Annotated in this window: 205 protein-coding genes, 3 pseudogenes and 1 CRISPR repeat array (2 of these 209 only partly in view); of the genes and pseudogenes, 108 read left to right on the forward strand and 100 right to left on the reverse strand. The window is 72.6% G+C overall.

The features are described from left to right. Positions 1-880, reverse strand: the 5' portion of a protein-coding gene (locus ACGFI8_RS19245; RefSeq protein ID WP_392806560.1) for an Hsp70 family protein. 629 nt of this gene lie to the left of the window's left edge; 880 of the gene's 1,509 nt are visible here — the first part of the coding sequence; the start codon lies at positions 878-880; its stop codon lies off the left edge, out of view. Positions 881-984: 104 nt separating this feature from the next. Here ACGFI8_RS19245 and ACGFI8_RS19250 point away from each other — a divergent pair, with 104 nt between their 5' ends. Genes ACGFI8_RS19250 through ACGFI8_RS19270 form a run of 5 tightly spaced genes read left to right on the forward strand, consistent with a single transcriptional unit; the run spans position 985 to position 7,039 of the window. Then, complete coding sequence (locus ACGFI8_RS19250) at positions 985-1,749, forward strand: glycerophosphodiester phosphodiesterase family protein (protein ID WP_392806561.1); 765 nt, start codon at positions 985-987, stop codon at positions 1,747-1,749. A gap of 22 nt (positions 1,750-1,771) precedes the next feature. Further along, the gene (locus ACGFI8_RS19255) at positions 1,772-3,148 is read left to right on the forward strand and encodes an MFS transporter (RefSeq protein WP_392806563.1); all 1,377 of its coding nucleotides are present in this window, start codon (positions 1,772-1,774) and stop codon (positions 3,146-3,148) included. Positions 3,149-3,193: 45 nt separating this feature from the next. Then, the gene (locus ACGFI8_RS19260; RefSeq protein WP_392806565.1) at positions 3,194-6,175 is read left to right on the forward strand and encodes a BTAD domain-containing putative transcriptional regulator; all 2,982 of its coding nucleotides are present in this window, start codon (positions 3,194-3,196) and stop codon (positions 6,173-6,175) included. Positions 6,176-6,219: 44 nt separating this feature from the next. Beyond that, positions 6,220-6,897: a thymidine kinase gene (locus ACGFI8_RS19265; RefSeq protein WP_392806903.1), complete on the forward strand. Its 678-nt coding sequence runs from the start codon at positions 6,220-6,222 to the stop codon at positions 6,895-6,897. Between the two features lie 19 nt (positions 6,898-6,916). Continuing rightward, positions 6,917-7,039 carry a hypothetical protein gene (locus ACGFI8_RS19270; RefSeq protein WP_392806567.1) on the forward strand — a complete coding sequence of 41 codons (123 nt, stop codon included), beginning with the start codon at positions 6,917-6,919 and terminating at the stop codon, positions 7,037-7,039. Between the two features lie 12 nt (positions 7,040-7,051). Here ACGFI8_RS19270 and ACGFI8_RS19275 read toward each other — a convergent pair whose 3' ends face one another. From ACGFI8_RS19275 to ACGFI8_RS19285, 3 genes are all read right to left on the reverse strand, one after another. Continuing rightward, entirely contained in the window at positions 7,052-8,296 is a 1,245-nt protein-coding gene (locus tag ACGFI8_RS19275) for an MFS transporter (RefSeq protein ID WP_392806568.1), read from the reverse strand. 446 nt (positions 8,297-8,742) lie between these two features. Continuing rightward, complete coding sequence (locus ACGFI8_RS19280) at positions 8,743-9,519, reverse strand: hypothetical protein (protein ID WP_392806570.1); 777 nt, start codon at positions 9,517-9,519, stop codon at positions 8,743-8,745. A 3-nt stretch (positions 9,520-9,522) separates the two neighbouring features. Further along, a complete protein-coding gene (locus ACGFI8_RS19285) occupies positions 9,523-9,840 on the reverse strand; it encodes a hypothetical protein (protein ID WP_392806572.1) in 318 nt (105 codons plus the stop codon). A 247-nt stretch (positions 9,841-10,087) separates the two neighbouring features. Between ACGFI8_RS19285 and ACGFI8_RS19290 the strand changes: the two genes are divergently transcribed. Next, complete coding sequence (locus ACGFI8_RS19290; RefSeq protein WP_392806574.1) at positions 10,088-10,723, forward strand: class I SAM-dependent methyltransferase; 636 nt, start codon at positions 10,088-10,090, stop codon at positions 10,721-10,723. Then, entirely contained in the window at positions 10,724-11,695 is a 972-nt protein-coding gene (locus tag ACGFI8_RS19295) for a tyrosine-type recombinase/integrase (protein WP_392806575.1), read from the forward strand. Here ACGFI8_RS19295 and ACGFI8_RS19300 read toward each other — a convergent pair. Then, positions 11,692-13,380, reverse strand: a complete 1,689-nt coding sequence (locus ACGFI8_RS19300; protein WP_392806576.1) for an acyl-CoA dehydrogenase family protein — start codon at positions 13,378-13,380, stop codon at positions 11,692-11,694. The genes ACGFI8_RS19295 and ACGFI8_RS19300 overlap by 4 nt on opposite strands. 43 nt (positions 13,381-13,423) lie before the next feature. Here ACGFI8_RS19300 and ACGFI8_RS19305 point away from each other — a divergent pair, with 43 nt between their 5' ends. Beyond that, on the forward strand, positions 13,424-14,593 hold the full coding sequence (locus ACGFI8_RS19305) for a winged helix DNA-binding domain-containing protein (protein WP_392806578.1): 1,170 nt from the start codon (positions 13,424-13,426) through the stop codon (positions 14,591-14,593). Positions 14,594-14,650: 57 nt separating this feature from the next. Further along, positions 14,651-15,604: an endonuclease/exonuclease/phosphatase family protein gene (locus ACGFI8_RS19310; RefSeq protein ID WP_392806580.1), complete on the forward strand. Its 954-nt coding sequence runs from the start codon at positions 14,651-14,653 to the stop codon at positions 15,602-15,604. Between the two features lie 102 nt (positions 15,605-15,706). On the opposite strand, the gene ACGFI8_RS19315 is transcribed toward ACGFI8_RS19310, so the two are convergent. Then, positions 15,707-16,060 (reverse strand): ArsR/SmtB family transcription factor, encoded by a 354-nt coding sequence (locus ACGFI8_RS19315; RefSeq protein WP_392806582.1) that lies wholly within the window; start codon positions 16,058-16,060, stop codon positions 15,707-15,709. 10 nt (positions 16,061-16,070) lie between these two features. Further along, positions 16,071-18,410, reverse strand: a complete 2,340-nt coding sequence (locus tag ACGFI8_RS19320; RefSeq protein ID WP_392806583.1) for a HelD family protein — start codon at positions 18,408-18,410, stop codon at positions 16,071-16,073. 96 nt (positions 18,411-18,506) lie between these two features. On the opposite strand from ACGFI8_RS19320, the gene ACGFI8_RS19325 reads away from it, so the two are divergent. Next, entirely contained in the window at positions 18,507-19,295 is a 789-nt protein-coding gene (locus ACGFI8_RS19325; RefSeq protein ID WP_392806585.1) for an aminoglycoside phosphotransferase family protein, read from the forward strand. On the opposite strand, the gene ACGFI8_RS19330 is transcribed toward ACGFI8_RS19325, so the two are convergent. Beyond that, positions 19,258-20,469: an MFS transporter gene (locus tag ACGFI8_RS19330; protein ID WP_392806587.1), complete on the reverse strand. Its 1,212-nt coding sequence runs from the start codon at positions 20,467-20,469 to the stop codon at positions 19,258-19,260. The genes ACGFI8_RS19325 and ACGFI8_RS19330 overlap by 38 nt on opposite strands. A 27-nt stretch (positions 20,470-20,496) precedes the next feature. Further along, positions 20,497-21,510, reverse strand: a complete 1,014-nt coding sequence (locus tag ACGFI8_RS19335; RefSeq protein ID WP_392806589.1) for a LacI family DNA-binding transcriptional regulator — start codon at positions 21,508-21,510, stop codon at positions 20,497-20,499. 243 nt (positions 21,511-21,753) lie between these two features. Between ACGFI8_RS19335 and ACGFI8_RS19340 the strand changes: the two genes are divergently transcribed. Continuing rightward, positions 21,754-22,218, forward strand: a complete 465-nt coding sequence (locus tag ACGFI8_RS19340) for a MarR family winged helix-turn-helix transcriptional regulator (RefSeq protein ID WP_392806591.1) — start codon at positions 21,754-21,756, stop codon at positions 22,216-22,218. Positions 22,219-22,267: 49 nt separating this feature from the next. Here ACGFI8_RS19340 and ACGFI8_RS19345 read toward each other — a convergent pair whose 3' ends face one another. Then, on the reverse strand, positions 22,268-22,771 hold the full coding sequence (locus tag ACGFI8_RS19345; RefSeq protein WP_392806593.1) for a DUF664 domain-containing protein: 504 nt from the start codon (positions 22,769-22,771) through the stop codon (positions 22,268-22,270). A gap of 57 nt (positions 22,772-22,828) precedes the next feature. Between ACGFI8_RS19345 and ACGFI8_RS19350 the strand changes: the two genes are divergently transcribed. From ACGFI8_RS19350 to ACGFI8_RS19365, 4 genes are all read left to right on the forward strand, one after another. Continuing rightward, the gene (locus tag ACGFI8_RS19350; RefSeq protein WP_392806595.1) at positions 22,829-24,337 is read left to right on the forward strand and encodes an MFS transporter; all 1,509 of its coding nucleotides are present in this window, start codon (positions 22,829-22,831) and stop codon (positions 24,335-24,337) included. A 286-nt stretch (positions 24,338-24,623) separates the two neighbouring features. Beyond that, complete coding sequence (locus ACGFI8_RS19355) at positions 24,624-26,051, forward strand: hypothetical protein (protein WP_392806597.1); 1,428 nt, start codon at positions 24,624-24,626, stop codon at positions 26,049-26,051. Positions 26,052-26,309: 258 nt separating this feature from the next. Further along, positions 26,310-26,630, forward strand: a complete 321-nt coding sequence (locus ACGFI8_RS19360) for a DMT family transporter (RefSeq protein ID WP_392806599.1) — start codon at positions 26,310-26,312, stop codon at positions 26,628-26,630. Positions 26,631-26,961: 331 nt separating this feature from the next. Further along, complete coding sequence (locus ACGFI8_RS19365; protein WP_392806600.1) at positions 26,962-27,627, forward strand: TetR/AcrR family transcriptional regulator; 666 nt, start codon at positions 26,962-26,964, stop codon at positions 27,625-27,627. Positions 27,628-27,674: 47 nt separating this feature from the next. On the opposite strand, the gene ACGFI8_RS19370 is transcribed toward ACGFI8_RS19365, so the two are convergent. The 3 genes from ACGFI8_RS19370 to ACGFI8_RS19380 are packed head-to-tail and all read right to left on the reverse strand — an operon-like array spanning position 27,675 to position 31,839. Continuing rightward, the gene (locus ACGFI8_RS19370) at positions 27,675-29,771 is read right to left on the reverse strand and encodes a 3-hydroxyacyl-CoA dehydrogenase NAD-binding domain-containing protein (RefSeq protein WP_392806904.1); all 2,097 of its coding nucleotides are present in this window, start codon (positions 29,769-29,771) and stop codon (positions 27,675-27,677) included. 20 nt (positions 29,772-29,791) lie between these two features. After that, positions 29,792-31,003, reverse strand: a complete 1,212-nt coding sequence (locus ACGFI8_RS19375; protein WP_392806601.1) for an acetyl-CoA C-acetyltransferase — start codon at positions 31,001-31,003, stop codon at positions 29,792-29,794. 14 nt (positions 31,004-31,017) lie between these two features. After that, positions 31,018-31,839 carry a class I SAM-dependent methyltransferase gene (locus ACGFI8_RS19380; RefSeq protein ID WP_392806602.1) on the reverse strand — a complete coding sequence of 274 codons (822 nt, stop codon included), beginning with the start codon at positions 31,837-31,839 and terminating at the stop codon, positions 31,018-31,020. Positions 31,840-31,927: 88 nt separating this feature from the next. On the opposite strand from ACGFI8_RS19380, the gene ACGFI8_RS19385 reads away from it, so the two are divergent. Further along, positions 31,928-32,599, forward strand: coding sequence for a winged helix-turn-helix transcriptional regulator (locus ACGFI8_RS19385; protein ID WP_392806604.1), 672 nt, complete (start codon positions 31,928-31,930; stop codon positions 32,597-32,599). Positions 32,600-32,669: 70 nt separating this feature from the next. On the opposite strand, the gene ACGFI8_RS19390 is transcribed toward ACGFI8_RS19385, so the two are convergent. The 4 genes from ACGFI8_RS19390 to ACGFI8_RS19405 form a co-directional block, all read right to left on the reverse strand. After that, on the reverse strand, positions 32,670-33,755 hold the full coding sequence (locus ACGFI8_RS19390; protein WP_392806606.1) for a CaiB/BaiF CoA transferase family protein: 1,086 nt from the start codon (positions 33,753-33,755) through the stop codon (positions 32,670-32,672). A 9-nt stretch (positions 33,756-33,764) separates the two neighbouring features. Further along, entirely contained in the window at positions 33,765-34,532 is a 768-nt protein-coding gene (locus ACGFI8_RS19395) for an SAM-dependent methyltransferase (RefSeq protein WP_392806608.1), read from the reverse strand. A 126-nt stretch (positions 34,533-34,658) separates the two neighbouring features. Next, the gene (locus ACGFI8_RS19400; RefSeq protein ID WP_392806610.1) at positions 34,659-36,260 is read right to left on the reverse strand and encodes a cation:proton antiporter; all 1,602 of its coding nucleotides are present in this window, start codon (positions 36,258-36,260) and stop codon (positions 34,659-34,661) included. A gap of 6 nt (positions 36,261-36,266) precedes the next feature. Then, positions 36,267-37,304, reverse strand: a complete 1,038-nt coding sequence (locus ACGFI8_RS19405; protein ID WP_392806612.1) for a DMT family transporter — start codon at positions 37,302-37,304, stop codon at positions 36,267-36,269. Positions 37,305-37,392: 88 nt separating this feature from the next. On the opposite strand from ACGFI8_RS19405, the gene ACGFI8_RS19410 reads away from it, so the two are divergent. Continuing rightward, on the forward strand, positions 37,393-38,559 hold the full coding sequence (locus ACGFI8_RS19410) for a LysR family transcriptional regulator (RefSeq protein WP_392806614.1): 1,167 nt from the start codon (positions 37,393-37,395) through the stop codon (positions 38,557-38,559). Here ACGFI8_RS19410 and ACGFI8_RS19415 read toward each other — a convergent pair. Then, positions 38,532-39,368 carry an SDR family oxidoreductase gene (locus ACGFI8_RS19415; protein WP_392806616.1) on the reverse strand — a complete coding sequence of 279 codons (837 nt, stop codon included), beginning with the start codon at positions 39,366-39,368 and terminating at the stop codon, positions 38,532-38,534. The two genes, ACGFI8_RS19410 and ACGFI8_RS19415, sit on opposite strands and share 28 nt — an antisense overlap. Before the next feature lie 85 nt (positions 39,369-39,453). On the opposite strand from ACGFI8_RS19415, the gene ACGFI8_RS19420 reads away from it, so the two are divergent. The 6 genes from ACGFI8_RS19420 to ACGFI8_RS19445 all read left to right on the forward strand — a co-directional run bounded on the left by ACGFI8_RS19420 (position 39,454) and on the right by ACGFI8_RS19445 (position 50,966). Continuing rightward, positions 39,454-40,914 carry an acyltransferase gene (locus ACGFI8_RS19420; protein ID WP_392806617.1) on the forward strand — a complete coding sequence of 487 codons (1,461 nt, stop codon included), beginning with the start codon at positions 39,454-39,456 and terminating at the stop codon, positions 40,912-40,914. 291 nt (positions 40,915-41,205) lie between these two features. Continuing rightward, entirely contained in the window at positions 41,206-42,180 is a 975-nt protein-coding gene (locus ACGFI8_RS19425; RefSeq protein ID WP_392806619.1) for a hypothetical protein, read from the forward strand. 135 nt (positions 42,181-42,315) lie between these two features. Next, positions 42,316-44,463, forward strand: coding sequence for a hypothetical protein (locus ACGFI8_RS19430; RefSeq protein ID WP_392806621.1), 2,148 nt, complete (start codon positions 42,316-42,318; stop codon positions 44,461-44,463). Positions 44,464-44,661: 198 nt separating this feature from the next. Next, positions 44,662-45,471, forward strand: a complete 810-nt coding sequence (locus ACGFI8_RS19435; protein ID WP_392806906.1) for a slipin family protein — start codon at positions 44,662-44,664, stop codon at positions 45,469-45,471. Positions 45,472-46,193: 722 nt separating this feature from the next. Next, on the forward strand, positions 46,194-49,571 hold the full coding sequence (locus tag ACGFI8_RS19440; protein ID WP_392806623.1) for a ThuA domain-containing protein: 3,378 nt from the start codon (positions 46,194-46,196) through the stop codon (positions 49,569-49,571). 90 nt (positions 49,572-49,661) lie between these two features. After that, positions 49,662-50,966: a hypothetical protein gene (locus ACGFI8_RS19445; RefSeq protein WP_392806625.1), complete on the forward strand. Its 1,305-nt coding sequence runs from the start codon at positions 49,662-49,664 to the stop codon at positions 50,964-50,966. Between the two features lie 216 nt (positions 50,967-51,182). Here the strand turns inward: ACGFI8_RS19445 and ACGFI8_RS19450 are convergent, their stop codons facing one another. Continuing rightward, the gene (locus ACGFI8_RS19450; RefSeq protein ID WP_392806627.1) at positions 51,183-51,746 is read right to left on the reverse strand and encodes an AAA family ATPase; all 564 of its coding nucleotides are present in this window, start codon (positions 51,744-51,746) and stop codon (positions 51,183-51,185) included. Positions 51,747-51,860: 114 nt separating this feature from the next. Beyond that, entirely contained in the window at positions 51,861-52,379 is a 519-nt protein-coding gene (locus ACGFI8_RS19455; RefSeq protein ID WP_392806629.1) for an endonuclease VII domain-containing protein, read from the reverse strand. Between the two features lie 154 nt (positions 52,380-52,533). Between ACGFI8_RS19455 and ACGFI8_RS19460 the strand changes: the two genes are divergently transcribed. From ACGFI8_RS19460 to ACGFI8_RS19480, 5 genes and pseudogenes are all read left to right on the forward strand, one after another. Then, the gene (locus ACGFI8_RS19460) at positions 52,534-53,949 is read left to right on the forward strand and encodes a hypothetical protein (protein ID WP_392806631.1); all 1,416 of its coding nucleotides are present in this window, start codon (positions 52,534-52,536) and stop codon (positions 53,947-53,949) included. 236 nt (positions 53,950-54,185) lie between these two features. Continuing rightward, positions 54,186-54,530, forward strand: coding sequence for an RNA polymerase-binding protein RbpA (locus tag ACGFI8_RS19465; protein ID WP_223092257.1), 345 nt, complete (start codon positions 54,186-54,188; stop codon positions 54,528-54,530). A gap of 483 nt (positions 54,531-55,013) precedes the next feature. Beyond that, positions 55,014-55,848 (forward strand): annotated as a pseudogene (locus ACGFI8_RS19470) (pentapeptide repeat-containing protein); the annotation flags it as partial. Positions 55,849-55,937: 89 nt separating this feature from the next. Continuing rightward, positions 55,938-56,675 carry a VOC family protein gene (locus ACGFI8_RS19475; protein ID WP_392806632.1) on the forward strand — a complete coding sequence of 246 codons (738 nt, stop codon included), beginning with the start codon at positions 55,938-55,940 and terminating at the stop codon, positions 56,673-56,675. A gap of 154 nt (positions 56,676-56,829) precedes the next feature. Continuing rightward, positions 56,830-57,570, forward strand: coding sequence for a GNAT family N-acetyltransferase (locus ACGFI8_RS19480; protein WP_392806634.1), 741 nt, complete (start codon positions 56,830-56,832; stop codon positions 57,568-57,570). Between the two features lie 296 nt (positions 57,571-57,866). Here the strand turns inward: ACGFI8_RS19480 and ACGFI8_RS19485 are convergent, their stop codons facing one another. Continuing rightward, entirely contained in the window at positions 57,867-58,064 is a 198-nt protein-coding gene (locus ACGFI8_RS19485; protein ID WP_392806635.1) for an STAS domain-containing protein, read from the reverse strand. Positions 58,065-58,128: 64 nt separating this feature from the next. Here ACGFI8_RS19485 and ACGFI8_RS19490 point away from each other — a divergent pair, with 64 nt between their 5' ends. Then, positions 58,129-59,766, forward strand: coding sequence for an MFS transporter (locus ACGFI8_RS19490; RefSeq protein WP_392806637.1), 1,638 nt, complete (start codon positions 58,129-58,131; stop codon positions 59,764-59,766). Between the two features lie 907 nt (positions 59,767-60,673). On the opposite strand, the gene ACGFI8_RS19495 is transcribed toward ACGFI8_RS19490, so the two are convergent. The 11 genes from ACGFI8_RS19495 to ACGFI8_RS19545 form a co-directional block, all read right to left on the reverse strand. Beyond that, on the reverse strand, positions 60,674-61,231 hold the full coding sequence (locus ACGFI8_RS19495; protein ID WP_392806639.1) for a hypothetical protein: 558 nt from the start codon (positions 61,229-61,231) through the stop codon (positions 60,674-60,676). A 113-nt stretch (positions 61,232-61,344) separates the two neighbouring features. After that, positions 61,345-61,977: a uridine kinase gene (locus tag ACGFI8_RS19500; protein WP_392806641.1), complete on the reverse strand. Its 633-nt coding sequence runs from the start codon at positions 61,975-61,977 to the stop codon at positions 61,345-61,347. Continuing rightward, positions 61,974-62,498 (reverse strand): FxsA family protein, encoded by a 525-nt coding sequence (locus ACGFI8_RS19505; RefSeq protein WP_392806642.1) that lies wholly within the window; start codon positions 62,496-62,498, stop codon positions 61,974-61,976. The genes ACGFI8_RS19500 and ACGFI8_RS19505 overlap by 4 nt, the downstream gene beginning before the upstream one ends. A 17-nt stretch (positions 62,499-62,515) precedes the next feature. Further along, positions 62,516-63,319: a polyprenol monophosphomannose synthase gene (locus ACGFI8_RS19510; protein WP_392806644.1), complete on the reverse strand. Its 804-nt coding sequence runs from the start codon at positions 63,317-63,319 to the stop codon at positions 62,516-62,518. After that, entirely contained in the window at positions 63,316-65,076 is a 1,761-nt protein-coding gene (gene lnt, locus ACGFI8_RS19515) for an apolipoprotein N-acyltransferase (protein WP_392806646.1), read from the reverse strand. Before lnt ends, ACGFI8_RS19510 begins: the two co-directional genes overlap by 4 nt. A 660-nt stretch (positions 65,077-65,736) precedes the next feature. Further along, positions 65,737-66,951 (reverse strand): glutamate mutase L, encoded by a 1,215-nt coding sequence (locus tag ACGFI8_RS19520; protein ID WP_392806648.1) that lies wholly within the window; start codon positions 66,949-66,951, stop codon positions 65,737-65,739. Further along, positions 66,948-67,331 carry a hotdog domain-containing protein gene (locus tag ACGFI8_RS19525; protein WP_392806649.1) on the reverse strand — a complete coding sequence of 128 codons (384 nt, stop codon included), beginning with the start codon at positions 67,329-67,331 and terminating at the stop codon, positions 66,948-66,950. Before ACGFI8_RS19525 ends, ACGFI8_RS19520 begins: the two co-directional genes overlap by 4 nt. Before the next feature lie 5 nt (positions 67,332-67,336). Further along, complete coding sequence (locus ACGFI8_RS19530) at positions 67,337-68,074, reverse strand: OAM dimerization domain-containing protein (protein ID WP_392806651.1); 738 nt, start codon at positions 68,072-68,074, stop codon at positions 67,337-67,339. Continuing rightward, positions 68,071-69,648, reverse strand: a complete 1,578-nt coding sequence (locus ACGFI8_RS19535) for a lysine 5,6-aminomutase subunit alpha TIM-barrel domain-containing protein (protein ID WP_392806653.1) — start codon at positions 69,646-69,648, stop codon at positions 68,071-68,073. Before ACGFI8_RS19535 ends, ACGFI8_RS19530 begins: the two co-directional genes overlap by 4 nt. Before the next feature lie 13 nt (positions 69,649-69,661). Next, the gene (locus ACGFI8_RS19540; protein ID WP_392806655.1) at positions 69,662-71,164 is read right to left on the reverse strand and encodes an amidohydrolase; all 1,503 of its coding nucleotides are present in this window, start codon (positions 71,162-71,164) and stop codon (positions 69,662-69,664) included. Beyond that, a complete protein-coding gene (locus tag ACGFI8_RS19545) occupies positions 71,161-72,228 on the reverse strand; it encodes a zinc-binding alcohol dehydrogenase (RefSeq protein ID WP_392806657.1) in 1,068 nt (355 codons plus the stop codon). The genes ACGFI8_RS19540 and ACGFI8_RS19545 overlap by 4 nt, the downstream gene beginning before the upstream one ends. 190 nt (positions 72,229-72,418) lie before the next feature. Between ACGFI8_RS19545 and ACGFI8_RS19550 the strand changes: the two genes are divergently transcribed. Both ACGFI8_RS19550 and ACGFI8_RS19555 read left to right on the forward strand, forming a co-directional pair. Then, positions 72,419-73,753: a KamA family radical SAM protein gene (locus ACGFI8_RS19550; RefSeq protein WP_392806659.1), complete on the forward strand. Its 1,335-nt coding sequence runs from the start codon at positions 72,419-72,421 to the stop codon at positions 73,751-73,753. Then, positions 73,754-74,182 carry a hypothetical protein gene (locus ACGFI8_RS19555; RefSeq protein WP_392806661.1) on the forward strand — a complete coding sequence of 143 codons (429 nt, stop codon included), beginning with the start codon at positions 73,754-73,756 and terminating at the stop codon, positions 74,180-74,182. A gap of 216 nt (positions 74,183-74,398) precedes the next feature. Here ACGFI8_RS19555 and ACGFI8_RS19560 read toward each other — a convergent pair whose 3' ends face one another. The 5 genes from ACGFI8_RS19560 to ACGFI8_RS19580 form a co-directional block, all read right to left on the reverse strand. Beyond that, positions 74,399-74,947: a GtrA family protein gene (locus ACGFI8_RS19560; RefSeq protein ID WP_392806663.1), complete on the reverse strand. Its 549-nt coding sequence runs from the start codon at positions 74,945-74,947 to the stop codon at positions 74,399-74,401. 222 nt (positions 74,948-75,169) lie between these two features. Next, entirely contained in the window at positions 75,170-76,696 is a 1,527-nt protein-coding gene (locus ACGFI8_RS19565; RefSeq protein WP_392806664.1) for a PQQ-binding-like beta-propeller repeat protein, read from the reverse strand. A gap of 57 nt (positions 76,697-76,753) precedes the next feature. Beyond that, on the reverse strand, positions 76,754-76,915 hold the full coding sequence (locus ACGFI8_RS19570) for a M15 family metallopeptidase (protein ID WP_392806666.1): 162 nt from the start codon (positions 76,913-76,915) through the stop codon (positions 76,754-76,756). Beyond that, positions 76,915-77,352, reverse strand: coding sequence for a M15 family metallopeptidase (locus ACGFI8_RS19575; protein ID WP_392806668.1), 438 nt, complete (start codon positions 77,350-77,352; stop codon positions 76,915-76,917). The genes ACGFI8_RS19570 and ACGFI8_RS19575 overlap by 1 nt, the downstream gene beginning before the upstream one ends. 35 nt (positions 77,353-77,387) lie before the next feature. Then, positions 77,388-77,951, reverse strand: a complete 564-nt coding sequence (locus ACGFI8_RS19580; RefSeq protein ID WP_392806670.1) for a 2'-5' RNA ligase family protein — start codon at positions 77,949-77,951, stop codon at positions 77,388-77,390. Positions 77,952-78,145: 194 nt separating this feature from the next. Between ACGFI8_RS19580 and ACGFI8_RS19585 the strand changes: the two genes are divergently transcribed. The 5 genes from ACGFI8_RS19585 to ACGFI8_RS19605 all read left to right on the forward strand — a co-directional run bounded on the left by ACGFI8_RS19585 (position 78,146) and on the right by ACGFI8_RS19605 (position 83,128). Next, a complete protein-coding gene (locus ACGFI8_RS19585; protein WP_392806672.1) occupies positions 78,146-79,234 on the forward strand; it encodes a sugar ABC transporter substrate-binding protein in 1,089 nt (362 codons plus the stop codon). A gap of 118 nt (positions 79,235-79,352) precedes the next feature. Further along, positions 79,353-80,126 (forward strand): ATP-binding cassette domain-containing protein, encoded by a 774-nt coding sequence (locus ACGFI8_RS19590; RefSeq protein ID WP_392806673.1) that lies wholly within the window; start codon positions 79,353-79,355, stop codon positions 80,124-80,126. Beyond that, the gene (locus ACGFI8_RS19595) at positions 80,123-81,382 is read left to right on the forward strand and encodes a sugar ABC transporter permease (RefSeq protein ID WP_392806675.1); all 1,260 of its coding nucleotides are present in this window, start codon (positions 80,123-80,125) and stop codon (positions 81,380-81,382) included. Before ACGFI8_RS19590 ends, ACGFI8_RS19595 begins: the two co-directional genes overlap by 4 nt. Before the next feature lie 47 nt (positions 81,383-81,429). Next, positions 81,430-82,617 carry an ROK family protein gene (locus ACGFI8_RS19600; RefSeq protein WP_392806677.1) on the forward strand — a complete coding sequence of 396 codons (1,188 nt, stop codon included), beginning with the start codon at positions 81,430-81,432 and terminating at the stop codon, positions 82,615-82,617. A 226-nt stretch (positions 82,618-82,843) separates the two neighbouring features. Beyond that, positions 82,844-83,128, forward strand: coding sequence for an EAL domain-containing protein (locus tag ACGFI8_RS19605; protein ID WP_392806679.1), 285 nt, complete (start codon positions 82,844-82,846; stop codon positions 83,126-83,128). Between the two features lie 86 nt (positions 83,129-83,214). Here the strand turns inward: ACGFI8_RS19605 and ACGFI8_RS19610 are convergent, their stop codons facing one another. The 3 genes from ACGFI8_RS19610 to ACGFI8_RS19620 form a co-directional block, all read right to left on the reverse strand. After that, positions 83,215-83,574, reverse strand: coding sequence for an Lsr2 family protein (locus ACGFI8_RS19610; protein WP_392806681.1), 360 nt, complete (start codon positions 83,572-83,574; stop codon positions 83,215-83,217). A gap of 321 nt (positions 83,575-83,895) precedes the next feature. Next, complete coding sequence (locus ACGFI8_RS19615) at positions 83,896-84,828, reverse strand: acyl-ACP desaturase (RefSeq protein ID WP_392806682.1); 933 nt, start codon at positions 84,826-84,828, stop codon at positions 83,896-83,898. Further along, entirely contained in the window at positions 84,825-85,550 is a 726-nt protein-coding gene (locus ACGFI8_RS19620; RefSeq protein ID WP_392806684.1) for a lysophospholipid acyltransferase family protein, read from the reverse strand. The genes ACGFI8_RS19615 and ACGFI8_RS19620 overlap by 4 nt, the downstream gene beginning before the upstream one ends. Positions 85,551-85,709: 159 nt before the next feature. On the opposite strand from ACGFI8_RS19620, the gene ACGFI8_RS19625 reads away from it, so the two are divergent. The 3 genes from ACGFI8_RS19625 (at position 85,710) to ACGFI8_RS19635 (ending at position 88,040) form a co-directional block, all read left to right on the forward strand. Then, on the forward strand, positions 85,710-86,804 hold the full coding sequence (locus tag ACGFI8_RS19625) for an AI-2E family transporter (RefSeq protein ID WP_392806686.1): 1,095 nt from the start codon (positions 85,710-85,712) through the stop codon (positions 86,802-86,804). A gap of 265 nt (positions 86,805-87,069) precedes the next feature. Next, entirely contained in the window at positions 87,070-87,408 is a 339-nt protein-coding gene (locus ACGFI8_RS19630; protein ID WP_392806688.1) for a hypothetical protein, read from the forward strand. Beyond that, positions 87,405-88,040, forward strand: a complete 636-nt coding sequence (locus ACGFI8_RS19635) for a nucleotidyl transferase AbiEii/AbiGii toxin family protein (protein WP_392806690.1) — start codon at positions 87,405-87,407, stop codon at positions 88,038-88,040. The genes ACGFI8_RS19630 and ACGFI8_RS19635 overlap by 4 nt, the downstream gene beginning before the upstream one ends. 142 nt (positions 88,041-88,182) lie before the next feature. On the opposite strand, the gene ACGFI8_RS19640 is transcribed toward ACGFI8_RS19635, so the two are convergent. Further along, on the reverse strand, positions 88,183-88,425 hold the full coding sequence (locus tag ACGFI8_RS19640; RefSeq protein WP_392806692.1) for a PspC domain-containing protein: 243 nt from the start codon (positions 88,423-88,425) through the stop codon (positions 88,183-88,185). Between the two features lie 173 nt (positions 88,426-88,598). Here ACGFI8_RS19640 and ACGFI8_RS19645 point away from each other — a divergent pair, with 173 nt between their 5' ends. Next, positions 88,599-89,129 carry a general stress protein gene (locus ACGFI8_RS19645; RefSeq protein ID WP_392806694.1) on the forward strand — a complete coding sequence of 177 codons (531 nt, stop codon included), beginning with the start codon at positions 88,599-88,601 and terminating at the stop codon, positions 89,127-89,129. A gap of 202 nt (positions 89,130-89,331) precedes the next feature. On the opposite strand, the gene ACGFI8_RS19650 is transcribed toward ACGFI8_RS19645, so the two are convergent. Both ACGFI8_RS19650 and ACGFI8_RS19655 read right to left on the reverse strand, forming a co-directional pair. Then, the gene (locus ACGFI8_RS19650) at positions 89,332-89,565 is read right to left on the reverse strand and encodes a MarR family transcriptional regulator (protein ID WP_392806908.1); all 234 of its coding nucleotides are present in this window, start codon (positions 89,563-89,565) and stop codon (positions 89,332-89,334) included. 815 nt (positions 89,566-90,380) lie between these two features. Next, positions 90,381-92,357, reverse strand: coding sequence for an MDR family MFS transporter (locus tag ACGFI8_RS19655; RefSeq protein WP_392806696.1), 1,977 nt, complete (start codon positions 92,355-92,357; stop codon positions 90,381-90,383). A gap of 116 nt (positions 92,358-92,473) precedes the next feature. Here ACGFI8_RS19655 and ACGFI8_RS19660 point away from each other — a divergent pair, with 116 nt between their 5' ends. The 6 genes from ACGFI8_RS19660 to ACGFI8_RS19685 all read left to right on the forward strand — a co-directional run bounded on the left by ACGFI8_RS19660 (position 92,474) and on the right by ACGFI8_RS19685 (position 98,519). Next, on the forward strand, positions 92,474-94,111 hold the full coding sequence (locus tag ACGFI8_RS19660) for an ABC-F family ATP-binding cassette domain-containing protein (RefSeq protein WP_392806698.1): 1,638 nt from the start codon (positions 92,474-92,476) through the stop codon (positions 94,109-94,111). Further along, positions 94,108-94,479, forward strand: a complete 372-nt coding sequence (locus ACGFI8_RS19665; RefSeq protein ID WP_392806700.1) for a PPOX class F420-dependent oxidoreductase — start codon at positions 94,108-94,110, stop codon at positions 94,477-94,479. Before ACGFI8_RS19660 ends, ACGFI8_RS19665 begins: the two co-directional genes overlap by 4 nt. Before the next feature lie 96 nt (positions 94,480-94,575). Then, positions 94,576-95,688, forward strand: a complete 1,113-nt coding sequence (locus ACGFI8_RS19670; protein ID WP_392806701.1) for an ABC transporter substrate-binding protein — start codon at positions 94,576-94,578, stop codon at positions 95,686-95,688. 8 nt (positions 95,689-95,696) lie between these two features. After that, complete coding sequence (locus ACGFI8_RS19675; protein WP_392806703.1) at positions 95,697-96,554, forward strand: ABC transporter permease; 858 nt, start codon at positions 95,697-95,699, stop codon at positions 96,552-96,554. After that, positions 96,551-97,408: an ABC transporter permease gene (locus ACGFI8_RS19680; RefSeq protein ID WP_392806705.1), complete on the forward strand. Its 858-nt coding sequence runs from the start codon at positions 96,551-96,553 to the stop codon at positions 97,406-97,408. The genes ACGFI8_RS19675 and ACGFI8_RS19680 overlap by 4 nt, the downstream gene beginning before the upstream one ends. A 28-nt stretch (positions 97,409-97,436) precedes the next feature. Beyond that, positions 97,437-98,519 carry an ABC transporter ATP-binding protein gene (locus tag ACGFI8_RS19685; RefSeq protein ID WP_392806707.1) on the forward strand — a complete coding sequence of 361 codons (1,083 nt, stop codon included), beginning with the start codon at positions 97,437-97,439 and terminating at the stop codon, positions 98,517-98,519. A 69-nt stretch (positions 98,520-98,588) separates the two neighbouring features. On the opposite strand, the gene ACGFI8_RS19690 is transcribed toward ACGFI8_RS19685, so the two are convergent. Both ACGFI8_RS19690 and ACGFI8_RS19695 read right to left on the reverse strand, forming a co-directional pair. After that, complete coding sequence (locus ACGFI8_RS19690) at positions 98,589-99,119, reverse strand: hypothetical protein (protein WP_392806709.1); 531 nt, start codon at positions 99,117-99,119, stop codon at positions 98,589-98,591. Next, the gene (locus ACGFI8_RS19695; protein ID WP_392806710.1) at positions 99,109-99,699 is read right to left on the reverse strand and encodes an RNA polymerase sigma factor; all 591 of its coding nucleotides are present in this window, start codon (positions 99,697-99,699) and stop codon (positions 99,109-99,111) included. The genes ACGFI8_RS19690 and ACGFI8_RS19695 overlap by 11 nt, the downstream gene beginning before the upstream one ends. A gap of 184 nt (positions 99,700-99,883) precedes the next feature. On the opposite strand from ACGFI8_RS19695, the gene ACGFI8_RS19700 reads away from it, so the two are divergent. Further along, the gene (locus tag ACGFI8_RS19700) at positions 99,884-101,755 is read left to right on the forward strand and encodes a tetratricopeptide repeat protein (protein ID WP_392806711.1); all 1,872 of its coding nucleotides are present in this window, start codon (positions 99,884-99,886) and stop codon (positions 101,753-101,755) included. A 54-nt stretch (positions 101,756-101,809) separates the two neighbouring features. Here ACGFI8_RS19700 and ACGFI8_RS19705 read toward each other — a convergent pair whose 3' ends face one another. From ACGFI8_RS19705 to ACGFI8_RS19725, 5 genes are all read right to left on the reverse strand, one after another. After that, the gene (locus ACGFI8_RS19705; protein ID WP_392806713.1) at positions 101,810-101,965 is read right to left on the reverse strand and encodes a DUF6131 family protein; all 156 of its coding nucleotides are present in this window, start codon (positions 101,963-101,965) and stop codon (positions 101,810-101,812) included. Between the two features lie 73 nt (positions 101,966-102,038). Beyond that, complete coding sequence (locus ACGFI8_RS19710; protein WP_392806715.1) at positions 102,039-103,991, reverse strand: VWA domain-containing protein; 1,953 nt, start codon at positions 103,989-103,991, stop codon at positions 102,039-102,041. A 2-nt stretch (positions 103,992-103,993) separates the two neighbouring features. Beyond that, positions 103,994-105,403: a sigma 54-interacting transcriptional regulator gene (locus tag ACGFI8_RS19715; RefSeq protein ID WP_392806716.1), complete on the reverse strand. Its 1,410-nt coding sequence runs from the start codon at positions 105,401-105,403 to the stop codon at positions 103,994-103,996. Positions 105,404-105,457: 54 nt separating this feature from the next. After that, complete coding sequence (locus ACGFI8_RS19720; protein WP_392806718.1) at positions 105,458-107,053, reverse strand: MFS transporter; 1,596 nt, start codon at positions 107,051-107,053, stop codon at positions 105,458-105,460. Positions 107,054-107,109: 56 nt separating this feature from the next. Further along, positions 107,110-107,667 (reverse strand): hypothetical protein, encoded by a 558-nt coding sequence (locus ACGFI8_RS19725; protein ID WP_392806719.1) that lies wholly within the window; start codon positions 107,665-107,667, stop codon positions 107,110-107,112. A gap of 65 nt (positions 107,668-107,732) precedes the next feature. Here ACGFI8_RS19725 and ACGFI8_RS19730 point away from each other — a divergent pair, with 65 nt between their 5' ends. Both ACGFI8_RS19730 and ACGFI8_RS19735 read left to right on the forward strand, forming a co-directional pair. After that, positions 107,733-108,107, forward strand: a complete 375-nt coding sequence (locus ACGFI8_RS19730; RefSeq protein WP_392806721.1) for an FKBP-type peptidyl-prolyl cis-trans isomerase — start codon at positions 107,733-107,735, stop codon at positions 108,105-108,107. Positions 108,108-108,274: 167 nt separating this feature from the next. Next, entirely contained in the window at positions 108,275-108,928 is a 654-nt protein-coding gene (locus tag ACGFI8_RS19735; protein ID WP_392806722.1) for an adenylate kinase, read from the forward strand. A gap of 36 nt (positions 108,929-108,964) precedes the next feature. Here the strand turns inward: ACGFI8_RS19735 and pgm are convergent, their stop codons facing one another. Next, positions 108,965-110,596, reverse strand: a complete 1,632-nt coding sequence (pgm, locus tag ACGFI8_RS19740; RefSeq protein WP_392806724.1) for a phosphoglucomutase (alpha-D-glucose-1,6-bisphosphate-dependent) — start codon at positions 110,594-110,596, stop codon at positions 108,965-108,967. Between the two features lie 110 nt (positions 110,597-110,706). Here pgm and ACGFI8_RS19745 point away from each other — a divergent pair, with 110 nt between their 5' ends. Continuing rightward, positions 110,707-111,222, forward strand: coding sequence for a DinB family protein (locus ACGFI8_RS19745; protein WP_392806725.1), 516 nt, complete (start codon positions 110,707-110,709; stop codon positions 111,220-111,222). Positions 111,223-111,250: 28 nt separating this feature from the next. On the opposite strand, the gene ACGFI8_RS19750 is transcribed toward ACGFI8_RS19745, so the two are convergent. Continuing rightward, the gene (locus ACGFI8_RS19750; protein WP_392806726.1) at positions 111,251-111,751 is read right to left on the reverse strand and encodes an SPW repeat protein; all 501 of its coding nucleotides are present in this window, start codon (positions 111,749-111,751) and stop codon (positions 111,251-111,253) included. A gap of 359 nt (positions 111,752-112,110) precedes the next feature. On the opposite strand from ACGFI8_RS19750, the gene ACGFI8_RS19755 reads away from it, so the two are divergent. From ACGFI8_RS19755 to ACGFI8_RS19785, 7 genes are all read left to right on the forward strand, one after another. Then, on the forward strand, positions 112,111-115,047 hold the full coding sequence (locus tag ACGFI8_RS19755) for a glycoside hydrolase family 48 protein (RefSeq protein WP_392806727.1): 2,937 nt from the start codon (positions 112,111-112,113) through the stop codon (positions 115,045-115,047). Positions 115,048-115,142: 95 nt separating this feature from the next. Beyond that, positions 115,143-115,475: an ArsR/SmtB family transcription factor gene (locus tag ACGFI8_RS19760; protein ID WP_392806729.1), complete on the forward strand. Its 333-nt coding sequence runs from the start codon at positions 115,143-115,145 to the stop codon at positions 115,473-115,475. After that, positions 115,472-115,888, forward strand: coding sequence for an SRPBCC domain-containing protein (locus tag ACGFI8_RS19765; RefSeq protein ID WP_392806731.1), 417 nt, complete (start codon positions 115,472-115,474; stop codon positions 115,886-115,888). The genes ACGFI8_RS19760 and ACGFI8_RS19765 overlap by 4 nt, the downstream gene beginning before the upstream one ends. Then, positions 115,878-116,483, forward strand: a complete 606-nt coding sequence (locus tag ACGFI8_RS19770) for a TIGR03086 family metal-binding protein (protein ID WP_392806732.1) — start codon at positions 115,878-115,880, stop codon at positions 116,481-116,483. Before ACGFI8_RS19765 ends, ACGFI8_RS19770 begins: the two co-directional genes overlap by 11 nt. 49 nt (positions 116,484-116,532) lie before the next feature. Next, positions 116,533-116,874: an MmcQ/YjbR family DNA-binding protein gene (locus ACGFI8_RS19775; protein ID WP_392806734.1), complete on the forward strand. Its 342-nt coding sequence runs from the start codon at positions 116,533-116,535 to the stop codon at positions 116,872-116,874. Positions 116,875-116,951: 77 nt separating this feature from the next. Then, positions 116,952-117,308 (forward strand): YciI family protein, encoded by a 357-nt coding sequence (locus tag ACGFI8_RS19780; protein WP_392806736.1) that lies wholly within the window; start codon positions 116,952-116,954, stop codon positions 117,306-117,308. Further along, positions 117,305-118,537, forward strand: a complete 1,233-nt coding sequence (locus ACGFI8_RS19785) for an RNA polymerase sigma factor (protein ID WP_392806737.1) — start codon at positions 117,305-117,307, stop codon at positions 118,535-118,537. The genes ACGFI8_RS19780 and ACGFI8_RS19785 overlap by 4 nt, the downstream gene beginning before the upstream one ends. Here ACGFI8_RS19785 and ACGFI8_RS19790 read toward each other — a convergent pair. The 10 genes and pseudogenes from ACGFI8_RS19790 to ACGFI8_RS19835 all read right to left on the reverse strand — a co-directional run. After that, positions 118,520-119,089 (reverse strand): annotated as a pseudogene (locus ACGFI8_RS19790) (MFS transporter); the annotation flags it as partial. The gene ACGFI8_RS19785 and the pseudogene ACGFI8_RS19790 overlap by 18 nt on opposite strands. A gap of 203 nt (positions 119,090-119,292) precedes the next feature. Beyond that, positions 119,293-120,936 (reverse strand): phosphoenolpyruvate--protein phosphotransferase, encoded by a 1,644-nt coding sequence (gene ptsP / locus ACGFI8_RS19795; RefSeq protein WP_392806739.1) that lies wholly within the window; start codon positions 120,934-120,936, stop codon positions 119,293-119,295. After that, positions 120,929-121,207: an HPr family phosphocarrier protein gene (locus ACGFI8_RS19800; RefSeq protein WP_392806741.1), complete on the reverse strand. Its 279-nt coding sequence runs from the start codon at positions 121,205-121,207 to the stop codon at positions 120,929-120,931. The genes ptsP and ACGFI8_RS19800 overlap by 8 nt, the downstream gene beginning before the upstream one ends. 10 nt (positions 121,208-121,217) lie before the next feature. Next, a complete protein-coding gene (locus tag ACGFI8_RS19805) occupies positions 121,218-122,258 on the reverse strand; it encodes a zinc-dependent dehydrogenase (protein ID WP_392806742.1) in 1,041 nt (346 codons plus the stop codon). Then, positions 122,255-122,689, reverse strand: coding sequence for a PTS sugar transporter subunit IIA (locus tag ACGFI8_RS19810; RefSeq protein ID WP_392806744.1), 435 nt, complete (start codon positions 122,687-122,689; stop codon positions 122,255-122,257). The genes ACGFI8_RS19805 and ACGFI8_RS19810 overlap by 4 nt, the downstream gene beginning before the upstream one ends. After that, a complete protein-coding gene (locus ACGFI8_RS19815; RefSeq protein ID WP_392806745.1) occupies positions 122,682-122,990 on the reverse strand; it encodes a PTS lactose transporter subunit IIB in 309 nt (102 codons plus the stop codon). Before ACGFI8_RS19815 ends, ACGFI8_RS19810 begins: the two co-directional genes overlap by 8 nt. A gap of 3 nt (positions 122,991-122,993) precedes the next feature. Further along, the gene (gene mtlA / locus ACGFI8_RS19820; protein ID WP_392806747.1) at positions 122,994-124,133 is read right to left on the reverse strand and encodes a mannitol-specific PTS transporter subunit IIC; all 1,140 of its coding nucleotides are present in this window, start codon (positions 124,131-124,133) and stop codon (positions 122,994-122,996) included. Between the two features lie 13 nt (positions 124,134-124,146). Then, positions 124,147-125,100, reverse strand: coding sequence for a 1-phosphofructokinase (gene pfkB, locus ACGFI8_RS19825; RefSeq protein WP_392806748.1), 954 nt, complete (start codon positions 125,098-125,100; stop codon positions 124,147-124,149). A gap of 34 nt (positions 125,101-125,134) precedes the next feature. Further along, complete coding sequence (locus ACGFI8_RS19830; protein ID WP_392806750.1) at positions 125,135-125,896, reverse strand: DeoR/GlpR family DNA-binding transcription regulator; 762 nt, start codon at positions 125,894-125,896, stop codon at positions 125,135-125,137. A gap of 9 nt (positions 125,897-125,905) precedes the next feature. Further along, a complete protein-coding gene (locus tag ACGFI8_RS19835) occupies positions 125,906-126,484 on the reverse strand; it encodes a hypothetical protein (RefSeq protein WP_392806752.1) in 579 nt (192 codons plus the stop codon). A 171-nt stretch (positions 126,485-126,655) separates the two neighbouring features. Here ACGFI8_RS19835 and ACGFI8_RS19840 point away from each other — a divergent pair, with 171 nt between their 5' ends. The 10 genes from ACGFI8_RS19840 to ACGFI8_RS19885 all read left to right on the forward strand — a co-directional run bounded on the left by ACGFI8_RS19840 (position 126,656) and on the right by ACGFI8_RS19885 (position 138,972). Next, positions 126,656-127,639, forward strand: a complete 984-nt coding sequence (locus ACGFI8_RS19840; RefSeq protein WP_392806754.1) for a hypothetical protein — start codon at positions 126,656-126,658, stop codon at positions 127,637-127,639. Between the two features lie 108 nt (positions 127,640-127,747). Next, on the forward strand, positions 127,748-128,860 hold the full coding sequence (locus ACGFI8_RS19845) for a sensor histidine kinase (RefSeq protein ID WP_392806755.1): 1,113 nt from the start codon (positions 127,748-127,750) through the stop codon (positions 128,858-128,860). An 85-nt stretch (positions 128,861-128,945) separates the two neighbouring features. Beyond that, entirely contained in the window at positions 128,946-129,650 is a 705-nt protein-coding gene (locus ACGFI8_RS19850) for a response regulator (protein ID WP_392806757.1), read from the forward strand. A 41-nt stretch (positions 129,651-129,691) separates the two neighbouring features. Further along, positions 129,692-130,009: an ArsR/SmtB family transcription factor gene (locus ACGFI8_RS19855; RefSeq protein WP_392806759.1), complete on the forward strand. Its 318-nt coding sequence runs from the start codon at positions 129,692-129,694 to the stop codon at positions 130,007-130,009. Further along, positions 130,006-130,488 carry an SRPBCC family protein gene (locus ACGFI8_RS19860; RefSeq protein WP_392806761.1) on the forward strand — a complete coding sequence of 161 codons (483 nt, stop codon included), beginning with the start codon at positions 130,006-130,008 and terminating at the stop codon, positions 130,486-130,488. Before ACGFI8_RS19855 ends, ACGFI8_RS19860 begins: the two co-directional genes overlap by 4 nt. A 185-nt stretch (positions 130,489-130,673) precedes the next feature. After that, positions 130,674-133,721: a carbohydrate-binding protein gene (locus ACGFI8_RS19865; protein WP_392806762.1), complete on the forward strand. Its 3,048-nt coding sequence runs from the start codon at positions 130,674-130,676 to the stop codon at positions 133,719-133,721. A 393-nt stretch (positions 133,722-134,114) separates the two neighbouring features. Next, the gene (locus ACGFI8_RS19870) at positions 134,115-135,425 is read left to right on the forward strand and encodes an L-fuconate dehydratase (RefSeq protein ID WP_392806764.1); all 1,311 of its coding nucleotides are present in this window, start codon (positions 134,115-134,117) and stop codon (positions 135,423-135,425) included. A 9-nt stretch (positions 135,426-135,434) separates the two neighbouring features. Next, complete coding sequence (locus tag ACGFI8_RS19875) at positions 135,435-136,472, forward strand: sugar ABC transporter substrate-binding protein (protein WP_392806766.1); 1,038 nt, start codon at positions 135,435-135,437, stop codon at positions 136,470-136,472. A 20-nt stretch (positions 136,473-136,492) separates the two neighbouring features. Further along, entirely contained in the window at positions 136,493-137,965 is a 1,473-nt protein-coding gene (locus ACGFI8_RS19880; RefSeq protein WP_392806767.1) for a sugar ABC transporter ATP-binding protein, read from the forward strand. Beyond that, positions 137,962-138,972, forward strand: a complete 1,011-nt coding sequence (locus ACGFI8_RS19885; protein ID WP_392806769.1) for an ABC transporter permease — start codon at positions 137,962-137,964, stop codon at positions 138,970-138,972. Before ACGFI8_RS19880 ends, ACGFI8_RS19885 begins: the two co-directional genes overlap by 4 nt. A gap of 42 nt (positions 138,973-139,014) precedes the next feature. Here the strand turns inward: ACGFI8_RS19885 and ACGFI8_RS19890 are convergent, their stop codons facing one another. From ACGFI8_RS19890 to ACGFI8_RS19905, 4 genes are all read right to left on the reverse strand, one after another. Continuing rightward, positions 139,015-140,580: a putative Ig domain-containing protein gene (locus tag ACGFI8_RS19890; protein WP_392806771.1), complete on the reverse strand. Its 1,566-nt coding sequence runs from the start codon at positions 140,578-140,580 to the stop codon at positions 139,015-139,017. 133 nt (positions 140,581-140,713) lie between these two features. Continuing rightward, positions 140,714-141,403, reverse strand: a complete 690-nt coding sequence (locus ACGFI8_RS19895) for an RraA family protein (RefSeq protein WP_392806773.1) — start codon at positions 141,401-141,403, stop codon at positions 140,714-140,716. A 100-nt stretch (positions 141,404-141,503) separates the two neighbouring features. After that, a complete protein-coding gene (locus ACGFI8_RS19900) occupies positions 141,504-141,983 on the reverse strand; it encodes a roadblock/LC7 domain-containing protein (RefSeq protein ID WP_392806775.1) in 480 nt (159 codons plus the stop codon). Next, a complete protein-coding gene (locus tag ACGFI8_RS19905; protein WP_392806909.1) occupies positions 141,980-142,318 on the reverse strand; it encodes a hypothetical protein in 339 nt (112 codons plus the stop codon). Before ACGFI8_RS19905 ends, ACGFI8_RS19900 begins: the two co-directional genes overlap by 4 nt. Before the next feature lie 320 nt (positions 142,319-142,638). Here ACGFI8_RS19905 and ACGFI8_RS19910 point away from each other — a divergent pair, with 320 nt between their 5' ends. Continuing rightward, positions 142,639-144,120, forward strand: coding sequence for an MFS transporter (locus ACGFI8_RS19910; RefSeq protein WP_392806776.1), 1,482 nt, complete (start codon positions 142,639-142,641; stop codon positions 144,118-144,120). Here ACGFI8_RS19910 and ACGFI8_RS19915 read toward each other — a convergent pair. The 5 genes from ACGFI8_RS19915 to ACGFI8_RS19935 all read right to left on the reverse strand — a co-directional run bounded on the left by ACGFI8_RS19915 (position 144,109) and on the right by ACGFI8_RS19935 (position 150,594). Next, on the reverse strand, positions 144,109-145,062 hold the full coding sequence (locus ACGFI8_RS19915) for an RICIN domain-containing protein (RefSeq protein ID WP_392806777.1): 954 nt from the start codon (positions 145,060-145,062) through the stop codon (positions 144,109-144,111). The two genes, ACGFI8_RS19910 and ACGFI8_RS19915, sit on opposite strands and share 12 nt — an antisense overlap. Positions 145,063-145,259: 197 nt before the next feature. After that, positions 145,260-146,966 carry an alpha-amylase family glycosyl hydrolase gene (locus ACGFI8_RS19920; RefSeq protein ID WP_392806779.1) on the reverse strand — a complete coding sequence of 569 codons (1,707 nt, stop codon included), beginning with the start codon at positions 146,964-146,966 and terminating at the stop codon, positions 145,260-145,262. Beyond that, positions 146,963-147,820, reverse strand: a complete 858-nt coding sequence (locus ACGFI8_RS19925; RefSeq protein ID WP_392806781.1) for a sugar ABC transporter permease — start codon at positions 147,818-147,820, stop codon at positions 146,963-146,965. Before ACGFI8_RS19925 ends, ACGFI8_RS19920 begins: the two co-directional genes overlap by 4 nt. Next, positions 147,817-149,352 carry an ABC transporter permease subunit gene (locus ACGFI8_RS19930; RefSeq protein WP_392806782.1) on the reverse strand — a complete coding sequence of 512 codons (1,536 nt, stop codon included), beginning with the start codon at positions 149,350-149,352 and terminating at the stop codon, positions 147,817-147,819. The genes ACGFI8_RS19925 and ACGFI8_RS19930 overlap by 4 nt, the downstream gene beginning before the upstream one ends. Positions 149,353-149,358: 6 nt before the next feature. Continuing rightward, entirely contained in the window at positions 149,359-150,594 is a 1,236-nt protein-coding gene (locus tag ACGFI8_RS19935) for an extracellular solute-binding protein (RefSeq protein ID WP_392806911.1), read from the reverse strand. 204 nt (positions 150,595-150,798) lie between these two features. On the opposite strand from ACGFI8_RS19935, the gene ACGFI8_RS19940 reads away from it, so the two are divergent. The 3 genes from ACGFI8_RS19940 to ACGFI8_RS19950 all read left to right on the forward strand — a co-directional run bounded on the left by ACGFI8_RS19940 (position 150,799) and on the right by ACGFI8_RS19950 (position 156,092). Further along, complete coding sequence (locus tag ACGFI8_RS19940) at positions 150,799-151,806, forward strand: LacI family DNA-binding transcriptional regulator (protein WP_392806913.1); 1,008 nt, start codon at positions 150,799-150,801, stop codon at positions 151,804-151,806. A gap of 69 nt (positions 151,807-151,875) precedes the next feature. Continuing rightward, entirely contained in the window at positions 151,876-153,807 is a 1,932-nt protein-coding gene (locus ACGFI8_RS19945; RefSeq protein WP_392806783.1) for a glycoside hydrolase family 13 protein, read from the forward strand. Positions 153,808-153,971: 164 nt separating this feature from the next. Beyond that, positions 153,972-156,092: a carbohydrate-binding module family 20 domain-containing protein gene (locus ACGFI8_RS19950; RefSeq protein WP_392806785.1), complete on the forward strand. Its 2,121-nt coding sequence runs from the start codon at positions 153,972-153,974 to the stop codon at positions 156,090-156,092. Positions 156,093-156,133: 41 nt separating this feature from the next. Here ACGFI8_RS19950 and ACGFI8_RS19955 read toward each other — a convergent pair whose 3' ends face one another. Then, positions 156,134-156,631, reverse strand: coding sequence for a MarR family winged helix-turn-helix transcriptional regulator (locus ACGFI8_RS19955; protein WP_392806786.1), 498 nt, complete (start codon positions 156,629-156,631; stop codon positions 156,134-156,136). 59 nt (positions 156,632-156,690) lie between these two features. Here ACGFI8_RS19955 and ACGFI8_RS19960 point away from each other — a divergent pair, with 59 nt between their 5' ends. Genes ACGFI8_RS19960 through ACGFI8_RS19970 form a run of 3 tightly spaced genes read left to right on the forward strand, consistent with a single transcriptional unit; the run spans position 156,691 to position 158,346 of the window. Further along, positions 156,691-157,557 (forward strand): hypothetical protein, encoded by an 867-nt coding sequence (locus ACGFI8_RS19960; protein ID WP_392806787.1) that lies wholly within the window; start codon positions 156,691-156,693, stop codon positions 157,555-157,557. 13 nt (positions 157,558-157,570) lie between these two features. After that, positions 157,571-157,900: a nuclear transport factor 2 family protein gene (locus ACGFI8_RS19965; RefSeq protein WP_392806789.1), complete on the forward strand. Its 330-nt coding sequence runs from the start codon at positions 157,571-157,573 to the stop codon at positions 157,898-157,900. 26 nt (positions 157,901-157,926) lie between these two features. Then, positions 157,927-158,346: a DUF1810 domain-containing protein gene (locus ACGFI8_RS19970; RefSeq protein ID WP_392806790.1), complete on the forward strand. Its 420-nt coding sequence runs from the start codon at positions 157,927-157,929 to the stop codon at positions 158,344-158,346. A gap of 28 nt (positions 158,347-158,374) precedes the next feature. Here ACGFI8_RS19970 and ACGFI8_RS19975 read toward each other — a convergent pair whose 3' ends face one another. Beyond that, complete coding sequence (locus ACGFI8_RS19975; RefSeq protein ID WP_392806792.1) at positions 158,375-159,166, reverse strand: expansin EXLX1 family cellulose-binding protein; 792 nt, start codon at positions 159,164-159,166, stop codon at positions 158,375-158,377. A gap of 33 nt (positions 159,167-159,199) precedes the next feature. Here ACGFI8_RS19975 and ACGFI8_RS19980 point away from each other — a divergent pair, with 33 nt between their 5' ends. Together ACGFI8_RS19980 and ACGFI8_RS19985 are read left to right on the forward strand one after the other, a co-directional pair. Then, positions 159,200-159,910 carry an HD domain-containing protein gene (locus tag ACGFI8_RS19980; protein WP_392806793.1) on the forward strand — a complete coding sequence of 237 codons (711 nt, stop codon included), beginning with the start codon at positions 159,200-159,202 and terminating at the stop codon, positions 159,908-159,910. Positions 159,911-159,929: 19 nt separating this feature from the next. Continuing rightward, a complete protein-coding gene (locus ACGFI8_RS19985) occupies positions 159,930-160,244 on the forward strand; it encodes a hypothetical protein (protein WP_392806795.1) in 315 nt (104 codons plus the stop codon). Positions 160,245-160,267: 23 nt separating this feature from the next. Here ACGFI8_RS19985 and ACGFI8_RS19990 read toward each other — a convergent pair whose 3' ends face one another. The 3 genes from ACGFI8_RS19990 to ACGFI8_RS20000 all read right to left on the reverse strand — a co-directional run bounded on the left by ACGFI8_RS19990 (position 160,268) and on the right by ACGFI8_RS20000 (position 162,902). Further along, positions 160,268-161,659: a DHA2 family efflux MFS transporter permease subunit gene (locus tag ACGFI8_RS19990; protein WP_392806797.1), complete on the reverse strand. Its 1,392-nt coding sequence runs from the start codon at positions 161,657-161,659 to the stop codon at positions 160,268-160,270. Further along, positions 161,659-162,192: a PadR family transcriptional regulator gene (locus ACGFI8_RS19995; RefSeq protein ID WP_392806798.1), complete on the reverse strand. Its 534-nt coding sequence runs from the start codon at positions 162,190-162,192 to the stop codon at positions 161,659-161,661. Before ACGFI8_RS19995 ends, ACGFI8_RS19990 begins: the two co-directional genes overlap by 1 nt. Positions 162,193-162,278: 86 nt before the next feature. Continuing rightward, positions 162,279-162,902 carry a GNAT family N-acetyltransferase gene (locus tag ACGFI8_RS20000; protein WP_392806800.1) on the reverse strand — a complete coding sequence of 208 codons (624 nt, stop codon included), beginning with the start codon at positions 162,900-162,902 and terminating at the stop codon, positions 162,279-162,281. A 117-nt stretch (positions 162,903-163,019) separates the two neighbouring features. Between ACGFI8_RS20000 and ACGFI8_RS20005 the strand changes: the two genes are divergently transcribed. Next, positions 163,020-164,015 (forward strand): zinc-dependent alcohol dehydrogenase family protein, encoded by a 996-nt coding sequence (locus ACGFI8_RS20005; protein ID WP_392806801.1) that lies wholly within the window; start codon positions 163,020-163,022, stop codon positions 164,013-164,015. A 183-nt stretch (positions 164,016-164,198) separates the two neighbouring features. Here ACGFI8_RS20005 and ACGFI8_RS20010 read toward each other — a convergent pair whose 3' ends face one another. Beyond that, positions 164,199-164,393, reverse strand: coding sequence for a hypothetical protein (locus ACGFI8_RS20010; protein ID WP_392806802.1), 195 nt, complete (start codon positions 164,391-164,393; stop codon positions 164,199-164,201). 141 nt (positions 164,394-164,534) lie between these two features. Between ACGFI8_RS20010 and ACGFI8_RS20015 the strand changes: the two genes are divergently transcribed. Then, positions 164,535-165,752, forward strand: a complete 1,218-nt coding sequence (locus tag ACGFI8_RS20015) for a hypothetical protein (protein WP_392806804.1) — start codon at positions 164,535-164,537, stop codon at positions 165,750-165,752. A 29-nt stretch (positions 165,753-165,781) separates the two neighbouring features. On the opposite strand, the gene ACGFI8_RS20020 is transcribed toward ACGFI8_RS20015, so the two are convergent. Further along, positions 165,782-166,675, reverse strand: a complete 894-nt coding sequence (locus ACGFI8_RS20020) for a GNAT family N-acetyltransferase (protein ID WP_392806806.1) — start codon at positions 166,673-166,675, stop codon at positions 165,782-165,784. A 75-nt stretch (positions 166,676-166,750) separates the two neighbouring features. Between ACGFI8_RS20020 and ACGFI8_RS20025 the strand changes: the two genes are divergently transcribed. After that, positions 166,751-168,187, forward strand: a complete 1,437-nt coding sequence (locus ACGFI8_RS20025; protein ID WP_392806808.1) for a HEAT repeat domain-containing protein — start codon at positions 166,751-166,753, stop codon at positions 168,185-168,187. A 24-nt stretch (positions 168,188-168,211) separates the two neighbouring features. Here ACGFI8_RS20025 and ACGFI8_RS20030 read toward each other — a convergent pair whose 3' ends face one another. Genes ACGFI8_RS20030 through ACGFI8_RS20045 form a run of 4 tightly spaced genes read right to left on the reverse strand, consistent with a single transcriptional unit; the run spans position 168,212 to position 175,162 of the window. Continuing rightward, positions 168,212-171,346, reverse strand: coding sequence for a hypothetical protein (locus ACGFI8_RS20030; protein ID WP_392806809.1), 3,135 nt, complete (start codon positions 171,344-171,346; stop codon positions 168,212-168,214). Positions 171,347-171,389: 43 nt separating this feature from the next. Continuing rightward, entirely contained in the window at positions 171,390-172,037 is a 648-nt protein-coding gene (locus ACGFI8_RS20035) for a hypothetical protein (protein ID WP_392806811.1), read from the reverse strand. A gap of 24 nt (positions 172,038-172,061) precedes the next feature. Further along, positions 172,062-174,458, reverse strand: a complete 2,397-nt coding sequence (locus ACGFI8_RS20040) for an FtsX-like permease family protein (protein ID WP_392806813.1) — start codon at positions 174,456-174,458, stop codon at positions 172,062-172,064. Next, entirely contained in the window at positions 174,455-175,162 is a 708-nt protein-coding gene (locus ACGFI8_RS20045; RefSeq protein ID WP_392806814.1) for an ABC transporter ATP-binding protein, read from the reverse strand. Before ACGFI8_RS20045 ends, ACGFI8_RS20040 begins: the two co-directional genes overlap by 4 nt. A gap of 153 nt (positions 175,163-175,315) precedes the next feature. On the opposite strand from ACGFI8_RS20045, the gene ACGFI8_RS20050 reads away from it, so the two are divergent. The 4 genes from ACGFI8_RS20050 to ACGFI8_RS20065 all read left to right on the forward strand — a co-directional run bounded on the left by ACGFI8_RS20050 (position 175,316) and on the right by ACGFI8_RS20065 (position 178,356). After that, entirely contained in the window at positions 175,316-176,671 is a 1,356-nt protein-coding gene (locus ACGFI8_RS20050; RefSeq protein WP_392806815.1) for a sensor histidine kinase, read from the forward strand. A gap of 31 nt (positions 176,672-176,702) precedes the next feature. Continuing rightward, positions 176,703-177,407 (forward strand): response regulator, encoded by a 705-nt coding sequence (locus tag ACGFI8_RS20055; protein ID WP_392806817.1) that lies wholly within the window; start codon positions 176,703-176,705, stop codon positions 177,405-177,407. Positions 177,408-177,595: 188 nt separating this feature from the next. Then, positions 177,596-178,042, forward strand: a complete 447-nt coding sequence (locus ACGFI8_RS20060) for a hypothetical protein (protein ID WP_392806819.1) — start codon at positions 177,596-177,598, stop codon at positions 178,040-178,042. Between the two features lie 14 nt (positions 178,043-178,056). Next, the gene (locus ACGFI8_RS20065) at positions 178,057-178,356 is read left to right on the forward strand and encodes a hypothetical protein (RefSeq protein WP_392806821.1); all 300 of its coding nucleotides are present in this window, start codon (positions 178,057-178,059) and stop codon (positions 178,354-178,356) included. Between the two features lie 127 nt (positions 178,357-178,483). On the opposite strand, the gene ACGFI8_RS20070 is transcribed toward ACGFI8_RS20065, so the two are convergent. From ACGFI8_RS20070 to ACGFI8_RS20090, 5 genes are all read right to left on the reverse strand, one after another. Then, positions 178,484-181,135, reverse strand: a complete 2,652-nt coding sequence (locus tag ACGFI8_RS20070) for a hypothetical protein (protein ID WP_392806822.1) — start codon at positions 181,133-181,135, stop codon at positions 178,484-178,486. Positions 181,136-181,216: 81 nt separating this feature from the next. Next, the gene (locus tag ACGFI8_RS20075; RefSeq protein WP_392806824.1) at positions 181,217-181,603 is read right to left on the reverse strand and encodes a VOC family protein; all 387 of its coding nucleotides are present in this window, start codon (positions 181,601-181,603) and stop codon (positions 181,217-181,219) included. Next, a complete protein-coding gene (locus ACGFI8_RS20080; protein WP_392806825.1) occupies positions 181,600-181,896 on the reverse strand; it encodes an ArsR/SmtB family transcription factor in 297 nt (98 codons plus the stop codon). Before ACGFI8_RS20080 ends, ACGFI8_RS20075 begins: the two co-directional genes overlap by 4 nt. Before the next feature lie 60 nt (positions 181,897-181,956). Beyond that, positions 181,957-183,960 (reverse strand): DUF4118 domain-containing protein, encoded by a 2,004-nt coding sequence (locus tag ACGFI8_RS20085; protein ID WP_392806826.1) that lies wholly within the window; start codon positions 183,958-183,960, stop codon positions 181,957-181,959. 74 nt (positions 183,961-184,034) lie between these two features. Continuing rightward, positions 184,035-184,412 (reverse strand): response regulator, encoded by a 378-nt coding sequence (locus ACGFI8_RS20090; protein ID WP_392806827.1) that lies wholly within the window; start codon positions 184,410-184,412, stop codon positions 184,035-184,037. A gap of 460 nt (positions 184,413-184,872) precedes the next feature. Here ACGFI8_RS20090 and ACGFI8_RS20095 point away from each other — a divergent pair, with 460 nt between their 5' ends. The 3 genes from ACGFI8_RS20095 to ACGFI8_RS20105 all read left to right on the forward strand — a co-directional run bounded on the left by ACGFI8_RS20095 (position 184,873) and on the right by ACGFI8_RS20105 (position 187,775). Beyond that, positions 184,873-186,711: a DUF4118 domain-containing protein gene (locus ACGFI8_RS20095; protein WP_392806828.1), complete on the forward strand. Its 1,839-nt coding sequence runs from the start codon at positions 184,873-184,875 to the stop codon at positions 186,709-186,711. Between the two features lie 49 nt (positions 186,712-186,760). Then, complete coding sequence (locus ACGFI8_RS20100) at positions 186,761-187,246, forward strand: hypothetical protein (protein ID WP_392806829.1); 486 nt, start codon at positions 186,761-186,763, stop codon at positions 187,244-187,246. 82 nt (positions 187,247-187,328) lie between these two features. Beyond that, on the forward strand, positions 187,329-187,775 hold the full coding sequence (locus ACGFI8_RS20105) for a GNAT family N-acetyltransferase (protein ID WP_392806830.1): 447 nt from the start codon (positions 187,329-187,331) through the stop codon (positions 187,773-187,775). A gap of 88 nt (positions 187,776-187,863) precedes the next feature. Here the strand turns inward: ACGFI8_RS20105 and ACGFI8_RS20110 are convergent, their stop codons facing one another. Beyond that, a complete protein-coding gene (locus ACGFI8_RS20110) occupies positions 187,864-188,853 on the reverse strand; it encodes a cation diffusion facilitator family transporter (protein ID WP_392806831.1) in 990 nt (329 codons plus the stop codon). Positions 188,854-188,970: 117 nt separating this feature from the next. Here ACGFI8_RS20110 and ACGFI8_RS20115 point away from each other — a divergent pair, with 117 nt between their 5' ends. Further along, positions 188,971-189,834 (forward strand): hypothetical protein, encoded by an 864-nt coding sequence (locus ACGFI8_RS20115; protein ID WP_392806833.1) that lies wholly within the window; start codon positions 188,971-188,973, stop codon positions 189,832-189,834. Between the two features lie 48 nt (positions 189,835-189,882). Here ACGFI8_RS20115 and ACGFI8_RS20120 read toward each other — a convergent pair whose 3' ends face one another. The 3 genes from ACGFI8_RS20120 to ACGFI8_RS20130 all read right to left on the reverse strand — a co-directional run bounded on the left by ACGFI8_RS20120 (position 189,883) and on the right by ACGFI8_RS20130 (position 192,474). Further along, a complete protein-coding gene (locus ACGFI8_RS20120) occupies positions 189,883-190,851 on the reverse strand; it encodes a hypothetical protein (RefSeq protein WP_392806834.1) in 969 nt (322 codons plus the stop codon). Between the two features lie 167 nt (positions 190,852-191,018). Further along, positions 191,019-192,317 carry a serine/threonine-protein kinase gene (locus tag ACGFI8_RS20125; RefSeq protein WP_392806836.1) on the reverse strand — a complete coding sequence of 433 codons (1,299 nt, stop codon included), beginning with the start codon at positions 192,315-192,317 and terminating at the stop codon, positions 191,019-191,021. 13 nt (positions 192,318-192,330) lie between these two features. After that, positions 192,331-192,474: a hypothetical protein gene (locus tag ACGFI8_RS20130; RefSeq protein WP_392806838.1), complete on the reverse strand. Its 144-nt coding sequence runs from the start codon at positions 192,472-192,474 to the stop codon at positions 192,331-192,333. Positions 192,475-192,625: 151 nt separating this feature from the next. On the opposite strand from ACGFI8_RS20130, the gene ACGFI8_RS20135 reads away from it, so the two are divergent. The 3 genes from ACGFI8_RS20135 (at position 192,626) to ACGFI8_RS20145 (ending at position 196,215) form a co-directional block, all read left to right on the forward strand. Beyond that, complete coding sequence (locus ACGFI8_RS20135) at positions 192,626-193,363, forward strand: response regulator transcription factor (protein ID WP_392806839.1); 738 nt, start codon at positions 192,626-192,628, stop codon at positions 193,361-193,363. Beyond that, complete coding sequence (locus ACGFI8_RS20140; protein WP_392806841.1) at positions 193,341-194,819, forward strand: sensor histidine kinase; 1,479 nt, start codon at positions 193,341-193,343, stop codon at positions 194,817-194,819. The genes ACGFI8_RS20135 and ACGFI8_RS20140 overlap by 23 nt, the downstream gene beginning before the upstream one ends. 190 nt (positions 194,820-195,009) lie before the next feature. Continuing rightward, positions 195,010-196,215, forward strand: a complete 1,206-nt coding sequence (locus ACGFI8_RS20145; RefSeq protein WP_392806843.1) for a glycosyl hydrolase family 5 — start codon at positions 195,010-195,012, stop codon at positions 196,213-196,215. Between the two features lie 273 nt (positions 196,216-196,488). Next, a CRISPR array of direct repeats spans positions 196,489-196,820; the repeat unit is 28 nt; unit sequence GTTCTCCCCGCGCACGCGGGGGTGGTCC. A 169-nt stretch (positions 196,821-196,989) separates the two neighbouring features. Here the strand turns inward: ACGFI8_RS20145 and ACGFI8_RS20150 are convergent. Continuing rightward, positions 196,990-197,730 (reverse strand): annotated as a pseudogene (locus ACGFI8_RS20150) (M48 family metalloprotease); the annotation flags it as partial. Positions 197,731-197,915: 185 nt separating this feature from the next. Here ACGFI8_RS20150 and ACGFI8_RS20155 point away from each other — a divergent pair. The 3 genes from ACGFI8_RS20155 (at position 197,916) to ACGFI8_RS20165 (ending at position 202,020) form a co-directional block, all read left to right on the forward strand. Then, the gene (locus ACGFI8_RS20155) at positions 197,916-199,220 is read left to right on the forward strand and encodes a hemolysin family protein (RefSeq protein ID WP_392806845.1); all 1,305 of its coding nucleotides are present in this window, start codon (positions 197,916-197,918) and stop codon (positions 199,218-199,220) included. Between the two features lie 95 nt (positions 199,221-199,315). Continuing rightward, complete coding sequence (locus ACGFI8_RS20160) at positions 199,316-200,737, forward strand: hypothetical protein (RefSeq protein ID WP_392806847.1); 1,422 nt, start codon at positions 199,316-199,318, stop codon at positions 200,735-200,737. Next, positions 200,734-202,020, forward strand: coding sequence for an LCP family protein (locus tag ACGFI8_RS20165; RefSeq protein WP_392806848.1), 1,287 nt, complete (start codon positions 200,734-200,736; stop codon positions 202,018-202,020). Before ACGFI8_RS20160 ends, ACGFI8_RS20165 begins: the two co-directional genes overlap by 4 nt. A 72-nt stretch (positions 202,021-202,092) precedes the next feature. On the opposite strand, the gene metK is transcribed toward ACGFI8_RS20165, so the two are convergent. From metK to ACGFI8_RS20200, 7 genes are all read right to left on the reverse strand, one after another. Next, the gene (gene metK / locus ACGFI8_RS20170) at positions 202,093-203,283 is read right to left on the reverse strand and encodes a methionine adenosyltransferase (RefSeq protein ID WP_392806850.1); all 1,191 of its coding nucleotides are present in this window, start codon (positions 203,281-203,283) and stop codon (positions 202,093-202,095) included. Between the two features lie 10 nt (positions 203,284-203,293). Further along, positions 203,294-204,787, reverse strand: coding sequence for a multicopper oxidase family protein (locus ACGFI8_RS20175; protein WP_392806852.1), 1,494 nt, complete (start codon positions 204,785-204,787; stop codon positions 203,294-203,296). A 69-nt stretch (positions 204,788-204,856) separates the two neighbouring features. After that, positions 204,857-205,639, reverse strand: a complete 783-nt coding sequence (locus tag ACGFI8_RS20180; protein WP_392806853.1) for a thioesterase II family protein — start codon at positions 205,637-205,639, stop codon at positions 204,857-204,859. A gap of 5 nt (positions 205,640-205,644) precedes the next feature. Then, positions 205,645-206,961 carry an alpha/beta fold hydrolase gene (locus ACGFI8_RS20185; protein ID WP_392806855.1) on the reverse strand — a complete coding sequence of 439 codons (1,317 nt, stop codon included), beginning with the start codon at positions 206,959-206,961 and terminating at the stop codon, positions 205,645-205,647. A gap of 10 nt (positions 206,962-206,971) precedes the next feature. Next, complete coding sequence (locus ACGFI8_RS20190) at positions 206,972-208,462, reverse strand: FAD-binding protein (RefSeq protein WP_392806857.1); 1,491 nt, start codon at positions 208,460-208,462, stop codon at positions 206,972-206,974. A 3-nt stretch (positions 208,463-208,465) separates the two neighbouring features. After that, positions 208,466-210,019, reverse strand: coding sequence for a flavin-containing monooxygenase (locus ACGFI8_RS20195; protein WP_392806859.1), 1,554 nt, complete (start codon positions 210,017-210,019; stop codon positions 208,466-208,468). Between the two features lie 11 nt (positions 210,020-210,030). Next, positions 210,031-210,915, reverse strand: coding sequence for a class I SAM-dependent methyltransferase (locus ACGFI8_RS20200; RefSeq protein WP_392806861.1), 885 nt, complete (start codon positions 210,913-210,915; stop codon positions 210,031-210,033). A 323-nt stretch (positions 210,916-211,238) separates the two neighbouring features. On the opposite strand from ACGFI8_RS20200, the gene ACGFI8_RS20205 reads away from it, so the two are divergent. From ACGFI8_RS20205 to ACGFI8_RS20220, 4 genes are all read left to right on the forward strand, one after another. After that, the gene (locus ACGFI8_RS20205) at positions 211,239-211,508 is read left to right on the forward strand and encodes a hypothetical protein (protein WP_392806862.1); all 270 of its coding nucleotides are present in this window, start codon (positions 211,239-211,241) and stop codon (positions 211,506-211,508) included. Positions 211,509-211,510: 2 nt separating this feature from the next. After that, positions 211,511-212,494: a 3-oxoacyl-ACP synthase III family protein gene (locus ACGFI8_RS20210; protein ID WP_392806864.1), complete on the forward strand. Its 984-nt coding sequence runs from the start codon at positions 211,511-211,513 to the stop codon at positions 212,492-212,494. Beyond that, on the forward strand, positions 212,491-213,243 hold the full coding sequence (locus ACGFI8_RS20215) for an SDR family NAD(P)-dependent oxidoreductase (protein WP_392806865.1): 753 nt from the start codon (positions 212,491-212,493) through the stop codon (positions 213,241-213,243). Before ACGFI8_RS20210 ends, ACGFI8_RS20215 begins: the two co-directional genes overlap by 4 nt. Before the next feature lie 207 nt (positions 213,244-213,450). Then, entirely contained in the window at positions 213,451-214,662 is a 1,212-nt protein-coding gene (locus ACGFI8_RS20220; protein ID WP_392806866.1) for an AAA family ATPase, read from the forward strand. A 25-nt stretch (positions 214,663-214,687) separates the two neighbouring features. Here ACGFI8_RS20220 and ACGFI8_RS20225 read toward each other — a convergent pair whose 3' ends face one another. Further along, complete coding sequence (locus tag ACGFI8_RS20225; RefSeq protein ID WP_392806867.1) at positions 214,688-218,248, reverse strand: AAA family ATPase; 3,561 nt, start codon at positions 218,246-218,248, stop codon at positions 214,688-214,690. A 360-nt stretch (positions 218,249-218,608) separates the two neighbouring features. Here ACGFI8_RS20225 and ACGFI8_RS20230 point away from each other — a divergent pair, with 360 nt between their 5' ends. The 11 genes from ACGFI8_RS20230 to ACGFI8_RS20280 form a co-directional block, all read left to right on the forward strand. Further along, positions 218,609-219,826: an aminotransferase class I/II-fold pyridoxal phosphate-dependent enzyme gene (locus ACGFI8_RS20230; RefSeq protein ID WP_392806868.1), complete on the forward strand. Its 1,218-nt coding sequence runs from the start codon at positions 218,609-218,611 to the stop codon at positions 219,824-219,826. A gap of 3 nt (positions 219,827-219,829) precedes the next feature. Further along, positions 219,830-221,056 (forward strand): beta-ketoacyl-[acyl-carrier-protein] synthase family protein, encoded by a 1,227-nt coding sequence (locus tag ACGFI8_RS20235; protein WP_392806869.1) that lies wholly within the window; start codon positions 219,830-219,832, stop codon positions 221,054-221,056. A gap of 85 nt (positions 221,057-221,141) precedes the next feature. After that, positions 221,142-221,942, forward strand: coding sequence for a MaoC/PaaZ C-terminal domain-containing protein (locus ACGFI8_RS20240; RefSeq protein WP_392806870.1), 801 nt, complete (start codon positions 221,142-221,144; stop codon positions 221,940-221,942). Further along, the gene (locus ACGFI8_RS20245) at positions 221,935-223,419 is read left to right on the forward strand and encodes an AMP-binding protein (RefSeq protein ID WP_392806871.1); all 1,485 of its coding nucleotides are present in this window, start codon (positions 221,935-221,937) and stop codon (positions 223,417-223,419) included. The genes ACGFI8_RS20240 and ACGFI8_RS20245 overlap by 8 nt, the downstream gene beginning before the upstream one ends. After that, a complete protein-coding gene (locus ACGFI8_RS20250) occupies positions 223,416-223,676 on the forward strand; it encodes a phosphopantetheine-binding protein (protein ID WP_392806873.1) in 261 nt (86 codons plus the stop codon). The genes ACGFI8_RS20245 and ACGFI8_RS20250 overlap by 4 nt, the downstream gene beginning before the upstream one ends. A gap of 5 nt (positions 223,677-223,681) precedes the next feature. Beyond that, positions 223,682-224,701 carry an anthranilate phosphoribosyltransferase gene (locus ACGFI8_RS20255; protein WP_392806875.1) on the forward strand — a complete coding sequence of 340 codons (1,020 nt, stop codon included), beginning with the start codon at positions 223,682-223,684 and terminating at the stop codon, positions 224,699-224,701. Continuing rightward, on the forward strand, positions 224,694-225,524 hold the full coding sequence (gene trpA / locus ACGFI8_RS20260) for a tryptophan synthase subunit alpha (RefSeq protein ID WP_392806876.1): 831 nt from the start codon (positions 224,694-224,696) through the stop codon (positions 225,522-225,524). The genes ACGFI8_RS20255 and trpA overlap by 8 nt, the downstream gene beginning before the upstream one ends. After that, positions 225,521-225,904, forward strand: a complete 384-nt coding sequence (locus tag ACGFI8_RS20265) for an ectoine synthase (protein WP_392806877.1) — start codon at positions 225,521-225,523, stop codon at positions 225,902-225,904. The genes trpA and ACGFI8_RS20265 overlap by 4 nt, the downstream gene beginning before the upstream one ends. After that, entirely contained in the window at positions 225,901-227,040 is a 1,140-nt protein-coding gene (locus ACGFI8_RS20270; RefSeq protein ID WP_392806879.1) for an acyl-CoA dehydrogenase family protein, read from the forward strand. The genes ACGFI8_RS20265 and ACGFI8_RS20270 overlap by 4 nt, the downstream gene beginning before the upstream one ends. Position 227,041: 1 nt before the next feature. Then, positions 227,042-227,713, forward strand: a complete 672-nt coding sequence (locus ACGFI8_RS20275) for a hypothetical protein (protein WP_392806881.1) — start codon at positions 227,042-227,044, stop codon at positions 227,711-227,713. A gap of 8 nt (positions 227,714-227,721) precedes the next feature. Next, positions 227,722-228,413 carry the 5' portion of a hypothetical protein gene (locus ACGFI8_RS20280; protein WP_392806882.1) on the forward strand. It continues 7 nt past the right edge of the window, so 692 of the gene's 699 nt are visible here — the first part of the coding sequence; it begins with the start codon at positions 227,722-227,724; its stop codon lies beyond the right edge, outside the window.

Consider the following 228,413-nt stretch of genomic DNA (forward strand, 5'->3'; position numbering starts at 1 on the left):
GGCACGCCACCGTCCGCTCCAGGTACGGCTTGACGAGGGTCTCGAGCTCCTCACGGGTCAGGTGCGCGTCGATCTCCATCGACGGGAGGTGGACGTCGGTCGACGCCGTGCGCGACAGCATCTCCTTGGCCCCGCGCACGTCCTCGTACAGCATCCGGCGCAGCCGCCGGTCGGAAGCGTCCGTCGGGTTCGCCAGCGACGCCCACTTCTCGGGGTGGCTCTGCGAGTACGTCTTGCCGAGGTGCTCGATGATGGCGTGGTCGAAGTCGAGGCCGCCGATGTCGGCCACGCCGTCCTCGGCGAGGACCTCGAACCCGGACTGGGTGCGGCGCACCACGGTCGCGTCGAACGTGCCGCCGCCGAGGTCGTAGATGGCGAGGCTGCGTCCGACCGGGACCGCGGAGCCCAGCACGGCGGTGAAATACGAGGCCGCGCCGACCGGCTCGGCGATGAGCCGCGGCCGGTCGCTCAGCCCGGCCAGGCGGGCCGCCTCGACCAGCAGCGAGCGGCGCCGCTCGCCCCACCGCGCCGGGTGGGTCAGGCGCACCTCTTCCGGAGCGCCGCCCAGCTGCCGCCGTGCCTCCGCGTTCACCTGTGACAACACGTGCGCGAACAGGCGCGGCACGGGCATCGGATGCTCGCCGATGAATACCTCGCCGTCGTCGATGCGCCGCTTCGGGTTGGGCTCGAAACGGGCCGGGTCCAGCCGCGCGTTGCGCTCGGCGTCCCGGCCGACGAGGACCTTCCCGTCGGTGTTGAAGTACAGGGCAGAGGGCAGCAGGGGGGAACCGTCGAACAGCAGCGGTCGCATCCGCGCATCCGGCGTGCGGACCATCGCGACCGTGTTCGACGTGCCGAAGTCGATGCCGAGCACGCGCATGTGCGTCACCCTACCTTTGCCGTTCCACGCTCTGCGTCGGCCGTCAAGCCTGCCGTAACCCGCCGTTGCGCGAAGTTGACCGAAGATCGCTGCATACTGGCCGCGTGAGACAGCAGGTGCCCTACCTCGACACGCCAGGACCGCTGGGCTTCGCCCACCGCGGCGGGGCTGCAGCCGGTGACGAGAACACGACAGCGGCGTTCGCCCGTGCGGCCAGGCTCGGGTACAGGTACATCGAGACCGACACGCACGCCACCGCCGACGGGGTCGCGGTCGTGTTCCACGATGACACGCTCGAGCGGCTCCTGGGGCGCCCGGGTCGGATGATCGACTTACGGTGGGCGGATCTGCGGACCGAACGCGTCGGCGGCGCCGCCGCGGTGCCCCGCCTCGACGAGGTCCTCGCCGCATACCCGGACATCCGGTTCAACATCGACGCGAAGACCGACCATGCGGTACAACCGACGCTGGACGTCGTGGAGCGGCTCAAGGCGCACGAGCGGGTCCTGCTCGCCTCGTTCTCCTCCGCCCGGCTGCGCCGCATGCGCCGCCACGCCGGCCCGGCCGTGGCCACCTCGATGGGCATGCGGGAGGTCGCCGCGCTGTGGGCGGCGTTCCGGGTGGGGCGCCGCTACACCCCCGCCGAGACCGTCGTGGCGGTCCAGATCCCGCCGCGGTACGGCCGGATCCCCCTCGCCACCGAGCGGTTCGTCGACTACTGCCACCGGGCCGGGCTGCACGTACACCTGTGGACCATCGACGACCCGCACGAAATCGCCCACTTCCTCGACATCGGCGTAGATGGCATCATGACCGATCACATCGAGGTGCTGCGCGAGGTCTTCCAGGCGCGCGGCATCTGGCACTGACGCGCCCGAGGAAGGGTCCCCCGTGTCCACTGTGGATGACAGTGTGCAGGAAACGAGCCTGAGCACCCGCCGGGAGCGCACCGGTTGGTACTTCTACGACTGGGCCAACTCCGCGTTCTCCACCACCGTCATCACCGTCTTCCTCGGGCCCTACCTGACCTCCATCGCCAGGAAGGCCGCCGGCTGCGACGGCGACGCCTGCGACGGCGCCGTCATCCACCCGCTCGGCATCGCGATCGCCCCCGGCGCCCTGTTCCCCTACACGGTGTCGCTGTCGGTACTCCTCACCGTGTTCGTCCTGCCCGTCGTCGGCGCCATCGCCGACCGCTCGTCGCGCAAGAAGCAGCTGCTGGCCCTGTTCGCGTACATCGGTGCCGGCGCCACCATCGCCATGCTGTTCCTCACCGGCGACCGCTACCTGCTCGGCGCCGGGCTGTTCCTGCTGGCCAACGTCGCCTTCGGCGCGTCGGTCGTGGTGTACAACTCCTTCCTGCCGCAGATCGCCGACGAAGAGGACCGCGACCGGGTCTCCAGCTTCGGCTGGGCGTGGGGCTACCTCGGCGGCGGCCTGCTGCTGCTGTTCAACGTCATCGCCGTGCTCAAGAAGGACAGCCTCGGCCTGTCGACCGGCGAGGTCGCCCGCTACAGCATCGTCTCCGCCGGCCTGTGGTGGGCCGGGTTCACCACCATCCCGCTGCTGACCCTGCGCAACCGGCCCCCCGCCCCCGACGCCCTGGTCACCGCCGGCAACGTGCTCACCGACGGGTTCCGGCAGCTGTGGCACACGCTGAAGAGCCTCAAGGCGTACCCGCTGACGCTGTTCTTCCTCGTCGCGTACCTCATCTACAACGACGGCATCCAGACCGTCATCTCGCTGGCCAGCCAGTACGGCACCGAGGAGCTGCAGCTGTCCGACAGCGTGCTGGTGCCCACCATCCTCATGGTGCAGTTCCTCGCCTTCGCCGGCGCGCTGGCGCTGGGCCGCCTCGCCCGGGCCATCGGCGCCTGGAAGACCGTCCTGGTCAGCCTCGTGCTGTGGACCCTGGTCGTCCTCGTGGCGTTCTTCCTGCCCGCCAAGCAGGCCGTGCCGTTCGTCGTCCTCGGCGGCGCCATCGGCCTCGTCCTCGGCGGCAGCCAGGCCCTGTCCCGGTCGCTGTTCTCCCAGCTCATCCCGAAGGGCAAGGAAGGCGAGTACTTCGGCATCTACGAGATCTCCGACAAGGGCACCAGCTGGCTCGGGCCGCTGCTGTTCGGCCTCGCCTACGACCTGACCCGCAGCTACCGCGTCGCGATCGTGTCGCTGCTCGTCTTCTTCGTCGCCGGGTTCGTGGCCCTGGCCGCCGTGCCGATGCGCCGCGCCATCGAACAGGCCGGTAACACCCCGCCCGCGCGCCTATGACCGGTGGGTGTCGCCTACGTGACACCCTGCGTTACTGTTCGGTTCGTGCGATACCGGCTGCTCGGTCCGCTGGAGGTCGATGTCGCCGGCCGGCGGCTGGAGATCTCCGCGGCCCGCGACCGGATCCTGCTGGCCATGCTGCTGCTGCAGCCCAACCGGGTCGTCACGCTGCCCCGGCTCGTCGACGCCGTCTGGGGCGACGCCGCCCCCGTCACCGCCCGCGCCCAGCTGCACACCTGCGTTTCGCGGCTGCGCCGACAGCTGCCCGGCACCATCCACACCGACACCGCCGGCTACCGCGCCGTCGTCGCCGACGACGACCTCGACACCCTCGTCTTCGCCCAGCTCGTCGCCGACGGGCGGGCCGCGCTGACCGCCGGGGAGCTGGGCACCGCCCGCAAGCACCTGCGCGACGCCCTCGAGCTGTGGCGCGGCCCGGCGCTGGCCGGCGTCGACAGCCCCAGCGTCCAGGCCGCCGCCGTGGCGCTGGAGGAGCGGCACAACGCCGCCGTCGAGGACTGCATCGACGTCGAGCTGCAGCTGGGCCTGCAGGCCGAGCTGATCAGCCAGCTCACCGGCCTGACCGAGCAGCACCCGCTGCGGGAGCGGCTGCACGGCCAGCTGATGACGGCCCTGGCCCGGGTCGGGCGCACCGCCGACGCCATCACCGTCTACCTGCGCCTGGCCGAGTCCCTCGACGAACAGCTCGGCCTCGCCCCCGGCCCCGCGTTGCAGGAGCTGTACCGCGGGCTGCTGCAGCCCCAGCCCGTGGCGTCCCCGACCTCTCCGGCCGCGCCGCTGGGCCACCCCGCCCGGATCGTGCCGGTGCCGACCCCGTGGACGCTGCCCCGTGACATCGCCGACTTCTCCGGCCGCGACGCCCTCGTCGCCCGGCTCGTCACCGCCGCCCGCGCCGGCCGCGACGACCTGCCCGTCGTGCTCACCGTCGACGGCATGGCCGGCGTCGGCAAGACCAGCCTCGCCGTGCACGTCGCGCACCTCGTCGCCGACGGCTACCCCGACGGGCGGCTCTTCGTCGACCTGCACGCCCACAGCGAGCGCCCGCCCCACGCCCCGCACGACGCCATCGGACTGCTGCTGCGCCACCTCGGCATCGACCCCGAACGCATCCCGGCCGACCCCGACGAGCGCGTCGCCCGCTGGCGCAGCGAGCTCGCCCACCGCCGGATGCTCGTCGTGCTCGACAACGCCGCCGACCCCGCCCAGGTCACCCCGCTGCTGCCCGGCGCCTCCGCCAGCCTCGTCATCATCACCAGCCGGCGGCGCCTCGGCGGCCTCGACGGCGCGCACTCCGTCTCCCTCGACGTGCTCGACGACACCGACGCCGCCCGGTTCGTCGCCACCGTCGTCGGCGCCCGGGCCGCCGCCGACCCGCACGCCACCGCCGAGGTCGTCCGGCTGTGCGGCGGGCTGCCGCTGGCGCTGCGGCTGGCCGCCGCCCGGCTGGCGCACCGGCCGTCGTGGAGCGTCGCCGACCTCGCCGAACGGCTGCGCCGGGCCAACCCTGCCCCGATCGACCTCACCGTCGACGGCCGGTCCCCGCATGCCGCGTTCGACCTGTCGTACCGCCAGCTGGACGAGCCCGCCCGGCGCATGTTCCGGCTCACCGGCCTGCACCCGTCCGGGGAGTTCGCGGTCCGCGTCGCCGCAGCCCTCGCCGACCTGCCCATCCGCGACACCGACGAGCTGCTCGGCCGGCTCGTCGACGCGCACCTGCTCATCGAGCCCGTCGCCGGCCGGTTCCGGCTGCACGACCTGCTGCGCGAATACGCCGCCGAGCTCACCGCCGACGACCCCGAGCGCGACGCCGCGACCGAGCGGATGCTCGACTTCTACCTGCAGTCCACGGCCGCCGCCACCCGCCGGTGGGAGCAGAACCGCCACCGCGGCGCGATCGACACCGGCGAGGTGCTGCCGTCGGTGCCGCGCTTCACCGACATGGCCGGCACCCGCCGCTGGCTCGACCTGGAGACCGGCAACCTCATCGGGGTCACCCTGCTCGCCGACCGGCTCGGCCGGCACCGGCACACCTGCCTGCTCACCCGGGCCCTGTGGAGTTACCTGTTCCGCAACTCGATGAACGACGTGTCCATCGACCTGCACCGCCGCGCCCTGGCCGCCGCGGAGGCCATCGGCGACGCCGACCTCGTCGCGATGACCCACAACTACCTCGCCTCCGCCTACGCCCGCGCCGGCCACCAGGACGAGGCCGCCCGGCACCTCAACTCCATCGTCGAACACCCGGTGTGGGGGCCGCGGGCCCAGAGCAACCTCGCCGCGGTGTATCAGTTCTCCGGGCGGCTCACCGAAGCCCTGGAGCTCCTGGAACGCTCGATGTCGGCGATCTACGCCAACGAGGCGGCGCTGTTCGGCGTCCAGTGGACGTGCCTGTCGACGATCCTGTGGCAGCTCGGCCGCACCGAGGAGGCCCTCGCCACGGCCCGCCGCACCCACGCCGCCGGCCGGGCCAGCGGATCCGCGCAGCTGGCCATCACCGGCGCCCTCGAACTCGGCATCATCCGGCAGCGGCTCGGCCAGCACCGGCATGCGGTACTGCTGCTGCGCTGGATCCTCGGCCACTACGGCCCCGAGGTCGGGCCCGCCGTGGAGTGCGAGACCCGCAGCGTCCTCGGGCTGAGCCTGACCGCCCTCGGCTGCACCGCCGAGGGCCTCGAACTGCTGCACGCCGCCCAGCGCAACGCCGAGCACCTCGACCCGCACACCGCCTGCATGACCGCCAACAACCTCGGCGCCGGCCTGCTCGCCGCCGGCCGGGCGGAGGAGGCCAAGACCGTCCACGCCCGGGCCCTGGAGCGGGCGATGCGCATCGGCTACCGCTACGAGCAGGCCCGCGCCTACTACGGCCTCGGCGTGTGCAGCACCGACCCGCGGCTGTCCCGGCAGCGGCTGCAGGCCGCCCTCGACCTCTACGACGCGATGGGCATCACGGAACGCGACCTGGTCGCGGCCCGCCTGCGGGCCATCGACGAGACGGCCGGCAAGTAGGCTCCTACGCCGTGACCCCAACCGACGACGACCCCGACGCCTGCGTGGCCGCCGGCGACAGCCGCCTGCGCCGCGGCGGCCGGCTGAAGTTCTTCTACGGCCCGATGGACTGCGGCAAATCCACCCTCGCGCTGCAGATGGACTACAACCACGCCCGCCAGGGCCGCCACGGCCTGGTCCTGACCACCATCGACCGGGCCGGCCCCGGCCGGCTCAGCACCCGCATCGGCCTGGGCAAGGACGCCGTCGACGTGGCCGGCCTCGACCTGCGCGCCCTGGTGCGCGACCGGTGGGCGCGCGGCATCCGCGTGGACTACCTCATCTGCGACGAGGCGAGCTTCTACACCGTCGAGCAGATCGAGCAGCTGGCCGACCTGGTCGACAACTCCGACGTCGACGTCTACGCGTTCGGGCTGGCCACCGACTTCCGCACTGCCCTGTTCCCGGCCGCGCAGCGGCTCTTCGAGCTCGCCGACGAGGTCACCCGGGTCCAGGTCGAGGTGCTGTGCTGGTGCGGCCGGTCGGGCCTGCTCAACGCCCGGGTCGTCGACGGCGAAATCGCCCGCGAGGGCGACCAGGTCGTCATCGGCGACACCACGGCCGACGGCGAGGCCGACGCGCCCCCGGCCGACGTGCACTACCAGGTGCTGTGCCGCCGCCACCACCGCACCGGCAACCTGGGCCCCGCCGCCCGCGCCGGCGGGCAGCTGCGCCTGGTCTAATCCCCCAGCATCGACCCGAATGAGTGTCGACGTCCAGGCGGACAAGTGCGCGGACGTGGCGGACATGAAGACCGCCGCCGGCACCCGGGTCCAGCTGTACTGGTGCAGCGGCACCGACAACCAGAAGTGGTACTGGCGCTGAGGACGGCGCAGGTCAGATGGCCGGCGCCGGCTGCGGCTCGTCGCTGCGGCGGTGCGGATCGGTCCGCTCGTCGTAGCGGGTGAAGCCGGGCATCAGCGCGGCGCACGCGGCGACCGCGCCCACGCACAGCAGCCCGCCGGAGACGACCGCGCCGCGCAGCCCGACCGCGCCGGCCATCACGCCGGAGCGAAGCTGGCCGGCGGTCGGACCGATCGAGTAGGACAGCAGCTCGATGCCGGCCAGCCGGCCCCGCAGATGGTCGGGGATGGTCTGGTTCCAGATCGTGGAGCGGAACAGGCCGCTGACCATGTCGGCGCCGCCGGCCACGACGAGCAGCGCCAAGGCGGTGAAGATGTCCGGCGCCAGCCCGAAGCCGGCGATCGCGAGGCCCCACACCCCGGCGGCGACCAGCACCGCCAGCCCGTGCCGGTGCACCCGCGACGCCCAGCCGCTGGTGAGTGACACCAGCATCGCCCCGGCCGGCAGCCCCGCATACAGCAGCCCCAGCGCCCACCGCGCGTGCAGCGCGTCGGCCACGAACGGAAACAGCGCCATCGGCATGGCCAGGAACATCGCGGCGAGGTCGACGAAGTAGGTGCCCAGCAGCTCGGGGCGCGACCAGGCGTACCGAGCGCCCCGCAGGATGCCGCCGAGACTCGGCCGCTCGGCCTCCGCCGACGGCGGCACCGGCCGCAGCGCGAAGAGCAGGACGATGGAGGCGACGAAGGTGAGCACGTCCACCGCGTATGCCACCGGCACGCCGGCCGCGACGACGAGCACCCCGCCGACGGCCGGCCCGGCGATCGCCCCGACCTGCCAGCGCACCCCCTGCAGGGCGTTGGCCGCGGTCACCTCGTCGCGGGGCACCAGCCGCGGGATCAGCGCGTCCAGGGAGGGCCGCTGCAGCCCGTCGAGCGCGGCGACCGCGCCGGCCACGACGTACAGCAACCACACCGCCGGGTGCGGCAGCAGGGCGTTGACCAGCAGCGCGCCGGTGCACACCGCCATGCCGGCCTCGCACCACAGGATCACCCGCCGCCGGTCGGCCGCGTCGGCGATCGCCCCGCCCCACAGGCCGCCGAGCACCATCGGCACCAGCTCGGCGACGCCGACGACCCCGACCGCCACATAGGAGCCGGTCAGCTGCTTGAGCTGGAACGGCACCGCCACGATCGTGATGAAGCTGCCGAACATGGTGATCACGCCGCTGGCCATGAGCAGCCGGAAGTCCCGCCGCCGCAGCGGCCGGACGTCCATGCGCAGCTCCCGTAGCCGCCGTAACAGGTTCAACAAAGACGCCCCGCCCGTCGTAGGTCGGCCGGAGCGTAACGACCGGCGGCCCGCCCGGCATCCGGATTTCGCGGCCGCTGTGTAAGAAGTGGCCGCGATGGCAGCCACCTTTTACACGTGAAAAACGCGCGCGATGTGCGTCGGCGCCGCGGCGTCCTCGTCGCGCTCCTCGGGCGGGACCGTGTCGAGCCACGGCAGGTAGCGGGCCGGCGACGGGGCGGGTGCGGTCGGTTACGTGGTCGCAGGCGTGGCGTGGCACGCCGGGCTGGTGGGTCGCGAGCACCTCGCAGGTCTGGACGGCCCGCGGCACCGGGCTGTGGTGCAGGGCCGCGAACGGGATCCCGCTAACCGTCGGCCGAGCAGATCGGCCTGGCGACGGCCCCGATCGGTCAAGGACGGGGGGCGGGTCAGCGTCACCGTCGCAGGCTCCAATCCGAGCCGTCGCCGTCGGTGAGGCTCGCGTCGGACAGGGACGCGGCGACGACGACCGGCCAGTGGCCGGACGGGAACGCGGGGCCGTCGGCCAGGCGGGTCAGCAGGGCCTGCTGGGTGCGGCGGGCCCGTTCCAGCTCCAAGGTCAGCGCCCGGTCGAGGCCGTTGAGCGCGGCGATGCACTCCGTCGCCGCGGTCAGGGCCAGCGCGGCGCCCGCCGGGGCCGTCGCCGGGCTGGCCGTCGCGGCCGCGGCCGTGGCCAGCTGGGCGGTCAGGCCGGTCAGGGTGGCGCCGACCGCGGTCCAGTACGCGGCCAGGGCCACGGCCGTCTCCCGCAGCGACGCGGCCGTGCCGCCGGCGGCGTCGGCCAGGTGGAGCAGGGCCTCGTGCTGCGGAGGCAGGGCGCGCACGTACGCGTCGGCGGCCGGGCCCTGCCAGCGGTCGTCGGCGTGCAGGAAGCCGGCGGTGAAGGTGGCGGCGCGCTCGGCGGCCGGGGCGGCGACCGCGAGCCGCCAGCGCTCGCCGGCCAGCCACAGGGCGACCGGGTCGCCGGGGCGGTCGAGCATGGTGCGCAGCTGGCCGGCCACGTCGGCGGCGGCCCGCTCCAGCTCGGCGAGCGGCCGCTCCAGGGCCGTCGCGGCGGGGCCGAGGAGGCGCAGCCAGCGGTGGCAGTCGGCGACGACCCGGGCCGCGTGCCGGGCGGCGGCGTCCAGCAGCTCCTCGGCGGAGCGCAGCAGGTGACCGAAATCGTTCAGCACGGCTCACCAGATCCCGCGCAGGAGGTGGACGGCGGCGCGCTCGTCGCGCTCGTAGCCATCGGCGGCCTCGTACAGGGCCGCGGCGGTCGCGGCGCCGGTGCGGGCGGCCTCGGCGAGCAGGGTGGCGACGGTGTGGCGCAGCTCGGCGTGGACGCCGGCCAGGCCGGTCAGGTCGCCGAGGGCGGAGAACTGGCCGCCGTCCAGGGGCGGGGCGGCCGTTGCGGCGGTGGACATGGCGGCGGCCGCCGTCAGCCAGGCCGCGGCGTCGTCGCGCAGCGCCGCGATGCCGGCGGCGATGCGCTGCGGTGTGGGTGGTGCCATGTGCCGACGACATCACGGAAGGGTGCGGGCCCGGAAGAGGCAGTCGCGGGCTGTGGATAACTCAGGCGTCGTCCTTGCGCCGCCACGAGTCGACGTACACGGCGATGAGGACCAGCACGACCGCCGCGAGGCCGAGAATGATCCAGACGAATACGGCATTGCCGCCCATGCGCGAACGGTACCGAAGCCACCCGGCACGGGGCGTCGCACGCACGAGTGACAGCCGGGCTTGATACCGTCCGCTGCGATGACCGCACAATTCGTCCTGGCCAACACGCGCCTCTCGCCGGTGCCGCTGACCCCCGAGGTACACCTGCACCTGGCCGACGAGGCCATCGAGCTGTGGGAGCGGACCGAATCCGATCAGGGCGCGCAGCTCCCGCCGCCGTTCTGGGCGTTCGCGTGGGCGGGCGGGCAGGCCCTGGCACGGTACGTGCTGGACCACCCGGCGCTGCTGGCCGGGCGCGACGTGCTGGACCTGGCCGCCGGGTCGGGGCTGGTCGCGATCGCGGCGATGAAGGCCGGCGCCGCCCGGGTCACCGCCGTGGAGATCGACCCCCTCGCCATCGCCGCGATCGACATCAACACGAGGGCGAACGACGTGGCGGTGACGGCGCTGCTCGGCGACGTGCTGGAGCAGGAGCCGGACGCCGGCGTCGTCTTGGCCGGCGACGTCTTCTACAGCCGGGAGATGACCCGGCGGATGCTGGCGTACCTGCGCCGGGCCGCGGGCAAGGGCGCCACGGTGCTCGTCGGCGACCCGGGCCGGGCGTACCTGCCGAAGGACCATCTGACGCTGCTGGCCGAGTACGACGTGCCGGTGCCGCAGACCCTGGAGGACGCGCCGGTCAAGCGCACCACGGTGTGGGCGGTCAACCCGTAGATGTCGACGCCCTCGCGCATCCCGCCGCCGGGCCTGCCCGCCCTCGGCGACCTCGGCGAACACGACTTCACCGAGGCGTGGCTGGCCAACCGGCGGCTGTCGGCGCACACCCGGGCCGCGTACCGCCGCGACGTGCACCAGTACCTCGCCTGGTGCGCCGGCCGCGACCTGGACCCGCTGCGGGCGTCGTTCCTGCACGTCAACGCCTACGCCCGCGACCTGGAGTCGACCGTGGACGGCCGGACCGGGAAGGTGCTCGCCCCGGCCAGCGTCGCCCGGAAGCTCTCGGCGCTGTCGAGCTGGTACGCGTTCCTGGCGCGGCTGGAGGCGGTGAGCGCCAACCCGGTCGGCGGCGCGGACCGGCCCCGGGTCGCGCGGGACGTGTCCGCGACGGTCGGGCTCAGCGCCGGCGAGGTCGACGCGATGCTCGCCGCGGCCGGGCGCCTCGACGGGCCGACCGCGCCGCGGGACCGGGCCGTGCTCGCGCTGCTGGCCGACCTGGGGCTGCGCGTCGGCGAGGTGGTCGCCCTGGACCTCGGCGACCTGGGCGCCGAGCGGGGCCACCGCACCGTGCGGTTCACCGGCAAGGGCGGCAAGCCCCGCCGCCGGGCGCTGACCCCCGCCGTGGTGTGGGCCCTGGACGAGTACCTCGAGGTGCGCGGCGACGCGCCCGGCCCGCTGTTCGCCACCGCGACCGGCGGGCGCGTCGACCGGCACGCCGTGTTTCGGCTGGTGCGCCGCCTCGCGCGGGACGCGGGCGTGCCGGCCTGGGAGCGGCTCTCGCCGCACTCGCTGCGCCACGCGTTCGCCACTGCGGCCCGCGACGAGGGCGTGCCGCTGGAGGACGTGCAGGACGCGATGGGCCACGCCGACCCGCGCACCACCCGCCGCTACGACCGGGACCGGCACAACCTGGACCGGGACCCGGCGTACACGCTCGCCGCGGCGCGATCCAGGCGTACCAAACCCTAGATCAGCTGCGCGAAGTGCTCGTGTAGGTCCGCCGAGACGTCGGCCTGGCCGAGCCGGCGCAGGATCCACAGCGACGCCAGCAGGGCCGGTCGCTCGTCGCCGCGCTCCGCCGCCCAGGCCGCGTGCTCCAGCAGCAGCGCCGCGGTCAGCGCGTGCCCGAGCCGCAGCGCCAGCTCGCGGGCCCCGGCCACGACCCGGGGGTCGCGCGGGTCGGCGGCGGCCGTGGCCACGTCGGCGGCGAGCCGTCGGGTCGCGGCGGCGAGGGCGTCGGCGACCCCGGGCAGCCGGTGCGCGCCGGCGTCCGCGGCGGCGATGAGCCGGTGCAGCAGCGGCGCCGCACCCTCGCCGCCGGACAGGCCGCTGGACAGGGCGCGCAGCACGTCGACGGACAGCACGTTGGTGGTGCCCTCCCAGATGGGCAGCACCTGGGCGTCGCGCAGCAGCCGGGGGATGCCGGTGTCCTCGACGTAGCCGGCGCCGCCGAAGCACTCGAGGTATTCGCTGGCGGAGGCGACCGCGAGCCGTCCGGTGGTGAGCTTGGCCAGCGGCGCGGCGAGACGCAGCTCCGCGGCCGCGGCGGCGTCGCCGTGCTCGGCCCGGCCCAGCAGCGCGAAGGCGTGCATGGCGAGGGCGAACGCGCCGGCGGCGTCGACGGCGAGGCCGCCGAGGGTGGCGCGGTGCAGCGGGTTGTCGGCCAGCCGGCCGTCGGCGATCGTGCGCTCGGCGGCGTAGCTCAGCGCGTATTCCAGGCCGCGGCGCATCCCGCCGGCCGCCGCGGCGGCGTTGTGCAGCCGGGTGACCACGACCAGCGTCATCATCGTGGCGAGGCCGGGCGCGCCCGGGTCGGCGAGCGGGAACGCGGCGACGTCGTCGAGGCGGACCTCCCCCGTCGGCACGGCGCGGGTGCCGAGCTTGTCCTTGAGGCGCAGCACCTGCAGGCCGGGGGCGGGCGTGCGGCCGTCGGCGGCGTACCGCGGTACCAGAAACGGGACCAGGTTGCGACTGCCGGGACCGGCGCCCTCCGGCCGGGCCAGCGCGACGGCCATCGCCGAGTCGATCGCGGAGCAGAACCACTTGTCGCCGGTGAGCAGCCAGCCGCCGCGGCCGTCGGGCCGGGCGGTGGTGGTGGACCGGGCGATGTCGGAGCCGCCCTGCGACTCGGTCATCCACTGCCCGGAGGTGACCGCGACGGCCGGGTCGGTGCAGACCAGCTTCGCGAGCCATGCACCCTGCACGCCGGCCTGGGTCAGCAGGGCGGCGGCGCCGTCGGCCATCGCGACCGGGCACGAGAACGTCGCCGACTCGGGGCCCCACAGGTGCAGCAGCGCGTGCTGGACGACCCGTGCGCCCGGGCCCCACGCGGCGCGGGCATCCGATTGGTACGGCAACGCGACGACGGCGTGCCGCGCGGCCGCGGCCCGCTGCGCCTGCCACCCGGCCGAGGTGTCGACGCGCTCGACGCGGTTGCCCCACGCGTCGAAGCGGGTCAGCGTGGGCGGGTGCGTCTCCGCGTCGTGGTGCGCGGCCCGCAGCGGCCCCATGACCTCGGCGGACAGGTCGGCCAGGCGCTCCTTGGCGGCGGCGTGCCCGTCCTCGCCCAGCAGCCGGTCGAGCCAGCCGCGCAGCTGCGGGTCGGCGGTGTACGGGTCGCGCAGCGACGGCCCGGTCTGCACGAATCGCGTCATGCCACACACGTTACCGCCCGGTACGGCGACGATACTTGACCCCGTGACCCTCCACATCGACACGGCCCAGCGCCGGGCGCGGCTGGCCTGGCGGCACGGCCTGGCCGGCCCGACGCCGCCCGGCAATGGCCCCGAGGACGTCGCGGCCGACCTGGTCGCGCTACACGCCACCGACCCGGCCACGGTGCACCTGTCGGTCGCCGCCCGCCTGCACACACCGCTGGTCGCGACCGTGGAGGACGCCCTGTACGAGCGGCGTAGCCTGCTGCGGATGCTCGGGATGCGCCGCACGATGTTCGTCGTGCCGGTCGGCTTCGCCGCGGTCGTGCAGGCCGGCGCCACCCGAGCGGTCGCCGCCGAGCAGCGCCGGCTGCTGCTGCGCCACCTCGCCGAGTCCGGCGTCGGCGACGCGGCGTGGCTGGCCGACGTGGAGGAGTCGACGTACGAGGCGCTGCGCCGCCGGGGCAACGCCACCGCCGCCCAGCTGGCCGCCGACGAGCCGCGGCTGCGCAGTCTCATGGTGTTCCCGCAGGGCAACCAGTACGTCACCAGCCGGCTGTTGCTCCTGCTCGCCGCCGACGGGCGCATCGTGCGCGGCCGGCCGGTCGGCACGTGGATCAGCAGCCAGTACGCCTGGTCGTGCCTGCCGGACTGGCTGCCCGAGCCGCTGCCGGAGCTCGACCCGGCGCATGCGCGCACCGAGCTGGCCCGGGCGTGGCTGGCCCGTTACGGCCCCGGCACCGCCGCCGACCTCAAGTGGTGGAGCGGCTGGACGATGACGCACACCCGGGCCGCGCTGCGCGCCCTGGAGGCGGTCGAGGTGACCCTGGACGGCGGCGAGACCGGCTTCGTGCTGCCCGGCGACACCGACCCGGTCCCCGACCCCGGGCCGTGGGTGGCCCTGCTGCCGAGCCTCGACCCGACGGTCATGGGGTTTCAGAGCCGGATGTGGTACCTCGGGAGCCATGCGCCCGCCCTGTTCGACCGCACCGGCAACGCCGGCCCGACGGTGTGGGCCGGCGGGCGCATCGTCGGCGTGTGGGCGCAGCGCCCGACCGGCCAGGTGGCCGTCGAGCTGGTGGAGGAGGTGCCCGCGGCCACGCGCCGGGCCGTGGACCGCGCCGCGAAGGAGCTGGAGGGCTGGCTGGGCGAGGCCCGGGTCACCCCGCGCTTCCGCGCACCGCTCGAGAAGGAACTTGCCGAGTCACGGTGAACTCCCGGGGACCGAGACGGACCAAAACTGTCAGACCCACTGGGTACGGTCGTCCGCGTGACAGTGGTCTTCTGGATGGTGGCCGGCCTGACTGCGGCGTTCACCGCCGTGCGGGCCCTCGGCGTCGAGCGGGGGACGCCGATGGTGCAGCTCGTGACGTACACCCCCTATGCCGCCGTCGGCGGGCTCGCGGCCGGCGGGATCCTGCTCGCCGCCGGCGCCAAGGCGCCCGGGCTGGTCTGCCTGGCCTGCGGCCTCGTGCTCGCCGCGCTGGTCGCGCCGCGGCTGGTGCCGCGCCGGGCGGCCGGCGAGGGGGTGCGGCTGCGGGTGATGGCGGCCAACCTGCTCTTCGGCCGCGGCGGCACGGCGGCGCTGGTCGAGCAGGTGAAGGTCGACGACATCGACGTCCTCGCGGTGCAGGAGCTCACCGCCGAGGGCCTGGCCGCCCTGGAGGAGGCCGGGATCGACGCGCTGCTGCCGCACCGGGTGGTCGGCCCGGCACCGGGCGGCGCGGGCGCCGGGCTGTTCAGCCGGCACCCGATCGACGGGCCGGGGGTGCGCACCCTCGACCCGCAGCCGATGACCCAGGCGTGGGCCACGGTGCTCGTGCCCGGCGCCGGCCCGGTCGCGGTCGAGTCCGCGCACCCCTATCCGCCGCGTCCGGGGCACGTCGGCGTCTGGGCGGCCAACCTCGCCGATCAGCCCGTGCCGCAGGCCGACGGCCCGCCGCGGGTGCTGCTCGGCGACTTCAACGCCACGCTCGACCACGCGTCGCTGCGCCGCCTGCTGCGGGCCGGCTACCGCGACGCGGCCGCGGTCCGCGGCCGGGGTCTGCGGGCGACCTGGCCCTATCGCACCGTGACGCTGCCGTTCTGGACGCCGCCGGTGACGCTCGACCACGTGCTGGCCGACCGGCGCATCGGGGTGCGCGAGTTCAACACCCGGCCGACGCCGAACAGCGACCACCGCGCCGTCGTCGCGGAGCTGATCCTCCAACCCTCCGCGGCGTAGCGTGTCCGTCGTCGGCGGGCCTGGTCGCGGTGCTGGTGGAGGTGGGATTCCGGGCGCAGGTCGACCCCGCGCCCGGAGGGTTCATCCAGGGTGTTGCTAGGCTCACGACGGTTCGGTGAGCGTGCTGGAGTCCGACCCATCACGCTCCCGGCTTTCCTCTTCCGCCAGCGCCCGCTCGAGCAGATCGAGGTGGCGGCGCCACAGGCGGCGATAGGGCGCCAGCCATGCGTCGATCTCGGCGAGCGGTTCTGGGCGCAGCTCGTAGAAGCGGCGCTGCGCCTCGGTCCGCACGCGCACCAGCCCGGCCTCCCGCAGCACCCGCAGGTGCTTCGAGGTGCCGGGCTGGGTGAGGCCGAGCCGCTCGGTCAGCGCGCCTACCGGCTGCGGGCCGTCCAGCAGCGCGTCGAGGATGCGCCGGCGGGTCGGCTCGGCGAGGACTTCGAAGGGCGCCACCACCCCCCGAAGTTTATATTCCCACCACGGCATGCAGGGAGTCCGGCAGCGAACCCGGGTGCAGGATGCCGAGCCGCTGCGTGGCCCGCGTCAGCGCCACGTACAGATCGTTGGCGCCGCGCGGCGACTCCTCCACGATCCGCTCCGGGTCCACGACGATCACGTCGTCGAACTCCAGGCCCTTCGCCTGCTTGACGGTCAGCACGACGACCCGCGCGGTGAGGTCCGGCTGCTCGCCGAGCGCGGTGTCGGGGGCCACTTTGCGCACATGCGGTACCAAATCCTCGAAAAGCCCCGCGGGAAGGATGACCCCCAGGCGGCCGTCGCCGGCCTCCTCCGCCTCCCGCTCGACCGCCTCGGCCAGGGCGTCGGCGAGGCGGGCCGGGGCGACGCCGCGCACCCACGGCTCGACGCCGGCCTCGCGGACCGACCGGGGTGGCTGGATGTCCGGGTCGATCCCGGCGAGCACGCCGGCGGCCACCGACATGATCTCGGCCGGGGTGCGGTAGTTGACGGTGAGCTCGCGCAGCCGCCACCGGTCCCCGACGTACGGGGCGAGGGCCTGCGACCACGACGATGCGCCCGCCAGGTCGCCGGTCTGGGCGACGTCGCCGACGACGGTCATCGAGCGGCTCGGGCAGCGGCGCATCAGCAGTCGCCACGCCATCGCGGACAGCTCCTGCGCCTCGTCGACGATGACGTGCCCGAACGCCCACTTACGGTCGGCGGCGGCGCGCTCGGCCGGCGTGAGCGCCTCGCCGTCGTCCTGACGCTCGGCCAGGCGGTCGGCCTCGAGCAGGTCGGTGACGGACAGCAGCTCCGGGTCGTCCTCGTCCTCCACGTCGATGGACCGGGAGCCGAACGCGATCTCCAGCGCCCCCTCGGCGTATGCGATCAAGCTGGTTCGGCGGCGCTCGGCCAGGATCTCCAGCACGGTCTCGTCCTCGCCGAGCAGCTCGGCCGCCTCGTCCAGCAGCGGCACGTCGGCCGGGGTCCAGCCCTCCTTCGGGGAGCGCTTCAACCGCGGGTCGGCGCCGGCGGCGGCCAGCCGCTTGTCGGCGGCGAACAGCCCGGCGACCAGCTGCTGCGGGGTGAGGATCGGCCACAGCCAGTCCAGCGCGCCAAGGACCTCGGCCTCGCCGCGCAGCTCGCGGCGGATCTCGGCCAGGTCGGCCTCGTCCAGCAGCTGCGCGTCGCCGGGGGCGTCGTCCTCGCCGAGCGGGTCGTCGGCGTACGGGTCCAGGCCGATGGTGTCGGCGACGAGCAACGACAGCGCGTGGATGATCTCGGTGTCGAACGTCGGTCGGGCCAGGTTGTGCAGCTTGCCGCAGCGGCGGGCACGCTCGCGGGCATCCTCGATCACCTCCGGCTCGAGGATGATCTCGCCGCCGTCGAGCAGGTCGAGGTGCAGGGTGATCGGCTCGTCGGGCACGCGCTGCCGGTCGCGGACCGCGGCGGCGAGCACCTCGACCATCTCCGCCCGGCCCTTGATCGCGGCGATCTCGGCGGGCTCCTCGCGGTGCGCGACGACGCCCGGGAACAGGTCGCCCATCGTGCCCAGCAGCACGCCGGTCTCCGCCAGCGAGGGCAGGACCTGGGAGATGTACCGCAGGAACGTCGCGTTGGGCCCCACGATGAGCACGACCCGCGAGGAGAGCATCTGCCGGTGGGTGTACAGCAGGTAGGCGGCCCGGTGCAGCGCCACCGCGGTCTTGCCGGTGCCGGGCCCGCCCTGCACGACCAGCATCCCGCCCAGGTCGGCCCGGATGACGTGGTCCTGCTCGGCCTGGATCGTCTCGACGATGTCACGCATCCGGCCGGTGCGCGACGCGGTGAGCGCCGACAGCAGCGCCGCCTCGCCGGTCACCCCGTCGTGAGCGCCGCGGCCGGTGCCGTGCGCCTCGTTGAGGTCGAGCACCTCGTCGTCGAGGCCGGTGACGGTGCGCCGGGCGGTGCGGATGTGCCGGCGGCGGCGCACCCCGTCCGGCGCGGCGGCCGTGGCCAGGTAGAAGGGCCGGCTCGCCGGGGCCCGCCAGTCGATCAGCAGCGGCTCGTAGTCGTTCTCTTCGTCGAAGATCCCGATCCGGCCGATGTACCGCTGCTCGTCGTCGGTGAAGTCGAGCCGGCCGAAGCACAGGCCGTTTTCCACGGCGCTGTACTGCGCCAGCCGGTCGGTGTACAGCGCGGTCGCCGAGTCCCGGTGCGAACGCTCCGCCGGCGTGCCCCCGGTCTGCAGCAGCGCCTTCGTCAGCTGCCCCGAGGCCTCCTCACGCAGGGTGTCGAGGTGCTCGTAGAGCGTGTCCAGGTGCCCCTGTTCCTCGACGATGTCGGCTGTGTCGGATGAGTTTGACAATCCGTCTCCAGTCGGCTAACATTCCACTTAGTCAGGCGCCTGTGGGCGTCTTTTTTATTGCCTGAACGCTCTACGATAACCGCTGGCGGGCCTCCTGTGCGAATCGACGCGGCACGGCACGCCGCCCGCCTCGGTTTGGCATACGAGGGCCCGTGCGCCGGCGGCGAGATCGGCGCGGGCTACGTCCGCTGGCCCGACGGCCGCCGCGGCGTGCTCGGCGAGGGCAACCCCGCCTCCGCGCCGCTCGTCGCGATCGCCCGCGCGGCCGGCATCCCCGCCCCGAGCTACGACCTCGTCGACGGCGGCGTGATCGTCCAGTCACTCCTGCCCGGCCGCCCGCCCGCCGGGATCGACCGACGCCTGGTCGACGAGATGTCCGCGGTCAGCCGGCGCTGCGCGGGCCTGTTGCGGTCCGCCGAGGTCCCGCCGCTGCACTTGTACCTCCACGAGCCCGGCCCCGGCTTCTGCCTGCACGCCCCGCTGGCGTCGCACTCGCCGCGCTCGGCCGCGCTGCTGTCCTCGATCCGCGCCGTACCGCTGCGCACCCTGCCCGGCGACGACCTGGTCCACCTCGACTTCCACCCGGGCAACGTGCTCGTCTCGCCCGCAGGCGAGATCACCGGCGTGGTCGACTGGGACGGCGCGGGCCGCGGCAACCGCGCCTTCGACCTGGTCACGCTCCTGTTCTGTGTACGCCGCCAGGCCCCCGCCCTGGCCTCGGTCCTCGTCGCGCAGGCCGTCGACCTGGCCGGGCCCGAGGTGCTGCGGGCGTGCTGGGCGCACATGAGCCTGCGCCAGGTCGACTGGTCGATCCGGTTTCACGCCCCGTCGGATGTCACCGCGTGGCTCACGGTCGCGGAGAACCCACCCGCGGCTCTGTTCTGACCTCCGCCTCCTGCGGTCGCAGTGGCCGGGTGGCGCCGGCGATCAGTACGGCGACGCCCTGGAGCGCGGCGACGACGAGCAGGGCCCGCAGGACGGTGACGTGGTCGCCGATCATCCCGATCAGCGGCGGGCCGGCGAAGGAGGCCAGCTTGCCGAGGGTCGACACGACGGTGACCCGGGCGGCGGCGTGCCGGGGGTCGTCCGCGCCGGCGCTCATGCCGACCGGGTACCCGAAGGCGGTACCGACGCCCCACAGCAGCGCGCCGATGAGGGCGACGATCAGGTTCGGGCCGAAGATGAACAGCAGCAGGCCGGCGATCGTGACGATTCCCAGGCAGCGCAGGACGGCGACCCGGCCGTAGCGGTCGAGCAGGCCGCCCCCGAACCAGCGCACCGCGGTCGTCGCGGCCAGGTAGACGGCGTATCCGAGGCTGCCGATCGCGGCGGCGGCGCCGTGACCGTCGATGAGCGCGACGCCGATCCAGTCGCCGGCCGCGCCCTCGCCGAACGCGAACGCGAGCACGAACAGCCCGATGAGGACGGTCCGGGGTTCCCGCCACGCCCGCAGCGCACCTCGGCGTCCCGCAGAGACCGGGTCGGGCTGCTCGGGCTGCTCGGGCAGGTAACCGCGGGCGGCCACCGGCACGGCGATCATCACCAGGAGCGCGACACCCGTCAGGTGGGCGGCGACCGGAACATGCAGCGCGACTAGGGCCGCGGCCAGGGCCGCGCCGACGACGGTGCCGGCCGCGAACGCGGCGTGGAACCGCGGCATGATCGAGCGGCCGAGCCGGCGCTCGACCTCGGCGCCCTGGACGTTCATCGCGACGTCCCACACCGATACGGTGAAGCCGATCACCAGCAGCCCGGCGACCAGGACCGCCAGCCCGGCCACGTCGCCGAACCCTGTGATGGCGAGACCGACCCCGGCCAGGACTCCGGCGGCGCTCACCGTCCTGCGCTGACCGAAGCGGGTGAGGATCGGACCGCTCAGCGGCCGGGACACCAGCGAGCCGGCCGCGGCGCCGAGCAGCACCCAACCGAGCTGCGCGGGCTGCAGATGGAGGTGATCACGGAGTTGCGGGATCCGCGCGACCCAGCTGGCGAGCAGGAGCCCGCACACGGCGAACACGACGTAGGTCGCCCGGGCGGCGGCGTGGAGCGGGTGGGACATGCCCGCACGCTAGGGGCGAGAGCGCTTTCAGGAAAAGGACGGGGGTTGACCGGTGCTCTCCCGCAATACCAGCTCGACCGGGAACCGCTGCCGATAGCCCGCCGGAACCTCGCCGTCCAGCAGCAGCCGGGTCGCGGCGGCCGCCATCTCCTCCACGGGCACGCGCACCGTGCTCAACGGCGGATTCGAGCACACCGCGGCCAGGCTGTCGTCGAATCCCACGACGCTGACGTCCTGCGGCACGCGCCGGCCGCCGGCGGTGATCGCCTGGACCGCACCGGCGGCCATCAGGTCGCACGCCACGAACATCGCATCGATGTCGGGACGCTGGTCCAGCAGCCGGCGCGCCGCGTCGAACCCGTTCTCGCGCACGAAGTCCCCGCCGTCGGCGCCGATGTCCTCCAGGCCCAGCCGCCGCACGGCACGCATGTAGCCGGTGCGCCGGTCGACGGCACAGGTGCTCGCGTCGGGCCCGTGGATCGCGGCGATCCGGCGACGACCCAGCCGGTACAGCTGCTCGACGGCCGCGTACGCGCCGCCGACGTTGTCCACCTCCACCGCCGGCACCGACGCCGCCGTCGCCACCACCGAAACCGCCCGCCGGCACCGCCGATGGAACCGCGCGGCCAGGGCCGGCGTGATGTTGGTCAGCACCGCACCCACCGTGGCGTTCGCCGCGATCGCGTCGACCGCCTCGGCCGCGCCCGCCTCGCCCACCGCGTGGACCCGCAGTTGCACGTCCACGCTCTCCAGCACCAACATCATGCCCGCCAGGACGCGGCTGTAGTACGGATGCGCGCCGAGCCACCCGCTGGCCGGACTGTACGTGACGGCGACGACGTCCACGGCCCGCCGACGCCCGGACGCCAGCGCCCGCGCGGTCTGGTTGGGCATGTAGCCCAACTCGACCACCGCCTCATGCACCCGCGCACGCAACTGCCCGGACGCGCCGGGCACGTTGTTGATCACCCGAGACACGGTCGCGCGGGACACACCGGCCGCTCGCGCAACGTCCTCGATGGTTGGCTTTGATCTGCTCATTCCGGAACTCGCACTTCCACCACGCCGCGCAGAAGGTGCCACGGCACGTGAACGGTACGGCCGAGAGCGCTCTCAACAGAACCCCTTGCCCTCGCCGGCCGTTGCGCGGTTCGCCGGCCCGCTGGCTAGCGGCGCCCTCCGAGGTGGCACCCGAGAGTGATTCCGTGCGCACTCTATGCTTCTGCAGGCCGGGCGGACATCGACCGGAAGAGGTACCGACCGCGGGTATCTATGCTGGGTGACATGGCCGCCACGCTCACGCCGGACCTGTCGTTCCTGCTGGATCACACCAGTCACGTGCTGCGCACCCGGATGACTGCGGCGCTGGCCGAGATCGGGCTGACGCCGCGGATGCACTGCGTGCTCGTGCACGCACTCGGCGAGGAGCGCACCCAGATTCAGTTGGCCGAGATCGGCGGCATGGACAAGACCACGATGGTGGTGACCGTCGACGCGCTGGAGAAGGCCGGCTACGCACAGCGACGCCCGTCGAGCACCGACCGCCGAGCGCGGATCATCGCCGTCACCCCGGAGGGTGCCGAGATGGCCGCCCGCAGTCAGGAGATCGCCGATTCGGTACACGCCGCGGTCCTCGACGCGCTGCCGGAGGACGAGCGGGGAGTGCTCGTGCGCGCGCTGACCCGGCTGGCGCAGGGCCACCTGGCCAATCCGGTCGAGGCGCAGGGCGTACGCCGCGCAAGGCAGTAAGGGCATTCCGAGTCCTGGGCGCACATGACCGCCGGGCGCACGTACCGCATCACTCCCCCTGCGTGCCACCCGCCAACTCGGCGACGATGTCGATGTGGCCGGTGTGCCTGGCGTACTCCTGCAGCAGGTGGAACAGGACCCGCTCCAGTGGCGCCGGGTCGGCGCCGTCCCACCGCGGCCCGGGCGCACCGAGTGTGTCGAGGTCGCTACCCGTGATGATGGCGCGGGTGATCTCGCCCTGCTGACGCAGCTGCTCGCTGAGCGTGTCGAGGGTCTCGCCCGGCGCGACGTACCAGCGGTCGTCGCGCCGATCACCCCACGGCTCCGGAACGTCGCGGCCCGCGAAGCCCCATTCCAGCCAGCGCAGCTCGACATACCGAAGGTGTTTGAGCAGCTCGAGCGGGGTCCATCCGGATGGCAGCGAGCTGTGGCCGAGCGCTTCCGCCGGCAGCGACGCGACGCGTTGCAGCAGCGTTTCGCGGAAGTAGTCCAGGTAGCGCAGGAAGACCTCGGCCCGCCCGGCGGCGGGCACGGTCGGTTCGGGAAATGTCACAGCTCTCCATCCCGGCAAAGATAGTTCCGTAGTAGACGATCTGCTACGGTCGGACCCATGAGACAGAACCGATGGTTCGCCCTCGCCATCCTCGCCACCGGCATGCTCATGGTCATTCTCGACGGGAGCATCGTCACCGTCGCGATGCCCGTCATGCAGCGCGACCTCGGCTTCACGCCGGAGGGACTGACGTGGGTCATCAACGCGTACCTGATCGCGTTCGGCAGTCTGCTCCTGCTCGCAGGCCGGCTCGGCGACCTGCTGGGCCGCAAGCGCGTGCTGATCGCCGGCACCGGCGTCTTCATCGCCGCATCCGTGCTCGCCGGCCTCGCCGCCGGCCCCGCGACGCTCATCGCGGCCCGCTTCCTGCAGGGCGCCGGCAGCGCGATGTTCAGCGCCGTCAGCCTCGGCATCCTCGTCACGCTCTTCCCCGACCAGCGCGAACGGGCCCGCGCGATCGGCGTGTTCTCGTTCACCGGCGCGGCCGGCGCCTCGCTCGGCCAGGTTCTCGGCGGCGTCCTCACCGACGCGCTGAGCTGGCACTGGATCTTCCTGGTCAACGTACCCATCGGCGTCGCCACGCTGGCGCTCGCGGTGCCGTACCTGCCCGCCGATCCCGGTCTGGGCCTGCGCGCCGGCGCCGACGCGCTCGGCGCACTCCTGGTCACCGCGGGTCTCATGACCGGCATCTACGCGGTCGTACAGACCAGCGGTAGCCGACTGCTCACCGCTGGTGCCGCCGCCGCACTGCTGGCCGGGTTCGTGCTGCGGCAGGCCACCGCGAAGACGCCCCTCATGCCGCTGCGGGTACTGCGCTCCCGCCAGGTCTCCGGCGCCAACGCCCTGCAGATCCTCATGGTCGGCGCGATGTTCTCGTTCCAGATCCTCATGGCCCTGTACATGCAGCGAGTCCTGCACTACACCGCGCTGCGGACCGGCCTGGCCATGCTGCCCGCCGCGCTCGCGATCGCCACGGTGTCGCTCGGCGTGTCCGCCCGGCTCATCCACCGCTTCGGCGAACGCGCCGTGCTCATCGCCGGCCTCGTGCTGCTGACCGGCGCGCTCGGCTGGCTCACCCGGCTGCCGGCCGACGCCCGGTACGCCACCGATCTACTCCCGGTAATGCTGCTCATCGCCGGCGGCGGCCTGGCGCTGCCCGCGATCACCGGCCTGGGCATGTCCGGCGCCCGCCCCGACGATGCCGGTCTCGCATCGGGCCTGTTCAACACCACTCAGCAGCTCGGCATGGCGATCGGCGTCGCCGCGCTGTCCACCGTGGCCGCCACGCGCACCACCGGCCGCCTGAACGCCGGCGCCGCCGAGGCGGTCGCGCTCACCGACGGTTACCGCCTGGCCTTCACCATCGGCGCCGCCCTGCTGGCACTCTCGATCGCCGGCGCGGTGTTCGTGCTGCGTCCCGCCCCCGCAGGTGTACGGCAGGAGCCGCCAACCGCGCTGCCCGAGCCCGCGCCGGCATCACACCGGCGGAAGTCGGCTTCTCCTCAGCAGCAGCAGCCCGCGCGTGCGGCAGCCCGGCGCGAGTTGGATTCCGCGCCCCAGGAATAGATCGGCGAGCGTTGGACCCTACGCCGCCGTTGCCCGCGCGTGCGGCAGGCCGACCAAAGTTCGGCGTCTACGTCACAGGAGTCGGCGCTCGATTCGTGCACCGCAACCGAGGGTGCGGACATCGCTACGTCCGGCGGCTTGCTCGATATCGACGCTGGCGAAGGGAATGCTGCCACGCCCGGTGACGAGCTGGTCACCTGTTCGTCCGGCGGCGGCGCGGCGCCCGGCGTGGGTACCGAGGTGGCCTCCGGCTGAATTCTCAGGCGCGTCTGCGAGACTGTCGCGCATGCTGCAGCGGGTCGGGGGCGCGTTCGGGGCGTCCGTGGTGTCGGCGTTGATGGTGCCGGCAGTGGTGTTGTCGGCGGCGGTCGTGGCGTTCGGGTCACCGGCGGTGGCGAAGGAGCCGAATCCATCGGCGAGTGCTTCGGGGGCCGCGAATCCGAACCTCGGACCCGCCATCAGCGGTACCGAGATGTGCACGATCAGCGACCCGCAGGTGACCGAGGTGTCCGGCCTGGTCGCGACCGCGGACGGTTACGCAGTCATCAACGACAGCAACAGCGACCGATCCCGGGAGAAGATCTTCTTCCTCGACGAGCAGTGCCGGCTGATCCGCAGCGTGGGGTACCCCAGCAGCGCGTTCGACCCGGAGGACCTGGCTGTTGCCAAGGACGGGACGCTGTGGGTCGCCGACGTCGGGGACAACACCACGCTGACCGGCGGCTCCGGCAACCGCCGCTCGTCGATCGCGCTGTGGAGCCTGGCGCCCGGTGCGAACACCCCGGTCATCCATCGCCTGGCGTACCCCGACGGTCGCGCCCGCGACGCCGAGGCCCTGCTCATCGACGGTGAAGGCCGCCCGATCATCATCACCAAGGACCCGATCGGCGAGGTGTACACGCTGACGCAGCCGCTGCCGGCCAACAACGCCAATCCGGCGCCGCTGACCCGCGCCGGGTCGTTCAAGCCCCAGGCGACGGGCACCCCGAACCCCTACGGCATCGTCGGCACTGCGGTCGTCACCGGCGCCGCGATGAGCCCCGACGGCACGCGCGCGGTGGTGCGCACGATGTCCGACGCGTACGAGTTCGACGTGATCGACGGTGATGTCATCGCTGCGATCACGACGGGTACGCCGCGGATCACACCCCTGCCGAGCGAGCCCCAGGGCGAGGCGATCGCCTTCACGCGCGACGGCGCGTATTACCTGACCGCGTCGGACCAGCCGAAGGCGAGCTCGATTCTGCGGTACACCCCGCATCAGCCCCCGGCCCCGCCCTCGGCGACCCCGGTCGTCCAGGCCGAGACCCCGAAGGCGGCGAACCGCTCGTTCCTGGACAGCCTGTCCCTGCAGGACATCACGCGAATCGTGATGGGCATCGGCCTGCTGGGCGTGCTGATGATCGTTATCGGCGTGGTCGCGGTGATCCGATCCCGTCGTCGCCGGCGCGCCCTGCTCGCCGCCGTCGAGCCGGAGCCCATCGAAGACGCCCCGACTCCGCTGCCCGCCATGGCCGCGGCCATGGCGTCGGCGTCGGTGTCGGCCGCAGGTACGTCCTCGACAGACGGGGGCGCAACGCAGACCGGGCCCGGCGGGAATTCCTCCAAGGAGGCAGGAACCCCGCCGCCTGCGAAGGGTTCGAAGAAGGCCAGGACCTCGTCGTCGACGTCTTCGGCCTCGCTGGACGACGATACGGCGTCGACCGAGTCCTGATCGAAGACCAGCCCAGCCGGATGTGCGCGCCGGGGATGCGCCGCTTGAGCACGGACCCGGCCGCGCCCGCCTGCAGCGCGGCGAACACGATCCGCTACGCCGGGACGATTACCGAATTATCGGCATTACCGATTACCGGCAATCCGGCAATCGGTAATAGAGGTGGGCGCGATCACCCCCGCACGTCACCCGGCGCGCGCTGGGCACCCAGAGGCGAACTTGTACGATCGTACAAGTTCAGCAATCTGGGAGGTTCCGGTGGGGTACGTGTACCTGCTCCTGGCGATCGCGGTCGAGGTGGTCGGGACCAGCCTGCTCAAGGCGACCGCCGGCTTCACGAAGTTCTGGCCCACGACCTGGGTGCTGATCGCGTACGCGCTGGCGTTCCTGTTCATGGCGCAGTCGGTGAAGGTGGTGCCGGTCGGGGTCGCGTACGCGATGTGGTCAGGGCTCGGCACCGCCGCGATCGTCGCGATCGGTGCCATGTTCCTCGGCGAGCCGCTGAGCCTGCTCAAGGTGGCCGGCGTGGGCCTCGTGATTGCGGGTGTCGTGGTGCTGAACCTGGACGGTGCGCATTGAGCATGGGAAGAGAGCGCCCGCTGATCGCCGCAGGAGCGCTGATCGCCCTGGGAGCACAGAACGCCGCGCAGGACGGCGGGGCGCAGGGGTGGCGGGACCGGATTGTTTTGATCACCAAACCCGCAGGCCCTGGCGACCGTCCGGTAGGGCCGGCGAGCAGTCTGGCGGGCCCGGGGAGCAATCCGGCGGGCCCCGGCGATCGTCCGGTAGGGCCGAGGAACAGTCCGGCAAGCCCTGGCGATCGTCCGGCGGGTCCGGGGAGCAATCCGGCGGGCCACGGCGATCGTCCCGTAAGGCCGGGGAGCAGCTCGGCAGGGCGCGGCGCGGCGCGATGAGCGCGCGGCGGGATCCTGAGGGGCGTAAGCGGGCGCTCGCCGCGGCGGTCGTCGAGGTGGTGGCCGAGGTCGGTGTCGGGCGGACCACGCACCGGATGGTCGCGGCGCGGGCGGGGGTGCCGCTGGGCGCCACCACGTACTACTTCCCGACCCTCGGGGATCTCATCGCGGCCGGCCTGGCGTTGGTGAGCGACTCGATCGCCTGCGACCTCGACGCCTGGCGTGAAGCAATTTACGGCAATGCGGCAATGCCGGTTTCCGGCGATACCGGGGCGCGGGAGGACGCGGCGGGGGCGTTGAGCCGGCTTGTCGGGGAGTACGTCGCGGATCAGCCCAAGGCGCTGCTCGAGTACGAGCTGTATCTCGCCGCGGCGCGGGCGCCGGCGCTGCGGCCCCTTGCCCGGGCCTGGCTCGACGGGGTGCATGAGCTGCTCGCGCCCGTCATGGGGGATGCCGGGGCCCGGGCGGTCAGTGCGCTCATCGACGGGGCGATGCTCCAGGCCGTGGTCACCGGCGATCCGATCGACCCGGCCGGTCTCGCGGCGGCGATCCGCTGCCTCACACCGGACGCGCACCCGAGCGGAGACCACGAAGACGGGCAACGCGAGCACGAGCAGAGGGCACGGAGACCGGAAGAAAGCGAGCCGGGACGAGGGGCCTGAACCAGCAATGGGGGCGGTCCCCCGAAGAGAGAACCGCCCCGGTGGCGCTAAATGAAGGTCTCGCCGCGGTCGACCTTGGTCAGCAGGAGGGGCGGTGGGGTGAAGCGGTCGCCGTAGCGCTCGGACAGCTCGCGGGCGCGGGCTATGAAGCCGGGCAGGCCGCCGTCGTACTGGTTGATGTACTGCAGGACCCCGCCCGTCCAGCCGGGGAAGCCGATGCCCAGGATCGAGCCTACGTTCGCGTCGGCCACGGAGGTCAGGACGCCCTCGTCCAGGCATTTTACTGACTCGATGGCCTCGGCGAAGAGCATCCGCTCCCGCATGTCGGTGAACGGTACGCCGGCGTCCGGGCGCTGGAAGTGTTCGCGTAGGCCGGGCCACAGGGCGGTGCGCTTGCCCTCAAGGTAGTCGTAGAAGCCGGCGCCGCCCGAGCGGCCGGGGCGGGCGAACTCGTCGACCATGCGGTCGAGCAGGGTGTCGGCGGGGCTGGGGGTCCAGGTGCCGCCGGCGGCGACGGTCGCGGCCGCCGTCGCGTTTCGGATCTTCTGGGGCAGGGTGAGGGTGAGTTCGTCGAGGAGCTGCAGTACCGGCGCGGGATAGCCGGCCTGCAGGCTCGCCTGCTCGATCGACGGCGCGGCCACGCCCTCGGCGAGCATGCGCAGCGCCTCCATCGTGAACGTGCCGATGACCCGGCTGGTGAAGAACCCGCGGCTGTCGTTGACCACGATCGGGGTCTTCTTCAGCAGGCGTACCACGGCCAGGGCCTTGTCGAGGGCGTCGTCCGAGGTCTCGGCGCCGCGGATCACCTCGACCAAGGGCATCTTGTCGACGGGCGAGAAGAAGTGCAGGCCCACGAACGCGTCGCGGCGGCGTACGCCCTCGGCGAGCAGCGTGATCGGCAGGGTGGACGTGTTGGTGCACAGCAGCGCGCCGGGCGCGACCACGTCCTCGATCTCGGCGAACACCTTGTGTTTGAGGCCGGGGTCCTCGAACACGGCCTCGATGACGAGGTCGGCGCCGGCCAGGTCGGCGACCTCGGCGGTGGGCGTGATCCGGTCCAGCAGCGCCTGGTCGTGGCGGCGCGACTCGGCGTAGGCCTTGCCGTGCTGCGCGGCCTCGAGCGTGACGTCCTTGAGCACGACGTCGAGGCCGGCCTTGGCGCAGACGTACGCGATGGCGGCGCCCATCATGCCGGCGCCGAGGACGGCGACCTTGCCGAACGTGACCGAGGCGGAGCCGCGGGCGTTGGCGGCCTGGAGGTCGAAGAAGAACGCCTTGATCATGTTCTTGGCGATCTGGCCGGTGGCGAGCTCGACGAAGTACCGGCCCTCGATGGTGAACGCGGTGGCCAGGTCGACCTGGGCGCCTTCGACGGCGGCGCACAGGATGTTGCGGGGCGCCGGGTACGGGGCGCCCTTGAGCTCCTTGCGCAGCGTCGCGGGGAAGGCGGGCAGGTTCGCGGCGAGCGCCGGGGTGCTCGGGGTGCCGCCGGGGATCTTGTACCCCGGGACGTCCCACGGCTGCACCGCGCCGGGATTCGCGGCAATCCAGTCGCGCGCCCGGGAGATGAGCTCCTCGGCCGGCACGACCGAGTGGACGAGCCCGACCTGCAGCGCCTTCGCGGGGCGGTGCCGCTGGCCCCTGAGCAGGACCTGCATGAGCCCCTCGACGATGCCGAGCATCCGCACGGTGCGCACCACGCCGCCGGCGCCGGGCAGCAGCCCGAGGGTGACCTCGGGGAAGCCGATCTCGATGCGGGCGTCGTCGGCGACGATGCGGTGGTGGCAGGCCAGGGCGAGCTCGAGCCCGCCGCCGAGCGCGGAGCCGTTGATCGCGGCGACGACGGGCCGGCCGAGGGTCTCCAGGCGGCGCAGCAGGTCCTTCATGAACGTGGTGGACCGCATGAGGGCGGCGGCCTCGTCGGGGCCGATGCCGCCGAGCAGGTCGAGGTCGCCGCCGGCGAAGAAGGTCTTCTTCGCGGAGGTGAGGATGACGCCGGTGATGTCGTCCTTCTCGGCGTACAGCCGGTCGACCGTGGCGGCGAGGGCCTCGGTGAACGCGGCGTTCATGGTGTTGGCGGGGCGGGCCGGGTCGTCCATCGTGAGCAGTACGACGCCGTCCTCGCCGCGCTCGTAGCGGATGATGTCCACGTTGCTCCCCCGGTTCACAGTCGCTCGACGATCGTCGCGATGCCCATGCCGCCGCCCACGCACATGGTGGCCAGCCCGTACCGCTCGCCGCGGCGTTCCAGCTCGTCGACGAGCGTGCCGAGCAGCATGCCGCCGGTGGCGCCGAGCGGGTGGCCCATGGCGATGGCGCCGCCGTTGACGTTGACCTGCTCCAGGTCGAAGCCCATGTCGCGGGCGAAGTGCAGCACGACGGCGGCGAACGCCTCGTTCATCTCGACCAGCGCGATGTCCTCGACGCTCAGCCCGGCCTTGTCGAGGGCCTTGCGGCTGGCCGGGGCGGGGCCGGTGAGCATGATGAGCGGGTCGGCGCCGCTGACGGCGGCCGAGACGATCCGGGCGCGCGGGGTGAGGCCGAAGGCGTTGCCGGCCGCCTCGCTGCCGACGAGGACCAGCGAGGCGCCGTCGACGATGCCGGAGGAGTTGCCGGCGGTGTGCACGTGGTCGATGCGCTCCACCCAGTGGTACCGCTGCAGGGCCACGGCGTCGAAGCCGCCCAGGTCACCGATGGTGGCGAACGAGGCGGGCAGCGCGCCGAGGCCCTCCATCGTCGAGGTGCGGATGTGCTCGTCGCGATCGAGCACGACGAGGCCGTTGCGGTCGCGGACCGGCACGACGGAGCGGGTGAAGTACCCGCCGGCCCACGCCTTGGCGGCCCGGGTCTGCGACTCCAGGGCGTAGGCGTCGACGTCCTCGCGGCTGTAGCCGTCCATGGTCGCGATGAGGTCGGCGCCGATGCCCTGCGGCACGAAGCTCGTGGCCAGGTTGGTCTCGGGGTCCATCGCCCAGGCGCCGCCGTCGGAGCCCATCGCGACGCGGGACATGGACTCGACGCCGCCGGCGAGGACGACGTCCTCCCAGCCGGCCCGGATCTTCTGCGCGGCGATGTTCACCGCCTCCAGGCCGGAGGCGCAGAACCGGTTCAGCTGTACCCCGGCGGCGGTCTCGCCCAGGCCGGCGGCGATGGCGGCGATCCTGGCGATGTCGGAACCCTGGTCGCCGATCGGCGAGACCACGCCGAGGACCACGTCGTCGATCCGGGCGGGATCGAGGCCGGGGTTGCGCCGGCGCAGCTCGTCGATCAGCCCGACGACCAGCGAGATGGGTTTGACGCCGTGCAGCGAGCCGTTCTGCTTGCCCCGGCCGCGAGGCGTGCGGATGGCGTCGAAAACGAAAGCTTCAGTGCCCACCTACTGAAGAGTAACTACGCCCCGGTCGAGGCACCAGCCCGCTCGGCGGTCAGCAGCAGATACTCCCATTCCATGGAACCGTCGGCGGCCCGGAAGCGGCCGGCCAGCTCGTCGAGGGCCAGGTCGAGCGCGGCGGTGCGCTCGGGGTCGCCGGCCAGCGACCGGTAGACGGCGAGCGTGGGGCCGTAGTTCGTCTTGAAGTACTCCCGGAAGCCGTCCGGCTCCGCGAACCGCGCGACGCGCACGGACCCGGTGCGGGCGTTGACGCCGGCGACCCGGTCGCCGAGCAGCTCGCGCACGTGCGCCTCGTCGCCCCACAGCGGCGGCGGCTGCGCCCCGGGCGGCGGCGGGGCGTTGAACGGCTTCATCGCCGCGAACAGCTGCCCGACGAACCCGGCGGGGGTCCAGCTGAGCAGCCCGATCGTCCCGCCGGGCCGGCACACGCGGACGAGCTCGTCGGCGGCGGTGCGGTGGAACGGCGCGAACATCACCCCGACGCAGGACAGCACGGTGTCGAACTCGGCGTTGGCGAACGGCAGGTCCTCGGCGTCGGCCTCGACCCAGGCCAGCCGGGCGTCCTGTGTCGCGGCGAGCTTCTGTCCGGTTTCCAGCAGTTCCGGCGTGAGGTCACTCGCGGTGACGTCGGCGCCGGCGAGCGCGGCGGGGATGGCGGCGTTGCCGGTGCCGGCCGCGACGTCGAGGACCCTCTGCCCGGCGGCGACCCCGCAGGCCTCGACCAGTAATACGCCCAGCTCAGGGATGATGTCGGCGGCGACTGCGGCGTAGTCCCCGGAGGCCCAGACGGCGCGGTGCTTCTCCTTCAGTGGTGTCGTCATACCGCCACGCTAAGTACATCCGGGATGAGCCCTCCAGTACAAAATCTGTACTGGAACGCGGCGTAGCCGCGCGCCTACGCTGCCGGGCATGGGCGCGTCCTACTATCAGTTCTGCCCCGTCGCCAAGGCGATGGAGCTGCTCGACGAGCGCTGGACGATGCTGGTGCTGCGCGAGCTGATCGCCGGCAGCCGGCGCTTCAACGACCTGCGCCGCGGCCTGCCGCGCATGTCCCCGGCGCTGCTGTCCCGGCGGCTGCACCAGCTCACGGTCGCGGGCCTGATCCGGTCCGACGGCGGGCAGTACGCCCTCACCGACGCCGGCCTCGAGCTGGGCCCGATCCTGGAGGCGATCGGCGTGTGGGGCGCCCGCTGGATCGGCGAGATCGGCGACGCGGACCTCGACCCGAAGCTGCTGCTGTGGGACATGCACCGCCGCGTCGACCACGACGCCGTCCCGCCCGGCCGCTCGGTCGTGCACTTCGAGTTCACCGACGTGTCCGGGGCGGCACGGTACTGGTGGCTGGTGATCGCCGCCCGCGACGCCGACGTCTGCGACGCGGACCCGGGCTTCCCGGTGACGGTCACCGTCCACGGCACGTTGCGCCGCATGGTGGAGATCTGGCGCGGCGACGTGACCTGGCAGCACGCGCTGCGCGACGGCGCCGTGCGGCTCCTGGGCCCGGAGCCGGTCCGCCGGGCGCTGCCGCGCTGGTTCGCCCTGGCGTCGTACGCGACCGCGCCGCGCCCGGCCGTCGCGTGACCGGCCGCTACGCTTCGCTTCGAGCCGGTCACCATGGGCACGGTCCGGAGGGCGCGGGACCGGTGGCGGTTCAGCCGATGCCCCACTCCTTGAGGACCTCGGCGGTGTGCTGCCCGGGCAGCGGGGGCGGCCCCGCCGGCGCCGGGACCGGGTGCGAGAAGCGCGGAGCGGGCGCGGGTTGCGGTACACCATGAAGGGTGAGGAACGTGCCGCGGGCGGCGAGATGGGGGTCGGACCGCGCCTCGGTCAATGAGAGGACCGGGGCGACGCAGGCGTCCGTGCCGTCGAACAGCGCCGCCCACTCGTCCCGGGTCTTCTCCCGGAACGCGGCGGCGAAGCGCTCGCGCAGCGCCGGCCACCGCGCCACGTCGAACTGCTCGGGCAGGCCGGTGAGGCCGAGGCGGGCGACGAGCTCGGCGTAGAACTGCGGCTCCAGGGCGCCGACGGCGACGTGGCGGCCGTCGGCGGTCTCGTACACGTCGTAGAACGGGGCGCCGGTGTCGAGCAGGTTGACGCCACGCTCGTCGCGCCACAGGCCGGCGCCCAGCAGGCTGTGCAGGATCATGCCGAGATGCGCGGCGCCGTCGACGATCGAGGCGTCGACGACCTGGCCGCGGCCGCTGCGCAGCGCGGCGAGGATGCCGACGACCAGGTACAGCGCGCCGCCGCCGTAGTCGCCGAGCAGGTTGACCGGGACCTGCGGCGGCCCGCCGGCCCGGCCGATCGCGTGCAGGGTGCCGGTGCGGGCCAGGTAGGTGATGTCGTGGCCGGCGGACGCGGCGAGGGGGCCCTCCTGGCCCCAGCCGGTCATCCGGCCGTACACCAGCGTCGGGTTGCGGGCCAGGACCGGCTCGGGGCCGACGCCGAGGCGCTCGGCCACGCCGGGCCGGAAGCCCTCGATGAGCACGTGCGCGCGCTCGGCGAGGGCCAGCACGGTCTCGACGCCGGCGGGCTGCTTGAGGTCCACCTCGACGGACCGCTTGCCGCGGTTGACCAGGTCACCGGTGGGGGGCGGGCCGAGCGGCGAGCCGGGCCCGGGCCGGTCGACGCGCACCACGTCGGCGCCGAGGTCGGCCAGCATCATCCCGGCGAACGGGCCGGGACCGATCCCGGCCAGCTCCACCACTCGCAGGTCCCGCAGCGGTCCATCGCTCATGCCAGCAAGCTACCGCTTGGTCACCCGGCAGACGAAGACTCCCCAGCCGAGATATCTGCGTTGGTAGCGCAGGTGGGTGCGCCGGCAGGTCTCCAGGTACTCGCGCATCGCGGGCGCGTCGGGCGAGCCGGGGTTCTCGCGCAGCCAGTCCGAAACCGTCCACCACTGCGACGCGATGTACCGGTCCCAGCTGTCGGCGTCGGCGAGGACCATCTCGACGAGCTCCAGCCCGGCCGCCTCGATCCGGTCGAGCGTGCCCACCAGGGTCGTGAAGTCCTCCTTCGGGACGGCGAGTCCGGTGTACGCCTGGTCAGGAGTGTCGTCGGCCCAGTACGGCTCGCCGATGAGCAGCAGGCCGCCGGGGCGTACGACCCGGCGCATGAGCGCGACGGTGCCCGCCAGCCCGCCGCCGATCCAGGTGGCGCCGATGCAGGACACGACGTCGTACTCCGGATGATCGGGCTGGCCGGCCATCTCGGTCAGCACCTGCGCGGCCTCGCCCAGGGTGAACGTGACCCGGTCGGCCACACCGAGCTCGGCGGCGCGGGCCCGGGCGTCCGGCACGAACACCTCGCTGATGTCCACGCCGTGACCTTCGATGCCGTACGCGTCGGCCCACCGGCACAGCATCTCGCCCTTGCCGCTGGCGAGGTCGAGCTGCCGCTGCCCGGGCCGCAGCCGGCACACCTCTCCGAGCAGCATGAGCTTGTCCTCGGTGAACGGGTTGAGGATCCGGTGCCCGGCCTCGGCGATCTCGTGCATGCGCAGCACATCCATGCCCGCGACCGTGTCAGCGTTCAGGCACGCTGTCCACGCAATTCCGCCCGGCGGCCGCAGGCTTTCCATGACCTGCGACGGACGCCGATAAGTCCGGCGACTCCCCCACCGGACTTATCAGATATTTCATGATTTAGCGTGTTCCTGCCGTGCCAGATGGGTTTCGGCGGCCTGGCGCAGGTCGACGTCGTGGACGAGCACGCGGGCGGTGTCGTCGTCGAGGTCGCCGGAGATGATCGCGCCGACGATCGCGCCCCGCTGCGCGTCGAAGTCCTCCGTGGTCGGCGGGCCACCGTGGGTGACCGCCGCCTCGGCGATCGCCCGGCCGCGCTCCAGCAGCTCAGCGGCCCGGCGCCGCTCGCCGGCGGTGTCGATGTTCAGGCGGCGTACCAGCATCGGAATGGTCGTGCCCTGGATCAGCAGCGTGCCGAGGGTGACGAACAGGGCGATCGCCTGGATCGCGTCGCGGCCGGGGAACTCCTCGCCGTTACGCAGCGTGTGCGGTACCGCCGCTGCGGCCGCGAGGGTCAGGATGCCGCGCATGCCGGTCCAGCCCACGATGAGCGACTCGCGGCCGGTCGGCGCGCCGAGCGGCCCGCGCCACTCCCCGGCGGCCTGACCGAGCCGTCGCCGCCGGCTGCGGGCCTGCGCGCGGCGCTCGGCCCGGGCCCGGAACCGCGGGTCGGCGGCGATGCGGCGCTCGACCGCGCGCCGGCGCGCGGCCCACCAGGCGAAGAACAGCCACACGGCGCCGAGGCGGAACGCGATGACGGCCACCAGCAGTACCGCCGCGCTGATCAGCGTGATCGTCAGGCCCGGGCGGGCGGCGGCGTGGCCGAGGTCGGCGACGACGAACCGCAGCTGCAGCCCGATGTAGGCGAAGACGAACGTCTCGAGCAGGAAGTCGAACACCGGCCAGACGGCGTCCTCCTGCAGGCGGGTGCGGTATGCGCCGGGGTACTGGTGGCGGGGGTCCAGGGTCGCGTTGATGCTGAACGAGAACGCGGCGGCGACCACCGCGAGGATGCCGGAGGCGTGGATCTGCTCGGCGGCCAGGAATGCGGTGAACGGCAGCAGCAGCGCCAGCGACGTCTCCAGCACCGGGTTGTGCAGCCTCGGCCGCAGCCACAGCGCGATGACGGCGAACCCGAGGCCGACCGCGAGGCCGCTCACCACGGTGTACGCGAACAGCCCGAACGCGTTGTCGAACAGCGTCTCCCCGGCCCCGGCCGCCGCCGCGGCGAGCCCGAACAGTGTCAGCGCGGTGGCGTCGTTGACGAGGCTCTCGCCGGTGAGGATCGCCGTGACCCGCCGCGGCAGGCCCAGTTCGTCGCCGTGCGAGACGGTGGTGATGGTGTCCGGCGGGGCGAGCACGGCGCCGAGCAGCAGCGCCGCCGGCAGGCCGATCGAGGGCATGAGCCAGCTGCCGACGAGCCCGGCGACGCCGGTGGTGAGCACGACCAGCGTCACGCCGAGCGTCAGGATCGGGCGCAGGTTCTGCGAGAACCCGGACAGCGACGCGGCGCGGGTGGCGGAGTACAGCAGCGGGGGCACCACGACCGCGAGAACGAGCTCGCTGTGCAGTTCCAGCCGCGGTACCCCGGGAATGAACGACGCCGCCGCGGCCAGGATGACCACGACGAGCCCCGGCTGCACGCCCCGCCGATGCGCGAGCGCCGACACCGCGATGCCCCCGAGAATGATCAGCAGCAGCTGCACACCGTTCACGGGTGATCACCCTAGTGGCAGACCTTCCCTCGGCTGCCCGTTGCCTGTCGTCGCATCCGGCTCCTCTCGGTCGTGTGTTCTGACCGGGCGCCCCGTGCGCTGGGCACCTGTACTCATGGCGACTTCGTCTTCGTCGCTCTCGGTCGCCGGTTCGGTCCGGGCGTCGGTGCGCTGGGCGCCCGCGGTGACTTCGTCGCTCTCGGTGACCGGTTCCGCGCGGGCGCCGGTGCTCTGGGCGCCGATACTCGCGGTGACGACGAGTGCGATGCCCGCCACCGCGGCCAGCCCGGGCACCTGGCGCAGCACGAGCAGCCCGATGAGCAGGGCCGCGGCCGGTTCGAGGCTCATCAGCACGCCGAATGCGCCCGCGGTGAGCCGGCGCAGCGCGAGCAGCTCCAGGCTGAACGGGATCACCGGTACCAGCACCGCCAGCCCGAGGCCGGCCAGCGCGAGCTCCCACGTGAGGTGCGTGAACACGGCCGGCCCCGCGACCAGGGTGGCGACGAGCCCCGCGATCGGCATCGACACGGCGAGTCCGCGCAGCCCGCTGACCTCGTCGCCGACCCGCTGGGTGAGCACGATGTAAGCGGCCCAGCACACTGCGGCAGCGAGCGCGTAGCCGACCCCGACGAGGTCGACCCCTTGCCGCCACGGCTCGGTGAGCAGCGCGACCCCCGCCGCGGCGACGATCGGCCACGCCTTGGCGGAGCGCCGCCCGCGCACCACGGCGACGCCGAGCGGCCCGAGGAACTCCAGCGCGGTCGCGGTGCCCATGGGCAGGCGCGAGACGGCCGCCATGAACAGCGTGGTCAGCCCCGCGGTCGCGACCCCGAGCCCGGCGCAGGCCAGCAGCGCCCGCCTTCCGAAGTCCGCGGGTCGCGGCCGGACCAGCGCGAGCAGGATCAGGCCGCCCCAGACGAGCCGCAGCGCGGCCACGCCGGCGGGCCCGAGGTCGTCGAACAGCGGAACGGACGCGGCGAGCCCGAACTGGACGCAGAGGATCGACCCGACGGCCATCGCGGCGCCGGTGCGGTTGGTACCCATGGGCCCCAGTACACCCATCCGTACCGTTCATGTCCACGTGCTAATCATGGTCATACCGTTCGGGATTTGTGAACGGTACCGTTGGCGCATGGACACCCGACGGCTCCGCCTGCTGCTGGAACTCTCCCGCCGCGGCTCCATGCGCGAGGTCGCCGAGGAGCTGCACGTCACCACGTCCACCGTGTCGCAGCAGCTCGCGGTGCTGGCGAAGGAGGCGGGCGCGACGCTGATCGAGCCGGACGGCCGCCGCGTACGGCTCACTCCCGCCGGCCGCCGCCTGGCCGAGCACGCCGTGACGATCCTCGCCGCCGTCGAGGCCGCCCGCCTCGACCTGGACCCGGACGCCGAGCCGTCGGGGACACTGCGGGTCGCGGGTTTCGCCACCGCGGTACGCCGCTCGCTGCTCCCCCTCGTCGCCGAGCTCGCCGAGCGCCACCCACGCGTCCGGCTACTCATCCACGAACACGAGCCGGACGAGGCGTTCGCGCTCCTGGCCGCGGACGAGATCGACCTGGCGCTTACTTACGGTTACAACCTGGCTCCCGCCACGTTCGATTCCTCCGTTTCAGCGGTACCGCTCTGGTCGAGCTCCTGGGGCCTGGGCGTCCCGGCCACGTCCGCTCTCGCAACCACCTCGGCCTCGGCCACTTCCCCGGCCGCTCCCTCGTCCACTTTTCCCTCGTCCACTTTCCCGGAGGCCGCGTTTGCTACCGGCCTGTCCGCGGCCGCGGCTGTTCCGGGCTCATCGGCGGCCGCGGCTTTGCTGGGCTTGTCTTCGGCTGCGACTGTTCCGGGTTCGTCGGGGGTCGCGGTCGCAGGTCATGCCGCCCCTTCGGATGGCCTTCAGGAGTCCGCGCCTTCGGAGCCCGCCCGTGAGGCATCGACTGCCATCTTCGCCCGGTTCCGCGACGAGGACTGGATCGTCAACTCCCGTAACACCGCCGACGACCAGGCGGTTCGCACCATCGCCGGCATGGCGGGCTTCGAACCCCGCATCGCCCACCGCGCCGACAATCTCAATCTGGTCCAGGACCTGATCGTCGCCGGCCTGGGCGTCGGCCTGCTCCCGATGGAGTGGCCGACGATCCCTGGCGTCCGCATCCTGCCGCTGACCGACCCGCCCGTCACCATGCGCGCATACGCAGTGACCCGTCGTGGCCGCGCCTCATGGCCCCCGCTCGCCCTGCTGCTGAACCTGCTCCGGCGCCCCTCGCCGGCCCCGCCGCCCTACAGCGGGGCCGCCATGAACTCGTGAGCACCGCGCAACCGGGTGTGCAACAGCTCCTCGGCCATCCGCACGTCGAGCTGGACGTCACCCGGCCGCCCAGAGCCGGTAGCGGTCCGTAACCGCGCCGAGTCGAGGCCGTCCCGCTTCGCGACGAGCACCCCGAGTTCGTACCGGCTCGTCGCGTCCGGGCCGGCCACGTTGATCACCCCGTGGAAGTCCCCCGCCGCGACCTCGAGCAGCGCATCGGCGAGGTCGTCGACGTGGATCGGCTTGCGGATCTCGTCGGTGTACAGCGCCCCGTCGAGCCGCCCCGCTATCAGGTCGTACGTGAGCTGCTCATGCCCTCCGTTCCCGTCGGCGAGGATCAGCGAGGTACGCACGATCGCCGCCCCGGGCGCGATGGCTCTCACGGCGGTCTCCGCCGCCGCCTTGGCCGCCCCGTACCGATTCACCGGATCCGGCTCATCGCTCTCCGTGTACTCGCGCCCGGCTCGCCCGGAGAAGATCGCATCGCTGGAAACGTGCACGAGCCGCACCTGGTCGCCGCACGCCAGCGCCACGTTGGCCGCCCCGTCGGCGTTGATCGCCCAGTCGTTGCGGTCGCGTCCGGCGGCCGCATGAACAACGACGTCGGGCCGGACCAGTTCCACCGCGTGACGCACCGCATACCGATCGCGGATGTCGAGCCGCGCCCACGAGATCGCCTGATCGTCGGACTCATCGCGATCGTGTGGCCTGACGTGCGTGCCGAAGACGGTGTGTCCGGCGGCGGCGGCCCGCGCCGCGACCCGGCTGCCCAGCGATCCGGTCGCCCCGGTGATCAGGATTCGCGTCATGACCATCAGTAATACCGGAGAGCTATCCGGAGATCGCTCCGTGGCGTGACGTGACGCCCGACATCCCGCCCGTACGGTCCGCGCCATGACGACCGAACGTGACCGAGCCCTCGACGCCCTGCGCGCCATCGCGATCCTCGGCGTGGTGCTCGGCCACTGGCTGGTGACGGCCCTGGTCGTGGACGACGGCGGCTCGATCCGGGTGGCAAGCCCGCTGCGCGCGGTGCCGTGGCTCGCCCCGGCGTCGTGGCTGTTCCAGACGTTGGCGTTGTTCTTCTTCGTCGGCGGGCTCGTGGCCGCCCGCTCATCCATCGACCACTACGGCCGGTGGCTGCGCGCCCGCCTCGACCGCCTTTTCCGCCCGGTGGTGGCGCTGCTGGCCGTGTGGACCGCATTGGTCACCGCGGCGGCCATCTGGCACGCCGTAGCCGCCCCGCCCGCCGGCGCCCAGGATGCGTTCAGCGTCTGGTTGTCGATGCTCACCTCACACACAGTGCTGAAGCTGGTCGCCTCGCCGCTGTGGTTCCTGCTCGTGTTCGCCGCCCTGACCGCCGCGACACCGCTGGTCCGCCGCCTGCACCCCGCCTGGCCACTGACCGTCGTGGCCGCAGTCGACCTGATCCGCTTCGGCCTGGCTAAATTCGACTCGGCCAGCCCTGGCCTGAACGCGCTGGCCCGCTTCGGCCTGGCCAAACTCGACTCGGCCCACCCTGGCCTGAACGCGCTGGCCCACCTCGACCTGGACCACTTCGGCCCGGACCGCCTCGGCCTTGACCACTTCGAACTGGACGGAGCGGCCTGGGTGGACTGGGTGGGCTGGGTGAACCTGGCCGCCGGCTGGCTGGTGCCGTTCTGCCTTGGCGCGGCCTGGACGAGGGGCCGGTTCCGGTCCCGCACCAGCGCCTGGCTGATGCTGATCCTGGGCGCTGCGGCCACGGTAGTACTGACGCGCTGGTTCGGTTACCCGGTGTCCATGGTCGGCGTCCCCGGCCAGGGCGTGTCCAACCTCAACCCACCCACCCTGGCCGCGGTCACGTTCGGCATCGCCCAGTGCGGCGCAGCGCTACTGCTGATGCCAGTCCTGCGTCGCGTCATGCAGCGCCCAAAGCCGTGGCTCACTGTAGCGATCGTCAACCTCTCCGCAATGACGATCTTCCTGTGGCACCAGACGTCCCTGATCGCCGTGACCCTGCTGGCGCCGCCGGTCCAGCCGGGCCTGCACACCACCCCGCAGGATGCGTCCTGGCTGGTCGCGAGGTTGCTGTGGCTCCCGGTGTTCGCGGTGACGCTGGTGATCTGCTGGCTCCTGTTCCACCGCTTCGAACGCCGTCCAGGTCTTCCCTCGTCGCCCCTCTCGCTGTCGCGTCTCTCCCTGTCGACAGCCCCGCCCGCAACGCCACGGGGACCCGGGCGTTCCCTCGACTCCGGTTCGAGCGATACCAATGCTTCGGCGTGCTCGATCGCTGTCGGCGACGGGCCCCACACGACAACGCCGTCTACGAATGCCCGGAGCGCCACGTCGCTCTCGACCGGCTCGCCGTGTTGATGCCCGACCGCAGCGCGAGGTAGGGGCTGGCCCATGACGGCGCCGGCGGCGACCGACACCAGGATGCCGCCGTACAACGCGCCGCCGTACGGTCCTCGAGATGGTGGCCGGCAACGCAGCGCCGGACAGCACCCTCGGTAGTCGCACTCGACTCCCGCCGCCCGAGTGCCCTGGCGACGCCATCGGCCGACCGCAGCCCGTTGGAATCCTTACGTTCCGTTCCCAATATCGCGCCAAAAGTGACGATGTCTGGGCAGCGCTACCACCTGGCCACCCAATACGGTTTGTGACATGGGTCGACTGCCGGTGATCACCTTTCGACTGCCGTACTCGCAAGCCTCGACCGCTTTCCTCGCCGACCTGCGCACGCTGCTCGCCGACGTTCGCAATGCCTTCTCCGCTCCCGGCAGGCTCGAGCTCACGCCCCTGAGCCCGGCCGGCGCGCTGCCCGTCACCGCATTCGAGATCGCGAACATCGCGTCGCCGGAGGTGCGCCTTGGCGACGACTGGTCACTGGGCATCGACGCTGCGTCGTGGGTCGCCCCGCCCCGGTCCCCGATCGACCGAGCCGCACGCCCCGACGCGAGCCTGGCCCCTGCCATCGCTACTTCGCCGCAGTCCGGCGCCGGCCCGCTCCAGGCCGGTGATCGGCCCTCGCAGCGGGAGGTCGGCGAGGCCGCGGACTTGGAAGCCGGCATGGAAGCCGACGTGGTTCCGGGCGTTGACATGGCCGAGTTGACGCGCCGCCTGGCCGGTTACGTTCACGCCGTCGACCACACCGGCGTCAACATTCCGGCCGGTGTCGTTCCGGTCACGCGATGGCTCGACATCGTGCACTCGCTCGCCGCGATCTCCACTATGTATCGCTACCCGACCGGCGAACCGTGGCCGTTTGTGCTGCCGTCGACCGCAGCGGAGTTCGGCGACGACATCCGCGTTTTCGTCACCGGCCGCGAGCCGCGATTCGAGCTGGTCCACGACGAGTGGACGGCGCAGCCGTTGTGGCAGTTCGCGCTGTACACCGACCTGTCGAGGGCGGAGCTGGAGCAACGGTTCCCGGAGCCCGATGGCACCGCCTTCCCGGGTCTCGGCGAGGTGTTCCGGGCGGTCACCGTCCGTAGCCCGTGGCCCGGCCTGCAGGTCAGGTTCGACCTGTACTACCGCCACATCGGCGCGCCGACCGACTGGGAGACAGGGGAGTGGCTCGTCACCGCGGGCGGCCGAATCCGCGACGATCGCGGTGTGCGACACAGTGGCGCCTCGTGAGCGACCCGCGCGCGCCGGCTCGCACGGCTGACCCTGCGTGGCGGTCGTAGGAGCATGCCGAGACTCCGCCGAGCACTGCTCACCGTCGCCGCATGCCTACTCGCCGGAGTTGGGCTGTTCCTGGCGTACCTGCGCATGGCCCGCGCGGTCACGGTGAACAGTGACGGGGCCAGCAACGCGTTGCAGGCCTGGGACCTGTTCCACGGCAACCCGCTCCTGCATGGCTGGACGCTGTCCGACGTGTCGTTCTACCCGACGGAGTTGATCCAGTACGGGCTGATACAGCTCGTCACCGGCGTCACCACCGATCAGATCCATGTCGCCGCTGCCACTACCTGGACACTCGTGGTGATCCTGGCGGGATGGCTCGCGCGGTCCGTCGCGCTCGGCCACGGCGACACGGCGTCCTGGTCGTCGAGGCCGGTGTCCTCCGCGGGTGACAGGACCCCCTCTCGCAGCGACCCGGTTGACGTTGCCGTCGCGGGCGGCGATCAGGTTGCCGTCCGCAACGACGATCCGGTGGACGTCCACGACGGCGCCGCCCTTGGGGCGAACGCACCCGGCTCACCGCCGGCCGGATTGCCCGACGAGGTTCACGGAGGCGCACCGCAGGTACCCGGAGGCTCGACCGCACCACCAACCGGTGATCGAGTCACGACGTTCGGCGGATCCGGGGCGTTGGTCGCGGCTCCAGGCGCCCCGCTCGGCCGGGCTCGGCTCCGACGGGCCGTGGCTGGGATCGCGCGCAGTGGCTGGCTGCCGGTCGCGATCGTGGTCGCGTTCCTGCTGGTGCCGGCGCCGGGCGTCGGGTACCAGACCTTGTTGTCCTCGCCGAATCACACCGGCTCCGCGGTGCCGCTGCTGCTCGCATGGCTCCTACTGGATCGGGCTCGTCACCGTCCGTGGATGCCGTACGCGATCGCGATGGTGCTCGCCTGGGGAGCGCTCGGTGATCCGCTGGTCACGTTCGTCGGCGCGGCGCCGCTGACCGCGGTTTCCCTGCTGCGTGCCCTGCGTCGGCGTCGGGCCCGCGGCGTCGACGCCCGGCTCGCCCTTGCGGGGCCGGCCTCGGTGGTGCTGTCGCATGCGGGGCTTTGGCTGATCGAACGCGTCGGCGGGTTCCATGCGCCACGGCCGCCGATTCGGTTGTCGCCGCTGTCGGAGTGGTCGGAGCGCGCCGGGACCGTGGCGCGGATGGCCGGCTTCCTGTTCGGGACGAATCGTCCCGGCGTGCAGGGACGCTGGCTGGAGGGCGCACTACAGGCGGTACACCTGCCGGGTCTTGTTCTTGCGCTGGCGGCGCTGTCACTGACCGTGGTCGCGTTGGCGCGCGGCACCGCGGACCGGGTCGACGCCGTACTGGCGGCGGCCATCCTGTGTGACATCGGCGCGCAGATCGTGTCGACGCTGCCGATCGACCGGCTCGCGACGCGTGAGATCGCACCGGTACTGCCGATGTCCGCCGTCCTCGCCGCCCGGCTCGTGGGGCGACGGTTGTCGCGCCCCGCCCCGGCCTCAGACTTTGCAGACGGTCGAGACCAGGGGGAGCCAGACGGTCCGGACGGGCAAGAGCGGAACGGTGCGGACCAGCACGAACCGAATGGTCCGCGTTGGCGCGAGCCGAACGGTCCGGACGGGCAAGAGCGAAACGGTGCGGACCATCGCGAACCGAGCGGCCCGCGTCAGCAAGAGCCGATCGGTCCGGACCAGCGCGAGCCGTCTGGCTACGCCACTCCGACGGCACAGCGCCCAGCCGGCCCGGTTCCGCGCTTCGCGCGAGCCAGGGCAGGCGCGACCGGTCGACTGCGGTCACACGTCGTCGGCGCCGGTCCGCGGCTGGCGTCGGCCGGGCTGGGGTTGCTGGCGGTGATGCTCGCCGTGCAGCTGGTCGCGCTGGTGGGCTACGCCCCGCCGCGCGCGGAGCCGATCGAGGGCCAGGAGGCCGCGGATTGGCTGCAGCGTCAGGGCCTGCGATACGGGCTCGGCTCCTACTGGGTGTCGAACAACATCACCGTCGGCACGTCACGAAACGTCACCGTGGTGCCGACGCTCAGTGGCGCCGGCAAGCTGATCGGGATGTGTTGGCAGACGCACACCGGCATGTACGACGCGTCCGCCCACGATGCACGGTTCGCGCTGCTGGAGCAGCAGCGCCCGATGTACGGCACCGTCGCCGACGTGCTGAGGCAGTTCGGGCCGCCGGTGCTGCGACATGACATCGGCGGGTACGCGATCCTCGTGTACGACCGGAACCTGCTCCGGGGCTTCAGCGCGACCTGCTGACCGCGCCACGCCGGACCAGGGCGCCGGCACGCCGACTGTCGGTGACGACAAATCGGGCAGAAGCGGGCCGCCGACCTGGGCCCGGAGCCGAATCGACACGCTGCGTGACCTGCGGCGGCGCGGGTGCTCGCCGCCACCGTCCGGCGGTGTACAGCGGGCGGGGATACGCTGGTGGTGAGTACGGACGGCGTGGTTGTCATGGTGTTGTTGATCTTTTTGATCGTGTTGGCGATCGTCGGGTTCTCGGCTAGCGCCCGGATCGTCCGGCAGTATGAGCGCGGTCTGGTCTTCCGGCTGGGGCGGCTGCGGGAGGCCACGCGCGGGCCGGGGCTGTGCATGATTCTGCCGGTGCTCGACCGGATGCAGCGGGTAAGCCTGCAGATCGTCACGTTGCCGGTACCGGCGCAGGACGGGATCACGCGGGACAACGTCACGGTCACGGTGGACGCGGTGGTGTACTTCCGGGTCGTCGACCCGGTCCGGGCCGTCGTCAACGTGCAGGACTACATGTTCGCCGTGCTCCAGGTGGCGCAGACGTCATTGCGGTCGATCATCGGCAAGAGCGACCTCGACGAGCTGCTGACCAACCGTGAGCGGCTCAACCAGGGCCTCGAGGTCATGATCGACAGCCCGGCGATCGAGTGGGGTGTGCACATCGACCGGGTGGAGATCAAGGACGTGTCGCTGCCGGAGTCGATGAAGCGGTCGATGTCCCGCCAGGCGGAGGCCGAGCGCGAGCGGCGCGCGCGGATCATCACCGCCGACGGCGAGTTGCAGGCGTCGCGCAAGCTGGCCGATGCGGCGGCCGCGATGGGGCAGACGCCGACGGCGCTGCAGCTGCGGCTGCTGGAGACGGTCGTCGAGGTGGCCGCCGAGAAGAACTCCACGGTGGTACTGCCGTTCCCGGTCGAGCTGCTGCGCTTCCTCGACCGCCAGGCGCAGGCGCCCGCCACCGAGCCGTCAGGCGTCGAGCTTTCCACGCGACCGTCACATGTCCAGGCCGCGTGATCACTTCGGCACTTTCGCTGATCTAGACGAAAGTTAGTGCATCTTTACACCGAAGCTCTGGACAGCCCGAGCGGAAGTCTCCTACTGTGTGCAGCACAACACGGCGCGTTGCGATCGTGTTACCGAGCTGTGTCGCGCACAACGCAGCGGCACCCGGAGCTCTCCGGGAACGCGGTGCAGAGGGTCCGGCCGTGGGACACCCCGCGGCCGGGGCGCCGCAGACCGGGGCGGTCGGCCGGTGCGGTCGGGATCGGGATTCCCGGCCGCACCGGAGACTGCACGACCCTCCATCGACACAGCCGCCGGCGAGTAACGCCGGCAGTCTCCGGCGCGCTCCTTCACTAGGCGCAGACCACTCTCGGCAACTTCCGCCCGGGTGTGGCTAACTTTTTGCATTCTTAACAGAAGTTTGGTCGTCCACAAGCCAACTTTTGTCGAGTCAACTCTTTCTTTCGAAAGATGTGACGTATACGGTGACGGCTATGCGTTGACCGAGCCAGTCGCTCGCCCCGCTGCGCGGGATCCCGGCGAGCACTGAGGCGCAGCTCGGTACGACGTCGCCGCATTGCCACGCCAAGCGATCGACTCTCGCTGTACGCCTTCCCTCCGGGCGTGCCGCACCCGCACCACCCCGTTCCCCCGGCCGGACGTGTCCGCCAACGGCTGCTGTCTCGGGTCATCGGCGGCCTGCGCGTCCGGCAACACCCCACGGAGGAGGTTTCATGTCCAGCGCTCCAGGCCGTCGCCGCACCGCGTTCGCCGGCCTGCTCGCCCTCATCGCTTCACTGCTGGTCACAACGGCGTCGGCGTCCGCGCCGGCGCTTGCCGCGCCCGCCCCGCAGAGCAACGGCAGCCAGTTCAAGGTGCTGGTCTTCACCAAGGCCGTCGGCACGAAGAGCCCGTCGATCGAGGCGGGCGTCGCCGCGATCAAGCAGCTGGGCAACCAGCTGCGGTTCACCGTCGTGGAGACTGACGACGCCGGCAAGTTCGACCAGGCGCATCTCAAGCAGTACCGCGTCGTCGTCTTCCTCAACACGTACGGTGACGTGCTCAACGCGGCGCAGCGGGCCGCATTCGAGAATTACTACCGCGACGGCGGCGGCTTCGTCGGCGTCCACTCGGCGATCGAGACCCAGACGGACTGGTCGTTCCTCACCGACATCCTCGGCACCCGGGCGTCCGGCTCGTCCGGCGTCACGCAGGCCAGGATCAAGGTGGCCGACCGTGTCCACCCGGCGTCGAAGGACGTGCCGGAGTCGTGGAACCGCACCGACCGGTGGTACAACTTCACGTCCAACGTGCGCGGCTTCTCGCACGTGCTCGCGACCGTCGACGAGACCACCTACGCCGGCGGCACGATGGGCTACGACCACCCGATCACCTGGTGCAAGGACTACCAGGGCGGTCGCTCCTTCTACACCGGGCTGGGCGACACCGCGGCCAGCTTCGGCACCCCGGACCTGCGGGCGCACCTCGGTGGTGCGATCCAGTGGGCCGCCGGCGTGACCGACGGTGACTGCGGCGCTACCGTGCTGGCCAACTATCAGATGGACACCATCGCGGCCCCGCCGAACATCGGCGAGCCGATCGGATTCGACGTCATGCCCGACGGGCGGGTCCTGCAGACCGACCGCCGCGGCATCCTCCGGCTGCACGACCCGGCGGCGAACACCAGCCACGTGCTGGCCCAGATCCCGGTCTACCAGGCGAGCGAGGACGGCCTGTACGGCCCGGCGATCGACAACGACTTCGCCACCAACCACTGGGTCTACCTGTACTACTCGCCGCTGACCCAGGACGCGCCGTACCCGCAGACGACGCCGACCGCGAACTCCCCGACGACCGGCGCCGACCCGAGCGTCTGGGACCCGTGGAAGGGGTACTTCCAGCTGTCGCGGTTCAAGTTCGTCGACGGGCCCAACCCGACCATCGACCTCTCGACCGAGCAGAAGATCCTGAAGGTACCGGTCGATCGCGGGGCCTGCTGCCACGTCGCGGGTGACATCACCTTCGACAAGGACAACAACCTGTGGATGGTGACCGGCGATGACACGCCGGCGGGCGGCGGCAACTCCGGCGGCTTCTCCCCGTTCAACGACATGATCACCGCGACCGGGCTGTACAACGCCCCGTACGTTGACGCGCGGCGCTCCGCGCAGAACACCAACGACCTGCGCGGCAAGATCCTGCGCATCAAGGTGCAGGACAACGGCTCGTACACCATCCCGGCGGGCAACCTGTTCACCGGCAACGAGGAGGGCGGCGGCAAGACCCGGCCCGAGATCTACGCCATGGGCTTCCGCAACCCGTTCCGCATCACCGTCGACAGCGACGGCGTCGCCTACGTCACCGACTACTCGCCCGACTCCTCGACGCCGCAGGTGTTCCGAGGGCCGGCGGGCACCGGCCGGATGGAGATCGTGCGGCGCCCGTCCAACTACGGCTGGCCGCTGTGCTACTCCCCTGACCTGCCGTACTACGAGTGGAACTTCAACACCTCGAAGCCGCTGAACGACCCGCCGAAGGCGTTCGAGTGCAACAACCCGGACCACGGCCCGGCCAACACCTCGCGGTGGAACACCGGCCTGACCTACGCGCCGCCGGTCGCCCAGCCGGACATGTGGTACTCCTTCCAGGACAACAACGGGGCCAACCCGATCGGCACGCCCTGCGCGGCTTACTACATGCAGAACCCGCCCGGCAAGTGCCCGCAGCTCTTCCCGGAGCTCGGCCCCGGCGGCGGCGTCGGGCCGCACGGCGCGGCGAAGTACGAGTACGACGCCAACAACCCCAACCCGACGAAGTTCCCGGCGTACTACGACGGGTCCATCTTCTTCGGCGAGTTCACCCGCGACTACCTGCGGGAGATCCGCCTGGACTCGTCCAACCAGATCTTCAAGATCAACGACCTGCTCAGCTGCGGGGACGGACCCCCGACCCCGGCCCGTCCGTTCCTGTGCGACAACCCCATGGACATGAAGTGGGGCCACGACGGGAACTTCTATCTGCTGACGTACGGTGACGGCTTCTTCACGGCCAACCCCGACGCCCTGCTGGTGAAGTTCAGCTACGTCAAGGGCACGCGGGCACCGATCGCGAAGCTCTCCGCCACCCCGACGGACGGCGTCGCACCACTGACCGTCGCGTTCTCCAGCGAGGGATCGTACGACCCGGACCCGGCCGACTCCATCAAGTTCGCGTGGGACTTCGACGGCAACGGCACGATCGACTCGGTCGACCCGAACCCGACCTTCACCTACACCACCAACGGGGTGTACACGGCGCGACTGACCGTCACCGACTCCAGCGGTAAGACGGCGTCGGCCAACACGACCATCACCGTCGGCAACACCTCACCGACGGTCAAGGTCAACGTGCCGATCGAGGGCGGCCTGTTCGCCTTCGGTGACACGATCCCGTTCAACGTGACGGTCACCGATCCGCAGGACGGTCAGATCGACTGCTCCCGCGTCGAGGTGACGTTCGTGCTCGGTCATGACAGCCACGGCCACGCCGAGTCCACGGCGAACGGGTGCTCCGGGACGCTGCCCACCTTCGCCGAGGACGTCTCGCACGGCGGCGACGTGTTCGGCGTGATCAGCGCGTCGTACACGGACCGCGGCGGCCCGGGTGGCATCCCGGCGCTGACCACCGTCGCCCAGGCGACCATCCGGCAGAAGAAGCAGGAGGTCGAGTTCGCCGCCGACCAGGCCGGCACGAACACCGCGGCGACCGCGGACGTCGGTGGCGGGCTCCAACGCGGCGGCATCGGCTCCGGTGACTGGATCGCGCTCAACGGCAAGATCAACCTGCAGAACATCAATACGTTGACGTTCCGTACATCAGGTGGCAGCGGCGCGGCCGGTACCGGCGTGGTCGAGGTCCACCTGGACGCGGTGGACGGTCCGACCCTGACCACGGTCACGATCGCCGCCACGGCGAGCGCGACCACCTATCGAAGCCAGACCTTCCCGATCACCGACCCCGGCGGCGCGCACCGGATCTATCTGGTGTTCCGACCCGTCGCGGGCGGGCCGACGAACAACTACTTCAACCTCAACTGGGTGGAGTTCGGCGGCCAGGGCGTGAGCGCGCCCTAGCACCACCACCCGGGGCGGGGTGCGTCACCCCGCAGTAACGCCGCACCCCGCCCCGGTCTGAACCACACGCACATCAGCAAAGGAGCAACAGTGTCCAAGAATCTCAGCCGTCGCCGGTTCATGGCCGGCGCGGGCCTCACGGCGGCTGCCGCGTTCACCCCGCTCGGCCCGGCCTCCGTCTTCTCGCCCACCGCGGCGAGCGCGGCCAACGGCCGGCTCATCCCCAACCCCAAGATCGGCACCATCACGTACACGCAGCGTGACGTGCCGACCCGGATCGGTATCGCCGCCAGCGCCGCGCTCGGCGTGGCCCCGACGATGGGGTACGTGGGCGGCCCCAACTTCCCGTACGACCCGACCGACCTCGGCCCGCTCGTGCCGCTGCCGGGCGGCTGGCTGGAGCTCTTCGAGTTCCTGGCCAAGGCCGGTTTCCACCAGATCGAGTTCGCCGGCTACGGCCAGCACGCCTCCAACCCCGGCGGCGCCGCGCCCAACCCGGCGCCGGGCGGGACGACCACCGCGGAGTCGCGCGCGGCGTACCTGGCCTACGCCCGGACCCTGCGCGGGTTCCTCGACAGCTGCGGGCTGGAGGCGATCGGCAACCACGGGTACGTCCCGAACACGTGGAACGGCCCGAGCAGCGCCGGCGGCGCGATGACCACCGAGGACTACAACCGGCTGCAGACCGAGCTCGAGTTCGCCTCGATCCTCGGCATGCCGTTCATGGGCACGGGCAACGACCCGACGAGCGCCAACAACCGCAACATCGAGCCGTGGACGGTCGCGGGCGAGAAGTGGAACGCGCTGAACGAGATCAGCGTGCAGCAGTGGGGCATCCAGATGTACACCCACAACCACTCCCCGGCGTACAACTTCCTGCAGGACGGTCCCATGGTCACCGTGACCGAGGACCGGATCACGGGCGCGCCGATCGCCCCGAGGCAGGTCCGCGGCGAGTCCGGCAAGCGGCTCATGCAGCACTACCTCGACGTCACCGACCCCAGCCTCGTCGTCATCGAGATGGACGTGTACTGGGCGCACGTGGCGCAGCACCAGCACCGCTGGCGCTACGACTGGAACGGCAACCGCGTCGAGGACATCTTCGACCCGACGGCCCAGGTCGCGAAGCAGACGAAGCGGTACGCGCTGTTCCACGCCAAGGACGGCGACGCGACCACGCAGCCCAACGGCGTGGGCGACGGCTACACGATGATCCCGTTCGCCGACCCCCGCAGCGACATCGAATACTCGAAGTTCTACCGGGGCATCGGTGCCAAGGGCTGGCACAACTCGAACTACGAGCAGGACAACGCCCCTGGAGGCAACGCGGACCCCGGACAGTCGCTGCGTTTCTCCAAGATCAGCGCCGCCGGCATGGCGGGCCTGCGGGGCTGATCGCTCGAAAACGGTGGCCGCCTCTGGATTCGTCCGGGGCGGCCACCGCCGCGTGTGCGGACACGGCCACCGGCGCCGTGATCGTGCCGGCGCACCGCCGGCCCCGTAGCAGGTTCTGGGCGTGCCACCGACGCAGTGCGGACGCGACCCGAGCCGGCCTCGGGGGCCGGCGACGCGGACTTGGACAAGGAGCCGGCACGATCACGCCGAACCGGGTCACGGGGAAACCTGCTCGCGCAAGGCGTCCGCCAGGAGCTCGTAGGTCTCCCGCACCGCACCCACCGCGCTCGGCACCACCACAGCCCCGGGACGCAGGCGTACGACCCCCATCAGGTTGTCGTACATGGTTGCGAGCACGACAGGTCCGCCGCCCAGCTCGATGAGACGGTGGTGGTGGCGAATCCACGGGTCGTCGCTGTCCTGGGCGCGGCGGTTGAACCGCTCGATCGCCGCTTCCCGCTCGTCGAGCAGGACGACTTCGCGGAAGCCCGCCCCGTGCTCGCGCGCGAGCTGCTCGAACGTCGCGATCTCGTCGACTGTGGCGAAGTACTGGGGCAGGACGACATCGCGCCCGCCGTCCAGGTGGGTCGCCGCCATCGCCCGGACCAGGGACCACACGACCGGCCACGTGTCGGTCTCCTCGTCCTGCCACCCGCCGATCAGGTGGTGCAGGGTGTCGACGTCGAGGTTCAGGGTGCCGGGGTTCCGGTCGGCGTAGAGCGCCGACAGGGTGGACTTGCCGATGCCCGGCGGGCCGTTCAGATGGACGAGTCGCGCCATCCCGCCACCTTCCGTCACATGGCCGTGCAACGAGACCTCGGTCGGCAACGGCGCCGCCTTCCGGCTCGTGCATTCGGGATCTATCGCCAGGCATCGGGGTGATCCGGTGCTGGATCAGCGCGCGTCGGCGGTGCCTTGCTCGCGCAGCGACTGGTCCGACACCCTATCGGGGGCATGCCCGTCCAGGTATGCCCGGACCAGGTCCAGCAGGCCGGGGTTCTCCTGCACCGCCCAGGTGACCAAGTTGCATCGGTGGCAGAGCAGCTTGCGGACCGCGCCGGTCCGATGGTTATGGTCGACCGCCAGCCGCCTCGGCGCACCACCGCGTCCACGTGTGGTTTCCGGCTTGCGGCAGATCGCGCACAGATCGCCTTGCGCCGTGAGCATGCGGTCGTACTCCGCGGGCGTGAGGTTGTACTTCTCCCGGAGGACTTGCGCGTGTGAGACCCGGTCGCCGTCCGGTGTGGCGGTAGCGAGCGCGCTTGTCCTGAAGGATGCACGCCTTGCACGGTCGTCGCGGCGCGGTCGTGTGCGGCAGGTTGTAGAACGCGTCGCGCGGCTTTGTCTCTCCGCACGGTCGACAGTGAACGACCTGCTCAGTAACCGTCGACCATACAGGTAGTGCAGTGGCATACACCATAACCGTCATTATGGTGTATGCCTCGATCGCCCGTCCGGAGCCCTCCGCGACTACGCCTCGCCGAATTATCGGATTACTGATAATAGCAATCCGATAATTCGGCGAGGCGCATCGAGCTGCGGCTCCGCGTCGCCTACGCTGTGCCCCGTGACTGAGTCTCGTATCGACGTACGGCTCGACGCCAATGGGATCCCCGCCGCGGAGTGGACGGTCGAGGAACACGCCGGCGACGACCGGCCGTGCGCGTACTGCGGCCGGCCCGTCCCGCAGCGCAGCGCCGCAGGACGGCCGTTCCGGTACTGCCGCGACAACGACGGCGAATGCCAGCGCAACGCCCGCAACGCGCGGCTGCGGCAGCGCACGTCGCCGGGGCTGACCGGGCAGGTCGCCCGGGCGTTCGAGATCGCGGAGCGGCTCGATCAGGCGCTGAGCGACCTCGTCGACGCCCTGCACGCCGAGGTTTCCCCCACCGGGATCGAGCGCCAGGTCGCCGAGGCCCGGGCGGAGGCCGCAGCCGGCCTGGTCGCGGCGCACGCCGAACGCGACGACGCGCGCGAGGAGACCCGCAAGGCGCGGGCGGCGCTGCAGGACGCCCGCGCCGAGGCGGCCCGGCTGCGCGCGGAGGCCGACGAGTCCCACGCCCTCGCGATGCAGGCCCGCGGCGAGCTGCTGCAGGCGCAGGCCGACCTGCAGGCGGCCCAGGACGAGACCGAGCACGTACGCGGCGAGGGCATCGCCAAGCTTGCCGAGGCCCAGCAGCGCCTCGACGCGGCCGAGGAACGCGCCCGGCGCGCCGCCGCGGACGCCGAGGAGCACGGCAAGCGCGTGGCCGCGGAAGCGGAGGCGAAAGTGGGCGCGGCGGAACAGCGGGCCGAACGGCGAGTGGCCGATGCGCACGCCGCCGCGGCGGCGAGCGTCGCGCAGGCCCGCGCCGACGCCGACCAGGCGATCACCGAGGCGCAGGCAGCCGCGGCGGCGACGGTCGCCGAGGCCCGGGCGGCGGCCGAGCGCATGGCCACGGACGTCCGCGCCGCCGCCGACCGATCGGTCGCCGAGGCGCGTGCCGACGGTGACCGCAGGGTCACGGAGGCGCAGACCGCGGCCGACGAGACGGTCGCGGCGGCCCGCGCGGCCGCAGACCAGGCGATCGCGCAGTTCCGGGAGGCCGTCGACAGCGCCGCGGCGGAGCGTGACGCGGCCCGCCGGGAAGCCGCGACGGAGTCGGCGCTGCGTGCCGAGGCGTACCGGGAACGCGACGCCGCCCGCGACCTCGCCGGCAGCGCGCTGCGTGAGCGCGACGTCGCACATACGGCGGTGGAGCGGGCGCTGCGCGAGGGCGCGGAGGCCGAGAGCAGGCTGCAACGGCGCCTCGACGCCGAGGGAGCGCGCGCCGCGGCGGCGGAGGCCGGGCTGATCTCGGCGCGTGAGGAGCTGGTGCGGCTGCGGGCCGACGCCGACCGGGCGCACGGCTGGGCGGACGATCTCCGCGACCAGGTGACGCAACTCACTGCCGCGCTCACCCGCCTCACCGCCGCCGGAGGCACCCCGCCGACTGGCGGGTGATATCGGTCAACCTCTAGGGTGACCTGCCGAAACTACGTTGGGTGAGACACGACACGAATTGGCCGAACTGGTCGATCATTGAAACCCAACGTAAAATCAGGGTACCGACCCGGCGACTAACCTACCGCTGTCCCGGGTAGGTCGTGTAATCTGCCCGCCCGCGACGGGAATCGTCAGACCACGTGGCGTCGTTGGTTACAGCGAAGCGCAACACGATTCGAAGGGGAAGACCGACCATGGGCGAGCGCATGCTGCGCGGCAGCCGTCTCGGAGCCGTCAGCTACGAGTCCGACCGCAACACCGAGCTGGCTCCGCGTCAGACCCGCGAATACCTGTGCGCCAAGGGGCACCAGTTCGAGGTTCCGTTCGCCGTCGACGCCGAGGTCCCGATGACCTGGGAGTGCAAGTTCGACGGCAGCGTGGCACGGCTGGTCGACGGCAGCGAGCCCGAGCAGAAGAAGGCGAAGCCGCCGCGCACGCACTGGGACATGCTGCTCGAGCGGCGCACCATCGCCGAGCTTGAGGACATCCTCAACGAGCGGCTCGAAGAGGTTCGCCTGCGCCGCGGCCGCTCCGCGTAACAGCCCGAACGTCGCTGAAAGCCCCGGCCACCCGCCGGGGCTTTTCGCCGTCCACCAGCCACCGGACGACCTCCGGCCCGGGCGCCGCACCGCCATCGCCGGCGTCCCGTCGTCAATGGCCCGGCGCCGGTCCGGCGCGACCGCCGAAACCCCGCAAGCCGACAGCGCCCCGGGGACACTCGGTCCGGCAGTGGCGCCGGCGAATGTGGACACAGCAGCAACACCGAGCGACCACACTGGGGGGCCACGTCGGACCGGCAAAGGCGCCGCTGAGCGACCATGCGGTGGAGGACGCGACACCGAGCGTCTACGTGGACACCGTCGGTTCAGTCGCCTGCAGCCTGGGGCCGGCACGATCAGTGAGTGCCCCCTGGAGCTGCTTCAACACCGAACGGCCCCGCGAGATGAACGTTCTTGCCCAACGAGGTGACGGTGTCGTGGCTGGGCGTGATGCCCGGACGTCGGCCCCGACAGGAAGGCATTATGAACCCAGAGCTACGCGCCGACTGCTCCCGGTGCTTCGGGCTGTGCTGCGTCGCCCCGGCGTTCGCCCGGTCCGCCGATTTCGCCATCGACAAACCGGCCGGACACGCGTGCCCCAACCTCGACGAGGCGTTCCGCTGCGGCATCCACACCCGGCTGCGGGAACGCGGCTTTCCTGGCTGCACCGTCTACGACTGCTTCGGCGCCGGCCAGTATGTCGCCCAGGTCGTGTACGAAGGCCGCGACTGGCGTCGCGATCCGGCGTCCGCGCGGCGGATGTTCGAGGTGTTCGCCGCGGTCCGAATCCTTCACGAATTGATGTGGTACCTCACTGAAGCCCGCGACCTCCCCCAGTCCACCCCGCTCCACGCGGCCCTGGATGACGCTGTGTCGACGACACAAGCACTGCGCGACGCCGTCGATGATTTGACACCCGAACGCGCCGAACGTCACCGAGAGCGCATCGCACCATTACTGCGCGAGGTGAGTACAACCGCTCGTTTCACCCACTCGAAATCACCCGGCAGGAACCTGATCGGCGCCAAGCTGCGCGGCTCGGACCTGAGGGGCGCCGACCTTCGCGGCGCGCTGCTGATCGGCGCCGACCTCCGATCCGCCGACCTGCGCAACGCGGACGTGATCGGCGCGGATCTCCGCGGCGCGAACCTCGCCGGCGCCGATCTGAGTACGTCGCTGTTCCTGATCCAGTCCCAGCTCGACTCCGCATCCGGCGACGCCACGACGAAGCTCCCGCCCCGGCTCACGCACCCGGAACATTGGAGCGCCACCCAGGCCACCGCGAAGACCCGCCGCCCCCGCCGCCGGTGATCGCCGCACCGGGGGTGCCGGTAAGAAACGCGTGGCAGATCCGCCAGTCCTAAGCGGTTCATCGTGGTCTGTTTGCTGGGCATAGGGTAGGGCGGCATGGCGCTGCGACTTGTTCAGGCGAATTTCAAGGCTCGGGATGACTCGGCGCTCGGCCGGTTCTGGGCGGAGGCGCTCGGTTGGGTTTCCCGCTCGGGTCCCGGTGCGACCAGCGTTGCACCGGCGGGCTTCGTCTGGACGGACCCCGACGCCCCTGTCTGCGTCGATGTCATAGCGGTCCCGGACCCCGAAACGGTGAAGTACCGCATGCACCTCGAACTCGCCACCACCTCTGCGGCCCATCAGATGGAGTTGGTCGCGCGTCTGAAGGAGCTCGGCGCGACGCCCGCCGATGTGGGCCAGGGCGACGTCCCGTGGACGGTGCTGGCCGACCCGGAGGGCAACGTGTTCCGCGTGCTGGAGCCTCGGGAGATCTACCGGGACACCGGCCCGATCGCCGCGGTGGTGGTCGACTGCGCGGACCCGCGGGCCATGGCCCGGTTCTGGGGTGCGGCGATGGACTGGACCCTGCACGAGGTAACCGACGATCATGCGCGGCTGCGCTCCGCCAAGGGTGTCGGGCCGTATCTTGAGTTCGTCCGCACGCCCCACCTGAAGGACGTACGGCACCGCGTCCATCTCGACGTGGTGCCGTATCGCGGTGACGATCAAGCGGCGGAGGTGGCCCGGCTGCAGACCCTCGGCGCGACGCTCGCCGACGTCGGCCAGGGCGACGTCCCGTGGATCGTCCTCGCCGACCCGGAGGGCAACGAGTTCTGCGTCCTCGCTCCGGCCTAATTCGTCAGCCAGCATCAGCGCCGCGCTGGCCGCCCGGCTGACCGTATGCAAGGTGACCCGGTACTTCGCTGCGATGGCCCGGCCCGACATGCGCGCCCGCAGCCGTCATGGTTTCTCGGTGGCATGCATGCCAGCCGACTGCGATCATGCGATCGTGACCGACGATCCTCTGCTCGAACGCGCCCAGCAACTCTGGGCCGGCCTGGCCGGGACACAGGTCGCCTTCACGGACTCAGCCATCGACGTGGTCGCCTCCCCGCAGTCGTTGCTATGTCCGCCAGGCTGGGTAGGCATCGTTGTACTGGGTGGTGGCGTGATCGCTACTGCCCCTGACAACGGCACCGCCGAGATCGTGCGGCACGCCCTCAACGACCTCCTCGTGACCGCCATGATCGACCCGGCCACGGTCCGTGACAGATTGCCGGTCACGGAGATTCTGGGACCAGCGACCTTGGCCTACTGTGACGCGGCCGGCTTCCACCCAGCCGAGTCCAGTGCCATCGAGACGATCCCCCCGGACCACATCGACGTGGGATCGCTGCTCGCTCGGGTGCCGGCCGAGGACGCCGGCGAGTCCGGCCTGGCCGAGATCACGTCTCCGGCGTTCGTGGTGCGCGCCGGACCGGACGTTGTCGCGGCGGCGGGGTACCGAGCCTGGCCGAGGCAGACCGCCCACCTCAGCGTGCTGACCGCCCCGGCAGAACGCGGACGAGGGCTTGCCCGGGTCGTGGCCACCGCAGCCGTCACCGACGCACTCAATGCCGGCCTGTTCCCTCAATGGCGAGCCCGTCCGGAGGCGTCACGGCGAGTCGCCCAAGCACTCGGCTTCCGCGAACTGGGCTCCCAACTCAGCATCCACCTCATGCCCGTCGACGGCACCGCTGGGCGATCCTGACCAGCCACCCGGTGGCGCCGAAACGCACGCCCGAGCGATCGCGAGGCGCAACCGGGCAAGCACGGTCCCTTCGTCGCCAGGTGCCGCAGATGACGCAGAGTTGCGCAATGACGCGCCGGCCCGAGCGGCGGACGCGACTTTCGGATGGTCAGGCGGTCGGTACGCCGGCGGTCAGGGCCGCATCGAGGGTGTCGTACACCGGGACCGGGCCGGTGAGGCCGACCGTTCGCAGCAGCCGGGCCAGGAACGGCGACGGTGCGACGAGCCGCAGGAAGCCGCCGGAGGCGACGCAGTGACTATGGCCGTACGCGAACGTGCCGAGGCCGCGAGTCGCAGAACTCGACGCCGGACAGGTCGACCACGATGCGGGTGCCTGCCGCCTCGAACAGGGCGTGCATGGCCTTGCGGAGCTCCGGCGCGGTGTCGACGTCGATGGAGCCGTGCACCGCCACCAAGGCGACGCCGCCTTCACGGTTGGTCACTGCGACCTGCATGTTCAGATTCTCCCGTGAACCCTACGTTCGATGGCGACGCCACGCCCCGATCGGGTGACGTTCGGTGAGCGCCGTGCGGCTGCTGGCGGCGGCGACACTGGCTCGGACCGCCGATTCGGCCGCCGGTGTCGTGGTGGTGCTGGCCTCGCTGCGGCAGTTCGGCAGCCCGGCGCAGGGGTCGCTGATGCTCGCCGTGCTGCTGGTGCCGCACGTGGTGGCCGGGCCGCTCGTCGGGCTGGTCACCGATCGTGCGCGGCACCCTCGCCTGATTCATGCGTGCTTCGTCGCCGTGTTCGGAACCGCGCTGGGCGGCGCGCTGTCGCTGCTCGGCCACGTTCCGCAGCCGCTGGTGCTGGGGCTCGCGCTCCTGGCGGGCTGCTGCGGCTCGATGATCTTCGGTGGTCTCTCGAGCCGCCTGGATGACGTGGTGGCCGAGCCGCGGCGGCCCAGGTTTCGCGGACTGGACGCCGCCACGTACAACGTCGCGGACATCGCCGGCCCGGCGGTGGGGGCAGGGCTTGTGGTGGCCGCCGGCGTGACGGTCGCGGCCGCGGTGTTGACGACCGCGTGCCTGTCCGCGGCCGTTTTGTTGCTCACCGTACGCGCCTCGGGCGGAGCCGCCGCAGCAGTGGACGGGGCGCGGAGGGTAGCGGAAGGCTCGCCGGATGTAGCGGCAGCGAAGACGCCAACAGTGGTGGGCGGCGACGTGGCAGCGGCGACGAACACGGCGCCAATGGTGGAAGACGAACGAGGAGCGGACGTCGAGCCGGCAATTGTCGCCGGGCCGGCGCGGCGCGGCGGGCCCGGGACGGACGGAGGGGCCGCGGGGGACGGAGGGCCCGCGACGGGGACTGGGACGGCATTGAGGAGCGGATCGGCGACGGAGACCAGCGCGGAAGCGGGGACTGGGCCGGAACCGGGGATCGGGTCGGAACTGGTTACCAGGGCGGGAGTGGGGGCCCAGCCGGCAACGGAGACCAGCGCGGAACCGGGGATCGGGGCGGGAGTGGGGGCCCAGTCGGCAACGGAGACGGGGTCGGAACCGGGGAGCCGGTCGGCGACGGAGACTGGGGCAGGAGCGGGCACGGGGCGGGGGCGGTTCTGGGACGATCTGCGCGCCGGGCTGCGGGCGATCGTCGTCTCGCGGCCGCTGCGGGCGGTGACTGCGGCGACGTGCGTGAATACGTTCGGGCTGGGGATGCTGCCCTCCGTTGTGGTGCTGCTCGGGGTCACGCACGGGCACCCCACCGGCGGGGGCCTGTTGATGACCGCGGTGGGCGTGGGGGCGTTGACGGGGTCGCTGCTGGTGGCGCGCAGGCCGGTGGCGATGGCGCCGCACCGGTTCGTGCTGGCGTGTCTGGCTGCGACGGGGGCGGTACTCGCCGTGGTTCCGCTGGTGCATTCGTGGCCGGTGCTGGTGGTGCTGTTCGGTGTGGCAGGGCTGTGTGACGGGCCGTTGCTGGCCTCGGTGTTGCAGGTGCGTTCGACCGAGGCGCCGCCGCGGACGCGGACGCAGGTGTTCACGCTCGGGGCGGGGTTCAAGCTGACGGCGGCGGCGCTGGGGGCCGCGTCGTTCGCGGTCGTGGCCTCGTGGCCGGTGGGGGCGCTGGCGGCGGTGGTGGCGGGTACGCAGCTCGTCGCCGCTGCGGTCGGTGGTCTGCTGCTGGCCGGGCGGGCGCGATCGACATCGACGCAGAGGTGACCGTCGAGGACGGCCGGATCACCCGGGTCTCCGCGATCAGCAATCCGTACAAGCCGGCGCGGCTCGAGGCGACCCCGCGCGCTAGCCGCAAAACCGCCACGGGGCGGCGGACAACGAGAACGAGCGGCATCCCCTGGGTGGGATGCCGCTCGTCCGGTGCCGCTACCTAGCGATGGCGGCGCTTGCCGTTGTCGTGTGCGACCAGGACCCAGCGCTTACCGAACCCGGGCACGCAGACGCCGTAGTCGAACCGGCCGGAGGCCGCGCCCGCCCACGCGAAGAACTGGCAGGTCTTCTTGGTGCGGTACTGGCCGGCGATCCAGCTGCGGTCGCGGGAACCCTTGCCCTTGTCCCACTTGCCGCCCTTGTCCCAGGGGTCGCCCTTCGGGAGACCGCGCCGACAGTCAGGGTCATGGCGCCCAGCGCCAGCATTCGCTTTGCGTTTCGCATCTTGACTCCCCGTTGTGTCGTGATGACGCGATTACACCATGTAGCGAAAAGCCACAAAACACGCAAAACGCCTCATCCTTTTCAGTCAGAGGCTGCGGGACATATGGTCAGCGCTGCCGCCAACACGGATGACATGACATAGGCGAAATGTCGCACTTCGGCTACTCGGCCGCACGGACGAGAACCCTACCTTCGGTAGTGAACGGCTCGCGATCGGTGATTGTGAACCTGCTGCGGAGGTAGGCCGTCAGCGCGGCGTCGTTGCAGGGCGCGACCTCGAGCTCGACGGTGCTGTGGCCACGATCGCGGGCCCAGCCGACGACGGCGTCGATCAGCAGTCCGGCGGCTCCGAGAGGGCGTACGTCGACCGGTGGACGTTCCCAATTCGCCCGGTGTGGGGCAACTGGGATTGCGGCCACGATTTCCCCTGCCGTGTGACCGGCGGGAGCGGGCGGTGTCAGGTGACGGCGCGAGACGTGTCGAGCTGCTGGATGACGGGGCCGATGAGGTCGGACAGGTCGCGGACGAGCACGGTGACCGCGCGCTGCGCGGCTGCGGCGAGGTCTTCCGCGCCGGTGTCGGCGTCGGGTGCGGCGGGGAGTCCTTCCAGCGGCAGGGGCGCCTCGACGAGCAGGGTGGCGCGCAGGTGCGGGTTGCGGCTCACATCGCGGTCGGTGGGCGGGACGAACTGCCCGAACAGCTCCGGCCAGCCGCGCCAGCCCCGGTCGCGCCACCAGGCGCGGGTGGCGGTGAGTTCGGCGGGCAGCGGGGAGACGAGCTCGACGCGGGCGGTGAGGCCGCCGTCGAAGGGGTTGCGCACGCAGGCGGCGGACAGCACGCGGCGGTGCCAGCGGACGTATCCGGGGTCGAGGGCGGGCGGTGTGGCGAGCGTCCAGGCGGTGCAGGCGAACGCGACGGGGGCGATGTCGCCGAGGCTGTCGGCGAACGCGTTCTGCGCGGTGAGGACCAGCTCGTGGTACCGGTCGTGGTCGCGGTCCAGCCAGAACGTTTTCACCAGTCCGACGTTAGCCCGCCGCCGGGGCATTACCCGTCCCGTCCGCGCACAGCCGAACCAGCAGGTCGCGGCAGCAACACCAGCCAGAAACCGGCGAATCGCCACGAAAAGGCCTAGCCGAGCGACGTCACCAGCGCCGGATGACGCGGATCGTCGGCCCGCACGACAACATCGGCCTGGTACTGCGGCATGACCTCGTCCCGGTAGCGTTCATACGCCGGCAGCGTCCACGCCAGGTCGGCCGGGGTTCGCCGGGCCAGGGCCGCGGGGCTCTGCATCAGGTGTACCGCGACGTCGAAGTCGAGCCCGGCGCCGAGCAGGAACACGCCGGAGACCACGACGACGGCGTGCGCCGGGAGCTGGACGTAGGCGGCGCGGGTGGCCCGGTCGGTGGCCGGGTCCCACAGCGACGGCAGGACGCGGCCGGTGCCGCCAGGCCCGGCGGGGGTGAGCACCTCACGGGTGAGGGCGCGCAGGTCGAGCCAGTCCTCGTAGTACGCGTCGGGGTTGGTTCTGCCGCGCTCGTAGCGCAGCGACGCGGCGCGCAGGAACCCGCCGGCGGGGACGTGCAGCACGGGCGTCCCGGCGTCGTGCAGCACCCCGGCGAGCGTGCCGGCGAGGGTGTCGGCGCCGGCGGTGGGTGCCCCGTCGACGGCGACGCGGGCGGGGTGCTCGCCGGCGGCGGCCAGGGCACGGGCGGCGAGGTCGGCGGCGAGCGCGGGGACGCTGACCGGCTCGGCCTTCACTGCTGGTGCGGGTGCGGGTCGATGATCTCGCCCTCGACGATCTCACCCTCGACGGTCCCGCCGTCGGCGGCGCCGGGCCGGGTGGCGGGGGGCGGGGCGGTGCGTTCGGCGCGGACGACGCGGGGGCCGAACAGGTCGCCGGCGGCGGCCGGGGAGATGCGGCGTTCGGCGACGCGGCGCACCTGCCGGCCGGTGTAGGAGCGCACCGGCGGGACGAGCAGCAGCAGCCCGGCCGCGGCGGTGACGAACCCCGGGACGATCAGCAGCAGGGCGCCGATCAGCCCGGTGAGGCCGTCGGAGACCTCGCCGCCGGCGGGCCGGCCTTCGGCGAGGGCGGCCCGGAACCGCCGCCAGGCGCGGACGCCTTCGCGTTTGACGAGCATCGCCCCGACGAGCATCGTGGCCAGGCCGATGAGCACGGCCCAGCCCCAGCCGATCGCCTGGGCGACCAGCACGAACACGGTGATCTCAACGATCACGAGTCCGAATGCGCCGATCGTCGCCCAGCCGAGCCCTCGCATGTGTGCCGCCTCCTCCGTCAGCGCTCCTGGTTGCGTTTGGCCGGGCCGTTGCCGGCGACGGCCCGTTTGAGCGCGTCCCACCGGGCGGCGGAGCCCCACACGGTGACTTTCCATAGTGCCTCGCGCACGATGGCGGAGCTCATCTTCGACTGGCCGCGTTCGCGTTCGGTGAACGTGATCGGCACCTCGGCGACACGGAACCCGTCCTTGTGGGAACGCCACGCGAGGTCGACCTGGAAGCAGTACCCGTGCGACGCGATCGAGTCGAGGTCGATCTTGCCGAGGACAGGGGTGCGGTAGGCGCGGTAGCCGCCGGTGGCGTCACGCAGCGGCATGCCGAGGGCCAGGCGCACGTAGATGTTGCCGATGCGGGAGATCGCCTGCCGGTGGGCGGGCCAGTTGACGGTCTTGCCGCCCTTGACGTAGCGGGAGCCGAGCACGACGTCGGCGTCGACGAGGGTGTCGAGCAGCTTCGGCAGCTCCTCCGGGGCGTGGGAGCCGTCGGCGTCCATCTCCACGACGGCGTCGTAGCCGTGTTCGCCGCCCCAGTTGAACCCGGCGATGTAGGCGGCGCCGAGGCCCTGCTTGCCGGCGCGGTGCATGACGTGCACGGCGGGGTCGCCGGCGGCGAGCTCGTCGGCGATGTCGCCGGTGCCGTCGGGGCTGTTGTCGTCGGCGACGAGGATGTCGACCTCGGGGGTGGCCTTACGGACCCGGTCGACGATGATCCGGATGTTGTCGGCCTCGTTGTAGGTGGGGATAATGACGAGGACCCTGCCAACCCCGGGGTATTGGTTCACGCCTCGGTCGGTTGTGCTCACAGGTCCTCCTTGGTGCCTTCGGTGGCATACGGTGTTGGTGTGGCGCTGTCGCCGGACCCGTCGTCCGACCCTGCTGCACTGTCGGTGGTGTTGCCGGTGACCGGGGCGCGGCGACGCCGCTGCCAGGTGGCCGCGGCGACACCGGCGAGGGCGAGAGCGACGATCACCCACTCGGGGATCGCGCCGAGCCTTGTTGCAAGCGTACGTTCCGTGCTCAGATGCAGCTCGGCGAGGATGACGGCCGGCTGGTCGAACTGCGTCTCGCCGCTGGTGGCGCCGGTGGTGTCGGCGAACGCGGAGATGCCGACGGTGGAGGCCATCAGCGCGTCGCGGCCGTGCTCGACGGCGCGGAGGCGGACCATGGCCAGCTGCTGGCGGGCCTCGGCCTCGTCGAAGGTGGCGTTGTTGGTCTGCACCGCCAGCAGCTGCCCGCCGCCGTCGACGGTGTCGCGGACGAGGTCGTCGTAGGCGACCTCGAAGCAGATGACGTCACCGACGGTCGCCGGGCCGACCTGCAACACGCCGGCACGGCTGCCGGGGGTCATGTCGACGACCCGGTCGACCTCTTTGGACACCAGCCGGGCGATCGAGCGCAGCGGCATGGTCTCGGCGAACGGCACGGGGTGGCGTTTGACGTACTTCGGGACCTCGTCGCCGCTGCCGCGGCCAGGGTTGAACACCAGCCCGGCGTTCTCCACGCCGGTCTCGGGGCTGTAGAGCACGGCACCGACGAGGATCGGGGCGCGCACGGCCTGCGCGGCACGGTCGATGAGCAGCCCGGCGTCGAGGTTGCGCAGCGGGTCGATGTCGCTGGCGTTCTCCGGCCACACGACGAGGTCCGGCTGGCGGGCGGTGCCGGCGCGGACCTTGTCGCCGAGGGCGATGGTGGCGTTGACGTGGTTGTCGAGCACGGCCCGGCGCTGGGCGTTGAAGTCCAGGCCGAGGCGGGGCACGTTGCCCTGCACGACGGCGACGTAGACGCTCCTGCCGGCCGCTGCGGCCAGCGGTACGGCCTGGGCGAGACCGGCCACCGCGCAGGCGAGCGCGACCGCGGCCACGGGGGCGACGGCCCGGCGGGGATCGGCGCCGCCGCGCAGGCCGCGCAGCACCGCGTAGCCCAGCAGCCCGCCGATGAGCGTGACGGCGAAGGTGAGCAGCGGCGCGCCGCCAGCCGCGGCGAGGCGCAGCAGCGGCGACGTGTCCTGGCTGAACGCGACCCGGCCCCACGGGAACCCGCCGAACGGGGTCCGGTCGCGCAGCGCCTCCTGCGCGGTCCACAGCGCGGCGACGGCGGGCGGCCACGCCCAGCCGCCACGGTTCCAGGCCATGCCCGTCCGGCCCGTCCGGCCCGGCCCGCCGCGGCGGTCGAGCAGCGGACTGATCCACGCCGAAGCGGCGCCGAGCAGCCCGAGATACAGGGCTTCCATCGCGGACAGCAGCAGCCACGGCACCATGCCGGTGTGCAGGTTGGTCCAGGACAGCAGCGGGGTGAAGAACAGCGCGCCGGTGACAAGGCCGAGCCAGAACCCGCCGCGCAGCCGCCGCCGATGCACGGCGAGGGCGAACAGGGCGACACCGACCGGGGCCGCCCACCACAGCCCATACGGCGGGAACGCGACGAGCAACGCACCACCGGCCGCGGCGGCGGACAGCAGCGCCGCCCACGTGGGCAGCGGGGGCGCGACGGTGCCGGTCGGTGTGCCGGATGCCGCGGGCACGGCGGTGGAATGTGCCTCGACCAACGTCACCTGCGCCATCCCCGTGGTTGTCCGACGTTTGTTGTGCGCTGCGGCGCCCATTATGCGGGTTGTGTCGCCCAAACGTGGAATCGCGGGATTGTCGGCGCCGGGAACTGCGGGAATCCGCTACGGCGCCGCGCGGGCCCGGCGGATGGTGAGGGTGGCAGTGACGGGCCGGGCTGAAATGGGGGCGCGACCGGAGTCGCGCCCCGCGCTCCCAGGCCCTTTGTCCGGCCGGTGCGGCAGTGACGTTCGTGCGCGGCCTTCGTTCCGGCGCGGCGCGAGCTGGCTGCCCGTGGCGTGCCGTTGTCTACTGGTCGCGTGATCCCCCCTGACCCGACACCGGTGGATGCCCGGTTCACGGCCCCCGCCGACCCCCGCCGTCTGCTCGGGGCGTCCCGTCGGTTGACGGTGGACGTCCGGCCAGCCGGCAGTGGGGAGTAGCGAACCGCGGTCATCCTTCCCGAAGTAGGACGCAAAGACGGTACGCGTAGCCGCCGGGTGGATGTCAACCGCCCCGCGGGATGTAATTCGGCACGGCGGCGTGTCGTTCAGGCGTGTCGGGCCCGGTTCACCCGCATATTCACGGCCCGTACCGACCTAGTCACGGTGCGTCGCGACTGCGTTGGTGACGGTCCGTGTTCACCAGCCGATCCACCGGCCGTGGGCGCGGCGGAATCACCCTGCGGTCACTCGCAGCGCCTCACACAACCGGGCGGCCACACCGGGATGATCGGCGGCGAGCAGCCCCGCGGCGGCAAGAACGTAGGCGGTGTCCACGGCGACGCCGGGTGCGCGAGGCAGCGCCCACCCGCCGGCGTGGTCGTGCAGGGTCGGTGCGATCGCCGCGGCGGCCGCGGCGAGTTCAGCATGCCGGAACACGCCGCCGGACGCCACGACCGACACGACGTGTCGCAGGTCGCGTCCCGCCCTGGTGTGCCGGCGCACGGCCACGGTAACGGCCGCGGCCGCCGGCCCGAGCGGGCCCGGCCCCACCGGGATGCGTTCCAGCGCGGCGGCGGCGTGAATGCCGTCGGTGTTCCACCGCACGCCGAGATCGCCCTCGACGGTCCGGGCGTGCCACAACACCCCGGCGACCGCGTCCGGGGCCGTCTCACGGGGCTGCAACGCCGAATACACGTCCGTGGTGGCGCCGCCGACGTCGACGACGAGCAGGTCCCCGCCCACACCGGCGGCGAGCACCCCGACACCGGTGAGGACAGCGTCGGGAGTGGCGGCGGCGACCATCCGGGCGAACCGGGTACCGCGGGAGAGCCGCTTGCCGCCGATGACGTGGCTGATGAACATGTCACGGATGGCGGCGCGGGCCGGCCCCGGATCGGTCACACCGATACGGGGCAGCACGTTACCGGTGGCGGTGACCGGCAGCCCCCTCGCCGTGAGCATCCCGGTGACGTGGTCGCGGGCGTCGGCGTTGCCGGCCACGACCACCGGCACCCGCCACCTGGCCGCGGCCAGACGCCCGGCGTTGTGCACGATCGTGTCGGTGTCGCCACCGTCGGTACCACCGGCCAGCAGCACCACGTCGGGCCGGGCGGCCCGCACCCCGGCCACCGCCGCCGCGGTCAGCTTCCCGGCGGCGACGTGCACAACCTTGGCACCGGCGGACAGCGCGACCCGGTGGGCGGCATCCGCGGACACCAGCGCCTCATACCCGATGACGGCCAGCCGCAGCCCGCCACCCGCCGACGAGCAGCAGTACACGTGCTCGACCGGCCCCGCGGCCGCCAGCAGCGCGTCGACACCGTCCAGCACGTCGGTGTCCAGGGTCGTGGGATGCGTCGCCGTGGACACCAGCCGGCCGTCGCGCAGGTCGACGACGGCGAGCTTCGTGTCGGTGGAGCCGACGTCGAGGCAGGCGGCGCGGGTCACGCGGCGGGCACGACGACGGTGCCGGTCGCCGACACCGCCAGAACCGGCGGGTCGAGCACGACCGCGGCCGACGGGCCCGCATCGGGATTGCTCCGGCAGGTGACGTGGCAGGTGAAGTCGACGGTACGGCTGCGGTTGCCCTGCCGGGTGACGACCGCGGTGACCTCCACGACGTCCCCGGCACGGACCGGGGCGTGGAACGCGACGCCGCTGTACCCGGCGAACAGGCCCTCGTCGCCGTCGGTGCGGATGCACAACTCGGTCGCGGCGTCACCGAACAGGGCCAGGCTGTAGGCGCCGTCGACGAGGTTCCCGCCGTAGTGGGCGTGCGCGTACGGCACGTACCGGCGATGCACGACCGTCGTCCCAACCTTGCTCACCGGGCTCACCGGGCTCCTCCTGCTGCGGTGTGGGCGAGGTACGAGGCGACCTCGCGGGGCGTGGTACCACGACCGAAGATCCGGTCGACGCCGAGCTCGGCGGCCATCAGCTCGTCGAACCGGGGCCCACCGGCGACCAGCAGCGGCCGGCGGGCCGGCGGGAACGCCTCCCGGAACGCCGCCGACATCGCCCGGGTGTTGTGCAGATGCGCGTCGCGCTGGGTGACGACCTGGGAGACGAGGACCGCGTCGGCCTTCTCGGCGGTGGCGGCCGCGACCAGATCAGCGACGGCCACCTGGGCGCCGAGGTTCACGACCCGCATCTCCCGGTAGTACTCCAGGCCCTTCTCCCCCGCGATGCCCTTGACGTTGAGGATCGCGTCGATCCCGACCGTGTGCGCGTCGGTGCCGATGCACGCGCCGACCACGACCAGCTTGCGGCGCAGCCGGCCACGGATGGCGGCGTTGACGTCCTTCGCCGACAGCAGCGGAAAGTCACGCTCGACGACAACAACCTTCCCCGGCTCCACGAGGTGGTTGACCCGCCCGTACACCACAAAGAAGGTGTGCCCGTCACCGATCGGCCGGGCATGCACGACCATCGCCGGGTCGATGCCCATCTTCCCCGCCAGCTGCAGCGCCGCGCCCTCGCCACGCTTCCCGGCCGGCAACGGCAACGTGAACGACACCTGCACCATGCCGTCGCCGGTGGTGTCCCCGTACGGCCGCACGACATCCTTCACCGGGTGCCCTCCTCCCGCGCCGCCGGCGCCTCGGTGAGCAGCACCTCGGCCGGATTCCAGTAACCGGGCTCACGTTTCGCGACCCCGTCCAGACCCTTGCCCCGATCGGCGGGCCGGCGCATGATCCCGAACGTGCCGTCGGCGATCGCGGCCAGCAGCCCCTCGTCGACGATCCGCTCCAGCAGCTCGACCGCCTCCCGCAGTACGACCGCCGCCCGGTCCTTGATGAACGGACCCGGCGTGAAGTCCTCATGCAGATTGCCCGCGGCCCGCAGCACGTAATGCACGTTCTGCAGGGCGATGTCACGGTCGGACAGCCACGGCGTGACAACCGCCTCAGTCATCATCCCGACCAGCAGGATGCCCTGCCCGGTCAGCATCCCGGCGAGGTTGAAGAACCCGTCCAGCAGGTTGCCGCGGAACACGTCGCCGGTCATGTGCCGCGTCGGCGGCATCCACTTCAGCGGCGCACCCGGGAACAACTCCCGCGCCAGCAGCGCATGCGCGAGCTCCAGCCGGAACGACTCCGGCAGGTCCGGATCGATCTCGAACGCGTGGCCGAGGCCCAGCTGCCACGTCCGCAGCCCGGCCTCCTGCGCGAAGTACTCGTTGAGCAGCTGCGACACCGTGACCGTGTGCGCGGCCTCCACAGCGTCGGCGGTGGTGAGATAGTTGTCCTCACCGGTGTTGATGATGATCCCGGCCCGGGCGTGGATCTGCCGCGAGAACCGCTGGTCGACGAACGTACGGACCGGGTTGATGTCGCGGAACAGAATCCCGTACATCGAATCGTTCAACATCATGTCCAGCCGCTCCAGGCCGGCCAGCGCCGCGATCTCCGGCATGCACAGCCCGGAGGCGTAGTTCGTCAGCCGCACGTACCGGCCGACCTCCTTCGACGTGGCGTCCAGCGCCGCCCGCATCAGCCGGAAGTTCTCCTGCGTGGCGTACGTGCCGGCGAACCCCTCCCGGGTCGCCCCCTCCGGCACGTAATCCAGCAGCGACTGGCCGGTCGACCGGATCACGGCGATGACGTCGGCACCGGCCCGCGCCGCCGCCTGCGCCTGCGGGATGTCCTCGTAGATGTCCCCGGTGGCGACGATGAGATAGATCCACGGCCGGCGGGCCGGGTCACCGTGGCGGGCGATCAGCCGTTCCCGCTCCCGCCTGCGGCGGTCGATACGGGCGACACCGCGTCCCACGGCCGCCGTCGCCGCCCGCCGGGCCCGCCCGCTCTTTCCCGGATTCGGTACCTCGAAATGCACGCTCCCCGCCGCGGCCTTCTGCGCCAGCAGGGTCAGATCAGCATGCCCGTCGCGGATCAACGCCTCATACACCGGCAGCAGCACCCCGTGCCCGAGACCGATGTCGGCCGCGACCGCGTCGACGAGCCGGTTCACCCACGGAATACCGTCCGGGTCAGCACCGGTGATCCCGGCCAGGCGCAGCGTCGCACGCTCCACGGCGACGGTGGTGTGCGTCCTGGCCAGTTCCACGACCGGCGCGCCCGCGGCCGCGGCCAGCCGCCGGGCGCGGGCCACCGTCCGCTCGTCCAGCCCGAGTTTCCCGCTCACCGCCGCCTCCCGTTCATACCGTGTGGATCTCCAGGCCGCGCAGCACGGTGGTGCGCGCGGCCGGGGTGACCTCGCCGCCGAGCACGGCGCCGAGGTCGTCGCTGGTGTCCCAGACCGTGAACGTGGCCGTCCCGCCCGGGTTGAGCACACCCTCGTCGTCGACCCCGGCGGCCCGCCACCCGCCGCGGGTGTGCGCCGCGAACGCGGCCTTGCCGCCGATGCGCTGCACCGGGTTGTGGTGGCGCATCGCCGCCCGGCAACTGCCCCACGGGTCCAGCGGCGTCACCGGGCTGTCCGACCCGAACGCCAGCAGCACCCCGACACCGGCCATCGAACCGATCGGGTTCGCCGCCAGGGCCCGCTGCCCGCCGAGCCGCTGCGCGTACATGCCGTGCTCGCCGCCCCACAGCCGGTCGAACGCCGGCTGGACCGACGCGACGATGCCGTACTCGACAAACCGGGCGATCGCCGCCTTGTCCAGCAACTCGGCGTGCTCGATACGATGCCGCCCGGCCCGGATCCGTTCCACGCCAACCCTCGCCGCGGCGCCGGCGAACCCGGCCAGGACCGTGTCGAGCGCCCGATCGCCGATGGCGTGGAAGCCGCCCTGCACCCCGTGCGCGGCACAACCCGCAAGATGGTCGGTGACCTGCTCGGCCGTGAGATAGCCGTGGCCGCAGGAGCCCGGCTCGTCGCGGTAGTCCGCACGCAGGTGGGCGGTGCGGGCCCCGAGAGCCCCGTCCGCGTACAGGTCGCCGGCGGCGCCGATCGCACCCAGCTCACGCGCCTTCGCCGCCGCACCGGCCTCCCCCCACAGCCCGAACACCTGCGGGAACCGCGGCCCGTGCCCCAGCGCGGCGGTGAAGTCGTCCTCCCCGGACGTGCCGGGCCCGCCGCACTCGTGCACCGCGGCGATGCCCAGCGCCGCCGCATGACGCAACGCCGCCCGCTGCGCGGCACCGACCTGCGCCGCCGTGATCGACGCGTAGGCCGCCTCCCGCACCACATGGTGGGCGTCGCGGCGCAGCCACCCGCCGTCGTCGTAGCCCGGCGCGGCCTTCGCCTCGTCGCTCAGCAGCGCCGTGGACACCAGCGCCGCGTGCACGCACGTGCGGGAAAGATAGACGCGGCGGCCGCCACCGGCCCGGTCCAGCTGCGCCGCGGTCGGGGTGCGCTGGTCGGCCCACCCGGACTCGTCCCAGCCATGGCCGATGACGACGGCGTCCCCGGGCAGCGCCGCCGCGTGCACCGCGACCGCATCGAGGACCTCCGTCGCGGACGCGACGCCGCTGAGGTCGAGACCCTGCAGCGTGAGCCCGGTCGCGGTGGTGTGCACGTGCGCGTCGACGAACGCCGGGGTGACCAGGGCACCATCGAGGTCCACGACCCGGTCCGCGCCGCCGGGCGCGTCCGCGTCGGGTCCGAGCCAGGCGATGCGGCCGCCGTCGGCGAGCAGCGCGGTGGCGGAAGGATCGGCCGGGGTGTGGACGAGGCCACCGCGGTAGAGCGTCTTCATGCCGCCCAGTCTGCCAACCGCGGCCGCAACCGCGCCTCGAACAGGTGGCGCACCGCACTGTCGGATCGCAACAGACCCAGCGCGTGCTCGGCGTGACCGGGCACGTAGCCGTTGCCGATGAGCATCGTCACATCCGCGGCGAGGCCCTCCGCGCCCAGCGCCGCGGCCGGGAACGACGTCGCCATGGAGAAGAAGATGACCGTGCCACCCGACGCGGTGGCCAGGATCGCCGCGTGCTCACACCCGGGGACGTCCACACACACGACGGTCAGGTCGCCCGGCCCGCCGCAGCGCTCGAGGGCGGCGGCCAGACCGACGGCGTCGCGGGCGTCGGCGACCACGACCGACCCCGCCAGCCCCGTCCCGGCCAGCAGGTCACGCTCGGCGTCGTCGCGGACCACGCCGACACTCACCACCCGGTCGCCGCCGGCGGCGCGGGCCGCGGCCAGGGCGAGACTGCCGCTCTTGCCGGCCGCGCCCAGGACCACGACCCGGACCGGCCCGCCGCGGCCGGCGAGCATCCCACGCAGGCTGCGGGCCACCAGCGCCGGGGCGCCGCACACGTCGAGCACGGCCAGAGCCAGCTGCGGGTCGAGATCGGCGGGCAGCACCGCGGCGATCGACCGGGCGAACAGGATCGCATGGCCGTCGCACGGCACCTGCTCGCCGAGGCCGTCCCAGCGGCGCAGCCCGTCGGTGACGGCCAGCGGGGTGAGGGTGAGCGACACGAGGGTCGCGACCCGGTCGCCGGGGCGCAGCCCGAGCGGCGACGCGGGCCCCGCCTCCTCGACGGTGCCGATCAGCATCCCGCCGGAGCCGGTGACCGGATTGTGCATCTTGCCGCGGGAGTCGATGATGCCCAGCACCGCCGCGCGGATGCGGTCGCCGTCGCCGCCGTGCTCGACGGCCAGCTGCCGGTAGCTGGCCGCGTCGAGGTTGAGCCGTTCCACGCCGACGCGGACCTCGTCGTCGGCGATCCGCGGCGACGCGTCGAGGCGCAGCGCGGCCTGCGGCAGCACCCCGGCCGGCTCAATCACCCGATGCAACCCGATCGGCGAACTCATTTCCCGCACCACCCGACATGTACCGAAGATTTTCCGGCACACTAGCCTGAGTACAGGATATCTTTCAAGCACGGCGCGCGGATCCCGCCCAGTCACCCTACCGGCGGCAAAACTTCCGTCACAGGGGTCGCTCAACGGAAGATCTCCCGCTAATCTGCCGAATAGACGGAAGAAATAAGGGAGCGGGACCATGCAGCCATATGCCTACCAGCGCCACGCGCTCGAAGAACCCGACTGGCGACGCTTCCCCGCCTGGACGAACGTCACCCGCGAACAGTGGGAATCCGCCCAATGGCAACGCGCCCACTGCGTCAAGAACATCAACCAGCTCCGCACCGTGCTCGGCGACCACATCACCGACACCTTCTACGACGACCTCGCCGCCGACCAGGCCAACCACGCCACCATGTCCATGCTCATCCCCCCACAGATGATCAACACCATGGTGCCCACCACCACCCCCACCGACGACACCCTCCGCAACGACCCCATCCGCCGCTACATGCTCCCCATCGCCAGCGACCGCCTCACCGACTGGCCCTCCCACCCCTACGCCACCCGCGACTCACTCCACGAACACGACATGTGGGTCGCCGAAGGCCTCACCCACCGCTACCCCACCAAAGTCCTCGCCGAACTCCTCTCCACCTGCCCCCAGTACTGCGGCCACTGCACCCGCATGGACCTCGTCGGCAACAACACCCCCACCGTCACCAAACTCAAACTCCTCACCAAACCCGCCGATCGCCACACCGCCATCCTCGACTACCTCCGCACCCACCCCGGCGTCCGAGACGTCGTCGTCTCCGGCGGAGACGTCGCCAACCTCCCCTGGCACCAGCTCGAGTCCTTCCTCATGCAGCTGCTCGCCATCGACACCATCCGCGACATCCGCCTCGCCACCAAAGCCCTCATGGGCCTCCCCCAGCACTGGCTGCAACCCACCGTCGTCGAAGGCCTCGAACGCGTCGCCCGCACCGCCGCCCGCCGCGGCGTCAACCTCGCCATCCACACCCACGTCAACCACGCCCAGTCCCTCACCCCGCTCGTCGCCAAGGCCGCCCACACCGCCCTCGAGGTCGGCGTCCGCGACGTACGCAACCAGGGCGTCCTCATGCGCGGCGTCAACGCCACCACCACAGACCTGCTCGACCTCTGCTTCGCCCTCCAAGGCGAGGCCGGCATCCTGCCCTACTACTTCTACATGTGCGACATGATCCCCAACGCCGAACACTGGCGCGTCGCCGTCTGGCAGGCACAGCAACTCCAGCACGACATCATGGGCTACCTACCCGGATACGCCACCCCCCGCATCGTCTGCGACGTCCCCTACGTCGGCAAACGCTGGGTCCACATGGTCACCGAATACGACCGCGAACGCGGCATCAGCTACTGGACCAAGAACTACCGCACCAGCATCGAAGACGACGCCACCCAGCTCGACCGCACCTACCCCTACTACGACCCCATCGACACCTTGCCCGAAACCGGCGCCGACTGGTGGCGAAAAGAGCACGCTGAGTAGGTGCGCCGCACCACCCTCCGCCTCCTCGGCATCAGCCTCGCCGCCGCGGCGCTCGTCACCTACGTCAACTGGACCGGCCACCGCGACGCCGCCCGCTTCGACCCAGCCGAGCAGCTGCACTGCGCCCACGGCACCCGCATCGCCGGCGCCCAGGCCACCGCCGCCCCCACCGGCCACGAGACCCGCGACCCCGACCAGCTCGCGGCCGCGTGGGCGCGGGCCCGCTCACCCGAGCTGCTCGCCGGCCAGCGCCACCTCTTCGCCAGCGCTGGCCGCGTCGACATCGGCTTCGACCACAAGGCCCAGACCGTCGCCGTGCTGACGTTCCGCACCGACGAGCGCGCCGGCTGGTACCTCGACGCCGTCGTGGCCCGCCAGAACCAGATCACGACGCCCCGGACCCCATCCCCGGCTCCGAGCGCGAGGTAGCCCGCGCACCGCGCCGAAAAAACGAAAGTTCGCCGCGCAGCGGCTGGATTGTGCTTTTCAGACGTGGCGAAGCCACGTCCTGTAGGGCGTCCTAGGATGCTAGGAAAAGACGTCGAAGGTCCGGACCAGCGGCGACGGCCGAGGAGGCACGGCGCGACCTGCGCGAGCGCAGGTCGCGCCGTGCGACAGGCCGGACCGTTGACACCACACCACGAGCTAAGCGACGGTGTCGCCTACCGCGTCGCGGTCTTCGGCGTCGGCGGCACCCAGCATGGCCGGGGCGGGGTCGGTGAGCGCGGTAGGGGTCGAGCGGTCACGGAAGACCCACCAGCGCGACGCCGAGTATGTGAACACCGCCACGATGAACGACGCCAGGATCCGGGCGGCGCGGAAGTCCAGGCCCAGGGTCGACAGGCCGGTCGTCACCGTGACCGTGATGAGGTAGTCGCCGAGTATCACGACCGCGTACCGCACGATCTGGCCGCCGACCGGCGCGTGTGAGCGGAAGTTGACGGTGCGGTTGAGCACGAAGTTGAGGCCGAACGCGCCCACATACGCGATCGACACCGCGGCCGGCATCGGCAGGTGCGTCCAGTGTCGCAGCATCGCCAGCACCGTGAGATCGATGCAGAACGTGAAGGCGCCGAGCATGGCGAAGCCGACCAGCTCGCGCGGCAGGACGCGGCGCAGGCGCGGGGGCAGGCGCTCCACCCAGGCGGTGAGGAAGTCGCCGAGCCGCTCGGCGGGCTTGCGCTCCAGCGTCATGCGCACAATCATCCCGGAGTCCCGCGCGCCTTGGCCGTCAGGGTTCCGTCAATGCGATCACCGGCCGGCACAACGATTCCGCGATCGTGCGGCAACCGCCGGCCGAACACCAGGTCGACATGTACAAGGAGCAGCGCGTGTACTCCGCGAGGATGGAAATCCCGCACTTTGGAAGCGCTCACGCCACCAATGGCGTCCTAGGATGCTAGGATAAGCGTCCGGTCAGGACGTTGACAGTGCGTGGACCGCGCCGGCGCGGGTGCCGAAGTACATCGCGCCCTTCCAGACGGCCGGCGTCGACTCGATGCACCCGCCGATCTTCAGCTCCCACAGCGGGCGCGGGTCGGCGTGGGTGTTCGCCACGTCGTAAGCGTGCATCGTGCCCGCGCAGTCGCCGATGAACAGCGTGTCGTCGACGATCACCGGGGACTGCCACGTCTCCCCGCCCGGCACGTGGAAGCGCCACCGCACCTCCCCCGTGGCCCGGTCGATGCCCAGCACGTCGCCGCCCGTGGTGTCGTAGACGACGATGTCCTTGAACAGCGCCGGCGTCCCCCAGATCCCGGCCGGCTTGGAGCCCTGGTCCTTCACCGACCACACCACCGGGTTGTCGGGCTTGGACGGGTCGAGCTTGAGCATCTGCCCTACCTCCCGGGAGCGGGCGTTGCCCTTCTCGAACTCCGACCCGACGTACAGGAACCCGTCGGAGTCCACGACCACGGACGCGTCGGTGTCGTCGCCGGTCCAGAACCGGAACGTCCTCGTCGGCATCCGGCCCTGCTTGAGGCCGGAGAGGTCCCAGCCCTGCACCAGGCCGCCGGAGTTGGCGAAGTACACGGTGTCCTTGTAGACGGCGACCGAGTTCTCGATCGACACGTTGGTGTCGCCGAAGTCTTTGAGCAGCTGATCGTCCCAGCCGGGCGTGTGGAACACCAGCTGCGGGTTGACGGTCACCTTGCCGTCCGGGCCGTACCCGCGGTTGAGCTTCACGATGTGGAACTGGCTGTTCTCCCCGCCCTCGAGCAGGTAGTCGTCGATGATGAGGCCCGCGCCGTCCCAGTCGTCGTTCCACAGCGTCGGCTTGACCGCGTCCGCGGAGAGCTTCCACAGCTCGGTCGGCGTGCCCCGGTCCAGCGCGATGACGCGGTAGTAGTTGTCGCGTGACCCGGAGTACAGCAGCGGGAAGCCGTCCGGGTCGACCGTGACGCTGCCCTTGATGATGTCGCCGGTCTTGAAGTCCGGCATGATGCGCTCGCCGGTCGCCGCGTCGAGGAAGTGGATGCTGCGGTCGTACGCGCCGAACACGACCCATGTGCGCCCGTCGCGCTCGAACACGGCCGGCTGGCCGGTCCAGCCGTTGCCGCACCACTCGGTGGTCTTGCCCTTGTCCGTCGACATCGAGCACATCCCGCCCGACTGCGGAAACTGCCACTTGTGCACCGGGGTCGTGCGGGGCACCGGGCCCTGCCCGTAGTACGTGCGGGTCGGGTTGCCACGGAACGTCAGCAGGCCCTGCACCTTCGTGCCGTACGGCTTGCCGACCAGCGCCGGGTCGGACCAGCCGGCGAACGGCGGCGACGGCGACGCGGACGCCGGGGCCGCCACGGCCCGGGTCGCCTTGACGCCGGCGCGGGGAGCGGTCTGCTTGGAGCCGGCGTTGCGCAGCGCGTACGCGGTCGTCGCGATACCACCGACGATGAGCGCCAGCATCCCCGCGACGATGAGCCGGAACAGACCCACACGTGGCATGCGCACAGTATGGGGTCGATGATCCGGTTGCGGCTCATCCGAACGGTGAAACGGGATCTACACCGGTTTCTCGAAATGCTGGTAGTCCGTGCCGGACTTCCAGCCGCCGCCCCAGGCGAAGCCCTCGGCCGCGAACGCGCGCACGGTGGCGTCGCCGGCGACGATCATGCCGGGCCGCACGTCGCGTCTGTCCAGATAGGACTTCCCCGCCGGCGGCATCACCCGCGCCCGGCCGCAAGGTAGGGGTTCTCCACGGCGTTCACGTCGATCGCCCGGCCGAAGGCGTGGTTGGACCAGTGGCTGGTGCCGGGCACGTTGCGGCAGTTGAACGCCGACGTGTTGTCCGCCGCCATGGAGGCGTCGTCGCTGCCGCCGTACTGCTCGATGAGATTCATGCCGCGGATCGGGAAGCGCGCCTGGCGCAGCCGCTGGAACACCCGCAGGGTCGCCTCGGCGATCGCGCGGTGCACGACGAGCCGCCCGGGGCGGGTGGCGCCGTCGAAGTCCACATAGGACACGTGCACGAGCCGCAGGTCGTCCAGGCCGACCGGGGCGCCTGCGGAGCCGCCGCAACCGGCGGTCGGGGCGAGGCACGCCGCCGCGAGGAGCCCGGCGACGGCGCGTCTTGCCGGGCTTGTCCGCAACGTCGCGGCCACCGGGTAGATGTTACGGCTCGTGCCGGTTGAGCAGCTCAGAGTGCCGGCCGTGGCGCGCCCAGCGGCAGTTCGGCGACCGTCGTCCAGGAGTCCGGCGCCGCGCGGCCGCGGATCAGCCGGGCCGTGGTGACGGCGAACCGCACCGGCAGCAGCGGCTCGATCGCGGCCTGTGCGGCGCGCAGCCGTTCGACGGGGGCGCTGTCGCCGACCGTCAGGTGCGGGATCACCTCGGCGTGGCGCCCCTCGTACGGCGGGCATGCCGGAAACCGCGCCCAGACGGCGGCGGTGAGCGCGCGGAACCGGTCGCCGGGCTCCGGGGCCAGCCACAGCACCCGGTCGTCGAACCAGCGGGCGGCGGTCAGCTCGGCGGTGAACCGCGGCACCGAGGCAACGGCGGCGGCCAGGTCCGCCAGCGCGGTGGCGTCGAGCGCGTCGGGCGGCACGAACGGGAACAGGACCGTCACGTGCGCACCGACGCCCCAGCCCGCGGCCTGGTCGTAGGCGGCGCGATACCGGCCGACGACCGGCTCGGCCTCCGGCACGGCGACGATGACCGCGGTCTGCTCGGCGTGGTGCCCCATGCGCGCCCCCGTACGCATCGAATCTCGCTGAGCGTCCACAATAGTTCGGTCTGTCATGCGACGTGAGCTGGCGTGATTGCCGGCACTTTGCGGAATCGTTACGGGCGGCAACCGTCCACCGGCGATAGTTCCCTTGTGCGCGCGGGCGGCACGCAATACGTTGCCCGACACATCACCGTCGAACCCCGATCGACACCGAAAGGACCCGTGCGATGCGCAGAGGGATCCTCTCCCTGCTGGCGGTGAGCGTGCTGGCCGCGAGCGGGCTCGCCGCCTGCACCGAGAACGTGTCCGGCACCGGCGCGCGCGGCGGCAGGCCGCGCATCGGGGTCATCCTGCCCGACAGCAAGTCCTCGGCGCGCTGGGAGACCGCGGACCGCAAGTATCTGGCCGCCGCGTTCAAGGCCGCCGGGGTCGACTACGAGATCCAGAACGCGCAGAACGACAAGAGCGCGTTCACCACGCTCGCCGAGCAGATGATCACCCAGGGTGTGGACGTGCTCATGATCGTCAACCTGGACTCCGGCACCGGCAAGGCGGTGCTGGACAAGGCCCGCAACGCCGGCGTGGCCACCATCGACTACGACCGGCTCACGCTCGGCGGCTCGGCCCGCTACTACGTGTCGTTCGACAACACCGCCGTCGGCACGCTCCAGGGTCAGGGCCTGGTCCGCTGCCTCGCCGACGCGAAGATCAGCCGGCCGGTCGTAGCCGAGCTCAACGGCTCGCAGACCGACAACAACTCGACGCTGTTCAAGAACGGCTACGACGCCGTGCTGGGCCCCAAGTTCTCCTCCGGCGAGTACGTCAAGGGTCCGGACCAGTGGATCGAGGAGTGGGACAACACCCGGGCCGGGACGACGTTCGAGCAGATGATGACCGCCCAGCCGAACATCGGCGGGGTGATCGCCGCCAACGACGGGCTGGCCAACGCGGCCATCAACGTGCTCAAGAAGCAGGGGCTCAACGGGCGCATCCCGGTCACCGGGCAGGACGCGACCGCGCAGGGCCTGCAGAACATCCTCAACGGCGACCAGTGCATGACGGTCTACAAGGACGTGCGTCGCGAGGCCGCCGCGGCCGCGCAGCTGGCCATCGGCCTGGCCAAAGGTGAGACGGGCGTCACGGACAGCAAGGTCTACGACCCGCTGGGCAAGCGGGACGTGGACGCGATCCTGCTCGATCCGAAGGCGATCACCAGGGACAACGTCAAGGACGTCGTCAACGACGGGTACATCGCGGCGAGCGAGGTGTGTACCGCCGACTTCGCCGCGAAGTGTTCCGCAGCAGGTATCAAGTAAGGTACCGGGTCTCACACCTGGGGATCTGCCAGCCCGGCGGACACGGCGGCACCGGAGCCGGTCGCGATCGCCGGGGCGACGCCGCGCCCGCCACTGCGGGCCGGCCCGAAGGAGCATCGTGACCGATACACCCCTGCTGGAGATCCGCGGGCTCAGCAAGAGCTTCGGCCCCGTCCAGGTGCTGCGCGACGTGAACTTCTCGGTCCAGGCCGGGCAGGTCACCGCCCTGGTCGGCGACAACGGGGCCGGCAAGTCCACCCTGGTCAAGTGCATCGGCGGGATCTACTCGATCGACTCCGGGGAGTACCTGTTCGACGGCCGGCCGGTGTCCGTGCACGGCCCGCGCGACGCCGCCGCGCTCGGGGTCGAGATCGTGTACCAGGACCTGGCGCTGTGCGACAACCTCGACATCGTGCAGAACATGTTCCTCGGCCGGGAGATCCGCCGCGGACTGGTCCTCGACGACATCACCATGGAACAGCGGGCCGCCGAGACCCTGGCGAGCCTGTCGGTGCGCACGGTCGCGTCGGTCCGCCAGCCGGTCTCGAGCCTGTCCGGCGGCCAGCGGCAGACGGTCGCCATCGCCAAGGCCGTGCTGTGGAACAACCGCATCGTCATCCTCGACGAGCCCAACGCCGCCCTCGGCGTCGCGCAGACCGCCCAGGTCCTGGAGCTGGTGCGCCGCCTGGCCGACAACGGGCTGGCCGTCGTCCTCATCTCGCACAACATGAACGACGTGTTCGCCGTCGCCGACCGCATCGCCGCGCTGTACCTCGGGCAGATGGCCGCCGAGGTCCGCGCCACCGACGTAACCCACTCACAGGTCGTCGAGCTCATCACGACCGGCCGCAGCGGTGAGCTCGGGCTGCGCCAGAACGGAGCCACGGTATGACCGCGCCGACTCTGCAGGCGCAGGAGCGCACCGGCGAGCGGTCCCGCGACGGCTTCGCGGCGTACACCCGCGGCTACGTGGCCCGGGTGCGCGGCGGCGACATGGGCGCGCTGCCGGCCGTGCTGGGGCTGCTCACGCTGACCATCGTGTTCTCCGTCGCCCGGCCGCGGTTCGTCACCGCGGGCAACCTGGCGAACCTGCTCAACCAGGGCGCGGCCGTCACGGTCATCGCGATGGGGCTCGTGTTCGTGCTCCTGCTCGGCGAGATCGACCTGTCCGCCGGGTTCGCCAGCGGGGTCTGCGCGTCCGTCCTCGCGGTACTGCTGACGAACTTCGGCCTGCCGTGGTATGCGGCGGTGCTGGGCGCCATCCTCACCGGCGCCTCGATCGGGCTGCTCATCGGCCTGCTCGTGGCCAAGCTCGGCATACCGTCGTTCGTCGTCACGCTCGCCGCGTTCCTGGCCTTCCAGGGCGCGGTGCTGCTGCTGATAAAGGGCGGCACGATCGTCGCCGTCGACGACCCGACCATCAAGAAGATCAACTTCGACGGGCGGTTCACCCCGGAGCAGGGCTGGGTGCTCTACGGCGTCACCGTCGCCGGGATGCTCGCCCTGCACCTGTGGAAGCGCTACAGCCGGGTGCGCCACGGGCTGTCGGCCGAGCCGCCGTCGGTCATCGCGATCCGCGTCGTCACCGTCGCGGTGCTGCTCGGCGGCGCGGTGTGGACGCTCAACCTGGAGCGTTCCAAGAGCGACACGATCTCCCAGCGGGGCGTGCCGATGATCGTGCTCATCGTCGGCGTCCTGCTCGCGCTGTGCACGTTCATGCTCAACCGCACCGCGTTCGGCCGGCACATCTACGCCGTCGGCGGCAACCGCGAGGCCGCCCGCCGCGCCGGCATCCACGTCGACGCGATCCGCATCTCCGTGTTCGTCATCTGCTCCACCATGGCGGCCGTCGGCGGCATCGTGGCCGCGTCGCGGGACGCCTCGGTCAACCCGAACACCGGCGGCAGCAACGTGCTGCTGTACGCGGTCGGCGCGGCCGTCATCGGCGGCACCAGCCTCTTCGGGGGCAAGGGCCGGGTGCTCAACGCGGTCCTCGGCGGTGCGGTGGTGGCCGTCATCGAGAACGGCATGGGCCTGATGGACTACAGCCCCGGCACGAAGTACGTCGTCACCGGCGTCGTGCTCCTGCTCGCCGCCGGTATCGACGCGGTGACCCGGCGCCGCGCGGCCGCGGCGGGCCTGCGATGACGCTGAACGACTAGGCTCATTTCCGCACCCCCACAAGAAAGCCGAGCATGCGCGTTGGCCCCAGCCAGGAGGAGATCCGCCGGAGCAACCTCGGAGCGCTCCTGCGTTCCGTGCACCTCCACGGCGCCATGTCCCGCGCCGACCTCACGGCGAGCCTGGGACTCAACCGCAGCACCATCGGCGCGCTGACCGCCGACCTGGCCGCCGCCGGCCTGGTCAGCGAGGGGGTACCACGCGAGCAGCGGGGCCGGGCCGGACGCCCCTCCCTGGTGGTGCGGCCCGAATCGGAGAAGGTCTCCGTCTACGCCTTCGCCGTCGAGGTCGACCGGATCGTCGCCGCCCGGGTCGGGCTCGGCGGGGTGCTGCTCGACCGGTTCGAGGCCGCCCGCCCGCGCGGCGAGCACGACGCCGCCACCGTCGTCGCGCCGATCGCCGACTTCGTGCGCAAGATGCAGGTCACCGTCCCCGCCGGCGCCCGGCTCATCGGCAGTGGCGCCGCGGTCTCGGCCATGGTGCGCCGCGAGGACGGGTTCGTCCGGCTCGGCCCCCAGCTCGGCTGGGCCGACCAGCCCCTCGGCGAGGCCCTGCGTGACCTCATCGGCGACGGCCGGCCCGTGGCCGTGCGCAACAACGCCGACCTCGCCGCCCTCGCCGAGCACACCCGCGGCGCCGCCGCCGGCTGCGACAACCTCGTCTACCTCTACGGCGACGCCGGCGTCGGGGGCGGCATCATCGCCGCGGGCCGCCCGGTCACCGGCCACGGCGGATACGGCGGCGAGGTCGGCCACATGGTCGTCAACCCCAACGGCAAGCCGTGCAGCTGCGGCTCCCGCGGCTGCTGGGAGACCGAGATCGGCGAGCACGCGCTGCTGTCCGCCGCCGGGCGCAACCCGACCGCCGGCCGCGACGGCATCCTGGCCGTGGTCGACGCCGCGTCCCGGGGCGACAACACCGCGCAGGCGGCGATGCGCCAGGTCGGCGACTGGCTCGGCTTCGGCGTGGCCAACCTGGTCAACATCTTCAACCCGGAGATGGTGATCTTCGGCGGCACGCTCCGGGAGGTGTACCTCGCCTCCGCCGCCCAGGTGCGCAGCCGCCTCAACCGCAACGGGCTGCCGGCCTGCCGCGAGCACGTCCGCCTGCGCACCCCGCAGCTGGGCCAGGACGCGGCACTGCTCGGCGCCGCGGAGCTGGCCTTCGAGCCGCTCTTCGCCGATCCACTCGACTCGGCCTGACCCGCACTGGTCTTTCCCGGCCGGTACGTGCCGGCGATATGTCGGGCGCTGCCGCACCCGACATATCGGACATTTCACGATTTTTCGCGTGCCGAGGCGACGGCGTCGCGCGGTGTGCAGGTCGGGTGCGGGTCGGGTGCCCGCCCGGAGCGCCGCTCAGCTCGGCTCCCCCGGACCCGATCAGGCGGTCACGCGACACTGGAAGATCGGGGGGCACGATGGCGAGGTGGCCTACCCCCGCCGCTTCCCCGTCGACAAACTGAAGATCGACCGCTCCTTCGTCGAACGCCTCAGCGGTGCGGCACCGGACGCGGCCCTGGCCCGCACGATCGTGCAGCTCGGCCAAAGCCTCGGGATGAGCACGGTCGCGGAGGGCATCGAGCAGTACGCACAATTCCTCGCCCTGCGCCGCATGGGCGCCGACCTGGGGCAGGGCTACTACTTCTCACGCCCGCTGCCGGCGGCGGAGGCGATCCTGCTCCTGCGCAACGGCGCCGCCCTGGCGGCGTGACCGTTCAGTCACCGTCGGCGCGGCCGGTCGGCTCCCATTGGATGATGCCCAGACGAAGGGGGCGCCCGCATCTGGGCGCCCCCTGTTCAGCTTCCCGCTTCGGCGTGGAACCGTTCGACGATGTCGGCGCGGATCCGGCCGCGGTCGGAGACCTCCAGTCCCTTGCTCTGCGCCCATTCGCGGATCGCCCGGTTCTGTTCCCGCTCGGCGCGGGCGGACAGGACCGGGCGGCCGCGGCCGCCGCGCGCCGGTGGCGCTTGAGCGGCCGTCCGGCCGAGCTTCGTGGCGGCCGCGACGAAGGGCGCGAGCACGTCCCGCAACTCGGCCGCGTTTTTCGCGGACAGATCGATGGTGTACTGCACGCCGTCGAGGCCGAAGCTGAGGCTCTCGTCGGCGAGCCCGCCGTCGAGGTCGTCGATCAGCTCATGTATCACGCGTCTGGCCATGGCGATGCTGCCTTCCGATACGGGGAGTGAAATTCCGCAGCCCGCACGGCGCCGCCGGACACGGTGAAATCGGTCAGACGGGCAGTGACGGGCACGGAACGGTCGTCGCAGCCTACTGCAACGCTCACGGAAGGCAACCGCCGCCCTGAACGATCGAAGGTCCTGCCTATACCCGCACCGAGTGACCGGAGCATCACACAAACGCCCGGCGGAGCCGTGCGGCCGAGCGACCGGAGGGTCGCTCATGCGGTACAGCTGCCAAAAAAGGCCGGGCGCCCGCAGCACGCGGGCGCCCGGAAAGGGTGCGGAAGGCGGACGCCGTCAGACCGCCGCCCGCGCACGCTGCGCGTCGCGGCGCTCGACGAAGCGTGACGCCTGCGCGTCGAGGTCGGTCATGAAGGTGGCGAGTTCCTCACGCGCCGCCTCGCCGTCGCCGGACAGCGTCCGGTCGAACGCGCGGACCTGGCGCAGCACCGGGGTCAGCACATCGTCATGATGCAGTCGCAGGTCGTAGATGCCGGCCTTGGCGATCTGCACCGACTTGCGGCCGAAGTTCTCGATGGTGTGGCCGGGCATCTGGAACGTGGAGGCCACCCTGGTCAGGGCGCGCATCGTGGTGTTGGGAGCGAGGTCGAACGCGGCGCCGAGCAGGTTGCGGTAGAAGACCATGTGCAGGTTCTCGTCGGCGGCGACGCGGGCCAGCAGCTGCTCGCACACCGGGTCGCCGGACATGGTGCCGGTGTTGCGGTGCGAGACGCGGGTCGCGAGCTCCTGGAACGACACGTAGGCGACGGACTCGATCAGCCCGTCGTAGGAGTTGCGGAAGCCGCCCTCCATGTGGGCCATGCGCGCCCGCTCGAGCTCGACCGGGTCGACGGCACGCGTCGCAAGCAGATAGTCACGGATCGCGATGCCGTGCCGGCCCTCCTCGGCTGTCCACCGATGCACCCATGTCCCCCACGCGCCGTCGCGCCCGAAGACGCTGGCGATCTCGTGGTGATAGCTGGGCAGGTTGTCCTCGGTCAGCAGGTTGACGACGAGGGAGACCCGGGCGACCTCGGACAGCTTGGACTGCCCCGGCTCCCACGCCTCCCCGCCGAGGATCCCGTCGAAGTCGCGGGCCTCGCTCCACGGCACGTACTCGTGCGGGAACCACTCCTTGGCCGTGGCCAGGTGCCGGTTGAGGTTCTCCTCGACGACGGGTTCGAGCTCGCGCAGCAGTACGAGCAGGTCGGTGGGTTCGGCTGGGCTCACTTCGTCTCCGGTTCATAGACAGCTGGTGCCGGTGCGCTGCCGCCCAGGTGGGCCGGCAGCCACCACGCGTCGTCCGGACCCTTCGGCGCCTGCGGGTACTCCCGCTGGGCCCGGTCGAGCATGGTCGTCATGCGGGCGCGCAGCTCGGCGCTGACCGCGTCCTGGTTGTCGCGGCGCCCCGGGTGCAGCGGCTCCCCGATAAGAATCGTGATCGCCACGCCACGCTGTGTGAGGTCGCGGGGGTGGCCCTTGGTCCAGAATCGCTGGGTGCCCCACAGCACCATGGGTACCAGCGGCGTGCCGGTGGCCGCGGCGAGGCGGGCCGCGCCGCTCTTGAGGTCCTTGACGGTGAACGACTGACTGATCGTGGCCTCGGGGAACACGCCGACGACCTCGCCGGCCTTGAGCGCGGACAGCGCCGCCTTGTATGAGGCCATGCCCGCGTCGCGGTCGACAGGAATGTGGTGCATGCCGCGCATCAACGGCCCGCCGATGCCATGGCGGAAGATCGAGTCCTTGGCCATGAACCGCACGAGGCGCTTGGAGCGGCGGGCGCCGAGGCCACAGAAGATGAAGTCGAGATATGAAACGTGATTACAGGCGATGACGGCTCCCCCGTCGGCCGGCACGTGCTCCTCGCCCTCGATCGTGATCCTCATGCCGAGAAGCCGGAACATGGTCCGCGCGCACGCGATGACCGGCGGGTACACCAGATCTGCCATGACAATACGCTAGCGGTCCCTGGTGGAGCACACCCGGTACCCTGCCCCAAGTAGAGCTGCATTCCCAGGGAGTTCACAGTGCAGGATGAGGTGCAGGACCCGCCGGCGCCACCCTCTCCACCACCTACGGCGTCTGAGCCGCTTGAGCCCGCCGCACCGGTGAAGCCGGAGGTCGAGGTCGACATCGACGTGGTGGTCGTCGAGCCGCCGCGGTTCGGCCGCCCCGGGCCGCCGATGCGCCGCTCGCCGCTGATCATCGGGTTCACCGCCGGCCTGGGCCTGCTGCTGGCCTACAGCGCCTACCTGGCGGTGCAGAACGTCCGCTCGATCCTGATCCTCATCTTCATCGCGATGTTCCTCGCGATCGGCCTCAATCCCGCGGTGGTACGGCTGAGGAAGTGGGGCATGCCGCGCGGGCTCGCGGTCGCCACGGTCGGTATCGGCGCGATGCTGGTGCTGTGCGGCGGCATCGTGGCGCTCATCCCGCCGCTGGTGCAGCAGAGCAACGCGCTGATCGAGAACCTCCCGCAGTACATCGACAACCTGCAGCGAAACGACCAGCTCAACCGCCTCAACGAACAGTATCGGCTGCTGGACCAGCTCAAGAGCGTCGCGACGCCGGGTAACGCCACCAAGGCGCTCGGTGGCGTCTGGGGCGGCGTGCAGGTCGCGTTCTCGGCGCTGTTCAACATCCTGACGGTCATCGTGCTGACGTTGTACTTCATGGCCGCCTTCGACCGGCTCAAAGCGGGCGGTTACCGCCTGGTGCCGGCGTCGCGGCGCGAACGCGTTCGGCTGCTCGGCGACGAGATCCTCACCAAGGTCGGCGCCTACCTGGGCGGCGCGCTGGCGATCGCGGTGGTCGCGGGCCTGTCGTCGTTCCTGTTCCTGCTGGTCCTCGGCGTCGCGTACCCGTACGCCCTCGCCGTCCTCGTCGCCGTCACCGACCTGATCCCGCAGATCGGCGCCACGCTGGGCGCGGTCGTGGTGAGCATCGTCGGATTCGCGACATCGATCCAGGCCGGCATCGCGTGCGTGGTGTTCTTCATCATCTATCAGCAGGTCGAGAACTACGCGATCTACCCGAGGGTGATGCGCCGCGCGGTGAAGGTCACCGACCTGGCCGCGATCCTGTCGGTGCTCGTCGGCGTCGCGCTGCTCGGCGTCGTCGGCGCGCTCGTCGCGATTCCGGTCGTCGCGGCGGTGCAGCTGCTCGTCCGCGAGGTGGTCATACCTCGGCAGAACTTGCGCTGACCTCCCCCTGCTAACAGGCTCGCAGGCCGCGTGGTCCAGGTCGACGGCGCACCGGATGCCGGCCGTTCGTGTCACGGCCCTGCCACGGTCCGTCAACGACGCACGATCCTCATCGGCCCCAGCGGACACACCGTCCGCAGGGGTCGCATGGGTGACGCCGCCCGCACGGGCCGTGAGCGTCGCACCCGACGAAGGCCGCACGGCTCCGCTACACGCCGCGACGGTGATGGCCCCGGCAAAGCGGCGCCCGGGTACACTTCGGGCCATGCAGGACGAGTCGGCGCGCGGACCGGTGGCCTACCTGGCCCGTCCGCACCGTCCTGCCCTCGTCGCGCGAACCCTCGACGAGCTGCGCGGGCCGGTCCACGGCGTCGTCGAGCTGCCGCAGCGGCTGATGTGGAACCCGCAGCGCCGGTTCGACCTCGACAACCACGACCTGCTGCTGTGGATGTACGAGAACGTGCTGCGCGAGGCGATCCGCCACGACGAGCTGCGCCGCTTCCTCAACAAGCGGCTCCTCGTGCAGGTGTGGCCCGAGCTCAACCTGCCGCACGGCGTGCGCCGCGCGTGGGAGGCCCGGCACGCCGCGCTGCGCAACCGGTGATTCCTTTCTACACCGACGTCGCCCGCGTGGCGCTCGCCGTCGCGGAGCGTCACGGCTTCGTGCTCGGCGGTGGTTTCGCCTGGCTGATGAACGGCCTCGTCGAGCGCCCCACCGAGGACGTCGACCTGTTCACCGACACCGACGGCGCCGCGGGCGCGGCCGCCGACGCGGTGTGCACGGCGCTGCGCGAGGCCGGGTACACGGTGCACGAGGAGGAGGCCGACGACCTCCTCGAGCTGTTCGCCGGCTTCGACCAGCGGGAGTTCACCGTGGGTGACGGCGATCGCACGGTACGCCTGACCCTCTCCCGCCTGGACCGCAGCCAGAGCCCCGTGATGATGGACGTCGGCCCCGTCATGCACCTGGACGACCTGATCGCCACGAAGGTCGCGGCGCTGGTCAACCGCCGCGAGGTGCGCGACTACATCGACGTCGCGGCCGCGCTGGACCGGTACACGGTGGCCGAGCTGCTGGACTTGGCACGCCGCCAGGATCCGGCGCTGGAGGACGACGACGTCGTGGCCGCCGGGCGGTACCTCGACCGCCTGGACGACGGCCGGTTCGCCTTCTACGGCCTGGACGCGGAGCGGATCGCGGGCCTGCGCCACCGCCTGCGCGACTGGCCGCGCTGATTCCCGGCCAGCTGCTTCCCGGGCAGCTATCTCCCCGGGCCAGCTGTCTCCCCGGGCCAGTTGTTTCCCGGGCAGGGAAACCGGACGGTGACACCGGCGGCACGATCCGTGCCTGGATCGTCACGCCGGAGTCACCGGCCAGTCATGCGCCATAGGGCAGGTGATCGTTGGGCGCAGGGCTCACCGGCGTCGGCGGCGCCTCGGGCATGACGATCCAGAGCATCGGGTACGCGAGGACGGCGACGCCCCCGGTCAGCAGGATGGAGAGCAGGAAGAGGGCGCGGACCATGGTGGGGTCGACGCCGAGGTACTCGGCGATGCCGCCGAGGACACCGGCGACGGTCCGGTCGGTTTGCGAGCGGCGGAGCCGTTTGATGTCGGTCATGACAGCAAGGTTGCCCGCCGAAACGCCCCAGCGACCTCGGGTAACGCCCTGAACCTCCCCTGAGTCCTCACCTCGGCGGCACCGAGGGTCGGCACACGACCACGGAAAGCGACGCGCTCCCGACACGGCCGCGTATCGGGCGGGACAGCCCGGACATCTCTACCCTTGCGCGCATGACGACCCCTCCGTTGGAAGAACCCCCAACGCCCTCCCCCGAACCGGACCCGAACATCGACGAGCTTGTCGAGCTCGGCCGCAGCACGGTCACCGTCGCGCGCTTCGCCGACTACGCCGGCGCCCAGCAGGCCGTCGACTACCTCTCCGACAACGGCTTCCCGGTCGAGCGGACCGCGATCATCGGAACCGATCTACGTTTGGTCGAGAACGTGCTCGGCCGGCTCACCGTAGGTCGCGCCGCGCTGGCCGGCGTCGCCAGCGGCGCCTGGTTCGGCCTGTTCGTCGGCATCCTGTTCACGCTGTTCAGCAACTCGAACTGGCTCGGCATCCTGCTCACCACAATCATCGTCGGCGCGCTGTGGGGCGGCGTGTTCGGAGCGATCGCGCACGCCCTCACCGGCGGTCGCCGCGACTTCACGTCGCGCAGCTCCCTGCAGGCCGGCCAGTACGCGGTGACCGTCGAGGCGGAGTTCGCCGACGAGGCAAGGGTGCTCATCACCCGCCAGAACTGGCGCGCCGCGAACTAGCCGGGACACCACGCGACACCCGACAACGACTCCACAACCCGAACGCCACCAGCGACACGCGGCCCGGACGGCTCGCGGCAGCACCAGCAGCCGCGAGCCCGACCGCGAGGGGCCACCAGGCCACCGCTCTCCACAAGCTCCACTACAGGGCCGGCGGCGCGGTCCAGACCCCGATCGAGGAGGCCCGCCGGCGACTCGCCGCTCATGCGGCGGCCACGCTCAGCGACGAAGAGCGGGACGTGCTGGCGGCCGCGCTGCAGAAGATCATCGACCGGATGCACGCGCAGCCCTTCTCCGTCAGGCGGAGCCGAACCATGCGTCGGTCCCGCAGATCCGGCCGGCGCTCAATCAGCCCGTCCTTCACCATCCGTGTCGCGGCTTTCACCACGGTAGGCGTGGCGACCTGCAGGCGCGCCGCGAGCTCAACCGGTAACAGGCCGAGCGCGCTAGGCCACTCCCGCTCCGGCGTCCTAGGAAACTAGGTGGGCGGCTGGCCGCCCGTGGACGCCGTTGGGGCGGTTCTCGTGATCACGGAGTGAGCGTGCTGCTAGCGTGCTGCTCCTTGTACATTTTGTCTCCGTGATCAGAAAACAGGCCGCGGGGTGGGGTCGAAGCGGACGGGAGAAGGGCAGTTTGGGCTATCCCGGACAGCCGGCGCGGTAGCGGCGGATCACGGGCTAGGCTCTCGCGCGCGTTGCCCCGCCATAGCCGCTGCAGCGGCCAACGGAACCAGCACCACACAGCGGCCCCGGCCGGAAACCGAACGGTCCAGACCCGACGGAACGCGGCAGGGGACCGCAGCGTGCGCGCCGAAGCGGCAGCGGCCAGGAACCGAAACGCTCCAGGCCCGGCCGAACCAGCGCGCCCGGACCGCACACGCAAAGCGACAGCGGCCGAGAACCGGACGGTCCGGACCCGAACGCGGCAGGGGCCGGAGCGCGGCTGGGGACCGCGGCGTACGCGCCGAAGCGACAGCGGCCGGGAACCGGACGGTCCGGACCCGAGCGCGGCTGGGGCCGGAGCGTGCGCACGAGGCGGCAGCGGCCGGAAACCGGACGCTGCAGGCCCGGCCGAACCAGCGGCCCGGTCCGGGCGCGCTGAAGCGACAGCGGCCGGGGACTGGACGGGTCCGGGCCCGGCGGGGCGCGGCAGGGGTCAGAGCGTGCGCGCCGAAGGGGCGGCGGCGGAAGTTGGAGGTCCGGGCCCGGCGGAGTGAATCGCGCCGGGCCCGGACGCGTGGGTGGTGGAGCGTCAGCGGGAGTGGCGGGGTGGGGTGTCCGTCGCCGGGGCCTCGCCGTCCGCTTCGTGGGCGCCGGGCTGGGCGGCGTGGGCCGGGCTGTGGCCGTTGCCGCTCGGTTGGGCGACGTCGTCGGCCTCGTGGGCGCCGCCGGCCGACGCCAGCGCGGTTGTCGTCAGCGTCGACGGCGAGTCGCCACTGTTCGCCGATGCACCGCCGTTCGGCGAGACGGACGCCGCGGACGCGTCCGCCCCGGAGTGAGCGCCAGCCGCCGGAGAAGCCGCGGGCGCGCCGTCGACGGAGGCGGAGGGTGACGTGGCCGCGGACCCGGGACCACCAGAGGCAGCGGCGTCCTCCGCGGCGCGGGCCTGGGCGGCGGACATCGAGCGGAGCGGGATTTCCGGCAGGAACAGGATGACCAGGAAGCCGACGACCATGATGCCGGCGGCGACCGTGAACACGACGGTCATCGAGTCGGAGAAGCCGACCTTGAACGGGTGGGACAGGGTGGCGTCGAGCTTCTCGAGGAACGACGTGTCGTTGAGGGAGCCGGACGTGCCGGACCCCGTGGTCTGGCGGATGCCCTGCAGCTGGTCGGGGTGGGCCCGCGCCGCGGCCTGGAAGGCCTGGGTGGACTGGGCCGCGGTGAAGGCGTTTTTGATCTTGTCGGGCAGGATGCTGAACAGGACCGAGAGGAAGACGGCGGCGCCGAGCGTGCCGCCCATCGAGCGGAAGAATGTCACGGCCGAGGTGGCCACGCCGATCTCGCGCGGGTTGGCGGCGTTCTGCACCGCGGTGATCACCGGCTGCATGTTGCCGCCCAGGCCGAGGCCCATGACAACCATGATGAGCATCGTGCGCCACAGCGGGGTGTCGGCGCCGATGCGCGTGAACAGCGCCAGGGCGGCGAACATGAGGATCGAGCCGACGATCGGGAAGATCCGGTAGCGGCCGGTGCGCGCGATGACCTGGCCGGAGACGATCGAGCCGGTCATGATGCCCAGCACGAGCGGCAGCAGCATGAGGCCGGCCTTGGTCGGCGTCGCGCCCTTGACGATCTGCAGGTAGAGCGGCAGGGTCAGCAGGCCACCGAACATCGCCATGCCCAGGACGAAGCTGCTGATCGAGGCGACCGAGAACGTCCGGTTGCCGAAGAGCCGCATTGGCAGCAGGGCCTCGTCCTTGTACGCGGCCTCGGCGATGAGGAACAGCACCAGGCCGACGGCGCCGATGCCGTAACACAGCAGCGAGCGGCCGGAGCCCCAGCCCCACTCGCGGCCCTGCTCGGCGACGGTGAGCAGCGGCACCAGGGTCACGATCAGGGCGAGCGCGCCGGGCCAGTCGATGCGGTGGTCCTGGCGGCGGTGCGGGATGTGCAGCACGCGCATGACGACGAGGAACGCGGCGAGGGCGATCGGCACGTTGATGTAGAAGATCCAGCGCCAGCCGGTGATGCCCAGGATCTGGCTGGAGCCGGCGAAGAAGCCGCCGAGGACCGGGCCGAGGACGCTGGAGGTGCCGAACACGGCCAGGAAGTACCCCTGATACTTGGCCCGCTCCCGGGGCGGCACCACGTCGCCGATGATGGCGAACGCGAGGGAGAACAGGCCGCCGGCGCCGATACCCTGGATTGCCCGGAAGGCGGCGAGCGCGTAGATCGAGCCCGACATGCCGCAGAGCACCGAGCCGACGATGAAGATGCCGATCGAGAAGAGGATGAACGGCTTGCGCCCGTAGATGTCCGACAGCTTGCCGTACAACGGGGTGGAGATCGTCGACGTGATCAGGAAGGCCGTGGTGGCCCACGCCTGCAGGGAGAAGCCGCCGAGATCGTCGGCGATGGTCCGCATGGCGGTCGAGACGATGGTCTGGTCCAGCGCGGCGAGGAACATCGCCATCATGAGGCCGGTCAGGATGGTGACGATCTGCCGGTGCGTCAGCGCGGTGTCTCCCGTCGCGGCCGGCGCGGTTGCCGCTGGTGATGTGCTCAAGGCGTTTCTCCCGATGAGAGCATGCCGTTTCGATCCGATAGCGTTTCAGAATTCACGCTACTCCACGATCGGTGACACTAGTCGGGGGGTACGACAGAAAACGGAGGCACGAACGCGTGGCAGCGACACTGGTGGTCAAGGATCTCGCCGCCGGGCACGGGGACAAAGCACTGTTCACCGGCCTGGATCTGGTCGTGGCGCCCGGTGACGTGGTCGGCCTGGTGGGAGTGAACGGGGCCGGCAAGTCGACGCTGCTGCGCACCCTCGCCGGCCTGCTGCCCGTGGAGCAGGGCGCGGTGCAGCTCAACCCGCCGACGGCGACGATCGGGTACCTGCCGCAGGAGCCGGACCGCCGCCCGGGCGAGACGCTGCGCGCCTTCCTGGCCCGCCGCACCGGCGTGGCCGAGGCCCAGGCCCGCCTGGACGCCGCGGCCGAGGCGCTCACCGGAGGCGACGCGGCCGCCGAGGAGTACAGCGCGGCCCTGGAGCGCTGGCTCGCCCTCGGCGGCGCCGACCTGGACGAGCGGGCCGGCGAGGTCGCCGCCGACCTGGGCCTGGCCGTGGACCTCGACCTGGAGATGACGGCGCTGTCCGGCGGCCAGGCCGCGCGCGCCGGGCTCGCCAGCCTGCTCTTGTCGCGGTACGACATCCTCCTGCTGGACGAACCGACCAACGACCTGGACCTGAACGGCCTGGACCGGATCGAGGGCTTCGTCAACGGCCAGAAGAACAAGAGCGTCATCGTGGTGAGCCACGACCGGGAGTTCCTCGCCCGCAGCACCACCGCCGTGCTCGAGCTCGACCTGCACCAGCACCAGGTCAACTTCTACGGCGGCGGCTACGAGGCCTACCTGCAGGAGCGCGCCACGGCCCGGCGGCACGCGCGGGAGCGCTACGAGGACTACGCCGACACGCGCGCCGACCTCGAGGCGCGCGCCCGCATGCAGCGCGCCTGGATGGAGAAGGGCGTCAAGAACGCCCGCCGCAAGCAGTCCGACAACGACAAGATCGGTAAGTCGAAGAAGATCGAGTCGACGGAGAAGCAGGCGGCGAAGGCCCGCCAGACCGAGCGGCTCATCGAGCGGCTCGAGATGGTCGAGGAGCCGCGCAAGGAGTGGCAGCTGCGGATGGAGATCGCCGCGGCGCCCCGGGCCGGTGCCGTCGTGGCCACCCTGCACGGCGCGGTGGTACGCCGGGGCGCCTTCACGCTGGGCCCGGTCGATCTGCAGGTCGACTGGGCCGACCGGATCGCGATCACCGGCGCCAACGGGTCGGGCAAGACGACGCTGCTCGGCGCGCTGCTCGGGCGGCTGCCGCTCGACGAGGGCCGCGCCTACCTGGGCCCGGGTGTCGTGGTCGGCGAGGTCGACCAGGCGCGCCGGATGTTCGAGGGCACCGAGTCGCTGCTGGACGCGTTCCGGCTCGCGGTACCGGAGCAGAATCCCGCCGACGTGCGGACCCTGCTGGCCAAGTTCGGGCTGAAGGCCGACCACGTGGTGCGCCCGGCGTCGAGCCTGTCGCCCGGCGAGCGCACCCGCGCGGCCCTGGCGCTGCTGCAGGGCAAGGGCGTGAACTGCCTGGTCCTGGACGAGCCGACCAACCACCTCGACCTGCCGGCGATCGAGCAGCTCGAGTCGGCGCTGGAGACCTACCCGGGCACGCTGCTGCTCGTCACGCACGACCGGCGGATGCTGGAGGCGGTGCGTACCGACCGGCACGTGCACGTCGAGGCGGGGAAGGTGACGGCGGCATGAGCCTGGGCGAGTTCTGGGCGGAGCGGCACCTGTGCACGGTCACGACGATCCGCCGCGACGGTACCCCGCACAGCGTCCCGGTCGGCGCCACCTATGACCCGGCGACAAACACGGCACGCATCATCACATCCGGCAAATCCCAAAAAGTCCGAAATGTCGAACACAACGGCAGGATCGCGATCTGCCAGATCGACGGCAGGCGCTGGAGCACCCTCGAGGGCGAGGCCGTGATCGCCAGAGATCCCGACGTCGTCGCCGACGCCGAGCGGCGCTACGCGATGCGGTACAAGCCGCCGCGGATCAACCCGGACCGGGTCGTGATCATGGTCACCGTGTCAAGGGTGTTGGGCACCTATCGACCCGTTTGACATGCACCGTTCAAGCGGCGGCAAGCACCCGACCCGACGCTGTCGCGCATGACGCGAAACATCGTGCGACGCGGAACCGTCGCGGTTGTCTTATCGGTGGCCGTGGTGACCGCCATGGCCGGCTGCGGGTCGTCCAAGAAGGCCGCGGACGCCCAGAACAACAAGACCGGTGCCGCCGCCGCCACGTCCGCGCAGGACCTCGGCGGGCTCGATGCGCTGGTCGCCGCGGCGAAGGCCGAGGGCCAGCTCAACGTGATCACGCTGCCGCGTGACTGGGCGAACTACGGCGAGATCATCGACACCTTCAGCCAGAAGTACGGCATCAAGGTGAACAGCGACAACCCCGACGGCTCGAGCCAGGACGAGATCAACGCCGTCAAGTCGCTCAAGGGCCAGGACCGCGCGCCCGACGTGCTCGACCTCGGCGGCGCGTTCGCCCAGTCCGGCGCGAAGGACGGCCTGTTCGCGCCGTACAAGGTGCTGACCTGGGCCGACATCCCGGACAACCAGAAGGATTCCTCCGGCGCCTGGTACCACGACTACGGCGGCTACATCTCCATCGGCTGCGACGCCAAGAAGATCGCGGTCTGCCCCGAGACGTTCGCCGACCTCAAGAAGCCGGAGTACAAGGGCAAGGTCGCGCTCAACGGCGACCCGACCAAGTCCGGCTCCGCGTTCGCCGGCGTGTTCGCCGCGGCCCTGGCCAACGGCGGCGGCTTCACCAGCATCCAGCCCGGCATCGACTACTTCGCCGCGCTGAAGAAGTCCGGCAACTACATCCCGGTCGAGTCGACCCCGGCCACCATCGAGAAGGGCGAGACCCCGATCTCGATCGACTGGGACTACCTCAACGCCGGCTACACCAAGGAGCTGTCCGCCAAGGGCATCGACTGGAAGGTCGCTGTGCCCAGCGACGGCGTCTACGGCAACTTCTACTGCCAGGCGATCAACAAGACCGCCCCGCACCCGGCCGCCGCGCGGCTGTGGGAGGAGTTCCTGTTCTCCGACGAGGGCCAGAACCTGTGGCTGAAGGGCTCGGCCCGGCCGGTCCGGCTGCCGAAGATGACCGCCTCCGGCAAGGCCGACGCCACGCTCGTCGCCGCCCTGCCGAAGGTCGACACCACCAGCGTGCAGCTGCCCTCCCCGGAGCAGGTCGACGCGGCCAAGAAGGTCCTCACCGACGGCTGGACCAAGGCGCTGACCGGGTGACAACCGCCATGCCAACGCGCCGGGTGCGGTCCCTCGCGGACCGCGCCCGGCGGTGCGGCCCCTGGCTGGCGGTCGCACCGTTCCTCATCGTGATGCTCGTCGGCCTGGTACTGCCGGTGATCGCCCTGGCCGCGGGCGCGTTCGAGGGCGACTCGATCAAGAGCTCGTTCAACAGCGGGTACCGCACCGCCTTCTGGGGCTCGGTCAAGCTCTCCGTCGTCTGCGCCGTGCTCGGCGCCGTGGTGGGCGTGCTCGTCGCCCGCGCCGTGCTGTCCGGCGGCACCCTGCTGCGCCGGCTCGTGCTCACCGCCTCCGGCGTGCTGGCCAACTTCGGCGGCGTCCCGCTCGCGTTCATGTTCATCGCCACGATCGGCAACGCCGGGATCGTCACCAGCCTGCTGCACGACTGGACCGGCTTCGACCTCGGCAACTCCCCGTTCAGCCTCTACCAGTTCGGCGGGCTCGCCGTCGTCTACCTCTACTTCCTGGTACCGCTGATGGTCATCGTCATCGCGCCCGCGCTCGACGGCGTGCGCGCCGAATGGTCCGAGGCCGCGCAGAACCTCGGGGCCAGCCGCGCGCAGTACTGGCGCCACGTGGGCGGCCCGCTGCTCGCCCCGCCGGTGGCGGCCGGGGCGCTGCTGCTGTTCTGCGGCTCGCTGTCGGCGTTCGCCACCGCGCAGGCCATGGTCGGCGGCACCGTACCCCTGGTCACGCTCCAGATCGCCAACGCCCTGTCCGGCAACGTCTCGGCCGACAACGCCGGCGTCGGCGCGGCCCTCGCGATCGAGATGATCATCCTGGTCGCCGTCGTGATGGCCGCCTACTGGACAATCGAGCGCCGGACGGCGAGGTGGCTGCGGTGACGGCGGTCCTGACGCGGCCGGTCGAGGCACCCGCCGTACACAAGCGGAAAAACGCCACCAGGATCGTCGTGCTGATCGTGGCCGGCGTCTACTTCCTGGTCCCGCTGGCCGCGGCGATCTGGTTCACCGTCCAGGACAAGGTCCACGGCGGCGTGACCGGCGAGTACTACACGAGCATCCCGCAGGCCGAGGGCTTCGCCGCCGCGCTGCGCCGCTCGCTGTCGCTGGCGGTGCTGAGCGTCCTCGGCGTCCTGCTCGTCACCGTGCCCGCGATGCTGGCCGTGACGCTGCGGCTGCCCCGGCTGCGCCCGCTCGTGGAGGGCCTGTCGCTGCTGCCGCTGGTCATCCCGCCGATCGCGCTGGTCGCCGGGGTCCGCGACATGCTGGCCCTGGGCCCCGACCAGCTGGCCGGCACGCCGTTCGGCGACGCGCTGGTCTCCTCGCAGGACCCCGAGCTGCCGATCATCCTCATCGTCGTGTACATCGTGCTGGCCACGCCGTTCGCGTACCGCTCCCTGGACGCGGGCATCCGCGCCATCGACGCCCGGACGCTGGTCGACGCGGCGCGCGGCCTGGGCTCGTCGTGGTTCGACGTCGTGTGGCGGGTGCTGCTGCCCAACCTGCGCGGCGCGGTGCTCGGCGCGGCGTTCCTCACGCTCGGCCTGGTGCTGGGCGAGTACACGATCGCCAGCATCCTGCTCTTCGAAACCCTGCCGACCTGGCTGGTGAAGATCTCCGGCGAGAACGGGCAGCTGTCCGTCTCCGTCAGCACCGCCAGCCTGCTGTTCACCTGGATCCTGCTCCTCGTCGTGTCCCTGGCGGACCGGCGCCCAACCTCGCGGAGTGACTCATGAGCGGTTCGAAGCGAAGCGGAGGTGTCGCATGAGCGCGGTCGGTGTACGCATGGTCGGCATGCGCCGCAGCTTCGGGGCGGTGCACGCGCTCGACGGGCTCGACCTGGTCATCGAGCCGGGTGAGTTCATCGCCCTGCTCGGCCCGTCCGGCTGCGGCAAGACCACCGCGCTGCGGGTCCTGGCCGGCTTCGAGACGGCCGACGCCGGCACCGTCTGGGTCGGCGACCGGGACATCACCGGCCTGGCGCCCAACAAGCGGGACATGGGCATGGTGTTCCAAGCCTTCAGCCTGTTCCCCAACCTCACCGCCGCCGACAACGTCGCCTTCGGCCTGCGGGTGCGCGGCGTCGACGGCGCGGCCCGCCGCAAGCGGGCCGCGGACCTGCTCGAGCTCGTCGGGCTCGGGCACTTCGCCAAGCGGTACCCGCACCAGCTCTCCGGCGGCCAGCAGCAGCGCGTCGCGCTGGCCCGGGCCCTGGCGATCGAGCCCCGGGTGCTGCTGCTCGACGAGCCGCTCTCGGCGCTGGACGCGCAGGTCCGCGTCCAACTGCGCGACGAGATCCGCCGCATCCAGCAGCGGCTGGGCATCACCACCCTGTTCGTCACGCACGACCAGGGCGAGGCGCTCAGCGTCGCCGACCGGGTCGGGGTCATGCGCGCCGGGCGCCTGGAGCAGCTGGCCGACCCCGACACGCTGTACCACCGCCCGGCCACGCCGTTCGTCGGCGAGTTCGTCGGTACGATGAACCGCCTGCCCGGCGTCCTCGACGCGGACGGCACGGTGCGGGTCCTCGGCGCCGACCGGCCGGTGGCCGAGGGCAGCGACGCCGCCCCCGGCGACGTGGTCGTGCTGGTGCGCCCGGAGGCGATGACGCTGACCGCGTCGGACAGCGGCACCGCGCTGGTCGTGGTCCGCACCTTCCACGGGGCGCTGACCCGCCTGTCGGTCCGGCTCGGCGACGGCGACGAGGCCCTCGTCGACCTGCCCAGCCCGGCCGCGGCCGGAATCCGGCCGGGCGACACGGTCACCGTCGGCGTCGGCGAGGGCGCGGTCCTGGTCGCGGCCGCCGGCGACACCCCGGAGCGAGTCCCCGCCCACGAGGACGCCTAGCTTGATATCGGCGCCCCCGGCACGGGCCTCGGCCCGTGCCGGGGGCGCCCCCACAGCGCAGCGCCGAACCTACTCGCTCAACCGGGGCAGGCCGAGCCGCAGGCAGGTGCGCTCGTCGCCGGGGAAGACCGCGGCGACGCCGTCGGGCAGCGCGCACGCGACCAGCGGTGGCACCGGATACTCACCACCGGGCGGGCCCGACACCTGCTTGACGCCCGGCCGCAGCACCCCGGCCCGCCACAGCCCCGCGCACACCTCGACCGGCGAAGGAGGCGGCAGCGCCGGGCCGTTCGCCGGTTGGGCCTGCCCCGCCGTGGTACCGAAGAAGTCGTCCCCGCCCCGCAGGGAGTCCACGGTGTAGCAGCGGACCTGGTCCCGCACGGCGGCCGGGGCCCACTGCCGGTAGGCGATCGCGCCGCTGCTCAGCAGCAGCGCGGCGCCGAGGCCGGCGGCGACGAGCAGGCGGGGCCGGCGCAGCCGGGCGGGCACGAGCCGCCGGGGCGTCGTCACGTGCAGCTCCAGCAGCGCGACCCGGGCGTCGCGGCGGTGCGGGGGCAGGTCGCGCGGTGCGGGCAGGTCGACGGGCAGGTCAGGCTCCATCGGGCGCTCCTTTCAGGGATGGCGCGGGGCGCAGCGCCCGCAGCCGAGCGCGGGCGCGCCCGAGCCGGGACGCGACCGTGCCCTCCGGCACGCCCAGCGCGAGGCCGGCCTGCTGATACGTCAGGCCCGACAGCAGCACGAGGGCGACGACGTCCTGCTCGTCGCGGCCGAGCCGGGACAGCAGCTCGAGGGCCGCGCGCATGCGCCGCTCGTCGTCGAGGCGGGCGGCGACGTCGTCGGCGTGGTCGGGCTCGCCGGCGGGCTCGGGCAGGCGGTACAGCGCAGTGGCGTAGCGGCGGGCGGCCCGCTGCTGGTTGCGGGTCACATTCGTGGCGATGCCGAGCAGCCAGGGCAGCAGCGACCCGCCGGCGTCGGTCAGCGCGTCGCGGCGGCGCCGCCACGCCTCCAGGAACACGATCGACGTGGCGTCCTCGGCGGCGCTCCACGACGCCAGTCGCCGGAAGCAGTGGTTGTAGACCGCTCGGGCGTGCCGGCGGAAGAGGTCGCCGAAGGCGGGCCCTTCCATCAGGTCGAGGTCGGGCGGCGGATCGTCGGGGCCGCGGGACTGCAACGGTGGCATGGCTACTTATGTCCGCGACCCCGCCGCGCCATCCCGGAAATGCAGACCCCGGGCGCCGGCGGCACGGCCGGCGGGCGCACCGGTCATGCGGGGCAACATACCGCGCACCGCCGAACGTCGCTGCCCGTGCACGCGCGACGGGGGCGGGCCACCGGAACCTGGGGCGACGCAATACCCTCACGCGGTGAACGACGAACGCCCGGCGGGCGACGAGCAGCGCAACGATCCCGTCGCGCAGGCGCACGGCGAGCTGTCCCTGGCCCGCATCGCGCTCGCCGAGGACGACCTGGGCCACGCCGCCAGCCACGTCGCCGGCGCGATCGCCTGGGCGCCGGGCCTGCCGGAGGCGCACGAGCTACTCGCGGCGCTGGTCGCGCGGGCCGGCGACGAGGGCGCCCTGGAGCTGTTCCCGGTCGAGCAGCCGGCCTTCATCGGCGCCGTCGTGGCTCGCGCGCACCTGCAGGGCCGGCACGACCCGATGGGCGGGCTGCGGATGCTCGCCCAGGCGACCCGGTTCGACGCCGCGCAGCCGTGGGCCGACGTGAGCTGGGTGCGGGCGATCGAGCCGCGCCGGCTCGACCCCGAGGATCTGGCCCGGCTCTTCGTGGCGGTCATGCCGAGCCTCGGCGACCCGGCCGAGCGGGCCGTGGCGCTGGCCAACGAGGTGTACCTCGACCTGGCCCGCCGCGCCACGACCGCGCACCCGGGCCACGCGCTGCTGCACGGCGCCGCCGCCGGCCTGGCCCGGCGGTTCACGGCGCTCACGCCCGGCGCGCTCGCCGAGGCGGTCCGCTGGGGCGCGCACGGCCACCGGCTGCGCCCGGACAAGCTCACCTCGGTCTGGTACGCGTACGCCCTCAAGGCCGACGGCCGCCTCGACACCGCGCTGCAGGTGATGCGGCAGGCGTGGCAGGCCCAGCCGGGCGAGGTCGACCTGTGCGCCGACATGGCCAACTGGCTGGCCGAGGCCGGCCGGCTCGACGAGGCCGTCGACCTGCTCGACGCGGCGATGCGCCGGGTGCCGGACTACGACTGCGCCGTGCACACCGCGGCCCGGCTGCGCTTCCAGCGCGACGGCGACGTGCGGCACCTGGTCGCCCTCGTCGACTTCATGCGCAAGCACCCGGTGACCAGCCACGAGCACGCCGACCTCGACGGCGCCTGCCGCGGCCGCCCCTGGCTGTCGATGGTCGGCGGCCCCGCCGAGTCGGTCATCAACCTGCTGCACCAGGTCGGCCGAGCCAACCAAGACCGCCGCGACATGTCCGGCACGGCCACCGTGTCCGCCCTGGAGGTGCCCAGCGCCCTCGCCGTCGTGCGCCGCGAGCTGCCCGGCCTGGAGCTGACCATCGAGGGCCCGCCGCCGCCGTCCATGGTCGGCCCGCAGCGCCCCGACGGGCGGGTGCTGTGGCTGTACGACGGGCTCATCGCCCGGCCAGCGGTGCCGCCGCCGTCGCGGCGCGCCCGGGAGCTGCTCGACGGCCTGGTCTGGCCGTCCTGGCCCAACCCGGTCGCGGCCTACGACCAGGCGCTGCCGCTGGGCCAGCTCGGCGCCGACGACCTCGTCTCGCTGCTGGTCCACCCGTCCCCCGGCACCGACGAGAAGCTGCCCGACGGCGTGTGGGAGCGAGCCTGCCAGGCGTACGCGTGCCTCGGCCTGCTGCACTGCGAGGAGCTGCGCGGCGGCGCCGAACCGGGCGACACGCGCCGCTCGCGGGCGCTGCTGACCGCCATCGCGTTCGGCATGGAGGACTGGACGACCGAGTCGGCGCTGTTCGCCCTCGTCGTCGCCGCGTGGCTGGACCCGGCGTGCCGCGAGGAGGTGCGCGGGATCGTCGGCCGGCGGTTCCTCGACGCGATGGAACAGTCGCGCGAGCGGGTGGTGACGATCCGCGAGGCCCTCGCCGAGCTGGTCCTTGTCACGCCGCAGATGGTGCCCGAGGTGTCGGCGCTGGCCCGGGACCTGCTCGCCCGCCGGGACGGGGAGGACGAGACGTTCCCGCCGCCGCCCGCCGCCGAGCCGGCGAAGAAGCGCCGCTGGTTCGGCCGCCGCTGACCGGTAGCGAGCCGGCGCCCGAGGGCGCCGGCTCGCAAGCACGGTTTGCCGAGGTCACCAATAATGGCGGCGGCCGGCGATCGGACGGCCCAGCGAGCCGAGGATCCACAGCACCGCGCCGACGATGAGCAACACGATGCCGATCGTCTCGATGATGCCGACGTGGAGGAACAGGCCGATCAGGAACAGGATCAAGCCGAGAATGATCATTTCAGCTCCCGGGAGGTGGGGTACCGATCTACGTTGATCTGGTACCCCTTCGCCCGCCGGTCGCAAACACGGTTCACCCGCGGCGGCCCCGGCGGGCCCGGATGTAGTCGGAGACCACGTACCGGCCCAGGTCGCCGGCGTCGGGGGTGAAGACCCGGCCGCCGTTGCGCCGGGCGACCGCGTCGACGAAGCGGCGCAGGCCGGGGTCCTCGCCGAGCATGAAGAAGTTCAGCACCGCCCCGTAGCGGGTCAGCTGGTCCACCTCGTGCACGGTCGCGGCGACCGTCTCCCTGGTCGACGGCCACATGAAGTGCGAGCTGCCGTCGTCGAGCAGGTGCGCGGTCGGCTCGCCGTCGGTCACGATCAGGACGACCGGGTCGGAGGCCGGGTGCCGGCGCAGGTGCCGGGCGGCGAGCTTGAGGGCGTGCTGCAGGTTGGTGCCCTGCACCATGTCGGGCTCGACCGCGGCGAGCTCCTCCTGCGACAGCCGCATCGCGTAGCGGCCGAAGCCGATGATCTGCAGCGCGTCCTGCGGGAACCGGGTCGCGACCAGGTGCGACAGGGCGAGCGCGGCCTGCTTCATCGGGCCCCACCGGCCGTCGGCCATCATCGAGAAGGAGAGGTCGACACAGAGCGCGACGGCCGCCGACACCCGCCGCTCGGTCTCGGCGATCTCGAAGTCCTCGACGTCCAGGCCGATGGGCATCGTGGTGGCCCCGCCGGAGGCCTGGCGGCGCACGGCGTTGCCGATTGTGCGCACGACGTCGATGGCCTGCTCGTCGCCGTACTGCCACCGCCGCGACGCCCCGGTGAGCTCACCAGCGGCGCCGGCGTCGCGCAGGTCGTGCTGGCCCTGGCGGCCGGCGTGCAGCTGGGCGAACACGGTGCGCAGCGCCGTGCCGCCGAGCCGGCGCAGCGCCTTGGGGCTCAGCGTGAGCCCGTCGGCGCCGCGGGTCACCCAGCCCTGCCGGCGCAGCTGCTGCTCGAGCTCCCGCAGCCGGCGCACGTCGTCGGCCGCGGCGCGGCCCAGCTGGCGCTCGACCGCCTCCACGTCGACGTCGTCGAGGGTCGCGCCCGGGTGCTCCTGGCCGAGCTGGTCGAGCAGGTCGTCGAGGTCGCCGATCTCCTCCAGCGCGCCGGCGGCCTCGCCGTAGCCGAGGTCGCGCTCGCCGCGGACCCGCTCGCCCCGGCCCCAGCCGAGGTTGGGCCGCAGCGCCCGCAGGTTGTCGGTGAGCTGGGCGAACTCGCCGGCGAGGTCGCCGAGGGACTGCGCCATGAGCTCCTGCAGCTCGGCGCGCTGCTGCGGCGACAGGGAGCGCATGAGCCGCTCCCCCGCCGCGGCCCGGCGGGCCAGGGCGTCGATGAGCTCGTCGACGTTGGCCGGCTTCTCCGGGAAGAAGTCGCCGTGGCGGTTCATGAACTCGGCGAACGCGTCGTCGGTGTTCTCGCCGCGGGCGTGCCTGGCCAGCAGGGCGTTGAGGTCCCGCAGCATCTCGCGCATCGCGGCCTGCGACTCCGGGTCGCGCAGCGCCTGAGCGGCGCCCTGGAAGCGCTGCTCGACGACCTCCTGGCGGAGCTGGTCAAGGATCTGCTGGTAGAGCTGCCGCGCCTCGGGAGACGTCCAGTCGTACTCGGACAGCTCCGACACGGCCCGGGCGGTCGAGCGTGGCAGCGCGTCGAGCTGGGCCTCGGCGAATCGGGCGTCGTCGGTGTCCAGCCGGGCGAGGGTGTCGCGCTCGGCGGCCAGGGCCTGGTCGAGCAGCTGCTGGGCGCGGGTCACGGCGCCGTCGAGGGAGCCGCGGCGCATGGCGTCGCGGCGCATCCGGCGGGCCCGGGCGAGCAGGTCGTCCAGGCCCCGCCCGCCCTGCGGGCCGCGGCGCAGCAGGTTGCGCAGCGCCTCGCGCAGGCTGCCGCCCTCGAGCACCTCCGCGCCGACCTGGTCGACGGCGGCGCGCACGTCGTAGGGCGGGGCGAGCGGGTCGGGCCCGCCGCGCCAGGCCCCGTAGCGGAACCGGTTGTGCCGCAAGATCAGCCTCCGTAGACGGTGCGGCCGTCGTCGGTGAGGTCCTTGGACAGCCGCCGGGTCAGGTGCAGGCCCTCCAGGGCGAACTCGACGGCGGCCGCCGCCTCGCCCCGGCCGGGCGCGTCGCCGAGGCCGAGCCGGTCGAGGACCTTGGCCAGCCCCGGCACGGTGCCGACCTGGCGCAGGATCTCGTCGGCGCCGGCCAGCTCGCCGGTCTCGATGACCTGGCCTTCGGCGACGAGGTCGGTGAACCCGGACAGGTCCAGCCCGGCCAGGCGGCTGCGGAAGGTGTCCGCGGTCGCGGTGCGCAGCAGGTGGGCGAGGATCTCGATCTCGCGGCCCTCCTCGCCGCTGTCGAACTCGACCTTGCCGCGCAGCGTGCTGGTCACCGACACGGTGTCGCCGATGCGGGCCACCGGCAGGTCCTCGCCGAGCATGCCGGCCCGGCGCAGCGCGGACGCGGCGACGGTCTCGGCGGCGGCGATGGCGAAGCGGGCGGAGACGCCGGAGCGGGCGTCGACCGCCGGCGACTCGCGCACCGCGCGCGTGAAGCGGGCGAGGACTTCGACGACGTGGTCGGGCACCTGGGCGACGAGCCGGGCCTCCTGGCGTACGAGATCCATCTCCAGGTCCAGGTCCAGCGGGTAGTGGGTGCGGATCTCGGCGCCGAAGCGGTCCTTCAGCGGCGTGATGATGCGGCCGCGGTTGGTGTAGTCCTCGGGGTTGGCGCTGGCCACGAGCAGGATGTCCAGCGGCAGCCGCAGCTGGTAGCCGCGGACCTGGATGTCGCGCTCCTCCAGCACGTTGAGCAGCGAGACCTGGATGCGCTCGGCGAGGTCGGGCAGCTCGTTGACGGCGAAGATGCCGCGGTTGGTGCGTGGCACGAGCCCGAAGTGGATGGTCTCGGGGTCGCCGAGGGTGCGGCCCTGCGCGACCCGGATCGGGTCGACGTCGCCGATGAGGTCGCCGACGCTGGTGTCGGGCGTGGCGAGCTTCTCGCCGTAGCGCAGCGACCGGTGCAGCCAGTCGACCGGCAGCGCGTCGCCGGCCTCGGCCGCGAGGCGGCGCGACGCGGGCGTGACGGGCTCGTAGGGGTGCTCGTTGAGCTCGGAGCCGGCGATGATCGGCGTCCACTCGTCCAATAACGAGATCAGGCCGCGGATGACCCGGGTCTTGCCCTGGCCGCGCTCGCCGAGCAGGACCAGGTCGTGCCCGGCGAGGATCGCCCGCTCCAGCTCGGGCAGCACGGTGTCGTCGTAGCCGACGATGCCGGGGAAGCGGGGCTCGCCGGAGCGCAGCCGGGCGAGGAGGTTCTCGCGCAGCTCCTCCTTGACGGTGCGGAACCGGTGGCCTTCGGCGCGGAGCTCGCCCACCGTGCGGGGAAGGTCCAGGGGCTGGTCTGGCGTCACAGTCACCGTTCGAACCTAGCGCGCCCCACCGGCTTTGCGCGCCGTCAAGCGGGCGGCTCGTCACCGGCCGGAGTCCGCAGCGGGCAGGGCCGGCGCCGGGGCGGGCTCGGCGGCCGGATCCAAGGCCGGCTCGGGCTCGGGCCGGGCCGCGGTCAGCGGCGGCAGGTCGCGCAGCATCCGCAGGGTCAGCACGGCCAGGGCGGCGAGCACCACGGCGCAGACCGCCGCCACCACGTGCAGGCCCGACGTCGCGGCGGTCCGGGCCGCGGCCAGCAGCGGGGCGGCGACGTCGGCGGGCAGGCCGGCGGCGGCCGCGGTCGCCGCGGTCACCGTGTCCCGGGCGCCGGAGGCGGCGGACGCGGGCAGTCCGGGCGGCAGGTCGACCACGGCGCGGTACACGGCCGTGCCGAGGCTGCCCAGTAGCGCGATGCCGAGGGCGTACCCGAACTCGCCGCTGACCTCGTTGAGCGCGCCCGCGGAGCCGGCGCGCTCCGGCGGGGCCGAGCCGAGCACGATGCCGGTGGCCAGGGTGACCATCGGGCCCATGCCGAGATTGCTGATCACGAACGCGGCGACGATCGGCAGCGGTCCCGCGCCGGCGGGTACGAGCACGACGAGCGCCGCGCCCGCGGCGCTGGTCAGCAGGCCGGCGCCGATGAGCCGGCCCGGTGGGATCCGGCGGGCCAGCAGCGGGGCGAGCTGGAAGCTCGCCGCGCTCGCGATCGCCGCGGGCAGGATCCACAGGCCGGCGTCGCGCGGGGACAGGCCGGCGACGACCTGCAGGTGCTGGGTGATGAAGACCATCATCGCGCCGGTCAGCATCGTGCCGGTGAACATCCCGCCGAGGGTCGTGGCGAGCGCGCGGTCGCCGAACAGGCGCAGGTCCAGCAGCGGGTCGGCGAGGGTGCGCTGGCGGCGCACGAACACGGCGGTGAACGCGAGGCCGGCGGCGAGCGCGGCGACGGGCAGCGGGTGCCATCCGCCGCGGGCGAGTTCCTTCACCCCGTAGACGGCGGGCAGGATCGCGGCGAGCGACAGCCCGACGCTGGGCAGGTCGAACCGGCCGGTGCCGGGGTGGCGCTGCTCGGGCAGCAGGATCGGGCCGAGGACGAGCAGCAACGCCATCGCCGGGACGCCGAGCAGGAAGGCCGAGCCCCACCAGAAGTGCTGCAGCAGGGAGCCGCCGACGACCGGGCCGATGATCGCGCCGCTCATGAAGCAGACCATCCACACCCCGATCGCCAGGCCCCGCCGTCGCGGGTCCGGGAACAGGCCGCTGATCAGGGCCAGCGCGGACGGGGCGAGGGTGGCGCCGGCGATGCCGAGCGCGGCGCGGGCGGCGATGAGCATGACCGGGCCGGTGCTGTAGGCGGCGGCGATCGACGCGGCGCCGAACGCGGCCGCGCCGAGCAGCAGCAGGCGGCGCCGGCCGATGCGGTCGCCGAGGGTACCCATGGTGATCATGAACCCGGAGAGCAGGAAGCCGTAGACGTCGAGGATCCACAGCTGTTCGGTGCTGCTCGCGTGCAGCTCGGCGCCGATGCGCGGCAGCGCGAGCAGCAGCACGAACACGTCGATGGAGACCAGCAGGGCGGGCAGGGCCAGCACGGCGAGCCCCAGCCAGGGTGAAGGCTGCCATGGTGAACGCTTCGTCATACCCACCGGTCGGAGCCGGCCCGGGGTTCTCGACATCCGCCGGAACGGAATCCGGGTCAATCCTGGAAGCGCATGTCGAGCCAGGAGGTGAACCCGCGCCAGGTCGCCGTCGGGTCGTGCCGCCGGTGGTAGTACTCGCCGGCCTCCTCGCGGGCCAGGCGCAGGACCGCCAGGACCGACAGGCCGATCGCGCCGATGACGGCGATGCCCTGCACGGCGGTGTACCACAGCGGCAGCAACGGCTGCAGGTGATCGAGCTGGCGCTGGTTGTCGGGCAGCAGTACCGAGTCGGGGCTGTAGACGACGCCGAGCAGCAGCGCCAGCACGACCAGCAGCAGCACCCAGCCGACGACGCCGCGGGTGTACGGGCTGCGCCGCGGCACCGCCATCGCCGCGCCCGACAGCAGCACGCACAGCCCCGCGGCCAGCACGAACGCGCCGAGGAGGTGCACGTAGACGGTCTCGATGAGCATCGCCTCGATGCGCGACCACGGGCCCAGGCGCTCGACCACCCCGTCGTAGCGCAGCAGCAGCCAGGCCGCCGCGCCGGCCTGCCCCAACTGCAGCCCGGCGCCGGCCATCACCAGCCAGTACGCCACCCTGACGGGGTGCATGCGCCGACGGTACGACGCCATGAGGCAGGATGGAGCCGACGTTTCGTAACGAAGGAGTCAAGCGCATGGCGTTGAGCAAGCCCGACGTGACCCTGCCCGACGGCCCGCCCCCGGCCGACCTGGTGATCGAGGACATCACCGTGGGCGACGGCCCGGAGGCCGTGCCCGGTCAGCAGGTGAGCGTCCACTACGTGGGGGTGGCGCTGTCGACCGGCCGCGAGTTCGACGCCTCCTGGAACCGGCCCGGCTCGTTCGACTTCGGGCTGGGCCGGGGCGAGGTCATCACCGGCTGGGACCGGGGCGTGGCCGGGATGCGCGTCGGCGGGCGGCGCAAGCTCGTCATCCCGCCGCACCTCGGCTACGGCGACCGCGGCGCCGGCGGCGTCATCAAGCCGGGCGAGACGCTGGTCTTCGTCGTCGACCTGCTCGGCACCCGATAGACGGTCGACACCGTCGGACGCATGTGCATTCCCGGCTGGTGGACTTCGATGTTCACAGCCGGGAATGGACAAATTCACAGCCATCCCACAGCGCACACCTCATATCGGGATGCGATGCTGGACCATCGGCGGCGGGCCGATGGGCGGGCATACGAAGGGGTGTGCAGATGACGATGCAGTCGGCGGCACCGCGGGCGAAGCGGATCCTGATGGTGGGGGCGCCGGGCGCCGGAAAGGGCACCCAGGCCGACGCGATCGCCAAGCAGTTCGGGATCACTCACATCGCGAGCGGCGACCTGTTGCGCCGGCACATCGCCGAGGGCACCACGATCGGCCGGACCGTCGAGGACATCGTCAACAAGGGCGAGTTGGTGCCCGACTCGATCATCATGGACATGTTGCGCAAACCGGTCCTCGCCGCCGCCGACACCGGCGGTTACGTGCTCGACGGGTTCCCGCGCACGGTGGAGCAGGCCGAGGCTGCGTACCGCACCGCCGGCAGCCTGGGCGTCGGCGTACAGATCGCCGTGCACCTCGAGGTGCCCGAGGACGAGCTCATCCGCCGCCTGCTGGCCCGCGCCCGCGGCGCCGACGACACCGAGGACGTCGTGCGGCACCGGATCAAGGTGTACGAGGAGAAGACCCGGCCGCTGCTGGACTACTACGCCCAGCGCGAGCTGCTCATCCAGGTCAACGGCGCCCGGCCGGTCGCCGAGGTGACCTGGTCGATCGTCGTGCAGCTGCAGCGGGCGTTCAAGCGCTCCAACACCCACGCCTCCGGCGCCCGTCAGGCCACCACCCAGGATCGGGCAGTGGCCTGAGCAAGGGCATGAGCAACGGCCTGAGCGTCCCGCCCGTCAGCCGCTGAGGGCGGCCGACACGACCCCGCGGGCCTCGTCCTGGATGCGCGCCAGGTGCTCGGGGCCCTGGAACGACTCCGCGTAGACCTTGTACACGTCCTCGGTGCCCGAGGGCCGGGCGGCGAACCAGCCCGACTCCGTGACGACCTTGAGTCCGCCGATCGCGGCCCCGTTGCCCGGGGCCGCGGTCAGCTTCGCGGTGATCGGCTCGCCGGCGAGGCTGGTCGCGCCCACCTGCTCGGGCGAGAGCCGGCCGAGCACCGCCTTCTCCTCGCGGGTGCAGGCGACGTCGATGCGGGCGTAGGCCGGCTCGCCGTGCCGGGCGACCAGGTCGCGGTAGTGCTCGCTCGGGGTGCGGCCGGTGCGGGCGAGGATCTCCGAGGCGAGCAGGCACAGCAGGATGCCGTCCTTGTCGGTGGTCCAGACCGAGCCGTCGCGGCGCAGGAACGACGCGCCGGCGCTCTCCTCCCCACCGAAGGCGACCGACCCGTCGAGCAGGCCGGGGACGAACCACTTGAACCCGACCGGCACCTCGACCAGGGTGCGGCCGAGATCGGACGCGACCCGGTCGATCATCGAGGACGACACCAGGGTCTTGCCGATCGCGGCGGCGGCCGGCCAGCCGTCGCGGTTGCGGTAGAGGTAGTCGATGGCGACGGCGAGGAAGTGGTTGGGGTTCATCAGGCCGGCGTCCGGGGTCACGATCCCGTGCCGGTCCGCGTCCGCGTCGTTGCCGGTGGCCACCTGATAGTCGGCGCGGCGGCCGATGAGCGAGGCCATCGCGTTCGGCGACGAGCAGTCCATGCGGATCTTGCCGTCCCAGTCGAGCGTCATGAACCCGAACGTGGGGTCGACGACCGGGTTGACCACGGTCAGGTCCAGCTTGTACCGATCGGCGATGTATGCCCAGTACAACACGCTCGCCCCGCCCAGCGGGTCGGCGCCGATACGGACCCCGGCCGCGCCTACGGCGGCCATGTCGATGACCGAGCCGAGGTCGTCGGCGTAGCCGGCGAGGAAGTCGAAGCGCTGCGTGCCCGGCGCGGCCAGGGCGCGCGCGTAGGGCACGCGGCGCACCTCCTTCAGGCCCGCCCGCAGCAGCTCGTTGGCCCGGTCCTGGATCCACTTCGTCACGTCGGTGTCGGCCGGCCCGCCGTTGGGCGGGTTGTACTTGAAGCCGCCGTCCTCCGGCGGGTTGTGCGACGGGGTGACGACGACCCCGTCGGCGCCGCGGTGGCGGTTGGCGAGGATCGCGTGCGACACCGCCGGCGTGGGCGTGTATCCGTCGCGGCTGTCGACGAGCACGGTGACGTCGTTGGCGGCGAACACCTCCAGCGCGCTGACCGTCGCCGGCTCCGACAGGGCGTGGGTGTCCCGGCCGAGGAAGAGCGGGCCACCGTACCCCTGACTCGCCCGGTAGTCGCAGATCGCCTGGCTGGTCGCGACGATGTGGTCCTCGTTGAACGAGCCGCGCAGGCTCGAACCGCGGTGACCGGAGGTGCCGAAGGCGACCTGCTGGGCGGGGTCGGCCGGGTCGGGGTGCACGGTGTAGTAGCTGGTGATGAGCCGCGGCACGTCGACGAGGTCGGAGCGCTGCGCGGGCTGCCCTGCGCGGGGATGGACGGACATACCGCATACGTTGCCACGTCGGGACCCGGCGCGCGCAAGGGACGGCCCGGCTCCCTCGGCTCCCGCGACCCCGGATCGTCGCCGCCCGGCCCGCGTGCGAGGATCGGCGCATGACCTGGGTCGCTCCCCCACCGCCGCCGTTCGGAGGTTCGCTCGTGGCCGGCGAGCGGACCCTCCTGGAGGGCTTCCTCGACTGGCAGCGCGCCGTGCTCGCCGCCAAGTGCACCGGCCTGACCGGGGCCGAGCTGGCCGAGGTGGTCGCGCCGCCGTCGACCCTGTCGCTGCTGGGCCTGGTGCGCCACCTCACCGACGTGGAGCTCGAGTGGTTCCACGCCCGCTTCCACGGCCGCGAGGTGTCGTACTTCTACAAGCGCCCGGACGCCCGCGACGCCGCCTTCGACGAGGTCGACCCCGAGCAGGCCGAACGCGACTACGAGCGGCTGCTGGCGCAGTGGCGCTCCTCGCGGGAGGCGGTCGCCGGCAACGCCCTGGATGATGCTTTCATCGACACCCAGCGCGGGCCGATGTCGCTGCGCGCGGTGTACCTCCACCTCATCCAGGAGTACGCGCGGCACAATGGTCACGCCGACGTGCTGCGCGAGCGCATCGACGGCGAGACCGGCTGAGCCCGCGGCGCGGGCCCAGCCGGAAAGGTCACCGTGGCGTGCCGGGGGTCGGCTCGCCGGCCCCGGCGCCGCCGCCGCGGCCGGCGAACCGGCCGCCCTGCCGCCTGCGGGCCACCATGGCGGGACGCATCGCCACGAGGCCGAGAACGATCATGATCGCGCCGACCACGACGTTGTTGGCGATGATGCCACCCGTGGTGAACCCACGCAGGATGACCCACGGCGAGATGATCGTCCACACGCCGACCACCACCGGCAACCACGCCAGGCTGTGGGTGCGGCCGTAGGCGACGGCGAAGCCGCTGGCCAGGAGGGCCACCGCGCCGCCACAGATCAGGTTGTTGACGGCCAGGTTGGCCGCGAAGGGCGTGAAGCCCACCACCCACGGGCTGATCGCCAGGTAGAGCCCGGTGAGCGCCAGAACACCGTCGGTGATGCGCACCGCGGGCGTCTCCGCCACCTGGTCGTAGCGTGCACGCAACTCGACGATATCCGGATGGCCCGCGAGATCTGAGATGGGTCGGACCATGACGACCCCCTTCCGATCGGATGACTCTTCGACTAACCCGAAACCGGCGGAACTAACCCCTCAGGGCCCGCTGATGCGGCGGGCCGTGAAAGAACCGGGCGCGGCGGATGGCGCTGCAGACGCCGGCCGCCACGCCCGGCTTCGCGTGGGAGCCGCGATTGGGGGGTTTCGGCATCACCTCCGCGCATCGATGGGTGCCGAGACCGTAGCGCGCTTGTACCGGGAGCGCTCCCATGCCAGAATCGTCGCCACCTCGCGTCTGGGAGCCGCCGGGGCACTGCCAGCAATGGCCTTACGGAACACCGCCATTGCGCTGACCGCTGCCCGCCCACCGGTACGAAACTTTCACAAGGAGCGTCATGTCCATTCCCAAACGCGGGGCCAAACGCCGGCTCCGCGCAGTGGCCGTCGGTGTGCTGATCGCCGGCAGCCTCGTCGCACTGCCCGGCACCGCCCATGCCGCGGCCGGCTGCTCGGCGAAGTACACGAAGGTGAACGAGTGGCCCGGCGGCTTCCAGGGCCAGGTCGACGTCACGAACCTCGGCGACGCGCTCACCAGCTGGACCGTCGGCTGGGACTTCGGCAACTCGTCGCAGACGATCACGCAGATCTGGAACGCCGACAAGACTCAGACAGGGCTGCACGTCGACGCCAAGAACCTGAGCTACAACGGCAACGTCGCGACCAACGGGGTCATCTCGTTCGGGTTCAACGGCGCTTGGAGCGGCAGTAACCCCGACCCCGCCAACTTCAAGGTGAACGGTACGGCGTGCACCGGGGGGACGACCCAGAACACGCCGCCGACGGTGAGCATCTCCGCGCCGGCGGCCAACACCCGCTACACCGCCCCCGCGTCGATCCCGATCACTGTCGCCGCCAGCGACCCGGACCCGGGCGACTCGGTCAGCAAGGTCGAGTTCTACCACGACGGCCTGCTGCTGGGCTCGAAGACGGCCGCGCCGTGGACGTACACCTGGACCGGAGTGCCGGCCCAGACCGCGGCGTACAGCCTGCAGGCCAAGGCGTACGACACCAAGGGCGGGGTGAGCACCTCCACCGCCGTGCCGGTGTTCGTCGACGCGGCGACCACCCCGGCGATCGTCGCCACTCCGTCGACGCTGTCCTTGACCAAGGGCGGCTCGTCCCCGCTGTCGGTCAAGCTCAGCCAGGCGCCGACCAGCAACGTCACGGTGACGGTCAGCAAGACGGGTGACACCAACATCACCGCCGCGCCGACGTCGCTGACGTTCACCACCGCCAACTGGAACACGGCGCAGACCGTCACGGTCTCCGCCGCCGCGGCCGCCGCCAGCAACGCCACGGCCACGTTCACCCTCGCCGCGACCGGCTGGCAGTCCGCCACCGCGCAGGCCACCGTGGTCGACGTCGCCGGTGGAACGTACGTCCAGCGGTTCCTCGACCAGTACAACAAGCTGCACGGCAACGGGTACTTCTCCCCCGAGGGCGTGCCCTACCACGCGATCGAGACCCTCGTCGTCGAGGCGCCCGACTGGGGCCACGAGACGACCTCGGAGGCGTTCAGCTTCTGGCTGTGGCTGGAGGCGCAGTACGGCCGGGTGAAGGGGGACTGGGCCCCGTTCAACAAGGCCTGGGACACGATGGAGAAGTACATCATCCCGACCCACGCCAACCAGACAACCGGCGGCTACAACCCGTCGTCGCCGGCCACCTACGCGGCTGAGGCGCCCCAGCCGAGCCTCTACCCGCAGCAGGGCGGGCACCTGGACTCCTCGGTGAAGGCGGGCGTCGACCCGCTGTACAACGAGCTGACCTCCACGTACGGCAACACCGACATCTACGGCATGCACTGGCTGGAGGACGTGGACAACGTCTACGGCTACAGCTCCTGCACGCCGGTGGCCGGCTCGAAGGTGTCGTACATCAACACCTACCAGCGCGGCCCGGAGGAGTCGGTGTGGGAGACCGTCGCCCACCCGTCCTGCGAGGACTTCCGCTTCGGCGCCAAGCAGAACGGCGGCTACCTGCCGCTGTTCATCGACGGCGCCCCGGCGAAGCAGTGGCGTTACACCGACGCCCCGGACGCCGACGCCCGCGCGGTCGAGGCGGCCTACTGGGCGCTGCAGTGGTCGACCGCCCAGGGCAAGCAGGCCGACGTCGCGGCGACCGTCGCGAAGGCCGCGAAGATGGGCGACTACCTGCGGTACGCGATGTACGACAAGTACTTCAAGAAGCCCGGTTGCACCTCGACCGGCTGCGCTGCGGGTACCGGCAAGGACTCCTCGGCGTACCTGCTGTCCTGGTACTACGCCTGGGGCGGCGACACGGGCGGTGCGTGGTCGTGGCGCATCGGTTCCAGCCACAACCACCAGGGCTACCAGAACCCGCTGGCGGCCTACGCGCTGGCCAACGTGGCGGCGCTGACCCCGAAGTCGCCGACGGCCAAGGCCGACTGGCAGACCAGCCTCGGCCGGCAGCTGGAGTTCTACCAGTGGCTGCAGTCCTCCGAGGGTGCCTTCGCCGGCGGCGCGACGAACAGCTGGAACGGCAACTACTCGGCTCCTCCGGCCGGCACGCCGACGTTCTACGGCATGGCCTACGACGTGCAGCCGGTGTACCACGACCCGCCGTCCAACCAGTGGTTCGGTTTCCAGGCGTGGTCGGTGGAGCGGGTCGCGGAGTACTACTACGCGACCGGTGACGCCAAGGCCAAGACCATGCTCGACAAGTGGGTGAGCTGGGCGATCGCGAACACGTCGTTCACCTCGAACGGCGACTTCAAGATCCCCGACACGCTCTCCTGGACCGGCGCGCCGGCCACCTGGAACCCGTCCAGCCCGGCCGCCAACACCAACCTGCACGTGTCGGTCGTCAGCTCCGGCACCGACGTCGGTATCGCCGCCGCGTACGCGCGGCTGCTCACCTACTACGGCGCCAAGGCGAACAACGCGTCCGCGAAGACGACGGCCAAGAAGCTGCTCGACGGCATCTGGCTGCACACCGACGCGCAGGGCGTGGGCATCCCGGAGACCCGCACCGACTACAACCGGTTCAACAAGGTCTGGTCCTCCTCCGACCAGAACGGCCTGTACATCCCGTCCGGTTACAGCGGCGTCATGCCCAACGGCGACGTGATCGCCCCCGGCAAGACGTTCCTGGACATCCGTTCCTTCTACAAGAGCGACCCGAGCTGGCCGCAGGTGCAGGCGTACCTCAACGGCACCGGCCCGGCCCCGACCTTCACGTTCCACCGGTTCTGGGCGCAGTCCGACATCGCCATGGCGATGGCCGACTACGGTCTGCTGATCGGCTCCTGAACCACCGCCTGAACCACCGCACCATCCGGGCACCCCGTTCGCGGGGTGCCCGGCCCCTTTGACAGGTAGGTTTTTTCCGACCTATAGTCGGCGGCGTGTCCGAGACCGCCGTCTTCGCCGCCCTCGCCAACCCCGTCCGGCGCGAGGTGCTGCAGGTGCTGCGCGAGCAGGGCCCGCAGCCCGTCGCCGCCCTCGCCGCCCGCTTCGACATCGCCCGCCCGAGCTTCTCCGAGCACCTCAAGGTGCTGCGCGACGCCGGCCTGGCCAGCGAGACGAGGTCGGGGCGGCAGCGGCTGTACCGCCTGGAGGCCGCCCCGCTGGCCGAGGTCCGCGACTGGCTCGCCCCCTTCGAGGCCTTCTGGGGCGAGCGGCTCAAGGCGCTCGGCGACGTCCTGGACGACCTTGACGACCTGGACGACCTGCCGTGAGCGATGACCTCGCCGTCGACGCCTTCTATCCCCATCCCCCGGCCAAGGTCTGGCGCGCGCTCACCGAGCCCGACCTCATCGCCCGCTGGCTGATGCCCGGCGACTTCCGCCTCGAGGCCGGCCACCGCTACACCATGCGGGTCGCGCCGATGCCCGCCGCCGGGTTCTCCGGGCACATCGACGCCGAGGTGCTCGGCTTCGAACCCGAGCGGATGCTGCGCGTGCGGTGGCGCGACGCCGCCGGCGACGGGGCCTGGACCATCACCTGGACGCTGCACCCGGAGGGGCGCGGTACCCGGCTGTTCCTGCTCCAGGAGGGCGGCCCGGGCCTGCGGCGCGCACGTCTCGTCATGGGCGCCGGCTGGAGCGGCCGGATCGCCGAACGACTCTTGGAGGTACTCGATGCCATCTGAGCCGGACACCGCGCGGGACTACCGCGTGCTCGCCGACGGGTTCCTGGCCCGCGTCCGGGCCACGCCCGCGGACCGCTGGGACGCACCCAGCCCGTGCCGCGGGTGGAGCGCCCGGGACGTGGTCGCGCACCTGATCAACGGCCACCGCGGGTTTCTCGCCATGGCCGGCGGCCCGCCGCCGGCGCCCGCCGACGGCGTCGGGGTCGGCCCGATGTCCGGCGCGCCGCCCGTGGCGGACGGCGCCGACCTGGCCGCCGCGTTCGCCGCCTGCCGCGACGACATGCTGGCCATGCTCGCCGACCCCGGCCGGGCCGCGCTCCGGCTGCCCGGCGGGCCGATGGGCGCCGTGCCCGTCGCGCAGGCCGTCGCCGTCGTCGGCAGCATCGAGCTGCTCGTGCACACCTGGGACCTGGCCCGCGCCACCGGCGGCGACGAGACCCTCGACCCGGCCCAGGTCGCGCGCACCCACCGGGCCGCCGAGCCCTACGCGGCGGGGCTGCTGGCCACCGGCGCGTTCGACCCGCCGGTCCCGGCGCCGGACGGGGCGGACGCGCAGACCAGGTTCCTCTGCTTCGCCGGGCGAAAGCCGTTCTGAGGCCGTTCCGGGGGCGTTCTGGGCCCGTTCTGCGGTACCGTCGGCGACCATGACCAGGGATGAGCTCCTCGCGCACTGCCTCGGCAAGCCCGGCGCCTGGCCGGACGAGCCGTGGGAGGGCGACGTCGTGGCGAAGGTCGGCCCGAAGATCTTCGCCTTCGTGGGGACCGGCACGGTCGGCGTGAAGTGCGCGCCCAGCCGCGAGGCCGCCGACGAGTGGCTGCACCGCTACCCCGAGGACGCCTCGGCCATGGCGTACATCGGCCGGTCCGGCTGGAACACCCTGCGCCTCGGCGGCGCGATCCCCGACGACGAGGTCCTCGAGGCCGTCGACGAGTCCTACCGCTGGGTCGTCTCCAAACTCCCCAAGAAGGATCGCCCCGCGCAGTGACCGGCGATGCGTCGATCGCGGGGGCCGGTCGTTCGTCGCCTTCGTGAAGGCACCCACTCGAGCACCGGACGGACGACATGGCGAAGTACCTGATCCTCATCTACGGCGACGAGCGGCGCTGGGACGCCGAGACCGAGCCGGAGCGCGCGGCGAAGGGCGCGGCCCACGAGGCGTTCCGCCGGGCCGCGGGCGAGGGCCTGCTCGGCGGCCACGAGCTGGAGCCGGCCTCGACCGCCACCACGCTGCGCTCGGCCACCGGCACGGCACCGACCCCGACCGACGGCCCGTTCCTGGAGACGAAGGAGGCCCTCGGCGGCTACTACGTCGTCGAGGCCCCCGACCTCGACGCGGTCCTCGCCCTGGCCGCCCGCCTGCCCGAGCTCGCCTCGGGCCACGGCGGCGTGGAGGTCCGCCCGATCGTGGAGCACGGATGAGCGTGGTGGGCCGGGTGAACGTGGCCGGCGCGGTGGCGCGGGCCCACCGGCAGGAATGGGCCCGCGTCCTGTCCGCCACCGTACGCCTGACCCGCGACCTCGACCTGGCCGAGGAGTGCGTGCAGGACGCGTTCGCCCGGGCGATGGAGGCGTGGGCCGAGTCCGGCGTCCCGGACCGCCCCGGCGCCTGGCTCACGACGGTGGCCCGCAACCGCGCCCTCGACCGGCTGCGCCGCGAGCGGGTGCTGCGCCAGAAGCTCCCCCTGCTCGTCACCGACGAGGCGGCGCCCGCCGCCGACGAGACCCTCGACGACGACCGCCTGCGCCTCATTTTCACCTGCTGCCATCCGGCCCTGTCCCGCGACGCGCAGGTGGCGCTCACGCTGCGGCTGGTGTGCGGCCTGTCCACCGCGGAGGTGGCCCGGGCGTACCTGGTCGCCGAGCCGGCGATGGCCGCCCGGATCACCCGCGCCAAGCGCAAGATCGCCACCGCGCGCATCCCCTACCGGGTGCCGGCCCCCGAGGAGCTGCCGGCCCGCGTCAGCGCGGTGTGCGAGGTGCTCCACCTCGTCTTCACCACCGGGCACACGGCGCCAGCCGGGGCGCGGCTCGTGCGGTACGACCTGGTGGACGGCGCGGTTTCGGTGGCCCGGATGCTGCGGCTGCTGCTCCCGCGCGACGCGGAGGTCGCCGCCCTCCTGGCCCTGCTGCTGCTCGTCGACGCCCGCCGCGACGCCCGGGTCGGCCCCGACGGCCGGCTGCTCCTGCTGCCGGAGCAGGACCGCGGCCGGTGGGACGGCGCCCGCGTCGCCGAGGGCACGGCGCTGCTGGGCGAGGCGCTGCGCCGGCCACCGACGCGGTGGGCGGTGCAGGCGGCGATCGCCGCGGTGCACGCCGAGTCCCCGTCGTGGGAGGCGACCGACTGGACCGAGATCACCGGCCTGTACGACGTGCTGCTGACCCTCTGGCCGTCCCCGGTGGTGCGCCTCAACCGCGCCGCGGCCCTCGGCCTGCGCGACGGCCCGGCGGCGGGGCTGGCCGCCCTCGAGCCGCTGCTGGACGAGCCGGCGCTGGCCGGCTACGGCTACCTGAGCGCGGCCCGGGCCGACTTCCTGCGCCGCCTGGGCCGCCGCGCGGAGGCGGCCCTGGCGTACGAGGAGGCGCTGGCCCTGACCGCCAACGAGGTGGAGCGCAGGTTCCTGGCCGAGCGCCTACGCTCGGTCCGGTGACCGAGGCGCCCGCGAACCGGCTACCACGGTGGCGGGCGTCGCGGCCAGCACGAGCGTGGACGCGGCCGCGAAGACGGCCGCGCCCGCGAACACCAGGCCCGGCATCGCGTGCGGCAGCGACCAGGCGAACACCGCGCCGGCCGCGACCGGGACCTCGACCGGGTTGGCCACCCGCAGGGTCAGCGGCGTCGTCCGGTCACCGGGCCACGACTCGGGCAGGACGGCGTAGCCGTAGGCGACGTTGGCCAGAGCCAGGCCGGCCGCGGCGAGGAACGGCAGCCGCACGTCGACGGCGCCGAGCAGGCCGCCGAGCGTCGGGCCGTCGACGAAGCCGGCCGCGAACGCGGAGCCGACCAGCCCGTACGCGCGGGCCCGCCGCTGCGGCTCGGTGACGTCGGCGATGTAGGCGTTGACCACGGTGTTCGTTCCCGCGCAGGCCCCGGCGAGGGCGTGGAACACCAGCAGCGGCCAGGGCGCCGGCGAGACGGCGTGGGCCAGGTAGTCGGCGCCGAGGCAGGCCAGCGACACGAGCAGGACGGGCCGCCGGCCGTAGCGGTCGGAAAGTCATGAGGGCCGGCACGATCGGCACGATCAGGCCGAGGCCGAGCATGTCGACGAAGACGGTGACGAGCAGGAAGGACAGGGCGGGCGCCCGGCGCATCGTGACTCCTGAGGTCGAGAGGGCGGTGGCCCCCTCGAACCTCACGAGGTACGGAGGATCAGCGTATCCAGGCGGTCAAACGGTTTTTCGTTGCTCAGCCGGTGGCGCCGCGCCCGGCGGCGGCGCGGGCGGCCTGCGGGGTGTCGGCGGCCAGCGCGGCCTTCGCGATCTGGCGGCACTCCTGCAGGGTGTGCGCCGCCAGGGCCTCCCGCACCGCCGGGATGCTGCGCGGCGCCATCGACAGGCTCGAGATGCCCAGGCCGGTCAGGACCAGGGCGAAGTCCGGGTCGGCCGCCGACTCGCCGCACACGCCGACCGGCTTGCCGGCCTCGGCGCCGGCCGTGGCGCACGCGGCGATGAGCGCGATGAGGGCCGGCTGCCACGGGTCGAGCAGCTCCGCGAGGTCGCCGCACATGCGGTCGGCGGCGAAGGTGTACTGGCTGAGGTCGTTGGTCCCGAGGCTCAGGAAGTCCACGTCACGCAGGATCGCCGGGGCGCGCAGGGCGGCCGCCGGGACCTCGATCATCACGCCGGCCGTGGGCAGGCCGTGCGCGCGGCAGGCGGCGGCGAACTCGGCGGCCTCGGCGGGCGTGGCGACCATCGGTGCCATCACCCACACGTCGGCCTCGGTGGCGGCGGCCGCCGTGGCGATCGCGGACAGCTGCGTGCTCAGCACCTGCGGCGCGCGCCGGGCCACGCGCAGGCCGCGCACGCCCAGCGCCGGGTTGGGCTCGCCGGCCAGGCGCAGGAACGGCAGCGGCTTGTCGGCGCCGGCGTCGAGCGTGCGCACGACGACCTTGCGGCCGGGCAGGGCCGAGAAGACCGCCGCGTACGCCTCGACCTGCTCCTGCTCGCCGGGCGGGTCGGTCCGGTCGAGGTACAGCAGCTCGGTGCGGAACAGCCCGACGCCCTCGACGTCGCCGGTCAGGTCGCGGACGCCGCCGATGTTGGCCAGCAGCGCGACCGGGTGGCCGTCGGCGGTACGGCCCGGGCCCTGCGACGCCGCCTGCCTCGTCCGCAGCCGCGCGGCGGCCGCGTTGACCGACACCGCCTCGTCGTCCGGCACCCCGACCGACACCGTGCCGGTCCCGCCGTCGAGCGCCACGACCACCGCGTCGGCGACGTCCGAGATGCCGATGCAGCGCACGACCGCCGGGATGCCCAGCGTCCGGGCCAGGATCGCCGTGTGGCTCGTCGGCCCGCCCTCGGCGGTGACCAGGCCGAGCACGACCGACGGGTCCAGACCGGCCGTGTCCGCGGGCGCCAGGTCCCGCGCGACGAGGACGAACGGGTGGCCGGGCGACGGCACGCCCGGCATCGGCAGGCCCAGGCAGGCCGCGACCAGGCGGTCGCGCAGGTCGTCGAGGTCGCTGACCCGCTCGGCGAGATACCCGCCGGCCGCCTCGAACGCGGCCCGGTGCTCGGCCAGGACCGCGGCGAGGGCGTGCGGCGCCGCCGAGCCCGCCTCGATCGCCGCGTCGGCGGCGTCGGTGAGGGTCTCGTCGGTGGCCATGAGCACCTGCGCGCGGAGCACCTCGGCGACCGTGTCCTCCGCGGCGGCGTCGGCGCGGCGGGTGAGCTCCGCGGCGACGAGGGCGACCGCCCGGCGTACCGAATCCTTCTCCGCCTCGGCGTCGACCACCGCGGGCGGCGACGGCAGCGACGGCGGCGGCGCCAGGTGCAGCACCGGGCCCGCGGCGCGGCCCGGGCTCACGCCGATCCCGCGCAGCTCACGCATCGGGGGCGTCCAGGTCGCGGGCGAGCAGCTCGGCGAGCACGTCGAGCGCCGCGTCGGCCCCGTCGCCGGAGGCCTCGAGGGTCACCGGCGTGCCCCGCTTGGCGCCGAGGGACAGCACCCCAAGCATGCTACGGGCCGGCACCGGCTTCTTCGAGGTTTCCGTGCGGATCGTCACCGACACGGCCTGCTTCGCCGCGGCGGCGACGAACAGGGCGGCGGGGCGGGCGTGCAGGCCGCTGGCCGAGCCGACGACGACGGTCCTTTCGGGCACGACTGACCTCCTAGGGTTCGACGGTGACCTTGATCGCCTCGCCGCGGGCGACGATGCCGAAGGCGTCGAGCGCGCGGTCCAGCGGCAGCCGGTGGGTGATGAGGTCGGCGACGGGCACGGCGCCGTCGGCGATGAGCCGCAGCGCGTCCTTGTTGTGCTGCGGGCTGGAGCCGTTGGCCCCGACGATGGTCAGCTCCCGGTAGTGCACCAGGTTGGAGTCCAGCGCGATGACCGGCTTGTCCTTGGGCAGGCCGCCGAAGAAGCTGATCCTGCCCTGCCGGGCGGCCATCTGCACCGCCTGCTCCTGGGCGGCGCCGGCCGCGGCGGCGGTGATGACGACGTCGGCGCCGCGCCCCTCGGTGAGCTTGAGGACGGCGTCGACCACGTCGGTCTCCGACCCGCAGATGGCCGCGTCCGGCCGCACGAGGTTTGCGGCCAGGTCGAGGCGCTCGCGGTTGAGGTCGACCAGGAACACGCGGGCGGCGCCGCGGGCCCGGGCCAGGCGTACGTGCAGGCAGCCGATCGGGCCGGAGCCCATCACGACCACGTCGTCGCCCTCGCCCACCGCGGCGAGGTTCTGCCCGTTGAGCACGCAGGCGAGCGGCTCGGCGACGGAGGCCTCGGCGAAGCTCAGGCCGTCGGGGATGCGGTTGAGGCCGTCGACGTCGAGCACGTTGTGCGGCACGACCATGTACTCGGCGAAGCCGCCGTCGAAGTGGTACCCCATCGACACCTGGTTGGGGCACACGGTCATCCGGCCGCGGCGGCACTCGGCGCACCGCCCGCACGGGATCGCGGCGATCACCTGGACCCGGTCGCCGGGCGCCCATCCGGTCACGTCGGCGCCGACCTCGACGACCTCGCCGGCGATCTCGTGCCCCATCACCCGCGGCGGGACGATGTGGTGGTGTCCGAAGTTCAAGATCTTCACGTCGGTACCGCACGTCGAGCACGCCCGGACCCGGATCTTCACGTCGGCAGGCCCGGGCGTGGGCTCGTCGGCCTCCTCGATGCGCACATCGCCGGGGGCATGGAACCGTACTACCTTCACGACTTCTCCATCACTAGCAGGTCGAGCACGTCCGCGGGATCGGTCGCGTCGCGCAGCCGGGCGGCCTGGTCGGGGTCCATCAGGATCTCGGCGAGCTGGGCCAGGATGTCCACGTGCCCGTCGCCGGCGGCGGCGATCGCCACGCAGACCCGCACGTCCTGCCCGTCCCAGTCGATGCCGTCGGGGAAGCGCAGCACGGCGAGCGCGTCGCGCAGCACGGTCTCCTTGCTGTGCAGCGTGCCGTGCGGGATGGCCACGCCCTCGCCGATGTAGGTGGAGACGCTGCGCTCGCGCTCGAGCATCGCCTCGACGTACGCCGGACCGACGGCGCCTACCTCGACGAGCACGGCGCCGCAGCGGCGGATCGCCTCGTCGCGCGATCCGGCCCGCTCCTCGAGCCGGATCGCGTCGCGGGCGAGCAGGTCACCCACTGAGTTCACCGCCGCGCTGCACGGCGTTGACGACCTTGGTGACCGCGGGGTCGCCGATGAACACCTGGAACGGGATGATGACCTTGTCGGGGGCGCTGACTCGCGCCCGGGCGGCGAGGCCCTTGTGGCACAGCACGACGTCGGCGTCGGCCGGGATCGAGTTGACCGGCGTGTGCTCCACGGTCACCGCGTTCTTGGCCAGTTGCCGCTTGAGCTGGCTGGCCAGCATGACGCTGCTGCCCATGCCGGCGTCGCAGGCCACGACGACCTTCTTGATGGCGGTACCGCTGATGCTGGGCATGTCTCACGCCTCCTGGCGGCTGAGCTTGGCCGCCACGTTCGCGGCCTCTTCGGGATTGACGACCGTCTCCTCGTCCGGGCCGATCGCCTCCTCGGCGGGCTCCCCGCGGCCGAACCCGAGCAGGACCGATGCGACGGCGAAGGTGACCGCGGCGGCGATGACGATGCCGAGGAGCACGCCGAAGTAGCCGCCCTTCGGGGTGACCGCCATGTAGGCGAAGATGCTGCCCGGCGACGGGGTGGCGACCAGGCCGGCACCGGTGATCATGAACGTGCCGACGCCGGCGGCGCCACCGCAGATCATGGCGAGGATCAGCTTCGGCTTCATGAGCACGTACGGGAAGTAGATCTCGTGGATGCCGCCGAGGAACTGCACGATGATCGCGGCCGGGACGCTGGGGCGCAGCGAGCGGGGGCCGAACAGGAAGAACGCGAGCAGCAGGCCGAGGCCCGGGCCGGGGTTCGACTCGATCATGAACAGGACCGACTTGCCCTTCTCGGCCGCCTCGGCGACGCCCAGCGGCCCGAGCACGCCGTGGTTGATCGCGTTGTTGAGGAACAGCACCTTGGCCGGCTCGACCACGATCGAGGTCAGCGGCAGCACGTCGTGCCCGACGAGCCAGTCCACGCCGTGGCCGGCCTGCCTGGTGAGCCACTGCACCACGGGGCCGATGCCGTAGAGGCCGCCGATCGCCATCGCGCCGCCGATGATGCCGGCGCTGAAGTTGTCGACGAGCATCTCGAAGCCGGGGCGGATGCGGTTCTCGATGAGGCCGTCCCACAGCTTGAGGATGTACGCGGTCAGCGGGCCGATGAGCATCGCACCGAGGAACATCGGCACGTCGGCGCCGATCACGATGCCCATCGTGGCGACCGCGCCGACCACTGCGCCGCGCTGGCCGTGCACCAGCCGGCCGCCGGTGTAGCCGATGAGCAGCGGCAGCAGGATCTTGATCATCGGGCCGACCAGCTGCGCGATGTGCTCGTTGGGCAGCCAGCCGGTCGGGATGAACAGCGCGGTGATGAGACCCCAGGCGATGAACGCGCCGATGTTCGGCATGACCATCGACGCGAGGTAGCCGCCGACGCGTTGCACGGAGGCTCGGAAGCCCGAGCCGGTGACCTCAGGTGTGTAGGTCGTCACGGGGGTGTCTCCTTCAGGAGGGCGGACCGGAGCGGAGCAATGGGCGGAGCTCGTCCGGCTGGGGGTGGATGGTGACGTTGTGGCGGATCAGGTCGGACGGGCCCGGCATGCGACTGCCGGGCAGGCTCACCGCGGCGGCGCCCCAGGCGAGGCCCTCCGCCAGGGCCGCGGCGCCGCGGGCGCCGGCGGCCAGGAATCCGGCCAGCAGCGCGTCGCCGGCGCCGACGGTGCTGCGCGGCCGGGCGACCGGGCAGGTGCCGGTGACGACGCCCTCGTGGTCGACGAGGACGGCGCCGTCGGCGCCGAGGCTGGCCAGGACAGCGCCGGCGCCCCAGTCGCGCAGCCGCTGCGCCGCGGCGACCACGTCGCCGAGGTCGGCCAGCGGCGCGCCGACGACCTCGGCGAGCTCGTCGCGGTTGGGCTTGAGCAGCGTCGCGCCGGCCAGCGCCGCCTCGCGCAGCGCCGGGCCGCTGGTGTCCACGGCGACCGGGATGCCGGCCTCCCGCAGGCGCCGGCACAGCTGGGCGTAGGCATCGGCGGGCAGCCCGGGCGGGACGCTCCCGCACAGCACCACCCAGTCGGCGTTGCCGGCCCGGCCCAGCACGCGGCCGGTGATCTCGTCGAACTCGGCCCGGACCAGCGCCGGCCCGGGCTCGTTCACCTTGGTGACGGTGCCGTCCGGCTCGGCCAGGGTGATGTTGGAGCGGGTCCGGCCGGAGATCGGCACCGCGAGGACCTCGACACCCTCGGCCTTGAGCAGCCGCACCAGCTGGCCGCCCTCGTCGCCGCCGCAGGGCAGCACCGCGACCGACGGCACGCCGTTGGCCAGCAGCGCCCGGGACACGTTGACGCCCTTGCCGCCCGGGTCGAGGTGGGCCTCCCTGGCCCGGATGACCTCGCCGCGTTCCAGCCGGCCGATGTCCATCGCCCGGTCCAGGCTGGGGTTCAGCGTGACGGTGACGATCATGCCCGGACCACCCTGGTCTCTGCTTCGACGCGGTTCATGCCCGGGCCACCCGTACGCCGGCGCCCTCGATGTCGCCGACCAGGTCGTTGTCGGCGCGGGTGTCGGTGATGAACAGGTCCAGGTCCGTCAGTTCGCCGAAGCGGGCCAGGTAGTCGTTGCCGAGCTTGGTGTGGTCGGCAAGCAGTACCGTGCGCCGGGCCGCGCGGATCATCGCCCGCTTGACCGCGGCCTCGGCCGGGTCGGGCGTGGTCAGCCCGCGCTCGACCGAGATGCCGTTGGTACCGAGGAACGCCACGTCGACGTAGAGGTCCGCGAGGGGCCGCAGCGACCAGTCGTCGACGGTGGCGAGGGTCTTGCCGCGCACCCGGCCGCCCAGCAGCAGCACGTTGAGGTTGGTGCGGGTGCCGAGCATCGTGGCGATCACCGGGGAGTTGACCACGACGGTCAGCTCCCGGTCAGTGGGCAGCAGGTGCGCCAGTTTGATCGTGGTGGTGCCGGCGTCGAGGATGAGGGCGCCCTCCTCGGGCACCTCGGCGAGCGCGAGCTTGGCGATGCGCTCCTTCTCCTCCACGAGCACGGCGTCGCGCGCGGCGAGGGCGGGCTCGAACCCGATGCGCTCGACCGGGATGGCCCCGCCGTGCACTCGGCGCAGGACCCCGGCCCGCTCCAGCGTGGTGAGGTCGCGGCGGATCGTCTCCGACGTGACGTTGAGCTCGTCGGCCAGCCCGGCTACCTCGACCCGCCCCTGGTCCCGGGCGATCCGCAGGATGGCCTGCTGCCGCTCCTCGGCATACATGATGTGGTTTCACCGCCGTTTCATTTTGCTTCTGCTTTGTTTACGCCCGATTGTGTGGGCAGTCAAGAGTTGAACCACAGAAACCCACACCGGCCAGCCCACCAGCCACACGCCGACCACGAGCCCGACCAGGCCGGTCATGCCCTGCAGCGCGTCGGTGCGCCGCGGGTCGTCGATCCACAGCCGCCCGCCCTGCAGCAGCGCGACCGCGATCGCGGCGGCGAGGGCCGCCTTGCCCCACTCGCGCCACTCGTACCTGACCCGTTCGGGCCCGCGCTTGGGCACGACCCGCGGCGGCGGCCCGCCGGCGAACCGGTGCGCGAACCGCACGTCGGCCCACCGCACCAGCGAGGGCCCGAAGGCGACGGAGAAGCCCAGGTACACCGCGGCGAGGGCGTGCGCACGGCCCGCCGCTCCCCCGTTGCCGAGGTCGGCGCCGGCCACGACGAGCAGCACGAGGTCCACCACGGGGGTCGCGGCGAGCAGCACGGCGCCGGCCCGGGGCCGCCGAAGCGGGTATCGGGCGAGCAGCCCGGCGGCGAGCAGCACCCAGAACGCGATTTCACATCCGACGATCCCGATCAACATGCATCCGAGCCTCGCCGCGTCGCGGGCCCGCCGCCTCGGCCCTGCCGACGGTTCGCGTACATCGTTGGTAGCACCGCCCGGCGTCGACCACCGCGATCCTGAACTTCCTCGCCGGATCCTGGGTGCGCAACGGGGCATCGGGGCTCGCGCGCCGGATGTACGCTCCCGGCCATGCACCGCCGTCGCTCCGCATCCGCCATCACGCTGGCGGCTCTCTTCATGGCCGGGTGCACGGCGGACCCCGCCGCCGGCCCGGCGGCCACCACGGCGCCCGCCTCGGGCGTGCTCCTGCTGGACGCGCTCGCCCACGTCGCCGACTCCGACGCCACCCGGACTCGGTTCGAGTTCTCCGACATCGCTTTCCTGGGGACGATGCAGGGCGAGGGCTGGGCCGACATCCGGTACCTCGGCGCGCGGAACATCTCGCTGCTGCTGGTGCAGCGGGCCGGCCTGCCGGTCGACGCCGCGAGCTACGCCATCACGGCGGGCCCGGAGCCGCGCCAGGTGATCGTGCTCGCCGGAGGCCAGGACGCCACCACGGCGACGGCGGCCCTGCGGCAGCTGGGCTGGCGCGCCGACGGCGATCGGTTCCTGGCGCCGCTGCTGACCGCCAAGAGCCCCGACACGGACAACGACGGCGGCCTGATCCCCCTGGGCCAGGCCCGCCAGAGCGGCGCCGACCTCCTCGTCGGCGGCACGACGGCCGACCTGGCCGACGCGGCGCCGGCGGCAGGCCGCCCGACGCTCGTCGTCCGGCCGGTGGTCGCCGCATTAGCCGGCTGCCTGGGCGACGTCGTGGCGGCGAAGGCCCGGTTCATGCCGCACGTCTCCGGGCCGCAGATCTACCTGGGGGTGGCCGCGACCGGCGTCCGCCGCCCGGCCACGCCCGACGCGAAGCCGCGGGTGGTCCTGTGCGCCGCGCACGACTCGGCCGCCACCGCCACCCAGACCGCCGAGACGCTGCGCCACGCCTTCGCCAACGACGCCTCCAACGGTGTGCCGTATACGCAGCTCTACAGCGACGTCACGGTGACGGTTCTCGACGGCCCCCAGCACATCGTCCGCGCCGAGGCGACCGCCGCCACCCCGAATACGATGCTCTACGCCTTCGGCGGCTACTCGCTCCCCGGCGAGGTGGGCCAGGGAGACGTCTGACCGGCGATCGCCCCTACGGCAACCGGCGCCGGCCCCGACGCGGATCGTCGTAGGTGTACATCGTTGGTCGCATTTCCCCGGCGTACGCGCGGATGGTGGAATCGGGGCGTGAAAGGGCGCACCGTCGACCTCGTCCTCGCCGGCAGCGGGCTCGGCGCGGGCGCGCTGATGTTCGTAACCGGGCAGTATCAGGCCCGCGTCGCGCCGGCGTGGCTGTTCCTGCCGCTCGCGGTGTGCTGCGGGGCGCTGCTGCTGCGCCGGACCGCGCCGCTGACCTCCGTCCTGGTCGGCACCGCTGCGGTGGCGGCCGACATCGCGATCGGGCCCTCGCTCGCCACGCCGCTGGTGTACACCCAGGTGCTGTACGACGCCTGCGTGCACGGGCGGGCGGCCCTCGCCCGGGCGCTGCTGGCCGCGTCCGTCATCGGGTCCGTGATCACGGCCGTCGCGTGTCTCGTCGTGGTGCGCGACGTGCGGGCGCTCGGGATCGCCGTGCTGCTCGCCCTGGTGACCGTGGTACCGGTGCTGACCGGCAACCACGTGCGGCACCACCGCGACCAGGCCGCCGCCGCGCGCCGCTCCGCCGAGCAGGTCGCCCGGCTCGCCGAGGCCGACCGGGCCAACGCGGTCGCGGCCGAGCGGGCCGGCATGGCCCGCGAGCTGCACGACGTGATCGCCAACCACCTCAGCGCCGTGGCGATCCACGCCACCGCGGCACTGTCGGCCGACCTGGGGCCGGACGGCACCCGGCAGGCGCTCACGGTGATCCGGGAGAACAGCGTGCAGGGCCTGGCCGAGATGCGGCGGATGATCGGGTTTCTGCGCGAGCCGGCCGCGCTGCCCGAGCACGCCCCGGGCGGGCTCGCCACGCTGGACGACCTCGTCGCGCGCGCCGGGCTGCCGGTCTCGCTCGAGGTGCGCGGCGCGACCGGGGACGTGCCGGTGAGCGTGGACCTGGCGGCGTACCGCATCGTCCAGGAGTCCCTGACCAACGCCCTCAAGCACGGCGACGGCGGCCCGGTCACCGCGCAGGTCGTGTGTACGGCCGGCGCCGTGGACATCCGCGTGTGCTCCGGGCTCGCGCGGCACACGCCGAACGGGGACGGGGCCGGGCTCATCGGCATGCACGAGCGGGCGGCACTGCTCGGCGGCACGCTGACCGCCGGCCCGGACGGCGACCGCTGGGTCGTGGCCGCACACCTGCCCTGGGACGGCCCGTGAGCGGTACGCAGCGCAGCGGAGTGGCCGCTCACAAGAGACGCAGGTTCACCTCACGCCGCTGCCGGAGCGAAGCGGAGGTGACGGCGTGAGCGCCGTTCGGGTGCTCGTCGCGGACGATCAGCCGGCCGTACGGGCGGGGCTGGTGCTCATCCTGCGCTCGGTGCCCGGCATCGAGGTGGTCGGCGAGGCGCCCGACGGGGCCGCGGCGGTCGAGCTCGGCCTGCGGCTGCGCCCCGACGTGGTGCTCATGGACCTGCGGATGCCCCGCGTGGACGGCATCGCGGCGACCCGGGAGCTGGTCGCCGGCGGGGTCCGCGGGGTGCTCGCGCTGACCACGTTCGACCTCGACGAGTACCTCTTCGGCGCGCTGCGGGCGGGCGCGGCCGGGTTTCTGCTCAAGGACGCCTCCGCCGACGAGCTCGTCGCCGCGGTCCGCACGGTCGCCCGCGGCGACGGCATCGTCGCCCCGGCGGTGACCCGGCGGGTGCTGGCCGCCTTCGCGGGGCCGGCCGCGGGGCACGGAGCGCCTGGTCTGGGTCGGCATCGCGAAGCCGACCGAGCCAGACTGGGCGTGATCGGCCCGGTGCCGGTGGGGCTGCTCACCGCGCGCGAGCGGGACGTCCTGGCGTGCCTGGGCGAGGGGCTGTCCAACGCCGCGATCGCCGCCCGGCTCGGCATCGCCGAGGCGACCACCAAGACCCACGTCAGCCGGATCCTGGCCAAGCTGGGCCTGCAGAGCCGCATGCAGGCCGCGCTGGCCGCCCGCGCGCTCACCTCGCCCGACAGGTGACCCGATTGACACGTGACCTTTGAGTCACCTAACGTCGGGGTGTGGACGACGACGATCGTGTCTTCAGGGCCCTCGCCGACCCGACCCGGCGGTTCCTGCTCGACCTGCTCTTCGCGCGTGACGGCCGCACGCTCACCGAGCTCGAGTCGGAGCTGGAGATGACCCGGTTCGGGGTGATGAAGCACCTCAGGGTCCTCGAGGAGGCGAACCTCGTGGTGACCCGGCGCAACGGCCGGGAGAAGCTGCACTTCCTCAATCCGGTGCCCATCCGGCAGATCCACGACCGGTGGATCGACAAGTTCACGAGCGACAACGCCGGGGCGCTGCTGGAGCTCAAACACGAACTGGAGGACTCATGAGCGGTACGCAGATCTACAAGGTGTACATCAAGGCCACGCCCGAGCGGATCTGGGAGGCCATCACGTCTCCCGACTGGAACGAGCGCTACGGCTACCGCGGGCGCACGGAGCTGGACCTACGCCCAGGCGGCGCGGTGCGCGGGCTGTCCAACCCGGGGATGATCGCCGCGGGCGCACCCGAGGTCGGCGTCGACGGCGAGGTCATCGAGGCCGACCCGCCGCGGCGGCTGGTCCAGACCTTCCGCATGCTCATGGACCCGGGCACGGCCGCAGAGGGGTTCACCCAGCTGACGTACGAGCTCAAGGAGGGCAAGGACGGCGTCACCTCGCTCACCGTGACGCACGAGCTGACCGGCGCGCCCAACCTGGCCCGCCTCGTGGCCGGCGAGTTCGAGGACATGGGCGCCGGCGGGGGCTGGGCCTGGATACTCAGCGACCTCAAGTCGCTGCTGGAGACCGGTGCCGCCTTCGGGGATTGAGTCATCCAATCTTTGCCGGGCATGAATTACGACATAACCGGCGACGGGTGGGGGCATGAGGGGCATTGACGAACTCAATCGTCCCATGTTGACTCATGTCACCAATGCGACGACCGTCCGTGGCCCCGCGATCGGCGGGCGTGGGCCGCGGGCGGTCCCGCACGACACCCCGAAGGAGATGGACCGTGGGCAAGCCCCGCCGACTAGCCCTGCTGGCGGCCGCCACCGCCGTGCTGGGCACGCTCGCCGCCGTCGTGCACGGCGGCAGCGCCAGCGCCTCGACCACCGACCACGCGTTCAACCAGAGCACCGGCGTGCTCGACGTGGACTACGCCGGCTACCTGTCCAAGCACGACGTGGTCTACAACAGCCCGCAGACCAACCCGCTGTACGGCCTGACCGTCGGCAACGGCAAGACGGGCGCCATGGTGTGGAACGCGAACGGCCTCACCATGCAGGTGTCCAACGTGGACCTGTCGGAGCAGTCCGCCTACGCCGCCGGGCTGGTCAACCTCAACACCAGCCCGGGGCTGGACACCGGGTACACCAGCTACCAGCAGCGGCTGTCGCTCTACGACGGGACGCTGACCACGAAGTACGACAACAACCGCACCGTGACCGTGCTCGGCGTGCCGGGCTCGGAGGTGATGGGCATCCACGTCGACGACTCGCGCACCGGGCTCGGCACGACCACGCTCAACCTGAGCATGTGGGACCCGAACTCGGTGACCAACAGCGGCGACGTGCCGAACCTGACCACCTGGAAGACCGTCAACACGTTCAACGACGCCAGCGTGGCCGGGTTCAGCCGGGGCATCGCCGACCCGAACGGCTTCGGCTACACCTTCGCCGCCACGGTCGAGGGCGCCTCGTTCAGCACCCAGGTGGTCAACGGCACCCAGGTGCGGCTGAACATCACGCCGTCGTCGAGCTACACGATCTGGTACACCGCCGCGAGCCGGATCAACTCGCCCGGGCAGGACTCCGTGGCTCAGGCGCGCAACCAGCTGACCGCCGCCAAGAACACCGGCTACGCGACCAACCTGAGCAACTACAAGAACTTCTGGCACAACTTCTGGGCCAAGTCGTTCGTGCAGTACTCGGGCGCCGCGGGCACGGGTGACTACCTCGAGAACGTGTACTACCTGGCGACGTACATGATCGCCGCCGGCGGCTACGGCAACTACCCGTTCCACTTCATCAACGGCGTGTTCCGCGCGACGCAGGACAACACCAAGTGGAGCAACGGGTACTGGTACTGGAACCAGCGCGACGTCTACAACTCGATGCTCGCGTCCAACCACGTCGACCTGTTCGCCACCGAGAACAAGCTCTACAGCCGCAACTTCAACGCGCTGAAGGCATACACCCAGACGCGGTACGGCATCGACGGCATGTGGACGCCGGAGACCATGGGCTGGGACGGCAACGCGCGCGGCACCATCAACTCCGACTACGTCAACGACATCTACACCACCGGCACCGAGGCCGCCTACAACATGTACCTGCAGTACCGGTACACCAACGACACCGCGTACCTGCAGAACACCGCGTATCCGTTCATGCGCGAGGTCCTGAAGTTCTACCAGGCCAAGCTGTCCCGCGACCCGAACACCGGCCGGTACTACATGGCCACCTCCAACGCGCACGAGACGTACTGGGACGTGAAGAACGCGATCACCGACCTGGCCGCGGTCCGGCTGATCTTCCCGCTGACCATCGCGGCGAGCAACCAGCTGGGCCTGGACGCGAACCTGCGGGCCGGCTGGCAGCAGGTGCTCGACAACATCGAGCCGTACAAGGTGAGCAACGGCGCTTGGCTGGCCTACGACCCGCCGACGGTGCAGCAGCGCAACGGCGAGAACGTCACCTCCGAGCTGATCTGGCCCTATGACCTGACCGGCATCGGGGCGAGCGACTACCAGACCGCGCTCAACAGCTGGAACACCCGGCCCAACCCGTACAGCAACGTGTGGGCCAACGACGCCGTGCAGGCGGCCCGGCTGGGCCTGGGCGACCAGGCACTGTCCGGCATGAAGCTCATGCTGCAGCGGTACCAGAACTACCCCAACGGCATGACCAACAACACCAACGGCGTGTTCGAGTACCTCGGCGTGCACCTCGCCGCGACCAACGAGGCGCTGCTGCAGTCGTACAACGACAAGATCCGGGTGTTCCCGGCGGCGCCGAACGACAGCAACTTCGCCGGCAAGTTCACGCTGCTGGCCAAGGACGGGTTCCTGGTCAGCTCCGAACGGGAGGGCAACGAGACCAAGTACGTCGGCGTCAAGAGCCTCTACGGCAAGCAGGCGCGCGTGGTGAACCCGTGGGGCACGCAGGAGATCCGGGTCCGCCGGACCTCCGACAACGCGGTCCTGGCCACCACCACGGCCGGCGAGGTCACCTTCGCCACCGCCGCGGGCACGGTGTACGTCGTGGAGCGCACCGCCAAGCCGCTGAGCTCCTACGGCAAGACGACGCTGACGGGCACCGCGAACAACGGCGTCAAGTCGCTGTCCGGCACCGCCTCGACGCTGGGCACCCCCGGCGGAAGCAGCGGCGGCGGCAACGGCCCGACGTTCTACTCCGACATCAACTACGGCGGCACGGCGGTGACGCTCGGCCCCGGCAACTACGACCTCCCGCAGATGCAGGCCAACGGCATCGCCAACGACAGCATCTCCTCGATCCGGGTGCCGGCTGGCTACACCGTCACCGCCTACGCCGACAGCGGCTTCGCCGGGACGGTGTGGACGTTCACGGCCGACAACCCGAACCTCATCAACACCGGCAACAACGACGCGATCTCCTCGCTGCGCGTGGCGACGACCGGCCCTGCCGGCGGCTCGGCGCTGCGGGCGCAGGTCAACGCGAAGTACGTCAGCGCCGACAACGCCGGGGCGAGCCCGCTGATCGCCAAGGCCACGGCGGTCGGCTCGTGGGAGACGTTCGACGTCGTCGACCTCGGCGGGGGCAACGTGGCGCTCAAGGCCCGGGTCAACGGCCAGTACGTGTGCGCGGACAACGCCGGGGCCAACCCGCTCATCGCCAACCGCGCCGCGGTCGGCTCGTGGGAGACGTTCAAGCTGATCCGCAACTCCGACGGCAGCGTCAGCCTCCAGGCGGCGGTCAACAGCAAGTACGTGACCGCGGAGAACGCGGGCGCGGCGGCGCTGATCGCCAACCGGGACGCCATCGGGCCGTGGGAGAAGTTCGACCTCATCGCCTCCTGACGACCGGGTCGAGGGCATGAGACGTGGCGGGCGCGGGGGGCCCCCCCCCCCCCCCCCGCCCCGGCGGCCCCCCCCCCGCCCCCCCCCCCCCCCCCCCCCCCCCCGGGGGGGGGGGGGGGGCCCCCCCCCCCCCCGCCGGGGCCCCCCCCCCCCCCCCCCCGCGGCCCTGTTGCCGCGTCGGCGTCACGACAACAGGGCGTCACCCGGCGGTTGTGGCGGTGGCTCCGCCCATCGAACCATGGGCAACCCTCGACTCGATAGTGAACATCCGATGTCTCCCCGCGTCAAGAGCGGGCCGAACTTCCGATCGTCGCCACGAAAGGCTTGCCATCGGTATCCATCGCCTGCTAAACATCGGATGTATTCGCTGAGGATCAACCGAGGGCGGGGCCGATGACCAACCGGTTCGTGGCGCTGGACACCTACGACGTGCGGTTCCCGACGTCCCGGCAGCTGGACGGGTCCGATGCGATGAATCCGGACCCCGACTACTCCGCCGCGTACGTCGTGCTGCGCACCGACGCCGTCGACGGCCACGAGGGGCACGGGTTCGCCTTCACGATCGGGCGCGGCAACGAGGTGCAGACGGCGGCCATCCACGCGCTGCGCCCGTATCTCGTCGGACGCCCGGTCAAGGAGATCCTCGACGACCTCGGCGGCCTCTGGCGGGAGCTGGTGCACGACTCCCAGCTGCGCTGGCTCGGGCCGGAGAAGGGCGTCATGCACATGGCGATCTCCGCCGTGGTCAACGCCCTGTGGGACCTCAAGGCGAAGCGGGCCGGGCTGCCGCTGTGGCAGCTGCTGTCCTCGATGCCGCCGGAGGAGCTCGTCGACCTCGTCGACTTCCGGTATCTCACCGACGCCCTCACCCGCGCCGAGGCCCTGGACCTCCTGCGCCCCGGCGCCGAGGGGCGCGAGGAGCGCATCGCCACGGTGCTCGCGGACGGCTACCCGGCGTACGCGACCTCGCCGGGCTGGCTGGGCTACGACGACGACAAGCTCACCCGGCTGTGCCGCGAGGCCGTCGACGCCGGCTTCACGCAGATCAAGCTCAAGGTCGGCGCCGACCTCGACGACGACCTGCGCCGGATGCGCATCGCCCGCGAGGTCTGCGGGCCGAACGTGCGCATCGCCGTCGACGCCAACCAGCGCTGGGACGTCGGCACGGCCGTGGAGTGGGTGCAAGCCCTCGCCCCGTACCACCCGTGGTGGGTCGAGGAGCCCACCTCGCCCGACGACGTGGTCGGCCACGCCGAGATCGCCCGCCGCATCGCGCCGATTCCGGTCGCCACCGGCGAGCACGTGCAGAACCGGATCGTGTTCAAGCAGCTGCTGCAGCTGCGGGCGGTCTCGTTCGTCCAGCTCGACGCCGCCCGCGTCGCCGGGGTGAACGAGAACGTGGCGATCCTGCTGCTCGCGGCCAAGTTCGGCGTCCCGGTGTGCCCGCACGCCGGCGGGGTCGGCCTGTGCGAGCTGGTGCAGCACCTGTCGATGTTCGACTATGTTGCGGTGTCTCGCAGCATGCACAACCGCGTCATCGAGTACGTAGATCATCTGCACGAACACTTCATCGACCCGGTCCGGCTGCGCGAGGGCCGCTACCTCGCGCCGACCGCGCCCGGGTTCAGCTCCACCATGCGGGCCGACAGCCGCGCCCGCTACGCGTTTCCTGACGGTCCCATCTGGAATTCCCACACCCCCTGAGGAATGGTCATGAGACTGCTGCCACCCCTCGTCGCCGCCGCGCTTGTCGTCAGCCTCGCGGCATGTGACTCCACCGCCAAGCCGGGCGACGCCGCCTCCGGCGGTGCCGGCGCCCCCATCGCCGTCGACCTGCCGCGGGCCGACTCCGACTTCTGGAACTCCTACGCGAAGTACATCCCGCAGTTCGCGAAGGACAGCGGCATCAACCTGATGACGCCGACCAACTCGCAGAACGACATCGCCAAGCTCGTGGCCAACACGCAGGCATTGACGAGCCAGGGCGCGAAGGCGATCGTGATGGCACCGCAGGACACCGGTGCGATCGCCACCACGCTCACCACCCTGGAGCAGAAGAAGATACCCGTGGTCACCGTGGACACCCGGCCCGACAAGGGCAACGTCTACATGGTGGTGCGCGCCGACAACCGGGCGTACGGGCAGAAGGCGTGCGAGTTCCTCGGCGAGAAGCTCGGCGGCAAGGGCAAGGTCGTGGAGTTCCAGGGCTCGCTGTCCTCGGTCAACGGCCGGGACCGCTCCGAGGCCTTCGCCGAGTGCATGCAGCAGAAGTTCCCCGGCATCACGGTCTTCGCCGAGCCCACCGACTGGGAGGGCGCGAAGGCGTCGGCGGCGCTGCAGACCCGCCTGGCCCAGCACCCGGACATCAACGGCATCTACATGCAGGCCGGCGGCGTGTTCCTGGCCCCGACACTGCAGCTGCTGCGCTCCAAGAATCTCATCGTGCCGCCGAGCGACCCGAAGCACGTCTTCATCGTCTCCAACGACGGCATTCCGCAGGAGTTCGACGCGATCCGCAAGGGCGAGATCGACGCGACCGTGTCCCAGCCCGCGGACCTGTACGCGAAGTACGCGCTGTTCTACGCCAAGGCCGCCGTGGACGGCAAGACCTTCCAGCCCGGCAAGACCGACCACGACAGCACGATCGTGCAGGTCCGCGAAGGGTTGCTCGAGGACCAGCTGCCCGCCCCGCTGGTCACCAAGGACAACGTCGACGACACGGCGTTGTGGGGAAACCAGATCGGTAAATGATGTCCTTTGATGAAAGTGCCGTGGCGGCCGTCGGGGTGAGCAAACACTTCGGCGCCACCACGGCGCTGTCGGACGTGACCCTGCGCATCGCGCCCGGCGAGACGCACGCGCTCGTCGGGCGCAACGGCGCCGGCAAGTCGACGCTGGTCTCGCTGCTGACCGGGCTGCACCGGCCCGACGGCGGCGAGATCCGCTTCGGCGGCGAGCCGGCCCCGCCGGTCGCCGACCGCGGCGCCTGGCGGCGGCGGGTGGCCTGCGTCTTCCAGCGCTCCACCATCATCCCGACGCTGACGGTCGCGGAAAACCTGTTCCTCAACCGGCAGGCCGGCGCCGGCCCGATCCGGTGGCGGGAGCTGCGGCGGCGCGCCGGGGAGCTGCTGGAGGAGTACGCGGTCGGCGTCGACCCCAGCGCGCTCGCCGGTGACCTCGGCGTCGAGGAACAGCAGCTGGTCGAGATCGCCCGGGCCCTGTCGCAGGGCGCGCGGTTCATCATCCTCGACGAGCCGACCGCCCGCCTCGACGGGCCGGCGATCGAGCGGCTGTTCGCCCGGCTGCGGGCGCTGTCGGAGTCAGGGGTGACGATGCTGTTCATCTCCCACCACCTGCAGGAGATCTTCGCCGTCTGCGACACCGTCACCGTGCTGCGTGACGCCCGCTGGGTGCTGACCCGCCCGGTCGCCGACATCGGGCACGACGAGCTGGTGGCGGCGATGACCGGCGAGGCGACCGGGCTCACCGACGTCGCGCCGCGGCCACCGGTGGCCGCGTCCACGCCGGCCGCCCTGCGTCTGTCCGGCCTGGCCCTGGACGGCGCCTACGAGCCACTGGACCTCGAGGTGAAGGCCGGCGAGATCGTCGGCGTCACCGGGTCCGGCAGCAGCGGCAAGGTGTCGCTCGCCGAGACCGTCGGCGGGCTGCGCCGGGCGACCGCCGGCACCGTGAGCGTCGGCGGCGCCGCCGTCCGTCCGGGCGTCCCGGCGGCGCTGAAGGCCGGCGTCGGCCTGGTGCCGCAGGATCGGCACCGCCAGGGGCTCATCCCGCTGCTGTCCGTGGCCGAGAATGCCACCCTGCCGATCGCCGACCGGCTCGGCCCGGCCGGCGCCATCGTGCCAGGGCGGCGGCGGGCGGTCGTGGAGGGGTTCATCCGGCGGTACGACATCCGGACCGAGGGCCCCGACGCGCCCGTCTCCAGCCTCTCCGGCGGCAACGCGCAGAAGGTCGTGCTCGCCCGGGCGCTGTCCAGCGAGCCGAAGGTGCTGGTGCTCATCAACCCGACCGCGGGCGTCGACGTGCGCTCCAAGGAGTCGCTGCTCGGGGCGGTGCGCGCCGCCGCCGACGCCGGCACCGGGGTGCTCATGGTCTCCGACGAACTCGACGACCTGCGCCACTGCGACCGGGTGCTCGTCATGTTCCACGGGCGGGTCACCGCCGAACTACAGCCAGGCTGGAGCGACACCGACGTGGTCGCCGCCGTCGAAGGAGTCTCCGCATGACCACCACCATCCAGGCGAGTGAGACCCCGGTCCGGCGGCGCACCGTGCCGCGGCTGGCCCGGATGCGGGACCTGGCGCTCGTGCCGGCGATCATCGTGCTGCTGATCGTCGGCGCCCTCATCGACCCGGTGTTCCTGACCCGAACCAACCTCGTCAACGTGCTGCAGCAGCAGAGCGAGCTGTCGCTGGTGGTGCTCGCAGAGACGCTGATCCTCATCGGCGGCAAGTTCGACCTGTCGCTGGAGTCGATCGTCGGGCTCGCCCCGGCGCTCGGCGTCGCCCTGGTCATCCCAGCGACCAGCCACGGCATCGGCACCGAGTGGGCGACCGCCCTGGCGGTGCCGCTGTGCCTGCTCACCGGCCTGATCGCCGGGGCACTCAACGGGGTGCTGATCCTGCGCTTCGGCCTGTCGGCGTTCATCGTGACGCTCGGCATGCTCATCACGCTGCGGGGCCTGCAGATCGGCATCACCGGCGGGCAGAGCCTGTTCGACCTGCCGCCGTCGGTGGCATACCTCGGCAACACCGCCTGGCTCGGCCTGCCCGTCTCGGTCTGGCTGTGCGCGGTGCTCTTCGCCGCCGGCATCGCGGTACTCGGCTGGTTCCGGCACGGCCGCGCCCTCTACGCCATCGGTGGCAACGCCGACGCCGCGCGGGCCGGGGGCATCCGCACCGACCGGGTGATGTACGCCGTCTTCATGATCGCTGGGGTGCTCGCCGCGCTCGCCGGCCTGCTCATGACCGGCCGCCTCGGCTCGATCGCGGCCGCGCAGGGCGACAAGATGATCTTCATGGTCTTCGCTGCGGCGGTCATCGGCGGCGTCAGCATGAACGGCGGCAAGGGCACCCTGTTCGGGGCCCTCTGCGGCGTGCTGGTCCTCGGCCTGGTCACCAACATCCTGACCCTGGCCGGCGTGTCGGCCCAGTGGTTCCAGTTCGCCTACGGCCTGATCATCCTCGTGGCGCTGGTGCTGGCCCGGCTCACCACCGGCAGGGCGCAGGACTGAGGGATGCGGGCGGGGCGTCCGGGGCGCCCCGCCCGCACCGGCTCAGGCGAGCGTGACGGCGGTGTCGTCGATGACGAACGAGGTCTGGTACAGGGAGTCCTCGGTGCCGTTCCACTTCAGCGTCACCGTCTGGCCGGCGAACGCGTTCAGGCTGTAGGACTTCTGCACGTACCCGCTCGCCTTGTTCAGGTTCGACAGCGTCACCAGGGTCGTCGAGCCGGCCGTCACGGTCAGCTTGTCGTACGCCGTGGTCGTGGACGTCTCGGCGGAGTCGATGTGCACCCAGAAGGTCAGCGTCGCGCTGCAGCCGGCCGGGATCGTCACCGCCTGCGAGATGCTCTCGGTGTGCGTCGAGCCGTAGCCGAGCAGCCACGCGCTGTAGGTGCCGCCGTGCGCGGCCTGGCCCTGCGACGCCCACTGGCCGATGGTGCCGGTGGTGCCGCTCCAGTTCGCCGCGCCCGACTCGAAGCCCGGGTTGAGCAGCAGCTGGCCGCTGCACGAGCCGCCACCGCCGCCGACCGTCCAGGTGAACGTCGCGCTGCCGCTGGCGCCGGTGGTGTCAGTGGCGGTCACGGTGCTCGTGGTGGTCTGCGCCGTGGTGGGGGTGCCGGAGATGAGGCCGGTGCTCGCGTTGATGCTCAGCCCGGCGGGAAGGCCGGTGGCTGAGTAGGTGAGCGTCTGGCCCGACGCGGAGTCGGTCGCGGTGATCTGCAGCGACTTCGGCGTGCCGACCGTCGCCGTCTGCGCGCCCGGGTTGGTGACCGTGACCGTGTTGCCCTGGCCGGCCGGCTTGGTAAGCAGGCAGCCGGAGACCGTCAGGTCGATCGCCCGCGAGGCGTTGAGGCAGGTCGTGAACCAGTACGTCTGCTCGCCGTAGGACTGTCCCTTGCGGACGGTCACGTTGCCGTTGGCGTCGACCTCGCACGGGTTGTTCAGCGTGCAGCTGGCCCCGTCGTCGTTACCGGTGTTGTTGATCCCGATGATCTGGTTGTCCGCCGAGCGGATGATCGGCGAGCCCGACGTGCCGTGGGTGGTCTGGCAGCCGGTGTCGTACCGGATCGAGTCGTGCCACGTCCACTGGTCCTCGCGCAGGGTGGGCACGAAGCCGTTGACGGAGCAGGTCCAGACCTGCTTCCAGTAGCTGGACGGGATCGTCATCGCGGTGCCGTCGGCCGGACGGGTGGCGGCGACGGTCAGCGCGGTGGTGTTGTACTTCGACTTGATCGACGCGAACGTCTCGTTGAGCTGGTAGAGCGCGACGTCCGTGTTGGTCATGGTGCCGTAGATCAGCGTGTCGGCGCGCACCGTGCCCAGCGCGTTGCCGGTGTTGCCCAGCAGGGTGCCGGAGCGGGTGCTTGCGCGGTTCTGCAGCACCTGGCCGGCGTTGATGAAGCCGTTCTCGTAGCAGTGGCCGTTGGTGAGCATCAGCGCCCGGTCGGTGTCGACCGAGGACGGCCAGCGGACCAGGCTGCCCGAGCAGTTGTTCAGCGCGATCGTCGCGGTCAGGCCGGTGACCGAGAGCGCCTGGGCCGGTGCCGGGCCGGCGACGACGCCCGCGGCGACGGCGAGGATGGCCGCGCCGACTGCGAGGGTGCGTCTTTTGCGCATGGGGGATCCCTTCGTTGGGGCTACGCGCGGCTGTCGTGGGCTGTGCGCGTAGCCACCCGTCAATGTGAATGGAAACATCACATTGACGAACGTGCCCGTCAACGGCGGTGGACCCTTTGCCCTGCCCTGCGTTTCACTCCTCGATGGCGCCGCCGATGCGGCGCAGGTGGTGGCGGAAGGTGTACGCCGGGTCGGCGGCCCGGCGGGCCAGGTAGTCCTCGAACGCCGTCTGCTGCCGCAGCGTCTCCCCCGCCGCGATCCGCCGCGCCTGGTCACGCTCGGTGCCCCGGATCGCCCGCGCGATGCCGAGCACCTCCTCGGCCCGCGCCGCCTCCAGGAACAGCACCCCGTCGTCGTCGGCCAGCACCAGGTCGCCGGCGGTGGCCAGGTGCGCCCCGAACCGCGCGCTGCACAGCGCCTCGTCCTCGCGCGGGTCGACCCGCAGCGGGCCGAGCGGCAGCGCGCCATAGCTGAACACCGGCACGCCGATCTCGACCAGCTCGGGGGTGTCGCGGTGCAGCCCCCACACGACCAGCCCGGCGACGCCGGCCGCGGCCGCCTCGAGCACGGTCAGGTCGCCGACGCACGCCTCGTCGGTGCGCCCGCCGTTGTCCACGACGAGCACGTCGCCGGGGCGCGCGCCGCGGTACGCCTCCAGGAACACGTCCACGCTGCCGTAGTGCCGGGCCGGCAGCACCCGGCCGGCCAGCCGCGCCCCGGCGACGACGGGCCGGACACCGGCGGGCGCGACCCGCGGCGGCACGCCGGCCCGGACGCAGGCGTCGGCGACGAGCGGGGTCGAAAGGTCCGAAAAATCGATCACGGCGCCATCATGCCCCGCGCCGGCCCGGTCCGGTCCGGGCCAATCGCGGCCGGGTGGCTCCGCCTCAGTGGGGCTCGGGGCCTCAGGGGGCTCAGGGCCCTCAGGGCAGGATCGCGGCCAGCCGGGCGACCGCCGGCCGGGCCTCCAGGTGCAGCCGGGCGACATTGATGCCGTCGTCGCCGAGCACGCAGAGCAGGGCCCGCTCGCCGACGGCGTAGACGGTGAAGTACCCGCCCTCGCTGCGCAGCGTGGCGTCGCGGAACGGGCTCTGGCCGAGCACCAGGGCCGTCTGCCGCCCGAGGCCGAACGTGGTCGCGGCGAGCGCGGCCAGGTCGTGCGGCTCCACCACGGCCGGCAGGTCATGGGTGATGAGCAGGCCGTCGACCCCACCGATCGCCGCGCCGCGCACGCCGGGCACGCGCAGGCGCAGGTCCGACAGCTCCGAGCGGACCGCCGCGAGCGCGGCGGCCGCCGGATCGATCGTGGTGCCGAAGGGCTGCGTGGCGGCGCCGGCCCAGTTCTGCTCCGCCCGTCCCGCGCGCCGGGGCAGCCCGTCGGTCGCGGTCTCGAAGAACGTCACAGCTGCAGGCCTTCTTCGATACCGCGTAGATGGTGGCGGGCGAGCGCCAGGTTCGCGCGGGCCTTGGCCAGCGCGAGGTACAGGAACAGCCCGCGCCCGTTGACCGCACTCAGCGGCCGGATGAGGTGGTACTGGCTGTCGAGGGTGATCAGGATGTCCTCGACCCGGTCGGGCAGCCCGAGCATCTCGATCGTGCGAAGCTTGGCCCGCACGACGTCGGTGTTGCCGGCCGCGGCCACGGTGATGTCGAAATCCGGCGATCCCCCGAGCGTGCCGAGCGTCATGCCGCTGGTGTAGTCCACGAGCGCGACCGCGATCGCGCCGTCGATGTTCATCGCGCTCTTGAGCGCGATGTCGAGGTTGTTGCTCAAGCCTGCCTCCGCGGGGACGTGCATCCGTTAGGGGTGGAGCCTGACACACGGCGATCATCGGGGGCAGGTTTCGAAACATCTTTCAGACGACCGGCTCATCGGCATATGACCTGCCGACCGATACACCGGTTACGCAGGGTCGCGCCAGCCGATCACACCGTCGCAGGCGCGGCCTTCGCGCCCTGGCGACATGGTCCGGCGATCCGGGTGGGCTGCGATCTCCGTCACGCGCCGAACAGGGAAATGTCCGTTGACCGGAGGGTTGCCTCCGATATTGTGGAGGCATGCCTCAGGTTACCCGGTCGTCGTACCGGCTCACGTTCGGCGTGCTCGCGGCCTCCACCGCGGCGTTCTCGATGCTGCAGTCGCTGGTCAGTCCCGTGCTTCCGGTCATCCAGCGGGACCTGCACACCAGCGCGGGCACCGTGACGTGGGTGCTGACCGCCTGGCTGCTCGCCGCCTCCGTCGCCACACCGCTCATGGGGCGCGTCGGGGACATGATCGGCAAGGAGCGGACCCTGCTGGCGGCCCTCGCGGCGATCGCCGTCGGGTGCCTGCTCGCGGCGCTCGCGCCCAATATCGCCGTGCTCATCGTCGCCCGCGTCGTGCAGGGCCTTGGCGGCGCGCTGTTTCCGCTGTCGTTCGGGATCATCCGCGACGAGTTCCCGCCCGGCCGCGTCGTGTCGGCGGTCGGGGCGATGTCGGCCGTCATCGCGCTCGGCGGCGGCACCGGCATCGTGCTGGCCGGCCCGATCGTCGCCGCGCTGAACTGGCGCTGGCTGTTCTGGATCCCGCTCGGCGTCGTCACCGTCACCGGCCTGCTCGCCTGGCGCTTCGTCCCGCCGTCGCCGGTGCGCTCGGCCGGCCGGGTGAACTGGCTCGCCGCGGCCCTGCTGTCCGGCTGGCTCGTGGCGCTGCTCCTGCCGCTGAGCAAGGGCAACACGTGGGGCTGGGCGTCGCCGCCGACCGTGGGCCTGTTGGCCCTGGCCGCCGCGCTGCTGGCCGCGTGGGTGGCGGTCGAGATCCGCTCCGGCAACCCGCTCATCGACATGCGCATGATGCGCCTGCCCACCGTCTGGACCACCAACGTCGTGGCCCTGCTGTTCGGCGCCGGGATGTTCGGCGTTTACGCCTTCCTGCCCCAGTTCATGCAGATCCCCCGCGCCGCCGGCTACGGCTTCGGCTCCTCCGTCGGCGAGGCGGGCCTGCTCATGGTGCCGATGCTGGCCACGATGGCGGTCACCGGCATGCTCAGCGGCCCGCTGTCGGGCCGGTTCAGCAGCCGCGCCCAGGTCGTCGCCGGCGCCCTGCTGGCCACCGCGGCGAGCGCGGCCTTCGCCTTCGCCCACTCGTCCCGCTGGGAGGTCGCGACGGCCGCCGCGGTCTTCGGCGTCGGCATCGGCCTGGCCTACGCCTCGATGACGAGCCTCATCGTGCACAGCGTCCCGATGGCCCAGACCGGCGCGGCGAGCGGCATGAACGCGAACATCCGCACCATCGGCGCCTCCATCGGCACGGCACTGGTCAGCTCCATCGTGACCAGCGGCCTGCGCCCGGACGGCCTGCCGACCGAGTCCGCCTTCACCGCCGCCTTCGCGGCCCTGGGCGCGGCCGCGGCACTCGCGGTCGCGGTCGCCCTGCTCATCCCGCGCCACCGCACGGCGCCCGCGACGACGACCGCGACCCCGGACGCGCAGGGAGAGCCGCTGGTGGCCCCGCGGGCAGTCCAGCCCGCGGGGCCCGTTGTCACGCGGTCAGTTCCATAGCTGGAACAGGTCGCTGCCGGAGCAGGCCCACTGGAAGATGTTCCCGTTCTGGCCCGCGGTCGATGCGTCGGCGTCCAGGCACGTCCCGGAACCGGCGTTGTGCAGTCCGGCGTTGGCGTCGCCGTTGCTGTTGAGCTGCCCGCTGCCCGCGAACCACCACCGCTGGTAGGCATCGCCGGTGGTGTCGCAGGCCCACTGGACGATCCGCCCGCCATTGCGCGCCTCGGACGAGATGGCGTCCAGGCAGGTGCCGGTGCCGACGTTCTGGAGCACCGGGTTGTAGTTGTTCACACCGACCACCACGCGCCACTGCTGGTAGTTGTCGCTACTGTTGCAGGGCCACTGGGCGATCCTCCCGCCGTTGCGCACGTCGGACGAGATGGCGTCCAGGCAGGTGCCGGCGCCCCGGCTCTTCAGCTGGAACGAAAACCCGGTGATGGCGTCGCGCGCCGTGTCCAGGTAGTTCTTCCACGCCCCGTTGTTGTAGGTCGACCACGGGGTCCAGTTGCTGCCGTGGCTGGAGATGTTCCACGCCGCGTTGGCGTTGCACTGGACCTGGTAGGCGCAGGCGTCACTGACCTCGGGGTGGTAGTAGTTGTTGATCTGCCACAGGCCCCGGTCGATCGAGCCGGGGTTCTGGCCCACCGCCGACGGGTTGCAGCTCGACTCGGCCATGGCGACCGCCACGGCGATCACGATCTGCCGGACGTTGCCCGCGGAGGTGCTGACGTTCGCGGTGTACGAGAAGCCGGCCTTGGCGGCCACCTTGGCGCAGACCGTGGCGGCGGCGGAGGCCGCCAGGGCCGTCATGCCCGTGGACGCACCGGCCGCCGCGCTCAGCGACGCCGGCGCCTGTCCGGCGGCACCGGCGGCCGAGGCTGAGGCAGCACTACCCAGCGGAACCATCAATACGGCGGCCAGCGGCACGACCAGCAGTCGCACCGGCCGAATCCGGCCGACGCCCCGCCACCACGGGAGCCTTCCGCTTACGGGATCGGATCGCACACACGCCTCCTCAGGACCAGGGCTCGTTCACTACACCCGGCGGCATCACGTTCGCCGCATGGAATAATAGGTGTAAATGCTTAAATGTCTATCCCGGATCCTCGACCTGGCGCCGGTGCGCGCAGCAGCTTGAGCTACGGCGGGCAGGACCAGATCTGCAGCGTCGGGCCGTCGGCGGGCAGTCCGCCGGCGAGTTCGGCGCCGCCGTAGAGGTTCGTCGCCTCGGGCACGTCCGGCAGCGGCACCGGCGTGCCCGGCGCGCGGCGGGCCAGGATCAGCAGCCGTTCGTCGTGGGTCTCGCGCCAGAACGCGACGGCGTCGGCGCCGACGTGGTCGAAGCGCAGGCCGCCGCCGCGCAGTGCCGGGTGCTTGCGGCGCAGGGAGAGCAGCCGGCCGTACCATGGCAGGGTTTGCAGGCTCTTGCGCCACGGCATCGGCGTGCGCGCCTCCTCGCCGTTGGACCCGGTCAGGCCGAACTCGTCGCCGGCGAACATCATCGGCACGCCGGGCAGGGTGGCCAGCAGGCCGACCGCGACCTCCATCCGGCCCAGGTCGCCGACCACGGTACGGATGCGGGCGGTGTCGTGGCTGCCGAGCAGGTTCCACGAGTGGGTCCACGCGCGCCAGGACATGCTGGCCATCATCAACAGCATCGTGCGCACCAGCGCGTGGCCGTCGCGGCGCGGCACGCCGCCGGGGACGCCGAGGAAGTCGGGCAGGTCGAGGTCGTCGGCGCGCAGCCAGCTCCACAGTGGACGCAGGAAGCCGGCGTAGTTCATCGTGCCCTGCCAGCCGCCGGCATCGAGGTCCGCGCCGGCGCCGTGGGCGTGCTCGGCGACGAGCAGCGCGTCGGGGCGGGCGGCGCGGACCGCCTGCGCGATGAGCCGGGAGACCTCGTGGGTCAGGTCGTCGGCGGCCCGCCGGCCGGTCATGTTGGCCACGTCGACGCGCCAGCCGTCGAGGTAGCGCAGCCACCGCCGCACGATCGAGTCCGGATCGGTGACGAAGCGCCGGCGCAGGCGGGCCGAGTGCCAGTTCAGCTTCGGCAGCGACGGGACACCGAGCCAGGACTCGTACCCGCCGTCGGCGCTCATGTAGTACAGGTCGGGCTGGTCGAACCACGGGTGCTCGACGCCGGTGTGGTTGGTGGTGAGGTCGCCGACGAGGCGCATGCCGCGGGTGTGCAGGGCATCGGCGAGGCGGCGCAGGGCCCGGTCGCCGCCGAGCAGCGGGTCGACGCGGTCGAAGGCGACGGCGTCGTAGCGGTGGTTGGAGCGCGCCGGGAAGAACGGCGTCAGGTAGACGGTGTCGGCGCCGAGGTCCTGGATGTGGTCCAGGCGCCGGGCGATGCCGTCGAGGTCGCCGCCGTACCACTGCGTCGAGGCCAGCGGCCCGCGGCCCTCGACCGGCTCGTCCCAGTCGCAGCGCACCGCCCAGTCGGGGGTGGCCGGCGCGGTGGCGGAGCGGGCGAAGCGGTCGGGGAAGATCTCGTAGACGATCGCCTCGCGGGTCCAGGGCGCCGGGCCAGGGTGGGCGACGAGGCGGAAGTCGGTGTCGTCGGGAACGTCGTGGGCGAAGCGGCCGAGCACGGTGTACCAGTCGCCGTCGACGTGGAAGCGGTACCGGGTGACCGGGTTGCGCACCAGGACGCCGGCGCGCCACCACAGCTCGCCGCCGCGGCGCTCGGCGGTGGCGGCGGTGAAGCGGGGCTCGCCGTCCTCGACCGAGCGCACGTGCACGGCGCGCACGCCGGGGCCGGTGCGCAGCCACACGTCCACGCACGCGCCGAGCCGCGGGTTCTGGTCCGGCACGTACAGCGCCGACCCGTCGTGGTGGATCATCCCTTCACCGCCCCGGTCGTCAGGCCGGACACGATGTACCGCTGCAGCGCCTGGAAGACCACCACGGTCGGGATCGCGGTGAGCAGCGAGCCGGCGCAGAACATGCCGAAGTTGGCGTCGCGCTTTTCGGCGACGAGGCCGTAGAGCCCGACCGCGAGGGTCTTCGCGCCGTCGCTGTGCAGGAAGACGTTGGCGAGCAGCACCTCGTTGATGGTGCCGATGAAGCCGAGCAGGGCGGTGACGGCCAGGATCGGCGCGACGAGCGGCAGGGTCACCCGGAAGAAGATCTGGGCGTGGCTGGCGCCGTCGATGACCGCGGACTCGTCGAGCTCCTTGGGTACGGTGTCGAGGAAGCCCTTCATCAGCCAGGTGTTCACGCCCAGGGCGCCGCCGAGGTACAGCAGCATCAGCCCCCACGGGCTGTCCAGGCCCAGCGCCGGGTAGAAGTCGCCGAGCCCGGCGAAGATCAGGTAGATGGTCACGACCGACAGGAACTGCGGGAACATCTGGATGAGCAGCAGCGAGACGAGCCCGGCCCGGCGGCCGCGGAAGCGCATGCGGGAAAACGCGTAGGCGGCCAGGATCGACAGGAACACGCCGGCGGCCGCGGCGATGCCGGCGATGAGCACCGAGTTGAGGTACCAGTGGGCGAAGTCGGTCTTGCGAAACAGGTCGCCGAAGTTGCCCAGCCCGGCCGAGCCGGGGATCAGGCCGGTCGAGCTCAGCGAGCCCAGCGGGTTGAGGGCGGCGGAGACCACGAAGAGGATCGGGAAGAGCGAGAAGGCGACGGCGAGCAGGCCCGCGCCGTGGCGCCAGCCGGTGCGCCGGACCCAGGCGATGGTTCGGGCGGTCACGTGTAGACCTCCTCCTGCTTGCGGCTGCGGCGGAAGCCGATGACAGAGATGACCGCGACGATGGCGAAGATGTAGACCGACATCGCCGCGGCGAAGCCGAACTGGGCGCCGGAGCCGCCGAACGCGAGCCGGTAGGTGTAGGTGATGAGCAGGTCGGTCGCGCCGATGCTGGAGTTGCCGGGCGGGAACGGCGCGCCGTCGGTGGTGAGGTAGATGGCGTTGAAGTTGTTGAAGTTGAACGCGAACGACGAGATGAGCAGCGGGGTGAGCGCGACGAGCAGCAGCGGCAGCGTGACCCGGCGGAAGCGCTGTGCGGCGCTGGCGCCGTCGATGGACGCGGCCTCGGCCATCTCGCGCGGGATCGCCTGCAGCGCGCCGGTCGCGACGAGGAACATGTACGGGTAGCCGAGCCACAGCTGCACTCCGATAACGGCCAGCCGGGCGGTCCAGGGGGTGCCGAACCAGTCCACGTGCAGCCCGGTGACCCGGTTGATGAGGCCGAAGTCCTGGTTGAACAGGTCGCGCCAGACCAGCAGCATGGCGAAGGACGGCATCGCGTACGGCAGGACGAGCAGGACCCGGTAGATGTTCCGCCCGCGCAGCCGGTCGGTGTGCAGGGCGAGGGCGCAGGCAAGGCCCAGCGCGAAGGTCACCAGCACGGAGCCGACCGCGAAGGCGAGGTTCCACACCAGGGACTTGAGGAACGGCCCGGCGATGCGCGGGTCCGTGACCACGCGGGCGAAGTTGTGCAGCCCGACGTTCACCTTCCAGCCCTGCGCGAGGTGCTCGCCGCCTGCGCTGCCTCCGCTGCCGACGAACTCGCCGGTCCGTTCGTCGGCGAACCACTGCGCGCCGCTGCCGCGGTCGGTGACGCAGTCGCAGCCGGCGTCGTAGAAGCGGGTGGCCTGGCCGGTGTACGCGCGGGTGAGGCCGGAGGCGCGGATCGCACCGTCCGGCGTGGGCACCGTGAAGGCGAGCACCTCGTCGTTGCGCTGCGTCGCCTGGCCGAGATCGAGCAGCTGGTAGCCGTCGGCGGCGGTGATGCGCCCGCCGGTGACGGTGACCGCGCCGGCGGCGAGCTCGTGCAGGCCCTGGGCGTCGCCGGCGTACGCCTTGCCGTCGGAGGCCAGCAGCAGGAACTTCAGGCCGCCGTCGTCCAGCGCCACCGACAGCGCATACTCGGCGGAGCCGGGCACCTGCCGTACGGAGGAGCTCTGGATGGCGGTGATGGCGTCCTGCTTGGTGCCGCGGTGCCCGTCGCCGTAGTTGGTGAACGCGGTGGCGACGGTGTAGAGGACCGGGATCACCTGGAAGGCCAGGAGGAACAGCACCCCCGGGACGAGGTACTTCGCCGGGACCGGCCGCGGCGACAGGTAGATCGCGAAGATCAGCCCGGTGACGACGACGAGGACGGCGAGCCATCCCCAGGCGTGCGCGCCGGCGAGCGGGAAGGCGGCGTAGACCGCCAGCGCCAGGGCGAGCCCGAGGACCGCGATCTTCACGACGATGCCCCGAGGGTGCGTGTCCGTCATGGCGCGCTACTTGTTGATCGCGTCGGTGATGGTCTTCGACGCGCCGGTCAGCGTGGCGGGCACGTCGGCGCCGCCGACGATGGCCGACTCCGCCTTGCCGAACGGGTCCCACACCGCGGCCATCGCCGGGATGGCCGGCAGCACGGCGCCGCCCTTGCCCGCGGTGAGCCACTTCTCGATGTCGGGGTCGCCGCCCTTGACCTGGTCCATGGCCGCGGTCAGCGCCGGCGGGCGCGGGTTGGCCTGGTACAGCGCCACCTGCAGGTCCGGCTTGGTGAGGTAGTTGGTGACGAACTCGTTGGCCAGGGCCTTGCTCTTGCCCTTGCTGGCCACGTAGAAGGCCTGCACGCCGACGAACGGCTGCGCGGGCTTGCCGCCGGCGAACGGCGGGATCGGCGTGATGTCGTACTTGATGCCGGCCTTCTTGATGTCGGCGACGGCCCACGGCCCGGAGATGAGGAACGGCGCCTTGCCGCCGGTGAAGGCCGGGATGGCGTTGTCACTGTTGACCGAGCGGGTCAGCGCGCCCGAGCCCTTCTCGCCCAGCGCGGCGATCTTCTTGAACGCCTCGACCGACTCGGGCTTGCCGACGCCGAGGTCGGCCGGGTCGTAGTCGCCGTTGGGCTTGGTGCCGAACAGGTAGCCGCCGGCGGAGCTGAACAGCGGGTAGATGTGGTACGCGTCGCCGTTCTGGCCGACCTGCAGCGACAGGATGTTGCTGACCTTGCCGGCGTCCTTGAGCGCCTTGCCGGCCGCGACGAGGTCCTCGATGGTGGCCGGCGCGGTGGGCGCCAGGTCGGTGTTGCGGATGAGGGCGAGGTTTTCGATCGCGTACGGCACGCCGTAGACCTGGCCGTTGAACGTGACGGCCTTGACGGCGACGTCGGCGAACGCGGACTTCTGCGAGTCCGACAGCTGGATCGGGTCGATGGTGCCGTTCTGGACCAGGTTGCCGATCCAGTCGTGCGCGCCGACGACGATGTCCGGGCCCTTGCCGGACTGCGCGGCGGTCACGTAGTTGGTCTGCAGGTCCTTGGAGACCGCCTGGACCTGCACGTCGACGTGGTTGGCCTTGCCGAAGGACTCGGCGAAGGGCTTGAGGGCCGCCGAGCGCTGGTCGTCCGCCCAGATGGTGAGGGTCGCGGTCGGCTGCGTGGAGGCACTTTCGGGGGTTTTCGACGACCCGCAGGCCGTGAGGGGTAACGCGGCGAGGGCGAGCACGCCGACGACGCGCAGCGGGATGCGCATGGAAACTCCTGTTCAGGGGCCCGGCCCGCGACGGTGATTGGAGCCGTCGCGCGGCCAGGGAGGGTGTGCCGGCATCGATACCAGGGGTGTCGATCGATTGCCGGTGGCGCAGACCGTAGCAAGGAGTTGCAAAGAATGAAAGACCTTCCAGTCGACTTTCAATTTCGCCGTACGGCCGCTTACTCTCGACCCATGGCCATGGACGCTCCACGAGCTCGTCTCGCTGACATCGCCCGGCAGGCGGAGGTCAGCGAGGCCACCGTCTCGCGGGTGCTCAACGACCGGCCCGGGGTCAGTGCGGACACCCGGCACGCCGTGCTCACCGCGCTCGACGTGCTCGGTTACGAACGCCCCGAACGGCTCCGCAAGCGCAGCGCGGGCCTCGTCGGCCTCGTGACGCCGGAGCTGGAAAACCCGATCTTCCCGCTGTTCGCGCAGGTCATCGAGTCGGCGCTGGCCCGGCACGGCTACACGCCCGTGCTGTGCACGCAGACGCCCGGCGGCGTGACCGAGGACGAGTACGTCGAGATGCTGCTGGACCGCGCGGTCGCCGGCATCATCTTCGTCTCCGGCCTGCACGCGGACACCACCGCCGACCACGACCGGTACCGCAAGCTGATCGACCGCCCGCTGCCGATCGTCATGGTCACCGGGCTGGTGCCCGGCCTCGAGGCGCCGTGCATCTCCTGCGACGACGTGCGGGCCAGCGAGCTGGCGGTGGACCACCTCGCCTCGCTCGGCCACACGCGCATCGGGCTCATCTCGGGCCCCGAGCGGTACCTGCCGGTGCAGCGCAAGATTCTCGGGTACCGCGAGGCGATGCTGCGCCACGGCCTGGTGAACAACATCGAGCTGTCGCTGTTCGGCGTCGAGGGCGGGCACGCCGCCGCCGACCGGCTGCTCGACCGCGGCGTCACCGGCCTGGTGTGCGGCTCCGACCTCATGGCGCTCGGCGCGGTGCGGGCGGCGCGCTCGCGCGGCCTGTCGGTGCCGCGCGACGTGTCCGTCGTGGGCTACGACGACTCGCCGCTGATCGCGTTCACCGACCCGCCGCTGACGACGCTGCGCCAGCCGGTGCGGGCCATGTCCAACGCGGCCGCGCAGTCACTGGTCGACGCGATCAACGGGCAGCCGAGCCCGCATTCGGAGTACCTCTTCGCGCCCGAGCTCGTCGTGCGCGGCTCCACGGGCATCGCGCCCCGCTGACTCCCCCACCCCGATCCGGCGCGGTTGGCGGCCCGCGCCCGGACAATCACGCCTCACGAAGGGACCACTATGTCCGATATTTCGGACTTTTCTGTCGCACCACGACAAATCTCCGGCGATGAGGCCGACGCGGCCGCCGGCGCGGGCGCGCACCTGACCCGTGGCGCGGACCTGGCCACGGGCGCGACCTCGGCCACAGATGCGGGTGCGGACGCGGCCACCGGCGCAGACGCGGCCACCGGCGCGGGTGCGGACTTGACCCCTGGTGCAGCGGACCTGGCCGCCGGCGCGGGCGCGGACCCGGCCGCCGCGGTGCCGACCCCACCCACCGTGCCTCCGCCACCCGTCGCGCCGGCGGCGACCACGGTGCGCACCGCGCCGGCTGCGGCAGCGGCGGCGGTGCCGGCAGTGGCGGCGGCGGTGGAACGGGAAACGGCGAAGGGGGAGCAAGCGGCGGAGCCGTGGTGGCGCACGGCCGTCATCTACGAGATCTACGTCCGCAGCTTCGCCGACGGCAACGGCGACGGCGACGGCGACCTGATCGGGCTGCGCGAGCGCCTTCCCCACCTGCGCGACCTCGGCGTCGACGCGATCTGGCTCACGCCGTTCTTCCGCTCCCCCATGGTCGACGGCGGCTACGACGTGTCCGACTACCGCGACGTCGACCCCGCCTTCGGCACCCTCGCCGACTTCGACGCGATGCTGGCCGCCGCCCACGACCTGGGGCTGCGCGTGATCATCGACGTGGTGCCCAACCACACCTCCAGCGAGCACCCGTGGTTTGCGCAAGCCCTGCAAGCCGTTCCGGGCGATCCGGCGCGGGCGCGGTATCACTTTCACCCGGCGACACCGGACGGTCACCCTCCGAACGACTGGGAGTCGGTGTTCGGCGGCCCGGCGTGGACGCGGGTGGCCGACGGCGAGTGGTACCTGCACCTGTTCGACCCCGCCCAGCCGGACCTGAACTGGGACAACGCGGACGTCCGGCTCGAGTTCGAGTCGGTGCTGCGGTTCTGGCTGGACCGCGGCGTCGACGGCTTCCGGGTCGACGTGGCGCACGGGATGATGAAGGCCGCCGGGTACCCGGCGGCCGGCACGACCGGCCAGATCGGCCTGCTCGGCCGGCGCGAGCTGCCGTACTTCGACCAGGACGGCGTGCACGAGATCTACCGCGCCTGGCGCAAGATCCTCGACTCGTACCCGGGGCAGCGCATGGCCGTCGCCGAGGCGTGGGCGTCCACGCCGCAGCGGCTGGCCCGCTACACCGCGCCCGACGAGCTGCACCAGGCGTTCAACTTCGAGTTCCTGCAGGCGGACTGGGACGACCCGGCGGCGGTGCGGGCGAGCATCGACTCGTGCATCCACGCGGCCGAGTCGGTCGGCGCGCCGACGACCTGGGTGCTGTCCAACCACGACGTGCGCCGGCACCCGACCCGGCTGGGCTCGCTGCGCCGGGCCAACGCCGCGGCGCTGCTCATGCTCGCGCTGCCCGGTTCGGCGTACCTGTACCAGGGCGACGAGCTCGGCCTGCCCGAGGTGCTCGACCTGCCCGCGGACGCGCGCCAGGACCCGGTCTGGTTCCGCTCCGGCGGCACGGATCCGGGCCGCGACGGCTGCCGGGTGCCGCTGCCGTGGACCGCCGCGGCGCCGGCGCACGGGTTTTCCGCCACCGGCCGGTCCTGGCTGCCGCAGCCGGACTGGTCGGCGCTGGCCGCGGACGCGCAGGCCGGGGACCCGTCGTCCACATTGGAGCTGTACCGCGCGGCGCTCGCCCTGCGCCGCGCGGTGACCGGCCCGCTGCGGTGGCACGAGAGCGCGCCCGGCGTGCTGGACTTCTCCCGCGGCGGCCTGCGCTGCGTCGTGAACCTGTCCGGCGGGCCCGTCGCGCTGCCCGATCCGCCCGGTTCGCGCGTGGCCCTGGCCAGCGGCACCGTCGCGGGCGGGACGCTTCCGGAGGACACCACGGTGTGGATCTTTGCAAGAACTGTCAGATCTTCCTGATAGTTTCTGCAGCTCAAGGACCTTGCGAGAAGTGCTTTTGGGCAATCCTTGCAAGGTCCTTGACTTAGGTTTCCACGAGGAAGAGGCTCAGCGTCAATCGATCCGGCCGCCACCGGATCGTCATGGCACACCCCACTCCGCTACCGCCATTCCGGAGGCCACCCGTGCGCGTACCCCGCCTGTCCAGACGCCTCACCAGAACCGTCGCCGTCGCCGCCGCGCTGCTGCTGGGCGCGGCGCTCGCCGTGCCGCTTTTGTCCGGCAACCGCAAGGCCGAGGCCGCCACCGGCAGCAACGACGTCATCGCCAACCTGTGGCTGTGGCCGTGGAACTCCATCGCCACCGAGTGCACGAACGTGCTCGGCCCGGCCGGCTACGGCGCGGTGCAGGTCGCCCCGCCGGAGGACTCGATCAGCGTCGCCGGCCACCCGTGGTGGGACATCTACCAGCCCGCCGCCTACGACCTCAACAGCCGCATGGGCACCCGGGCGCAGTTCCAGAGCATGGTGAACGCCTGCCACACCGCCGGGGTCAAGGTGTACGTCGACGCGGTCATCAACCACATGACGGGCGCCAACCAGTCGAGCACCACGGCGTACGGCGGGGCGAGCTTCACCAACAACTACAGCTACCCGAGCGCCGGGTACAGCTCCTCGGACTTCCACTTCTACCCCTCCGACTGCCCCCAGTCGGACAACCAGATCCACGACTACAACAACCAGACCGAGGTCTGGAACTGCCAGCTGGTCGGCCTGTCGGACCTCAAGACCGGCACCGACTACGTGCGGACGAAGATCGCCGGGTACCTCAACGACCTCATCTCGACCGGCGTGGACGGCTTCCGGGTCGACGCGGCCAAGCACATGGCCCCGGCGGACCTGTCGGCCATCAAGGGCAAGCTCACCAACCAGAGCGTGTACTGGGCGCAGGAGGTCATGCCGGGCGGCTCCGGCAACCTGGCCCCGTCGGCGTACGAGGGCATCGGCGGCATCCTCGAGTTCAACTACGCCACCAACCTCAAGAACCAGTTCAACGGCAGCATCGCCAACCTGCAGACGTTCGGGCCCAGCTGGGGCCTCGAGCCCAGCGCGAAGTCCACGGCATTCGTCTCCAACCACGACACCGAGCGCAACGGCTCGACGCTCAACTACAAGGCCGGCGCGACCGACACCCTCGCCAACGTCTTCATGCTGGCCTGGAACTTCGGCACGCCGAACGTGATGAGCTCGTTCACCTTCAGCAACAACGACGCGTCGCCGCCGGCCGACGCGAACGGGTTCGTGACCGCGGTGACCTGCGGCAGCGGCTGGGAGTGCCAGCACCGCCAGCGCGCGATCAAGAACATGGTGGGCTTCCACAACGCCACCCGCGCCGACACGACCGTGGGCAACTGGTGGTCGGACGGCTCGAACGCGATCGCCTTCAGCCGCGGTACCAATGGCTGGATCGCGATCGACAACGGCGGCAGCGCGGTGTCGTCGCGCACCTTCAGCACCGGCCTGCCCGCGGGCGTCTACTGCGACGTCATCCACGGCGACTACAACGCCGCCGCGCAGACCTGCTCCGGCCCGACGGTCACGGTCAACGGCAGCGGCCAGGCCACCCTCGGCGTGGCGGCCAAGGACGCCGTCGCCCTGCACGTCAACGCCCGCGTCGGCGCCAACCCGACCACCTCGCCTACCGCGTCGCCGACCCCGTCGGCCAGCGGCGTCTCGTTCACCGTCACCGGCGCGCCGAGCGGCAATCCGATCTACCTCGTCGGCTCGGTCGCCGCGCTCGGGTCGTGGAACACCTCGGCCGCGCTGCCGATGACGGCGAACGGCTCGTCGTGGAGCACCACCGTGTCGCTGCCGGCGAACACGGCGATCGAGTACAAGTTCATCGCCAAGGACGCCGCCGGCAACGTGACGTGGGAGCCCGGCTCGAACCACACGTACACCGTGCCGGCCTCGGGCACCGGCAGCATCGACACGACGTGGAACGGCTCGTCCACGTCGAACCCGGCGGTCACCTTCAACGCCAACGTGACCACCACGTGGGGGCAGAACGTGTTCGTGGTCGGCTCGATCCCGGCGCTCGGCTCGTGGAACACCGGCAGCGCGATCGCCATGTCCTCGGCGAACTACCCGATCTGGTCGGCGACGGTGACCCTGCCGGCGAACACCGCCGTGGAGTACAAGTTCATCAAGAAGAACTCCGACGGCTCGGTGACCTGGGAGAGCGGCGCGAACCGCACCCTGAACACCGGCACCACGGCGCAAACGGTCAACGCGACCTGGAAGTAGTTGTACCCCGGGGTGGCGCGGTGTCCACTGTGGACGCCGCGCTACCCCTCGGCCGCGAGCACCAGTTTGCGCAGCAGGTCGGCGAGGGTCCGGCGCTCGGCCGGGCTCAGCGCCGACAGGAGTGCCGACTCGCCGCGCTCCTCGCCGCCGACGTGGCGCAGGAAGGCCTCGTTGCCGGCCTCGGTGAGCCGCACGTGGACCCGCCGCCGGTCCCCGGCGTCCTGCTCGCGCACGATCCAGCCCTGCTCCTCGATCGCCGCGAGTCGCGCCGAGAGCGCGCCGCGGGTGAGGCCGAGCAGGTCGGCCAGTTGTGAGGGGCTGGCCGTGTACGGCGGCCCGGCCCGGCGCAGCATCATGAGCACCTTCAGCTGCCAGTGCTGCAGGCCGCCCGCGGCGAGCACGTCCCGTCGCCGCTGGGCCTGGTGCCGGGCGAGGATCGCCAGCCGTACGAAAATGGCCTCGGCCACCGGGTCGAGGGAGTCCAGCTCCCGGGCCCACACCCCGACATGCCGGTCCGCGGCGTCCTGCTCCTCCCGCATGTCCCCCACGATAACTAGTTTTCTTGTGGATAGTTTTTTCGGTTACTACCGTTCGGCGCATGACCGAGAACGCCACCCTTCCGGTCGGCCTGCTGGTCGACGCCGCACGGAACCTCGCCAACGCCGGACGGTGGGAGCGGGCCACGACGCTGCTGGACGCCGCGTTCGCGAGCCTCCCGCAGGGCGCCGCCGGCCGGGGCGCCGCGGCCCGGGTCGCGCTCGCCACGGCCGAGATCGCCGTCGACTCCGGCTGGTTCACCGGGGTGGGCGACGCCGCCGCCCGGCTGTCCAAGGTGGACGAGTTCGGGCTCGACCCCGCCGGGCGCTGGGACCTGGACTTCGCCTGGCTGCGCTACGAGTACCGGGAGAGCTTCGGCCGGCCCGACCGCAACGTGCGCCGGCGCGCGCAGCTGCTCGCCGAGACCGCGCCCGACCCGCTGCGCCTCGGCTGGGCGCACATGTACCTGGGCCTGGTCGCCGACAACCTGTTCGACGAGCGCGAGGCGGCGCCGGCGCACTACGAGATCGCCCTGCACAACTCGGCCGGCGACGACCTGCTGCGCCGCGAGGCCCAGCGCCACCTCGGCGATCACGACCACGACCGCGGCGACCACGACGCCGCCCTGTCCCGCTGGCGCGACGCGACCGAGGCGGGCGCCCGGGCCGGCGCGGTGCCCGGCACCCTGTCGCAGCAGATGCTGCTGGCCGTGCTGGCCCGCGACGCCGGCGACGAGGCGGGCGCCACGGCGCTGGCCGGCGAGGTGGCCCGCTGGGCGACGGCGATCGGCGCCGCGCGGACCGCCGCCCAGGCCACCGCCTTCCTCGACGGCGTCGACCCCACCCAGCCCCCGCCGGCACCCGGCACCGCCGCGGAGACGAGGTTTCCCATGATTTCGGACACCAGTGACACAGATCGATACAGGTGATACACAAAGCGGCATGGCAGAGCGATTGCTCGAGCAGTGCCGGCTGTTCAACGAGGGCGTGCGCAGCGGCGACTGGACCGGCTACCTGGCCCGCTTCGGCGACAACGCCACGCTGCGCGTCGCCGGCGATCCCGGCAGCCCGTACGTGGGGCGGGACGCCATCGCGACCGCATACGCCGAGGCGCCGCCCGACGACACGATCGGCGTGACGTCGGTGCTGTCGGACGGCGACGCCGACGTGGCCCGGTTCGAGTGGGGCCGGGGCGGCACCGGCACGCTGCGGCTGCGCTGGTCGGCGGGGCGGATCGCGGAGCTCGACGCGGAGTTCGACGGCCTGGCGTAGTGCCCGGCCTCGGTACCGTGGGCGGTATGGAGGATCCGTACCAGCTGTCCCGGTTCGTCGAGGCACAGGCCGGCGTCTACCCGGAGGCCGTCGCCGAGTTGCGCAAGGGCCGCAAGCGCAGCCACTGGATGTGGTTCGTCTTCCCGCAGATCGCGGGGCTCGGCCTGAGCGCGACGTCGCAGCGGTACGCCATCGGCTCGCTCGACGAGGCCCGCGCATACCTGCAGCATCCGGTGCTGGGTCCCCGCCTGCTGGAGTGCGCCGACGTGCTGCTGACCGACGGCCGGCACACCGCCGTGGAGATCTTCGGCGAGGTGGACGCCATGAAGCTGCGCTCGTCGATGACGCTGTTCGCGCACGCGGATCCGGCCGAGCGGCGCTTCGCCCGGGTCCTGCACCGCTACTTCGACGGCGTGCCGGACGCCGAGACGATCCGCCGGCTCTGACCCGCACTTCCGAACACGCCGGTAGGTTTCAGCACCTCGGCGGCGGGTTGGTCGCCGCGGCGGCCACCGTCGTGACCGACGGCGACGGTGCCGGGGACGCCGGCGCGGAGGACTCCACGGTGGACGGCGACGGGCCGCCGTAGAGCGGCGTCTGGGTCTGCTGGAAGTCGTTGCGGCCCAGCGCCAGGCCGGGCACGAGCGCCTGGTGGCCGTACGCGTCGGAGATCCGCAGCGTCACCGGGGCGCTCAGCGCGCCTGACGGGCCCGTCCACGTGTTGTCCTCGCCGTGGCGCAGGGCGGTGAAACCCGACTCCGTCTGCAGCTCCACAGTGGACAGCGGGTTGCCGTGGTTGTTCACCACCACGCTCAGCGACGAGCGGGCGGTGCCGCCCTTGAGCTTCACCTGCAGCGTCCCGACTTGGGGGTCACGGACGGTGGCGTACGTGACGGGGATGATGCCGGCGCTCAGCGCGCCGATGCGGGCGAACGCGCCCTTGCCGAGGTCGACCTTGCCGGCCGGGCAGCTCGGGCACAGGTCCACGACCTGCACGCGGGTGGTGCCGTTGGGCCCGGTCACGTCCAGGTAGGTGCCGCACGCGCTCCCGCCGGCGTACTCGGCGCGCCCGATCGCCGCGTACGCGCCCTCGGCGGGCGTGCCGAGGTTGCACATGCCGTTGCGCCCGGCGGTGTAGTACGACGCGGAGCCACCAGCCGCGCACGCCGCGTTGCCGCCGACCTGGGTCGCGAGCACGACGGCCACGACCGTGGCGACGACGGCGGTGGCGGCGGGCACGATCCAGCGAAGATGACGGCGATGCACGTGCGGGATTGTACGGTCTGGTAATTCATAGGCATGGAGTTCCCGTCGTACCTCGGAACCATGCCGATGCACGCGATTACGGAAATCTATGGCGAGGCGGGGCTGCGGGAGCGGTACCGCCTGGAGATCGGCCGTTTCGCCGGGCCCGACCGCGACCGTCTCGCCGCCGCTTTCGACCTCGCCGCCGAGTTGCACCGCCACGACCACCGGGTGCGTGAGCCGTACGTCAACCACCTGCTGCGGGTCGCGATCCGCGTCATGCACCACTACCAGGTCTCCGACGTCGACGTGATCGCCGCCGCCGTGCTGCACGACGCCGTCGAGGACCACCCCGACGAGCTGGCCGGCCGCCCAGGCGCCACCGCCGCGCAGGCCGTGGCCGTGCTCGCCGCCCGGTTCGGCGAGCGCGCCGCGCGGCTCGTCGCCGCGGTCACCAACCCCGAGTACGACCCGTCGTACGACCGACACGAGCAGTACCGCGAGCACGTCAGGAAGAGCCTCGACCGCGAGCCGTGGGCGCGCGTCATCAAGGTCTCCGACTTCACCGACAACGGCGTCGGTGTGATCCACACCACGGGTCCGAAGGTCGAACGCTCGGCGACGAAGTACCGCCCCATGGTCCCCGTGCTGCGCGAACTCGTCGGCCGCCCGGACACGCCCCTGTCCCGCCTCGTCAAACAGCACATCTTCCGCCAGCTCGACCTCGCCGAGGAGCGGTTCGCGGCCATTCTTGACGGGCGGTGAATATGCGAAGGTATTCATCGTGACGATGGTGGAACTCGCGGTCGGCTGGCTGGCATCGCACCTGTGGAGCCGCGGCCGGGCCGAGACGGCCGAGCCGGCCGTCGAGGAGCAGCTGCGCGGGCTGGCCGGGCTGGTCCGCGCGAAGCTGGACGACGATCCGGCGCTGCGCAGCCTGGAGCTCGAGGCCGCGCAGTCCCCCACGCCGAGCGCCGGCACCCGTCGCCGCGTGGTCCGCGCCCTGGAGGACGCGGTGTGGACCGACCCGACCTTCGGCGAGGCCCTCGCCGCCACGGTGGAGCGCCTGCACCCGGTCATGCCCTTACCGGCCGACTGACGACCGGTTCCGCGGCGTGCCGGTCAGGCGGCGGCCGGGGCCGGGAGGGCGCGGCTGGGCAGGCGGAGTGCGAGCAGGGCGGCGGCCAGGGCGAGCCCGGTCAGCACCAGGCCGACCTCGTGGAACCCGGCGATGGGGCCGACCCGGGTCGCGCGGGCGGCGAGCAACGAACCCAGCACGCCCACGCCGATCGACCCGCCCAGGCGCTGGGCGATGTTGAACAGCGTGTTGCCGTCGGCCATCTGCGCGTCGGTCAGCGGCTGGAGCATGACCGACAGCAGCGGCGTGATGCCGAAGCCGATCGCGGCCGCGCGGCCGGAGAGGATCAGCGCGGTCACCCACAGCGGCGTCGACGACGTGATCAGCAGCAGGCCGGCGCTCGCGATCCCGAGCAGCACGAAGCCGGCGCACACGAGCATCCGCACGCCGTACCGCCCGGCGAGGCGCTGCCCCACCGCGGCGCCGACGCCCGTGATCAGGCCCTGCGGCAGCAGCGCGAGCCCGGTCGCGAACGCGGTGTGGTGCTGCACCGACTGCGTGAACACGGGCAGCAGGAACACCGCCGCGAACGCCACCACCGATGACGTCACGCCGAGCCCCAGCGCAAGCGCGGAGCGCCCGTGCCGCAAGAGCGTGAGGTCGACCGCAGGCTCTTGCACGCGCCAGGCCCAGAAGGTGTACCCCACGAGCAGCGCCCCGCCGCCGCACAGCGCGCCGAGTGCAACGGGTTGCGTCCAGCCGTCCACGGTGGCGCGGCTGGCACCGTACAGGGTGCCGACGAGCCCGGCGCTGAGCAGGGCGAGGCCGAACGGGTCCGGCCGGGCGTGCCCGTCCGCGTCCGGCGCGACCCCGGCCGGCAGGCGGCGCACCCCGAGCAGGGCCAGCACCCCGATCGGCAGGTTGACCAGGAAGATCCATCGCCACCCGCCGGCCGCGATGAGCAGCCCGCCGACCGAGGGCCCGATGGCCGGCGCGAGGAAGAACAGCAGGCCGGCCGCGAGCGGAATCCGCCGCGCCGCGCCCTGACGGCCGAGCAGGACGCTCATCGCGAGCGGTACCAATGGCGCCCCTGAAAGTCCTTGCAGCGCCCGCGCGGCGATGAGCAGCCCGATGCCCGGAGCCGCGGAACAGATGGCCGACGCCACCACGAACGCGGCCAGGGCGACGCCGTAGACCCGCATGGTGCCGAAGCGCCGGGCGAGGTACGAGGTGGTGGTGAGCCCGGCGGCGAGCGCCAGCAGGTATCCGCTGACCACCCACTGCGTGGTCGGCAGGCCGGCCCCGAGCTCCCGCGCGATGTCGGGGGCGGCGACGTTGACGATCGACGAGTCGACCATCGTGAGCAGCGGCCCCGCGAGCAGGCCGAGCTGCATGAGCCCGCCGAGTCGCGGCCCGTCGTGCACCGCGGCCGTCATCACCCGGTCCGCTCGTCGTCGCCGGCCAGCTCCGCGAGCCGGGCGATCCAGGCCAGCTCGCGCTCGACGCGGTCCGCGAGCTCGGCCACGACCAGGCCGCCCCAGCGGTGGTTGCGCGGGCTCGCCGCGGTCTGCTCGGCCAGGGCGCGCATGTGCCGCGCCTGCCCGTGCAGGGCCTCGGCGCGCGCCTGCAGGACGCGGCGCCGCTCGTCGGGCGTGAGCTGCTCGAACTGCCCGAGCCGGGTGAGGAACTCCGGCTCGTCGGCGGCCTGCTCCGGCGGCAGGTCGGCGAGCATGTCGTGCAGCAGCTCGCGGCCGACGGCGGTCAGCTCGTACACGTGCCGCGGGGGCTTGCCCTCCTGCTGCTCGGCGGTCTTGGTGACCGCGCCGGCCTCCTCGAAGCGGCGCAGGGCCGGATAGAGCGTGTTGTTGTGCAGCGCGTAGGCGGTGGTCGCGGACACCCGTCGCTTGAGCTCGTACCCGTGAACCGGCCCGCGCTGCAGGTGGCTGAGGATCACGATGTCCAGGTACATGCCGTCCAGCCTGACATAGGTACAACTGGACGAGCAACCCCGCACGGGTGCCAGCTCCGCCGGAAGATGGCCGTTGCCGGGTCGGATCAGGCGGTGTGGCGGGCGACCCGGGCGCGCAGGCGGTCACGGGTCGCCGGCCACTCGGCGGCGACGATCGAGAACATCGCAGAGTCGCGCAGGCGGCCCTCCTCGCCGGGGACCCAGGACTGCGACCAGTTGCGCAGGACGCCCTCGAACACGGCGCCGGTCGCGGCGATCGCCGCGCGGGAGCGCTCGTTGCGGGCGTCGGTCTTCAGGTCCACCCGGGCGACCTGCCATCCCTCGAAGGCGTGGGTGAACAGCAGCAGCTTCGCCTCGGCGTTGCGGCCCGTGCCCTGCGCGGCCGGGGCCAGCCACGTGAACCCCACCTCCACCGCGCACAGCCGCTCGGTGCCCGGCCAGCAGCGCGGCTCCCAGTAGGCGGTCGCCCCGACCGCGCGCCCCGTGGCGAGATCGATCTGCGCGTACGGCGACAGGCGCCCGGTCTCCTGCCGCCGGCGCATCTCGGCGAGATAGTCGGGGATCTCGTCGGGGCGGGGCACCCAGGTGAAGCCGTACGTCGCGCGGTCGCCGGACACGGCCTCGGTCAGGTCGGCGGCGTGGCCGGGCGAGAGCGGCTCCAGCCGCACCAGCTTGCCCTCCAGCACCGGACCCTCAAGACGCAACGTCACGCCAGCACCCTACAGCCGGTGCGCGACCCGTTCCGGGACGGACCGTGTAGGCGCTCCGGTGGCGGGTAGCCGCTCGGGCTGATGGCGCGAACCGGGAAAGAGTGAGGAGAACACACGATGAAGGCCATTCAGTTCGAGCAGTACGGTGAGCCCGCGACGGTCCTCGCGGTCGAGCAGCGGCCGGTTCCGGAACCGGGGCAGGGTGAAGCGAGGGTCCGCATCCTGGCCAGCCCCGTCAACCCGTCCGACCTGCTGTACGTGCGGGGCCACTACGCGGGCGTCGAGGCGCGCTTCCCGGCGCCCGTCGGGTTTGAGGGCGTCGGTGTCGTGGACGCGCTCGGGCCGCGGGCGCAGGGTCCCGTTCCCGGGCGCCGCGTCGTGGTCCTCAACGGCCCCGGGGGCAACTGGGCCGAGTACTCCGTGGTGCCCGCCCGCGACCTGATCCCGGTGCCGGACGACATTCCCGACGAGCAGGCGGCGTCCTTCATGATCAACCCGGCGTCCGCCGTCCTCATGGTGCGCCACGTGCTGGCGGTCCCGAGGGGCGAATGGCTGCTGCAGTCGGCGGCCAGTTCCGAGCTGGGCCGCATGATCATCAAATTGGCCAAGCGCGACGGCATCCGCACCGTCAACGTCGTGCGCCGCCACGAAGCGGTCGCCCAGTTGCGGCGCCTCGGTGCCGACGCCGTCATCGTGTCCACCGACGGGCCGATCGACGAGCAGGTGCGCGGCGTCGTCGGTCCGGAGGGGGTCAAGTACGCCATCGATCCGGTGATCGGAGAGACCGGAACCCAGATGTTCAAGGCACTGGGCGAGGAGGGCCGGATGCTGGTCTACGGCTCCCTGACGGGTGAGCCGATGCTCGTGGGTGACGATCCGGGCTACATTCTCTCGGGCCGCCGCGTCCTGGAGGTCTTCTGGCTCGGCTACTGGCTGCCCCGCCTCGACGAGAACGCGCGGCGCCGGCTGGTCGAGGACGTCGCCGACCTGCTGCGCGAGGGTGTTCTGGAGACCTCCCCCGGCCGGGAGTACTCCCTCGACGAGATCGCCGCCGCCGTCACCCAGGCCGAATCGCCCGGCCGGCAGGGAAAGGTGTTCCTCGTTCCGGCGTGACGAAGGCACTCGCCGGCTCGGTGACCGCCAGCGACACCGCGCAGTGCCAGCAGACCGTGACGGTGCAGCCGAACCGGACGTGCCGGCTCGACGCGTACGTGCAGGGCAGCTACGTGTACATCGGGGCGACCGGCACCGGGGTGGACGCGAGCACCCCCCGTCGACCTGCGTCGCCCGTTTCACCTACGGCCGGGCGGCGCAGGTCGACGCGTGCTCGGCCAACCACTGCATCGCCGGCGTCAACGCCTCCGCGTCCTCGTCGATGCCGCAACCGGAGCACCGCTTCGTGAGGTACCCGGTAAGGTTCATCTCGATCCAGGCCTGCGCTCCGCCGGCGGTCGTGAGGACGTCCGACACGATCTCCCGGTACTCCTCCATCCCGTTATCGTCCCGCCGGCCGCCGGCCGCCGGACCCCGTCACACCGGACGGCACAACCACCCGCACAATCGCCCGCGACGGGCGCCGCCCCGGGTCGACGGTGGCGCGACACCCATACCCTGAGGCCCGGGGGTGGACCGATGGAGCAGGCGCGCCGGCGACGGGTGGCACGACGCAAGGAAGTGTCGGCGCTGCAGTGGTCGCGCGCGGGCCGGCATCCGTGGGCGATCGACCTGGCGAACGAGGCGGTCGCGCTGCGGCGGCCGCTCGCCGAGCAGGAGCCGGCGGCGATGGCACGAGCGCTCGCCGTCCGTGCCGCGTGCCTGTACGTCAGGGGGCGCACGGCCGAGGCCGCCCGCGACGTCGACGAGTGCCTCGCCTACCGGGACCGCGCGAGCGGCGCGGCGAGCCTGGACGACCTCACGGCCGTCGCGTCGCTGCTCGATCGGGCGGGCCGCGCCGAGGAGGCGCTCGGCTTCGCGGAGCGGGTGCTGGCCGACGCGCGGACGCTGCCGCGCCCGCGGACGCTCGAGCCGATGCTGGTGTACGGCGGGCTGCTGCTGCGGCGCGGGCGCGCCGAGGAGGCCATCGCGCCGCTGCGCGAGGCGTACGCGGCGGCCTCCTCGTGGTCCCGCGGGCGGGTGCGGGCGAGCGCCATGCTCCTCGAGGCGCTCGCCCACGCCGGGCACCACGAGGAGCTCGAGGAGCAGGCGTACCGCGATCTGTCGATGCTCGCCGGCAACGCCTGGGGAAGCATCCGGGGGCGCGTGCTGTACATCCACCTGCTCGAACTGCTGGAACACCACCAGGTCGGCTCCGGCCGCCTCCCGCCCCTCGCGGCGACGATCGCCCGGCAGCGGCGCAAGCTGCTGCGCCAGCGGCGCCGGCGATGGCTTCTGGTGGCCGCCGTCGGGGTCCTGACCGGCCGCCCCCGCGAGGTGCCGGACCGGCCGCGGGCGACCGGGTCACCGGACACCGGCCGCTCCCGCGAGGTGCCGGAGCGGCCGCGGGCGACCGGGTCACCGGACATCGGCCCCGCGGCGTTCCGCGTGGCCCGGGCCGAGGCCGACATCGAGCGGTACCGCGAATCCGGCGACGCCCGCGCGCTGTCGAAGGCCTGGGGCGCGCTGGCCGAGGCGCGCTGGCAGGCCGGCGGGCAGCGCAGTGCCGCCCTGGAGGCGCAGCGCAACGGGCTGGCGGAGGCGCGCCGCTGGGCCGCGGAGGATCCGGACGGGGCCCGGCCGGCACTGGTGGTACACCTGCGGCGCTTCGCCGACTTCGCCGCCGTCATCGGCCTGCGCACCGACGCGCAGCTGGCCCGGGCGGAGGCCGAGGACCTGGACCGCGCCGGCCGGTAGGCCGCGTCTGGCCCGCGGCCCGTCCGGCGTCAGCGCACGATGACCAGGTTGGCCATGTCGGCCACCGGCCGGTAGCCGAGGGCGGCGTAGATCTTGTTCGAGGTCGGGTTGGCCTGGTCGGTGAACAGGCACACCCGCGCGCCATCGGCCCGGATCCGCCCGGAAACCGCGGCGACCGCGTTGCTGGCCCAGCCGCGGCCGCGCTGCGCCGGCGGCGTGTACACCGGCGCCACGCGCGCCACCCCGAACGACGGCGGGTTGGCGCCGATGAGGTGTACCGGCTCCCCGGTCTCGTCGACCCAGAACCACACCCATCCGGATCGCAGCCGGCGCAGCATCTCCGCGCGATCGGGCACCTCGTGCGCGCTGGAACCGCGCGGCCGGCCCGCCTGCTCGTCGGCGTCGCCCGCGAACGCGTCGAACCACTCCGTCGCCAGATTCAGGTCGTCCTCGGTCGCGACCCGCAGGCCGCCGGGCACCGGCGCCGGCGACGCCAGCTCACCGAGCTCGTGCAGCCGCGTGTGCCGGCTGACCCGCACCCGGCCCCCATCGAGCCGGGCCAGCTCGGCGGCGCACAACTCGACGGCGGGAAGGGCGCCGTTGAGCCCGAGCACCTCCTGCCCGCGCTCGTGCAGCGCGCAGGCCAGGGCGACCGCCGCCTCGTCGGGCATCGGCAGCAGGAACGGCGGATACGGTTCGAACGGCGCCGTGCGCATCCCGGCACCGACCACGGCGCCGGACCCGTCCCTGACCACCAGCCACCAGTTGCGCTCGGGCTGCGCGACCCCGTCGGCCCGCTGCGCCAGCAGCCGATGCGCGAAGGAGGTCACGATCGTGTTCACCACGGGGTCGGCGGCCAGGTAGTCACCGGCCGCCGCGAGGAACTCCCCCGGATCGGTGCAAAACTCCAGGCGCGGGCTCATCCGCGTAACCTAACCACCGCCCTGCCCCACCGGCACCCGAATTTCGCCCTTGCCATCCGTCTATGGTGTACCACGATGGCGCTGTATGACCGGCTCCGCGACGCCCTGCGGAATCCCGACCCCGCGGTCCGGCTCGAAGCGGCGCGCCGGGCCACCGACTCGGGCGACGACCGGCTGGTCGAAGCGCTGCTGCAGGTCGCGCTGCGCGACACCGCCGAGGTGCGGGTGGAGGGCGGGTTCGGCGAGACGTACGAGCACGTCGGCGACGCGGCCGCGGTCGCGCTCGGCGAGATCCTCGGTCGGCGCAACGGGATCGACGCGCGGGTCGCGTCGGAGGTCACCGACCTCGGGCACGACGACGACCGGGTGGCGACGCTGCTGTACTACCTGGGCCAGCGGTACGAGCCGCTGCGCCAGCGCCTCGAGGCGCACCCCGAGCCGCGGGTCCGGCTGCGGGCCGCCCGGGCCGTGCTGTCCATCCATCGGACGGCGGCGTTCGCGGCCCGGCTGCTCGCCGACCCGTCGCCGCTGCTGCGCCTGGAGGGGCTGCAGGCGCCGGCGAGCGTGCGCGACGACCAGGACTGCCTGCGACTCATGCTCGGCGACCCGGCCCCGGAAGTGCGCGCGGAGGCGGCGCTGCTGCTGCGGTTCACGGCCACCGGCGTGGAGCCGTTCGCGATGGCGGCCCGCCACGAGCGCGACGGCGGGGTGCGCGCGGCGCTGCTGGCCTGTCTGGCGCACCGCCGCCGCGACCCGGCCGCGGTGCGCGCGATCGTGGGCATGCTCGGCGACCCCGAGACGGCGGTACGGCGGGCGGCGGCCGAGGCGCTGCGCGACGCCACGGACCCGCGGACCACGCCGATCGTGGGGCCGGCGATCGGGCTGCGGGTGCTGGCCGAGCCCGACGAGGACGTCCTGGCCGCGCTGCTGCACTATCGGCCGCTGCTGAGCGAGGCGCCGGAGCTGCGGCCGCTGATCGAGCGCCTGCACCGCCACGCCAACCTCGACGGCGACCGGCGCGCGCTCGCCGCCCTGCTCGTCACTCCCCCGAAGGCCGTGCCCGCCGCCGCACCGGGTCGCGACGTGTCGCAGAGCGACGAGATGGCGGCGTACGAGGCCGCCATGAACGACCCGGCGCACGCGGCCGCCGATCCGGTCCGCGGGCCGACGACCGCAGCGCGCCGGGCGATGCTGCTCACGAGGGCCGCCAACGCGCTCACCGCCCGGGTCCTCGCCGCCGGGGCCGAGCCGCCGCCCGCCGCCCCGATCCTGCGGCTGCTGCTGCCCGGCGAGAACCCGGTCGAGGCGCTGCGCGAGGTGCTGCCGGTCGAGGAGTGCCGCCGGGCCCGCAACGTGACGTGGCTGCGGCTGCTCATGCGGCCGGCGGACGAGGCGTGGTACCTCGAGACGCTGCGCGCCGCCGGCCCGCGGGAGCCGGCCCCGGACGACGACTGGCACCTCGAGCTCGCCGCCGCCGCGGCGGAGGGCCGGCGCACCACCGGCTGGCGGTAGGCCGGCGGCGCAGGCAGGCCCGCCTCACCGATCCATGGACAGCTCCAGCGCCGCCTCGCGGACCTCGGCCGCCGGGTGGTCGCGCAGCGCCTCGACGAGCGCCCGCCACGGCGCCGGCCAGCGCAGCCGCGCGCCCTGCTCCGCGTAGGCCAGCGCGAGCAGCCCGTCGGCGACGCCGGGCCGGGCGGCCAGCTCCGCGGCGATCGGGCGCAGCAGTTCCGGCTCGTACTCCGCGAGCCGCCGCGGCAGTCCGCGGGCGATCCGGGCGGCGAGGATCGGCCGGTCGGCGACGAGGTCGCGCAGGCGGCCGACGCCGGTGACGTCCGCCGGGTCGGTCGCGGCGGCGAGCAGCCGGGCGGCCTGCGGCACGAAGCCGTCCACGGTGGACAGTGCCGCGGCGGCGACACCGAGGGTGTCGCGGACCGGTGCCGTGAGCGACGGCCGGCCGGTCAGCCGGTCCACGATCGTCCCGACCCGGCGGCGGGCCGGGAGGTCCAGGTCGCCGGGCAGATCACCGGACTGGGCGCCGTCCAGGGCCGCGAGCGCCCCGAGGGCCTCGGCGAGCAGGCCGTCGTCGTGCCCCGCGGCGACGACCGCGACCAGCGCGTCGGCGACCGCCGGCCACACCGTGCGGTCCCGCAGGTCGCACAGGCGCGCGAGCACCTGGCCGGCGGCGCCGGGCAGCCAGCGCGCCCAGCCCGGGAACGCCCGCCAGGCCGCGACGGCCACCTCCCGGTCCGTGGACGCGCACACCGCCGACACCAGCTCGGCGTACCCGGCGCGCAGGTCCGGGCGGACGAGGTCCGGCGGTGCGGCGAGCAGCGGCAGCACGGCCTCCCGCGTGCCGCCGGCCGCCGCGGCGCGCAGGATCGGCCACATCGCCGGCCGGTCGGTGTGCTGCCGGGCCGCGGCGACGACGGCGGCCCGCACGTCCCGGTGCAGGTCCTCGTCCTGCCACAGCGCCCACAGGGTGTCCTCGGCGCCGGGCACCGCCAGGTTGGCCAGCAGCCGCACCATCTCCTTGCGGCTGGTCACCTTGCCTTGCCGCGGGTCGAGCCGGTCCCGCAGCGTCGACGGCCGCACGAACCGGGCCGCCCGGGTCGCCGCGGAAGCCGCGACGCGGGCCCGGTCACCGTCCACGTGGGACAGCAGGATCGGCAGCGCGTCGAGGGGCCGGTCGGTCCACGCCAGCGCGGCCAGCGCCGACTCGGCGATGTTCACGTCGTCGGCGCCGGCCCAGTGCCGCACGAGCGGCCAGCCGTCCTGCGGCACCCGCGCCGCCCACCGCAGCGCCGTCGCCCGCTCCTGCCAGGCGTGCCCGGTGTCGGCGGCGAGCACCGCCATCCGGTTGACGTAGGCGCGCCGGTGCCGCGCCTCCCAGTGCCGCGCGTGCACCGGCGGCCCCGGCGTCCAGCTGACTCCGCCGGGCACGAACCGGCCGACCGGCGACGGCCCCCGCAGCAGGCCGTCGAGCAGATCCCGGCGGCGGACGCAGACGGTCCGCCACACCACAGACAGCGCGATCGCCGACGGGTCCTCGCGCAGCACCGCCTCGACCCGCTCGGCCCGCGTGCGGCGGTCGGCCAGCCACAGCTCGATCGCGGTCAGGGCAACCCAGGGCAGGGTGTCGCGGCGGGTCGCACGCTCCAGCATCGCCTGCAGCCCCGGCAGGTTGTCGGCGCGGCGGCCGAGTGCCCTGGTCACCGCGAACAGCGGCGCGTACTTCGCCCGGTCGGCGGAGTCCTCGAGCCAGCCGCGGACCGCGTCGAAGACCTGCGCCTCCTGGCCCCGCCGCAGCCAGGGTGCGAGCCGGCCGAGGTCCGGGACCCGGTCGTCGCCGAGGACCCGCCGGAAGGTGCGCTGGGCCCAGTCGAGCAGCGGCGGCGAGTCGAAGCGTTCCCGCAGTACCGTCGCCGCCAGCGTGGTCAGGTGGGCCAGCGTCGTGCTGGAGCTGTCCCGGGCCTCCACGGCGTCGGTGACCAGGCGGTCCAGCGGCCCGGCCAGGTCGTCGCCGAGCAGCCGGGCCGGCACCAGCGGCAGCGCGGCGAACGCGGCACCGCGCACCGGGTCCCGCTCGTTGCGCAGCCGCAGGAGGTGCTCGACGGCCGCGCGGACCGCAGCCGGGTCGCCGCCGCGGGCGGCGCACCGCACGAGCTCCTGCCAGGCGCGGGCCCGGTCGTCGGCGTCGGCGGCGCGGGTCGCGGCCAGCAGCACCGGCTCCGCCTCGGCCCACGGCAGGTAGGCGGTGTAGTGCAGCGTGAGCCGCTCGTCCTGGCGTACCTCCTGCAGCGCCAGCACCCGCCGCGCCTCGGCGATGCGCGGGGCGACCGGCAGCACGTCGAGGATCGCGTCGTTCGTCCGCTCGCGCGAGCGGTCCACGCCGGACGTGGCGAGGGCGAACCACTCGCCGCGGTGCCGCGGCGCCGCGCCGTCCAGGAACCGGGCCAGCTCGGTGACGTTGCGGTTCAGCCGGCGGGCCAGGTCGCCCAGGCCCGGCAGGCCGGGCGGCGTCGCGCGGGTCAGCCGGTCCAGCAGCGCGGCGGGCAGGCGCGTGCCGGCCACCCAGCCCGCCCGGCGGGGCGCGGTCAGTAGCGCCACCACGCGCGCCGGATCCGTCTCGGCGAGCACCCCGTAGGCGCTCAGCGGGTGCGGCAGGCGGTCGTCGGGGGCGAAGCGTTCCAGCAGGTCGAGGGTCTGCTCGGGCCGGTACCGCGCGGCGGCCAGCACGGCGGCGCCGCCGCGGCTCCACCACCGGGCGCGCTCCTCGCCGGACAGTTCCGCCAGTTCCCGCGCCGCCAGGTCCAGCACGAGGCCGGGATGGCGGCGGGCGATCGCGGTCAGGCCGCCGAGCGCGTAGCCGAGGTCCGGCAGCAGGCGGGCCACGGTGGCCGCGCCGCAGGCGGGCAGCAGGGTCGCGGCCTCGTCGTCGCCGTACCGCGCCCGGACCTCGTCGACGAACGCGTCGGCGAGGTCGGTGCGCCAGCGGCGGCGGATCGCGTGGTACAGCTTCAGCCTGGTGTCCTTGGGCGCGTCGCCGAGCAGCGCCCGCAGCGGTTCGGGCCCGCCCCGCAGCGGCCCGACCCACGCCCATACCGCCAGCCCGTCGCCCTCGGCGATCCCGGCAAGCACTTCCTCGCGATCGAACGGCCCCTTGTGCACGGTCCGTATCTTGACGGACCGGCGCCACCGGCGGCAGCCGATATCAGTCGCCGAGGCGCGCGTACAGCTTGCGCAGGTGGGCGTCGACCTGGGCGCGGTCGTACCCGCGCACGGCGACGACCAGGTCGGGGTGCTCCAGGGCGGCCCGGGCCTCCGCGCGCCGGGCCGGGTCGCCGGACAGCAGGGCGTCGGCGGCGCGGCGCAGCAGGTTGTCGACGCGGCCGGGCTCGTAGCCGCGCAGCACGACGGAGAAGTCGGGGCGGTCGCCGCGGCGGGCGATGCGGTTGTCGAAGCGGCTCCCGGCGTACCGCTGCAGGGCCTCGACGATCTCGTCCTGGCTCTGGCGGACGTCGTGGAGCTTGAGCACGACCCGGTCGCCGGGCTGCAGAACCAGGTGCGGTCCCGAGGTGGCCGGCGGGGTCGGCTCGTCCAGCACGACCCGCTCGACGGCCGCCCACTCGACGAGGCCGTCGCGGGTCGTCACGCCGTCGGCGGAGATCGCGAACCGGAAGGGTCGCAGCTCGTCGCGCACGAGCACGGCGCCCAGGCCCACGGCCAGGGCGCCGCACACGGCGTAGAACACGGTGGACCCGACGTTGGCCGCGCCCCACGCACAGATCAGGGCGACCAGGCCGAAGGCGACGACGAGGAGGGCGAGCCCGAGGGACCGCCGCCGGCGCTGCAGCTCCATGCGTCGAAACCTTAGCCGGTACGGCTACTCGGTGCGCAGCGCCCGGGCGGTGCTGGTGCGGGCCGCCCAGCCGGCCGGCAGCAGCGCGCCGGCGAGGGCGATCACCAGGCCGCCGAGGGCGAGCGGGACGAGCAGCGGCACGTCGTACACCCGCAGGATGTGCGCCGGGAACCGCGTCCCGGCCGCGTGGCCCATCTGCGGCAGGACCCAGTCGTGCAGGACGATCCCGGCCGGCACCCCGACCAGGCCGGCCAGCAGGCCGATGCCCGCGACGGAGGTGAGCACCATCGCGACGGTCTGCCGCGGTGCCATGCCCAGCGCCTTGAACACGCCGAGCTCGTGGACGCGTTCGCGGGTGTCGAGCACGACGGTGTTGAGCACGCCGAGGCCGGCCACCGCGACGAGCAGCAGCGTGAGGGTGCCGGCCAGGGTGTCCATCGCCACCACGGTGCTGCTGATCTCGCCGATGTTGACCTCCGCGTGGCCGCCCTTGCCCTCGATGGTCGCGTTGAGAGCGGCGGTGTAGGCCTTGACGTCGGTGCCGCCGGCGAGGTCGACGTGGTACTCGCCGCCGCCGCTGGTGTCCCTGAAGTTCAGGCCCGCCACGGAGCGCAGGTCGGTGATGACCCGCCGCCCGTCGGAGCTGAGGTCGAGGACCTCGCCGACGATCCGGACGGTCACCGTGCGCCCCTCGCTGCCCAGCGTGAGCGTGTCGCCGATCTTCACGCCGGCCGCGTCGAGGAAGGCGCTGGGCACGACCGCCTCGCCCGGCCCGTTGAACCAGCGACCGGAGATGATCTCGTAGGTGCCCCAGGAGGCGTCTCCGTCGAACGTGACGAGGTCCATGGTGCCGGTGATGCCGGCGACGGTGACCTCGCCGAAGCCGCTGCGGAAGTACCGTGCGGTGCCGGGCTGGGCCTTGATCGCCGCCTCGACCGCGGCCGGGTCCGGCGTCGGCGGGTCCGGCGCGCCCGGCCGGCTGATGTGCACCCCCTGCCCGCCTTCGAGGAAGACCATGACGTCGCCGGCATGGCGGCGGTTGAGCGCCGTCTGCACGCCGCCGACCGACAGGGCCAGGCCCACGCCGAACGTGACGCCGAGCGCGCCGAGTGCCACCGCGGCCGCGATCGTCGCCGAGCGGCCGGGCCGGGTGAACGGGCTGGCCAGGCCGAGGCTCATCGGGCGAGGCAGCGGCAGCCGGCCGAGCAGGTGCCGGGCGGCGCGACCCCGCGACCCACCATGCCCCGCGGACGGCGTGCGGCCGACGGCGAGCGCGTCGACGGTGCGCAGCCGGCCGGCCCGCAGCGCGGGGACGAACGCGGTGGCCACGACGGCGGCGAGCGCGGCGAGGGGCACAACGACCGACACCCACCAGTCGAGGGTGGCGGTGCCGGTACCGAACGCGTCGCCCTCCTCCCGCAGGACCGGGATCGCGGCCAGGTTGCCCAGCGGGATGCCGATCAGGGCGCCGATCGTGGCCGGGACGAGGGCCTGCCCGACGTAGGCGCGGGCAACCTGCGCCGGGGTGTACCCGAGCGCCTTGAGGATGCCGATGCGCCGGGTGGCGGAGCTGACCGCGCCGCTGACCACGATGCCGATGATGAGCACCGACATGGCCAGGCCGAGCACGCCGAAGGCGACGACGAACGGCGCGAACGTGGCCGCCACCCGCTCGGCGTCGTGCTTGACCAGCAGGTAGGACGCCGTTCCCAGCAGGGCGCCCGGCGGTACCGCCCCCTCGATGACGGCCCGGTCGGCGTTGACGTCGGCGTCGGTGGCGGCGTTGGTGAAGCGGTACAGCATCTGGAAGCCGCCACCACCCGGCCCGGTGAGCGCCGCGACGGTGGCCGGGGACGCCCAGAGCTGGCCGGTCCGGCCGACGGAGCGGGCCAGGCCGACGAGCTTCACCTTCGGCGCGCCCGGCGCGCCCGGGAAGGTGAACTCGTCGCCGATCTCGAACGGGGACTCGCCGGCGGCCCAGACCATCTCGCCCGGCCCGGTGGCCCACCGCCCGGCGGTCAGGTCGAGCCGGTCGACGTCGCTGCCCGGGTCGGGCCGCCCGACGATCGTCATCGACGGCAGGTCGAGGCCGGCCGGCGGGCCGTCCGGGTGGGCGGTGGCGGTGCGCGGCCGCAGGTCGACGGTGGGGAACGGCCCGGCGGCAGCGGTCACCCCGGCGGCGTGCGCGGTGGCGGCCAACTGCTCGGCGGTCACCTTCCCGGCGTCGAACTGCGCGGCCAGGTGCGCGCCGTGCTGGCGGGAGAACGCCCGCGCGAACGGCGCCGAGGAGGCGACGAGCAGCCCGACGGCGAGCACCGAGGCGGTCACCGCGAGCAGGGTGGTCAGGGTCATCACGACGGTCTGCACCCGCCGCCGCCCGACGCCGGAGCGCACCACTCGGCCAAGACCGCCCCCGCTCACGCGGACACCTCGCTCGGCGCGAGGCGGCCGTCGACGAGGGAGATGGTGCGGGTCGCGCACGCCTCGGCCAGGGCCAGGTCGTGGGTCACCAGCAGCAGCGTCTGGCCGTCGCGGTTGAGCTCGGTGAGCAGGTGGCGCACCTCCTGCCCGGACGCGGTGTCCAGCGCGCCGGTGGGCTCGTCGGCCAGCAGCAGCGGCGGCCGGTTCATCAGCGCCCGGGCGACCGCGACCCGCTGCCGTTCGCCGCCGGAGAGCCGGCCGGGGAACGCCTTGCCGTGGCGCGCGACCCCGAGATACGACAGCAGCTCGTCGGCCCGCCTCAGGGCCTTCTGCCGCGGTACCCCGGACAGCTGCGCCGGCAGCAGCACGTTGTCGAGCACCGTGAGGTCGTCGAGCAGGTTGAAGAACTGGAAGACCATGCCGATCCGGCCACGCCGGTACTGTGCGGAGGCGGCCTCGCCCAGCCGGTCCACCCGCACCCCGTCGACGGTCACGGTGCCGCTGGTCGGGCGGTCCAGCCCGGCGACGAGGTTGAGCAGCGTCGACTTGCCGCTGCCGGACGGCCCGAGGACGGCCAGCGCCTCCCCGGCGCGCACCCGCAGGGTGAGCCCGTCCAGCGCCGCGGTCCCGCCGTCGTACCGCTTGGTCACGTCGTCGAATTCGATCAGGGTGCCTGATTCGGTCAGTCTGTCTGCTTCGGTCATGGTTGCGGACGTTAGGCGCGCGGCAGGGTGCCACACGTCGGCCGCGGTGGCGGTTTCGTGTCGCCCGCGGTGCGGATGCCCGGCGGCGTCATCATTGCGATGTACGCACCGGTCGGGACGCGCCGCCGCGGGCCCGTCGTCCAGACTGGGCGGGTGAGGGTTCGGGAGTCGATCGCGCGTGGCTGGCGGGCCGCGGTGGCCTGGCTGCGGGTGGAGACGCCGAGCCAGCCCCGGCTGACGGCGTGGGCGTTGGCGGCGGACATCATCCTGGCGCTGCTGCTGACGGCGGGCGCGGTCAACGGCGCGACGCGGCCGCACTACCCGGGCGACGACGTGCCGCTGCACATCCAGATCAGCGTGCCGCGCCCGGGCCCGCCGGACCCGCCGGGCCCCGGGGTGACGATCCCGCGCGACGCGCTCAATCCGTTCGACCCGCTGGGCCCGTACGGATCCCAGCGGCTCCAGCGCCACGGCTTCGACCCGGGCCCGAGCGGCGAGCTGCTCGTCGTCGCCGCGTCCACCGCGCTGCCGCTGGCCACCCGCCGCCGGTACCCGCTGGCGTCGTTCCTGGTCATCGCGGTGTGCGCGTTTCGGATCTACCGCCTCGACGCCGACCCGACCTGGACCGTGGTCGCCTCCGTCGTCGCCGCCTACAGCGCGCCGATGTACAGCCGGTACCGCAACCTGGCCCTCGCCAGCGTCGTCCTCGCCGCCGCGCTCGTGATCGGCTTCAACCGCGACAACCTGCCCGGCCTGCCGTCCGGCCTGGTGACGTTCCTGCTGCTATCGTCGGTCGGCCTGGCCGCCAACGCGATCCACACCTGGCGGCAGCGGGCCCGCACCCTGGAGCGCGAGCAGGAGGCCGCGACCCGCCTGGCGGTGGACCGCGAGCGGGCCCGGCTGGCCCGCGAGCTGCACGACGTGGTCACACACAATGTGAGCGTGATGGTCGTGCAGGCCGGCGCGGCCCGCAAGGTGATGGACGCCTCGCCGGACATGGCGAAGGAGGCCCTGCTCGCGGTGGAGGCCGGCGGCCGCGCCGCGATGACCGAGCTGCGGCAGGCGATCGGCCTGCTCACGGTCGACACCGACGGCGCCGACCTGGCGCCGCAGCCGGGCCTCGGCCAGCTGCCGGACCTCGCCGCACGGGTGCGCGAGACCGGCGTGCCCGTCGAGCTGACGGTGACGGCCGGCGAGGTGCCGCCGGGCGTGGGCCTGGCCGCCTACCGGGTGGTGCAGGAGGCGCTGACCAACGCGGTGAAGCACGCCGCCGGGTCGGGCGTGCGGATCACCGTGTCGGCCGCCGGCGCCGTGCTCCGGATCGAGGTCGTCGACGACGGCGGCGCCTCGGCGGGCGGGCACGGCAGCGGGCGGGGGTTGATCGGGCTGCGGGAGCGGCTCGCGGTGTACGGCGGAACGCTCACCGCCGGCCCGCGCCCGACCGGAGGCTTCCGCGTGGTGGCGCAGATCCCGTTGGCAGCGGCGGGGCCTTCCACGATCGTGGAGTGAACGTGCCGCTCCTTGTCCCCAGGGAGGACGCTTGACCGCGCTGTTGCGGGTCGTGATCGCCGATGACCAGGCGCTGGTGCGCACCGGGTTCCGGATGATCCTCACCGCCGACGGGATCGAGGTCGTCGCCGAGGCCGCCAATGGCGTCGAGGCCGTCGAGGCGGTGCGGCGCACGCTGCCCGACGTCGTGCTCATGGACGTACGCATGCCGGAGATGGACGGCCTCGAGGCGACCCGCCGCATCCTGACCGGCCCCGCCGACGCCGCCTGCGCCGCGCCGCGGGTCGTCATCCTCACGACGTTCGACCTGGACCGGTACGTGTACGCGGCGCTGTCGGCCGGTGCCAGCGGCTTCCTGCTCAAGGACGTCAGCCCCGAGCAGCTCGTGGCGGCCGTGCGGCTGGTGCGGGCCGGCGACGCGCTGCTAGCACCGGCGATCACGCGGCGGCTCATCGAGCGGTACGCCTCCCGGGACGCGCGGACCGCCACGCTGCACCGGGACCTCTCGACGCTGACACCGCGGGAGGTGGAGGTGCTGGCGCTGCTCGCGCGCGGCCTGAGCAACGCCGAGCTGGCCGAGAGCCTGCATCTCAGCGACGCGACGGTAAAGACCCACGTGGCGCGGATCCTGTCCAAGCTGCGGCTGCGCGACCGGGCGCAGGCGATCGTCGTGGCCTACGAGACCGGCCTGGTCACGCCGGGCGCAGCGGGGCCGGCGCCGCCGGCAGCCGGCTGAGCGCGATCCCGAACTCGGCGCGGTCTGCCGGCGAACCAGTCCGGCGGTGTCCGGCGCGCGCCGCCGGACGCCCAGGCCGGCGGCTTCCGGACACGGGTGGACAGATGCCGGACAGCAGCACGCTGGCCCTCGGGGCGGCGCGTCCGCTGTGCTGGCGAATGCCCGCTCAACCGTGAGAGAGGATTCGCATGTCCCTTCGACGATGGCACCGCGTCGTCGCCGCGACGCTGGCCGCGGTCGGCGCCGTCCTGACGCTGACGGCCGCGCCGGCGCAGGCGGCGACGGTCTACGGCACCGCCAAGGCACCCAACGGCCTGACCATGCGCAACGGTCCGGGCACCGGGTTCGGTTGGGTCGGCAGCATGGCGTACAACTCGAAGCTCCCCGTGCTGTGCTACGCGATCGGCGAGAGCGTCAACGGCAACTCGTACTGGGATGTCGTCGACAACGGCAGCCAGCACCCGCCTTACGTCTCCGACTACTGGCTCGACACCGGCGGCGACGTCACGACGCGCGGGATCCCGAGCTGCCGGACCTTCATGTACGACGAGACCCCCGGCATGGCCAAGCAGCCGGGCGGCCTGCCCGTCTACGACAGCCCCGGCGCCGGTCCCCAGGGCATCTCCCTGACATAAACAAGAGCCCGGTCATGCTCGCGGGCGTGCAGGTCGGCGCGCTGGAGCTCGAGTACTCGGCCTGGTGCGGCGCGGGCTGGGCCCGCCTGTACCTGTACCCCTCCCGGCCGACCATGATGGGCAGCGTGACCGTGGAGTCGCCCGATGGCCGGCTGTCCGCGATCGGCAATCCGCTGGTGAAGCAGAGGCCCATCTTCACGAACGTCATCGTGGTCCCGTCCGGCGGCTGCCTCGGGGCCCAGGGGACCGTGTCGGCGACCGGGGCCGTCCCGGTGAGCGCCGCCATCGCCTGCCAGGCACCGCCGGCCTCGTAGCGCGGCCGGCCCAGGCGCAGATCAGGACCATGTCGCCGGCCCCCATGTACCGCCAGGCCGTGTCGTTGGCCGTGTCGTCGTCCAGCGTAATCTGGATCCAGCCGCTCGAGTGCTCTGGATCGGACCCTCAGCCGGCGGCCGTGAACACGGCGAGCCGCTTGGCCGCGGCGGCGAGCGCGGTGCGGCCGGTCGCGGCCACGGCGAGCCCAGGGATCGCGGGTCGCGTGCCCGGCGCGTGGCCGCCGGCCCGGGCGGCGGCGACCGCGAGGTCGATCAGGTCGGCCACGCCCGGCCGGGGCGGGGCGGCGAGCAGCGGTGGCAGCGCCGCGGCGGCGATCTGCCATGCCGCGTCGTGGGCGCCGCCGCGCAGCGCCTCGGTCAGCGGCGCGACGATCCGGCCGAGCACGATGAGGTCGGCCAGCGCGAGGGCGGCGACCTGCGCGCCGACCTCGCGGCCGTCCCAGCCGGGCCGCGCGGCGCGGGCGAGCACGGCGTCCCCGGCCGCGATCCGCACCGCCGTGCGGTGGTTCGCCAGGGTGTACGCCAGGACGAGCGCCATCGCCGGACCATCCGGCCCGTCGGCGGCGGCGAGGCCGGCGAGCACCTGCGGGTCCAGGCTGCGGTGCTCGAGCGCCGCGGCGACCTGCGGCTGCAGGTGCGCGGCGGCGACCTCCGGGTGGGACGGGGTGATCATCGGCCACAACGTCAGGTCCGGGGCGGGCCACTGGTACACCACACGCTCGGCGGCCGGGCGCGGGTCCGCGACCTCCTCGGGCAGGCCGGCCGCCTCGAGCATCGCGACCCGCTGGCTCGGCAAGTGCGGCCGCGCGGGGATGTCCTCGATCCAGGTCACCGGCTCGGGCGGCCCGTCGTGCAGCCGCTGGGCGAACGCGAGCCCGGCCGGCGAGGCGAGGCGGTCCGCGCCGGCGCGCACGGCGGCGCCGATCTCGCGGGGCATGCGCAGCAGCGCCTGGGTGAGGTCGGCGGGGCCGGGCTGCCGGCCGTCCTGCTCGGCGGCAGCCAGCAGCGCGAGCACGCGTTCGGGGTCGACGTGCCCGGCGACGGTCGCCGGGGTGGCCAGCAGCGCGGGCGGCGGGTCGGTGGCCAGCCGAGCGGCGAGCTCGGCGAGCCGCGAGTGCACGAACCTCGACAGCGGCGGCGCGCCGACCGCCTCCGCGGGCCGGGGGTGCGGGACCGGGTTCCCGGTCGCGGCGGCGATCAGCTCCGGCCAGAGGCCCGGCCACCGCGGCCGGACCGGCCCCAGTGCGCGGACGGCGGCGCCGCGGTCGCCCCGTGCGGCCCGGGCCAGGCCGTCGAGCAGCAGCTCGTGCCGGATCGGGTCGTGCTCGGCGGTGCCCAGCCACACGGCCAGCTCGGTGGCGAGGCCGTCGAGGTCGAGCGGCCCCGGCATCGCCGCGGGCGGGTCGGCGACGAGCGGCGGCGGGGGCGGTGGGGCGGCGGCGGTCGCGCCCAGCAGGGCGGCGAGCCGCTCGGCGATCTCGCCGTCGAGTGCCGCCACCTCGCCCCGCAGGCGGTCTTTCGCGGCCGGGGTCAGCCGCGGGGCTACGAGGTCGAGGGTGGCAGCGGCGAGTTCGGTCGCCGGGTGGTGCAGCCCGGCGACGATCCCGTCCGTCAGCTCGGGCAGCAGCTCGTCGAGCGGCTGCCGGCGCAGCCAGGCGAGGTGGGCGCGGACCAGCTTCTTCTCCGGCCGCGACAGCACGAGCAGGGTCACCTCGGCGATGGTCGCGGCGTCCAGCGGCGCCTCGTCGTGCAGCGCGAGCAGCCCGGCATGGGCCAACCCGGCGACCGTCGAGCCGGGCGCGCTCAGCAGCCCGGCCAGCTCGGCGCGGTGCCCGTCCAGCTCGCCGGGGCGGGGCTCAAGGCCGGTGAGCAGCGCGACGTACGGCTGGAGCAGCCCCGGCCGCCCACCCGCGAGCAGCCGCCGCAGGCAGCCGGCGATGAGGGTCGCGCGCGGGACGCGCCCGATCGCGGCCAGCTCGAGCAGCGCCGGGGGCCAGGACCGCCCGGCCTCCCCGGCGACGAGAGCGGCGGCGACGCGGTCGTCGTCGAAGAGGTACGGCAGCACGGCGTCGAACCACGGGTCGGCGGCCAGCAGCGGCGCGAGCGGGCGGCCGCGCCACATCGACACGTACTGTGCCACGGCGGCCGGATCGTCCGGCAACCCCTCGCCGACCGCGCGCAGCAGCGCCTCCGTGAACGGCCACGGCGTGGCGGCCGAGCGGGCTCGTCGCGCCATGCCACGGGCGAGGGTCGTGCACCACGCCGCGCCGCGGACCCGCAGCAGCGGCGCCGCGGCCTCGGCCGGCAGGACCAGCGCGGGTCCGGCGCTCCACGGCCGGTGGGCGGCGCGGATCACGTCGGCGGCCTTGGCCGTGCACGCCGCGATCGCCATCGCGCGGGCCGCCCCCCGGCGCGCGGTGTGCCGGCGGGCCGCGTCCCACGCCCGCCGTTGCAACACCCACTTCTCGGTGCCGCTGCCCGGCTCCCAGCCCGTGGAGCCGGGCTGCCCGAGGTATGCGTGCACCTCCTCGATGTCGCCGGGCGGCTCGGGGTGCTCCGGCGTGGGGAAGAACATGAACGCGAACCCGTCCGCCGGCAGCGCCACGAGTCGCGGCTCGGCGGCCGCCGGCGGGTGGGCCTCCAGCGGCGCCAGCAGTGCCGCCCGCGCGCCGTCCCCGGCCCCGGCCAGCAGGTCGGCGAGGCCGTCGAGGTCGGCCTCGTCGATCCGCGCGCGCACCTCGCGCCACAGTTCGTCCACGGCGACCCATCGTGCCAGCGCCCGCCGTGGCTCGCTGTCCCCCGGCCAGGCTCCGGCGGCCGTACGGCCCGTGCCGCCGGGCTACTGCGCCGCGATCTGGATGAGGTTGCCGCAGGTGTCGTCGAAGACGGCGGTGGTGACCGGCCCCATCGCGGCCGGCGGCTGGGTGAACACGACGCCGGCCGCGACGAGCCGTTCGTATTCCTTGTGCACGTCGTCGACCGCGAACGACGTCCACGGGATGCCGTCGGCGACGAGCGCGTCCCTGAACGGCTTCACGGCCGGATGGTTGTCCGGCTCGAACACGAGCTCGACCCCGTCGGGCTGCTCGGGCGACACGACGGTCAGCCAGCTCACGCCCTCGCCGAGCGGGACTTCGGTCTTCTTCACGAACCCGAGCACCTCGGTGTAGAAGCGCAGGGCCTTGGCCTGGTCGTCGACGAACACACTCGCCAGGTTGATCTTCATCGGGACTCCTTCGGGCGCCAACGGTCGACGATGGCCTCCAGCGGGCCGGCGTCGATGTGGTGGAACTTGTACCGCCCCTCGCGCCGGGTCCGGACCAGGCCGGCCGCCTCGAGGACCTCCAGGTGCTGCGAGATCGCCTGCCGGGACGAGGTGATCGCGTGCTTCATGGCCAGCCGGCTGCACAGCTCGAACAGCGTCTGACCGTCACGCTCGGTCAGCTCGTCGAGGATCGTGCGCCGGGTCGCGTCGGCGAGCGCCCGGAAGACGTCACCGTCCGCCACGCGGTCCAGCATATGCAAGTGGCAGCTTGCCTATCAACCCGGGAGCCGTCGTGACGCGCCGTCGGCACGACGTCAGCGTCGCGCCGGCACGGGAAGGGCCGGCTGCTCGCCGGTCCGGGTCGGGATGGTGACGAGCAGGGACGTGCCGCCGTTCGGCGGGCTCGTCATGACCATGTGCCCGCCCAGGGTCTCGACGCGGTCCCAGAGACCGGTGAGTCCGGACCCCCGGGCCGGGTCGGCGCCGCCGACGCCGTCGTCGCGGATGGCGAGCCGGAACATGTCGGGCTGCGTGGTGACCTCGACCTGGACCACCGACGCGCCCGAGTGCCTCGCCGCGTTCGTCAGCGATTCCGACACGACGTAGTACGCGGCGATCTCCACCGGTGCGGGTGGGCGGCGGTCGGCCTCGACGCGCAGTTCGACCGGAACCGCGGATCGGCGGGCAAGCATCTTGAGCGCCGGCACCAGGCCACCGGTGGCGAGGACCGCCGGATGGATGCCCCGCGCCAGTTCCCGCAGGTCCGTGGCGACCTCGGTGAGGCTCGTCGCCGCGTGCGCCATGTGCGCCCGCAACTGCTCGGCCGGCAGCTCGGCCTCCTCGGCCGCCCGGAGTTCGAGGCTGATGGCGATGAGGTGCTGCTGCGCGCCGTCGTGCAGGTCGCGTTCGATGCGCTGGCGCGTCTCGTCGGCGGCGGTGGCGATGCGCGCGCGGGAGGCGACGAGCTGGCTGCGGCTGTCGGCGTTGGCGATGGCGGTGGCGGCGAGGTCGGTGAAGTCCGTGATGCGCGCCTCCGCGTCCTGCGGCAGGGGCTCGGGCCGGGCGGAGGTGACGATGATGGTGCCCCACAGCCGCTCCTCGACGAGGATCGGCACCGCGACCGCTGAATGGATACCCAGCTCACGCCTGCGCGTGCTGACAGGATCGGCGCCGGAGTACGAGTCGGCCCGCACGGGGCGGCCAGTGCGCCGCACGAGCTCGGCAACGCTGCCGGTCTCGAGCTTGCCGCTCTCGTACGGCGCCGCGGCCGGCCCGCGGCTGCCGGCCAGCGCCATCAGGCCGGGCTGGTTGGTCGAGACGATGGTGACCGAGTCATCGGGCTCGTAGTGCAGCAAGGTCGTGTGGCGGTTGTCCAGGAGCCGGCTGACTTCCGCGGTGACCGCGTGAAACACCTCGGCCGGACTGACGGCACGCGCGACGAGGGTCGCCACCCGACGCAGTGCGGCCTGCTGGGTGGCGAGTGCCTGCAGCTCCTCCCCTCGCGCGGCGAGCGTGTTGACCATCGCCGCGCGTTCCCGTGCGGCGTGCAGCAGCGATGCGAGCGGCGGGACCACGCGCTGCCGCAGGCGCTGCACCTGCCGCACCGGCAGACCGGCGGGCACGTGCAGCGTCCCCAGCAAGGTCCCGTCGTGCTGGAGCGGGAACACGGTCTGCCGGGCATCCGCATGACCGGTCCCGCCGCCGGCGACCCCGTCCGGAAACGCGGCGGTCCCGTCGGGGGCCGCGGCGACCGCGCCGGGAAACGTGACGACCCCGTCCGGGGAAGTGGCGACGGCGTCGGGGACCGACGGCTCCGGTTCGATGGCCGCCATGGGCAGGTCGAGTGCGTTCCTGATCTGCTGGGCCACCGCGGGCAGGACCGAGTCGACGTCGTTGTTGTTGTTGAGCAGCAGGCGGGCCATGTCCGCGGTGAGATCGGACTCCTGGGCCCGTGCGGCCCGCATTCGGGACTGGTCCGCCAGCGCGCTGGCCACCGCCGCCACGCCGATGAAGACCACGATCGGCGTCACGTCCCGGATGTCGGAGTCGAAGAGGTTGCTGATGGGATGGACGTAGAAAAAGATAAATACGCCGACGCTCGCCAACGCCATGGACACCCCGAGCCACAGCCCCCAGACGATCGAGACCACCACGACGCCGAGGAGGTAGATCACGCTAGGGGTGGACTCTTTCGTGAACGCGTGCAGGGGGTAGGTGAGCAGGGTCTCCAGCACCAGAAACAGCAGAGCGACCGAGATCCCCAACCACTTCGACGGGGGCGTCGGCCGCACCAGGATCGACAACGGGCTCGCGCGCATATTGCCACTTTAGTCCGGTTCTGTACTACCGCCTCCGCGCCGCGGCCGCGGTGACCGGCGGCGGGGAACGACGACTACGCACGCCCGGTCTCGAGGGCGCCGCGAATCGTCTGCGCCGACAGTTCCGCCTTGTCCACGAACGCGACGGCGGGACTGTCCTGGAGAAGATCGATCATCTCGTCCCGGTCGTGACTGGAGATCAGGATGACCCGGACCGCCCACCGGCCGGCCTGAACGTTCGCCTCGATGCGTTCGGCCAGCGTGAAACCGCTCTCCGCACCCAGGTACACGTCCACGAGGACGACATCCGGCCGGAGGGCATCCATCTCGGCAATGGCCTGCGCGCCGTCCTGCGCCACACCTACGACGGATATCCCTTGGCTGGACAACGCCCGCTCGGCCGCCGCGAGAAACGCGACCGAGTCGTCGACTATGAGACACCGGATGCCCATCGAACCCAGCCTCCCGGCCGAACCAGCAGAGGCTTCCGCAAACTGCGGACAACCTCCGGCCAACCGTAACGCGTGCGCAACGGCGGATGCATTCCAGCCAGGCCGCGCAGCACGCCACCGACCGTTGGCGCTTACTGTCACATCCCCACAGGGCGTCGAGCCCGGCAATCTCTAGTTCCCTCACCGGGCCGTCCTAATCCCCCATCATCGGGCGAGGACCGCGGTGAACCGCGTGAACGCCGACGCCAGAAAACTACAGGCCGGCCCGCCGGCGCCGATCAAGGAAACGTAGGACGGTTCCGGAACACAGGGCGGGCAGACCGGTGAGCACCACCACGGCACAGGACGCGCAGCCGGCGTGCCCACTCACGGGAACGGCGTCGTTTGCCGCGATAAGCTGATCGGAGGCGTCGTGTCTTGACGCGAGGTGGATGGGCGGTCGCTGATGCGGGCGCGCCTGATGGCATTGATCCTGAACCCGAAGCCGCCGCCGTTTGCGCTCGGGCTGCTGGTCGCCGCGGTGCTCATCACCGTGGAGACGTTGCTGCTGTTCGCCCTGCGGCCGGGAACGCCGGAGGGCGCCAGAAGCGTGGTGTACCTGTGCGGTGTCCTGATCATCTCCAGTCTGTGGGGCGCCGGGCTCGGCATCCTGACCTCGGTGCTCAGCGCGCTCGCCTTCAACTACTTCCACGTTCGCCCCTACTGGACCTTCACCCTCGTTCCGCGGCGGGATCTGCTCAGCGCCGCGGTCTTCATCGCGGCCGGGCTGTTGACCAGCTTCCTTGCGAACCTGGCCCGGGCCCGTGCCGCCGAGGCAACGGAGCGGCACCAGGAGGCCGACCTCGCCGCCGAGCTGGCCCGCCGGATGCTGGGCGCCGACAGCCTGCGTTCGGTCCTCGGTCCGGCGTCCCAGCGGATCGCGGAGGTGTTCACGCTGCGCTCCGCGGCCATCGAGCTCGGGGCGGTCTCCAGGGACGAGGGGCGGGCTGCGTTGCCGCTCTGGGATCACGAGACGCGGCTGGGCACCCTGCTGGTCCCGGCCGAGCTGGCCGAAGGGACGCTCGATCGCCTGCGGCAACGGGTGGTTCCGTCGCTGGAACAGCTGCTGCGCGCGGCAATCGACCGTGAGGGGATGACCAACTCGCTGCGGGCCAGCCGTGAAGAGGCCACCATGCTGATGGAGGAACAGGCGGCGTTGCGGCGGGTGGCCACCCTGGTCGCGCAGGGATCCACGCCGGCCGAGGTGTTCAATGCGGTGACCGAGGAGCTGCGCGAGATCTGCGGCCCCCAGAACACGGCGCTCATCCGCTACGAGGTGGACGGCACGGGCACGCTCGTCTCGGGCCGCAACGAGCCCGGCATCGTCAATCTGCCGGCCGGGACGCGCATCGGGCTCGAGGGGGACTGCCTCTCCGGGATCATCCGGCGCACCGGAAGCTCGGCTCGCGTGAGCTACGACGGCGCCCCGGGTTCCACCGCCGCGATGCTGCGCGAGAAGGGCATCCGTTCGGGGATCGGCGTCCCGGTCATGGTCGAGGGTCGTCTCTGGGGCGCCGCCCTCGTCACGACCACGTCGCCCACGCCGATATCGGATGCCGCCGAGGCGCGCCTCGTCGACTTCACCAAGTTGCTCGCGACGGCGATCGCCAACGCCGACAGCCGGGCGCAGCTGACCGCCTCCCGTGCCCGCGTCGTCGCCGCCGCGGACAACACCCGCCGCCAGCTCGAGCGTGACCTGCACGACGGCACGCAGCAACGTCTCATCTCGCTCGCCCTCCACCTGCGCTGGATGGAAGCGTCGGTGCCAGCGGGCTGCGACACGATCAGGGAGGAGCTGTCACTCGCCGCCAACGGCCTGACCGACGCCTGCGACGACCTGCGGGAGATCTCCCGGGGCCTGCATCCGGCGATCCTGTCCAAGGGCGGGCTGGGCCCGGCGCTGAAGGCGCTTGCCCGCCGCAGCCCGATTCCGGTCGAGCTCACCCTGGACATCGACCGGCGGCTGCCCGAGCGGATCGAGGTCACCGCGTACTACATCGTGTCCGAGGCACTCACCAACGCCGCCAAGCATGCTCGGGCGAGGCTGGTGCGCGTCGACGCCGAGGCCGGTGACGCGGCACTCGGGCTCTCGATCCGAGACGACGGCGTCGGAGGAGCCAACACCGGCAGCGGTACCGGACTGATCGGCCTGCAGGACCGCACCGAGGCACTCGGCGGCAAGATGGAGGTCGTGAGCCCGATCGGCGGCGGCACGACGCTCAGGGTCAGCATCCCGATCGACCCGATCGCCGCGGTCTGAACGACGACCACCGGGTTTCGCCGGGCGCTTCGCGGGTATGCCGCGCGCCATGTGGCGGAGCATCCTGGCCGGCGCGGCCGCCGGCGCCGCCGGTACCACGGCCCTCAACGCGATCGGCTACGCGGACATGGCGTGGCGCGGCCGGCCCGCGTCGACCGCGCCGGACCGGACCGTCGAGCGGCTCGCCGAGCGGCTCGACCGGTCCGTGCCCGGCGAGGGCGAGACCCGCAGCAACCGCGTCTCGGGCCTGAGCGGCCTGTCCGGCACGCTCACGGGCGTCGGCATCGGCGCGGCCGCCGGACTGCTGCGCGCGTGCGGGGTCCGCATCCCGCCGGCCGCGGGCGCGGCGGTGATCGGCGCGGCCGCGATGGCCGCCACGGACGGCTCGATGGCTGCCCTGCGCGTGAGCGACCCGCGCACGTGGTCGACGAAGGACTGGGTAAGCGACGCCGTCCCGCACCTGGCGTACGGCGCGGTGACGGCCACCGTCCTGGACGCCCTGACCCGGCCGCGGACCCGGGACCGCTCACGCTGATCCCGGCCCGACCGCAACGGACATGCCACCGCATCAGGACTGGACCTTGGCGGCCGGACCGATGTTTGACGACGATGACCGGGTGCCCCTCCCCTTGATCGTTGTCACCCCGCTCCAGCCGGACGACCGCGCGACCTGGGAGGAGCTCTTCCGCGGCTACAACGCCTTCTACGAGCGGACCTGGCCGCCGGAGAACTACGACCGCACGTGGCAGCGATTCCAGCAGGGCGATCAGATCCATGCCCTCGGCGCCCGGCTCGACGGCCGACTGGTCGGCATCGCCCACTTCCTCGTGCACGCCAGCACAACCTCACCCGACGTCTGCTACCTGCAGGACCTGTTCACAGCCCCGGACGCCCGGGGCAAGGGCGTCGCCCGAACGCTGATCCGAGCCGTCGAAGCATGGGCCCGCCAGCAGAGCTGCGCTCGGCTCTACTGGCACACCCAGCAGCACAACCACACCGCCCGCCGGCTCTACGACCAGGTCGCGGACTTCCGCGACTTCATCCTGTACGCGATGCCGCTGTAGCCGGCTTCCCCGCGCACGCGGGGGTGGGTCCGTGGCATCCGATGGTCGAGGCGTGGTGGAAGCTGTGTTCCCCACCGCTCACGCTTTGTTACGCGGCGCCCGGCTCGGCCACCGCATCCGGCTGCGGCTGTGGCTGGTAGATGTCCGGCTCGACGAAGATCAGGGTCGCGATCGGCACCGCCGCCCGGATGCGGGCCTCGGCGCTGTTCGTGGCATTGCTGATCTCCTCGGCGACCGTGCCGGGCGCGACCGTCACCTTCACCGCGACCAGCAGCTCGTCCGGGCCCAGGTGCATGGTCCGCAGGTGCACGATCCGGTCGAACAGCGGCTCGGTCAGCAGCGCCTCGCGGATCCTGGCGATGTTCGCCTTCGACGCGGCCTCGCCGATGAGCAAGCTCTTGGTCTCCATCGCCAAGATCACCGCGATCGCCACGAGCAGGGCGCCGATGACGAATGTGCCGATGCCGTCGAAGACCGCGTTGCCGGTGATCACCGTCAGGCCGACGCCGAGCAGGGCGACGACGAGACCGGTGACGGCACCGGCGTCCTCGAGCAGGATGGTCGGCAGCTCCGGGGCCTTGGCGTGGCGGATGAACTGCCACCAGGTCCGGTTGCCGCGCGTCTCGTTCGCGGACTTCGCCGCCGTGATCAGCGCATACCCTTCCAGGCCGATCGCGATCACCAGGATGATCACCGCGACCAGCGGCGACGTGAGCGCCTTCGGCTCTGTGATCTTGTGGTAGCCCTCGTAGAGCGCGAACAGCCCGCCGAGGGTGAACAGCACGATGGAGACGATGAACGCGTAGATGTAGCGTTCGCGGGCGTAGCCGAACGGATGCTGCTCGTTCGCGGCCTTCTTCGCCCGACGCCCGCCGACGAGCAGCAGTGCCTGGTTCGTGGTGTCGGCCAGCGAGTGCACCGCCTCCGCCAGCATCGAGGACGACCCGGTGATCAACGCGGCGACGCCCTTGCTCACCGCGATGCCCAGGTTCGCCGCCAACGCGGTCAGCACCGCCCTGGTACTGCTACCTTCCGCCGCCACAGACACCAACCTCCATATCCGATTGCCCGTCTGCATCGACCGGGCCGATCACCAGTGTCGCAGGCGGGTCACAGCCCGGCCGGACAGGCCAATGGCCGCACCCTCTTCGCCGGGGCCGTGTCGGCAGCGGACCGGGATCGGTCAAGATGAGTTGTGCGCACGACAGCGACCGTCCGACGCATCGGCATCGGCTGCGGCACAGCCGCGGCCGGACTGCTCACCGCCGCCTACGCGGCCACCGACGCCACGATGATCCTCGCCGTGGTGGCGCTGGCCGTCGCCGCGCTCATCACCCAACTGCCCCGGCCTGTGCTGCCCGCCGCCGCGCGCCCGGGCCGCCGCGACCGGCTACTGCTCCCGCTGACCGCGAGCGTGGCCGCGTCCACCGTCGCGGCACTCACCGTCGTGTGGGCGGCCGTCACCCCGGAAGGGCCGATCCCCTGCGTCGGCCCGTCCAGCAACGCCCGCGTGGAAATCATCGCCGCCCTCGCCGTCCAGCTCATCGCCGCGACCGTGGTCCTGCGCGCCGCCGACCGCCAGCGAGGACGCGCGTCCTGGCGGGCCTACCTGCGGCACAACCCGCGCATCCGGGCGTCCCTCGCCGTCGCGCTGCACCTGGCCGCGCCCGCCGCGACGCTGGCCACCCTCGCCGGAGCCACCGCGTGCCGCCTCAGCCAGACCTGGCTGCTGGACACCGTCGCCGCGGGCACCGTCGCCGCCGCGATCGCCGGCGTCGACCTGCTGCTCGTGGTCCGGCTCGTCGGCCTGGCCGTCCTCGCCCCCGCCAGGACTGCCGACACCGACGGGATCGAGCTCGCGCTGCTGGCCGCCGACATCCGCTCCGTCACGCACCTGCACGTGGTGCACGTAGCCCACGACGAGCTCATGGTCACCGCCCGCGTCGGCCTGCCCACCGACGCCGACATCGCCGCGACCCTGCACAGCGCCCGCGCGCACATCCAGGACTTCGTCCCCACTGCCCGGCACATCTACCTGCAGCCCGAATCGCTGCCCTGACCGAACCGGCCCCGACCTGCATCGCGGCTTCGCCGAGTCAACGTTCGTTCAATGTTCGCGAAGGGGAATCTCCACGTACACGTCGGGAAGTCCTGCTGCCGGCCAGGCGACGATGAGGGCGAGGATGTCGCCATCGAGCCTGCTCAATGTGAACTCGATCGTGGAGCGGAAGACGCGGCTCCCGCCGTAGGCCGAACCCCCACCCGGCCGAACCCAGGCCGCGTCGCGGTCGTGCACCACTGCGACGGATGCCCCGGGGCCGTGTGCTCGCATCTGCTCGGCAACGTCGGCGATGGCATTCACGGCGCGCGCTCGTTCCCCGTCGGCCACGCTGAGGATCTCCATCGACAGGGCGTCGCCGACCGAGGTCAGGCGGGTGAGCACGACGGCAGCGTCATCGCGGCGGCTCAGTACCTGTGGCATCGCGACAATCCGCCCCGCCTCGACGGCCAACGCCTCGGTCGGGACGGCGGCGATGCGATGACGCAGCGAACTCGGTGGGCGCCTCACATCCAGCGGCGCGTCCCATATCGAGACGGTATTGCGCTCGACCGTCGCCCGGTCCGGCAGGGACAGCTCTACGACGGTCTCCGCAAATCCGATCTCGGGCCACGCCAGCACCACCGACACGTGGTCGAACAGCGGCGGAAAGCGAAGCACGGTGTGCAGACTCGGGCCGTTCCTGCCCTCGAAGTGGTCGCCGCTGCTCGACGACCACGACCCGAACTCCCAGTGTGCGTGCCCGTCGTGATCGAGCCATCCGACCCGCAGGTCGATGCCCTCGTCGAACGGCGGCAGAAGCCGGCGCGGCGCCATCGGCGGCGCGCCCCGCCCCGCGCGGATGTCTGCCTGCCGTTCGGAGGCGTTGCGCCGGTCCAGCGGCCGGCGTGCGAGCAGCTCGAGCTCCAACCCGGTGGGCCGGGAGACTGCGCGGACAATGCCGACGCTCAGCTCGGGTCTTTCGACCACCAAGCCGCCGTGATGTGCGAGCACCCCCAACGTCTCAGCCACGGGCATGCGTCATGCCTAACGCCTCCGCCGTGCGCCTGGAAGTACTGACCATCGCCGGACAGCAAGTGACGTGCGACCGCGACGTCGCCGCCGACCCGGACCCACGCTATCACCGGCGCCGTCGCCAACGTCACCTGCGGCGAACTGCTCGACCAACACCTCACCGACCGCTGCTACGGCGACGGTGAGGCGGTGGTGCAGGGCAAGCCGTTGAGCGCGAAGACCCGCGGCACGTCCGTGGCGCCGGGCCCGTCGATGTTCGTGCCGACGTCGAGAGCCGCGGTGCCCGGGGCGATTTGCGCGTTGTGCGCGGCGGCGAGCACGGTGACGTGCCGGCCCTGCTGCTGCCAGGTGCCGTTCCAGCCGCCCCGGGTCCGCAGGCCGTCGGCGAGGTCAAAGGTGAGCGTCCATCCGTTGATGTCGGCGCGGCCGGTATCGGTGATCGACAGCGACACCGTCGCGCCGCCGGTCCACGTGTCCTTGATGGAGTACGCCACCGAGCAGGATCCGCTCGGCACGGTGCGGCCGGTGGACCGCTGCGTGCCGAAGCTCGCGACGCCGACGGCCAATGCGGCCACGCCGATAGCCGCGACCGCCGCGCCGGCGGCTGCCTTGGCCGCGGTCCGGCGCCGCCATGGCGGTCTGGGAGGGGCCGACTCCGCGGACGAGGCCAGCGGTACGGTCCTCAGTTCGACGGTGGCCGAGGGCTCGCCGGCCACGGCACCGACGCGTATCCCTGCCAAGGCCGCGAGCCGGCGAGCGACCGCCGCGACCGGCGGGCGGGTGTTCGGGTCGGGGGCGACGCACTGGCGGTACAGCTTCAGGATGTCCTTCGGCATCCCCCGGACCGCAGGCAGCGGCAGCGGCGGCATCTGCGGCTGGTTGCCGGTCAGCGCCGCGAAGAGCACGGCGCCCAGCGCGTATACGTCCGCCGAGGGCCCGCCCGGCTCGCCGGCCAGCCGCTCGGGCGCGAGGTAGCCGGGCGTGCCCATGGCCGGGGCGTCGGACGGTACGCCGACGAACGCCGCGATGCCGAAGTCGACGACCTTGACCCCGGAGCCGGTGAGCATGATGTTGGCGGGCTTGACGTCGCGGTGCACGAGGCCGCGCGCGTGCGCGGCCGACAGCGCGGCCGCGACGAACGCGCACACCTCCACGGCGCGCTGCCACGACAGCGGCCCGTGTTGCAGCTGCGTCCCCAGCGACACGCCGTCGAGCAGCTCCATCACCACGAACGGCTCCTCGGCCACGCCGTAGTCGTAGACGGCGCACACGTTCGGGTGGCTCAGTACCGCGGCGGCCTGCGCCTCGGCGCGCAGCCGCGGCTCGCCCGGCAGGTCGGCACCGAGCAGCTTCACGGCGACCCGGCGCCTGAGTATCTCGTCATGGGCGAGCCAGACGACCGACATCCCGCCCTCGCCGATCGGTTCGATCAGCCGGTACCGCCCACTGAGCAGCCTCGGCGCTACCACGCCGCGGCCGCCGTCATCCGGCCTCACGAGATGGCCGGCGCCCGACGGTGACCGCCTCGCCGCGCAGCCGGTAGGCACCCCGCGGACCGGCACGCAGCGACATGACTCCCGGCCCGCGCGGGCCGGCGGCGGCGCTGCGCGTGCTGTCCTGGTACATGTCCCCATCCCTCAGCCGGCTGGTTCCCGGTCCGCGCCGAATCCGGCGCCGCCGGTGTCGCGCCTTTGATGCTGGGTAGTGAACTTAAGCGCGAGCTGTACGCCGCCTGAGAGGGTCCTGATCGGGCGGGCTCGCGGATAGGTGCGGAGCGTTGAACAGAACCGCTGTCCGGGGCGGACCGGAACTGCGCCGCCTCGACGGGGGACCGGTGCGGGTGCTGCTCGTCGAGGACGAGCCGGGGATGGCCGAGCTGCTGTCCACCGCGCTTCGCTTCGAGGGGTGGGAGGTCAGCAGCGCCGGCGACGGCGGCACCGCGGTCCGGCTCGCCCGCACGGTCCGGCCCGACGCGGTGGTGCTCGACATCATGCTGCCGGACATGGACGGCCTGGAGGTACTGCACCGGATGCGCGCCGAGGCGCCCGAGCTTCCGGTGCTGTTCCTGACGGCCAGGGACAGCCTTGCCGACCGGGTCGCCGGGCTGGAAGCCGGCGGCGACGACTACGTGACCAAGCCGTTCAGCCTCGAGGAGCTGCTGGCCCGGATCCGTCGCCTGCTGCGGCGCACCCGGGGCGTCGCCCGGCCCGCGCCCACCACGCTGCTCGTCGGCGATCTCAGCCTCGACGAGGACAGCCGCGAGGTACGCCGGGCGGATGAGCCCATCGCCTTGACCACCACCGAGTTCGAGCTGCTGCGCTTCCTCATGCGCAACCCCCGGCGGGTCCTGAGCAAGCCGCAGATCCTCGACCGGGTCTGGAACTACGACTTCGGCGGGCAGACCAACATCGTCGAGCTCTACGTCTCGCACCTGCGCAAGAAGATCGACGCGGGCCGGGAACCGATGATCCACACCGTGCGCGGCGCCGGCTATGTCCTCAGGCCTCCCGACTGACGAGGAGCCGCCGGCCGGCCGTCGCCGCTGGTGGTGGGCGCCGAGGTCGCTGCGCACCCGGCTGCTCGCCGAGATGGTGTGCCTGCTCGCCGCGGTGTGTGTCACCGTCAGCCTCGTCACGGGCGCCATCATGTACCGCCTGCAGGTCGCCCGGATCGATCAGGAACTTCGCTCGACGTCGGCGCGGGTCGTGTCCTTCGACAAGACGGCCGGGCACATCCCGCTCACGACCGCGCCCGGCGTGCCCGCGCAGACCGTCCTCGCCCGGGTGACCGGTGCGGGCGTGACCGACGCCGGGTGGCGCGACCGTGCCACCGCAGCGAAACGGGACCTCACCGCGCGGCAGCTCACGGCGCTGCGGAACCTGCCGCTCGACCGGCCGGTCACCCGCCACCTGGCGGGCCTCGGCGACTACCGCCTGATCGCCACCGGAGCCGCGGGCGGCGACATCGTCATCACCGGGCTCCCGCTGCGCCCGCTGTACACGGCCGAACGCTGGCTGCTCGGCATCGACGTCGGCGTCGCCCTGATTTCGCTGGTCGTCGCGACGGTACTCGGCGGCCTGGTGATCCGCCGGACGCTGCGCCCGCTCGAGAACATCGCCGCCACGGCCCGGCGGGTCACCGGACTGCCCCTCGATCGCGGCGAGGACGCGCTCGCGGTCCGCGTGCCGTACGAGGACCCGCGCACCGAGGTGGGCCAGGTCGGTACGACGCTCAACCGGATGCTCGGCCGCCTCGCCGACGCGCTCGCCGCGCGGCGAGCGGTCGAGGAGCGGCTGCGCCAGTTCAGCGCCGACGCCAGCCACGAGCTGCGCACCCCGCTGGCGGCGATCCGCGGCTACACGGAACTGATCCGCCGCAGGACCGACCTGCCGCCGGACGTGGCCCACGCCATGGACCGCATCGAGTCGGAGACCGCCCGCATGACCACGCTCGTGGACGACCTGCTGCGGCTGGCCCGGCTGGACACGGACCGGCCGCCGGTCACTGCGCCGGTCGACCTGTCGTGGCTGATCGCCGACTCGATCAGCGACGCGCGCGCCGCCGGCCCGGACCACGTGTGGCGGCTCGACCTGCCCGCGGAGCCGGTCACGGTGCGGGGCGACGAGGCCTTGCTGCGCCGGGCGCTGACGAACCTGCTGAGCAACGGCCGCGTGCACACGCCGGCGGGTACCACCGTGGCCGTCAGCCTGACGGCGTCGCGGGAGCAGGCCGTCGTCACCGTCGTCGACGACGGTCCGGGTATCCCGGACGGCCTGCTCCCGCACGTGTTCGAGCGGTTCACCCGGGGCGACGTGTCCCGGCGCCACACCGCCGGGACGAGCGGGCTCGGGCTGGCCATCGCCAAGGCCGTCGTCGATGCGCACGGCGGCCGCATCGAGGTGACCAGCCGTCCCGGCCGTACCGCCTTCACGGTGCGGCTACCGGTGCAGGCTTCACGACCGCGACGGTGACGCGGGGTTGAACGCGGCGCCGTGGCCGTGGGGTTCATCACCAATAGCCCGGAACTGTCCGCCTGGCCGGCTTTCGCCCAATTGACGGGCTCACTTCGCCCGCTTTCGACAGGCTACGGACAGGTATGTGCCCTACCGTCCCCCACTTGGAGCGCTCCCAAACCTCCGGTCGCACCAAGTGAGGAGCACTGTGACACGTTCATTCCGGGCGTTCGCGGGCATCGGCCTGATGCTCGCGGCGCCGCTCACCTACGTCCTGACCGGCGCCGGCACGGCGCAGGCCAGCACGCAGCTCTGCGACAAGTACGACTCGACCACGGTCGCGCAGCGCTACGTCGTCATGAACAACCGGTGGGGTGCCGACACCCTGCAGTGCATCACCCCGACCGCCGACGGCTTCACGGTCACCGCGGAGCACAACAAGCCGACCAACGGCGCACCCGCCTCGTACGCCGCCATCTACTACGGCTGCCACTACAGCAACTGCTCACCGGGGACCACCCTGCCGATGCAGGTCGGCCAGATCGGCAGCGCGACGAGCAGCATCCGGTTCTCACTGCCGAGCACCGGCATCTACAACGCCTCCTACGACATCTGGCTCGACCCGGCGCCGAACACCCAGTCGACCAACCAGCAGGAACTCATGATCTGGTTCAGCAAGCAGGGACCGATCACGCCGGTCGGCTCGCGCGTGGCGTCGACGACCATCGGCGGCCGGACCTTCGACGTCTGGTCGGGCAACAACGGCACGAGCGACGTCGTCTCCTACGTGGCACACTCGACGGTGTCGTCCTGGACCGTCGACGTCCACCGCTTCATCACCGACGTGAAGACCCGCAGCGGCGTCACCGACGCTTGGTACCTGACCAGCATCCAGGCCGGGTTCGAGCCCTGGGTCGGCGGCACGGGCCTCGGGGTGCACTCGTTCAGCGCGAAGGTCACGGGCGGCGGCGGCCCGATCCCGGCAACGCCGGCCCCGCAGGAAACCCCGTCGACGCCGGCCCCGTCGGAGACCCCGGAATCGCCGGCACCGTCGGAAACGGCCGCTCCGTCGGAAACGGCCGCTCCGTCAGAGACGGCCGCCCCGTCAGAGACGGCCAGTCCGTCGGAAACGGCCAGTCCGTCAGAGACGGCCGCCCCGTCAGAGACGGCCAGTCCGTCGGAAACGGCCAGTCCGTCAGAGACGGCCGCCCCGTCAGAGACGGCCGCTCCGTCAGAGACGGCCGCTCCGTCGGAAACGGCGGCTCCGTCAGAGACGGCCGCCCCGTCAGAGACGGCCGCCCCGTCAGAGACGGCCGCCCCGTCAGAGACGGCGGCTCCGTCGGAAACGGCCGCCCCGTCAGAGACGGCGGCTCCGTCCGAGTCGGATTCCTCCAGGAGTTGCGGGGGCTCTTGACGCGTCCGCTGCTTGTGGCGGCGCGCTCCGCGCCGCCACACGGCAGGATCAGTCCCGCACACGCCGCTCGCCGTCCCCATCCGGCCGGCGATGCCATCCACGCCCGCGTGCCCGTTCAAGACACCGATACTGTCTGTATCTATGGTGGGGGCATGCATACGGTCGGCGCCAACTCTGATTGCCGTTATGGAGCCGGTCCCGACGACCAAGGCCGACGGCATCGAACCGATCAAAATCCTGCCTGTTGATCTATAAACCCGCAGCTCGGCAAGTGTTCTCCCCGCGCACGCGGGGGTGGTCCCTTCGCCGGCGGGATTACCGTCGGCGGCTCTGGGTTCTCCCCGCGCACGCGGGGGTGGTCCGGCCGGACAGGGCCAGTCATACCCCGCCGTCGCGTTCTCCCCGCGCACGCGGGGGTGGTCCGTAGCCGTCGTCCGGAGCGAACGACGACAGGCGGTTCTCCCCGCGCACGCGGGGGTGGTCCGATTCTCCGGGTGCGCGGGCGTATCGGCTATGCGTTCTCCCCGCACACGCGGGGGTGGTCCCTCGTCGCGCCGTGCCGTCCGACGCACCCGCCGTGCTCCCCGCGCACGCGGGGATGGTCCCCGTTCGGGAACCGCATCGCGATTCCACGCGCGGTGCTCCCCACAGTGGCACCGCGGCCGCCGGCCGGCGTCGTGCCGGGCCGGCGCCGCCTTCACCGGCAACGGTCGGCGCTGCGGAGGCGTTCGTTCACCGGCCGGCCGGGGACCCGGGGAGAGCAGAATCGGGTCGTTATCGGGTCTGGGCGCCCGGTGCAGCCATGGCGCGCAGGCGGCGAACCCGCTCGGCGGTCGGCGGGTGGGTGCGGAACAGCGCGCCGATCCCGCCGCCGGACAGTGGGTTGGCGATCATCAGGTGCGCGGTCGAGGCGTGCTGGCCGTCGGCCGGCAGCGGCAGCTGCTGTGCGCCGGACTCGATCTTCTCCAGGGCGGCGGCGAGGGCGAGCGGGTCGGCGGCCAGCCGGGCGCCGTCGGCGTCGGCCTGGAACTCGCGGCTGCGGCTGATCGCCAACTGGATGACGCTGGCGGCGATCGGGCCGAGGATGAGCATGAGCAGCAGTGCGACCGGGTTGGGGCCGTCCTCGTCGTCATCGCCGCCAAGGGGCAGGAACAAGGCGAGGTTCGCCACCGCGGTGATGATCCCGGCCAGCGCGGCGGTGACACTGGAGATGAGAATGTCGCGGTTGTAGACGTGGGACAGCTCGTGGCCGAGCACGGCGCGCAGTTCCCGGGGCGTGAGCAGGCGCATGATGCCGCCGGTGACGCAGACCGCGGCGTTGGCCGGGTTTCGGCCGGTGGCGAACGCGTTGGGCTGCGGGGTCGGGCTCACGTAGAGCCGGGGCATCGGCTGGCCGGCCTGCGTGGCCAGGTCCCGCACCATCGCGTACAGCTCCGGGGCCTGGCGTTCGTCGACCGGTTGGGCATCCATCGACCGCAACGCCAGCTTGTCCGACCAGAAGTAGGTCGCCCCGTCGTCACCCCAGCCGCGTGCGTCCCATTGCAACACCTCAACCAGAACGTATCACTGTATGGTCTACACTGACGTGGCATGCAGGCTCCGTATAGCCGGCCGGGTATCGGCCCGGCACTCCAAGTGACCCAGCCTCCACGGTCCGGATGCTCCGCGGACGTCGTCCGCCAGGTGCAGGGCGCGGACCGATGAGCGGCTATTGGCTACAACTCGCCGTCGTCCTGGGACTGATCCTGCTCAATGCCGTGTTCGCCGGCAGCGAGATCGCGCTCATCTCGCTGCGTGAGGGGCAACTGCGCCGGCTGGAGCGCCGAGGCGGCGCCGGGCGGATGCTGGCCCGCCTGGCCCGAGACCCCAACCGGTTCCTGGCCACCATCCAGATCGGGATCACCCTGGCCGGGTTCCTCGCCTCCGCCACCGCCGCGGTCGCCCTCGCCGAACCGCTGGCGCCGCTCCTGCCGTTCTTCGGCGACGCGGCCCGGCCCGCCGCCATCATCGCGGTCACCCTTGTACTGACGTTCCTCACCCTGGTCTTCGGCGAACTGGCCCCCAAGCGGATCGCCATGCAGCGGGCCGAGGGCTGGGCCATGCTGGTGGCCCGGCCACTGACCGCGCTGGCCGCGGTGTTCCGTCCGGTCAACTGGGCGCTGGGGGCCAGCACCGACGTCGTCGTGCGGCTGGCCGGCGCCGACCCGCGGCGCAACCGCGACGAGATGAGTCCCGACGAACTGCGGGACCTGGTCCAGACCCAGCGCGGGTTCAGCACCGAGCAGCGGCGCATCATCTCCGGCGCCGTGGAGATCGCCGACCGGACCCTGCGCGAAGTGCTGGTACCCCGCCCGGCGGTGTTCGCGCTGCCCGCCGACACTCCGGTCGCGCAGGCCGCCACGGCCATGGCCCGCGCCGGGCACTCCCGGGCGCCGGTCATCGCCGGCGCAGACCTCGACGACGCGGTCGGCGTGGTCCACTGGCGTGACCTCGTCGACGCCGGCACGAGCACCGTCCGGCAGGTCGCCCGGCCGGCCCTGCTGCTGCCGCAGTCGCTGCCCGTCGCGCAGGCGCTGGCCCGGTTCAAGGCCGAACGGCGGCAACTGGCCCTCGTCGTCGACGAAAGCGGCGCCATCGACGGCATCGTGACCCTGGAGGACCTCATCGAGGAGGTCGTCGGCGAGATCTACGACGAGACCGACGCCGACGTCCAGGCGGTCACGCACCGTCCCGACGGCACCATGCACCTGCCGGGCAGCTTCCCCATCCACGACCTGCCCGACCTCGACGTCGACCTGGAGCAGCCCCCGGGCGCCGGCTACACCACCGTCGCCGGGCTGATCCTCGCCGGCCTCGGCCACCTGCCCACCCAACCCGGGGAGACCGTCACCGTCCAGGACTGGACGTTCACCGTCACGCAGGTTCGCGGCCGCGCCATCACCGGCGTGACCCTCAGCAGGACGAAACCGGCGGCCGGCCACGCCACCCCCGCGGCCGCACGGTGAGCTGATCGCGGCCGGCCGTGCAGCGCCCGACGTGCGGCAGACGCGATTCCGGCGGCCACCGCGGGGACGCGGCACGGCTCTGCGACAATCGGCGGGTGCGGCGTGCCGACAGCGCTGTCCGAACAGCATGGCAACCCGCGCTGACCGGCGGGCTGCTCGCCGCCGCGCTGCTGGCCGTCCTCGCGGCCCCCGCGGACCGGCCGCACCCGCCGGCCGCGGCGCCCTCGGCGCAGCCGGAGCGTTCCGCCGCCACAGCCACGCACCCCACCGCGGCGCCGCCGGAAAGTCCAGGCGGCCGGGGCGCCGCCGCAGACCCGGACACGGTGTGCACCATCAGCGACCCGCGAGCGGTCGGGCTGTCCGGACTGCTCGCCACCGCCACCGGCTACCTCGTGCAGAACGACCGCACCCCCAACCCACCGAGCGTGCTCGGCGTATTCGTGCTGGACCACGCCTGCGCGGTGACGGCCACCGTCACCTACCCGGGCGACACGGTCGACCCCGAAGACCTCGCCATCGCACCCGATGGGACGGTGTGGGTCGCAGACACCGGCGACACCGACATCACCCACCCGCAACGGCGCCGTGCAACCATCACCCTGTGGCGACTGCCCGACCCCACCACCATCGCCTCCGGCACGGCATCGGCACCCGAACCGTACCTACTGCGCTACGCCGACGGCCCGCACGACGCCGAGGCCCTGCTGTTCGACGGTGACAACCGGCCGATCCTGGTGACCAAGGACGCCACCGGCCGTGCCGGGCTCTACACCACCGGCGGCCCGCTGCGGCCCGGACCGGAACCGGGCCTGCTGCAGCGGGTCGGGACGTTCCGGCCGGTCCGGACCGGCACCCGCAACCCGTTCGGGTCGCTCGGCACCGAGGTCGTCACCGGCGCCGCCGTCGCCCCCGACCGCAGCTGGGTCACCCTACGCACGTACGCCGACGCCTATACCTGGCAGACCGCGAACCGTGACCTGCTCACCGCCATCACCACCGACACCCCCACCATCACCCCGCTGCCCAACGAGCCGAAAGGCGAGGCGATCGCCGCGAGCTCCGACGGCCTGGCCCTGCTCACCATTTCCGACCAGCCCGGCCCCACCCGCCTGCTGCGCTACACCCCCACGGCCTGGACCAGCACCTGGCCCGCCGACGCCGCACCCTCACCTACCGCCCCCCGCACGGCCGGGCCGGCCGCCGGGCCGGCGACGCCGTCCCGGCTGCCGCACAGCACCGACCTGACCGCCGCCGTCATCTTCGGCCTCGTCATGATCTCGGTGGGGCTGCTCGGCATCCACCTCGCCCGCCGCCGCGCCGAACCCGTGCCTGCCGCCACATCGCCGCCCGCCGGTCGCCCCGGCCCGGACCCGCCGCCACTGCCGGCACAGCCACCGCCGGCCGACGACAACGCCTACCGACCCGGCAGCGACATGGTTGATCTCGCTACAGTGAGACCCGCCCGCCGGAGCACAACGGCGGGCGAACCCGACAGCACACCTGGAGCCGGCCCGTGAACTCGCCAGATGCGCCCGACCAGCCGAACGTCGGCGCGCGCATCGACCCCGACCCGTCACCCGCCGCCGGCGACACCGCCCGACCCGAACCGCGCCAGGGCCGAGCTGCCCGACCTGGCCAACCCGGCCAACCTCGCCAAGGCCGCCGCCAGGACCCGACCTGGGCCCGAATTTTCATCGCCGTCGGTGTCGTCCTCACCGTCCTGGCCGGCGCCGCCCTCGTCGGCAAGGAGGCACTGTTCTCCTACGCCACCCGCAGCGTCGCCCAGCAGAACCTGCTCGGCGACAGCGGCAAACAGGCCCAGCAGCGCGGCCACGTCGACATCACCGGCGCCAAGAACATCCTCCTCATCGGCGTCGACGCCCGCCCCGGCCAGGACCCGGCCGAACTCGTCCGGGCCGACTCGATCCTGATCCTGCACATACCGGCCAGCCACAACGCCGCGTTCCTCATCTCCATCCCCCGTGACACCTGGGTGAAGATCCCGCCGTACGACAACGGCGTCAAGCGCTTCCCCGGCGGCCACGACAAGATCAACGGCGCCTACGCGTTCGGCGGCGACGGCCTCACCGGCGCCGCGCAGCGCAGCCGCGCCGTCCAACTCCTCGCCCTGACCATCAAGTCGCTGTGGGGCCTCACGTTCGACGGCGCCGCAATCGTCGACTTCACCGGCTTCCAGCAGGTCGTCCAGGTCCTCGGCGGCGTCGACATGTACGTCGACCAAGAAACCATCTCCGTCCACATCGGCCACGACGCCAAAGGCGAGACGAAGGTCCCCTACCGGCAGTACACCCGCGCCGACGGCGGCCAGGGCCTCTCCCCGATCCCCGGCGTCACGCCGGTCGTCTACCACGTGGGCTACCAGCACCTCGATGCCTGGCAGGCCCTGGATTTCGTCCGTCAGCGGGAGCTGCTGCCCAACAGCGACTACGACCGGCAGCGCCACCAGCAGCAGTTCCTGAAGGCGCTGTTCAAGAAGATGCTCAGCCGCGACGTGCTCACCAACCCGGTCCAGCTCAACCAGGTCCTGCAGGTCGTGGGTCAGGCCATGACCATCGACAGCGGCGGCATCGACCTGGCCGACTGGGTCTACGCCATGCGCGGCATCGGTGTCGACGACCTGCTCACCGTCAAGAGCAACAACGGCACCTTCAACCCGGACCCCGCCAACCACAACGCCGAAGCCCTCGACCAGACCACCCTCGACCTGCTCGACGCAGTCCGCACCGAACAGGTGCCCGCCTTTCTCGCCGCCCACCCCGACCTGATCGCCGCCGGCTGACCGCCGCCGGCGCCGGCAGGGGCCGCAACGGCGGGCCGATCGGTCCCGGCCCGCCGCAGCGGCGAAGCGGCACTACGAGCAGGCCCGCTTCAGGTCGAGCGCGCGGTCGGTGCGCTCCCACGTGAAGCCAGGCAGGTCGCGGCCGAAGTGGCCGTAGGCGGCCGTCTGCCGGTACACCGGACGGAGCAGCTCGAGGTCCCGGATGATCGCTGCCGGCCGCAGGTCGAACACCTCCTCGATCGCCGACGTGATGCGCTCGACCGGCACCGCCTCGGTGCCGAACGTCTCCACGAACAGTGACACCGGGTGCGCCTTGCCGATCGCGTAGGCGACCTGCACCTCGCACCGGGAGGCGAGGCCCGCGGCGACGACGTTCTTGGCGACCCAGCGCATCGCGTACGCGGCCGAGCGGTCGACCTTCGAGGGGTCCTTGCCGGAGAACGCGCCGCCGCCGTGGCGCGCATAGCCACCGTACGTGTCGACAATGATCTTGCGCCCGGTGAGGCCGGCGTCGCCCATCGGACCGCCGATCTCGAACCGGCCGGTGGGGTTCACGAGCAGCCGGTAGCCGGCGGTGTCCAGATCGAGCGCCGCCAGCTCCGGCTCGACGACGCACGCGCGGATGTCCGGCACCAGCAGCGAGTCGATCGAGATGTCGGACGCGTGCTGGGACGAGACGACCACGGTGTCCAGCCGGGCCGGGCGCCGCCCGTCGTACTCGATGGTGACCTGGGTCTTGCCGTCCGGGCGCAGGTACGGCACGGTCGCGTCCTTGCGGACCGCGGTGAGGCGGCGGGCCAGCCGGTGCGCGAGCGCGATCGGCAGCGGCATCAGCTCGGGCGTCTCGTCGCACGCGAAGCCGAACATCATGCCCTGGTCCCCGGCACCCTGCAGGTCGAGGTCGTCGGCGGCGGAGCCCGACCGCGACTCCAGCGCGGCCGAGACGCCCTGGGCGATGTCCGGCGACTGCGCCCCGATGGAGATGCTGACGCCGCAGGACGCGCCGTCGAAACCCTTCTTCGAGGAGTCGTAGCCGATGTCGAGGATGGTCGAGCGCACGATGCCGGGGATGTCGGCGTAGGCGGAGGTGGTGACCTCTCCGGCGACGTGGACCTGCCCGGTGGTGATGAGGGTCTCGACCGCGACCCGGCTGCGCGGGTCCTGGGCGAGCAGCGCGTCGAGGACGGCGTCGCTGATCTGGTCGGCGATCTTGTCCGGGTGCCCCTCGGTGACGGACTCGGACGTGAAGAGGCGGCGTGGCACGGCGGTCCTCCTAATGAGGATGATGATGGGCGAGCTGGGCCTGCTGACCGGGCTCCACCACCACGACCTGGCCCATCATGCCGCTGTCCTCGTGTTTGAGGAGGTGACAGTGGTACATGTAGGGCGTGGTCGGGTCGGCGTAGTCGACGAACCGCACCAGCAGGTCCATCTCCTCCCCCGGCTGGAGGTTGATCGTGTCCTTCCAGCCGCTCAGCGGCGGTGGCGGCGGCCGGCCGTTCTTCGATGCGATCTGAAACCTGGTGCCGTGGACGTGGAAGTTGTGCTGCATGAAGTCGGTGTTGCGGACGGTCCACCGCTCGGTGACGTCCTTGACGGCGACCACATCGACCCGGTTCATGGCCATCTTCTGGCCGTTGATCGCCCGGCCGCCGAGCTCGAACGTGCGGGGCACGGCGCCGGCCGGGTCGAGGCGGGGCACGTCGGTGAGCTTCGCCGGGACGGGGGGCGATGGCTTGAGCGTCGCCGCCGCGCGCAGCTGGAGCACGTCGAACGCGTCGGCGCCGCCCTGGAACTGCCGTACGACCGTCCCCGAGTCCGGGTTCGGCGGGTAGCTGCGCAGGACGACCCGCTCCCCCGGCCGCATCGCGACCACGATCTCGGCCCGCTCCCCCACCGACACCGCGACCCGGTCGGTGCGGTACGGCGCGGACAGCAGCCCGCCGTCGGTGCCGACGAGGTCGAACGCGCGGCCGTCGGAGAAGCCGAAGCTGTAGCTGCGCGCCGTGGAGGCGTTGAGCAGGCGCAGCCGGACGAGCTGCGTCGTGACGTCGTGGTACGGCCCGATGGTCCCGTTGACCAGCAGCGTGTCGCCGAGGATGCCGAGCGTCCCGCCGAGCTGGTTGGGGATGGTGAACTCCCCGCCGTCGGTGAACCCCTTGTCCTGCACGATGACGGGCACGTCGTCGACGCCGTAGCCGGACGGCAGGGCTGGATCGGGACCGCTGCCGGGACCGTCGACGATGACCATCCCGGCCAGGCCGCGGTAGACCTGCTCCTCGGTGCGGCCGTCGGGATGGGGGTGGTACCACAGCGTCGCCGCCGGCTGGTTCACCGTCCACGCCGCCGTGGCGGTGCCGCCCGGCCGGATCGCCGCGAACGGTCCGCCGTCGGCCTTCGCCGGCAGGTGCATCCCGTGCCAGTGCACGGTCGTCTGCTCCTTCAGTCCATTGTGGATGTCCACTTGCACCGGCTCGCCCTGGCGCACCCGGAGGGTGGGGCCGAGGTAGGCGCCGTTGTACCCCCAGGTCGGGGTGCGGCCGCGGCCGAAGTCGCTCACCCCGGCCCCGGCCTCGAGCGTGAAGGTGCGCACCCCCTTGGGGTCCACCGTCGACGGCGCCAGCGGCGGAATCCGCAGTGGACGGTCGAACCGCACGTGGCCGACGGTGGAGACGGGCGGGCGCACCAGCAGATAGCCGCCGTACGCGAGGCCGCCGAGGACGAGGACCAGGATCACGGCGAGCGCGAGGCGCACCCCAGGACGCACGGCAAACCCTTCCACAAGACCGATGTCACAACGGGACGTTGGCGTGCCGGCCGCGGCCGGCGGGCGGCGTCATCGTGCTACCCCCAGCAGCGCTGCCTCCCGCAGGTCGGCGAGGACCGCGGTGGCGAAGTCGGGCGGGGCGTCGCGCAGGTAGAAGTGGTCACCGGGAAACACACGCACCCGGAACGCGCCGGTGGTGGTGAGTCGCCAGCCGGCCACGTCGACGGGGAGCGCGAGCGGGTCGTCGTCCCCGGCGTAGGCGTACACCGGGAACGCCAGCCGCAGCCCGGCGCTCGGCAGGTACGTGTCGTTGATCTGGTAGTCCGCGCGCAGGCTCGGCAGGATCGCCTCGAGCGCGCGGGGACGCCGCAGCGCCTTCTCGGGCAGGCCGTTGAGGCTCAGCACCTCGGAGACGAGGTCGGCGTCGGACAGCTGGTGCGTGAACGGCGGTGGCACCGGCGAGTGCGGTGCGCGCCGGCCGGAGGCGAACAGGCACCGCGGCTGCGGCAGGCCGAGCTGCCGCAGCCGGTGCGCCGTCTCGTAGGCCACGGCCGCGCCGAGGCTGTGGCCGAAGAACGCGAACGGCCGGTCGAGGTGCGGGCGCAACGCCTCGACCAGGTCGGAGACCAGCGGCTCCATCCGGGTGTACGGCGGTTCCAGCAGCCGCCCGTCGCGCCCCGGCAGGACGATCGCACACACCTCGACCACCTGTGGCGCCAGGCGCTGGCGCCACAGGTTGTAGAACCGGCTCCCGCCGCCCGCGTGGGGGAAGCAGAACAGCCGCAGCGGCGGCTCCCCCATGGCGGGCGCGCCGGGCTGGACGCTCAGGCCGCTGAACCAGGTCGCCGACATGCCGCTCAACGCATCTCGTAGGCCGGCGTGTGCAGTTCGGCGACGGCGCGCGCGACGACGGTCGGCACCTCCAGCGGCAGCATGTGGCCGACGTGCGGCAGCAGCTCGTACCGCGCACGGGGCATGGCGGCCGCGATCGCCTCGCCGAGCGCCGGCTTGACGACCTTGTCCCCGCCGCCGGAGAACACCACCGCCGGCACCGTCACCGACGCGAGGCCGGCCCGCAGGTCCATGCCCTTCGAGGCGCGGAACGCCGCCTCGCGGACCTTGCGCGGCGTGGCGGCGAACAGCCGGCGGTTCGTCTCCAGGTCCGCCGGCGTGACGACGGCGCCCATGGTGTGCCGCAGCATCCCCCGGCCGATCGGACCGCGGCGCAGCGCCCAGCTGAACACCGGGTTGCCCATCATCCTCGCTTCGCCGTCGCCGACGTACTGGTCGTGCGCGGCGGTGCCGAGCAGCACCAGCCCGCGCAGCCGGCCCTCGACGTCGGCGGCGTCGGCCACGGCATAGGAGAGCGCGCCGAACCCGCCGCCGGAGTGCCCGACGACGATGAGCCCGGCACCGCGCACGACCTCGACGACGGCGGCCAGGTCGCGGCCGGCCCGCTCGACGGTGAACGGTGCGCTGCCGGTGCTGGACGCGCCGTGGCCGCGCTGGTCGTACGTGACGACCGGGAAGCCCTGGCCGACGAGCCGCCGCACGACGGCGTCCCACACCGGCCGTCCGGCGCCCCAGCCGTGCGACAGGACCACGGTCGGGGTGCCGGGCGCGGTCGTGGCGGGGGTGTGGCTGGTAACGGCGAGCAGCGCCCCGTCGTCGGTACGCACCTGCAGCTCGACCGGTGGCGCGCCGGCCGGCGCGCCGCGCAGCAGCGCGTCGAGGCGGACGAACGCGGCCTGGGTCGCCTTCAGGTGCTCCTGGCCGACGTCGGCGAGCTTGGCGAGGGTCCGCACGGGGCCCTGCGGATCGGCGAGGAAGTGCATGGCGAGCCGCGTACGCCCGTCGCCGAGGGGGTTCAGCGTGTACGTGCTGACGCCGCTGAACCCGCCGCCGACGTAGTCGGCGACGAGCAGCCGGCCCGGCTCGGCGATGCGGGTCCGGGCGATGAACTTGAGCTTCGGGCCGCCCTTGTCGACCCCCTTCGGGTGGACGGTCACCTCGACGGTGCCGCCCCGCCGGTCCGGCGAGCCGGCGGTGGTGCGGAACGTGTTGGCCGGCACCCACCACTGGCGGGCGCCCTGGAACTCGGCGATCAGCGCGTCCCAGACCCGCTCCGGCGGGCTGCCGACGACCGCCTCGTTGACGATGTCGTACCGGTGCATCGCAAACTCCTCAGGAGAAGAAGCCCTGACCAGGGGTGAGGATCCCGTCCGGGTCGAAGCGCAGCTTGGCCGCGCGCAGCGTCGCCCAGTGGGGGCCGAAATGGCGCCGCCAGTCGGCGCCGGTCATGTTCGGGACGGCGCCGACGAGGTACCGCTTGCCGCCGAGGGAGACGCCCAGGTCGTACAGGCGCCGGTTCTGCCGCAGCATGCGGTCGATGTCGCCGGTCTGCTCCGGGCCCGGGAAGCGCAGCAGGTCGAACAGGTAGGTGACCGGCTCGCCGGTGGCCGGCAGCGCGAACATCGGCCTGGTCAGCTTCCGGGTCGGGAAGGGGTAGAGGCCGGTGAAGCCGCCGCCCAGGTCGGCCGCGGTCAGCTCGGCGACGACGGCGGCGGTGAACGCGGGCACGGCCGAGGTCGGCAGGACCATGCTCAGCCAGGGCTTGGCCTGCTGCCAGTACCCGTACTCCTTGAGGAACGCCTCCCAGGCGTCGGCCCGGAAGATCCACTCGCGGTAGGTGGTGTCCTGGACCTCCAGCGACGCCCGGTCGTGCCGCAGCCCCGCGAGGAGCCGGCCCTGGTCGGGCGTGCCCGGCGGGTTGTAGTAGACGACCGCCTCGATCTTGTACCGCCAGCCGGTGCCGTCGGCGGTCGGGACGATCCCGCCCTCCTGGTGGTCGAACCGCCCGTCGCGCATGACCTTCTCGGCGTCGGCCGTGTAGGTGGCGAGGTCGTTGTAGTACAGGTTCAGGTTCAGCGCCCGGGCCTGCGCCGGGACCAGCTTCACCGTCGCCCGGACGATGACGCCGACCTGGCCGCCGCCGGCCAGGACCGTGTTGAACAGGTCCGGGCGGACGGTGGCGGACGCGGTGACGAGGTCGCCGGCGCCGGTGACGACGTCGACCTCCTGGACGGTGTCGACCAGCAGCCCGTACTTCTGGACGGTGCCACCGACACCGCCGACGGAGATGGTGCCGCCGATCGACAGGTTCAGGTAGTCGGTGAGCGCCGGCGGGGTCAGGCCCCGCGCGAGCGCGGCGTCGGCGAGCTGTGCCCAGGTGACGCCGGCGTCGACGACCGCGCTGCCGGCGCCGATGCTGTGGATGGTGGACAGGGACCGGGCGTCGATCGAGATGCCGCCCGGGACGGCGGCCTGGCCGTAGTTGGAGTGCGACTCGAGGTCGGCGCCGGTGCCGCTCTGGCCGTTCATCGCGACCTTCAGGCCGGCGCGCCGCGCGTACCGGATGATCCGCACGACGTCGGCGACCGAGCCGGGGCGCAGCACCGCGCGCGGCGTGCCGCGCACCAGCTCGCCGAAGTCGTGCGAGAACCGGGCCAGCACGGCCGGCGCCGTCTCCAGGGTGCCGTCGAGCGCCGGCACCGGAACCATGCCGGCCGGGGCCGCCTCGGCGGCGGTCACCCAGCCGGACGCCTGGCTCCAGCCGACCGCGACGGTGGCGGCAGCGGCGCCCTTGAAGAGGGCGCGGCGGGAGGCGGTGGTCATCGGTCAGCCCGCCCGCCCCGCCGGGACGCCGTCGCCGGTGGTGACGGCGACCTGGTAGGACTCCAGGTCGAACTTCTTCGTCAGCCGGCGGAAGCGCCAGGTGAACGTCGGCCAGATCGACGAGTTGCGGCCGTTCGCGTCGACGTACCAGCTGCTGCAGCCGCCGGCGTTCCAGACCGTGCCGTGCTGCAGCTGGGCGACCAGCTCGTTGTACTGCTCCTGGGCCTGGGGGCGGACCTCGACGCTGGCGAGGCCGCGCTTGTCCATCTGCCGCAGCGCGTCGACGACGTAGGCCAGCTGCGCCTCGATCATCACCGTCTGCGACGAGTGGCCGAGGGTGGTGTTCGGGCCGAGCAGCATGAAGAGGTTCGGGAAGCCGGCGATCGTGGTGCCGCGGTATCCCGCCATGCCGTCGCCCCACGCGTCGGCGAGGCGCACGCCGTTGCGGCCGTGGAGCCGCTCGGCGATCGGCCGCGAGGTGGCGCGGAAGCCGGTGCCGAGGATGATCGCGTCGACCGGGCGCTCGACGCCGTCGACGTCGACGATGCCGTTCGGCCGGACCTCACGGATGCCGGTGGTGACGACGTCGACGTTCGGCGATTGGATCGCCGGGTACCACGTGTTCGAGAACAGCAGGCGCTTGCAGCCGACCGCGTAGTCGGGGGTGAGCTTGGCCCGCAGCCCGGGGTCCTTGACCGACTTCTGCAGGTGCTTGGCGGCCATGCCCTGGATCGACTGGCTGGCGCGCTTCGGGTCGGCCATGAGGAACGCGACGATCTCCCGGCCGTTCTTGTTGAAGTTGCGCCGGAACCGCTGGTAGCCCGGGACGTGCTTGCGGACCCAGATGTGGCTCGGGGCGACCTTCTTGTCCGGCTTCGGCCCGACCCACGGGGGCGTGCGCTGGTAGAGGTCGAGGTGCCCGACCTTCGGCTGGATGGCCGGCACGAACTGGATCGCGGACGCGCCGGTACCGATGACCGCGACCCGCTTGCCGTTGAGGTCGAAGTCGTGGTCCCAGCCGGCGCTGTGGAACAGCGCGCCCTGGAACGTCGACAGGCCCTTGATGTCGGGGATCGCCGGGTCGCTGAGGTAGCCGGTGCCGGTGACGAGCACCTGGGCGGTGTATTCGCCCTGGTCGGTCCGCAGGTGCCAGCGGCGGGTGCGCTCGTCCCAACGGGCCTCGAGCAACTCGTGGCCGAAGCGGATGAACGGGCGGATGCCGTAGCGGTCGGTGCACCAGCGCAGGTAGTCCAGCACCTCGTCGCGCTTGGCGAAGGTGGTCTTCCACTCCGCGCGCGGGGCGAACGAGTAGCTGTACAGCAGCGCCATCACGTCGCAGGCGCAGCCGGGGTAGGTGTTGTCGCGCCAGGTGCCGCCGACCTCGTCGGCGCGCTCGAAGAGCAGGAAGTCGTCGCTGCCCTGCTGGCGCAGCTTGATCGCCATGCCCAGGCCGGAGAAGCCGGTGCCGATGATGGCGACCTTCACGTGGCGGCCGGGGGCGCCGCCGCCCGGGCCGCCGGAGCCGACCTCGGCCGGCGTTTCCACGATGCTCGTCACGACGGCCTCCCTCAGCCGCGCCGCGTCAGCACGACGCGGAAGTTGTTGAAGTACTTGTCCTCGAGCGTGTACGCGAAGATGTCGAGGTACCGCTCGAAGCGGGCGACGACGTCCTCGCCCTCCAGCGCCACGGCCTCGTCGCGGCGCTCCGCGAGGTACCGCAGCCAGACCCGGCAGGCGTCGGCGAACGACAGCTGCTCGTTGCGGATCTCGCGCACCTCGAACAGGCCCTCCGCGCCGGCGGTCAGCTCGGACAGGTGCGGGATGTGGCAGCCGGCGAACTCCTCGCGCTGCAGGAACTTCAGGTCGTCCAGCAGCTGCCGGTTCAGCGGCAGGCGCTCGGCGGTCATGGTGTGCAGCACGAAGCCCGCACCGGGCTTCAGCAGCGAGTGCACCTGCTCGAAGAACACGCCGTAGCGCTTGGTGCGCTCCTTCGGCGGCAGGCTGGACAGCACGAAGTGCTCCAAGGCGTTGATGCAGAAGGCGCCGTCGTACTTCTCGTCGCTGCGGTGGTCCTCCCAGGACTCGACACGCACCTCGACCGCGGGGTTGCCCAGCGCCTCGATGTAGTCGGCCTGCGTGCGGCTCAGCGTGACACCGACCGCCTTCTTCGCGCCGTGGACCTTCGTGACGCGGTCCAGCATGGTGCCCCAGCCGCAGCCGATGTCGAGCACCCGCTCGGCGCCGGCCGCACCGGCCAGCTCGATGAAGGCGTCGAGCTTGCGCAGCTGGCCCTCGTCGTGGTTGGCGTAGCGATCCTCGCCGTCGGCCCAGTAGCCGCCGGAGTACATCATCGTCGGACCCAGCAGGATCCGGTACAACTCGTTGCTCACCTCGTAGTGGTGCCGGATCGCCCCGATCTCGGGGTTCACGGGCCCGGCCAGGACCGTTGTCATGCCGACCTCCCTCGTCGCTTCCAGGCTGCGAGGTGTGAGGTAACCGCTTCGCCGCAACAGGCGCGCAAGAGCGTCGATGGGCTCGGACCGGTTCGGACCGGCTCGGTCCGGGCCGAGCCGGACGGGCCGCCGGGCCGTCACGGCCGCGCCGCCGGGCCGTACGGGCGCCGATCGGGCCGCCGCCGCACCGCGCCGCAGGTCGGGGGCGTCGTGACGGGCGGTTGCGGCTCCGTTGCGCCGGACCACGTTTGCTGCAACCAAGGCAGAGTGCCTGCCGCAAGCCAGGCAGCACCCCGGAGATGACAGGAGCGAAGCAGATGGAGATGCCGACCGTCGAAGAGCTCGCGGAGCAGCTGCGCGAGGTGTCGGGCGCCACGGCCGTCGACCCCGACGCGCCGATCCAGCACATCGCGGACGTCGACTCGCTGGACCTCATGGAGTGGCTGTACGGGTTCCAGAACAAGTACCCGCACATCCCGGCGGACGAGTCGCTGTTCAAGGACATCGACGACACCACCACCATGCGGGTCGTGTACGGGCGCATCACGGCGCTCCTGGGCGAGCCGGCCGCCTCCGCCACCGCGACCGCCTAGCCGTGGACGGGTTCGACATCACCGGCTGGGGCACCTCGGTGCCCGCCCAGGTGCTCACCAGCAAGGCGCTGGCTGAGCACCTGGGCGTCGACGAGGACTGGATCGTCAGCCGGTGCGGTATCCGGGAACGGCGCATCGTCGAGGCCGGCCAGACCACCGCCAGCCTGGCGGTGGAGGCCGGCCGCCGGGCGATCGAGTCGGCCGGGCTGCGCCCGGCCGACATCGCGCACCTCGTCGTGGCCACCGCGACGCCGGAGCAGCCGTCGCCGGCCACGTCCGCGTTCGTCCAGCACGACCTGGGCCTGACCGCCAGCGCGCACGACGTCAACGCCGAGTGCTCGGGCTTCGTGTACGCGCTGCTGCACGCGGTGGCGCTGCTGCGCCTCGACCCGCGGCCGATCCTGGTCATCGGCTCGGACACGCACAGCCTCTCGGTCCGCCCGGACGACCGCGACCTGCGCATCCTCGTCGGGGACGGCGCGGGCGCGGTGGTCGTCCAGCCCGGACCGAAGAACCGGCTGCTGGCCTGGAACCTCGGCGCCGACGGTTCGTGCACCGGGAGCCTGAAGGTGCTCGCCGGCGGCAGCCGCATGCCGACGACCGAGGAGACCACCCGCGACGGCCTGCACTACGCGCGGATCAACGGCAACGAGATCTACCTCAACGCCGTGCGGTTCACCGTCCGTACCGTGCGGGCGACGCTGGAGCAGGCCGGGGTGAAGCCGGACGACGTGCACCACATCGTGCCGCACCAGGCCAACATCCGCATCATCAACTCGGTCCTCAACCACGCCGGCATCGCGCCGGAGCGGCTGGTGACGAACCTCGAGCGGTACGGCAACACCGCCTCCGCCTCGATCCCGCTCGCCCTGGCCGAGGCGCTGGACGCGGGCCGGATCCACGACGGCGAGCTCGTGCTGCTGGCCGGGTTCGGCGCCGGGATGACGTGGGGGTCGATGCTGCTGGACTGGGGGTCGGTCCGATGAAGGACACCACCGCCGGAGCGCGGCCGGCCCAGCCGGTCGCGCTCGTCACCGGCGCTTCGGGCGGGCTGGGCCAGGCCCTGGCCCTGGAGCTCGACGCGCTCGGCTGCCGGGTCGCCGTGCACTACAACCGCTCGGCGGAGCAGGCCCACGCCGTCCGTGAGAAGCTGCAGAACGACGCCATGGTCGTCACCGGCGACGTCGCCTCGTGGGAGGCGGTCACGGCGATGTACCAGGAGATCAGCGACCGGCTCGGGCCGATCGACGTGCTGGTCAACAACGGCGCCGTCCGGCGCGACTCGCTGATGGCCATGCAGGACCCGCGGGACTGGAAGCAGGTCATCGACACCAACCTGGTGGGCACGTTCCACACCTGCCGGGCCAGCGTCCCGGCCATGCTGCGGCGGCGCTGGGGCCGGATCGTCAACATCGTGTCGCCGTCGGGCCTCATCGCGACGGCCGGGCAGACCGCCTACTCGGCCTCGAAGGCCGGCGTCATCGGGCTGACCCGCACGCTCGCCGCCGAGTGCGGCCGGCGCGGTGTGACCGTCAACGCGCTGTCGCCGGGCTTCATGATCACCGGGATGACCGAGAACCTTTCGGACGGCGTCATGGAGGGGATCCGGGGCAAGACCCCGATCCCTCGCTTCGGCACGACGGAGGAGGTCGCGCGGGCGATCGGGCTCTTCCTCGACAGCGACTTCATGACGGGGCAGGTTCTCAGCATCGACGGCGGGGTATCAATTACCTGAATCAGATTCATTTATGTCCGAACGATCGGCGATTGGCACCCGACCCCGGCGGCCAATCGCTCGACCGTTTCAACAACGTTTCTGAAACGTCACCTGAATCCACCGTGCCGTCGGGAACCGACACGACGCAATTCCATGCACCGTGATAACTTCCGTCGTGCTCCTGCGAAGATCACCCGGAAACCTCCGACCGCCCGGTTGGCCGCTATGACATCTGCATTAGCGACGTTGCTGCTCGCTGAGTTCGACGATCGCTTCCGCGCCGACGAATCCGATGAAGCGCGGGACATCGCGCTGCACGCGGACAGTTTCGAGGTACAGGTCGAGGCGCGCGACGGGGTCCGCACGCTGCGGGCCTTCTTCGACAGCGGCTTCGACGCCGCCCGGGCGGCGATCGAGATGGTCACGGCGCTGGACGAGGACCCCGGCGGTGCCGGGGCGGCGGACCCGGCGCACAACCCCGCCGCCCGCCGCTGGGGCATGCGGATCGCGCTGTGCGCGGCCACCGATCGCACCACCGCGCCGGCCCGGGCCGCCCAGTTGCTCGCCCGGACCGGGCGCGGGCAGATCCTGGTGACGGCGCCCACGGCGATCCTCGTCGGGGCGACCCTGCCCCGCGGCGCCGACCTGCTGTACCACGGCGTGTGGACGCCGGCCCAGGACCGCCGCCCCGAACGGGTCTACGAGCTGTGCCTGGCCGAGATCGGCGGCGACAGCGACGCGACGTCCAACCTGCACTGGGCGCGCCGCGCGGTCGAGACCGAGGCGGAGGCGACCGGCACCGTGCGGCATCTCGGCACGCTGCTCAAAACCTGGCAGCACGGTACGACCGGGCACCTGCGCATGGTGCTGGTCAGCGGCGGCAGCGGCGCGGCCCGCACGGCGGTCTGCGCCGAGCTCGCGCTGCGGGTGCACGCCGACGACGCGCTCGTGCTGTACGGCCGGTGGGACGAGAGCCACCCGGACGACTACCGCGCGTTCCGCGAGGCGCTCGGCTTCTACGCCAACGGCTGCGGGGTCGAGCGGCTGCGCACCGACCTCGACGGGCGGGTCGAGGCGATCGTGCGGCTGCTGCCCGAGGCCGGCGTGCGCATCGGTGTGCCGTGGACGGCCGAGCACGGCGACGCGGGCTGGCCGTGGGACGCCACCGCCCAGGCCGCCGAGGCGCTCGGCGGGTGGCTCGCCCAGATCACCGCCCGGCGCCCCACGCTGCTGGTGCTCGACGAGCTGCAGTGGGCGGACGCGGCGTCGGTGCGGCTGCTGACCCATCTGTGGCACGCCTGCGGGCGACGGCCGCTGACGGTGCTCATGACGTCGGCCGCCGGCGCGACCGACGACGAGCGCCCGACGGTCGCCGACCGGCTGATCGGCTCGGCCGCCGAGGTCCGCGCTGTCGCGATCGACCACATCCGCCTGTAGCGGGCGACGAGCCGGCCGGCGGTGTTCAGGCGCGGGCGGCGCGTGGGGAGCCGAGGCTCGTCAGCACGCGACCGGCCTCGGCGCGCAGGGCGGCGGCCCAGCGGTGGTCGCCGGCCCGCGCGCGGCCCTGCAGCGCGACCGCCAGCGACTGCTGGGCCAGCGCGATCCAGGGGCGGGCCTTGTGCGTGCCCAGCTGCGACAGGGCGGCGGTGAGGTGCCGCTCCGCCGCGGACCAGTCGCCGACCGTCACCGACAGCCGGCCGAGGTGGAAGGAGACCGGGCCGGCGAAGCTGCGGTAGCCGACGCCGCAGTACAGGTCTGCGTAGGGCATCAGCAGCGACCGCGCCGCGTCCGCCGTGGTCGGGTCGCCGAGCTCGTGCACCGCCATCGCGAGGACGCCCGCCTGGTGCAGGAACAGGTCCCCGGCCGGCAACGGCTCGACGCCCGTGGCGAGGGCGCGCAGGCGCAGGTGGGCAGCGCCGCGCTGGCCGCGGGCCAGGGCCGCGAGCGCCTCCTCGACCGGGTCGTCGGGCGGGACGGCCGGCCCGGCCAGGTCGGTGCGGCCCGCGCGCCGCCCGGCCGGCGGCAGGTGCCGGTCGGTCAGCAACAGCGGCCACTCGGCGAGGAACAGCTGGCGCGCCGCCACGGTGCCCGGCGCGGGTTCGATGCCGACGGGCGGCCAGCCGCCCGGCAGCCTGGCCCGGCCGGTCATCGTCGCGGTGAGCATCGCGTCGGTGAGGCGGCCCTGCGTCAGCGCGACCGCCACGGCGTGCTCGGTCAGCAGCATGTCGACGAGCCACTCGTCCTGCGCGCCGCCGGCCTCGCCCGCCGCGGCGAGCATCTCGAGGGCCGCGGCGCGCACGGTCAGGTCGCCGACCGTCTCGGCGGCCATCGCCCGGTGGTGGGCGGCGAACAGCTGCTGCTTGTGGTCGCCGATGGCGGCGGCGAGCGCCAGGACCTCGCCGGACAGGGCGAGCCGCCGGTGCGCGTGCTCCGGCCCCTCCAGCGCCCGCAGCTCCCGCCCGAGCGCGTCGACCCCGGCGGTGGCGGCGGGGCCGGGCGTGACCCGGCCGCCGAGGCGGGCCTGGCGCGCCAGCAGCCGGCCGACGGTGGCGTCGTCGACCGAGATGAGCGGGCGGTGCCCGGCCGGCCGCAGAGCCGGCGCGTCGGAGGGATCGGCGAACCCGGCCGCCGCCGGGACGGCGCTGTGCACGAGCGTGCCGATCAGCGCCTCGGCCTCGCCGCGCAGCGCCGGTCGGGTCTCGACGACGTCGGCGAGGCCGAGCGCGGCCTGGGCGGCGATGTTCAGCCGGCCGCTGTGCAGGGCCCGGATCGCGGCGTCGAGGAGCGTCTGCTCGCACCCGGCGTGGCCGGCGGCGAACTGGGCGAGGCCGAGATTGGTGAGCGCCTCCGCGCGCAGTTCCTCGTCGCCCGGCGGGACATGGTCGAGCGCCACGCGGTGCAGGCGCACCGCGTCGTTGGCGGCGCCCTCCGCGCTGGCCCTGGCGGCGGCCCGCCAGCCCCACCGCACGGCGCGCTGGTCGCCGTGCGGGGTCGCGCCGGCGGCGCGGTGGTGGGCGAGGGCGCGGCTGTACCGGCTGAGCTGCCCCGCGCGGCGCACCTCGATGGCGTCGGCGAGCCGGGTGTGCAGCCACCGCCGGCGCGCGTCGTTGAGCCGCTCGTAGATCGCCCGCCGGAGCAGGTCGTAGGTGAAGCGGTGGTGGTGGCCGCCGCGCACCCCCTCCGCCGGCCCGCCCGCCTCGGCGATCATGCCCCGGCTCATCAGGACGTCGATCGAGTCCATCGCCCGGCCGGCGTCGAGCTCCGCCGCCTCCGCGACGAGTTCCAGCTCGAACGACCCGCCGGCGACGGCCGCCGCGCGCAACAGCTGCAGCGGCGCGGGGTCGAGGGTGGCCAGGCGCGCCGTCGTGTACTCGTGGACGGCCGACGGCAGCTCGGGTGCCGCCTCGCCGTCGCGGTCCCGGTGCCAGCGCAGCATCTCCAGCAGCAGGTACGGGTTGCCGGCGGTGTCGGCGATCAGCCGATGCGGCGGCGGCATGCCGGCGACGGACCGTTCCGGGACGAGCTGGCGCAGCAGCGCGAGCGCGTCGGCCTCGACGAGCCCGCCGAGCACGATGCGCCGCGCGCCGCCGCCGATGCCGCCGCCCGCCACACTGTCGCTGCCGTAGACGTCGACGTCGCGCAGCGCCGCGGTCACGGCACCCGTGCGGTCGTTGGCCGGGTTGACCGTGCCGAGGACGAGCAGCGACGACGTGCGGCGGTGCCGCAGCAGGTGGCGCAGCAGCTGGAGCGTCTCGGCGGTGGCGTCGTCGAGGTCGTCGAGGATGAGCAGTATCGGCCGCTCGCCGGCAAGGCCGGCCAGCACGTCACCGAGGCCGGCGAGCAGCTCGGCCCGGTGCGCGGAGCTCAGGCCACCGGCGGGCAGCGCCGCGGGAGCGAGCGTGTCGAGCGTCTCCCGTGCCTTGCGGCTGAGCTCGGGCAGGACGTCGACCGGGGTGGCGGCGAGGAAGTCGGTGAGCGCCGCGACGAACGGCTGGAAGGGCGTCGCGCTGTCGCGGTCGCAGCGGCCGTACATGACGACGCCGCCGGTGAGGCTGATCCGGCGGGCCGCGACCGTCACCAGCCGCGTCTTGCCCGCGCCGGGCGGGCCGCTGACCAGAACCATCGTGCTGCCGCCCCGCTCGACACGGCTCCAGGCGTCGGCGATCGTCTCCAGCTCGGCGCGGCGGCCGACGAACGGCACCGCGGGCACCGGCCGGTTGCGGGCCGGCGACGGCGAACCGGGCGCGGCGCGGCCGCCGGTCACCGGGCGCGGGTCGGGGCTGCTGAGCAGGTCGAGGTAGGCGGCCTGGGTCTCCGGGGCCGGGTCGACGCCGAGCTCCTCGGCCAGCGCCCGGCGCAGGTAGTTGTACGAGCGCAGCGCCTCGGCCCGGTTGCCGGCGGCGACGTGCGCGGCCATCCGGCAGCGGTGCGCGCTCTCGCGCAGCGGCGCCCGCCGGACCGCCTCCTCCGCGCAGCGCAGCGCGTCGCGCTCGTCGCCGAGCGCCGAGGCGGCCAGGCTCGCCGTCTCCAGCGCCTGCACGAGCAGGCCGTCGAGCCGCTCCCGGACCGTGGCGACCCACTCGCCCTCGTGCTCCGGCAGGAACTGCCCGCGCAGGCAGCCGATCGCCGCGGCCGCCTGCCGCTGCGCCTCCGCGTAGGCACCGGCCGCGAACGCCTGCGTCGCCGTGTGCACGTCGGCCTCCGCGCGTTCCACGTCGACGGTCACGTCGTCGGGCAGCCGCAGCAGGTACCGCCCGCCCTGCGCCACCAGCACGGCGCTGTCGTGGTCCTCGGACCCGGCGGCGAAGGCCCGCACGCGGCTCACCACGCTTCGCAGCGCCGACGCCCACGTGTCGGGCAGGCCGTCCGGCCACACGGTGTCGGCGAGCTGGTCCCGGCTGGTGCCGTTGTGCCGCTCCAGGGTGAGGCGCGCGAAGGCGACCTGTGCCTGGGCGCTGGACAGGGAATGCGTCGGCCGCCCGCTCTCCTCGATCGTGATCAGTCCGCAGAGTTTGATCAACAATGTCAGACACCCCCGCGAGACGCCATACCCATTGAGACTGAACGATACCTTTGATTTAACGGGAACGGTCAAGGCACCACAAGATGGATTCTTCGCGACAAGTTCGCGGCCATTACCTGCCCGTATCCGGTCGTACCGAGGCGGCGCAACAGATGCGCATCGGCACCGCCGCCGCACGCGCACGGGCACGGTGCACGTGCCGGACCGCCGGCGCCGCCTGACCGGCCGGCCACCGCCACCGAATCACCTGCCCAGCAACGGTTTCCGCCGCTGCACCCACCTCCCGATCGCGTATTGCGCGGCCGTTGCGCGCCGGACTGTAGACATGCGTCACCGGACGACCGTGATGAGGAGACAGGCATGAATGTATCTGAGGGATGGCGGCGTCTCGAACCGAAGGTGACGGCGACGAACCAACGGGTGGCGTCGCTCGAGTCCGACCCCAGCCGCAAGAACAGCTTCGTGCCGTACAAGCACGACCGCGACAGCGCCTACGCCGAGATCGACGGCGAGCGTTACCTGATGATGTCCGGCTACAGCTACCTCGGCCTCGGCGGCGACGAACGGGTCGTCGCGGCGGCCAAGGCGGCCGTCGACGTCTACGGCACCGGGACCCACGGCGTGCGCGCCCTGGCCGGCTCCACCCCGCTGCACGAGGAGCTGGAGGCGGAGGTCGCCCGGTTCACCGGCCGCGAGGCGGCGATGGTCTTCGGCTCCGGCTACGCCGCCAACGTCGGCACGATCGGCGCCCTGGTCGGCCCCGGCGACACGGTCTTCATCGACAAGTACGACCACGCCAGCATCGTCGACGGCTGCAAGCTCAGCGGCGCCACGGTCACCCGATTCCGGCACAACGACGTCGAGCACCTCGACCGCCGCCTGCGCGACGTCGGCGGCGACGGCGTCCGGCTCGTCATCGTCGACAGCGTCTACTCGATGGACGGCGACATCGCCCCGCTGCCCGACCTGCGCGCGGTGTGCGACGCGCACGGCGCGCTGCTGATGGTCGACGAGGCGCACGCGCTCGGCGTCATCGGCCGCACCGGCAGGGGCATTGAGGAGCACTTCGACGACCGGGTGCGAGTCGACGTCAAGCTGGGCACGCTGTCCAAGGCCATCCCGTCCAACGGCGGCTACGTCGTCGGCACGCGCGACCTGATCACGCACATGCGCTACCACGCCCGGCCGTTCCTGTTCTCCGCGGCGCTGGCCCCGGCGCAGGTCGGCGCCGCCCTCGAGGCGCTGCGCATCCTGCAGCGGGAGCCGGAGCGGGTGGCGCACACCCAGCACGAATCGGCCCGCCTGCGCAAGATCCTCAACGAGGCCGGCATGCGCACGCTGTCGAGCGAGACCGCGGTCATCCCGCTCATCGCCGGCTCCGACGAGGCCGCCTACGACTACGCGACCGCCTGCCGCCGCGCCGGGGTCATCGGCCTGCCGGTGGTGTCGCCGGCGGTACCGAACGACCTGGCCCGCCTTCGGATCGCCATCACCGCCCGCCACGACACGACCGACATCGACGTCGCCGCCGAGGCCTTCCTCAAGGCCGCGCGCGAGTGCCGGCTCATCACGGACTGACCCATGCGCAGCAACGTGCAGGTCGCCATCACGGGACTGGGCGTCGTGTCGCCGGCCGGCTGCACGGCCGAGGACTTCTGGGCCGGGATCTCCAGCGGCCGGTCGGCCGCCGCGACACTCACCGACCCGGAGCTCGCCGGCCACCCGGTGCGCATCGGCTGCCGGGTGCGGGGCCTCACCGACGAGGGGCTGTCCCCGAAGGAGGCCCGCCGGCTCGACCCGTTCGCGCGGTTCGGCCTCGCCGCCGCCACCCGCGCCTACCACGACGCCGGCGCGCCGACCCCCGATCCGGCGCGCGCCGCGATCGTGGTCGGCAACGCGGTCGGCGGCCGGCGCACGAGCGACGACGAGAGCCGCAACTACGCCCGCTCCGGCCCCCGCGGGGTCAGCCCGCTGATGCCGCTGCTGTCCATGCCCAACGCCGCCGCGGCCCTCATCACGATGCGGCTGGGCTGGCTCGGCCCCGCGCTGACGATCGCGACCACGTGCGCGAGCGGCGCCGACGCGATCGGGCACGGCGTCATGCTGCTGCGCACCGGCCGCGCCGACGTGGTCCTGGCCGGCGGCTGCGAGTCGATCCTGACGCCGGTCACCATGGCCGCCTTCGCCAACCTCAGCGCCGTCTCCGCCCGCAACGACGCGCCCGAGCTCGCCTCGCGCCCGTTCGACGCCGACCGGGACGGCTTCGTCATGGGCGAGGGCGCCGGGTTCGTCGTGCTGGAGCGGCTCGACGACGCGCGGGCGCGCGGCGCGCGGACCTACGCGACGGTGGCCGGCTACGCCGCCGGCGCCGACGCGCACCACCTCGCGATGCCGCTGGAGGACGGTTCCGGCGCGGTCGCCACCATGACGGCCGCCATCGCCGACGCCGGCCTGGAGCCGGCCGACATCGTCCACGTCAACGCCCACGGCACCTCGACGGTGCAGAACGACCGCGCCGAGGCGGTCGCGCTGCGCAAGGTGTTCGGCGCCGGCGGCCCACCGGTGACCTCGACCAAGGGCGTCATCGGCCACCTCATCGGCGCCGCCGGCGCGGTGGAGCTCATCGCGACGGTCCTCGCCATGCGCGCCGGCCGGGTGCCGCCCACCGCCAACCACCAGCGAACGGAGCCGCAGATGGAGATCGACGTCGTGCACGGCGCTCCCCGGCCGGTCCCGGTCGGCCCGGCCCTGTCGAACTCGTTCGGGTTCGGCGGCCACAACGCCTGCCTGGTGGTGGCGCCGGCATGAGCGGTACGGAGCGAAGCGGAGTGGCCGCTCATCAGGAACGCAGGTTGAGTTCGTGCCGCTGCCGGAGCGAAGCGGAGGTGACGGCATGAGCGCTATGACCGTCACCGCGCAGGACATCACCGGCTACCGTGCCGTCGTACGGTCCATCATGGACGGTGCCCCGGACGACGGGAAGGCGTCCCCGGTCTTCCCGTTCGTGCTCGCCTCCGACGCCTTCGAGCGGATGGCCGCCGAGCTACGTGCGCAGGGCAGCGCCGGCGGCCGGGTCCACCTCGGGCAGGAGATCCAGGTGTACCGCCTGATCCGGCCCGGCGACGAGGTCACCACCGACCTGGAGCTGCTCGGCGCGCGCCGCGAACCGCGGGGCGTCCGCCTCGCCGTCCGGTGCGCCGTGCGCACGGCCGGCGGCACGCCCCTCGCCGACCTGATCACCGCGGCGCTGTTCACCGGCGCCGTCACCCCGGAGCCGTTCGGCGACATCCCGCAGAACGGCGCGCCCACGCCGGCGGGCGAGCCGATCCCGAAGACCGTCACCGTGCGGAAGATCCCGGTCCAGACCGTACGCGACTACGCCCGGGTCTCCCGCGACGACAACCCGATCCACCTCGAGGACGCCGCCGCCGTGGCGGCCGGGTTCCCCGGGGTCATCGCGCACGGGATGAGCGTCCTCGCGCTGGTCTGCGAGGAGGTCGTCGACCGGTTCGCGGGCGGCGACGCGGCCCGGGTCCGCGCGCTGTCCTGCCGGTTCTCCGGCCCGGTCAGGCCCGACGAGCCGATCGAGATCACCGTCGGCGGCGCCGCCGACGTCGTCACGTTCGCCTGCCGCACGCCCCAGGGCCCGGCCCTGAAGAGCGGCTGGATGCGGTTGGGGGAAGCCGATGGCTGAGCACACCGAGATGACGGACAGCGTCGACCTGTGCGCCGCCATCGCCGCGCACGCCGAGCGCACGCCGGACGCGCCGGCCCTCGTCTGGCACGACACCGTCACCACCTACGGCGAGCTCTACGCCCGCGCCGAGCGCCACCGCGACGCCGTCGCCGCATGGCACCCGTTGCCCGGCGAGCCGGTCGGCATCGTCGCCGCCAAATCGCCGGAGACGGTCGCCATGATCCTGGGCTGCCTGCTGACCGGTCAGCCGTTCCTGCTGCCGTCGCCGGCCCTGCCCGACGACGTCCTCGCCAACCTGCTCGCCCAGGCCAGGTGCCGTCACGTCCTCGGCGACACCCGCGGCCTCGTCCCGGCGGACGGCGTCGAGACGTTCCCGGTACCGGGCGGCACCTCGTTCATGCTCACCACGTCCGGTTCGACCGGCCTGCCGAAGGTGGTCCCGCTCGGCCGCGAGTCCGTCCACCGGTTCCTGCGCTGGGCCGGCGAGACGTTCGAGCTCAAGCCGGGCACGACGGTGCTCAACTACGCGCCGCTGAGCTTCGACCTGTGCCTGCTCGACGTGTGGGCCACCCTCGCGCACGGCGGGCGGGTGGTGCTCGTCGACCCCGACCAGGCGGCCAACGGCCGGCACCTGCTGGACCTGCTGGTCCGGTACGACGTCGACGTGGTCCAGGCCGTGCCGATGTTCTACCGCCTCATGCGCGACGCGGCACGCGGCGAGGAGGCGCTGTCCACCGTGGTCGGCCACGCGATGTTCACCGGCGACGCGATGCCGGAGCAGCTGCTGGCGCAGCTGCCGCGGATGTTCCCGAAGGCCCGGCTGTACAACATCTACGGCTGTACGGAGACGAACGACAGCTTCTACCAGGAGATCGGCGAGCTGGCCGACGGCGCCTCGATCGGGCGGCCCCTGCCCGGCGTGAAGGCGCTCGTCGTGGACGACGACGGCGCGCTCGTCACCGGCGCCGGCACCGGCGAGCTGCTGGTGTGGACGCCGTTCCAGACGTCCGGATACCTGGACCGGCGCCGGTTCGCCGACAGGTTCGGCCCGCACCCGACGGGCGCCGACGACCTGCGGTACTTCCGCACCGGCGACCTCGTGCGCCGCGACGAGCAGGGCCGCACCGTTCTCGTCGGCCGCCGCGACCACCAGGTCAAGGTCCGTGGGGTCGCCGTCAACACGGCCGAGGTGGAGCAGGTCCTGCTGCGCCACCCCGAGGTCGTCGAGGCGGCGGTGCTCGCGGAGAGCGACCCGGTCACCGGCCGCCGGCTGGTCGCCCACGTCCGCCGGCTGTCCGCCGGCTCGGGGAACCGGCTCAACAGCCTGACGCTGCGCGAGCACTGCGCGCGCCGGCTGCCCCGGGCCGCGGTCCCGTCGGTCCTGCGGATCGTCGACGCCCCGCTGCCCAGGACGTCCACCGGCAAGGTCGACCGCATCGCACTCGCCAACTCCGGAAAGGGAACCGAGCAATGAGCGACAACACCGCAGCCATCAAGCAGTACATCGTCGAGGAGTTCCTGCCCGACCTCACGCCCGAGGACCTGCCGGCCGACCACGACCTGCTCGCCGACGGTGTCATCGACAGCCTGGGCCTGCTCAAGCTGATCGCCTGGATCGAGGACCGGTTCGTTCTGCCGGTCGCCGACGACGCCATGGACCCCGACAACTTCCGCAGCGTCCGCGCGATCGACGCGTTCGTCGCGCGGGCCCAGCCGGTCGCGAACGGCTGACCGTCATGTCCGACACCGTGACCGCGCTGCTCGACCGGGACGCCCCGATCCCGGTCGAGGCCTGGCGCGCCCTGTGGGACCAGGTCGAGGCGGGCGGGCTGGACCACGCCCGGTCCGTCGCGCTGCTCGCCTCGCTCACCACCGAGCTGCCCGACGACGAGTCCCTCGCCGGCCTGCTGGCGTCGCTGCGCGAGCGGCAGGAGCCCGGCACGACCTGGCCCGGCACGGTGAACATCGTCGGTACCGGCGGCGGGCCGAAGACGTTCAACGTCTCGACCGCCGCCGCGTTCGTGGCCGCCGCGAGCGGGGTTCGCGTGGTCAAGACCGGCTCCCGCGCGTACACGAGCAGCCTCGGATCCGTCGATCTGGTGGAGCGGCTCGGCATCCGGCCCGCCGGCACCCCCGCCCGGACGGCCGAGGCCCTCGACCGCTTCGGGCTCGCCTTCGCCGGCGGCTACGTCTACCCCCCGGTGCTGGGCCGCCTGGCCCGCAACGTCCTGCCCCTGGGCATGAAGGCGTTCGGCCGGTTCCTCAACGCGCTCGGCCCGTTCCTCGCGTCGCCGCCGGTGACCGCCCAGGTCACCGGCGCGTCGGCCCGGATGCCCCGGGACAAGCTGCGCCGGCTCGCCGGCACGGTCACCGACCGCGTGGTGTGGCTGTGCGTCAACGACCTCGGCGCCGACGAGTTGCTGCCGTTCGCCGACAACACCATCCACACGCCGCAGGGCGACGTCCGGCTGCCGCGCGGCGCGGTGATGCCCGGCGACGGCTCGTTCGACGACCTGCGGCCGGTACCGCCGGCCGAGGCCGCCGCGCACTTCGCCGAGCTGCTGGCCGGCCGGGCCGGCGCGGTCGCGCTGCGGACCGTGTGCCTCAACGCGGCCGCGCTCGCCGTCGCCACCGGCCACGAGCCGGGCTGGACCAGCGCCGTCGAGCGGGCCGAGGACGCCATCCACAGTGGAGCGGCCGCCGGCCTGCTGGCGCAGATGCGCGCGGCGAAGCTCGCGGTGGCGGCCCATGGCTGAGTTCTTCCCGCGCCGGCGGCGCGGCGAACCGTCCCTGGCGCTGTTCCTCAACGCCGGCGACCCGCCGCTGGACGTCCTCACCGACGTGGTGCACATGCTCGACGAGGCCGGCGTCGACTGCCTCGAGCTCGCCGTGCCCTTCCCGGACTCGGTCACCGACGGCCCCGTCGTGCGGCGCTCCGCCCGGCGCGCCCTCGACGCCGGGGTCACACTGCCGTCCGTCCTCGCCTTCGTCGCCGCCGTGCGGCCCGGGCTCCGGCGGCTGCGCATCGCGCTGCTGGCCGACTGGAGCCACTCCGTCAAGCCCCGCCCGCTGCCGGACCTGGTGCGCGACGTCGCCGCGAGCGGCGCCGACGGCCTGCTTCTGCACGCGCTCCCGCCCCGCCTGCACGAGCCGTACCACGCCGCCGCCCGATCGGCCGGCCTGCCGATCGTGACCACCTGCTACGCCACCGGCTCGGCCGAGTCGGCCGCCGCCGCGGCCGCCCACGCGTCGGCCTACCTGTATCTGGTCGCCCACTACGGCCGAAGCGGCACCCCGCCCGCCGCCGGCTTCGCCGACCTCGCCGGGACCGTGGCGCGCCTGCGCGCCGCGACCGCCGCACCGATCGCCATCGGGTTCGGCGTGCGTACCGGAGCGGACGTGGCGGCCATCCACGACTGCGGTGCCGACGCGGCAATCGTCGGCTCCGCGGGGGTCGCCCGGATCGAGGCGGCCCAGGCCGACAAACGGGACGTCGTCGTGGCACTGCACGACTTCGTCCGGTCCATCCAGCCGGCGCCTCGAGATCAGGTGCCGGAGATCACCGGGAGGCAGAGATGATCATCCGCGAGCTCACCAACGTGAAGACGGTGGACTGGGGCAACGGCCTCAGCCGGCGCTTCCTGCTCCAGTCCGACGGCATGGGCTACACCGTCACGGACACCACCGTGCGGGCCGGCACCAAGTCCAACCTCGAGTACCGCAACCACCTGGAGGCCTGCTACTGCATCGAGGGCTCCGGCGAGGTCGTCGAGATGGACGGCACGGTGCACCCCATCACGCCGGGCACGCTCTACGCCCTCGACCAGCACGACTCTCACTGGCTGGTGGCGTCGCCGCACGAGGACCTGCGCCTGGTGTGCGTGTTCACCCCGGCGCTGCAGGGCGACGAGGTCCACCGCCTCGACGAGGCCGACTCAGCCTACGGTACCGCGTCATGATCGAGTGGGACGCCGATCAGCGGGCGCTGCGCGACGGCATGGCGAAGTGGTTCGACGCGCTCAACGCCGACCGCGTCGAGCACGACGAGAGGGCCGTCTTCTCCTGGGACACGTGGAAGGTGATCCAGCAGTCCGGCCTGCTCGGCCTGCTGTTCCCGCAGCGCTTCGGCGGGCTCGGGCAGAGCCTGCTCACCACGATGTACGTGTTCGAAGGGTTCGGCCACGGCTGCCGGGACAGCGGCCTGACGTTCTCGGCCACGACCAGCGTGGCGAGTGTCGGCGTCCCGCTCGACCGGTTCGGCACGGCCGAGCAGCAGCAGCGGTACCTGCCGGGCGTGTGCTCCGGTGAGATCATCGGCGCGCACGCGATCACCGAACCGCAGGGCGGCTCGGACGCGCTGCGGATGCTGGCGACGGCGGAGCGCGACGGCGACACGTTCGTGCTCAACGGCACCAAGACGTTCATCACCAACGGGCCGATCGCCGACGTCTACACCATCTACGCGCGGACGCGGCCGGACGCCGGGCCGCTCGGCGTCACCGCGTTCCTGGTGGAGCGGGGCACGCCCGGGCTGCTCATCGGCGAGCCGATGCGCACGATGGGCCTGCGGACCTCGCCGATCGGCACTCTCACGCTGGAGGACTGCCGGGTGCCGGCGAGCCAGGTCGTCGGCCGCGTCGGCAGCGGGTTCCTGGTGCTCGACCACGTGATGAAGCGCGAGATCCTGCTCGCGTTCATCCTCGACGTCGGCCACATGCGGCACCGGCTCGAGCGCACCATCGGCTACGCCCGGCAGCGCTCGCAGTTCGGCCGGCCGATCGGGCAGTTCCAGACGATCGCCAACGTCATCGTCGACATGAAGATCCGGCTGGAGACGGCCCGCAAGTGGCTCTACGACGCCGCGGAGCGGCTGGAGCGGGGCGAGAACGCGACCGCGGACATCGCCATCGCCAAGCTCGTCACCAGCGAGGCCAACCTGGCGAGCAGCCTCGCCGCCATGCAGGTCTTCGGCGGCAAGGGATACCTCACCGAGCACGGGATCGAGCAGGACATCCGCGACGCGGTCGGCGGGCGGATCTACTCGGGCAGCAACGAGATCCAGTACAACCGGATCGCCAGCATGCTGGGCCTGTGACGTGCGGATCAAGGTGTGTGGAGCGAGGAGCCGGGCCGACGTCCGGCTCCTCGCCGGCGCGGGTGCCGACCTCGTGGGCCTGTGGCACGGCGTGCCCGGCGGCCACGCGGAGCTGCCCCTGGACATCGCCGCCGACCTGACCCGGCGCTGCCTCGCCACGGGCGGCACCGAGCCGGTCCTCGTCACCTTCGTCGGCGACCCCGATCGGCTCGCGCGGATCGTCGGGGTGACCGGGGTCCGGTGGGTCCAGCTGCACGCGTACCAGCAGCCCGGCGTGGTGAAGGCGCTCAAGACGGCCGCGCCCGTCACCGTCGTGAAGGTGCTCCACATCCGCGACGGGATCTGCCTCGAGGAGCGGTTCATCGGCGCCTACGAGCGGGCGGGCACCGACCTGTTCCTGCTCGACACCGTCTCCGCCGACGGGCGGGTCGGCAGCACCGGCCGCCAGCTCGCCGCAGGCGCGGCCCTCGCCCTCGCGGCGCGGCTGCAACGGCCGTTCCTGCTCGCCGGCGGCCTCTGCGACACGGTCACCGAGCAGCAGGCGGAGGTCGCCGCGCATCCGCTGTTCCACGGCGTCGACGTCGACACCGCGGCGCGGGACGCCGACGGGGAGTTCGCGGCGGCGCGGGTCGAGGCCATCACGCGGTGCTGGCGCGCCGCGGTACCAACCTAGGGGTTGTCATGTTCATCGACGCTCTGCGCGGCGCGGCGCGGCCGTTCGTGATGGAGATCAAGCGCACCGACGCGGACGGCAGCCCGCTCGTCGGGGACCGGCCGGTGGCGGACGTGGTGGCCGCCTACACCGCGGCCGGCGCGCCGTGCCTGTCCGTCGTCACCGGCCGGTGGTTCGGCGGCTCGCCGGACCTGCTCGCCGAGGTCGCCGCGCTGACCCGGCTGCCGTTGCTGCAGAAGGACTTCGTCACCCGGACCGCGCAGCTGCACACGGCCCGGACGCTGGGCGCGTCGGCCGTCCTGCTCACCGCCGGGCTGCTGCCGCGCACCGCGCTGCACCGCCTGGTCGGCGCGGCCCTCGAGCTCGGCCTCACCCCGTTCGTGGAGGTCGTCTCCGCCGCGGAGATCGCCGGGCTGCCGCACGCCGACGCGTGCGTGGTCGCGGTGAACAACAAGGACATCAACACCCGCGAGCGCAGCGGCGGCGGCATCGAACGCAGCCTGGGGCTGCTGCGGGCGGTGCTGGACAGCGGCACCCGGTGCCCGGTGAGCGCCAGCGGCATCGACCGCCCCGAGGCGGCGGCGCGGCTGCTCGCGGCCGGCTACGCGGGCCTGCTCGTGGGCACCTCGCTGCTGCGCGCCGGCGACCTCGAGCGCTGGCTGGCCGCGTTCGACCACTGCCACTCCGGGGATCCGGCCGG

Origin of the sequence: Dactylosporangium sp. NPDC048998, assembly GCF_043197855.1 — a bacterium.
Classification (GTDB): Bacteria; Actinomycetota; Actinomycetes; order Mycobacteriales; family Micromonosporaceae; genus Dactylosporangium.

Excerpts from the sequence above, each read along its gene's own strand:
- ACGFI8_RS19270 (WP_392806567.1), top strand. The coding sequence starts at position 6,917 with ATGAGTGTCGACGTCCAGGCGGACAAGTGCGCGGACGTGGCGGACATG.
- ACGFI8_RS19275 (WP_392806568.1), bottom strand. The coding sequence starts at position 8,296 with ATGGACGTCCGGCCGCTGCGGCGGCGGGACTTCCGGCTGCTCATGGCC.
- ACGFI8_RS19285 (WP_392806572.1), bottom strand. The coding sequence starts at position 9,840 with ATGGCACCACCCACACCGCAGCGCATCGCCGCCGGCATCGCGGCGCTG.
- ACGFI8_RS19290 (WP_392806574.1), top strand. The coding sequence starts at position 10,088 with ATGACCGCACAATTCGTCCTGGCCAACACGCGCCTCTCGCCGGTGCCG.
- ACGFI8_RS19295 (WP_392806575.1), top strand. The coding sequence starts at position 10,724 with ATGTCGACGCCCTCGCGCATCCCGCCGCCGGGCCTGCCCGCCCTCGGC.
- ACGFI8_RS19300 (WP_392806576.1), bottom strand. The coding sequence starts at position 13,380 with ATGACGCGATTCGTGCAGACCGGGCCGTCGCTGCGCGACCCGTACACC.
- ACGFI8_RS19330 (WP_392806587.1), bottom strand. The coding sequence starts at position 20,469 with ATGTCCCACCCGCTCCACGCCGCCGCCCGGGCGACCTACGTCGTGTTC.
- ACGFI8_RS19335 (WP_392806589.1), bottom strand. The coding sequence starts at position 21,510 with ATGAGCAGATCAAAGCCAACCATCGAGGACGTTGCGCGAGCGGCCGGT.
- ACGFI8_RS19340 (WP_392806591.1), top strand. The coding sequence starts at position 21,754 with ATGGCCGCCACGCTCACGCCGGACCTGTCGTTCCTGCTGGATCACACC.
- ACGFI8_RS19350 (WP_392806595.1), top strand. The coding sequence starts at position 22,829 with ATGAGACAGAACCGATGGTTCGCCCTCGCCATCCTCGCCACCGGCATG.
- ACGFI8_RS19355 (WP_392806597.1), top strand. The coding sequence starts at position 24,624 with ATGCTGCAGCGGGTCGGGGGCGCGTTCGGGGCGTCCGTGGTGTCGGCG.
- ACGFI8_RS19365 (WP_392806600.1), top strand. The coding sequence starts at position 26,962 with ATGAGCGCGCGGCGGGATCCTGAGGGGCGTAAGCGGGCGCTCGCCGCG.
- ACGFI8_RS19380 (WP_392806602.1), bottom strand. The coding sequence starts at position 31,839 with ATGACGACACCACTGAAGGAGAAGCACCGCGCCGTCTGGGCCTCCGGG.
- ACGFI8_RS19385 (WP_392806604.1), top strand. The coding sequence starts at position 31,928 with ATGGGCGCGTCCTACTATCAGTTCTGCCCCGTCGCCAAGGCGATGGAG.
- ACGFI8_RS19390 (WP_392806606.1), bottom strand. The coding sequence starts at position 33,755 with ATGAGCGATGGACCGCTGCGGGACCTGCGAGTGGTGGAGCTGGCCGGG.
- ACGFI8_RS19395 (WP_392806608.1), bottom strand. The coding sequence starts at position 34,532 with ATGGATGTGCTGCGCATGCACGAGATCGCCGAGGCCGGGCACCGGATC.
- ACGFI8_RS19405 (WP_392806612.1), bottom strand. The coding sequence starts at position 37,304 with ATGGGTACCAACCGCACCGGCGCCGCGATGGCCGTCGGGTCGATCCTC.
- ACGFI8_RS19410 (WP_392806614.1), top strand. The coding sequence starts at position 37,393 with ATGGACACCCGACGGCTCCGCCTGCTGCTGGAACTCTCCCGCCGCGGC.
- ACGFI8_RS19415 (WP_392806616.1), bottom strand. The coding sequence starts at position 39,368 with ATGACGCGAATCCTGATCACCGGGGCGACCGGATCGCTGGGCAGCCGG.
- ACGFI8_RS19420 (WP_392806617.1), top strand. The coding sequence starts at position 39,454 with ATGACGACCGAACGTGACCGAGCCCTCGACGCCCTGCGCGCCATCGCG.
- ACGFI8_RS19425 (WP_392806619.1), top strand. The coding sequence starts at position 41,206 with ATGGGTCGACTGCCGGTGATCACCTTTCGACTGCCGTACTCGCAAGCC.
- ACGFI8_RS19430 (WP_392806621.1), top strand. The coding sequence starts at position 42,316 with ATGGCCCGCGCGGTCACGGTGAACAGTGACGGGGCCAGCAACGCGTTG.
- ACGFI8_RS19435 (WP_392806906.1), top strand. The coding sequence starts at position 44,662 with ATGGTGTTGTTGATCTTTTTGATCGTGTTGGCGATCGTCGGGTTCTCG.
- ACGFI8_RS19440 (WP_392806623.1), top strand. The coding sequence starts at position 46,194 with ATGTCCAGCGCTCCAGGCCGTCGCCGCACCGCGTTCGCCGGCCTGCTC.
- ACGFI8_RS19450 (WP_392806627.1), bottom strand. The coding sequence starts at position 51,746 with ATGGCGCGACTCGTCCATCTGAACGGCCCGCCGGGCATCGGCAAGTCC.
- ACGFI8_RS19455 (WP_392806629.1), bottom strand. The coding sequence starts at position 52,379 with ATGCCACTGCACTACCTGTATGGTCGACGGTTACTGAGCAGGTCGTTC.
- ACGFI8_RS19465 (WP_223092257.1), top strand. The coding sequence starts at position 54,186 with ATGGGCGAGCGCATGCTGCGCGGCAGCCGTCTCGGAGCCGTCAGCTAC.
- ACGFI8_RS19475 (WP_392806632.1), top strand. The coding sequence starts at position 55,938 with ATGGCGCTGCGACTTGTTCAGGCGAATTTCAAGGCTCGGGATGACTCG.
- ACGFI8_RS19485 (WP_392806635.1), bottom strand. The coding sequence starts at position 58,064 with ATGCAGGTCGCAGTGACCAACCGTGAAGGCGGCGTCGCCTTGGTGGCG.
- ACGFI8_RS19505 (WP_392806642.1), bottom strand. The coding sequence starts at position 62,498 with ATGCGAGGGCTCGGCTGGGCGACGATCGGCGCATTCGGACTCGTGATC.
- lnt (WP_392806646.1), bottom strand. The coding sequence starts at position 65,076 with ATGGCGCAGGTGACGTTGGTCGAGGCACATTCCACCGCCGTGCCCGCG.
- ACGFI8_RS19540 (WP_392806655.1), bottom strand. The coding sequence starts at position 71,164 with ATGAAGACGCTCTACCGCGGTGGCCTCGTCCACACCCCGGCCGATCCT.
- ACGFI8_RS19545 (WP_392806657.1), bottom strand. The coding sequence starts at position 72,228 with ATGAGTTCGCCGATCGGGTTGCATCGGGTGATTGAGCCGGCCGGGGTG.
- ACGFI8_RS19550 (WP_392806659.1), top strand. The coding sequence starts at position 72,419 with ATGCAGCCATATGCCTACCAGCGCCACGCGCTCGAAGAACCCGACTGG.
- ACGFI8_RS19560 (WP_392806663.1), bottom strand. The coding sequence starts at position 74,947 with ATGACGCTGGAGCGCAAGCCCGCCGAGCGGCTCGGCGACTTCCTCACC.
- ACGFI8_RS19565 (WP_392806664.1), bottom strand. The coding sequence starts at position 76,696 with ATGCCACGTGTGGGTCTGTTCCGGCTCATCGTCGCGGGGATGCTGGCG.
- ACGFI8_RS19570 (WP_392806666.1), bottom strand. The coding sequence starts at position 76,915 with ATGCCGCCGGCGGGGAAGTCCTATCTGGACAGACGCGACGTGCGGCCC.
- ACGFI8_RS19580 (WP_392806670.1), bottom strand. The coding sequence starts at position 77,951 with ATGCGTACGGGGGCGCGCATGGGGCACCACGCCGAGCAGACCGCGGTC.
- ACGFI8_RS19585 (WP_392806672.1), top strand. The coding sequence starts at position 78,146 with ATGCGCAGAGGGATCCTCTCCCTGCTGGCGGTGAGCGTGCTGGCCGCG.
- ACGFI8_RS19595 (WP_392806675.1), top strand. The coding sequence starts at position 80,123 with ATGACCGCGCCGACTCTGCAGGCGCAGGAGCGCACCGGCGAGCGGTCC.
- ACGFI8_RS19600 (WP_392806677.1), top strand. The coding sequence starts at position 81,430 with ATGCGCGTTGGCCCCAGCCAGGAGGAGATCCGCCGGAGCAACCTCGGA.
- ACGFI8_RS19610 (WP_392806681.1), bottom strand. The coding sequence starts at position 83,574 with ATGGCCAGACGCGTGATACATGAGCTGATCGACGACCTCGACGGCGGG.
- ACGFI8_RS19620 (WP_392806684.1), bottom strand. The coding sequence starts at position 85,550 with ATGGCAGATCTGGTGTACCCGCCGGTCATCGCGTGCGCGCGGACCATG.
- ACGFI8_RS19630 (WP_392806688.1), top strand. The coding sequence starts at position 87,070 with ATGCAGGACGAGTCGGCGCGCGGACCGGTGGCCTACCTGGCCCGTCCG.
- ACGFI8_RS19640 (WP_392806692.1), bottom strand. The coding sequence starts at position 88,425 with ATGACCGACATCAAACGGCTCCGCCGCTCGCAAACCGACCGGACCGTC.
- ACGFI8_RS19645 (WP_392806694.1), top strand. The coding sequence starts at position 88,599 with ATGACGACCCCTCCGTTGGAAGAACCCCCAACGCCCTCCCCCGAACCG.
- ACGFI8_RS19665 (WP_392806700.1), top strand. The coding sequence starts at position 94,108 with ATGAGCCTGGGCGAGTTCTGGGCGGAGCGGCACCTGTGCACGGTCACG.
- ACGFI8_RS19675 (WP_392806703.1), top strand. The coding sequence starts at position 95,697 with ATGCCAACGCGCCGGGTGCGGTCCCTCGCGGACCGCGCCCGGCGGTGC.
- ACGFI8_RS19685 (WP_392806707.1), top strand. The coding sequence starts at position 97,437 with ATGAGCGCGGTCGGTGTACGCATGGTCGGCATGCGCCGCAGCTTCGGG.
- ACGFI8_RS19690 (WP_392806709.1), bottom strand. The coding sequence starts at position 99,119 with ATGGAGCCTGACCTGCCCGTCGACCTGCCCGCACCGCGCGACCTGCCC.
- ACGFI8_RS19695 (WP_392806710.1), bottom strand. The coding sequence starts at position 99,699 with ATGCCACCGTTGCAGTCCCGCGGCCCCGACGATCCGCCGCCCGACCTC.
- ACGFI8_RS19705 (WP_392806713.1), bottom strand. The coding sequence starts at position 101,965 with ATGATCATTCTCGGCTTGATCCTGTTCCTGATCGGCCTGTTCCTCCAC.
- ACGFI8_RS19720 (WP_392806718.1), bottom strand. The coding sequence starts at position 107,053 with ATGACGAAGCGTTCACCATGGCAGCCTTCACCCTGGCTGGGGCTCGCC.
- ACGFI8_RS19725 (WP_392806719.1), bottom strand. The coding sequence starts at position 107,667 with ATGCACCCCGTCAGGGTGGCGTACTGGCTGGTGATGGCCGGCGCCGGG.
- ACGFI8_RS19730 (WP_392806721.1), top strand. The coding sequence starts at position 107,733 with ATGGCGTTGAGCAAGCCCGACGTGACCCTGCCCGACGGCCCGCCCCCG.
- ACGFI8_RS19735 (WP_392806722.1), top strand. The coding sequence starts at position 108,275 with ATGACGATGCAGTCGGCGGCACCGCGGGCGAAGCGGATCCTGATGGTG.
- pgm (WP_392806724.1), bottom strand. The coding sequence starts at position 110,596 with ATGTCCGTCCATCCCCGCGCAGGGCAGCCCGCGCAGCGCTCCGACCTC.
- ACGFI8_RS19745 (WP_392806725.1), top strand. The coding sequence starts at position 110,707 with ATGACCTGGGTCGCTCCCCCACCGCCGCCGTTCGGAGGTTCGCTCGTG.
- ACGFI8_RS19750 (WP_392806726.1), bottom strand. The coding sequence starts at position 111,751 with ATGGTCCGACCCATCTCAGATCTCGCGGGCCATCCGGATATCGTCGAG.
- ACGFI8_RS19755 (WP_392806727.1), top strand. The coding sequence starts at position 112,111 with ATGTCCATTCCCAAACGCGGGGCCAAACGCCGGCTCCGCGCAGTGGCC.
- ACGFI8_RS19770 (WP_392806732.1), top strand. The coding sequence starts at position 115,878 with ATGCCATCTGAGCCGGACACCGCGCGGGACTACCGCGTGCTCGCCGAC.
- ACGFI8_RS19775 (WP_392806734.1), top strand. The coding sequence starts at position 116,533 with ATGACCAGGGATGAGCTCCTCGCGCACTGCCTCGGCAAGCCCGGCGCC.
- ACGFI8_RS19780 (WP_392806736.1), top strand. The coding sequence starts at position 116,952 with ATGGCGAAGTACCTGATCCTCATCTACGGCGACGAGCGGCGCTGGGAC.
- ACGFI8_RS19785 (WP_392806737.1), top strand. The coding sequence starts at position 117,305 with ATGAGCGTGGTGGGCCGGGTGAACGTGGCCGGCGCGGTGGCGCGGGCC.
- ptsP (WP_392806739.1), bottom strand. The coding sequence starts at position 120,936 with ATGCGTGAGCTGCGCGGGATCGGCGTGAGCCCGGGCCGCGCCGCGGGC.
- ACGFI8_RS19815 (WP_392806745.1), bottom strand. The coding sequence starts at position 122,990 with ATGCCCAGCATCAGCGGTACCGCCATCAAGAAGGTCGTCGTGGCCTGC.
- pfkB (WP_392806748.1), bottom strand. The coding sequence starts at position 125,100 with ATGATCGTCACCGTCACGCTGAACCCCAGCCTGGACCGGGCGATGGAC.
- ACGFI8_RS19830 (WP_392806750.1), bottom strand. The coding sequence starts at position 125,896 with ATGTATGCCGAGGAGCGGCAGCAGGCCATCCTGCGGATCGCCCGGGAC.
- ACGFI8_RS19835 (WP_392806752.1), bottom strand. The coding sequence starts at position 126,484 with ATGTTGATCGGGATCGTCGGATGTGAAATCGCGTTCTGGGTGCTGCTC.
- ACGFI8_RS19840 (WP_392806754.1), top strand. The coding sequence starts at position 126,656 with ATGCACCGCCGTCGCTCCGCATCCGCCATCACGCTGGCGGCTCTCTTC.
- ACGFI8_RS19860 (WP_392806761.1), top strand. The coding sequence starts at position 130,006 with ATGAGCGGTACGCAGATCTACAAGGTGTACATCAAGGCCACGCCCGAG.
- ACGFI8_RS19870 (WP_392806764.1), top strand. The coding sequence starts at position 134,115 with ATGACCAACCGGTTCGTGGCGCTGGACACCTACGACGTGCGGTTCCCG.
- ACGFI8_RS19875 (WP_392806766.1), top strand. The coding sequence starts at position 135,435 with ATGAGACTGCTGCCACCCCTCGTCGCCGCCGCGCTTGTCGTCAGCCTC.
- ACGFI8_RS19885 (WP_392806769.1), top strand. The coding sequence starts at position 137,962 with ATGACCACCACCATCCAGGCGAGTGAGACCCCGGTCCGGCGGCGCACC.
- ACGFI8_RS19890 (WP_392806771.1), bottom strand. The coding sequence starts at position 140,580 with ATGCGCAAAAGACGCACCCTCGCAGTCGGCGCGGCCATCCTCGCCGTC.
- ACGFI8_RS19905 (WP_392806909.1), bottom strand. The coding sequence starts at position 142,318 with ATGAACATCGACGGCGCGATCGCGGTCGCGCTCGTGGACTACACCAGC.
- ACGFI8_RS19910 (WP_392806776.1), top strand. The coding sequence starts at position 142,639 with ATGCCTCAGGTTACCCGGTCGTCGTACCGGCTCACGTTCGGCGTGCTC.
- ACGFI8_RS19920 (WP_392806779.1), bottom strand. The coding sequence starts at position 146,966 with ATGATCCACCACGACGGGTCGGCGCTGTACGTGCCGGACCAGAACCCG.
- ACGFI8_RS19930 (WP_392806782.1), bottom strand. The coding sequence starts at position 149,352 with ATGACGGACACGCACCCTCGGGGCATCGTCGTGAAGATCGCGGTCCTC.
- ACGFI8_RS19940 (WP_392806913.1), top strand. The coding sequence starts at position 150,799 with ATGGACGCTCCACGAGCTCGTCTCGCTGACATCGCCCGGCAGGCGGAG.
- ACGFI8_RS19945 (WP_392806783.1), top strand. The coding sequence starts at position 151,876 with ATGTCCGATATTTCGGACTTTTCTGTCGCACCACGACAAATCTCCGGC.
- ACGFI8_RS19955 (WP_392806786.1), bottom strand. The coding sequence starts at position 156,631 with ATGCGGGAGGAGCAGGACGCCGCGGACCGGCATGTCGGGGTGTGGGCC.
- ACGFI8_RS19960 (WP_392806787.1), top strand. The coding sequence starts at position 156,691 with ATGACCGAGAACGCCACCCTTCCGGTCGGCCTGCTGGTCGACGCCGCA.
- ACGFI8_RS19965 (WP_392806789.1), top strand. The coding sequence starts at position 157,571 with ATGGCAGAGCGATTGCTCGAGCAGTGCCGGCTGTTCAACGAGGGCGTG.
- ACGFI8_RS19970 (WP_392806790.1), top strand. The coding sequence starts at position 157,927 with ATGGAGGATCCGTACCAGCTGTCCCGGTTCGTCGAGGCACAGGCCGGC.
- ACGFI8_RS19980 (WP_392806793.1), top strand. The coding sequence starts at position 159,200 with ATGGAGTTCCCGTCGTACCTCGGAACCATGCCGATGCACGCGATTACG.
- ACGFI8_RS19990 (WP_392806797.1), bottom strand. The coding sequence starts at position 161,659 with ATGACGGCCGCGGTGCACGACGGGCCGCGACTCGGCGGGCTCATGCAG.
- ACGFI8_RS19995 (WP_392806798.1), bottom strand. The coding sequence starts at position 162,192 with ATGTACCTGGACATCGTGATCCTCAGCCACCTGCAGCGCGGGCCGGTT.
- ACGFI8_RS20005 (WP_392806801.1), top strand. The coding sequence starts at position 163,020 with ATGAAGGCCATTCAGTTCGAGCAGTACGGTGAGCCCGCGACGGTCCTC.
- ACGFI8_RS20010 (WP_392806802.1), bottom strand. The coding sequence starts at position 164,393 with ATGGAGGAGTACCGGGAGATCGTGTCGGACGTCCTCACGACCGCCGGC.
- ACGFI8_RS20015 (WP_392806804.1), top strand. The coding sequence starts at position 164,535 with ATGGAGCAGGCGCGCCGGCGACGGGTGGCACGACGCAAGGAAGTGTCG.
- ACGFI8_RS20020 (WP_392806806.1), bottom strand. The coding sequence starts at position 166,675 with ATGAGCCCGCGCCTGGAGTTTTGCACCGATCCGGGGGAGTTCCTCGCG.
- ACGFI8_RS20025 (WP_392806808.1), top strand. The coding sequence starts at position 166,751 with ATGGCGCTGTATGACCGGCTCCGCGACGCCCTGCGGAATCCCGACCCC.
- ACGFI8_RS20035 (WP_392806811.1), bottom strand. The coding sequence starts at position 172,037 with ATGGAGCTGCAGCGCCGGCGGCGGTCCCTCGGGCTCGCCCTCCTCGTC.
- ACGFI8_RS20045 (WP_392806814.1), bottom strand. The coding sequence starts at position 175,162 with ATGACCGAAGCAGACAGACTGACCGAATCAGGCACCCTGATCGAATTC.
- ACGFI8_RS20060 (WP_392806819.1), top strand. The coding sequence starts at position 177,596 with ATGTCCCTTCGACGATGGCACCGCGTCGTCGCCGCGACGCTGGCCGCG.
- ACGFI8_RS20065 (WP_392806821.1), top strand. The coding sequence starts at position 178,057 with ATGCTCGCGGGCGTGCAGGTCGGCGCGCTGGAGCTCGAGTACTCGGCC.
- ACGFI8_RS20075 (WP_392806824.1), bottom strand. The coding sequence starts at position 181,603 with ATGAAGATCAACCTGGCGAGTGTGTTCGTCGACGACCAGGCCAAGGCC.
- ACGFI8_RS20080 (WP_392806825.1), bottom strand. The coding sequence starts at position 181,896 with ATGCTGGACCGCGTGGCGGACGGTGACGTCTTCCGGGCGCTCGCCGAC.
- ACGFI8_RS20085 (WP_392806826.1), bottom strand. The coding sequence starts at position 183,960 with ATGCGCGCGAGCCCGTTGTCGATCCTGGTGCGGCCGACGCCCCCGTCG.
- ACGFI8_RS20090 (WP_392806827.1), bottom strand. The coding sequence starts at position 184,412 with ATGGGCATCCGGTGTCTCATAGTCGACGACTCGGTCGCGTTTCTCGCG.
- ACGFI8_RS20095 (WP_392806828.1), top strand. The coding sequence starts at position 184,873 with ATGGCATTGATCCTGAACCCGAAGCCGCCGCCGTTTGCGCTCGGGCTG.
- ACGFI8_RS20100 (WP_392806829.1), top strand. The coding sequence starts at position 186,761 with ATGTGGCGGAGCATCCTGGCCGGCGCGGCCGCCGGCGCCGCCGGTACC.
- ACGFI8_RS20110 (WP_392806831.1), bottom strand. The coding sequence starts at position 188,853 with ATGCAGACGGGCAATCGGATATGGAGGTTGGTGTCTGTGGCGGCGGAA.
- ACGFI8_RS20120 (WP_392806834.1), bottom strand. The coding sequence starts at position 190,851 with ATGCCCGTGGCTGAGACGTTGGGGGTGCTCGCACATCACGGCGGCTTG.
- ACGFI8_RS20130 (WP_392806838.1), bottom strand. The coding sequence starts at position 192,474 with ATGTACCAGGACAGCACGCGCAGCGCCGCCGCCGGCCCGCGCGGGCCG.
- ACGFI8_RS20140 (WP_392806841.1), top strand. The coding sequence starts at position 193,341 with ATGTCCTCAGGCCTCCCGACTGACGAGGAGCCGCCGGCCGGCCGTCGC.
- ACGFI8_RS20155 (WP_392806845.1), top strand. The coding sequence starts at position 197,916 with ATGAGCGGCTATTGGCTACAACTCGCCGTCGTCCTGGGACTGATCCTG.
- ACGFI8_RS20180 (WP_392806853.1), bottom strand. The coding sequence starts at position 205,639 with ATGTCGGCGACCTGGTTCAGCGGCCTGAGCGTCCAGCCCGGCGCGCCC.
- ACGFI8_RS20185 (WP_392806855.1), bottom strand. The coding sequence starts at position 206,961 with ATGCACCGGTACGACATCGTCAACGAGGCGGTCGTCGGCAGCCCGCCG.
- ACGFI8_RS20190 (WP_392806857.1), bottom strand. The coding sequence starts at position 208,462 with ATGACCACCGCCTCCCGCCGCGCCCTCTTCAAGGGCGCCGCTGCCGCC.
- ACGFI8_RS20200 (WP_392806861.1), bottom strand. The coding sequence starts at position 210,915 with ATGACAACGGTCCTGGCCGGGCCCGTGAACCCCGAGATCGGGGCGATC.
- ACGFI8_RS20205 (WP_392806862.1), top strand. The coding sequence starts at position 211,239 with ATGCCGACCGTCGAAGAGCTCGCGGAGCAGCTGCGCGAGGTGTCGGGC.
- ACGFI8_RS20215 (WP_392806865.1), top strand. The coding sequence starts at position 212,491 with ATGAAGGACACCACCGCCGGAGCGCGGCCGGCCCAGCCGGTCGCGCTC.
- ACGFI8_RS20220 (WP_392806866.1), top strand. The coding sequence starts at position 213,451 with ATGACATCTGCATTAGCGACGTTGCTGCTCGCTGAGTTCGACGATCGC.
- ACGFI8_RS20230 (WP_392806868.1), top strand. The coding sequence starts at position 218,609 with ATGAATGTATCTGAGGGATGGCGGCGTCTCGAACCGAAGGTGACGGCG.
- ACGFI8_RS20235 (WP_392806869.1), top strand. The coding sequence starts at position 219,830 with ATGCGCAGCAACGTGCAGGTCGCCATCACGGGACTGGGCGTCGTGTCG.
- ACGFI8_RS20240 (WP_392806870.1), top strand. The coding sequence starts at position 221,142 with ATGAGCGCTATGACCGTCACCGCGCAGGACATCACCGGCTACCGTGCC.
- ACGFI8_RS20245 (WP_392806871.1), top strand. The coding sequence starts at position 221,935 with ATGGCTGAGCACACCGAGATGACGGACAGCGTCGACCTGTGCGCCGCC.
- ACGFI8_RS20250 (WP_392806873.1), top strand. The coding sequence starts at position 223,416 with ATGAGCGACAACACCGCAGCCATCAAGCAGTACATCGTCGAGGAGTTC.
- ACGFI8_RS20255 (WP_392806875.1), top strand. The coding sequence starts at position 223,682 with ATGTCCGACACCGTGACCGCGCTGCTCGACCGGGACGCCCCGATCCCG.
- trpA (WP_392806876.1), top strand. The coding sequence starts at position 224,694 with ATGGCTGAGTTCTTCCCGCGCCGGCGGCGCGGCGAACCGTCCCTGGCG.
- ACGFI8_RS20265 (WP_392806877.1), top strand. The coding sequence starts at position 225,521 with ATGATCATCCGCGAGCTCACCAACGTGAAGACGGTGGACTGGGGCAAC.
- ACGFI8_RS20270 (WP_392806879.1), top strand. The coding sequence starts at position 225,901 with ATGATCGAGTGGGACGCCGATCAGCGGGCGCTGCGCGACGGCATGGCG.